Source organism: Catenulispora yoronensis (assembly GCF_039531695.1).
GTDB classification, from domain to species: domain Bacteria; phylum Actinomycetota; class Actinomycetes; order Streptomycetales; family Catenulisporaceae; genus Catenulispora; species Catenulispora yoronensis.
In genome coordinates this window covers 56,991-250,032 of record NZ_BAAAQN010000007.1, presented here as the reverse complement: position 1 = coordinate 250,032, position 193,042 = coordinate 56,991, and the positions used below count along the sequence as shown (strand labels likewise).

Here is a 193,042-nt window from a genome sequence, read left to right as displayed (position 1 = left end):
TTGCTTTTGAGGTGTTGGCGGCGGTTGCGTACAGCGTGGACTGGACACCCGGTCGGCGGCACTGTAGGCAAAGCCCTGCCGACGTGACCGAGGGGAACGAACCAAAAACCCAGGCAGGGGACTGACAGTCTCGGGGGCCGGGGGGGTGTTTCGGGCCTGCGGCTGCCGGTTCCAGCCTCAGGGGTGTGGCTGCGGTTCCGGATCAGTTGTTGAGGCGGCTGGCTACCAGCGCCGGTTCGCGAGTTGTACTCCCACCCAAGCCAGGTGCTTGATGCGGGTTGCCGTCACGCTCAATCCCAGTCGTCGCGTTGCCGCCAGCTTCTCGCGGCGTAGTAGGCCGCTGCGTTGCAGCAGCTTTGCTCGGTGGCTGGACTGGTCCTCGTGTACGCGGTAGCGCACCAGTTCCTCGGGCAGGGCGGCTATCTCGGTGTTGCCGAGGATGCGGAGCCAGAGGTCGTAGTCCTCGCAGTAGAGGGCGGTGGGGCGGAAGCCGCCTGCTTCGCGGACGAGGTGGGGGCGGACCATCACTGTGGATGTGGTCAGTGGGTTGAACAGGAGTAGGCGGTGGGCGAGGGTTTCGGGGGTGGTGGGGCAGGTGAGGGGGCCGAGGTCGGTGCCGGTGGTGCTGTCGAAGCGGCGGGACCAGGTGGCGAGGAGGCCCAGGGTGGGGCGGGTGTCGAAGGCGGCGACCTGGTGGGCGAGGCGGTCGGGTTCGCACAGGTCGTCGCTGTCGCAGAAGGCCAGGAGGTCGCCGTGGCATTCGGGGAGGCCGGTGTTGCGGGCTGTCGCGGCGCCGGAGCGGGGGGTGGCGGTGACCAGGATGCGGATGCGGTCGGGGGGGAGGACGGCGGCTGCGCGGCGGTTCTCCTCGCAGTCGCCGTCCAGGACCAGGACGACCTCCCAATCTTGGAAGGTCTGCTTCTGGAGGGAGAGCAGTGTCTCCTGGAGGTGCTTTTGGCGGGGGGCGCAGGGGATGAGGACCGAGACGCGGGGTGTGGTCATTGGGACTTCTTCGCGTCGGCGATGATCTGCTGGAGGGCGTCGAAGGAGGGGCGGTAGGTGCCGTCGCCGCGGCGGAGGCCGAAGACGAGGTGGGCCGAGGGGACGTCCTGGTAGGAGAACCAGAAGAAGGACGCCACGTTCGGGTAGGAGGCCAGGACCTCGGCCTCGCGTTGGGCCAGGTGGACCTGGTTCGCCTCCTGGGGCTTGACCTGGTCCGGCTGGTTGAAGATCAGGGCCGGGATGTTGGCGCCGGTCTCGGTGATCCAGATCGGCATGTTCGGGGCGCCGGCCTGGTTCAGCGCGGTGATGATGCTGGTCGGCGACTGGCTGATGGCCTGGAAGGTCTTGCTGCTCGCCGGGTCGCCGTCCGGGTAGGGGTGGTACGCGACCGCGTCGACGGCCTTCAGGCCCCCGGCCTTGGCCACCGCGGTGATGAAGTCGTAGGGGGTGATGAACGGCGCGCCGGGGCTCGGGTGGTCGGCGGCCAGGCCGCCCATCAGGATGTAGGCGTGCGGGTCGGCGGCGCGGATGGCGGCGGAGACCGTCACCAGCAGCTTGGTGTAGTCGACCGGGTCCGGGAGGGGGGCCCAGGCCACGATGTTGGGCTCGTTCCACACCTCCCAGTAGTGGACGCCGCGGGCCGAGTAGCGGGCGACGGCCTGCTTCACGAACTTCGCGAACAGCGCGTTGTCGGCGGGCGGGCAGGCGGAGGTGTCCTTGCAGGTGTCGCGGCGGGCCCACGGCGGCGGGAAGTCGATCGTGGCCAGGACCTTCAGGTTGCGGGCGTTCGCGGCGGCGACGACGTTGTCGAACTTGCCGAAGTCCGGCGGGAAGTTCGCGAAGGACTGGTAGTCCTCCCAGCCGAAGTCGACGCGGATGTAGTCCATGCCCAGGCGCTTGGCGTCGTCGAGCGCCGTGGCGAGCTCGTCCGGCTTGTCGAACGTCAGCGTGTCGCTGTAGTCCAGGCCCCACTTCATGTCCTTGGGGGCCGTGGTCTTGGTCACGGTGGGGGAGGGCGCGCTGTCGGTCCCCGTGCCGGACGCGGCGCCCGGGGGTGGGGTCGCGGCGGAGGCGTCCGCGCCGGCCGTGGACGCCGGCTGGCTGCCGAAGGCCTTGGGGCTGCCGGGGTCGCCGCCGGAGACGGCGGTCGCGATGCCGGCGGCGATGACGACCGCGGTCATGGCGGCCCCGACGATCACCCAGTGCCGTCGCTTGCTGTTCGCCATTATGCTTTCGGGGCCGGTGACCGGCTGCCCTTCGCTCCCCTCGGCCGGATATCGTCGCTTGGCGGATCCGGTCGGTGACCGGGAGCGGCCGGGAGGCCGCCGCCGTCGCCGGGCGCCGGTGGAGAAGGCACCCTACTGCGAGCGTTCATAGTGTCATGGTTCAGAACTCTTGGTGCGCAGGCACCGATTCTTGAACTCGAACGGTTCGCACCCCAACATTTCAGTTCGAGGATTGCGCGGCACTGGTGAGAATTCTGCACATAGTCAACTTGGGCTTCGAGGCCGGGGGCGCGGAGAAGTTCGTCCGTATGCTCCGCGACGGCCAGACCGCCCGGGGGCACGAGGTCCGGGTGGTGGCCGTCGACGCCCCCTCGGACGGCCGGCCGGTCTTCGCGGACGATCTGGTGCCTCCGGTGTCCGGCGGCCCGGTCGGCAAGCTGGCCGGGTTCGTCTGGCATCGCCAGGCGCATCGCGCGCTGCGGCGGATCATGCGGGAATTCCGGCCGGACGTCGTCCATCTGCACACCATCGGCGGCTTCGGCCCGGCCCTGTTCCCGGCCACGCGCGGCGCGGCGCGGATCCTCACCGTCCACGGCCCCGAGGACTGGACCCGGAAGCTGCTGCGCTGGCAGCTCGCCGACAACGCCGGCCGCATCGCGCCCGCCGCCTTGCCGCGTTACCTGCACCTGCGCTTCGTGATGCGGCCCGCCTACCGGCTCCTCGGGCTGCGGGGGATCGACGGCTTCGCGGCCCCGAGCCGCTTCGTCGCCGAGCTGCTGCGCCCCGACGCCGGCCGGGTGCCGGTCCGGGTGGTGCCGCACGCCGTGGACCACGGCTTCACCCCGGCCCCGGTCTCGGACGTCTGGCAGGTCGCCTACGTGGGCCGGCTCAGCCCGCTCAAGGGGGCGGACGTCCTGCTGGAGGCCTTCGGCATCCTGGCCCGCACCCAGCCGAAGGCCCGGCTGGTGGTGGTCGGCGACGGCCCGGAGCGGGAGCGGTTGCAGGCCCGGGCCGCCGGCCTGGTGGCGGACGGCACCGTCGAGTTCCGGGGCTGGCTGACGCCGCCGGAGGTCGCGGAGTGCCTGCGCGCCAGCGCGCTGCTCGCGGTGCCGTCGACCACGCCGGAGATCTTCGGGCTGACCGCCCTGGAGGCGCTGGAGCTGGGCCGGCCCGTGGTCGCCAGCCGGATCGGGGCGCTGCCGGAACTGGTCGGACCGGACAACGGGGTGCTGGTCGCCCCCGGCGACGCCGCCGCGTTGGCCGAAGCGCTGGCCGGGCTGATCGGGGACGCCGAGCGGCTGGCGCGGCTGGGAGAGGCCTCGGCGCGGCGGGCTGAGGGCTTCAGCCTGGACCGCTGCCTGGACGATTACGAGGCCTGGTACCGAGAAATCCTCGCGGCGCGCGGTGCCCGGTAGGCGGTAGGCGGTAGGCGGTAGGCGGTAGCCGAGACCCGACAACCGACACCCGGCAGGCGGTAGCCGATCAAGAATCGGCCGCCCGGCGCCGAACCTACCGCCGCAGCCGCTTCTCCGCCGCCTGCCACAGCGTCCGAGCGCTGGTCAGGAAGAACGGCGCGAGGTCGTCCCGGGCGAACCACGCAGCCTCGTCCGCGGCCCGCATGGAGGCCAGCCAGGAGCGCATCGAGAGCGTTCCTTCTCGCCGCTGCGCCAGCGCCGCGATCGGGTCGTAGTTCTCGACCACCAAGGACCGTCCGGGCACCGCTTCGCCCGGCGTGAAACCGCGCCCGGTGAGGTCCAGGTGCATGGCGCGGACGACGTCGATGCCGGCCGTGTCCTGGAACAGCCGGAACTGGGCGCCCAGCCGGGGGTTGAAGTCCAGCAGCCGGTAGCCGTCGTCGCGCGGGTCCCACCGGAAGTCGAGGTCGACGGTGCCCCGGTAGCCCAGCCCGGAGAGCAGGGTGATCGCCTCCGTGCGCAGCCGCTCGTTCGGCGTCCACCGGCCGTAGCTGGTCAGGCCGGCGTGGACCGGGAAGGAGCGGATCTTGATCCCGGTGTGGCCGAACAGGCAGCGGGAGTCGGCGTCGAAATAGCCGTGGAAGAACCAGTCCTGGTTCGTGCCGGCCGGCGCGGGCGCGAGGTACTCCTGGAGCAGGAGGCCGGTGTCCGGGCCGTCGCCGGTCGCCTGGCGGGCCCGCTCGACCAGCGAGAGCAGCTCGTCCTTGCCGCGGACGATCGTGGTGCTCTGCAGCCCTCCGCTGCGGTCGGCGGTCCAGGGCAGGTTCACCTTGGCGACGACCGGATATCCGCACGCGTCCGCGAAGGCCACGGCCTCGGCGGCGTCCGCCGGGACCGTCGTCGCCGGATGCGGCACCCCGGCGGCGCGGCAGATCTCGGCGAGCGTCGCCTTCCCGGCCGCCCGGCGCGGCAGATCGGCCGGCGGGTTGGGGAACAGGTAGCGCGGCCGCAGCTTGTCACCGTGCTCGGCCAGCAGGATCGCGCCCGCGTCGTCGGTGGTGACCAGGACCGCCGGGCCGGGGAGCCGGTCGGCGAGCCGGTCCAGCAGGTCCAGCACGTCGTCGGGGTTGGTGCGCTCCGGCATCGGCGACATCGTCCGGCGGGCGTAGCGGGAGGTCCCGGCCGGGGTGAACCGGTCCTCGCGCATCGCGTGGACGCGGATCCCCAGCCGCCCCAGGCTGCGGATGACGCCCAGTCCGCCATGGTGGAAGACGTTCCGGTCGAGTCTCAGAAGCACGGCGTCGGTCGCGGTATCCGCATCCACCGGCGCTTTCAGTGACATGGCAACCAGCTTATATCGAAGTTCAACGTGCTCCTTATCGGACGGAGGATACCGGCCGGATCGGCAGTAGCGAAGCAACAGTGTCGCCGATGCCGCCGGGCACGTCGAGAAGCCGGGCGCGGCGTGCCGGATCTCGGGCCTGGCCAGGCCCGTCGTCCGAGATCGTCAAGCGTCCGCGGGGCCCGACCCGGGGACAATATCATCGGCGGACACCATGATCGATCCCTCGGATTAAGGGAAACCTTGCCTACATTCCCGAATCCGCTATTCGCCGGGTGCGGAATTCCCGGCTGTGAAACGGATAACGGGTGCCGCGGCCCGGTTCAGTCCCGGTCCAGTCCCCGGTTCAGTCCGGTTCAGTCCGGTTCAGTCCGGTTCAGCGCGGCAGCCTCGCCGCCACCTTCCGGGCCGCGAAACCGGCCCCGCACACGAAGCGCATGGCCGGCCCGAACGTCGCCGCCGACGCCAGCCCCACGATGTGCAGTCCGGGCACCGAGGAGTCGAAGCCCGCGCCGAGGACCGGCGGCCCGTACGAGCCCCGCAGCGCCCGGACCCGGCCCCGCAGCTCCTCGGTGAGCACCGTCAGCTTCCGAACGTCCACCTCGTACCCGGTCGCGGCGATCACGTGGTCGGCCTCAAGCTCGCTGCCGCAGGACAGCGCCAGCCGGATCACACCGTCCACCGGTCGCACCGAGGTGATCTGGGTGCCGGTCCGGACGTGCTCGGCGTCGAACGACTTCTCAAAGCGCTCGCGGACCCACCACGAGCCCTCCGGACCCAAAGTCTTGGCGACGATGTCCATGCGGCGCGGCCCGGGCAGCCGCCGGAACAGGGTCGGCAGGTCGGACAGCACCTTGTTGTAGAAACCGGGGCCGAGGCCGGAGTCCGGGTAGCGGAGCCGCTGCCACCGGCCGGTGCTGTGCTTGCCGGGCAGACTGTTCCACCGCAGCGACGTGGCGCGCGCCACCAGCGTGACGTCCGCGCCGGTCTCGTCGAGCAGCACCGCGGTCTCGATCGCGGCCTGGCCGGCGCCGACCACGGTGACCCGCTTGCCGGCGTAGTTGGTCAGGTTGTTCATCGAGCTGCTGTGCAGCAGCTGCGGCGCCGCGAGGTCCGCGAGCGCCGGGGGGATCCGCTGGAACGGCAGGAACCCGGCGGCGAGCACCACCGAGCGGGCCCGCGCCGAGGACCCGTCGGCCAGCTCCAGCGCGAACACCTCGCCTTCGCGGTCGACGCGCACCACGTCGGTGTCGTGCAGATCCGGGACGGCCTTCTGCTGGAACCAGCGGCCGTAGTCGACGAAGGTCTCGACCGGCGTCGGCACGCCGTGCGCGTAAGGCTCTCCCACGAGCCGGCAGTACACCCCGAGCGTGAACTTGTCGCGCGGGTCGGACAGGTGCGACGCCCAGGGCTCGGACTTGAGCTTCATCCCCAGCGGCATGTGCTCGGCCCAGGCCCGCATCGGCGTGCCGAACACGCGGGTGCGGGTGCCGCGCGCTTGGGCGTGGGCCGCTACCGAGAGACCGTAGGGCCCGGCACCGACCACGGCGGTGTCGAGGATCTCCGTACCTGTCATCGCTTCGCTTCTCCTAGTTCCGGGCATGCCTGCCGACCCGAGGCGCTGCTCGGCCTCGGCCGGGTCGAGCCGGCATCCCGACGGTCGAAGGACCGGGCCTGCTCGAATGCGGTGACGGCGTTCCGTCCCGCGTCTTCCGTGGTGTTCGCGACCGGCGCGAACCGTGCTCGTGATGTCAGCTGCCGCGCTGGTTCCGGCGGTTCCACTCGTCCCGATGGATCCGCTGGGGAGGCCGGCCGGCCGGAGCTTGTGGTCAGGGGGCGGAGCAACATCGTGGTCGAACATGATGCGTGGGAATTCCACCGCGCCATCGGCCCGTGTGTCAGTGCGTACCGCATCGGTGTTATCCCCGTGTGTTCCACCCCGGGGCGTCCGTGAGCCGCACCGGTGCTTGCCGGCGGTAATCGTATCTTGGCTCGCCGTTCGCCGGATTCAGTAGCTCCGGATACCTCATGTGATGCTCCACACCGAGGCTCCGTACCGAAACGAAGCCTTGATGGGCAAAAAGGCGCTTACTGCTGCGATTCGCCGCCATGCCGACGGGCCGGACCGAACGCGTAGCCCGCCAGAGTCCGCATACCGGAGGCGTTTCCGTGGCGCATGGCGGAGGGCAGGAGCGTGGCGGCGTGGATGCGCGACGACAGATGCAGCCGGGCCGCGCGCGCCGCCTTGCGCCAGCCGAGGTCGTCCATTTTGGCGGCTTCGTCGAGGAAGAAGGCGCGTTCCTCGGTGAAGCGGGTGCCGGCGAAGGCGCGTTCGCTGGAGACGCTGACGGCGTGGCGGCGGTATTGGAAGCACGCGGTGTCGGAGACGACGATCTGGGCGCCGGCGCGGACCCATTCGAGGGTCAGGGCCAAGTCCTGGACCACGCGCAGGGCCGGGTTGAAGCCGACTTCGGTGATGACCTCGGTGCGCCAGCAGATGGCGGGGAAGTACATCCAGTTGCCGCGCAGCAGGCTGACCGCCAGGCTCTCGCCGCCGAGGACGGCCGCGCCGTGGACGCGGGGCGCGTAGACGCGGCTCTTGATCTTGTCGACCCAGGGTTCGGTGATCTCGCCGTGCTCGTCGATGATCTCGACCCCGGGCTGGGCGAGGGAGACCTGGGGGAAGGCGTGCATCAGGGCCCGGACGGTGCCTATGTAGTTGGGTAGCATGCGGTCGTCGCTGCCGACCATGGTCACCAGCGGGTGGGAGGCCAGCGTCAGGCACTTCTGGAAGTTCTCCGTGATGCCGAGGTTGGTCTCGTTGCGCTGGTAGCGGATCTTGTCGGCGCCGTGCGCCGCGGTGAGTTCCGCGAACCACTCCGGAACCCCGGGTTCGGTGCCGTCGTCGACCACCGTGAGCCGCCAGTTCGGGTCGTCCTGGGCCAGGACGCTGCCGACCGCTTCCTGCATCATGCCGACGTCGCCGTAGTACGGCATCAGCACGTCGACCAGATCCTGACCTAAAGCATCGACGTCCGGTTCCGGACGCGACGCCTGTTGTGAAGGCTGCGGCTCTGCGGCGTTAATCACCGGTCATATATATCACCCGCGCTTTGGGAATTTCCACAGCCCGGTCAGGCTCCCGGGGGACCTGATGATCCCATACTGAGCTGGGAACATGCCGTTCGGGGAAACAACCACTGGCGCACCGAGGCCTCGGCATTTTCTGGTTTCCAGTCGGGGAGTTTCGTATTTCCGGCGCTGCGCATCCGAGCACGAAAACGCCCGCCGCGGCGAATCACGTCCGGTCGTGCGCGGCCTGCGGCTGCCAGTTTCAGCCGTTCGTTCGGCGAGGGCGATGCGGACCGGCCGGAGGACCCAAGATCGGGGTGTCAGCGACACCGTTTGCTTGGGAGGGTATCCATGTCGGCCTCACTGCTGGAGCACGAGCAGATCGCCATCCGCACCGGCCGCCGTTCCGGGGTGCCGATCATCATCGCCGTGCACTCCACGGTACTGGGTCCGGCCGCCGGCGGCTGCCGGATGTGGCGCTATCGGCGGTGGCAGGACGGTTTGGAGGACGTGCTCCGGTTGTCGGCGGGCATGACCGCCAAGTTCGCGGCGGCCGGCTTGGCCCGGGGCGGCGGCAAGACCGTCGTGGCGCTGCCCGAAGAGATGGAACTCGGGCCCGGACAGCGCCGCGAAGTGCTTCTCGACGTGGCCGACGCCATCGAGGCGCTCGGCGGGATCTACGCGACCGGGCCGGATGTCGGCACCGGGCCCGACGACATGGCGCTGATGGGGGAGCGCACCAACCACGTGTTCTGCAAGCCGACCGCGCTCGGCGGCAGCGGAGACTCCTCACCCCATACCGCTGACGGTACGCTCGCCGCGCTCCAAGCCGTCGCCACCGGGCTTGATGGCACCAGGTCCTTGCGCGGCCTGCGATTGGCGGTCGTCGGTCTTGGGAACGTCGGCGCGCGGATCGCGGCCGCGTTGGCGCAGGAAGGCGCCGAATTGGTGCTCAGCGACATCGATCCTGGGAAACAGGCTTTGGCCGAACAACTCGGCGCGCGGTGGGAAGCACCGGAGGCGGCGCTCACCGCGGAGGTGGACATCGTCGTGCCGGCCGCGCTCGGCGGTGTGCTGACCGACGTGACCGTGCCCGCGTTGCGGTGCCGGGCGATCGCCGGACCGGCCAACAACCAGCTCGCGACGCCCGAGGTGGCGGATCTGCTTCAGGCGCGGGGAATCGAATGGGTACCCGACTACGTGGCCAGTGCCGGCGGAGTGATTCACGCGGTGTCCGTCGAACTGGATGGGTTGGGCGAGGACGATGCGCACAAACGGGTGCTCGGCATCGAGGGCACGGTCCGCGACCTGCTGGCTGACGCGAAGCGGCGGGGAGTGAGTGCTGCTGTGGCGGCGGAGGAGTTGGTGCGGGCTCGGCTCGGCGCTGCCGCTCGGCTCGGCGGCGCCGCCCGGTTCGACGCTGCCGCACAGCTCGGCGGCGCCGCACCGAGCGCGTGACGCGGCGCCGGTGCCAGGATCTGGGCATGGACCACCTCGACACGGAGATCATCCGGCTCCTGCAGGCCGACGCCCGCCGATCGAACCGCGACCTGGCCCGCACGCTCGGGATCGCGCCGTCGACCTGCTTGGAGCGAGTCAGATCCCTGACCCGTCGGGGCGTCATCCGCGGCTACCACGCCCAGATCGACACCGTCGCCCTCAACCGCGGCGTCCAGGCGATGGTCGCGGTGCAGATCAGGCCCCTGAGCCGCACCGTCATCGACGCGTTCGCCGCCTTCGCCTCCGGGCTGCCGGAGGTGCTGAGCACCTTCGTCATGGCCGGCGGCGACGACTTCATGCTGCACGTCGGCGTGCCCGACCTGGACCGGCTGCACGCCTTCCTGACCGACCACCTCGCCAAACGCCGCGAGGTGACCGGGTTCCGCACCTCGGTGATCTTCAAGCAGGTGCACAAGGCCGTTCCGGAAAGGCTTCCGGACTGAACCGGATTGAGGTGGACCGAACCGGACCGAGCACGGGAGTCGACGGCATGTTCTACAGTTGATGCGGTCTTCCCGAGGGGGTACTGGAACTGTGGAAACCTGCCCGAACTGCGGGTACGTGCTGCCGGTCGGCGGTGGCGGCGCGTTCTGCACGCATTGCGGCGCGAGGGTGCGTGCCGATGCCCCGAACGCGGCACGGGACGACACTCTGGTGATGGCCGCTTCGTGGCAGGTCGCGGCGGGTGGTACTGACCAATCAGCGGAGAACGGCTGGGGTGCGGCGTCCGATACATCCCATATGGGCGGCGACTTCAACGGCGGCCATCCTTACCGCGACGAGTACTACGACGACCAGGCCGCCCGACCCCGGACCAATCTCGGCGTGGTGATCGCGATCGGCGTGGCGGTCGTCGCGGCGGTGGTCATCGGCGTCTCGCTGGTCACGCTCGGCGGCGGCAGCGGGACGCCGGCCGCGGCCCCGGTGGCGGGCACGACCGAGATCGTCACCCCGACGAGCCCGGTGAGCATGTCGGCGGTCGAGGCGTCGACCCCTTCGGAAGCGGACAGTTCGACGAGCTCCTCCCCGTCCCCTTCCGTGGCGCAGGCGGCCCCGATCACCGGGGTCGGCAGCAACCGATGCATCGACATCCCGGGCGCGAACAATGCTGACGGCACCCAGTTGGACATCTTCACCTGCAACGGCACGGCGGCCCAGGCCTGGACTTACAGCGGCGGCACGGTGCAGGCGATGGGCAAGTGTCTGGACGTTCGGGGCGCGAGTCGGCATGACAAGACTCCGGTCCAGGTCTTCACGTGTAACGGCACTGATGCGCAGCGGTGGACGTACGACGCGCGGACCGGCGAACTCAAGACGCTGGGCAAGTGCCTGGATGCTTCTGGGGCGGCTACCGGTGACAACACGCCGCTGATCCTTTACACGTGCAATAAGGGAACGAATCAGCAGTGGCGCTTGGCGCACTAGGCGTTTGGTATGCGGGGTGCCTGGACCGGCCTTGAGCCGCGTACCCCTATGTTCACGGTTTCTCCCTGGTACCGGCGGGAGCGCGCGGGCAATGCTGGAATGTGTCCGAAACGCAGCCAGGTGCGGCCGAGGTATCTGACAGGGCCCGTCGCTGGAAGCCGGGGCGGGTAGTCGGCCTCGTCGCCGGGGTCGCGCTGCTGGTGGCGGTGTTCGGGTTCGCTTTCCCGGCCCTGGCTTCGTACAGCAGCGTTATCAATATCCTGCGGTCGATGACGAAGGCGGGCGTTGCCGTCGTCGCCATCGCGACGCTCGCCAACCTGCTCGCCAACTGGTTCCTCATCACGACGGCGCTGCCGGGGTTGACGATGCGCCGGGCCGCCGCGACGAACCTCGCGTCGACAGCCGTGGCCAACACCGTCCCGGGCGGCGGCGCGATCGCGATGGGCGTCAGCTGGCGGATGCTGACCGGCTGGGGCGTGACCTCGCGGGCCTTCGGCGTTTACGCCATCGCGACCGGCGTCTGGAGCACGATCGCCAAGTTCGCCACCCCGGCGGTCGCACTTATCATTCTGGCGCTGTCGCACGACCTGCCCACCGCGTCCAACCAGGTCGCCCTCCTATGGATCTCGGCGAGCGTGGGCCTGGGCATCTCCATCCCGATGGTCGCGCTGGTCCGCCTGGCACTGCGGGACGACCACGGCGCAATGGCGGCCGACCGCTGGCTGTCACGCCTGTCGGGCCGCCTCTTCCGCGCACTGAAGCGCCCGACACCGGACGTACTCACCGGCATGATGGTGCGCCTACGCCAAGAGGCCGGCACCCTGATCGCCACCCGAGGACGGCGACTGACCCTCGCGATCATCATCAGCGACCTCGGCTGGTGGGTAGTCCTCCAAAGCAGCCTTTGGGCCTGCGGCATAAAGCAATCCCAGGTGTCCTGGCAGATGTGCTTCGCCGGTTTCGCCGTAGCCCGAGCGGTCTCCTCAGTACCCATCACCCCCGGCGGCCTCGGCATGATCGACTACGCCCTGACCCTGTTCCTCCTCTCCGGCCTCGACACGCCCACTGCGGCCCGCGTCCTCGCAGCAATCATGCTGACCCGCGCCATGACCCTCGCCCTGCCGATTCCTCTGGGCGCGGTGACGTATCTGGGCTGGCAGATGATGACCAGGCGACGGCGGGTTGTGGCCTGACAGCAGGGAGGCCGACAGCCTCAGTCCGTCGTCAGTCCGTCGTCAATCCATCGTCGGCCAGTCCCACCCCAGCTGGATGAACATGCCCAGCCGGTCGCTGACCGCGCGGATCTCGCTGATCCGGCCGTCGCGGACGGTGAAGATCCAGATCTGCTCGACGTCGCAGCGCCGGCCGGTCGGCTCGGGCATGCGCGGGTGGTAGCCGGTGTGGACGCCGGCGACGCGCATGCGGGCGACGACGTCCTCGCCCTCGCCCAGCAGCTGCTCGATGCGGAAGCCGTCGCCCGGCTCGCCGATGCTGAAGGCGGCGAGCTGCTGGCGGAAGCCCTCGATCGCGGCGCCTGGGGCGTCCTCCTCGCCGAAGATGATCTTGTTGTGGTCGATGACGTCCGGGGCCAGGTGCCGCGACCAGTCGGCGTCCACGCCGCCGTTCAGCGCGGCGACGAAGTCGATGATGACCTGCTTGCGGTCGCTGGTCTGCGCGTCGCTGGTCTGCGTGTCGCTGGTCTGCGCCGTCATGGCGATCCCTCCCGGATTGATTCTTACGCGGTAAGATTCCGACTCCGCTACTGTGATTCTTACGACGTAAGAAAGTCAAGTCAGGAGGCGACGATGCCCGCCGCGGAAGCTGCCCGGTCTCGCGGTTCCCGCGGCCCGGGCCAGAAAGTCGGCCTGACGCGTCAGCAGATCCTCGACGCCGCCCTGGCCCTGGTCGACCGCGACGGCCTGGCGGCGCTCACCATGCGCTCCCTCGGCGCCGAACTCGGCGTGGAGGCCATGACCATCTACCACTACGTCCCCACCAAGGACGCCCTGCTCGACGGCATCGTCGAACGTGCCTTCACCCTCGCCGCCCCGCCCGCCGACCCCGCGCAGCCGTGGCAGCGGAGCTTGAACGACTACGCGCACGGCTTACTGAACGGGCTGCTGAACCATCCCGGCATCCTGCCGCTGGCCTCGTCCCGGCCGGCGGTCACCCCGGATCTGCTCGACGGGGTGGAGGGCTACCTGCGCGTGCTCGCCGCCGCGGGATTCCCGCTCGGCCGGGCGCTGCACGCCATCAATGCCCTGACAGTCTTCGTCCTCGGCCACGCCACGGCCGCGGTGCGGATCGACCCGGCGGCGGAGGACGTGGGCGCCGCGGCCTGGGTCGCGGAACTCGATCCCGAGCGCTATCCGCTGCTGGTCGAGGCCGCCGCCACGGGACAGGGGACGGACGACGACGAACGCTTCGCCCTCGCCGTCGAGGCCCTGATCTCAGGGTTCGAACTAGCTGGGAGTGGAGCTGGCGGCTGACGCGGTTCTCCGTGCCGCCAGCTCCCGTCCCTCAGCCGATGATCCGCTCCGCCAACGACGCCAAATCGTCGACCCTCAGCCCCGGCCACCCATGCACCCGCTGCTGCCATTCGACCGGAATCGCGGCCCGGCCCCAGGCGGCGCCCAGCAGCACGCCGGCGATGGCGGCGACGGTGTCGGTGTCGTCACCGGCGCGGACCGCGGCCTCCACCGCGAGTCGGAAGTGATCCTCGGGCCGCTCGGGAATCCGCGTGTGGTAGATCGCCGACCACGCCGCCTGCAACGCCGAGACGACATACCCGTTCGGCTGGAACGCGTGCGGCGGCTTCTCCTGCGCCTCGTCCAGCCACGATCTCCACTGCTCTTGGCGCTCGAAAGGGAGCAGGTGGATGGCGTCGCGGACCCCTCCGAACCGCCACAGCCCCGGGCCCGAGGCGAGAACGGCCTTGCGCACGCCCTCGCTCCACAACACGCACGCGTCGCCGGCCAGCGGGTCGTAGTGAGTCAGCCCACTGATGGCCCGGGCCGCGTCCCGGCAGCGGTACACCGCATCGGACCCATTGAGGAATCCCAGCCCGACCACGCCGGTCCGCATCAGCGAACCATTGCCCGCCGAGCGCCCCGTCTGGGCATGGAGCTGGGTCGACGCCATCCGGATCGCTTCCAGCGCGTCGCCGCCGGCCGTGCGGGCCGTGTAGAGCACCCGCCGGGTCTGCGCGCCGATGTCGGACGCGCCACCGGCCGCCCACCCGATGAAGCCCTCTGCGATGGCGCGCTGCGCGGGATCGTCGTCCAGCGCCAGCCCCGTCGCCGCGACCTGCGCGATGACCACCTGCATCTGCGTGTCGTCGGAGTATTCGCCGGGGGCGTAAGGTCCCAGCCCGCCGCCGCGCATCACCGGCTGCTGGTCGTCGCTGAGCGTCGGCTGGAACTCATACGGCACCCCGAGCGCGTCGCCGCACGCCGCGCCGATCAGGGCGCCGGCCGCACGGTCGGCGCGGACTTCTCGCGACGGGACGAGCGGTGCGTTCGGATCCGGCGGCGTGATCGGCCGTCCGCCTCCGGCCTGGAGCTTGCCGTCGGCGGTGAGGCCGAGCGCGAACTCGCCGTCCCGCAGCGGGGGCGCGGGCCGGCGCGCCGACGGGTTGCGCATCGCCTCCTCATGGTGACGGTGCGCCTCGTCGATGATGCGCTGCTGTTCAGGGGTGGGAACGAAATCACTCATGCCTTACTTCTCCTGCAGGACGATGTGCCAGACGCCTCCGGGGCCCTGGACCTTGTCGAGGACGTCGAACTCCGTCCCCGCCTTGAACAGGACCTCCAGCTCGCTCTCGTGGTGCGATATGGCGGTGACGTCGACCCCGGTTTTGGACTGGATCGTCATTTTGATCAGGCTGTCGGGGTGGATGCCGCCCTCGACATTGGAGGCGCTGGTGAAGGCGTGCTCGACGACCGACGAACCCGGAACATACTGCGCGGCGATATCGGCGGCCTTCTCGGGTGACAGATACGACATGGTACGTATGACCTGGCCTTCGTACGGCGTCATCTTACTGAGGCCGCCGTTGATGGCCGCGACGTGGTCGGCGTATCGCGCAGCCAGCGCCGGGTCGCCGTCGCGCAGGGCCCCGTTCAGCTGCCAGTAGAACGAGTTGCCGGTATAGCCGCGGGCCGCGGCCACTTCCCGGGGGTCCATCCCGTGGTACGCCGGGTCGTTCGCCACCACTTCCTTTGCGAAATCGAGGTCCTCCGGGAAGTCGGCGTACTTGTTGGCGAAGCCTTCGAGCGCGGCCTCGTGGGCGGCGTCGCTGCCGGGAGGCAGGTGGACGGCGTCAGCGGGAGCCGCGTGGGCCACATCGCCGAAGGGAGCGGTCACGTGGGCGGTGTCGGCGGGGAAAGCTGTGTGGAAGGGGTCGACCGGATGCGCGGCGTCGACAGCGTGTTGGGCTTGAAAGGCATCGGCGGCGTGGGCGGTATCGGCGGCCGGAGCGGTGTGCGAGACCGTGCCGAAGGGATCGGCGCTATGGGCGTGGGCCGCGTCGGCAGCCGGAGCGGCAGCGTGGGCCGCGTCGGCGGCGTCGGCGGCAGCCGATCCCGAGTCGGCGACGACGGTGCCGAAGGGATCCGAGGCATGGGTGGCAGGGGTTGGTGCGTGGGCCGACTCCGTGGCCGGCGCTGCCACGTGACCTGCGTCCGAGGCCGGCGCTGCCACGTGACCTGCATCCGAGGCCGATGCGGCCACGTGACCCGCATCCGAAGCCGACGCGGTCACATGACCTGCGTCTGAGGCTGGCGCTGCCACGTGACCTGCGTCTGAGGCCGACCCGGCCACGTGACCTGCGTCCGAGGCCGACGCCGTCACATGACCCGCGTCCGAAGCCGACGCGGCGACATGACCCGCATCCGAGGCCGACCCGGCCACGTGACCCGCATCCGAAGCCGACGCGCCTACGTGGGCTGCTTCGGGCACAGCTGCGGCTACGTGGCCTGCTTCCTCGGAGGCAGGCGCGGCCACGTGCACCACATCCGAAGCCGAAGCCGTCCCACTCACCGCGTCCGAAACCGGCGCCGCCGAATTCGCCCAAGCCTGGTCGAGGAACTCCCACGTCGCAGCGTCCTGCGGAATCCGCGGCGCCGAGTTGGCGTGCGCGGCGTCGAGGAACTGCCACGTCGCCGGGTCGTGAGGAATGTGGCTTGCCTCCTCCGCCCCGCGCGATCCGTCGGAGAAGATCCGGACGAGCTTCCCGGCCCCGCCCTTGACCAGTGAGGCCATGCCCGTGCACAGCCCCTTCACGGCGCCGAAGCCCGCCATCGCCAGGTGCAGGCCGGCCCCGAGGAAGCCACCGGCTCGGAACGCCTCGCCGAGCGCCGTCAACGTGGTCAGGCCCTTGGTGATGGGGATGCACGCGACGACCGCCAGCGCCACCTCCCACCACTGGGCCCTGCCATGGACGTACTCGTTGATCTTGTCCGCGAGCAGGATCACGCCGGCGACCACGACGGCGACGATCAGCCACAGCGGCCCGCCGACCACCAGCAGCACGATCCCGCCGATGAGGGACACGATCCCAGCGACGATCACCAGGCCCTTCCACACCACCGAGGCGATCTCGCCCACCTTGTGCCAGAACGAGTCCGGCGGGATGCCCGCGTCGGTGGCGGAGTTGATTTTGGTGCGGGCCGTGTCCTCGGCGGTGTGCCGCAGCGATTCCGCCGAGGCCGCCAGCTTCTTCAGAGCTTCGAGCTGCGCGCTCGTCCCGGACATCTGGCTGTTCAGGGTACTGACAGTGTTCTGCGCGTTCGTCTGCGCCCGCACCGCGGTGCTCACGCTGGTCGGATCGACGGTCGCGGCCGCGTGCGCCGCGTCCACGCCCTTGTTCGCCGACGTCAGATCGGCGTGCGCCGCCGACAGCTGGTTCTGGATGCGCTGTACCTGGTCGTGCAGCGGCCGCGCCTGCGCCAGCGCCCGGTCCGCCTGCGACTGGTAGCTGTCCAGCGCGTTGCCGAAGTCGACCAACGCCGTCGCGCACAGCTGATGCGACGTCGCGACCTTGTCCAACTGTCCGGGGAACTTGCCTATGCTGTCCCGGAACGCGTCCCCGGACGCCCCGATCCAGTTCATCGCCGCCGGATCCCCGGCCAGCCCCCGCACATCCCGAGCGGACAGCTCGGCTTCCTCTCCCAACTTCTGCATCCGGCCGCCGAGTTCCTTGATGCGGAACGGTTCCCCGGGCGTCGGATCGTGGTCCAGATCCAGAATGTTCCAGTCTGTAGGGCGTGCCACTTGTGTTGCTCCCCGTATGTGTCGTAAGTCCAGTCGCGGTATAGGTTCTTCCGCGGGTTCAGCTGTCGTGCAGCCGCAGGGTCCCGGTCAGGGCGTCGAAGAGGTCGAACAGCCCTTCCGCCACGGCGAAGGCCGGGCTGCCGCAGGACACCAGCAGCACCCGGTTGACGTCCGGGATCGGCACGAACGTCCGCATCGCCGCGGTCCGGATCGGCCGACCGGGTGCGGGCTCCACGTCCTCGATCCCGTAGCTGCGCACGGCCTGGCCGCAGCCTTCGAGTTCGACGACCTGGACCTTGGTCCAGGTGTCGGACGCGTGCTTGGGCTCCTTCGGCGTCATCATCGGGAGCAGGGCCGCGGTGCGGTCCGGCTCGTCGCTGCTCGCGCCCAGCGGACCGGGCAGCAGGAAGACGGTGATGCTGGCCGGCAGCACGCCGTCCTCGACCGGCTCGGCCATGCCCGCGCAGTAGACGGCCCCCGCGTCCCACGCCCTGGCGGCCTGGTCGCTCAGCAGCTTGACGATGTCGCGGCGGCGCTCCTGCAACTCGGGCACCTGCGCGAGACGGTCGCGGACGAGCTCCCGGATCGACGCCTCCCGGGTCGCCGGATGCACGTCCAGCTCGAACCAGTTCGGCGGCACCCGCAGGCTGAAGCCGACGCCGGCGTCGAGCGCCGGCCCGCCGGTCATTGCTGGGGGCCTTCGGTGGTCGTGCCCTTGGTCAGCTGGTCCGCCATGTCCTGGTCGGACTTGCGGATGGTCTTGACCGCTTCGTGCGCCATGTTCGCCAGCGCCTCGGCGGTGTTCTCCACGTGCTTGCGACCGTCCCGCCAGTGCGACTCGAAGTGGTGCATCGCGTCGCGGACCTTGTCGGAACCGTAGTCGCCGTCGTAGGAGTCGATGGTGTGGTGGCTGGAATCAAGCTCCTGCTTGATGGTGTCCAGCCGGGACCCGAACGCGTCGAGGGCGTCCAGATCCACGGAAAGGCGATCTGCCATTTGATGTTCTGTCCCCGAATAGTGATGTTCTGCTGCTCACAACGCCCGATGTCGTGGATCGGTCGCCCGTGTGTGACCGGGTCCACGACGTTGTGACAGAGATCGTATAGGAGGCCCGGAGGTCCGGGGCGCGTTCCGCCAGGTTCGGAAGGCCCCAGGTCAACGCAGAGAACGGTGCTGATATGCACCAAAAGGGGAAACGGCGTTTCTGGATCAGAGTTGGACTTTTAGCACCATATGGTGTCGCCATGAAGAGAACGCTCATGGCTGTCGCCACCGCGACAGCGTTCACCTTGGCGGCGTCCACGACCTCCGCCGCGGCGCAGCCGGGACCGGTCCGGCACGCGTCGCGGCTCGGCGCGCCGATGGACGCGCCGGCGCCGTCGGTGCCGGCGACCAACCGGGGCGCGGACCAGATGGCCCTGTGGGAGAACCTGCCCGTCGCCGAGTGGGACGAGTCCCTGGAAGAGGACTGCGTCGAGAACGGCGGCGTCGCCTGCTCGATGAGCAAGAAGCAGATCGACTCGGTCCTTCCCGACATCGAGCGGGTCACGGCCGAACTGGACAAGGAGATCCGCGACAAGCCCGAGCTGCTCGCGCCGCTGCACCCGGCAGGGTCAGGGTCCGGATCCGTCGCCGGTCCCCGGGTCCGGGCACTGGACCCCTCGAAGATGGTCGCGGCCGTGAAGAACGTGGCCGCGAACGCCTCGAGCCCCGCGGTCCGTGAGTTCGGCGCGCGCTTCGCCGACCGGGTCGAGCAGGTCACCGAGCACGTCTCCAATGCCGACGTCGCCCACGACGGGCTGACCGCGAGCAACCTGGAGGGCCTGGCCAAGACGGTGCTCTACGCGACGCCGTACCTGGGCGACCCGTTCTCGCTGGCCGAGGCGGTCGCGAACCACGACCTCGAGGGCAGCGTGGTCGCCATGGTCTCGCTGACCGGCGCGATGGTCGCCACCGTCTTCCCGCCCGCCGGCGTCGCGATCGCGGCCGCGGTGCTGGTGTACGGACTGGCGAAGAAGATCTGGGGCTGGCTGTGCGGCAAGTCCCGCGACTGGCGCCTGAACCCGCCCGGCGATCCCCGCGAGCTGTGGAACAACGGCGCCGACATCCGCTGGGAATCGCAAGTGCTGCCGAAGCAGCCGGGCGAGACCAAGCCGGGCCCGGCCTTCGCCGTACCGATGACGGTGATGCCGACCGAGGCGCGCGAGGACTACCAGTGGGCCCACACCAAACTGGTGCTCGACTCACGCTGGTCCGACGCGGCCAAGCAGGGCAAGGACCCGGTCAGCTACACCCTGCGCGGAATCGACATGTACGGCCTCCAGTTCACCCAAGGCCCGATCCGCTTCCGCGGCTTCCAGGACGGCAAGCGTTTCGACGCGACCTGTTACTACCTCGACAAGGCCGGCCGTGACGAGCAGCACCTGGGCAACAGCTGGACCGACGGCGACGCGATGAACTGCAACCTGAACAAGCCCTTGGTCATCTCCAAGGGCCACTCGGCAGTCGTCCTGATCGACTACGCGTACCTGCTCACCACTGCCCAGCCGGACTGGTTCAAGAAGCAGTTCGCGAACTGGCTGTGCACCCCGGCACCCTGCGTACCGGCCAACACCGCCAAGTTCACCAGCGTGGTCCGGGTGACCTCGGACGCGACCTTGTTCCGCATGCCGACACAGTTCAACTTCGGATACGTGCCCGACTACCCGGGTTCGCGCGTTGACAATGTCGTCGACGCGCCGATGTAGGGCTGAGTCGTCGGGAGTGCTCCCGAAGTCTGCCTGTCGAGGATGGCGTCAGCGGGTTGTGGCCGCTGGCGCTGTTCTTGATTATTAACAGCGGTCATCAACAACAGTGCAGCAGATCCGCCAGCCGTTCCTGCACCGCCTTCGTCACCGCCGCGTCCACCTGAACGGTCAGGTCATGCCGGTTGCTCAGGTTGGCCAGCATGGCGCGCAGGTCGAGATCGTTGATCGTGCGGCGCAGGATGTCGTCGGTCGTCAGGGTTTTGTCGATGAGCGAGTCCGGGATGGCGCGGATCGCGGTCTTGCGGAAGCCGCTGAGGTTCGAGGCGTCGACCGCCTCGCGAGCGAGCTGTGATGCTCGCGGCAGTTGGCCCGCGGCCTTCAGACTGTCGACGGCGGTGAGCAGGCCGCTTCGCAATGCATTGATCTGCGCGTCGGTGTGGGTGCCGGGCTCGGCGAGCAGCAGCGCGAATTCCTCACGGGACATGCCGATCTGGCAGGCGGCGGCGTCCAGGCCGGTCAGGACGAGCTGCTCGGTCAGGCCGTCGATTCCCGTCGACACCGAGGTGGCCGGTGGCGCGATACAGGAGTTGGCCGGGCGGAGCGGGCTGTAGCGGCCGCCGCCGTGGGCGATCTGGACGGTCAGCACCCCGCCGACCAGCACGGCGGCCAACGCGGGCAGCGCTCCCGCTCGCAGGCGGGTCACGGCGCTCACTGCGCGCTCCGTCGACGCAGCGTGATCAAGGACAGCAGTGCAGCGACGGCGAGTGCCGCGCCGACCAGGAAGGCGTTGCGGAACGCGTGAGTGGCTGCCTTCTGGAGCTGAAGGTTGAGGTCGCGCTCAAGCTCCGCCGCGACAGGCTTCTCCGCGGGGGAGAAGCTCAGCTTCTCGAAGGCCGGGTCCAGGTCGGGCACCCGGCCGCTTTGCTGCTTCAGCTGATCGGCCAGTCCGCGAGCGATCGAGATCTTGTCCTCGGGTGTCAGCGGGGCGTTCAGCACCAGCGCGGTGATGGCGTTCTTCGCGGGCGGCTGGGCGCTCCGTAGATCCGCGGTGAAGACCGGCGTGAGGATCGCGAGGCCCAGGACCACTCCCGCGTGCCGGGCCGCGATGGTCCAGCCGCCGTGCAGCGAATACGGCATGCGGCCGTCCATCGCTCGCAGGGTCAGCGGATCCAGCGTCAGCCCGAGCCCGAGTCCGACGAGCGCCTGGGGAGCGATCGTCCATGCGAGATCCGCCGACGGCAGCAGCGCCAACCCGGTCAGGCCGCCCGCGATGAGCAGGCACCCGGACGTCGTCTCGGCCAGCGGCCCCGCGCGCAGCGTCCGGACCAGAGGCCGGCTGAAGAGGGCCGCGAGCGGGATCGCTGAGACCGTGAGGGCCGCGACCGCCGGAGACCGACGCCAGCCGTCGACCAGGAGCAGCACGAACAGGAACAACGCCGCCGTCAGCGCCGCCGAGAGCAGCGCCAAGGCGATGTTCGGCTGGATCAGTACGCGATGCCTCGGCGGATCGTCGGCGACACTCTGCACGCTTTTGCGGTGCGTGACGAGCGCGGCGGGAATGGCCAGAACCGCGATCGGCACTTGGACGATGAAGATCGAGCGCCAAGAGAACGCATCGGTGAGCAGCCCACCGGCCATCGGCCCGATAGCGGTCCCGAACACACCGGCGGCGATCCACCATGCCGTCCCGCGCCGCTCGGTCAGCTCCGCGACCAGCAACTGAAGACTGCCGACGACCGCGAACGCGCCGCCCACCGCCTGCACCGACCGGGCAATGATCAGAACGTCCAGGGAACCGGCCACCGCGCACAACGCCGAAGCCCCGGCGAACACCGCGATGCCGATCGCGCACAAGACGGCCGCGTTGTGTCCTTTGTAGAACCACGCGGCGGGCCGGGCGACCACGGCCAGAACGAGGTTGAACGCGATCAGCACCCAGGCGACCTGCCCCACCGTGGTGTGGAGGCGCTCCAGGATCTCCGGCAGGGCGAGCGTGACCACCGCCGAGTCGGCCAGCACGCACCCCACGGTCAACGCGAGCAGTGCCGCCGCCGCCCGGCGCACCTAGAACACCAGCTTGGTGTCGGCCAGCCTCGATCGGACGTTAGCCACCTGTCATTTGTAGCGCCTCCGGTCGCGCGCCGTCGAATCGGATGCGGCGTGAGTGACTACCGTAGGTAGCATGGCGGACGATCGTTCTTATCGAATCGACTTCCTCATGCGGCATGAACGCCTTACTGAAGCGCAGGCCCGACAGCGCGTGGCCGACGAGCGGCGATGGCGCGACCCGGGGCCGCCGACCCCGGCAAGGGTGGTCATCGCATTCCATCCGTTCCACGAACGTTCACCCGAGTTCGCCGCGATCGCCGGACACCACCCGGCGACCTGGGAGGCGATCTGGACGGACGCCACCGAAGGCGGGGAACCGAACATGGCGCACATCCGTGGCAGGTTCGAATCGCACGATGAAAGCCCGCGGGAAGCGATCGACTGGGCTGTGGAACGCTGCGACAACGTGTGGATCAGTGCCCTCGGTACAGCCGCCGCGGTCCCGCTTGAGGAGTACCTCGCCGGAAGCTGAAACACAGCGGGGCAGCCGAACCGGCTGCCCCGCTGTGTCCGTGCTGTACCACCGTGCCCTTGATCAGATCAGGTAGCGGTTCCAGTACGCCGGGCCGCATTCTTCGCCTGCGTAGCGCGGCTCGGCTGCGTCGCACGCCCCGTCTGCGCCCCACGCCCGGTCTGCGTAGTACGCGGCGCGCCCGTGCCCGTCCCGGTCCCCGTACCCGTGCCCGTGCGAGCGCTGCGCCCGCGCCGCGTGCGGCCCCGGCCGGCCGGCCCGGTGTGCCGAGGGCGCTCGATCACCGGATCCGGGATCGTGACCGCTATCCCGGTGGGAACACGGGCTCCCGTGATGTCGGCGAGCTCCGTGCCGCCGGAGTGGACGTGAGCCGTGCGCGGGCTGATGCCCGCCGCGGTCATCATGCGGGTCATGTCGCGGCGCTGGGTCGGCAGCACCAGGGTGACGACCGTGCCGGCCTGGCCGGCCCGGGCGGTGCGGCCGCCGCGGTGCAGGTAGTCCTTGTGGTCGTTGGGCGGGTCGACGTTGACGACCAGGTCCAGACCCTCGATGTGGATGCCGCGGGCCGCCACGTTGGTCGCGATCAGCGCGGTGACCTGGCCGTTGCGGAACTGCTCCAGGGTGCGGGTGCGCTGCGGCTGGGACTTCCCGCCGTGCAGCGCGGCCGCCCGCACGCCGTCGGCCAGCAGGTTCCGCACCAGGCGGTCTGCGCCGTGGCGGGTGTCGGTGAACATGATCACGCCGCCCTCGCGGGAGGCGATGTGCGCGACGGTGGCGCTCTTGTCGTCGACCTGCACGTGCAGCAGGTGGTGCTCCATGGTGCTGATCGTGGCCGCCGAGGGGTCCACGGAGTGCGTGACCGGATCGGTGAGGAACCGGCGCACCAGGCGGTCGACGTTGCGGTCCAGCGTCGCGGAGAACAGCATGGTCTGCCCGCCCGGCGCGACCTGGTCCAGGAGCTCGGTGACCTGGGGCAGGAAGCCCATGTCGGCCATCTGGTCGGCCTCGTCCAGGACGGTGACGCAGACCTGGGCCAGGTCGCAGTCGCCGCGTTCGATCAGGTCCTTCAGCCGGCCCGGGGTGGCGACGACGATCTCCGCGCCGTTCCGGAGCGCGTGGGCCTGGCGGCTGATGGACATCCCGCCGACGACGGCCGCCAGCCGGAGCCGGAGCGCCCGGGCGTAGGGGGTGAGCGCGTCGGTCACCTGCTGCGCCAGCTCCCTGGTGGGGACCAGGATCAGCGCCGTGGGCCGGCAGGGCTCGGCCTTGCGCCCGGCGATCCGGGCCAGCACGGCCAGCCCGAAGGCGAGGGTCTTGCCCGAGCCGGTGCGGCCGCGGCCCAGCACGTCGCGTCCGGCCAGCGAGTCAGGCAGCGTATACGCCTGGATCGGGAACGGGGTGGTGACGCCCTGTTCGGTCAGCGCGGTCAGCAGCGCCGCCGGCATGTCGAGTTCGCTGAACGTGGCGACGGCGGGAAGCGCGGGTGTGGTGTTGTCCGGCGAAGCGAACTCCTCGGTCGCGGGCGGGCCCGACTGTCCGTTCGGGGCGCCGCCCCGGCGGTTGCCGCCGCGGAGACGGTGTCCGGCCCCGGCGCCCGCGCCGGATTGGCGCGAGCCGGTACCGGACTGGCGCGAGCCAGAGCCCGACTGGCGCGAGCCAGAACCGGACTGGCGGGAGCCAGAGCCGGCCTGCTGGCTGGAATCGCGCGCGAACGAGCGACTGGAACGAGTCATACGAAGCCTTCCTCAATGGGCGCGATCGAGGAAGCTCCGCGCCGCAGAAGACTGCGGGGAGCGACACGAACGAGCCGAAAAGCCGAGACGTGCAAACCGCGCGTCCGGCGCCGCTGTGATGACAACCAGCCCGGGAATCCGCACCGGGAAAACGAAGGGGCGCCTGGCAACTCTCATTTGTCAGACGCACACAAGTTCATGGGAACCATGACCGCAACAGTCACAACTGTAGCACTGCCGACTTAGGCCGGTGATATTTCCGTGATCGGACTTCGCGCCGCGCCCGCCGGCCGCGTGCGGCGGCCCGGCGCCCGGACCCGCCGCGGGGCCCGGCCGCCGGGCCGTACTCCCAGGTCAGGCGGCCGCGCGGAGCTTGGCGAGGGCCTCGGCGAGGATGATCTCCGCGTCGGCGTCACTGCGCCGTTCGCGGACGTAGGCCAGGTGGCTCTTGGAGGGGGCCTTGCGCGCCGAATCCGGGGGATTGTCCCGGTCCAGGCCGGCGGGACGGTCACAGCAATGACAGTCCCAGGTGGTGGGAACCTCCGCGGAGGCCGCGAAGATCGAGCTGGTCGAATGGCCGATAGCGCACCAGAAGGTCACCGCGATCCGTGTCACGGACTGGCCGCGTTCGTTGTCGCCCCTGGGCCCTGCGCCTATCCGTCTCCCGCGTATCGCGCTGCGCACCATGTCTTGGAGCCTCCTTTGCCGCGGTCGGCTCTGAGCTCATCTGAGCGAACCGTCCCGCTGTGTCGAACAGTACGCCCTCGCGACGGCGCGGATCAGGAAACCGCGGCCGCCTTCGGATCCGATCGGGCTGCTTCTCCGCCGAGCGATCAGGCTGCTTGTCCGCCGAGGTCGCGGAGCGCCGGGCCTTGGGCGAGGGGGCCCCCGGGAGTAGGGTGAGTCAACAGCCGAGGACATGTCGCACACCGGTATCCGAGTTGGTGTCGCCCTGGGTTCACGACCGATCTCTCATCGGATCAGACGGGCGGCTTCCGCTGTGTCGGAGCGCTACTTCCCCGCAGAACCCGGACCCGAAGCAGAACCGGAACACTTCGCCACGGATTGCCTGCCGCGCCTGGTCATCGAGCCCACCATGGCGGGAACCGGCTTGTTCGACGGGGCGTGGTGGCCCCGCTCGCACGACATCGAGACCGAGCTGCCCGACCTGATCACGGCGTTCGCCGCCCACGTGGGCCGGATCCGCCGGGTCGCCGTCGACATCGCGGCCTGGCTGGACACGCCCCGGCTGATCACCGTGAACGGCGACGTGGTCCGGATCGGCTGGCTGGCCGCCAGCCCGGGGACGATCAGCCTCAGCCTCGGCATCCTGGACCACCGGCTCCTGCTCGTCGTGCCGCCGGAGACGGACGCGTCCGCGGCGGCCGCGGCGATGGCGTGCGCCGCGACGACGGGGAACCGCACGCCCGCCGGCGAGCTGCTCGGTCCGGTCAGCTCGATCAGCCCGGTCAGCTCGGTCGGTCCGGTCAGCCCGGTCAGCTCGATCAGCTCGGATCGTTGACAGGTCGCTCCGGTCGGCAGCGGCCGGGGGAAGCGGATGGGATGGTCATGGAAGCTTCGGAATTGGCCGATCGGGTCTTCGACGTGGTCGGACCCGCGATCGGTGCGCGTGGCGCCGCGGCTCCGGCCCGCGACGAGCAGCAGTGGTCGGCCAGGAAAGTGGAATTCGGCCGCGTACTGCTTCAGGAGATCTACTGGCGGGACAAGAGCACGCCTTCGCTGGAAACCGCCGTGAACGACTATTCAGCCGGTGTGAAGAACCACGACGCCGCCTCCGTGCTCCGGCAGCAGATCAAGAAGATGCTGGAGTCCGACGCGGCGCTGGCCGACGAGGTGGGGCGCATGCTGCGAGCCCGGCCGGACGGGGACAGCGCGGAATCCGGCGCGGAAACCGGCACGGGAGCCGAAGCGGAGACCATCGAACTTTTCAAGCGCTGATCGGCTTCGCCTTTCTGTCGGCCGACTTCTGTCGACCGACTCATGTCGACCGACTCATGTCGACCGACTTCCGCCGACTGGTTTCTACCGACCGGTTTCTGCCGACCGGCGTTTTCTCACGGATCGCCTCCCCTCCATAAGGTATAATTCGGGTATCCGAGGAAGCGTTTTCTCACTAACATCCCTGCTGGTGTCGCCCCCTGGGTCATGACAGGTCCGCTCGCGGACCGGACGGGCGGCCTCCTATGGCGCTTCCCATCTCCTTCCCGCCGTCGTTGCAGACCGACGCTTCCGGTGTTCCGCTCCTGCCTCGCCTGCTGCTGGAGCCGGCGCTGCCGCAGAGCGGCATGTTCGACGGCGCCTGGTGGCCCCGCACCGACCAGATCCGGCTCGAACTGCCGGACCTGATCACGGCGCTGACCGCCCACCTGGGGCCCATCGTGCGGGTGGGGCTGGACACCGAGGCGTGGGACGACGTCCCCGACACCCTCGTCGTCAACGGCCGCATGATCCGGATCAGCTGGTTCCCGGGCACCGATCGGACCATCAGCCTCAGCCTCGGGCTGCAGAACCACTTCCTGCTCCTGGTGGTCCCGCCGAAGACCGACCCGCGGACGGCGCGAAGCGCGATGGCCGCCGCGGCGGCCCGTGACAACCACGCGACCGCCGCCGACCTGCTGGCGCCGTGACACGACGCCTCCGGAGCGGTGGGGGTGGCGGGCACGACGCCTCCGGCGGAGGATGAGGGTGCTGCTTTGAGACTCTTCGCGCCCGCCGGTCCGGCGGGCCGTCCCAGGGTGTGACGAATACTCGGTTTCCCGCTGAACGCGGATTCCTGGGACGGGTCGTGAATGTGGACGGTGTGTCAGTGCTCGGCGATGTCGCGGTCAGCCTCATCGAGCTGCAGACCCAGCTGATCGGCGCCGAGAGCGTCGACGGCTTCCTGACCGGCGTGGCGGCCCTGGCCGTGGCCCGGGTCGGCATCGGCCTGTCCTGCGGGATCACGCTGCGGCCCGTCGGGCTTCCGGCGGCCGCCGTGTCCACCGACTCGCTGGCCGCCGGGGTCGACGAGGTGCGATACGGCTTGGCGCACGGGCCCTGCCAGTACTCGATGCGGACCGGGACCCCGGTGCTGATCACCGACTCCGGCGCCGACGGCCGGTGGACCGGCTACCGGACCAGGGCGGCGGCCTGCGGGGTCAGGTCCTCGCTGTCGTTGCCGGTCGGCGCCGACGGCAGGGTGTTCGGCGTGGTCGGCCTGTATTCACGGCGCACGGGGACGTTCGACGCGGCCGTGATCGAGCGCGCGGCAGGCTTCGTCGGTATCGCGACCGGGGCGCTCGCCGCCACGGTCCGGATCGCCGAGCAGATCGGCCTGACCGCGCAACTGCGGAATGCGCTGGCCTCCCGGCCGGTGATCGACCAGGCCGTCGGCATCCTGATGGCCCAGCGGCGATGCCCGGCGGCGGAGGCGTTCGCCATCTTGAGCAAGTCGTCGCAGGACCGGAATGTCAAGGCTCGGATGGTCGCCGCCCGGATCGTCGCCGCCACCGGTGGTGCCGACGCCGCCGAGGCCTGGTTCGACCCGCCGGCGGCTCCCCGGGGGCGATGAGGGTCCTTGACCCGGGCTCGCCGTGCTTACCGCGCTTACCCGTGCCCACCGCGCCCACTGTGCTTTCCGTGCCCACCCCTGTGCGACCTGCTAAGGGGTTTGTGATGAGACCCTGAGGGCAGGGGCCAAGACGAAAGGCGGCCGGTCCGGAGGCGAGGCCTGCCGTACCCGGCCACGTCCGAAACCGGTGTCGAGATGCATCCGACCCCCAAACCCGCCTCGCCTCTCCCGGTCCAGCCCGATCTGGCTGCCGCCTACCTTCTGCCCTTCGATCGCACCGCTCCGCGGTTGGCGCGCTACGCGGCCGCCGACGTCCTGCGAAGCTGGGGCTTCGCCCCCAGCGACGAGGCGCTGCTGCTCGTCAACGAAGTGGTCGCCAACGCGCTGGTCCACGGCCGGGGCCCGATCCGGCTGCGCCTGATGTCCAACGGGCGGATCCTGCTGTGCGCGGTCGTCGACTCCAGCCCGCGGCTGCCTCGGCTGCCCGTCCCCGGCCCGGTCGGCGAGCACGGCCGGGGCCTGCGGATCGTCCGCGCCCTGGCGGCGACCTACGGCTGGCGCAGAATCCCGGCCGGGAAGATCGTCTGGTTCACCTACGTCCTCGTCCAGGCCACGCCCGAGGCGGAAAGGGTCTTCGAACTCGACGACGGCATTCTGCCGTCAGCGGTCCGGCGCTGACCGGAGTAGACTGTCCACGCGAGACCATTCATCGCAGCCGACCGAGTTTTTCGATTTGGTCTAGACCACACGCCGGTCCAGTAACCCGCTTCGCTGCCTTCACCTAGCGAGGCGATCACCTTGGCTGCCATCCCCTATGACGGTTTCGAACCGTTTCCCGGTCGTCCGCCGACCACCACGACGCCGCAGCACCGCCGGATCCAAGTCGCCGTGACGGCCTTGCTCGTCCTGGCGCCGTTCCTGGGGCTCGCCGCCGCGGTGTGGCTGTTCTGGGGACACGGCGTCGGTCTCACGGACCTGCTGCTCACCGGGTTCTTCTATTTCCTGACCGGCTTCGGCGTCACCGTCGGCTTCCACCGGCTGCTGACCCATCGGAGCTTCACCGCCAAGCCCGCGTTGCGGACCGCTCTGGCCCTCGCGGGCTCGATGAGTTTCCAGGGCGCGGTCATCAGCTGGGTCGCGACGCACCGGCGCCATCACGCGTTCACCGACCGGCCCGGCGATCCGCACTCGCCGTACCGGTACGGCACGGGCCCGGTGGGGCAGCTGCGCGGGCTGCTGCACGCCCACCTCGGCTGGTTGTTCGGCGACGACCCGACAGACGTCGGGCACTTCGCCCCCGACCTGCTCGCCGAACCGGTGATGTGCCGGGTCTCCCGAGCCTTCCCGGCGCTGTGCGTGCTGTCGCTGGCGCTGCCGGCGCTGGCCGGCTGGGCGCTCAGCGGGTTCAGCCTCGTGGCCGGCCTGACCGCGCTGATCTGGGCCGGCCTGGCCCGGGTCTTCCTGCTCCAGCACGTCACCTGGAGTGTCAATTCCCTGTGCCACCTGCTCGGCACCCGGCCGTTCACGACCCGCCGCCACGACCGGGCCACCAACCTGTGGCCGCTGGCCCTGCTGTCGATGGGCGAGAGCTGGCACAACACCCACCACTCGGATCCGACCTGCGCCCGGCACGGCGTCGACCGCGGCCAGATCGACCTGACCGCCGGCGTGATCCGTCTGTTCGAGCGGCTCGGCTGGGCGACCGACGTCCGCTGGCCGGACCCGCGACGTCTGGCGGAGCATCGGCGTCCGCTCCCGGATTCTGAGCCGCTTGCGAGTTCAGGCCCGCTTCCGAGTTCGGGCCCGCGCAGGTTTGATGCGGAGCCGGTGTCGGCGGACAGCGGGACCGCGCGTCGCGACCGCGTCAGCTGACACCGGTGCGCAGCAGTTCGGGCGCGGTCGTCGATCCCTCGGCGACCTCGCGCGCGGTGTCGGACAGGCGGGCGTTGTGGGCGCGGGAGTATTCGCGCAGCAGGGTGAACGCCGCCTCGACGGAGATCCCCTGACGTTCCGCGAGTATGCCTTTGGCCTGCTCGATGACGATGCGACTGTTCAAGGCGTTCTGCAATTGCGTGGCCTGCAACTCGGCCCGGTGCAGACCGCGCTGTGCCAGGATCCCGATGGTCGCCACGTCCGCCAGCGCCTGGCCGGTGTGCATGTTGTCGCCGGTCAGCACGCGGTTGTCGGTGCCGAACAGGTTCAAGGCGCCGATGACCGTCTCGCGCCGGCGCAGCGGCAGGGCGTGCACGGCCGCGAACCCCGAGGCCCGAGCCGCGTCGGCGAACCGCGGCCAGCGCTCGGTGTGGGCGTCCAGGTCCGCGTTGACCACGGGTCGGCCGCTACGGCAGCAGTCGACACAGGGTCCTGCGTCGCTTTGCAGCTCGAACAGCCCCACCAGCCGGGCGCTCTTGCTGGAGGCCGCCGCGGCGTGCAGGTGCCCGCGTTTGTCGATGAGCACTATGCCCGCGGCTTCCACGTCCAGGAACTGCACGCACCGATCGGCCAGCGTGTGCAGGAAGTCATTGACGTCGAAATCCTTGTCCAAGGTGTCGGCGACTTCGACGAACGTCTCGACGAGCTGTCGCTCGCGGGTCACGCTCATTCCTTCAAACTAGACCCGCCTGGAGGGCGGCGCTGGCTTGCCCACCATGTGGCCGGGGCCGGTTCGCAGCCGGCGTCGGCGAGGGCCGGCGCGCCTCGCCATCGGATTCCACCGGCGACCTCGTCAGGCCAGGTCGGCAGCGCCGCGCTCGAAGCCCGGCGACTGTTGAACGGGAGAATCAGTCCCGTGTCTTCAGCGGCCGCCGTGAAGCGGAGGCGAGTTGCTTCGCGAACCTACGGCGGTGCTGGAGGGCGGCTATGAGGGCGAGCGTGGACTCAGCTCCCTGGTTCTCGTTGCGCCCATTGCGTTCCAGGCCGTCGCAGCCGCCGCCGGTGTGCTCGTCGGTGAGGGCGAATCCGCTGTCGTTCTCGCCGAGGAACCATCCGACCGCGAGCGACACGCCCGCCGCCCAGCGCTCGTCGCCGGTCACGGCGTAGGCCCGCGCGCAGGCGTCGGCCATCGCCGCGGCCTCGATCGGCTGCTGGTCGAAGCCGGGCTGGGGATCGGAGTGGCCGTTCCCTCCGACGGGCGTGAGGGACAGGTGGCCGTCCACCGTCTCCTGCGTCAGCAGCCAGCCCAGCAGGGCGAGCCCGTGGTCCAGGCGCTGCTCGTCGTGCAGGAGGTGGCCGGCGGCGATCTGGACCTCGGCGAGAACGGCGTTCGCGTAGTCCAGCCGCTCCTCGGGCCAGGGCCAGGACAGGTTCCCGCTGGGGGCCTTGTCCAGATCGGCGGCGTCGGCCAGGAGCTTCGCGGCGATGTCGTGTCCCGGCATGACGGCCAGGATCTCCGCGGCGCCCAGGGCCGCGAAGGCTGTGCTGCGCACCCAGGGCGACCGCAGGGCCGCGCCGGATTCGAACATCGTCAACGCGGACTCGCGGATCCAGGATGTCGGTCCGCGGGCCGCGGCCGTTCCCAGGCCCCACAGGGCCCGTCCCCACCAGTCCCCGACGCCGGGCTCGTCGTGCCAGAGCCGGTCGTAGCCCAGCCGGTTGTGGAAGGCCCCCTCGGGGCTCTGCGCGTGGGCGACGAACGCCAGGTACGTCTCGGCCAGGGCCACCAGGGCGGCGTCCGGTTCCGGCTCGCGGCAGATGACCAGCAGGCCGCGCGCCACGTCGTCGAGGCAGTAGCCGTGTTCGCGGCGGGGCAGCGCGCCCCGGGCGTGCTCGAACAATCCGGTGTCGTCGCTGAGCCGCCGCAGGTGGGCGAACGAGGGCGCGGTCACGGCCCGCGGCTTGAGCGGCCGCACCGCGCTCACGCCGCGACCCCGGCGCGGGCTTCGAGCAGCGAGGTCGCCAGCGCCCGGTAGGAGGCGGCGACGGCGGTCCAGTCCAGGGCCGGGGCCAGCGAGCCGGCGGCGGCCTTCATCCCCGCGGCGACGGCGGGCTGAGTGAGGATCTTGCGAAGGGCCTGCGTCATGGCGGCCGTGTCGCCGTGGGGGACGAGCAGTCCCGCGCCGTCGGAGAGCAGCTCGACGGCGTGCGGGAACCGGGTGGCCACGATCGGGCGGCGCGCGGCGATGGCCTCGATCAGCACACCCGACGTCGCCTGCTCGGTCGATTCGTACGGCAGCAGCACGACATCGGCCATCCGGACAAGCGCCATCAGCGCCTCCGCGTTGCGGTACTCCGGCGCGAACTCGACATGGTCGGAGACGTCCAGCTCCTCGGCCCGGCGGTGCAGCAACTCGCGATAGGCCTCGCCTTCGCGTTCCAGAACCTTGGGGTGGGTCTGGCCCGCGATCAGGTACCGCGGCGCCGGATTCAGGTCGTCCAGCCCGGCGAACGCCTCGATCGCGCTCTCGATGCCCTTGCCCGGGCCGAGCAGGCCCCAGGTCAGCACCACCGGGGGCTTGGGCCGCGGGTCCGGCGGGGCGAACGGGTCGAACGAGGCCGGCGGGGCCAGGCGCTGGGCGGTCAGCGCGCCGTGCGGAATGACCGAGACTTTGGCGGAATCGACCAGGTACCCCTCCCGCAACCGGAACGCGGCGGTGTCCGACATGACGACGACAGCGTCCGCGGCGTCCGCGATCCGCTCCAGCAACTGGCGCTGCAACACCGAAGGAGCCGCCAGCACGGTGTGCAGTACGACGATCGTCGGAACCGTCACCTCGGCCAGCACGTCGAGCACCTCGGCCCCGTCCGGGCCGCCGTAGACGCCGTACTCGTGCTGCACGACAGCGACATCGAACCGGTTCAGCGTCGCGGCCGCGACAGCCGGACCGCCCGGCGCCCCGTTCACCAGATGCGCCACGACATTCGGATGGACGGCGGCCGGCAACCGGTCGACGACCCGGACCACTCCACCCCGGTCGGGGGAGCCCTGCTCGGTCAAGTGGCGCAACAGCGCGGCACTGAACGTCGCCAACCCGCAGTGAGTGGGCGGATAGGTACTAAGAAAGCCAAAAGTGGCCACAGCGAAGCCCTTACTACTCGGTGATCCACGAAACAGACGATCGAGCACGGCTGCGAAGACAAGCCCCTGCTCATCGCGAAACTCAAAGCGATCGCGACATCTGGGCGACCACGACCCTGACCGGGTACCAAAGCGCGAGGCATAAGGCCTCGCTGTGCCGGTGGGTTGTACCGCCACTGGACGGCGGTATCGACCTCCACTGTAGCAGCCGGCATGACGTCAGTCGGGGTGTCGGGGCCGTCGGAGGTGGTTCGTCGAGGCCGAACGAGGTCCCCGACGGCTGCCGGGGACCTCGTGACCGGGCTGGAAGACCTTGTCCCGGGCTACGCGCCGACGGTGTCCTCGTCCACCACGAACACCGGCTCGACCCTCAGCTCACTGATCCGCCAGCCGTCCGGCGTCCGGACGGCCTTGTCCCGCATCAGCCCGTAGCGCCGGGAGGTCGGCACGAGGCTTTCGGCGGTGCCGGTCAGAGCGGTGATGTAGGCGCGGATCGTTGCGGTGTCGCCGTCGACCTTGATCAGCACACTGCTGAACCGGTGGAGCAGGCGGGTGTGGTCCTTGTTGCCGGCCTCGATCTGGGCGATCAGGATGTCGCGGCCGGTTCCGGACCCGTTGCGGGTCGAGCCGGTGGCGTCCGGCGTCAGAACGTCGTTCAGGTCGTCGAAGGTGTGCTCGTCCAGGGCCCGACCCATGTGCAGCAGCAGGTCGTTCAGCTCGGCCCGGTCGGCCAGGGTCCGCAAGTCGTGGTTCATGAGGTGTCCTTTCGGAACTGATGATGAAAGGAACCATGCGGGGGTCGGCAGGGGGCGCGCAGCACTCCTGACCTGTCCTTGCGCAAAGTCGCAACGGTGTCCGCTCCGCATTGCCGCCGCCCGGTTTCCTGGGGCAGGATGCTGATCCACAGGGCGTGACGTCAGGGGGTGGCCGGCGATGTCCGAGGCGGCGTGGCTGAAATCACTGCGGGCCGGGCGCGGTGTGTGCCCGCTGTTCGGGGCCGACACCGTGGTGGCCCGGTTCGCCGAGGTCGTCTCCGTCGATCGCAGCGAGCGGCTGGTCATGGTCCCCGCGTCGGCCCAGCGCCCGGTGCTGGGGACGCTGCCGATGCCGCCGGACGTGCGGACGCGCTGGCTGGGGTCGGCCCCGTCCGGCCAGGACGTGCAGCTGATCGCCGCCGGCACCGAACATCGGATCCTGCCGGCCCTGCCGGTCAAGATGGTCATCATCGACCGCGCGATCGTCATGACGCCCATCGACCCGGAGGATCCGCTGAAAGGGGTCTGGCAGATCACCGCCAAGCCACTGGTGCGCGCCCTGGTCGACATGTACCAGCGGCTGTGGGGCCAGGCGGCCGAGCCGGTGCGATGGCCGGCGGGGCTGTCAGCCCGGGAACGCGCGGTCGTGACGCTGCTCGCCGAGGGCTGCACCGACCAGACGGTGGCCGAGCAGCTGGGCCTGAGCCGGCGCACCATCTCCTACACGGTCGCGGACCTGATGGAGAAGTACGGCGCGCGCAGCCGGTTCCACCTGGCGCTGTTGCTGGCCGGCGCGGACCTTCGACCGCCCCAGTCACACCAGTGACGACTTACGGCTGAGCTTCCTCACCGCTTCCGCTGCGAACGCCACCGGAGCAGGAACGCCCCCGCTGCCGCGGCGAATGCTGCCAGGACCTGAGGCCGATGGCGGCGGGCCGCCTGCACTGTGGCACTCACCTTGTCGCTCACGGCATCGGGCGTCTTGTCCTGGACGGTGTCGGCGACCGCGGCAGCCGCGCCATCGAGGCGCTCGCCGACTTCGGCAGCCTTCTCGCGCACCGGCTCAGGGGTCTTTTCCTTAACGAAATCCAGGACTTCGGCTGTCTTCTGGCCGGCTTGTGTCGCCACCTCGGAGACCTTTTCCTTGACCTGGGCCGCCTTCTGCCCGGCGCTCGCCTTCGCGTCGGCCAGCTTGGAAGCGGATTGCTCCACCACGGCATCGCGCTTGTCCGCCAGTTGGTCCTTCACTTCGGCCCGCGCCGCCGGGTCTTTGGCGACGTGGTTCAGTTCCTCGCGAGCCGCCTCGACCTCTTCACGCAGTTCGGCCCGCGCGGCGGTGAGGTCATCGCCATATGAGTTTTCTGTCATGAGTGCTCATCCTCTTTTTGATTGGCTACGCGCGATGGCCTCCGCGATGCCCCGACCCGGCACGGTCCAAACAAATCATCTAAAAAGTGCGGCTGAGGCGGTGATCGGCGTTACGCGTGTGTTTTGCCTTCAGCGATCACGGTCATCGGGAGGGCCGAAGGAGGTGATCGTGATGTCGGATGCGGACGCGCTGCATGAACGGTCCACTACGCGGGTCACAATGGGCACCGAGGGACCGGTTCTGATCGACGGCCCGGTCGAGATCGAACTGCCCGACGGACGGATCGCGTCCTCGGACCGGGTGATCGTCGCGCTGTGCACCTGCCGACGCAGCCGGGTCTATCCCTGGTGCGACGCCAGCCACCGGGACCGTTCACGCTCGGAGCGGGACGCGTAGCGAGGTTCGATCCGCCGACCAGGCCCCGATGAGCTGGTCGGCCAGGCGGCCGCCCAGGAATTGGGTGGCCGAGATGCCGAACACCACGTCGGCGGCGAGCTCGGGCTCCGCGGCCAGCAGGCCGCCGATGATTCCGTGCCGTGCCACCTGCTCGTGCACGGCGTCGGCCTCGACGTGCTCGGCGTAGAACCGCACCGCGTCCGGACCGGCGCCCAGCCGCTCCATCGCTTGGACGATGCGCCGCGAGCTCGGTGACGACGTGATCTCCAGCGCCGCGAAGTGGCCCACCAAGGCCCCGCGCAGGCTCCGATGTAGTGCGAACATCGACATGACGTTCGCCGTCGCCAGCATCTCGGCCGAGGCGGCATCAACGTAGCCGCCGTAGGCCGGATCCAGCCCGAGGTCGGCCATGAGGTTCGCGAACAGCGTCGCGTGCATCCGCTCGGCGTGTCCGCCCCCCAGCTCGTCGAATTCCACCGCCATCATCGACGCCTTGGCCTGACCGGTCAGGCGGGGGATCACCCACAGATGCGGGTCCGCCTCCTTCAGGTGGTACACCGAGCGTTGGGCCGCGTACTCGCGAAGCTGCCACAGCTCGCCGTGGTCCTTCAGGAAGTACGAGACGCCGTGGCCGTCGACCGGATCGACCAGCAGTGGCGCCAACGCCGACTCCACATCGTCGGAGGGCGGTGCCTCGGCCCGCAGCGCGGTGAAGAACTGCCGCTCCATCACCGCGCGCAGCCGCAACAGCTCCGGGTCCCATTCCCAGCCGTCGTCGACTCCCTCAAAACTGCGATAGTGCAGCTCGTAGCACAGGTAGAGGGCGAGTTGGAGGTCGTCGCCGTAGGGGTCGGCACGGTCAGCCAACTCGGTGTCGGGCAGCTGCCCGGCTTCGCGGAAAGCCGCCAACAGGGCTGCCGACAGTTCGCCGCGATCGACGGGCAGCCGAGGCTGCCCGGCTGTCAGAACCACGTCCATGGATGCGCCTCTCTGCGTTTGCCCGGGAAGATGCTGGAGATCGGATTGCCGACCTCCGCATGACCGCGACATCGACTTCCAAACGGATCACCCGCGGCGCTCAGCGGCGGGAAACTCGGGGGTTTGGCGCGAGGCTGCCTGGTCATACGAGGCGAACGGCGCAAATCCACATCTGGTCTTCGCGCGCCTGTGATCAAGGCAGAGGTAAGCAGACAGTGACCACCATCAATCACGGCGAAATCAGCCCGTCCCAAGACAACATCTTGCCCGTGCGGTCGTCACTGGGCGCCTTCGGAGTCGGCTCGCGGAGATTCTGGCTGGGGGCATCAGCGGCCTGGAGCGCGGCCGTCGGATTCACGGCGATAGTCGCGGCGGATCAGGCGGTGACGGTTGCGGTCGGCGGTATGGCGGTCGCGGCGGTTTGTTGCGCGTTGGCCCAGCCGGAGGAAGCCGCTGCTTCCGACGGATCGCACTTGGAGTGACGCTCAGCCCGCTCCCACCTGCTGCCCCGAAGCGTCGAATCTCGTGTTTCACAAAGCCGAAGTTGGCCATGAGGAGCGCGGCGAACAGGAGAACTCATGGCAACCGAGAGAATCACATCCGCCTCGTCCTCGTCGACGGCTGAGCTTGTGAACGATGCCGCGGTCCAGATCTCACGGCTTGTCCATGACGAGATCGCGTTGGCGAAGCTGGAGATGCAGACCAAGGCGAAGCAGCTGGGCATGGGGGCCGGCCTGGTGGCCTCGGCGCTGCTCCTGCTGCGGATCGGGCTGATTCTGGCCTGGGCGCTGCTGGTCGTGGCGCTGGCGAACGTCTGGCCGTTGTGGCTGGCGGTGGCCGTCCCGATGGCCGGCGCGTTCCTCCTCGCCGCTGTCGCGGCTCTGCTCGGCAAACGCCGGCTGAAGGCCGCGACGCCGCCGGTGCCGACCGAGGCGTCGGAGTCGGTGCGAACAGACCTGCGCCTGGCCCACGGCGCCGTGCAGGAAGGACGCCAGTCATGACCTCAGAACTTCCATCCCCTCAGCCATCCCCTCAGCCGTCTCCTCAGCCATCCCCTCAGCCGTCTCCTCAGCGGACCGAGCTGAAAGCTGATATCTCGGCTACGCGGACCGAGCTTCAGGAAACGCTGGAAGCGCTCGCGGCCAAGACGCGAGTCAAGAACCGGGCCGAAGACGCGGCCCGGGACATGCTCCACCACACGAAGACCCAGATCCAGTCGCTGCCCGGGCGGGCAACCGCTCATGCGAAGACGTTGTGGCACGACGTCCGCGATCTCAGTGCCCGAGTAACACCTGTCCAACGAGGTCTGACTGCGGCGGGTGTACTGGCCGCCGGCCTGACCGCGCGACTCATGGCCCTCAAGCCTGGAAACAACGGAGGCCGTCAGTGAAGCCCCGCACCGCGAAAATCGTCTACAAGCCGGTGGGCTTCGGTCTGAGTCTGGCCGCCGGCGCCGTTGCCAGTATCCTGACACGGCAGATCTGGCAGGCTCTGACTCACCGCGACACGCTGCCGGAAGTCGACGACGCGGACACCAGCTGGTCGGATCTGCTTCTCAGCACGGGCTTGGAAGCGGCTATTTTTGCCGTGGCCAAGACATCGGCGCAGCGGCTGAAGCTCGAAGGAATGAAACGAGCGGTTTCCTCCTGACCGCGTGCCGGCTATTTGGCCAGTCCCGATACCAGGTTGATGGACGTCGCGATGATGACGGCGCCGAGCGGGAACGAGAGCCATGCGTGGCGGAGGGTGGCCCGGCGGATCTCCTTGGTCTGAATGTCCGTGTCAGAGACCTGAAACGTCATGCCGATCGTGAACGCCAGGTAGGCGAAGTCGCTGTACTGCGGTGGCTCGGTCTCGTTGAAATCGATGCCGCCCGGAGTGCCGCCGTAGTACAGGCGGGCGTACTTGAGGGTGAAGACGGTGTGGACGAGTGCCCACGAGGCGAAGACTGAGAGCAGTGCGAGAGCGGCTTCCCAGTAGCGCTCGTCTCCAGGGGCGTGCGAAGCCCCGAACAGCACGACGCCCACGGCCGCGAGGCTGGTGACCGCGGCCCCGAGCAGCAGGGCGTCGGCCAGGTCCCGGCTGGGGTTCTCCTGCTGGGCGTGCGTGCGCGTCATCTCCGGATCCAGCGGCCACACCGCCGTCCACATCCAGCCGCCGAAGACGACCACCAGCGCGTCCCAGCCGATCAGCGGAGCGGTGCGGCCTGCACCGAGCAGCGCCGCGACGACGCCCGCGAGCAATCCCGCGCCGACCGCCACGAGGAGCTTGAGCTGAGCCGAGGCGGACGGACCCCGCGCGGAATCGTTGTGGCTGGTATTCGATGGCATGGGCCAAGACTGGCAGCTTCTCAGCCGAAGTTCGTGCAACCGGATGGCCTAGGACGTGGTCTCGTCGTCCGCCTGTGGCCGTGCCGCCTGTTCGAACAGGTCCTGGATGCCGGCGAGCTCCAGGACGCGCACCACCGGCTGGGACGGACCGACCAGGGCGAGAGTGTGGCCGGCATCGGTGATCGCCCGCCTGAGCTGAATCAGGACACGAATTCCCATCGAGTCCATGAACGTGACGCCCGAGCAGTCCATGACCACGTCGGTGCCGTTGTCCGCCCAGGTCTGGGCCTCCGTCCGGAGGCGGGGGTAGATCGCCAGGTCGACGTCGCCGGCGACGGTGACGATGAGTTGCTGTCCGGACTGTCGCGCGGTGCAGGTGAGCTTCATCCTGCCTCCCAACCCTCGAAAGCCCGCCGGGCCCGACAGCTGGGCGCCGACGTTGTGACTTTCACCCTGGGCCCGCTTTGGTGGCGTGTCAATGAACACCTGAAATTCGGGTCACCTTTAGCGGCCGGCGGCTGTCGTTGAGCTCGCGGTTCACCGGGCCCGGGGGCAGGCGGATCGGGGGTTGATCCGTTTGGGGTGCGGGACCCGGGGCACACGAGGTTCCTTGGAACGGAGGTCTTATGAGTAGTCACACCCACAGTCACACCCGCAGCGGCGGCCACACCGGACACACCGGACACACCGGCCAGGCGTCCGCGGCGCCTTGGATCGTGGTCGGCCTGCTCATCGCGGGCGCCTTGGCCATCGGCGGAGCGCTGATGGCCTGGAGCTTGGTGCTGTTGGTGATCGGGGCGGTGCTGATTCTGGCGGGGCTGGTTTTCGCCGCGGTGCTGGCGCACCACGGCGCGTCTCCGGTGTCCTTCAGCGAGGAGGTCCCGGAGAACACCTATGGTCCGCGAGGCACAACGGATGGCGATTCCAGCCCGCCCATCGACACCAACTCGAGCGGCTGACCGGCTGGGGCCGGCTCGCCGGCTCGGCCTCCGGCTTAGCGTCGCACAGAGCTGCGCCCCGCCCACAGGGAACTGGCCACGGCGACCAGGACGACGGCGCAGCCCAGCTGAAGCCCGTGCCGGATCCAGTCCACGCCGCCGGTGTGCCGCACGCCGATCCAGCCGGACACGCCGTTGCCAAGCCAGGCCCCGCCGATGCCGACGAGCGTCGTCAGCCAGATGGGGATGTCCTGCTTGCCGGAGAGAACCAGGCGGGCGAGGGCGCCCAGAACGAGGCCCAGAATGAGGATCCACAAGAGCTGAAACATCGCCGCTACTCCATATCTGTCAGTGACTGTCGATATCTTTCGATGACTGTCGGTCCGCCTTGGACGAGTACGCCTATGCCCCGGCGCCATGGTCCGAAGCGACATGGGTGTTCGAACGGGGGAGCAGCCCGCTCCGAAAAATGCCCGGATTGATATCCGCGCGCCTGGGTACCCGGCCCTCCCGGGTCCGAGCGACCTGGTCGACCGACCATGCACCTGACTCACCGACTCACCGACGAACTGACAGGAAGAGGACCGACATGCGACGAGAACTGGCAGGCGCGCTCATGCGATGGCGACGACGCGCCGCCCTGCGCATGGTCTCCCCCACCGACCGGAAGCTCGCCGAGACAGCGGCCGACGACGCCGTCCAGATGGCCGAGCAACTGGTCCTCGGCGCCTGGATCGCCGAGCTGCACGCGGCCACCGAAGACGCCGACACCGCCGTACGCGCAGCCCTCCACCTGCGCGCGATGGCCCTCAGCGACCTCCGTCAGGCCCAACTGTCGGGCATCCCGCAACACATCGTCGACGCTCAACAAGCAGTGGAAGCCGCCGACCGCGACCTGGCCGAGAGCCGCGCCACCCAAGACGGCGTCCGCGACCTCCTGGCCCGAGAACTAGCCGATCAGCCGTGCGCCAGCCAGGTGCGACTCCTGCCGGACCGGCGAACGGCCCGCGAGACCACTGCATTCCAGCGAACGGGCCGGTCGACTACGGCGCGGCGGACCTGATATCCGCTATTTGATATAGACGCAATACCCTGCCAGTGGCTCAGATGTCCCTGGCTCAGTCGTTCCTGGCTCAATCGTTCGTGTCTTCACCGGCCTGTGCCGTGCGGTAAGCCGGTTCGGCCATCTCAGCCGCGTGCCGCAGCCGCCTACGCTCCCGGGCGACCTGGTCCGGAGTGGCCTCCAGTCGGTCCTCTTCCTCTTCTTTCACCCCCGTTTGAGTCCGACGGTTCCGGGCACCGCGAGGCCATGGTTCGGATCGGCTACACGATGATGACCGAGCAGGCCGGCCCTCAGCAGTTGGTGCGGGACTTGGTCCGAGCCGAGCAGGCCGGCTTCGACCTCTCCGTGGCAGTTCCGATGGTTCGGCGGCGGCTGGAAGGTCAACGCCGAGCTGCCCGGACCGGCCGGATTCGCGGCGGCGTCGGAGTTCGTGCGTCCCGAAGACGTCGCTGAATCAATCCCCTGCGGCGACGTGGTCGAGGAGTTCGTCCAAGCCGTGCGCCCCTACGCCGAGGCCGGATTCACCGAGGTGGACTCCGCGTCCGCGTGGCCGCCGTCGCGTGCAGTGCCGCGGATGCTTCGGGGATCAGATGTTCGACTGTGACGCGGATGCCGGTCCGCCGGTGGCGCGCCTGGACGGGCGACCGGAGACTGGCGCCATGCCCAGTAGCAAGGTGTGGAGCGGATCCATCTCATTCGGGCTGGTCAACGTGCCAGTCGGGCTCTACTCGGCGACCGAGGACAAGTCCGTCCACTTCCATCGCTACCACGAGGAGGACGGCGGCCGGATCCGGCAGAAGCGGGTCTGCGAGGTCGACGGCGAAGAGTTGGCCACAGAGGACATCGCCCGCGGCTACGAGCTTCCCGACGGCGACACAGTGGTGATGACCGACGCCGACTTCGAGGGGCTGCCGGTTCCCACGCTGAAGGCGATCACCGTGGAGGCCTTCGTGCCGGAGGAACAGATCGACCCGATCATGTTCTCCAGTTCGTACTACCTGGTGCCCGACAAGGCGGGGGCCCGAGCCTACGCACTGCTGCGCGACGCCATCGAAAAGGCCGGCAAGACAGCTCTGGTAAAAATCGCGATCCGCGAACGCGAACGCCTCGCAGCCATTCGGGTCCGCGAGGAGATCCTCGTACTGGAGACGATGTACTGGCCCGACGAGATCCGGCCCGCCGTCGACATCCCGGAATCCGATCCGAAGCGCGACGAGGTGGCAGCCGCGCAGGCGCTGATCGACCAGATGACGGTCGACTTCGATCCCGAGCAGTACACCGACCACTACCGAGAGGCCCTGCTGGAGGCCATCGAGGCCAAGGCCAAGGGTCGAGAGGTGATCACACCGCCGGCGCCGAAGGACGACGAGGGCGGCGCCAAGGTCCTGGACCTCATGGCGGCGCTGAAGGCCTCGGTGGAGCAGGCCAAGAAGACGCGTGAGGAGCCGCCGGCCGAGCCGAAGAAACGGGCACCGGCGCACCCGAAGGGCGAGAAGAAGGCGGCGAAGTCGGCGAAGCCCGCGAAGACAGCAAAGACGGCAAAGTCGGCGGCCCGCAAATCGGCCTAGGCCGCCTGTGCATTGCCGATGCCGGACGCACGGCTCGCTCCGACGGGCGACGAACAAGCTGTCGATCCGAAGGAGGATCGAGTGTCCACGCTCAACAAGCGCTTCCTCAGTATCTACTTGAACGACCACCTGACCGTCGCCACAATCGGCAGAGACTTGGCGCGGCGCGCGATTCGTGCCACTCATGACCAAGACGAGCACAACCGACTGCGGAAAATAGGTCGGGAGCTTGCTGAAGACGCCGAGTCCCTCCGCGAGATCATGCGACGCCTTGAGATCCGCGTCGATCCGATCAAAGCCTTCGCAGGATGGCTCGGCGAGAAGATGGGCCGCCTGAAGCTGAACGGACACCTTCTCCGTCGTTCACCCCTCAGCGATCTGGTCGAGCTGGAAGCAATGTCCACCGGCGTTTCGGCGAACCTGGCCGGATGGTCGCTGCTACGCGAGATGGCCGCCGCAGCCGAAGGCCTGGACATCCACGAGCTCGACCGGCTCATAGACAGAGCGGAGAGCCAGCTCGCAGTACTGGAAAGGATCCGGCTTCGAGTCGGCGCCTCTGCGCTGGCCAGTGACCGCGAACAGGAAGCCGAGTTCCGAGGGGACAGCGTCATCGACAGCGCCATGGATGCGCTTTCCCAGCGATAGCAGTTGCGGAACGAGCCGCTTCCCAACAGCGATTCTGTTCAGGGCGGAGACATCGCTCAGTTGCGTAGTTGCCCTTGTGCGCCAACGCGATGCAGCTGTAGCCACCGACGTCGGTAAGCCGCTTGATTAATACGGCCTGCTGCCAGGTCATGATTCAGTTCTGCCTCATCGAGCCCCTCCAGGGCGTGTGTCGATACCACGCCCCCGTCCCGAAGCTGTCTGTACGCGTGCTGCGCCCCTGCGATCTGCTTCCGCGCCCCCGAAGGCGGCAGATCAGCCGTGAGCCAAGCGCCGGCGATGAAGTCCTCTGTGGGCCAGGAAGCAGCTTCGAGGGAAACGACGAGAGGCCCCTTGATCTTGGTCAGGTCAACTGTTTGCTCGGGGAACTGGTGAACAGCTACGAAGCTTGCTCCACGCTGGACCGCGATAACAACGCTCAGGACGACAGAACTCACTGGGAGTCCGTCCCAATTGATGGTGACCGTCAAGGTCCGAGCATCATAGTCGAGCTCCAACCTGAGGTAGTCGCTCCGATCAACGGTCATATTTCGAACGTAGCAGCTGCTCAAACCTCCGTATATGAACCCTGCGATGCCCCGCGCGGTCGGTTCATCCAGCCGCGGCCCGCCCTGCCGCTACGTTGTCGCCGCTCGGTCCACTCCGCTTTTGGCTATGCCTAAGCAACTGTCGGCGGCATCAGATAGCCGTGTCGACGTTGCTGCTTTTCCCCACCCCGACGCTTGCCGGCTCCAGTCCTCAGACATCTGATTCGCTGGCGACTGTCGCGAGCGTATTCGTCATTGTTCGGGGTAGTTTGAAAACATTGTCATGCCCCGGTGTGCTCTGTCGCGGTCCCCATGAGTAGCACGGTCTCGGGTTGAGGCTCCTGGCCATCGCGAAGCCGGATGCGTCCTTCTCCCATGGTTCGAGAGGCCCATGGCCGAGCTGGATGGCAGGAGAACGTTCACCGTGGTCGACATCATCGAGATTCACGTCCACTGGTATGCCGGTCGCTCGAAGCGAGGTCGCCGAGTGAGCGCGACGCTCCCGGAAGAGACGGGACGGTCGCGGGTCACGGTGCTGCGCGACGTGGTCGATTCATCCTGGACGACTTCGCGATGCGCCAGATGACCGCTCCCCAGGCCGACGACCTCTACGAGCTGGTCAGCGAACGCCAGGACAGGAGCCTGATCATCACGAACACCAGTCACCAGGTCATCTGATCCGGCCGTGGCAAGTAGGCTGACCCGGCCATGGCCACACAGACAGCTGCCTATGACGACCAGCCCGATCCGCCGGACGACGCATTCGTCACGGACGAGGACTACGCGTGGAACACGAACGTCCTGTTCGGACCCGAGATCCGGCGGATCTATCGAGACGTCGTCGCCGACCGCTTCCAGAACGCGGACATGCCGCCGCATGCAGCACCGCTGTTCGACGTGAACTTCGGCCCCTACCGGAACGACCGGGACTTCCTTGGCGACTTCTACAACAGCATCCTGCACCAGGACACCTGCAATCAGTTCACCGCCGACGGAGTCCCGCTGCTGGCAGCCCTCGCCGTCGACGATCGTGTGCCGGCCCGGCACCGGATGGAGCTGGTGGAGATCCTGTTCAGCATCGCGACCGTGCCCGACAGGAGGCTCGCAGAATGCTGGCCGCAGACCCCTCCGCATGCGGATCCCGATGGTGAAGCCCGAGCCACAGCCACAGCGGAACAGCAGGCGCCGCAGCTCCTGGCGCGATGGGACACCGAATGCGCCGCAGTGCGCCTGGCCCTGACCGCGGTCGCCGTGGTCTTCCCCACCCAACGGACCCTTCCAGCGCTCACCCCGCGGCTTCAGGGTTTCATCGCTCAGCACCCGGCAGGAACCGACATCGGCGACTACGTGCGCTTCGCGCTCGTACTGGCCGCCGACGATGCAGACGCGGTGCACGCATCCGTCGAGACGTTGACGGACACACACTGGAAGGCCACGCCACGAGCGGCGCCGACACGCGCTCGAGCACTCCACCTTCTCGATCAGATGCTGTTCAAGGTCAAGCGCGAACTGGCCACCCAGAACCGTTGATACCGCGAACACCACCGACGACCAGCACCTGGGGAATTACGTGAACCTAGGCCCGGGGGAATACGGGGTCTGTCGGTGATCACGTGACGCTCATGTCGTGAGCAGGACGCGGGCGCGGAGAAGATCGAAGCTGGCGCGGCCGAATGTCTGGCGCTTGAGCATTTTCAGGCGTCCGACTCCGCCCTCGACCGCGCCGGAGCTGTGTTCGAGGGTCAAGCCGTTGGTGACGGCGTCCCGGTCGCGGCGGATGCCGGCGGCGAAGGTGTGCAGAGTGGGCAGGTCGTCGGCCTCGACGTGGTCAAGCCAGGCGGCGAGCTCGTCGCCGCGGCGGCCGGTCATGATGGCGGCGAAGGACCGGACGTGTTCGTGGAGCCGGTCGAGGTGCTCGCAACGGGTGAGCAAGGCCTTGAGCTCGATGGTGTCGTTCTCGTCGAGGTGGTCGGGCCGGCTCAGCAGCCAGCGGCTGATCTTCCGCGGCTTCGGGACCGCCGGTGTTGACGGTGCGGGTTTGCGGCGCACCGGGTCCGGATGCGAGCGACTGGTCCCCGGCAGTCGGAAGGCGCGCAGGTAGCGGCGCACGGTCTGGACGCTGCCGGTGTAGCCGAGCTCGGTGATCTTCGCGGTGATCTCGGCGCCGTCGTAGAGCCCGGTGTTCCACAGCTCGTTGACCTGGTCGATGTAGCCGTCGAGGTTGGTGCTCCGGTTCTGGCAGGCGACCAGCAGTTCGTCGATGCCGGTGGCGTTGGCGAACCGGCGGACGGTCTGGATGTCCAGGTTGAGCTCCCGGCTGATCGCCGAGCGGGACATGCCGACGGCCAGCCTGGACTGCACCGCCTCGAAGCGTTCCCGGGTGCGGGTCACCAGCCGCCGCTCGGGCAGCATCAGGGCGGCAGGCTCGGCGGGCGGTTGTGGCGGCGGTGCCTCTGGCGTGGGCTTTTCCGGTTCCGGGTCGCTCTGCTCCGGCGGTGCCGGCGCGGCCCGTAGGCATCCGTGATGGGCGACCATGGTCTTGCCCACGGCTTCGCACAGGTTCTTCCACAAGTGGTAGCGATCAGCCACCTGGATCGCCGACGGTGCTCCGGTCTCGATTCCCTGGGCGTAGGCTCCGGCCCGGTCCCGGCAGACGATCTCGACTTCGGGATGCTCGGTCAGCCAGGCGGCGAGCGTGGCGGCCTCGCGGTCCGAGAGCAGGTCGATCGGCCGGTGGCTGGACATGTCGATCAGGATGGTGCCGTAGGTCGCCGAGCGTCTGAAGGCGAAGTCGTCGACGCCGAGTACGGTCACCGCCGGTGGCGGCGGTATCGTCTGGGCTCGGATGAGGCCGATCAGCAGGTCCTTCCCGCACGGCATGCCCAGTTGGGTGGCCAGCCGGGAGCCGGCGCGGCCGGGGCCAGCGCCAGCGCGATCGCCACCAACTGCTCCGTGGCTAGCGGGGTCCGGCGGGCGAAGGGCGTGGTCAGCCCCGGGAGTTGCTCGGTGAAGGTGGTCTGCGGGCAGGCCGCCCGGCCGCACTTGAAGCGACGCACCACCGCGACGATCCGCGTCCGACGACCGGCCATTGGGACGTCGACGAGCGAGCGACGATACCGGGCATGGACGCGCGAGGACTTCGTGTCGCACTCCGAGCACGCCGCGAACACTTCCGAGGACCGGACGAACAGCGTCACAGCCGCCGCATCGGCCTCAATACGGTCCACAGTGACCGCCCCGAGGTGCGGAAACAGCTTCTCAAGACTCTGAGATATGCACGCGGATCATCCTGTCCGACGCGACACCGCCGTCTGCGAGCGACACGCCGACCGGCAGCTATCACGTGATCGCCGACAGACCCGGAATACGCGATCGTCCACAAGCTGGCCCGACCGCGCCAGCGGACCAGTGGAGGGGCCATCTCCCAGGCGGACACGGCGGCTATGTCGAGCCGAGCTCGGAAGGTCTGGCTCGAACTCTTTCCATATCTGTCGGCATACCCAAGCGCTGGTAGATCTCCAGGGCTTAGGTCAGGCAGTCCACTCCCTGCGCAGGCTCGCTGGCGGCGATGCCCTCCAGGGAGTTGGCTTCGTCGTCGGGCTTGTTGAGCTCTCGGTTCATCGCCAAGGCCTGCTGGTAGAGCGTGAATGCGCGGGAGCGGTCGCCAAGTGCGGCGATGGTGGCCGCGTACGAGTTCAGTGCCCAGGCCTCGTTGCCACGGTTTCCGCGTTGCCGGTAGATCTTCAGCGACTGCTCTTGGACGTCCGCGGCCGCCGCGTAGTCTCCGGTGAGGTACCGCACCCGTCCCAGGTTGTTCAGGGCGCCAGCTTTACCGAGGCGGTCGCCGATCTGACGATAGATCTCCAGGGCCCGCTCCTGGACGTCCGCCGCTGCCGGATAGTCGCTCGCCAGACGTTGTACCTGTCCTAGTTCGTTAAGCGCGGTGGCATGGGTGGCTGGCGAATCAGCGCGGCTGGCGGCCTCGGCGGCCTGCTGGATCTGCAAGGCACGAGTCCAGGGACCATCGATACGCAGAGTCTCGGCCAGGCCAGCGGCAAGCGCGATGATGTGCTGGTCGAGGCGATTGGTTTCGGCGTAGTTCCAGGCAGCGTCGAGATTCGGGTTTTCGGTACGCAGCCAGGTCCGCGCGAGCTCGGGATCGCTCACGTCGGGGACATGGCGCGGAACGCGCTTGCGTATCGGCGGAGCAAATCATGAAGTCGGTAGCGCCCTGGAGCGACTTCGCCAACGAGGTTGTGGTCGACGAGGTCTTGAAGGAGACGATCAGCCGAGTCCGGGTCGGTTTCCAACAGACGTCAGGTCTCTGTCGCCATCGGAGAATCCCCTCAGATTGGCTTGGCCGGCACGAAGACTGGCGGCAAGGTGCTGCACGGTCCACGAGCGACGACTACGCAGGAGCGCGGCGGTGATCCGCAGGGCCAGCGGCAGATGTCCGCACAGGGCAACGACTTCCTCCAGGAGCGGGTCCTCCGGCGATACGCGGCCAGGAGTGGCGATACTGTGGAATAACGCGACGGCGTCAGCGGTCGGCAAGGCGTCCAGGTTCAGAGGAAAAGCATCGTCCAAGCCTTGAGACGCAGCCGGCTGGTGATCAGGACCAGACATCCGCCGGTGCCCGGCAGCAGCGGCCGGACCTGTTCCTCGCTGCCGGCGTTGTCCAACACCAGCAGGGTCCGGGTGCCGGCCAAACCGGTCGCCGAACGCAGCGGCACGAGCCGTGGTCTCCGCGGGAATCCCGCCGGGCGGAACGCCGAAAGCCTGGAGGAACTCCGCCAAGACATCGCCCGGGTCGCGCGGGGTGCGTTCGTGAACGCCTTGCAGATCGACGAATAGTTGGCCGTCTGGGAAGCGTCGCGTGAGGATATGAGCGGCGTGCAGCGCCAGGGCCGTCTTGCCGACGCCGCCCATGCCGTCGATGGCTGATATCACCACGGTGTCCGGCGTGTTCTGCGGCCCGGACGGATCTGCCAGTTCCAACAACTCGGCGAGCTCGTGTTCGCGTCCAGTGAACGCCCTGGTGTCAAAAGGAAGCTGACTGAGCCGTGCGCCCGCTCCTGTTCCGCTTGGCACTCGGCTGCTCGCGGTAGAACCGCCGGCCGCATGTCCGCTCAAGACATCGCTTTGAGCCTGCCTCAGCGCCGGGCTGAGTTCACGACCCTCACGCCGCAGTGCGCGAATGGCGTGCACGGCCAGGTCGGCAGCGGCCGTACTATCACCGACCGCGGTGAGCGCCAGGATGAGAAGGATCGTGGACGGCTCGTTTCCAGCGTCCTCGGCCACCAACACCCGCAGTAGATCGATTGCCTCGTCGGGTCGACCGCTATCGAGGTAGATACGGCCCAACAGCCTTGCGGCCGGTCTTCGCGCGCTCTCCAGCTCATCGCGGCGCTGTTCAAAGTATGCGGTATCCAAACCCGTCAGAGCGGAGCCGTGCCACAAGTCCAAAGCTTGGCGCAGCCCGGCAATGGCAGCCTGTGGTTCGTTGGCATCCAGGTCGCCGCGAGCATGGCGGACCAGTTCGGTGAAGCGGGAGCGTCGACCAAACCACGGTCGAGTTCGGCGACGAACCCCGACGGCCGGGCGACCAGACGGATCAGGGACCCGGCCGGACGCAAAGCCTGCCGCAGCCCGGAGACGTAGTTCGCTATCAAGTTGCTGGAGGAATCCGGCGCATTCTCCGGCCACGCCCACTGCGCGAGCTGCTGCCGGGAGCGCGGCCTACCGCGCTGGCGTCAGCACCGCGCCGATCAGCCGTTGGGCGAGTGGAGTCGGAGCGGAGAAGTCTTCTCCAAGATTCGACACTGAATACACAGCGCGGATCGACAGGTCTCGTGTGGCGAACATGCCGTTGGCGTAGCCGTCGTCGTGGCCGGTCTTGCCCCAGAGCACGGCGCCGTTCGGCAGCTGGGTGGACATCAGGCCGGCGCCGAAGCATGCCACGTTGATGCAGGAGCTTCCGCCGATGAAGGGCACGAGGGCGCCGTTGGCGTCCCGGGGGAGTGTGAACAGTTCGTTCTGCTGTGCGGCGGGGAGCAGTCGGCCCTGTAGCAGAGCGCTGAGGAAACGGTCGAGGTCGGCCGGGGTGGAGATCATGTTTGAGGGGTCGCCGCCCTGTTCGCTGACGTCCACGGGGGAGCCCTGGCTGTTGGCCATGTAGCCGTGCAGGTACGGAAGCGGCATTGTGGGGGCGCCTTCGGGCACCGAGGTCTGCTCCAGCCGCAACGGCTGCAGAATGCGCCGGGTGACCTCCTGCTTGAAGGAGTGGCCGGTGATCCGTTCGATGAGCTCGCCGCCGATCCGGAAGCCGAGGGAGTTGTACTCCTGCTTCGTTCCGGGCGTGAAGTGCGGGCCGGGCCACGCGCGGTCGCACGGACGGTCGCACGGGCGGAGCGTGTCCTGGATGATCTCGTCGAACGTGCGGTACTGGTAGCGGTCGGCGATCGTCTCGTCGATGCCGGCCGCGGGCTTGCCCTCGTCCACGTCCGGCAGGCCGCTGGTGAAGTTGACCAGTTCGCGGATGGTGATCGGGGCGAAGGCGTCCGGCAGCAGGCCCGGCAGGTAGTGCTGAACCGTCTGGTTCAGGTCGATCCGGCGCTCGGCCGCGAGCTGGAGGATGACGGTCGTTTCGAAGACCTTGGAGATGCTGCCGATATGGAAGTGCGCGTTCGGCGGGATCGCCCGGCCGGTCACGCCGTCGGCGGTCGCGCCCTTCCACAGTTGGCCCGGCTCGCCGACGCGGACGATCGCGCCCGCGGCGTCGTCGCCGAGCTGGGTCTGGATCGCGGCTTGGAGCGCCGGTGGATTCAGCGGAGGAAACGTCGGCGCGGTACCAGTTCCGGTCCCGGTCCCGGTGCTCGTGGCGAATGCTTCAGTACCTGGCCCGGCGGCGAGCACGACGAGGGCAGAACAGGTCAGGGCCAATGCGGCGGCGCAGCGTGCGAAGGGTTTCATGGCGAGCTCCCCGTAGAGTCGACTGTTAAAGGGTCCTGATAACCCGACCGATTCTCCCCTGCCATACGGAGCCCCGGAAGGACTGAGTGCTTTCCCTCGGAGGCGTATGCGTCATGACCTGGCTCCCCTACCGTCGGCTTCAGTGACGCCGAAGACAGGGGGAGACCAGTGGCCCGCAAGCGCCTTGCCGCATTTGTCCTGGTGGCCTGCCTGGGTGTCGCCGGGTGTGGTTCGTCCGGGACGGTTTCCGGTGCGCCGTCAGCCCCGTCCTCTACTGGGGGCGCCGATCAAGCCGCCACGACGAGCGACCCGGGCGCGGTCGCCGCGTCGAGCTCGGAATCCGATGCGCTTCCGGTCGCCACGGATCCGTGCAAGCTGGTTACCAAGGCCGAGGCCCAGAAGCTGATCGGCACCGCGTTGCAGGACGCCGTCGAGGCCGGGCAAGGGACGGACGCCCCGTCCTGCACCTACAGCGGGCCGACGAGCGGGCCGACGGCGCAGGTGGAGGTGCACACCGGGGATGGCGCGAAGAAGTACTACGACCTCCAGCGCGGCCCGCTCGCCCACCAGTTGCAGGCCGAGTCCGGGATCGGCGACGAGGCGTGGATCGACAAGGACGACATGAGCATCTTCGTCCGCAAGGGCGACGGGTGGTTCGTCATCCATCTGGTCTCGCTCGACGACGTCGAGAAGTTCCTTCCCGGCCTGCGGACGGCCGCGAAGGCCGCGGTGGCCCGGATATGAAGCAGCGCGCTGCTCGCCGGGCCAGGGCCCGGACTCTCCCGGCCATCGCCATTGTCATCGCGCTCGTCGGGGCGTGCGGCGAGAGCGGCTCGGTGACGCAGAACCCGACGACCGGCACCACCAGCGGCGCCCCGGCGTCCAGGGAAGCGATCGTGGCCTACGGCTACGCGCCCGACCCCCACGGCACCGCGGTCTACCAGCCCGACGTGGTGCTGGTCGGCGGCGGGCCGCAGATCGTGCGCTCGGTCTCGGACGACGGCCTGACCTGGACCATCGACGGCCACGCGCCGAACGCCGACAAGCTGGCGGTGGGCAGCGTCATGTTCGCGACCAGCCGGGCCGTCGGCCGGGTGCTGTCGCTGCGCCGACAGGGCTCTGATCTGGTGCTGCTCCTGGCCCCGGTGAACTTCACCGATGTCGTCAAGGACGCGCACATCACGGTCGACCAGGCTCTGGACGTGAGCGGGATGACGGTCCAGGAGATCCCCGGCCAACGTGACCAGCTGTCGGATCAGGGGCCTGCGACCGGTGGGGCGACGCCGACTTCGGGCGCGCCCGCGACCACCACGACGGACGCCGCCGCCGTGACCGGGCCCGACGGCGCCGCCGACAACACCACCGGCATCACCCCCAATACCGCCCCCGGCACCGCCGTACCCGCGGACTTCCACCCCGCCGTACCCGCGGCCTTCCACCCCGCCCCGGACGCCACCATCACCCTGCCCGCAGTCCAACTGATAGCAGCGCCCCCAGGCTCCGGCACCCTGCCCCCGCCCAAGCCGAACGGCGGCGCCAAGATCCCGATCACCGTCGGCGCCTGGACCGCGACCGTCTCGGCCGACGCCACGTCGCTGGGCATGCAGCTCGACCACAAGAGCGACTCCGGGCTCAAAGCCACCGTCACCATGAAGTTCCCGGTCGACAACCTGCACATCGGCTCGGACACCACGGTCGTCGGCGGCAAGGCCACCGCGACCGGCTTCACGATCACCGGGATCAAGGGCATGGAGGTGTCCCTGTCCGGGGGCGCCGGCAACGGCTCGGCGGACAACTCCAAGGTGAAGTTCGAAGTGCCGATCGAGATGCACTTCCCGATCCCGCCGGGCCCGGCCACCGCGGGCCTGCCGGTGGACATCTCGCTCAAATGGTCGTTCCTGATCGAGACCGCGCTGACCGGCAAGAACAGCACCGTCTTCGCCACCGGCAAGTACACCCTCGACGGCCCCCTCGGCATCACCGCGCACGGTGGTGTCCAGGTCCCGAAGCTGACCGTCCAGCAGAGCCTCCTGGACAGCATCAGCGGCATCGCCATCGGCCCGTCCGGCATCGTCGGCGCCACGAAGATCAAGGTCCGGGTCGGCTTCGGCACCCCGGCGGCCAGCGCCGGCCCCTACGTCGCCCTCACCGCCTCCACGGGCATCACCCAGGGCTCGGCCCTCGGCGCGTCACTGGTCCGCTGCCACGGCGCCACCCTGGACCTGAAGTTCAGCACCGGGATCGGCATCGAGGTCAGCCCACAGCTGCTGTCGTTCCTCAAAGCCCTGTTACCGCCGAAGTCCAAGTTCGAGGGCGGCTGGGAGAGCAGCGTCGAGACGTCGACACCGATCTTCTCCAAGAGCCAGACCCAACCGGACGTCCCCTTGTGCGCCGGAGCCGGAGGGTGAGGCGTCAGGGCGCTTCCGCCGTCGAGAAGGCAGCCATGCTTCGGTGGTGAAGCAGGTGCTCGTGTTGACGGACTCTGTCAGCCTTCTGATTTAATCGCGGCTGGTGATGGCCAGTGTGCGGCGACAGTCGGGATTCAACGAACCAGCTCCGAACATGTATGCCAGAGGTCTGACTCAATACTCCCGCCGCGCAGGCGTAAAGGGTCATGCCACGTGCTGGACCAGGTGGCTAGAGTGGTCCGGCATCAGCATCCGAACGGGGAGGGTATTTCCGCGTGGCTTCTTTGAGTTCGAGTGGTCGAACCGTGTTCGCCGGGGCCGTGGCGTGCGGTATAGCGGCGGTCGCCTCGCCTGCTGCGTCAGCGGCTGTGTCGCACGTGTCGACGTCGGTGGCGCCGTTGACCAGCGGGCAAGTGTTGTTCATCTACCATGATCACCAGAGTGCGCCAGGGCAGATCGCGGTCGCGAACAGTGATGGGTCGCAGCTGCGGGTCATAGTACCGACCGGTGGTGGGTTGCAGTCGACGGACATCCTCCAGCGGCCCCGATTCTCGCCGGATGGCAAGCACCTGTCGTTTCTGGCGGGCGATGCGTTGTACGTGGCAGACCCGGACGGCTCGAACGCCACCAAGGTCGCCGTCACGCCGGCCGCGGGCGAGACCGTCTCCTTCGGCGACTATGAGTGGAGCGCGGACAGCGCGTCGCTCTACATCAGCCTGACACCGGGGATCGACCAGAACCCCCAACTCGCCGAAGTCCGCCCGGACGGGTCCGGCCTTCACAGCTTCGGCCCGTCTACCAGCCCGTACGGCTTCTCCGTCGCCACACGCACTGGCGAGATCGGCTTTCCGAGCGGCCAGAAATACGTGATCTTCGATCCGACCACCGGGACGACCCGTACCATCCCCTGGCAGGGAGCCGGAATCACCGCCTTGTCTCCCGATGGCAAGTATGTGGCCTACCTCACCAAGGGTGCGATGGACGGCGAAGAGGACATCAATGTCCAGCCCGCCGACGGTTCACCCGGCTGGACCGCGCTGCCCTGGGTCTACTACAACCAGTACCTTCCCGCCTGGTCGCCGGACGAGTCGCAGCTGGCGTACGAGTCGGCAGCCAACCTGGGTGCCGGATCGGGAGTGCGGGTCACCGTGGGATCCAGTTCCGGCCACGGGCCGGCCCTGGTCAACATCCCGGTGAACACCGGGTCGGGCACGCTGTTCGGCACGCTCGGCGAGAGCCCGTCCTGGGTTCCGCTTCCGGCCGGGGCACCGCTCCACCCGCCGACCGACGGGGTCGTGCACCCGGTGGTCGGCCCCAAGGTCTACCGCGACGCCGGAGGGGACCGGGTCCAGACCGGCATCGCGATCTCCAAGCAGCGCTGGACGGCGTCCGGATCGGCCAAGGCGGTGGTTCTGGCCACCAGCTTGAACTTCCCCGACGCGCTGTCCGGCGGCCCGCTGGCCGCCAAGAAGGGCGGGCCGCTGCTGCTCACCGACGGCTCCGCCGGCCAGCTCGACCCCCGGGTGCTCGCCGAGATCCAGCGGGTCCTGCCTCATGGCGGCGCCGTCCACGTGCTCGGCGGTGACAAGGCCGTGAATCCGTCGATCGTGGCCCAGCTGAAGTCCTTGGGCTATGCCGTGGTCCAGTACAAGGGCGCCGACCGGGCCGATACGGCGCTCCGGGTGGCCCGTGACGGCATGGGCTCACCCCAGCACGTCGTCGTCGCCACCGGCGCGGGCTTCGCCGACGCGCTGGCCGCGGGCCCCTACGCGGCAGGCCCGTTCGCCGACGCGTCGGGTGCGCCGGGTGCGATCGTGCTCTCGAACGGTGCCGCCCTGGACCCGGCGACCGCCGCGTTCCTCAAAGGCAAGACGGTCGCGACCGTCGGCGCCCAGGCCGGCAAAGCCTGGCCGACCGCGGTGAAGTCCTTTTCCGGGACCGACCGCTTTGACACCGCGGCCCGCGTCGCCCGCGAGTTCACGGGGGTTTTCGCGAACACTCAGGTCGGAGTGGCCAACGGCATCGCTTCCACCAAGAACCCCGGCTACCCGGACGCCCTGACCGGCGGCGCCTACATGGCCGAATCCAACGGCCCGATCGTCCTGGTCGACGGGATCGCCAACATCGTGCCCGAGACGACGAGGTCGATCCTGTCCGCCCGGACCGGCGACTCCCGCGCGGACATCTTCGGCGGTGAGAGCATCATCTCTCCCAGCCTCGCGGCCTCCATCGTGTCCCTGCTGCATGGCACTGCCCAGTTCTGAGTCCGTAGCGGGCTGCTACTCATCAGGGCGACGCTGAACTGCCCTGCCTGGCCCTGCCCGGCCCTGCGTTACCAAGGCCAAGACAGCCCCGGCGATGGTGCATCTCCTAGACGATGCGCCATCGCCGGGGCTTCATTAGAGATCCACCATCTTGAAGGTGCTGGTCAGTTCGCTGGTGTGGCAGGGCTCGTGGGTACTCGAGCTGGTCGTGGGCGGTTGTCTGCGGTCTTGATCGTCTGACTGGTGTCCCTGGTCGGTCGGCCGGGGCGTCGGCATGGTTGGTGGCGTTCCGGCAGTGGCGCCCGAACGGAGTAGCCTGTCCGATCATGAGCACCCGTCTGATTCTCCTGCGCGGCATCAATGTCGGCGGAAGAAACAAGGTGCCCATGGCAGACCTGAGGAAATGCCTGGAGGGCCTTGGGTTCTCCAGGGTGTCAACGTACATCGCCAGCGGTAACGCGATCTTGGACTCTGACCAGCCCGCCGAAGAGATCCAGGCTCGGATCGAAGGTGCGTTGCCCGAGTGCTTCCAACTGGATAGCGAGCTCATCAAAGTCCTGGCGCTAACTCACGGGCAACTGCAAGCCATCGTGGACAACAGGCCCGACGGCTTCGGTGAGCAGCCCCAGAAATACCACAGCGATGCGATCTTCCTGATGGGTATCTCCCCAGCTCAGGCCATGTCCGCATTCGACCCCCGAGAAGGCGTCGACTGTGTCTGGCCAGGTGACGGTGTGGTCTACTCGCAGCGTCTCAGCGCGATGCGTACCAAGAGCCGCCTGAGCAAGGTCCTCAGTACCCCGGTCTACAAGTCGATGACGATCCGCAGCTGGAGCACGACGATGAGTCTGCTCGAGTTGGTGGCGAATGAAGATCCATCATCCTGAAGCCGCTGGTCATATATCGCCGTTGTGGAGGGTTCAGGGGTGCTCGTGGGCAGTTTCTGTGTCTTGATCGGGTGACGTTTGCCTGTTTCGGCGTCGCGGGGGTGGTGCCTGTTCCTCCGTTGTGTCGCATGACGGATTCCGTGATGCTGGAGCGGATCGCCGCTCGGCGTGCCGGCCTGGAGCTGCTGGAAGAGGAGCTGGTCAAGCAGCTGGCCGACGTGCGGGTCGAGCGTGACGAGCTGGTGGTCGCCGAGCGGGTCGTGCAGCGGATCAGTGAGCAGGGGTTCGGGGAGTACCTGTCGCTCGCGCCGGCGCCGCCGGAGGTCCAGGTGGGCGGCCGGCCGGTGCTGCTGATCCCGGCCAGGACCGCCGGCCTCGGCCCCGATTCGCTGCCGGCGGGCTACCAGCGCATCCTGACCATCGTGCGGGACGCGGCCGGGCCGGCCACGGTCCGGGCTGTGGGCGAGGAGCTGTTCACGATCGCCTTCTAAGACAGCTGATTCGCCAGGCCCTTACCGCTGCGTGCTCGGCCGCGAGCCCCGAAATGGCCGCTGAGAGCGATTATGCGGACCCTGATATGGGGTGAACCGGGCGCCCCACGGAGGGTTTCGTAAGGGGCGTCCCCGGTGCTCGTTGAAGTCGTGTGAAGAACAAGAACCAGCCGGACGGGGACGCCGTCTCCCTGGTCTATCAGTGTCGTCTGCCGCTGTCCACGAACACCGTCACCTACGTCGCCAGCCTGCTGCGCAGGCACCTGAAAACGATCGGCTCCCGCTGGCGGTCCCTGCCGGCGGGCCGGATCGTCGTGCTCGTGCTCGCGATGCTGCGCCACGACCAGCGCGCCGCCGACCTGCCCGGCGGCAACGATGTCGCGGAGTCGACGAGAACGGTCGGCTGATCTGGATCTCCGCCGCCCGGCCCGGACGCACCCACGACATCACCGCCGCCCGCCGCGACCACATCCGCGACCACATCGTCGACCACCTCAAAGCCGCCGGCCTCGGAGCCCTGGCCGACCTCGGCTTCCTTGGCCTCGATCCCGGCGGCAAGAACAACGACCCGGTGGTCATCACCGGCTACCGGTCCACCAAGAAGCGCAAGCTCACCAGCGGCCAGAAGACCGCCAACAAGGTCATCTCCGCAGCCCGCGCCCTCGTCGAGCACGGCTTCGCCCACCTGAAGACCTGGCGCGTGCTCACCAAGCTCCGCACCGACCCAGCCCGCGCCACCAACCTCCTGCGGGCCCTGCTCGTCCTAACGAACCTCGAAGTCAACCGGTGACGGACGATCAAGACCATGGACCACCGCGCACGACCAGCATGAGCACCTGCGAACCCTGCCACACCAGCACCCTCACCAGCGAAAACCAAGATGGTGGATCTTCATTGCATTGTTCGCTCGCGTGCTCGTGCTCGCGCCCTAGCGCCCTCGCGCCCTCGCGCCCCGGCGACCTGGCGCCGGTGGCAGGTCAGCCCCGGGCCAGCTCGTCGAGCGTGCGCCGGACTGCCGTGAGCGTCTTCCCGGACAACGGCGGCAGATCCAGGACGAGACTGGTCCACCAGCCGTCGACGGCGAGCCGGACGAGAGTGGCGATGCCCTCGGGGAGGCCGTCGGCCTCCAGTCGGGCCTGCCAGCGTTCGTAGGCGCTTTTCAGGGGCGCCAACAGGCCGGGGTCCAGGGCCAGCGCGCCGAGCAGCGCGGTGCTCATCGAGTCCGGGCCGGTGTGGACATGCCCGGGTTCGCCCATCGTGACCTGGATGTAGGCGCGGGTGAACGCGCCGGGGGAGCCGTCGGCCGACGCGGTCACCAGGGCATGGTCCACGCCGTCCACCACGCGGCGGACCAGTGCGGAGGCCAGGGCGTCTTTGCTCGGAAAGTGGTACAGCAGGCCGCCCTTGCTGACGCCGGCCTCGGCGGCTACTGCCTCCAGGGTGAGGGCCGAGGCCCCTTGGGAGCTCACGACCTGTTCGGCGGCGTCCAGGAGCCGATTGCGGGTCGCGCTGCTCTTGCTCGTCGGTGGGGCGTTCATGGGCGTACTTTACCGTCCGGACGGATTTACTGTACCGTCTGGACGGTACAGTTCGAGCCCGGAGTCCGGGCGGGTTCAGTGAGGAGCGGCCGCATGGGATGGCTGTACCTGACGGCGGCGATCGCCGCCGAGGTCACCGGCACGTTGGCGCTGAGGGCGGGCGACGGGTTCTCCCGGGTGGTCCCGTCAGCCTTGGCGCTCGTCGGCTACTGCGTCGCCTTCGCGCTGTTCGCCGCGTCGCTGAAGGCGATCCCGGTCGGGGCGGCGTACTCGGTGTGGTCCGGGCTGGGCACGGTCGGCGCAGCCGTCGGCGGCCTGGTGCTGTTCGGGGAGCGACCGTCCCGCATGGCGGTGGCCGGGATGGCGGTCGTCCTGGGCGGAGTCCTGATGATCGCGCTGGCGGGGGTGAATGACTAATGGCTCTTATACGGAGCGACGACGCGTTGCTGCGCCGAACCGCGTGGCTCATGCTCGGCACCGACATCGGGTTCTTGCTCTATTGGACGCTCGTCACTGTCCACGCTCTCCCGCCGGAGCAGATGTTCCACGACTACGATCAGCCGAGCGTCGCGGCTTGGAACTGGTCGTTTCTGCCGCTGGACCTCTTGGCGTCGGTAACCGGATTCCTGGCACTGCGAGCTCTGCGGCGGGGGAGGCCGATCGGCCTGGCGCTGCTGCCGCTGAGCCTTACGCTCACGTCCACGGCCGGCGGCATGGCGTTGGCGTATTGGGCGGTGGCCGGAGACGTCGAACTGTCGTGGTGGTTGCCGAACGCGTTCCTACTGGTCTTCCCGATTCCGGCTATGACGCGGCTGGCACGGACCCGGGCTTTCGCCGACCGGCCCGGGAGCGTGCCGGGCTTAGGTTCAGAGGAGAGTCGCGGGTAACGGCTTCGGTTGTTGGACACCTGCGTGCGAAGATCGCGGCATGAACGGACCCACCCTCACCGGGCGCAGGTCTCCCTGGGTCGTCTTTACCGCCGCCGATGATCCGTGGCTGAGGACGGAGACGGCCGCCCTGGAGGACGCGGGCGGACTGGTCCTCCGGCTGAACGGTAAGGATCTGCTCGAACCGGCTCTCCTCTTCCAGACTTTCGCTCGGGAGCTCAACTTCCCCAGCTACTTTGGCCGCAACTGGGATGCGCTGGTCGACTGTCTACAGGACTGGCATGGCCCCGGGCATGGGATGCGGGATGTCGTGGTCCTTATCGAGGATGCCGATGCGTTGCTTGGTGCGGAGTTCCTGGGACTGTTTGTCTCGGTGCTGTGTCAGGCGGCTTGGATTGCGAACCTTCGTCTCGACGGCGACGGCGACGGCGACGGCGACGGCGACGGCGACGGCGTTCGGGACGGGAGCCGCCTGCCGTTCGGCCTGCACTTCGTCCTGCTGCTGAACCACACGTCGCCCGCAGCCTTCGCCCAGGCAGCGGAAGCTGGCATGGACGTGGTCGTCGCCCTGTCGGACGGAAGGCTGACCGCGTCACTCCTCGATGCGGAGTGGCCCGGCGATCCGTTCTGGAACAGCGCCTAAGCTCCCTGCACCGGCCTCACAACCCAGCTTCTATGGATCGCTGAGATCAACCGTGTTCCGACGTGGCCGGAAGCTGAGGATGTCTCCGGGCTGGCAGTCCAGAACTTCGCAGAGCGCGGTCAGTGTCGTGAAGCGGATGGCCTTGGCTCTGCCGTTTTTGAGGATCGACAGGTTCACAGTGGACACTCCGACCAGCTGAGAGAGTTCGGTGAGTGTCATGCCTCGGTCGGCGAGCAGCCGGTCGAGGTGCACGGAGATCGTCGGTTCCAGGTCATCGGAGGCCGTCACACCGTGCCCTCAAGGTCTTCGCGCATCACCGAGCCGACCCTCATGATCCGCGCGGCGGTGATCAGCCCGACGCCGAAGAAGATGACGGCCCACGATCCGTGCAGGTAGCCATACCAATGGCCGGGACCGATGTGGTCGGTCACCATCCTGCTCAGCAGCCTGATTCGAACGGCGGCCACGATGACGGTCGCGATCACCTCTCCTGCAAGCCGCCACCAGCCGAGGGTTCGTAGCGATCGGGCGAGGTCTGGAGTGAACAGACCATTCTTGGCGGCATCGCGCAGCAGTCGTCGGACCAGATAGAACGCCCCCGCGAACAGGACGAACCCCGTCACCTGGGCGATGGTCAGCGTCACAGCCTGGCCTGTGGTCGGATGCAGGAGGCAGATGCTGGCGGACCGCATCGAGGCGCTGGTGCCCGGACGAAGCCCGCCTGGTTCGACGGTGACCCCCGTGGCGTGGAAGTCGCTGTCGTCTGTCGGTACGCACACCGAGTAGGGAACGGTTCGGCTCCAGCCGAAGAAGCTCGTGCCGTGGCTGAAAACCGCCATGCCCGCCCCGAGCACCGTGATCACCACCAGCCCCGAGAAGATGATGTCAACCACGGCAAGCAAGGGTTGCAGCGGATCGCGCTGCTTCAGTGTGATCGCTGCCATCCGAACCGCCCCCATCGATTATCGTTGCCATCGAAAAACGTAACCAACGAAAAACGATATGACAAGAGCCCTGAGATCACCGACTCACTCCGCAGCGTGCGAGGCGCTATCAAGTCCGTCCCCAACGCGCCCCAGGGAGATCGTGGGCTCATTCATCTGCGGAAGACCAAGCGCCGCGATGATCTGCTCCGGCTTCGTCGCGAGGCTCGGGTGATGATCCAAGACTGCTTGCTGTGCGGCCGTCAGCTGGACGGTGGTCACCACCCAGTTCACCTTGACGATCAACAGAGCCCCGACCCGGATCGCTGCGTCTTTGGTGGGCTGCAGCGCGCAGGCGCATCGCAATGGCCTCCATCGCGACCGGACTCGCCGCTGTGCCGTTCCTGGTATTCGCGCCGGCGGTGGCGGCGGCGAGCGTGATCAACGTCGGGCTCGCCGGCGTGAACTCAGCCACCTGCGGCTCGGTGGCGGCGCCATGTCGGACGATCAGCTACGCCTACTCCGTGCGTGCCGCCGCTGGGGACACGATCAAGGTCGGGCCGGGCACCTTCGGCTCGGCCGATCCGGAGGATGGCTACGGCTTCCTCAACATCACCAAGACCGTGCACCTTGAGGGCGCGCAGGCGGGCGTGGACGCCCGCAACCGCTCCGGGCCGGAGACAGTGATCGCCAACGACTACACAGGTGTCGCGCCATCCCAGATGTTCTATGTCGACGCCGCCGGTGTCACCGTCGACGGCTTCACGTTCGACGGCTCGAACCTGCTCGGTCACGACATCCTGTCCGGCGCCGGGGTGCAGACCTCGAAGGACAGCGCGGGGTGGCAGGTGATCAACGACGTCTTCACCCATTCGAGTATGGGCGCGTACCTCGGTTCGAGTGCGTCGTCCGCCGGCAACCTGGTCACTCACGACCTCTTCGACCACGACGACGACCCGGCGTCCACGGTCGGCAACGCGGGCATCTACTCCGACCACCCGCTGCACAACGTCCTGATCACGGAGAACACCTTCCGCGAGCCCGGGAACCCGGTGCTGATCGCCACCTCCGACCCGTCCACCCCGTCCACCGGGATCGAGATCACCCACAACGACATCGCCGGCGGCGACTACATGTCCTTCTACGCCGCCCGCGACGTCACGATCACCGACAACGCGATGGACGGCGGCACCGGCGGCGTGGCGCTCGGCGGCGGCGTGGTCGGCATGGACATCGAGCGCGACACGATGTCCGGCAAGACTGAGGACGTCATCCTCGCGGGCGACTACTACAGCGTCGGCCCCAACAGCGCCTTGACCGTCGCCGAGAACACGATGAACTCCGCTGGCGTGGACGGCTTGGAACTCGCCGACACCAGCGCGGTGACCATCCGCCACAACCGGATCCAGAATTCCGGGCACGACGGCGTGGCGTTCACCGCGGGCGGCGCCACCGGTCGGAGACTGACCCTCCCAGGACGCCCCGCCGCGCCCGCCGCAGGGGCGGAGGCGAGCAGCGCGAGCATCACCGCGAACACCATCACCGGCTCCGGCGCCCCGCAGTCGGCGATCGACATCGCGGACGGCGCCTTCACCGGACCGATGACCGTGCAGTTCAACCGGATCGTGGACAGCGCCGGGGACAGCGGTGTTGTCGACGACTCCCCGACCGCGACCGTCGACGCGCGCTGGAACTGGTGGGGCTGCAACACCGTGCCCGGCGGCTCCGGCTGCGACACCCCGAGCGGAAGCAACGCCGCGGCGGTCTCATTCGCCCCCTGGCTCACCCTGGACATCGTCGCCGCCCCGCCGCAGATCCCGGCGGGCACCTCCGCCCTGATCTCCTCCGACCTCACCGTCGACAGCATGGGCGCGGTGCAGACGGGCCCGTTCTTCCACTCGGTCGAGGACCTGTTCAGCGCCACGATCGGTACCGTCGCCCCGCCGGCCGTCGCGACCACGACCCGTCAGCACGCGAGCACGACGTGGCCCGCCGGGCAGGTAGCCCCGCAGCAGATCTGCAGTCATGTCGACCACCAGACAGTGTGCCTGAGCTTCGCGCCGAGCCCCGCGCCGACGCCGACCCCAACGCCCATCCCAACACCGGCCCCGACGCCCCCGACGCCCGCGTCCTCCACACCCCGGCCCCAGCCGACGCCGACACCGATGCCCAAGCCGCAGAAGTCCCGGCTGCCCGCCACCGGAGCCGCCGACCTCGCACCGCTCACCGGTCTGGCGCTCGGACTGCTCGCCGCCGGAGCTTTGAGCACGATGGCCGTGCGGCGGCATCGCGGCGGACACCGCTAGCTCGGCCGAGCGGGCACGCGACCATGCGCTCGTTGACGAGCGCGGTCGCCCCGCGGACTCGGCCGGCGAGTTCAGGTCATTGTCCCTGCGGATTGCTGTAAGGGGCCTTATCGCGAGTGCGAAGGAAGGTGCCGGGACGGCCGCCGGGCGCCGGCCGCCGACCGCCGGGCGCCGGCCGCCGGTGTCGACCACGGTTGGCGGCCAATCGGCGATTATGAGCGCGAGGCTGGCGGCCGGGGTGAGAGCGGCGGGGCGTGGCTGGTACAGGTGGTCCCTCGCGCGGTGGCACGGGCAGCGATGATCAGTCCCAGGCCAAGGACGGTGAGAGCGGCGGCCGGACCTGCCGGGAGCGCGGGGATGCCGGTGGCCGGAAGCCGGGGCGGTGCCGGAGCGTCCGGTGGTTTCGGCGCGTCCGGCGGTGTCGGGAAGGCTGGCGGCGTCGGGTTGACGACCGGCGCCGGTGTCGGTGCGGCAATCACCTGGAAGGTTTCATCGGGCTGGCCCAGGCCGTGGCCGACAGGGACCTCGGCTCCGGTGAGCAGCTGGCTGGTGGTCGTGGTCTGGAAGCTGTAGCAGCCGGTACTGGTCACGGTGACCGGCGGAGTCCGGAGCGTCTGGCCGCCGGTGACAGTTTCCGGCGGCAGGACGGCGGCGGTGGGCAGCGTCGGTGCGGTCCAGTCGAGGCCGGTGCAGGTGCCGGCGTCGTTGGGCGGCAGCGGCCCGTGGAGCGTGGTTGTGACGGTCATGGCAGCCCGGTCGGGCAGCCCGAGTACGGTGATGCGGTCGCTGACCTGCCCGCCGGAGCTGGTCCGGTCGGTCGAGGCCTGCGTGATGACGAGCAGTGGTGGCGGTAGCGGTTTGGGGACCACGCGCAGGCTTTCGTCGGGATCGCCGGGAGGGATCGTGGCGTCGGGGCCCAGCGCCGGATGCAGTACTGAGGCGTAGGTGTAGCACCCGGGGCGGTCCAGGGAGCTTGAGGGAGTGCTCAGTTCGGAATCGGCGCTCACGGTTCGGACGTATACGTGCTCGACGGCGGCGTTCGCCGTGTCCCAGTCGATGTCGCGGCAGCCGCCCGGCGGCGGAGGCACCGGGCCGTAGAGCGTGGTGGTCAGCTGGGCCGGGGCGTGCAGGCCGACGACGGTGAGCACATCGGTGACGCTGTCCCCGGCGATCAGCTCGGCGGATCCGGTCGGCACCGAGGCCCGGCTGGTCAGCCGTGGTTCGTCGGGAGTGACCAGGACAGTGCGCTCGGACTTGCCGAGCAGGACGCGCTGCTGCGCCAGCATCATCGACTGGACGCGCTGGGTGGGGTCGCCGACCATGAAGGTGCCGATGCCGGCCGGCACCGGGCCGCTGACCGCGATGCCGGCCGAGGCACCGCTGGGCCTGATCCACAGCTGCGTTCCGGGCGGCAGCGTGGTGCCGCTGACGAAGGGGTGGGTGCCGGCGGCATCGGTGAAGGCCTCGGCGTCCGAGACGGTGGCGGCCAGATCTCCGACGGCGTTGGCGCCCAGGGTATAGGGACCCAGCAGGGCGCCGGGCGGACCGCCGACCGGCCCGGTGATCGCTGGCGTGGGGTCGGCCGGGGCCGGGGCCGCACCCGCGGTCAGGACGTCGTCAACGATCTTCATGACGACGTCGTACAGCGCGGGGGTCTGGTAGTCCGGAGGCATCACGATGCCGTCGGTGAAGTAGTGGATCGCCATCGCGACGGCTCCGGAGCGTTGCCGGTTGGTGTTGGCCGTGTCGGTGGCTTTGGCCGGTACCGCCGGAAGGTCGGTGGCCGGCCAGTAGTTTTGCAGGATGCGCTGGACGTAGCCCAGGTTGCGGGTGCTGTTGTGGGCCTGCGGGTCGTATCCCGTGCCTGACAGCTGGCCTGCGGCGTACTGAACGCAGTACCCGGACGTGATCACCACAGCGCTCGGGTCGGTCCTGGGGTTCTTGTCGTAGAAGTTGTAGCGGCAGGCGTTGGTGCCCCCGACGCGGGTGAACCCGGACGGATCGTAGCCGAAGGCCGGGTAGCCGGCGGTGATGTCGTATCCGGACGGGACCGCGTACGGTTTGGGCTGGGTGTCCCGGGCACCCACCTCCAGGCAGCCGTTCGTTCCGTACTGGAAGGCGGCGAATGGTGCGGTTGGTTCCTGCGCCACCGCCGGACTCGCTACTCCGACCGTCATGCCCCCGCAGGCGATGACCAGCGCATGCCTGATCGCGAACGCCACACCGCGCCTGGACAGCCGATGACGAGGTTCGTGACAGCCGACAAGGCTCCGCAGAACACCGGTGAAGCGTGACATTCAACGTATACTTCTACGTTCTGTATCTGTGTTCTTGCAGGCGCGCAGGTACGCGGGTATGCAGCTACCAGGAGTTCGCCGATTGCGGCGCTGCTTTGAGCATATTGAAAGACTGGCCCGACGAAGACGCTATCGCGCCTCTGAGCCGTGAGTGTGAATTTTCCGGCCCACGGCATTCGATTCTCGATTATGTCGATGATGACGCATACGGTGCTGCATGCCCTTCGGATCCGGCCTGCATGCCCGCGGGAGTGTGGCTGATCGCCTGGGCCTGAAGAAGAAACGTCGGTGACGGTCTAGATCAAGGGGCGTCCACATGTCGGTTTTCTCTGAACTGGACGGGCACGAGCAAGTCATCCACTTCAGCGATGAGCGGTCGGGGCTTCGGGCGATTATCGCGATTCATAATACTGTGTGCGGACCGGCCCTCGGCGGCACGCGGATGTACCCGTATGCGGATGAGCGAGAGGCGCTCGCGGATGTGCTGCGCTTGTCGCGAGGCATGACGTATAAGAGCGCTGTCGCCAAGCTTGATCTGGGAGGCGGTAAAGCGGTCATCATTGGTGACCCTGCCGTGGACAAGACGCCGCAGCTGCTCGCCGCCTACGCCCGGTGTGTGCAGTCGCTCGACGGTCGGTATCTGACAGCTTGTGATGTCGGTACGACGGTCGAGGACATGGATGTGCTCGCGAAGGGGTGCGATTTCGTGGTCGGCCGCTCCACCGAGCAGGGCGGTTCCGGTGACTCCTCGGTGCTGACGGCACTCGGTGTGTTCCAGGGCATGCGTGCCTGCGCCGGGCATCGCTGGGGTGTGGCGTCGCTGCGGGCCCGTCGGGTCGGCGTGGCGGGGGTGGGCAAGGTGGGCAGGCGCTTGATCGAGCATTTGCGGGCGGACGGCGCGTACGTGATCGCCGCGGATCCGGACCCTGCGGCCCATGCCTGGCTGGCGCACAGCTACCCGGAGGTGGAACTGGCGGCCGACACCGCGGCGCTGGCAGCTGCCGAGCTCGATGTCTTCGCCCCCTGCGCACTGGGCGGAGCGTTGGACGACGACCTGCTCGCGGTGCTTACGGCCAGGATTGTCTGTGGGGCGGCCAACAACCAACTCGCGTACCCCGGCATCGACAAGCAGCTGCGTGATCGCGGCGTCCTGTACGCCCCGGACTTCGTAGTGAACGCCGGCGGCGTCATCCAGGCCGGGGACGAGGCCATGGCACTCATGCGCGGAGACCATTTCCATTTCCCCCGAGCGGGTTTGCGGGCCGCGGAGATCTTCGATACCACGGTGACGATTCTGCGCGCAGCGGACGACGCGGACATCACCCCGGCTCAGGCGGCCGATCGGCTGGCTGAGGAAAGGATCGATCACCGGCGGGCCGTCTACTGCTGACTTGGGCCCGTGGGAGAGCTCGGAACGGTGATGGTGAGCTGTCTTTATAGTCCACAGTCGCCGCGCGGGGGAGTGGTCGGGATTCGGCACCTGGGCAACGGATGCTTAGGCGCGGCTGACGTAGATGCAAAAGGGGTGGCCTGCGGGGTCGGCGTAGACGCGCAGCGGCTCCTCGGAGTCTTCGGAGCGGTCCTCGATCAACCGGGCGCCGAGTTCTTGGGTGCGTTCATGCTGTGCGTCCAGCTCGGCCTTGGTGCGGACGGCAAGGTCCAGGTGGAGCTGCTGGTGGACGGGCCCGTTGGGCCACGTCACCTCCGGCATCACACTGACTTGCTGGAATGCCAAGCGAGGGTGGCCAGCTCTGTCCCACAGGTTCAACCAGTCCTCGCCTGCCGGGTCCGGCTCCCCAGCCGCCGGCGGCTCGTGCCCGGGGCGATATTCGAATCCCAGCAGCTGCCGGTAGAACTCGGCCAAGGAGCGCGCGTTGGTGGAGTCAAGCACTACTTGTCGAAGCTCTGGAGAACTGTTCTCGGCTGTCACAGGAGGTGCCTTTCTCGCACGGAGTTGGCGTGGGCCTGGTTTGGCCAGCATTCGATGGTGTTCTGGCGGGCCGACTCACTCGTTTTCGGAAGGCGAGGTCGACGTCGACGTTACGAGCTCAGGCCAGTGCGCTGGGCAGTTCCAGGGGATCGGACGGGGCGTCAGGCTTGGCGGCGGCGAGCACCTTGAGCAGGACGATCGCATCCATTGGGACTGCCTCCTGGGTTCGCGGGCGGGACCAGTCGCCGCCGCATGCAGGCCCGGTGCCCTTGCGCCACAGGGTCAAACGTGAGTCGGTGATGGTTCACCCGCAGGTACGGATCCTGATGCGGTCAGAGCCTTCAGCCGTTTGGTGTAGTGAGCACGCAGATGGGCCAGCCCTGGCGGAGCTGGCCCATCCGTGTTGGCTGCGTCTTGACCGAGTGCCTGCACCGATCCCTCGCCGCCGGCACCAGCACGGCGTCGTACAGGACTGACGCCGTGGTCGGACAGTGCGGCGACGAGGCTCGCGGCCTGCCGCGCGTCGAGCCCGTCGGCGGCGAGCACGGCGACCTTGCGGGTGCTCGGGTCGCCCGGGAGCAGGTTGTCCTGACTGAGCGCGGGGGAGGTCCGGCCTTCGTTCGCGTGACCCACGTCGACGCCGACCTGGCGACGCACATCGCCGAAGGCCTGGGCGTGCTACGCCCCGAAACTTCCTGGACGGCAACAACCCGCATCCCGCGCAGCCTGCGGATGATGCAGGGCTTCGGCGTGCACACGTACCGCTTCGTCAACGCGGACGGCTGCGGCGCCCTCCCGGGTGTAGAACTTCGTGGCGAACCCACGCACGTCCCGCACCGTGTCGGCCGAACCGCGCGGACCCTGCACCGTGGAGAACCGCACGAACACCGGAGTCCGCAACCCGGCCTCGGACAGGAAGTCCGCGCAGGTGATGTCGCTCAACGATTCGCAGCGAGTTGTCGGTGTCATCGATCCGAAGGTCCTGATCAGTAGTGAGAACTTCTTGGGACGAACGGATCGGAAATACTCAAGCTGTTCGTTCTTGGGATCCTCGCGCTCAGCTCCGCTGCCTGCGGTATCCGGGCCGACTGGCATGGTTGCTCCTCCGGTAACGCTTCACGTCTCGTAGCCGGAGCCGGGTGCCCTGGAACAAACGACGCAAACGGCCGCTGCTTAGCCTTGCCGCTGCCACGGGGTTACGTGACCGGAGTGCTCTGGTCACTCAGAGCCGGTCGAGGCGAAGGGAGAAGGGGAACCTGCCGCACGGGCTGCTGGCAAACGGCGATCCGGGTTGTGGACCTGGTGGTTCGCACGGTGAGTGTGAACAACTGTCGTCGGAGTTGTTCGACTTCAGCCGGCGAATCGTTGCCGGCCCAGCGTCAGAGTTGGTCGATGACAGCTTGGATTGCCTCACCGCTGAGCTCGATGATCACCGCATCCTGCTGGAGCTCGGGAACCAGGTTGGCGCGCTGGTCAGCACTGGAGACCAAGGCTATGCCCTCCTGGAGCAGCACGGCTGCTTCGAGCGCGTTGGCGAGTTCTGCGACGACGCCGAGGACAAGGCCGCGGCAGAAATGGGTCAGCATGACGCTGCCCAGGCTGCCGTCCGGGTCGGTGTTGGCGTAGACGTCGGCCTCGCCGCCGTCTGGCATGCGCAGTAGCAGGAAGTTGTGTTCCGGCTCTTGTCTGGCGACGTGAGGAGACGTCACCGTCTGGAACGTCGCTTGGTCCATTGGAACGGTGTTCCCGCGGTCGAATCGGCGCAGCCAGATGCTGTAGCTCATGGGGCTCAGTACTTGACCCAGGCGAACCTGGTCTTGAAGGCGTCCCGACCGGCGGCGAAGTCCTCGAACAGGGTGACGGCGTCGTCGAGGTCGTCCGCCAGGACGCGGAAGTGCCGGTCTGCGACGCCTTCGCGGTATTCGAGAGCGAACTTCCCATCCGGGACGTTGCCAGCGCGCTGACCGATACCGACCTGGACGAACCAGCCCTCGTCCCGTTCCAGGCAGGCGTAGAAGTTCGCTTGCGACAACTGCTCAAGCTGCGAACGCAGATCCTCCGGGCGCGGGTCGATGATCATGCTTCCGTTGCACGACTCCAGCAGGAGGCTGCCGGAGAAGCGTGTCTGCGGCGGGTTGTGAACGACGCCTGTTGAGGGGTCGAAGCAGACCAGCCGGTGCTGTGCGGCTAGTTCTTCGACCGTCGGGCCGACTTGCGAGACGCGAGAGAGACCGATGCTGAGGATGATGCGGCTGGCCGTGGCGTCCGGGCTCATGTTCCAGGGGGAATCGTCGATCGTGTCGTCGCTGAGAGCCTCCAGCGGGGGGAACCGCGCGATCAGGTCGTCGTGAAAGGCCGGCACCGCGGCATCGGGGATCACCGAGTCGTTCTGGCTGCGCGCGAGTTCGTGGCAGATCGCCATCGCCCTTTGCGCGGTGACGGGCTGCGGCCCATGCCAAAGGTAGAGGTCGTAGCTCATCGGATGATGCCTCCTCGCGGGTCGGCGGCGTGGTCGCTTCGGATCGTAGGGGAAGCACAGGCCAGGCCCGGTTCGTTTTCGATCACTTCGCGAATCGCTTCGTGGTGCGCTGGCTCTGCCAGATCGCACCGTCGAAGGCTTCCATCGGGGTGAACCGCTGCGCGAGGTGGAGACCAGCCTGAGCCTGGATCTGGCGATTGCGGGTGCGGCACAATCTTGACCCGTGGGCATTCCCAATAACCCCGATGACCACTATCCCGATGTCGTAGCCGCAGGCAGCCTCGCCGCGGCGCTTCTAGCCATCGCGGCCGAGAGCGGACCGACATTCCCGGTCATCCTCTCCGAGGCGAATCCGCTCGGCCGCGCCACCGTCCCCAGTACGGTCCCTCACCGGAACGCCATGGCCATCAACGGCTACACCTGGAAGCGAAACTGGTACATCCGCGGCGAGGAAGCCTTCCAGGACATGGAACTCATCGGTGGGGACACCGACGACCTCGCGGAGATCGCCAAGGCGGCGCGGGCGTGGCATGACGGAGCGACGCTGACCGACATCCGCGAAACCGCGTCGTTCGTCCACCTGTCGGGCCGCTTCGAAGTCGCCGACAACGATCCAGCCCAACTGACCGCATCAGAGTGGCAGCACATGCGAATCGAGGCCGGCGAAGCCGACTGGCCCCAATATCACGAGCTCATCGAGGCGGCATACGCTGAGCCGACGCTGCGGGTGCTCTATCCATTCACCAGCCACTGGACCCTGCGATTCTCCACCAGCACCCGCCCCTGTCTCACGCCCCTTCCGCCCTGCCTGGCCGCACCCCGGCGCGAAGGGCGATACACCCTCAACGCCCACTTCATGGGCGACGTGATCACCGAGGCCACGACGGCAGACGAGGCCGTGACAGCGCTGCTGAGCCACATGCCTTCCGGGCTCGGCACCGTGACCTTTGGCGCGGCGCCGCAAAACGACTGAGGCACAAGCGGGGGTTTGGGAGGGCCGCTACTCGCCGAGTGCGCAGCTCGCGAACCATATCGTGCACCAAGGCACACGGTCGCAGGCTGCGCAGTACACCGTTCCGTTCCTCGTCCGCATGCCCTCGACACACGGCAGTCGAACCGGCATCGGATCGTCGGGCTGCTGGTCGCCATCGCGATCGGGTTGGACAACAACTACCTGCCGAACGGCTACGACCCGGCTCGGGACCGAGCCACCCTGGAAGCCGTGCGCGGCGAAGCCGACGAGTGGACCAGGTGGATCTCCGAGGCCGCCGACGACGAGCAGCGCCGACAGCGCGAGGTGTCATGCGCACAGGTCCTCATTGACGTCGAAGCGGCAGTGCGCTCCTATGACGCTGTCCGCGAAGCACTTCCAGTCCTGTCTGTTCTCTTGGGCTCGGACAGCCCTGAACTGCGGGCCGAGACAGCCAACCTGCTGGCCTGGTTTCCCGAGCACGCAACGACGTCGGTCCCCCTCCTGGAGGCATTCATTGCCGGCGAAGCCTCACCCGGCGCGGCGGCCACAGGGATCGTCGCCCTCAGTCTCCTCGGGGAACCGGCAACCGTCCCCTTCATTCGCCGCTACCTTGACAGCCCGACTGTCGAGCTACGCTGGGCGTCGGCGTTCGCGCTGACGCGGTTCGGGATGTTCTTCTTGAGCGGTTCCTATATCAGTCTCGCGACGATGGCTCTGGCTGCGACCTCCGAGGCCACGACACTTCGGGGAGTCGATGCTGTGCTGGTCCGGACGCTGGGACCAGCCGGGCAGGCAGGGGTACCGACTGAACGGCAGCCGTTGTAGAACATCGTGGAGACGGCACGCTCGGTATTCAGCGCCGCCGCGGCCTCCGTCTTCCAGGTCGACCAGCGCACCGGCGAACTCGTCTTCGAGGCCGTCGCGAGTGCGGGCGAGCAGGACCTCGTCGGCAAGCGGTTCCGCGCCGGAACCGGGATCACCGGCTGGGTGGCGGCGTGTGGACAGCCGCGCTCGCCTCCGTCCAGGTGGATCAGGACTCGAAGGTCTCCCGCTCGGCGGCGGAGTCCACCGGATACGTGCCGCGGGCCATCATGGCCGTGCCGCTGGTCCACGATGGGGACTGCGTCGGCGTGATCGAGTTCCTGGACCGGGCCGACCGTACCGGCAGCGAACTGCGGACCTGTGGGCCGTCCCCATGGACCAGCCCGCCGCCACGATGACTGCCATCCTGTTGGCGAGCGGGATCGGCGTCCCCATGCTGAACGCGCCGCTGATCAGCATCCTGTCGACTCATCCTCCGGCGGAGCTTCGGGCTCAGGTGATGACGGCGCTGGTGACCGCGAACCTCCTGGCCGGACCGCTCGCCTACGCGGTGGCCGGTCCGTTGTTCACCCACTGGGGGACGGGCAGGGTGCTGGCGGTGACAGCGGCCGGGATGACGGTGTGCGCCCTGCCGCTCGTCTCGCTGGCGGCCCGGTCGGCGCAGTCCGCTCCTCAGACCAGATCCGATGGCGAGGCGATGAGCGTATCGGTCACCGAGGCCTGATTTCCTCGCGCATACGAAGACGTGGTGGTCCCGTCCCGATATCGGGACGGGACCACCACGTATCAGTAGGCGAGAGCGAGGCCGGCATCCGAAGTCGGACGTGGGGAGCGGGAAGCCGCCTTGGACGACTCCACTGTCGCGACCTCGCAACATTGAAGACACGGGGCGGCGTCTCGAGCGCCGGCTGCCGGGATGGACATGCAGGTCGTCTCGGAGACGCTCGGGCATTCCACCACCGTCACCCGGGACAGTTACACGTCGGTGCTCGACGAGTACGTCCCTGGGCTGTTTTCGCGCCTCATGTCCGCGATTCAGTAAAACATCAGGTCAGCGGCGTAGTTGATCCGACTCGATCTGTGCCCCCGGCAGGATTCGAACCCTGCGACCATCGGATTAGAAGGTGGCTGCTTGTCAATCGAGGGTGGCCTACCAGTTCGTCAATCGCGAATCAGAGCTCTTATCTCCAGAACAGAAGCCTGCGTGGCGTGTTTATGACTCTGTTGCAAGCTTCAAGGCCGGGCGCCCAACCCTCGGCGCCCGGCCTCATCACCCTCGACCTATCGCAATACCCTACTTCTCGACCCGGCCACCGACGGCCTTCGCGATCTGCGCCTCAACGGCGTCCGACACCGCGAGCGGGCCGCCGAAGACCTCGACCGCGCGGCCGGCCAAGGCCTTCTCCAGGCCGTGCAGCGCCTTCGCGGTTGCGTCCGGCAGGGCCGTGGCGTCGGTCAGGAGCAGCGGGCTGTGGGCGGCGGCCAGCATCGCGGCGCCGGTGAGGGCGTCGGCGAACTTCATGCCGGTGGCCACGCCCGCGGTGGTCGGTGCCGGGAAGGCCGCAGCCACCTTGGCTGAGGTCGACCAGCGGTCGGTGCCTTGGAACTGCGCGGCGGCGTCGCGGTTGGGCAGTCCCGCGGCCGCCGTGACGGCCTGGCCGCCGACCGCCGCCACGCTGTGGGCGTGGGCCACGTAGCCGGCGATCGCCGGGGTCAGCTTGGTGTCGTCGGTCAGGAGGATCGCCGCCGGCGTCGCGGTGGCGGAGCCCGAGGCCGAGCCGCCGTAGACCGCGGCGAAGGGACCGGCGGCCAGGGCGTCGGGGAAGTTCCTGCCGGTGGCCAGGACCACGTTGCCGCCCGGGTTGCCGAGGGCGTGGGCGATGGCCAGGGACGTGGCGAAGCGGTCCCCGCCGGCGATCCGCTTGATCTGGTCGCCCGGCAGGCCCAGGGCTGCGACCGCCTGGTCCGAGACCGCGTTCACGCCGCCGAGGACGTAGACCGTCCCGCCGGGGGCCAGCACGCGCCGCAGCTCGGCGACAACCCGCGGGTCGCTCGCGGCCGAGGGCGACAGCAGCAGCGGCGCGCCCTTCGCCGTGGCGAGAGGCACGCCGGACAACGCGTCCGGGAAGTTCTCGGCGGTGGCCAGGACCACAGCCGGGGCCGAGCCGGCCTTCGGGAACGAGGTCTGCGACACCTGGATCGCGGTGGCGTAGCGGTCCGCGCCGGCGACACGGTTCACGACCGGCACGCCCGTGCCCGTCGTCGGCGGGGTCGTCGGCGGAACGATCGGCGGCGTTGTGGGCGGGACGGTCGGCGGGGTCGTGGGCGGTGTCGTCGGCGGCGGGATCGGCGTGACCGTCCCGAGCCGCGTCACCAGCCCCGCGGCCGGCGAACCCAGCCCGGTCGCGGTGTCGTACCCCACCGCACCGGCCAGCGAGGTGTCCTGCCCGGCCCGGAACATCACCCCCGTGGTTCCGTTCGACAACACATGCACGCCCTCGATCACGCTCGGCTGGCCCGCCACGGTGCCGGTCACGTCGTGGAACGCCGAGGTGCCGCTGAGCGCGTACAGCGACGGGTTGGCGAACCCGATCGGATGCCCGGCACTCTGCTTGGCGTCGGCCTGCAAGGCCGCGAACGTCGGCGCGGCGACCGAGGTGCCGCCCATCCCGAACTCGCTGTACGGGTTGCCGCTATCGGTCACCCCGACCAGCACCGACGTCGCCAGCGACCCGTTCATCGCCACGTCCGGCACGGTCCGCATGGCGTGCGTCGTCCCGTTGACCGCCCGGTCGGCCAGCGACGCCGGAACCGCCCCGGCCTGGTACCACGGCTGCGGCACGTCCTCCGACGTCCCGCCGCCGCCACCGAAGTAGAACGCGAACGGCACCTTCTGTCCGTTGACCGGCGACCAGGCGGCGTCGCCGGAGTTGGCGATCGCGACATTGTCGCCCATCGTGGTCTCCCACGCGTAGCCGCCCTGCGCGTTGGTGGCCAGCGTCGTGCCGCCGACCGACGTCACCCACTGCGAGCTCGCCGGCCACTCGGTCTGCTTGCGCGCGGAATTGCCGGAGCAGTTCGTCGCGCCCCCGTCCTTGTTCGCCGGGTCGTCGTCGCCGCAGTCGCCGGTGGAGAAGGTGAAGCCGATGCCCTCCAGCGCACCCTGCTGGAAGATCCGGTCGTAGGCGGCCATCACCGCCGGATCGATGTTCCCGTCAGTGCCGTGCATGATCGCGCCCCAGGAGTTCGAGACGACGTCGGCCAACTGCCGGTCGACGATGTCCGCCTCGGCGTCCATCAGATCCTGGTCGTAGCAGGAGTTCGCGCCGACGTAGACGACGTTGGCATCCGGCGCCAGGCCGTGCGCCATCTCGACGTCCAGGGACTCCTCCTCGGTCGGGTCGCCGCACTCCGCCTGGTGCGAGTACTTCGACGTGTCGAAGTACTCGGTGTACTGCCCGGAACGGAACGCGGCATCTCCGTGCGCCACCGCGAACTGGTTCGCGTCGGAGAGCGCCGTCGGCGAGGCGTACCAGTCCACGACCGCGATGGTCGCGCCCTTGCCGGTCATCCCGGAGGCGGTGACGCCGTAGGCGTCACGCAGTTGCTTGGGCGTGTACGAGCACGGCAGCAACGGCGACGGCCCGGGCGTGGTCCCGGGCGGGAACGCGCTGGTGGTGTTCTCTCCCCAGTACGCCGCGCAGCTCTGCGCACTGGACGCGGACGCCGCCGAAACCGCGTTGGCCTTCGCAGAGTCCGCATGTACCCGGATGGAGGACTGCGTCAGCCCCGAGATCCCCACAACGTAACCGGCGACGTCCGCCGGGACGACCGCCGCCGACGCGGCCGCGTATTTCACCGAGCCGTCGGCTCGCTGGAAGTTCTTGACCTGCGTCCCGAACGCCCGCCGCACAGCCGCGGAGTCGCCGACGGCATCGATCCACTCACCGCGCACGCCGGTGACCGTCAACCCGGCCCCGGTCAGCCAGCCCTGAACGGCGGCGATCTGCGCCGGCGTCGCCCCGAACTCGGCCTGAATCTGCTCCGGCGTCAGGTAGTGGCGGTAGCTGGAACTCTTCGGGTCGGCGACGGCACGCGCCGCAGCGGCCATCCCGGCCGGGTCCTGCCCAGCCAGGTAAATCCGAGTACTGATCTGCTGCCCCGCGGGGAGCGCGCCCCGGTCGGCGTCGGCCGTCGCCCACTGCGGGTGGGTCTCGTCCAGGACCTTGCTATGGTTCTTCGCCTGCGGTTCGGTCTGCGCAAGCGCGGCGGAGGCGGACGCGGCGACAAGCGCGACGGCGACGGGTATGACGCCGGCTATCACCGCACTGGCACGACGCCGCTGGGCAGCGTTCGACATGAGGGTGTCCCTCCCCTGGAAAGTGGCGTGCCGACGGGCCGAGACCCCACCGACTGCGTCTTCAGGGTTCGCTCAGGGACGGCTCCCTTTCCTATCGACTCAAAGCATTGAAGGGCAAGTCGGCATAGCGGACGGCTACGCTCGGCCTATCGCCCGGACACGGAGGGGGAGGATCGCGGTGGATTTGGGCGAGCGGCCGAGTTTCCTGGCCCGGCGGAGCGCCGGGTGGATCGACGCCGCCGACGAGGGGGGACCCGGCAGACTTGCCGCCTGGCATGGCCGAGAACCGCTGGCTGGGCTTCGCCGGCGCCACTGAGGAGCGACTACTCGCGGCCGAGCAGCGGCTGGGTCGTCGGCTGCGCTCCGAGCGCCTGCCGACGCTCCGAACGTCATCCCGTTCCTGGCGCAGCGGATACGCCGCGACCAGGTCCTCGGCGGACTTGTCAACGAGTACCTCTCAAGGACGAGCCAGCGGATCGCCTCAGCACGGCCGGCGACGGTGACGCCGACCTCGTTGACGATGACGCTGAATCCGTTGGGGTTCGGCGGCCGGCCTGCGCGGCGGCCCGGGAACAGCCAGCGGGAACTGCGGTTGGTCGCAGTGTTCATGGTGTCCCGGGCGTCGATCCAGCGAAGCGAGAGGCCGGCGAACGGTTCAGGAACGGGAGTTTAGCTCCAGGCGCGTCAGGGCGCGCACTGCGGCCAGCACGTAGGTGGAGTCGGTACGCTGCGTTGCGCGTTCGCTGACCAAACCCGCCTCCTTCAGACGAGCCAAGGCCAGATCCAGGAGGCGGTCCGACCGACCGTCCTGCAGCAGGTGGTCGCGGAAGTTGGACAGCACGCTGTGATGGAAGCTGGGGTCGTCGAGCTCCAGACCGAGCGCGTACTTGAAGTCGATGCGGCAGCGAACGGCCTCGGCGGCAGCACGATCGGAAAGACACAGCAGGAACTGCAGCACGCTCACCGTGGCCAACTGGGCCGGCGAGAGCCCCGGGCGCCCGTCACGCGGATACCAGTCCGCGAAGTCCTCATCGCTCCACAGACCATCGAGACGGTCACGCACCCACTTCGCCGTCGTGCCACCCGGGCTGCTGGCCTGCGCTATCCGCGCGGTCAACACTGGTACCTCGGCACCCAGACGGGGACGGACCGACATCTCGCACTCCTCGAAATCTCGCAGAACCCAAACCAAGTACCCGCGAGACTGACTCAACACGCTGATTACACGCAGCCGAACGCCAAGATCCCCGACAGAGTCAAGCCTATAGACTCACCGCTAAGGCGACAATAGCGATCATTACAGATAACGCCGACGACCATGACGACGAGAAGAAGGCCGATGTGCCCGTTCCAGCCGAGGCCAGCAAGACCACTGCCAGACGCCCACGTGCCAACTTCGCTGGAGGCTTACGTTCATGGAAATAGAAATGAACCTCAATCCGCTCCGGTCTCGGCTTCGGAGCTCCCTCGATCATGACTCCCCCTCTCACACCGCAGCTAGCTTGGGCAGTCCGCCAGCGCCTACGGCCAGGATTGCAGACGCAGCGTCCCAGAACACTGCCAAACTCAAGGAGGCTCACCGGCTACACATCCGTACTCTGACCTGCGTAAACGAACCAGAGGGCCACAAAACTACCCAGCGTTGAGTACCAGTGCCGCGACTCCGAGTGCTACAATTTTGTCACTGAGAGTGATCGCTATGGAGACGACGAGTGGCCGGCATCGCACACGGCAACAGGCAGCAACGTGAGCAGCTGCGCCGAAAAATGGAAGACGCCAACTGCCCGCCTCAGCAGATAGCGGATGAGATGATCATCCGCTGGAGATTCAGGCCGCGCCAAGCCTGGAGGCACGCTTACGGTTGGACTCAAGACGAAGTCGCGGCACGGTACAACAGCGCAACAGGCAACTCTGCGGCCCCAATGACCGGTAAACGTATAAGCGACTATGAAGCTTGGCCGTTCGGAGGCGTCAAACCAAGCCTTAACGCTCTTGCCATACTGGCTGACATCTACACAACTCACCCGTGGAGGCTTGTCGATTTCACGGACCGCGAGGCGATGACGAGCTCCGACCGAATAGCCCTTGATCCACAGAGACAATTGAGAGTCTCATTCAAGTCAGAGCAAGACTTAAAGCATGATCAAAGCTTGATCACCAACTCTGCGACACCAGGTCTCACCAACTATGGACTGGATGACTTGGTTCGCGTGGGGGAGGTGCTTTATCTGATATTCGATGAGTTTGCAACTTACACAAATTGCTACCTCGACCTCGTGACACGAGACACGTACTCGCATCGAGAGATCAACGAACTCCTCCAGATTCTCAATGGGCTCATAAGGAAGTTCGTGAGTCCTGACGCCGGGTGGATAGATGTAGCGGTTCCAGTGGCCATTAACGGACCGATGGCAGCAACGCCGCTCGTCGAGGGATTAAAGGATGATACTCGCTGGCTTCAAGTTCTATACAGTAGCGTGAGACGGACTAGTCGGCCCATTCTAATACCCATCGAAGTCAACGGTACGCCATGGCGTGGGAGTGGAAATGCTTTTGTATCGCAAGGAATGGACTACGTAGGGCGCTTCGGTGGTCTCTATCGAGGTATCGAGTACGACTTGCCAGCTGATACCCTGGAAAAAATCGAATCGCGCTATGAATACTGGCGAGAAGAATGCTATTTTGCTGCCCTGCTTGCCCTCGCCATCCTATCCCCCGATAAAGAATCTCAGGAGTCTATCGGGGTCCTTAATATTAACTTCCTGAGGGAAGACCCGATAGGCTTCAATGATACCCTTTCGCCGCAGAAGTCCGTGGCTGTCGTCAACCTTCTAGAACCGGCATTGCAGGTGCTGGCTAGGGCAATCGAAAAGCAGACCCAACAGAAAGGTGATCGTTCATGAGCGGGAGTGCACTGGTCGTCATCGACATGCAAGAGTTCTTCTTCGAGGAGAACAAGGATGTCGACAAGAAATCGCTCGCGGCAAATTGTGGAAAGATCATCGGTACGGCTCGCGAAGCGGGCCTCCCAGTGATCCATGTCGTCACACTCTATCGGGATGACAAAGTGGACTGGCCAAGGGCATGGGCAGGAGACGACGAGAGTTGGTGTTCCAACCTTGTTCGAGGGCACGAACTGTCAAAAGTCGTCAGCGGAGTGGCGACAGCCATTGATCCTGAGGACTTTCTGGTCGAGAAACGACGGTTCAGCGCCTTCTACAACACGAATCTCGATGATATTCTACGCAGTCTCGGCTGCGAGGGGATTTATTTGATCGGCTACTCTGCCGACGTCTGTATTCGCTTCACCTCGGTGGACGCCTATAACCGTGGCTATGCGGTCACTCTTATCTCGGAAGGAATCGATTCGTTCCGCGAAAGCAGGGAGGCGTCAACGAAGTACCTCGATTGGCTTATCGATGCCCGTTGCATCTCACTGGAGGATTTCGGGCAATCTCTCGACGGATAGCCTCGCGCAGCGCCAAGCATTCTGATCAGCATGCTGTCGACGTATTGCAGATCATTTTATATCGCTGGTCCGAAAGCGCTAAAGCGCGACCATGTTCTCGGTCGGCGCAGCTACTCCGAAGTCGATTTTCACTATCTTGGCCTGGATGACTTAGCTGGTGGTGTGATGTGAGTACGATCGCAGGGTTCTTTGTTTTGTAGTCATTCGTCCATTCCGGTTCGGTCGTCGGCGTCGCTGCGGTTCCCGAGGTGCTCGGGCAGGCCGCAGGGTTCCACTACCACGCAGAGCGTTCCCCCTTCTTCTCGACGGGATGGTTTCTGCCGGTCAGCCTGGGTTGGGCAGGCGTTCAGGTGTTTCCAGCAAGGTCGTGAACGCCGCCGCCCAGGGCCAATCAGCCGGGATGCGCAGGGTTCTGAGCCAGCCTCACGGGCAGGTGCCAGAGGCGGTAGCGCAGCGTGTCAGGCTCGGCCAGGGCCAGGCTGGGCTGGTCGTGCAGGCCCGGCAGCCGCGTCCAGGCCTCGACGTCGGCGGCGATATTCGCGACCAGGACCCAGCCGACGTTCACGTCCTAGGTCTGAGACGGGAGGTTGGCCAGGCCTATCGCCTTGTTCGTCTTGACCCGGCCCTCGGCCGCGGCGCCGCGCTGACGGTAGAGCACGTCAAGGAACCAGGGATGATGGGAGCCGGCGACACCGCGCATCCGGCCGATGTCCGACACGGTGATCTGATAGCGCCAGCCGGTGGCCATGTCGAACAGGGTCAGCTTCCGTTCGTGGCGTCGGGACGGCCGGGACCGGCGGACGATCAGCCTCGTGCCCAGATGCCATCCGTCCAGCCGCAGGTCCAGGCTGGTGATCTCCGCGACACCGCACTCGGGCTGGGGCTGACCATCCTGATCGACCGCCACTGACCAGGCAACTTCCGGCAGTCCGGCGATCGCAGCCTCGTCCACACCGGTGACCTTCCATCCGACACAGAATCGGACGACCCGCCGGGTGGTGTTCAGCGCCTGGAAGCGTTCCAGCAGTTCATGGCTGGCACCGGCCCCGTCGATCCGGATCAGGATCTTGCCCCGGAACCTCTGCGCCTGCCGAATACCTCGTCCATGCAGGTCAGCCGCATATGCAGGTTTGGTAGGGAGGTTATCGACCGGGCATCGAAGGTCGTGCTGTGGTCGTGGCGAAGTCTCGGCATGATGGCTGGTTGTGCTGTTGCGTCTGACCTATCTCGCCGTGACCAACGCCTTCGCGGCTCTGCGGCTGCTGCCGATAAGTGACCGGGACAAGGACGTTGAGATCTTGGCTCTATGCCATCAGCTTGCGGTCCTGCAGCGGCAACACGGTCCAGCCCGGGCCAGGTTTACCCTTGCAGACCGGGCCTTCCTTACAGGCACTGCTCAAGCCCCTGCCCCGTGATTCGCTGCGTCGGCTGCATCTGATCGTCAGCCCGGACACGGTTCTGCGATGGCACCGCGATCTGATGCGCCGGCGCCATGCGAAAATGTGTCGGCCCCGGGGAACCGGCCGCCCGCGCACGGTCGTCTCGATCCGGCGGCTGGTGCTGCGCATGGTCCGGGAGAACCCGAGTTGGGGTTATCGCCGCGTGCGCGGCGAGCTGGCCACCCTGGGCATCAGGGTCGCGGCCTCGACCGTCTGGGAGATCCTCAAGCATGAGGGCATCGACCCGGCACCGGAGGGCACGGCCACTACCTGGGCCGCGTTCCTGCGCAGCCAGGCTGACGTGCTGCTGGCGTGTGACTTCATCGAGACCGTCACGCTGACCGGGCAGCGCCAATACATCCTGGCCGTAATCGAACACGCCACCCGGCGGGTCCGGGTGCTGGGCGCCACGGCTCATCCCACCGCTGCCTGGGTCACCCAAGCGGCACGGAACCTGGTCATGGACCTGGAAGGAGCCGCAGCCACAGCCAAGTACCTGATCCGGGACCGGGACGCGAAGTTCCCACCGGTGTTCGACGAGATCCTCGCGCAGGCTGGCATTCAGGTCGTGCTCAGTGGCATCCGCGTGCCGCGGATGAACTCGGTCATGGAGCGTTGGGTGCAGACCTGCCGCAACGAACTACTGGACCGCACCTTGATCTGGAACCAACGTCACCTGCTGCACGCCCTACACGGGTACGAAACGCACTACAACAACCACCGCGCTCACCAAGCGGTGCAGCAGGCCGCGCCGCTACGTGCAGTACCAGAACTGATCACCGATCCACGGACCATCGCCGACCTCGGCATCAGCCGAAACGACCGACTCGGCGGAGTCATCCACGAATACCGACACGCTGCCTGACCAGGCTGGACGACATTATCGGCAGGCGCAGGATCGGCTACCGTGACCATCAGACCGAAACTTTTGACGGCATCGGCGCGAACGTTATCCTGCAGGTAGTCACCACCCCCGCGCCGGTCCAGGACATCGATGCTCTGGGCCGGATCCACGACGGTCTGATCGCGGTCGGGCTGTGCCCAGGCAAGCACTTCGTCGACACCGGCTACGCGACCCGGCCGCGATCCGGGACGCCGAAGATCACTACGCTATCGCCCTCATCGGGCCGGTGCGGGCCGATCCACAGGCGACCAAGCGCCCAGGCTTCACTAAAGCCGACTTCACTATCAACTGGGATACCGGCACCATGACCTGCCCCAAATGGTGTCGCTAACCCACCGTGGAAGTCGACCAGCAGCGACGGGCACCCGGCCATATCCGTCCTGTTCCCACGGGCCGATTGCCGCGCCTGCGCCGACCGGCTGGCCTGCACCGCAACACCGACGGCAAGGGCCGTCACTTGACGTTGTTGTCCCAGCCACTTCAGCAGATCCAGACCCGCGTCCGCACCCAACAGGAAACCCCGGGGGAGGATGCACCGCGTCGTGATCCGCGCCGGCTGCGAGGCCACCGTCTCAGAAACCGTCCACGCCCACGCCGCTGCGCTACTGCCGCTACAAAGGACTGGCGAAGACACACGTCCAACACGTCCTCACCGCCGCAGGCGCCAACATCATCCGGCTGTTCGCCTACGACCCGCCCGACGAATGCCCCCGCCCCGCGCCCAGAACCAGCCACCTGAAACAACTCTGCGACCGATTCGCAGAATCAGCCTGAAGATCACCAAAAGCATCAATTCCGTGGAGGTGCTGCTGGCGGCCGATCATTCGAAGCCGAACGCTGCTGCTGAGCCAGTCACCAGCCCTACCGGATCAGAATGTGGGCCAGAACCACATGAAGCCGCCACACACACCTTGCAAAGACTGTACTCTGATTCCCATAACCGGATGGGTTCTACTTCTTCAGGACCACATCCGGATGGGATGGTGAAGCGGTGCGGTAGCGGCTCCCACTCCCTGTAAAGAGGACAGAAGCATGCCTGCAAGCAGGACCCCCGTTTGAGACCTCGCTGCCGCAGAGGCCTCGGCAACGACCAGTTCACTGGTCGAGCTGAGGCTTTGTCATGCCCGGCTCGGCCCCTATCCGAGGCGAGCCGATGCAGATCCCGACGACCTTATGGAGTCACGCTCCATCGCTGGCGGTGATAGTAGTGCCCAGCGGCCTCTTGATCCGCTACTTCCCCGCCATCGTCGCGGTGACAACGAAGGATCCCCAGCGCCGCCGAGCCGCCCTCGAAGTACTCCGGCTCCGCCGCAGAGACGCGGCCGAGATCCCGACCTATCTGGTCCCCGACGATCCGGCCGTGAAGCCCTCTCGACGCAAGGCCCTACCCAAGGAAGCCAAGGCGCCGGACAGCGGGTGATGTCGTGGCCCGTGACGTCATGGGCTCATAGGAGCTTTGACGCCTCGCGCGGTGCTGTCTGGCAGCGTGTGTCGAGCATCTGCTCCACCTCGTCTGGCATTCCTGGGTGCCCTGGGCGCGCGGTCTGGCACTGCCGGCACCACGGGAACGCACCGTCGATTGCCGACGCCCACATCGACGCGTCGACGTAGTACTGATGATATCCCGGGTTGATTTGCACGTTCAGCCACGTACGTGACGTTCGGGTTCGGTGCGGTGGCTGAACGGATATCTCCGGGCTCTCCGCCACGTTCGCCATGGTCGGCGAACGAGTCGGCTGCCAGTTCGATCATGCAGACGTAATGGATCGCGCCGTCCACGGTGGACTCGGCCTACCGTCCGGTTCACGTCCGTAAGGCACGAAGTGACCAGGATGTCTACCCGCGACTTTGCTACGCTGTCCAAGGGTCACAACCGCCTGCTTTGCCCCGGCTCTCTGCGACTTCGTGAGTAGCCGCGCCGCCTTGCCCGGGTCAGCAATGTCGGCAAGGCCAGCGAGGTCGGCAAGGTCGACTTGGGCAATGACACGATCAGCCAGCAGCGCGGCCGCATGGTTCGCCCCGGCCTCCCGAAACGTCCACAGGAACCGTTCCACCGCCTCCAAGTCTGTGAGGTCGGCGTGGGCAGCGGCATGATCGGCCAGCACCCTAACCGCCAGTTCAGCCCCGTCTTCCTGCAGGCTCAAGAGTAGCTGTGCCACCGCCTGCGGGTCGGTAAGGTCGGCGTTGGCAGCCGCACGATCGGCCAGCACCCTGACCGCCTGCTCGGCCCCTACGTCTTGAAACGCCCCGAGCAACCGTGCCACCGTGTCCGGGTCCGAATCTGTGAAGTCGATATGGGCGACGGCGCGATCGACCAGATCCATAACCCCCTGCCCGGCCCCGGCCATCCACAATACCCTGAGCATCTGTGTCACCGCCCGCGGGTCGGTGAGGTCGGCGTTGGCAGCCGCACGATCGGCCAGCACCTTGACGGCCGGCTTGGCCCCGGCCTCTCGTAGCTGTTGGAGCAACCGCGCCACGCTGTACGGGTCGGTGAGGTCGGCGTGGGCGGCGGGGTCGCGGGCCAGCAGGGCTGCGACCGCCTGCTCGGCTCCGGCCTCCCGTAGCACCTGGAGTAGATCCGCCACCGTGTTTGGTTTGGTGAGGTCGGCGTGGGCGGCAACGCGATCGGCCAGCAATCTGACCGCCTGCTCGGCGCCGACGTCCCGGAACGCCAGAAGCAGCCGCGACACCATGGACGTGGCCGCACAGTCAACGTGGGTGGCGGCGCGATCGGCCAGCTCGGTTACCGCCCGCTCGACCCTGGCATCTCGGAATGCCTGGAGCAACTGCGACACCAGATCCGGGTCGGTGAAGTCGGCGTAGGGGGCGGTGCGATCGGCCAGCATCCTGACGGCCTGCTCGGCCCTGGCCTCCCGCAGTGCCTGGAGCAGCCGCGCCACCTGTTTCGGGTCGGTGGGGTCGGCGTGGGCGGCAACGCGTTCAGCCAGCACCGTCACCGCCTGCTCCGCCCCGGTCTCTCGGAACGCCAGGAGCAACCGCGACACGTGGTACGTGTCCGCGACCGTAACGTGGACGGCGGTGCGATCGGCCAGCACCCTGACGGCCTGCTCGGCCCCGGCCTCCCACAGCGCATCGAGCAGCAACGCAGCTGCGACCGGGTTGGTGACATCGGCGTGGGCGGCGGGGTCGCGAGCCAGCAAGGTCGTGACCGCCTGCTCGGCGCCGACCTCCCGCAACGCTTCGAGCAGCCGCGCCACCGCGTACGGGTCGGCGAGGTCGGCGTTGGCGGCGCTGTAGGCCGCGGCGTACCGGTCAGGATCCAGCACCGTGTCCAGCTGTGCCAGGCTGGTGGTGGGGTGGCCTGCGGCGGCGGCCTTGTGCCACAGGCGCACGGCGGTGGTACGCAAGTCCCGGTCCCAGGCAGCTTGCGCAAGCCGTTCCTGGTCGTCGCGGTCACTGGTGTGCTCGATCAGGGCGGTCCATAGGGCTGGGGTTCCGTAGCAATCGGCGCGCAAACGGCGGGTGTGCTGGTCGAGGTAGTCGGCCGGCTCATAGCCCTGTGCGGGCCCGATACCGGGGCCCAGGCGCACCTTGCTCAGCGCAGTCAGCGCTCCGTCCACGCGAGTGCGCGGGTCGTGGCAGATGCCGTCCAGGACGGTGTGGATCCAGTCTGGGTCCGGGTGGACTCTGTCATGGGCGGACGGGTAGCCGGCGGCCGCCTCGGCCAGCAGCGCGGCCGGGATCGGGGAGGCGTGGCCGAGTTGGCGGGCGTCCAGCGCCGCGGTGATGACCGCGAGCTCCAGCGGGCTGAAAACGCCATCGTCGCCGTCGAGGTAGTGCTGCAGGAGCTTGGGGCCTCCGGTGAGGTGCTGGATGATGCGGCCGCTGTTACCGGCTGCCCGGGCGGCCGCGCGCAACCTGCCGTCCCGGTCGGCCAGCGGGGCCAGGGCCTTGATCTGTTCGGGGGTGAACTCCGCAGGCACCTGGATGCGGGGCTGATGAGTGGCCAGCAGCATCCTTGCGTGCTCCAGGGCCGGCGCGTCGGGCTGCCCGGGCTGAGCATTGGTGTCCAGCCGGTGCCAGTATTCGTTCCACGTCGCGCCGATGACCACCAGCGGCCGGATGCGCTTGAGCAGGCCAGCCAGAGCTTCGGCTGCGGCGGGCAGGAAGTTCTGGGTCTCGTTGAGCCACAGCACGGTGGACGGTTCGATGGCGTCCTGCCTGATCCATTCGATCAGCGTGGCCGCGTCCGGCGGCACCAGCACGGGCCAGTCCGGCAACTGCTCCGCGACAGCCTCGTACAGTGCGCGGGTCTTGCCGGTGGAGGACTGCCCGGTCAGCACCGCCAGCACCGCCGCGCCGGCGGCTGCCTCGCGCAGCCGCGCACGCAGCACCCGGTCGTGGTCACGTTCGAAGTACTCGGTCAGCGGCTCGGCCGCCCCGCGCCCGGCCCCTGCGGTGATCGACCTGTGCACTCTCAATGCGATCGGGTCCCACCCGCCGATGGTGCGCAGCGACTCGGCCGGAGCCAGCCTGGCCTGTGCCCATAGGCGCCGCACCCGGGCCCCGACGTCGCCGCCGCCGGGCCCACTGGCATCCCAGCCTCCTGCCATCCGGGACAGCGCGACGGCAACGGCCACCGCGTCAGCCTGATTCGCCGGCAGCTCCGGCTTGGTGAGCACGCGCCAAACGGTGTCGGCCGACGGACACCCAGACCAATCCTCGTTGTCTGCGGCCTCGGCGATGCGGCTGGCGATCACCTCGGCCGAAGGGCCGCCGGCCTCGGCGTGCAGCCGGTGCAGCAGCGCCTTCAGATCGTGCAGCGGACCCGGGGCCACCCGAGGACGCGACATCCCCCGGGGCGCTTTGCGCCCCCTGGGAGCACGTTCGTCGCCACTCACCGCACTGAACCCTCCCTGCTTCGACACGCACCCCGGCCGACCAGGCATCCTCGTGCCCTGCCCGGCCCGGGCACCGCAACTGACCGGGGGCATGTTCGAGGTCTTCATCGTAGTAAGCGCGCCGGCCGGCCGTAGCGAACCCGACACGCTTGCGAAAGGACCACCATGTCGAACCATCACCGTGCCCTGACCCGGCGCGATCGGATCCGACTGCTCGCTGCCACCGTCACCGGCATCGCCCAGGGCGCCGTCCGAGCCCTGCTCGACCACCTGCTCAACATCCACTGACAGAGCAAGTCCACAGCCGCGAGCCCGAGCGGCGTTACCACAGCGCTGACCCGGCCGGACGGGCCGAACTGCCCGGTCGGGTTGCACGTACACAGTCGTACAAGTACTGACACCACAGCCTGGGGCTAAACATGTGCTCCCAGGATACCGCCGGCCAGGCCCACACCCCAGGTGCCTGTGTCTCCACGAGGATCGCTACGTTGCACACGTTGCTGAAGACCTCGCAGACTCCTTACCTGCGGTAAGCATCAGCAACCGAAGATAACCCTGGCGAAGAACCGGACGGTGTCTCCGACGAAGCCCGGCGAGTCGACGACCGGCTAGCAGAACAGGAAGATCAAGAGGAAGTAGCCCACCTCGGGAACCCGGACCGCGCATCAGCTCACCGCTGAGAAGCCCGTGCGCAAGCCGCTGCCGGTGCCCGTTGCCGCAACGGAGAGCACCTCCACTGCGAAGCACAGGGGTGTCGCGGCGTCCTGCAGGACGCCGCAGTGTCGGCATTCGCCCTGCTCGCTGCACTGGGTCTGTCGGGAGCAGTGGCCGTCGCTGCAGGTCCTATCGGTGCGGCAACTTCCGCCGCCAAGGTTCGTGCATGACCTACTGATCACCTTCGGCGCCTTCGTCGTCGGCACCGCCAGCAACGTCCTGAGTCACCGCCTGAACCAGTGGTCCGATCGACGGCGAGCCGCCCCGCACCGCGGCCGCCACCGCAAAGCCCGCACCTGACGCCGAAGTATTCATCACCGCGGGACCCCTCCTGCAGGTCCCCGTATCGCGAGCCCGCGGGACGGGGTCCTGACCCCAGGATCAGGCCCGGCGACCCCGCCGGGCCCGTACGGCTGCGCGGATCGACGGCTAGACCGGTCATGGGTGTCCAACCTAAGTCAAGTCGCCGGCTCACCAGCAGGGCGGCGCCGTGCGCAATCTTGGCTTCGTCATATCGGGCGGTGGTGCCGAAGCAGCTCACCTTCCTGCTGGCCAGCACAGTGGCAGGTCAGCTGAAGCTGCTCGTTGCCGGGCCGGGCCAAGCTCGCTTTTGCCCCTGGGTTCTAGGTGTCAGTGGGCGGTTCGTGAGTGTTTGGTAGGGCTGGTCGTCGCTCGATGATGTGAACTGCTGTCGGTTCGTCGGTGCGACACCGGCGCTCGCGGTGTGATGTGTTTCGTGAGCGACCGCAAGCCCTACAACAGCGATCTGTCGGACGCGCAGTGGGACCTGATCCGGCCGGTGATCGCTGGGTGGAAGGCGGCGCATCCCTCGGTGTCCGGGCATGCGGGCCGGTACGAGATGCGGGAGATCCTCAACGCGATCCGGTACGTGGCCCGCAACGGGGATCCCGTGGGCGGCGATGCCGCACGACCTGCCACCGAAGTCGGCGGCGTACTACTACTTCGCGGCCTGGCGTGACGACGGCACGGACGAGAAGATCCACGACCTGCTGCGGTGGCAGGTGCGGGAGAAGGCCGGCCGGTCCGCCGACCCCACGGCCACGGCGCTGGACGCCCAGTCGCTCCATGCGGCGGTGAACGTGCCGGCGGCCACGACCGGCATGGATGTGGCCAAGCGTGTGCCCGGCAGGAAACGTGGGCTCGCGGTCGACGTGATAGGGCTGTGTGTGGCGGTTTCGTGTGGGGTCTGGCACGCTTTCCGGGACGGCCGGAGTGGATCATCGTGTCGCTGGTGGGTGTGCTGGGGTTCGGCGGGCTTCGAGCGCTTGGGCAGCGCTTGTCCCGCACGGTTCGCGGTGTCGTGACCGTGTGAGGCATGGAAGATGTGCTGGAGTCGTGGACCGCGATGTTGTTCGGGGATGACGCGGAGGTGGTTGTCGAGTCGGTGTGCCGTTGTGGGTCGGAGGTGCACATCGGCGTGCGGGGAACCGCCGACACGGCAGCTTGTCCAGGGTGCGGGGTCGCGTCCTGCCGGGTTCACGACGCTTACCTGCGGCATCCTGCGGACGTGTCGCTGGCCGGGTTGCCGGTCCAACTCGCGCTGCGGGTGCGCCGGTTCGTCTGCGAGGCTGCGGCCTGCTCGCTTCGCACGTTCGCCGAGCAGATCCCGGGGCTGACATTCCGGTACGGCCGCTGCACTCTGCGGCTTCGTGCCCTGCGCGAGCGGATCGGGTTGGCACTGGTCGGCCGGGCTGGGGCCCGCCTGACGGCTGCCGCCGGCGTTCCGATCGGGCGGAGGTCACTGATCCGGCTGGTCAAGAGCTTGCCGGACCCGGAACGGCCGACGCCTGGAGTACTGGGGGTCGACGACTTTGCCACCCGGCGCGGCCACCGGCACAGCACCGTGCTAACCGACCATGAGACGCACCGGGTCGTCGAGGTGCTGCCCGGCCGCGAGGCAGGTCCGTTGGCCCGCTGGCTCGCCGAGCATCCAGGCGTTCAGATCGTGTGCCGAGACCGGGCCGGTGCCTATGCCGAAGGCGTCCGCCGCGGCGCCCCCGACGCGGTGCAGGTTGCTGATCGATACCACCTGTGGGCGAACCTCGGCAAAGCTGTGGAGAAGGAGGCCGCCGCACACCGCGACTGCCTGCGCGCGGTCACGGTGCCCACGGCGGACGACACGCAGACGACCGAAAGCGTCGAGGCTGTTGCCGCGGTCCTGACCGGGCCGTTCGCCGAACGCGCTCGCGAACACCACGCCATGGTCCACGAGCTGCTGGCCGCCGGCCACGGCATCGGTGCGATCGCTCAGCATCTGGGGGTGGGGACGGCACACCGTCCAGCGCTATGCACGCGCCGAGCGATGGCAGGACCTGGTCAAAGGATGGCCGAAACGGCGTAGCAGCATCGACCCGTTCACGCCCTACCTGCTGCAACGTTGGGACGAGGGGTACACCAACATCCTGCAGCTGCACCGCGAGATCGCCGCGCAGGGCTACACCGGCAGCTACAGCGCGCTGCGCGATCGGATGCGCTGGCTCGCACCGCACCCGGACCGACGCAACCTACCCGCCTCCGCGGCGCCGTCCGTCCGCCGAGCCACCGGATGGATCACGCGACATCCCGACTCGCTCACCGAGGAAGACGCCGCAGGGCTCAAGGCGGTCCTCGCCCGCTGCCCGGAACCGGAGCAGGTCCACCGGCACACCGCCGCGTTCGGCACGATGATGAGCAACCGGACCGGCAGCAACCTGCCGACCTGGATCAAGGCCGTCCACGGCGACGACCGCATCCCGCACCTCAGCAGGTTCGCCGATGGCCTGCTCGCCGACTTCGACGCCGTCACCGCCGGACTGACCCTGCCCTACAGCTCCGGAATCACAGAAGGAGCAGTCAACCACATCAAGGCATTGAAACGTGGAACGTTCGGACGAGACGGATTCCCGCTCCTGCACAAGCGGATCCTGCTCGCATGATCCACTCCGGCCGTCCCGGAAAGCGCGCCAGACCCCACTTCAAACCGCTACAGACAGCGCCCGATCCGTGGCTGAACCTGGTCCAATCCTGGTCCACGCGCCTGACAAGTCGTCAAGAGGTTCAACCTCTTCAAGATCGAAAATGCAAAACCCCAGCTTAGGAAGCTAAGCTGAGGTCTGCTGCGGGTGCGCCGCCAGGGACTTGAACCCCGAACCCGCGGATCGAGAGTCCGCTGCTCCGTCATTCGAGGTTCCTGGGCTCGATGAGAGCCTGGCGGCGTCTGTGTTCGATGAGTTGAAGCGCGTCGCCGCGTACGCCATCGCACAAGCCATCAAACGGCACCGCAACGAGAGCATCGCCGGGTGGGTGATGGATAAGGAAGAAGATAACCGGCCCAGGGGGAACATCCCCCCGGGCCGGATTTCGTGCTATACGCGGCGCATGGCAGGGCGACGACTTGCCACGGTGCAGGTAGGGGTCGCATTAGACCTCGGCGGTGCCGGGTCTGAGCCCACTTTGAGCCCACCCTGGACCGAACCTGGACCATCTAGGTAACGATTCATCAGAATGTATAGACCAATAGGGTTGCGATCGATTGAAGCTGCAGGTCATTGGCATAGTCGATCTGACTTGATCTGTGCCCCCGGCAGGATTCGAACCTGCGACCATCGGATTAGAAGACGGCTGGTTGTCAAGGCTCGAGTGTCTCGCCTAGGTCAGTCTGGTTCACTCCGTGCCAGTCTGTCCATATCCGTCCATCCGGCAGTGTCATCGAGTGTCAGGCAAGGCCAGTCTGGTTCGGAACGCACCCTGGACCATCCCTGGACCACCGCCTCGGCCTCAGCGCTCGCCGATTCCGGCTTCCAGCGGATATCTATCCGCTGGTTCGCTGAGGCTCGGCCGTTTCCAGCGGATATCGATCCGCAGACGAGTAGGGTATGCGCGGCCAACGCCGTTGCTGCCGGGTTAGTTCACGGGCGCGGTGCTCCCGGAATCTGTCTGTCCAGCGTCGGCTAGCGTCCAGCCCTTCGGCAGTTTGGCGAGACTGATCAGCACGTCCATCCCCAGGTGCTCTTTGAGGAGCGCCAGGAGTTGTCTGCCTTCGATGAGGGTGATGCGGCCGACTTCTTTGGCGAAGTCGTAGCTGGCCGGCCCGAAGGAGGATGTCGTGATGACGAGCCCGGTGTAGGCCTTCTTCTCCTGCATGGTGCCGAACAGGGCGCGTACCGCTTCGATGGGGACGGTTTTGGTGTATCGCTTCGCCTGGATGACGGCGACTCCGCCGATGGCTATGTCGTCTCGTACTGCGACCGCGTCCACTCCATCGTCACGACTGTTCTGGGTCTTCCAGGATTTGTATCCCATGGCGAGGAACAGGTTCTGGATCAGCTGCTCGAACTCGTAGGGGCTCATGGTGAGCAGATCGACCCGGGAGTCGAGGCCAGCCAGGGCACCTGCCTCCTCGACCAGCTTGTAGCGCTCAAGGTCGAAGTTCACGATCGGGGTGACCGGTTCGAGGTCGAACGGGTTCGGAGAGACGCGTGCTTTGAGGTGGTGCATGCACCGCACCGGATCCAGCTGCGGCTCGTCGAGGTTCACCTGTTCGAAGTCCTCGCGCGACGCCAGGAAGGTGATCAAGCAGGGGTTCACCGGCTGTCCGGTGGCGGGGTCGCTCGTGCGGACGTGGCCGTTGACGGCGATGGAGTCGACCAGCTCCGGCGAGGTGATCGCAGCGGCGTAGTCGGCTACGCACAGAGTCAACCGGGCGATGGCGTCCTGGTAGATCCGCTGGATCTCGACGGGCTTGCGGGGCTCGGCAATGATCTCGCCGCGAGTCGCAACGTAGCGGAAGGATTTCTCGGTGGGGACGCGCTCTTTGCGTGGCAGGTCGACAACTAGTGTTAGGCGGTGCGTGTCGGAGGCGTAGACAACTTGAACCGGTCGGCCGCGGTTGAAGAACGTCCGTTGCCCGAGGAGATCTGATACGCACTCGGCGTAGGCCTCGGCGTTGCCATCGTCGAACGCAGCGTCGGTTTCCGCGCGCAGATGGTCCAACTGCCGATCACGGGCGGACAGGACGCTGTTGATTGCCTCAATGGTGGCCTCGACCCTGCGTGTTTGCTCGGCAGCCTCATCCTTGAACTGCTGAATGGCCTGGGCCTTGGCTGTGCGCGCCGCTTCAGTGGCGGCCCGTTCTTGCGCGCGCTTCTTGTCCCGGGCATCCTGGGTCTCTTGCTGCTGGCGCAGTGTCTCCCGCTTCTCCATCTCCCGGAGCACCTGCTGCACTTGACGAGCATCGGCAGCCTGCTGCTGCATCGCCAGCTTCTCCGCAGCTCGCTGTGCCTGCCGTTGCGTTAATGCCTGCTCGCGTTCTGCGGCCTTCTTTGCCTTGTCCGCGGCAGCCTGCTCGGCCTTCTCCTGCGCTGCTTTCTGCTTGGCCTTGCGTTGCTGTGCCTCGATGAACTGTTGGGCCAGGCCCTTGCGCTTCGAACTCGCCACGCAACCGTCCCCTCTCGCTCCCCACGAGATGTCGTCAGCGTTCGAATATGGCCTTCCCGGGTCTGCTGCGGCTCAATCGGCGGGCTCGTTGGTGAGCGACGCACCGATGGGAGCCCATCTGACTGAACGGCCGAAAGCCACGCGGTCGGCCCAACTGTGCGGGTTCTGCCGCATCACCGCGCCGGTGGCGGTGCCGGCCATGGAGCCCCGGACTGGGCACAGTCCAAAACGTCACCAAGGCGCAGCCAAGCGTTCGGTCCGGTGTAGCTGATAGGGCTTTGGGCTAGGCGTTGCCATGCGGACGTGTCCTCTCCGAGAGTCTCAGTGACGAAGTCGACGATCTCGGGATGGGCACGGCCGATGTGACCTCCGCCGATCTTGAGAGCGGTCCAGGCTGGCAGGGCACGGATGGTTTCTGCGTCGATGCTGGGAAGCGCCAAAACTTCTCGGGTCCATGCTTCTCGCGCTGGTGGATTGCCGCCCAGCCTGCGCCGCAGGTTGTACGTCAACGTGTGGATCGCCTGCCGAGGATCCGAGTGCTGGTTGAGGACCTCGGCGAAGTCGGCTCGTGGAGGATAGGTGTTGCTGGACGCGATAGCCAGCAGCGCCTTCTCCACTAGCTCATCGTTGCCGGCGTGCCGAAGCAGGTAGTCGGCCAACGTGCTGGCGGGGACTGTGGTCATGTCGCGGACGGAGACATGCGCTGGATCCCCGAGAGCAGATCGGCGGGCGGCGACGGCAGGGGCCGGGTCGGCGATGATCTTCTCGATGTTCGTGATGAGGGCGTCCAGCTGATTTCGGTCCTCGTACGATCCGTGGCTGTAGGAGCCGCGCTGGTTTCGCCCCTTGCGGGCGTCAGCAACGATCGGACGAACCGCAGCCTTTACCGTCTCAGTGACCTCCGGAAGGTGGGTAAGGACGTCAGCGACCCAGCGAAGTTGTGCGGCACGGTTGATCGGCCCGTATCTGTCCGGCTCCCACATCTCCAGCGCGGGCAGGACCGTCTCGGCGAAACAGCGCCCGAGGTCGGCCAGGTCCTCGGCGTCAGTACGCCACGTGTAGGGGTCGCCGCCGTATCCAGGTTTGGCCTTGGTGGGGTTGAGCAGGAGGCGCCACTGGTTCTCAGCGGCGCTGGAGGCCCAGTCAGCGGTTTCCTGACAGCCCAATTCCGGATCGAATTCTTCCTTGTCCAGGAAAACAGTTACCCACTGCCGATCGTCTTCTGGCAGGGCGTCGATTCGGTCGGCGAATTCTTTCCGTGCGTCCTCGCGAGACAGTCCAGCGCGCAAGGCACGGCACAGCTGCGTGGTCAGTATCGCCGCATGAAAGCGGTCGAGGTTCGCCGAGGCCAGTTCCCTCAGCAGCGCCGGTTCAACGGTCCAGGGCAAGGCGCCTTGCAGCAGATGGCGAATGATGTGGTTGGCCGGCCCGTTCTCGGTGCGCTCGACGATGGAGCGGTGGCGCTCTGGGTGGTGTTGAAGGACGCCCTTCCACATCGTCTCCCACGCGTCGAACCGGTCCTGGTACTGCTTATATTCCTCTCGGCTATCGAGGTCGGCGTCTTTGCGCCGTTCGGGGCGCGTGGGTAGAAGTTCGAAGGCGGCGTCGAAGACGACATCGGTGAGCCGTTCGTTGCGTAGCACCAGCTGTGGCGGTGTGGGTTGCGTCAGCAGTTCCCGCGTCATCGGTACTGGTGTCGGTGACCTCCGTCGAAGCTCCGCTGCCGATGCCTCGGCGAGTATCGTCGGCCGTCGCGTCGTTCCGAAGTGCGCCAGCTGGATCTCGGTGCACTTCTGCAGCGCCCGGGCTCGTGTGTCTTCGGCGCAGTCCGGATGAGTGAGTGCCGACGCTGCCAGCTCGATGCCGGAACCTGCCCACTGCGGGTCGCCCTCGCCCAAGCCCCGCGCTATGGCCTCCTCCAACAGCCAGGTCGGTGCGGATTCCTGAAACGGCCCGGCCAGCAAGGCCGACAATAGCCGCTCCCCATCACGGCCCTTCGCCGCGGCACGCGCCTGGTCAGCGGCGAAGAAGGCCGCGGCAGACGTTGCCGCCGCCTGAGCGGCTACCGCGGTGACGAACTCGATCGGCAGCCCGGAATCACCCGAACTCACTTGCCCTCCCCTGAGTGTCGAAACACACCCATCCTTGCGCAAGCGCCCCATGCCCCGGGTCAATACGAATCACATGGCCCCGGCTCGATCTGAGAACCGGTTTGGCTTGGGCTGTTCGGCGTAGTGCGCCAGGTTCGGTGGGCTGAGTTCGAGACAGCCGCGGCTTGATCCGGCCTGAAAGTGGGGGAGCGCCTTCATGGCGCGGACAGTCGTCCACGCCGTCGACGGCGTCGAAAGGTAGGACCTTCAAGATGACTGACGGCTGCCAAGGCTCGATCTTCAAACGGTGCGGTTGCCGGATCCCAGGCACCGACAAGAAGCGGGGATCCCAGTGCCCGGCGCTTACTCGGCGCGGCCACGGATCCTGGTATCTGGCAACGGATCTACCAGCGGGCCCGTCGGGTCGGCGGCGCGTACGGCGCGGTGGGTTCCCGACACGGACGGCGGCCCAGAAGGCGCTTGAACAGCTGTGTGCGCTGCCGAAGGGACCGGAATCTGGGGTGCTGGTGCGCGAATGGCTGCGAACCTGGCTGGACGCGCGGGTCACGGTGCGGGCCTCGACGCTGCGTTCCTATGAGGCGATCTGTGTGAACCATCTGATCCCGTACTTGGGTGCGGTCCCGCTGGCGACGCTTACTGTGCGGGACATCGAGGCAATGCTTGCCGCGGTGCGCAGGCACAGCGCGGTCTGGAGCCGGCCGATCACGGACGCCACTGTCCAACGGATCCACGCCACACTACGCACCGCGCTCAACGCCGCCGTACGCGAGCAGGTCGTCGACGTCAACCCCGCCAAGAGCGTGCGCCTTCCCCGCGTTCGCCGCCCCTATGCGGTGGTCTGGACGACAGACCGGATCGCCGAATGGCAGGCGACAGGTGAGCGGCCAGCAGTTGCGGTGTGGACCGCGGCCCAGACCGCGGCGTTTCTGTCGGCCATCGCTCACCACCGGTTGTATGCCGCCTACCACCTGATCGCGCTGCGCGGCCTGCGTCGTGGTGAGACTGCGGGACTTCGATGGTGCGATCTCGATCTGGACACCGGGACGCTGTTCATCACGCACCAGATGCAACAGGTCGGCGGCAGGCTCGTGCAGTGCCCGACGAAGACGCCGACTTCACGGCGGGCAGTGGCGTTGGACCGGACCACCGTGATGGTGTTGCGTCGGCACCGTGCGCAGCAGGAAGCCGAAGAGGCGAGATCCGAGATCACCTCCTCCGGCTTCGTATTCACCAACATTCACGGCGACCCGCTCGCCCCGGACCGGCTCACTCGGGTGTTCATCAAACTGGTGGCGGACACAGGACTTCCACCGGTGAGGTTGCATGATCTACGACACGGCGCGGCATCCCTTGCCCTGCAAGCGGGGGCCGACCTTCGGGTGGTGCAGGACCAGCTCGGGCATTCCTCGATCATCACCACCGCCGACACCTACATCAGCGTGTTGCCCGAAGTTGCGCGCAAAGCTGCCGAGGACACCGCCGCACTTATTCTCCGCCACGGGCGCCTCATTCCCGGCACGCGACGGACCCGCCGCGCCGAACGCGGGCATCGTCTGGGAAAGTCCAACAGCAGCCGCAAGACTGCTGATACTCGCCGAACTCGAAGGGCGGTGTGACTTCGGCGGCTTGAGCGACCCACTCAGTCGGCTGTCATCGCCTCGACGGCACGGCTTCAATCGCGAGTCCGGAAGCCGCGACGGCGCGAAGGACTGCGGCGTGCGCATCGTGAAGCGGGATCCGCTCTTGTTCGATGCGCCGGTGCCCCGGCAGCGCCGGGCTCAGCAGATTCTCGTAGACGACCCGCTCAGCATCCGTCAGATGCGCAAGGGCTTTGGGAGCGTCCGCCTTCAGTAGTTTGCCGTTGCGGTCCGTGCTCGTGCCGAACGGCTCGTAGGCTTCGTAGGTGTCCTGGTCCATCAGGATGCTGGTGACCAGGACTCCGTCGTCTCGCCATCCGTTGAGGATCTCGAAGCCGTGGGCGTCGATGTCACCCCAATACAGCAGGTGGCGGGCGCCGGTGAGCCAGTCGAAGGCGGCCGCGGTCTTGCCCCCGAAACCGTCGCCCTCCACGGCGATGCCGCCGGGCAGCGGTGGAAAGTGGATCGCGGTGTCCTTGTTCTCGGAGATGATCACGATGTGCGGTTCGTAGGGCGGTGTGAAGGCGTCGCCGACGGTCGCACTGTCGTGGATGCGGGCGCCGGACGCGCGGTAGTCGGGGTCCAGGTAGGTGAAGTGGATGCGTGAGGGGTGTGCCGGCAGCAGGCCGAGGGTTCACTTCCCAGTGACGTTCAGGATCTGGGGTTGGTGGGCGTCGATCCATTTGGCGTGAACACCGGGGATAGGGACCTGCCGCGGTGTGTAACCGGAAGCATCATTGCGGATGAACCAGGCAGCGATGTCCAGCAGCAGGTCGAAGTCGACGTCCGTGTAGCGCGGGTGTTCAGGTGGTGCTCACCGGGGTTCGGATGCCGCGGATGAACGCGGTCATGGAGCGCTGGGTAGGCACCTGTCGGGGTGAGCTGCTGGGCCGGATGCTGATCTGGAACCAGGCTCAACTGCTGCGTGCGCTGCGCGAATTCGAGACCCACCACAACCTGCATCGGCCGCACCGGTCGCTGGGCCAGAGCGCACCACTGGAGCCTGCGCCCGAACCGATTACCAGCAGCGCCGAAATCGTCGAATTGAACATGCGAAGACGTGACCGACTCGGCAGCATACTGCACGAGTACGAGCGTGCAGCCTGACCTGCGTGGAAGTCATACCCGGCACCCACACTGTCCATATCCGTCCACCTGGCGATGTCATCACGTGTCAGGCAAGGCCAATCCGGTTCAGAACGTACCCTGGACCATCGTGGGCCCCTGGGATGGCGGGCCCAGCACTCGGCCACAAGCCCTGCGGGTGTCGCCGATGGCGTCGGTGGCGTGGTCGTAGAGATTCGATCTGCGGCTTGGTGGGATAAGAGCCCACGACCGTTATTAGGAAATCCCTAATAACTCTCCAATTTCTTGGTGAGCTCAGCCAGGCCGACTTCGATCTCGGCCACGACTGCCGTCGTCTCGTATCCCAGGGCATGGTTGATGCGGATCATGTGAGTGTTGTTGTAGGCCGTATGGGTGATGATGTCCGCAACCGCAGAGTTGTCGGCGGTCAGCCAGCGCATCATGGCGCCTTTGATGGCTAGGCCCAGGCCGTGTCCCCGGAAGTTGGCTGCGACGGCGGTGTCTTGCTGGAAGCCCCGGCTTGGCTGGTTGGACAACAGTTCGAGCTCGGTGATGCCCGCTACCCGGCCGCTGGCTTCATGCACGGCCACGACTACGCGGTTCTCGACGTTCCGAGCGTGCAAGTCGGCTTCGTGGGTGCGGACCCGCTCGGCCGTCCAGTTTTCGAACTCCAGACTCGAATCCCCATTGGGCGCGTCGAGAATAGCGGTGCGAGCGCTGGCGTACTCCTCCAGCAGTATTCCAGGGGCTGCGCCGGCCCACTGTTCGAGCCGGAACCCATCGGGAACGGGGCACCGCCATAGGGCGGGATCCACTCTGGAGAGCGTCAACACCTGACGGACGTAGGCATGCGTGCGGACGAAGCCCATTTCCCGTGCCCACGACTCGCCTGAGGCATCGGCTTTGACGCCGTTCGCCATGACGACGGTACGGCCGTCGGCTCCCAGATCTGGAAGCATCGCCCTCAGCAATTCTGTACCAATGCCCTGGCGTCGCCGGTCTGGCGTGACTATGACTCTCACTATCGTCAGATGGCGATTCTCGTGCGCCGGAAATTTCGCGGTGGCGGTGGCGACGATGTGGCCCTCTTCTCGAGCCGCCCAGCGCTTGATCGGTCCCAGCGCCGTCGCGGGTTCGCGGATTTGCTTGGCGCATTCCTCAAGCGTCAACATCGGCTGTTCGGGATGATCCAGTGCCATGACTGCGATCAGCACTTTGTAGAAGTCCTCGAAGTCGGAGTCGGAGGCGGATGACGGATCGAAGGGACTGATCTCGATCGGCACTGGTGACTGCCTTTCTCGGGGATGTGTTGAGCGATGCCAAGGCGACTACCGCCATCATGATCAGGGCGAAACCGAACAAACCCATCAGGATCATGATGAAGAGATGGAAGGCTACGGCTATGACTGTGGCATAGCGTCGATAGATCGCGACGCAGAACATGGAAGAGCCGATGCCTACTTCGATGATCAGTACCGACCAGGTGAGCACTGAACCCAGCCAATCGTGATTCAGCAACCGGGAGACCGCGATGCGAATGGGATCCGGGGCGCCGAACTGGGGGTCCTGCATAATGATACGTAATACCTGTCCATGGCGCCACGCGGGATTCCTAGCCTTCGAGTACGCGGTGTCCAAGTAAATGATCGCGACCTGTATTCGCAGTACAAGGTGTGCAGCATAGGCACTGCCGCGCCAGGCTGGCGCGAGCGGGGCATCGGTGCAGGCCCAGTGGGTCAGACGGGTATCCCCCAGACATTGGGGAATGAGGAGGCCGCTGACAATTACAGCGATTGCGGCGCCGCCGTCCGCAATCGTCACACTGGCGAAGATGCTGAAGGCGATGTACCAGTGAGGGATGCATAGCCAACGGGGTTTCACTCCGATGAGAACTGTGGTTAGGACCGTCACGGCGATCCAACGAGCCAAAGGATTCGAGCTCTGATCTCCGCCGGTGACGCACCAAAGGGAGAGCCCGTCCACCCCGCCGCACCGTCCGGCTCCTCCGGAGGGGGGCACGGCGAAGATCAGGTCGTGATCGGGCGTGAACAAGATGATGCTGAGCTGTGCCAGAGCGAAGAGCGAGCGGACGCAAAAATTGTGCTGCGCGGATCGAATGAAGCAGCCGATTCGAGGAGCCGCTTCATGCTGGGCATGCCAGATTGAGAACAGCGACCTTCGTGTCCTGTCTCGCGCTCGAACGTACCTGCGGCGCTGTCAGGACGAATGCGATTCGTCCGCACAGGGAAGCAGGATGTGCTTGGTTGACCAGCGAAAGCGGTGTGGCCGCTGACAGGCAGCGGGGTGTGACCGGGCCGTCGCATGGACGCCACGACGCGGCGGGAATAAGTCCTACGACGTACTGAGCTTCGCGTGAGCGAGCCTGAGAAGCACCTGTCAACCCCCAAAGGGTTTGCGACGACATCTGTCGAGGGATCAAAGGTGAGGATTCCATCATGCCTGAATTGAGCCTGAAGGCGGAAAGGGCGGGGAAGTCGGCGTTATTGTCGAAGAACGTCCATCCCTGTGGCCAAACTGCTCGATAGGCCAGGCGTGCTCCTCTCGCCCATGCGGGCTCTGATCGTGCGAACAGCTGAAACCCGAGAGTAGATGTCAGGAGGGTCAAGAGTATCGCCATCGTCATGATGAAACCGAACGAGCTGGCGGGCTCAGAAGGCTCGCCAGTCGCCGGTGTCGCCGCCATATCCGGAATCAGTCCGGGCCGTTCGTGTCGGCGTGGGGGCCGGCCGGGCTACTGCTGCTTGGCAGCTCGGCCGGCCCCCGCCACACCGACCACGGCCAACGCGACAATCGTGCCGATCACCGCAAAAATGAACCTGCGTATCAAGATCCTGATCTCCTTACGTATCAGGGTTCGGTTACCATGGGTGCCCACCTCGGTGAGCCTCAGTGAGCTTGAGGGTCGGCGCTACTCCACGGCTACTGAAGAGCTACCAGCCTTGCTCACCTGACGTATTGCAACAAACGCCCCACTGGGCGCACGAAGGGGATCGATCAGCTGTGACGGGGGACGAACGTGACCTGGGGCACTACGACTTGCGCTCGCACGGGCCAGTGGCCTTTGAGATACAGATGCTCGGTCCACTGCTGGTCGAACTGGACAGCCGGACTCTCGCTATCGGAGGAGGCCGGTCCGCCAAGGCGTTGGCCCTGCTGAGCATCAACGCGAACAAGGTCGTTTCGGCGGAGCAGGTCGTCGACGTACTCTGGGAGGTGCCCCCCGAGTCGGCGCGCCAGCAGGTGCACAACGTCATTGCGGGTCTTCGCAGGGCTTTGCGGCCGACGGCCGGTGCGGCAGAGGTACTGACGGTCGATGTCGGCTATAAACTCAGCGTGCCCAACTACGCCGTGGACATTCAGCGGTTCGAGGCGTGGCTACGGGCAGCTGACATCGCTGTCGCGTCGGGGGAGTTGAACGAAGCTCGTCGGCACCTCACCCAAGCCCTTGGGCTCTGGCGAGGGCCGGCGTTGAGCGGCCTCGACTCTCCGAGGCTCTTGAGCACGGCCACTCTGTTGGCTGAGAAGCGGACTAGCGCGGTCGAACAGCTGTCCGAGATCAGCATCGAACTGGACGAAGCTGCCTCGGTGGTAGGGATCCTGAGCGAGATGATGGCCGAGTTTCCGCTCCGTGAGTCGCTTCGCGCCGTCCTCATGCGAGCTTTGTACCGAAGCGGAAGGCAAGCAGACGCGCTCGCTGTCTACGAAGATGGACGACGCCGGTTGGCGGATGAGCTCGGATTGGACCCCGGGCCTCAGCTACGCGAGGCGCATCAGCAGATCCTGGCGAGTGGCGGCCCGGAAGTCTTGTTGGCCGGCGTCACACTAGTACCTCAGAGAGCCGAGGTCGCCAAAGGGGTGAAGCCGCCACGACCTAACTTCCTTCCGCGGGACCTTTCGGAGTTCACCGGACGTGAAGCGGAGATCCGTCGCCTCCTTGCTGATGCGGCCAACGCGGATACCTCGGCGCTCGTGATATCCGCGATAGACGGAATGGGCGGTGTCGGCAAGACGACGCTGGCCGTCCACCTAGCGCATCGGCTGGTCGATCAGTATCCGGACGGCCAGTACTTCGTCGATCTGCAAGGGTTCACAGTCGGGGTCGAACCACTGTCACCGATGCGGGCTCTCAACGTCCTTCTTCGGAGCAGCGGCGTGCCTCCCGAGGTGATCCCTCAGGACCTTGCTGCGCGAAGCGCTGTATGGCGTAGCACCCTGACAGGGCGACGAGTGCTTGTCCTGCTGGATAACGCCGCGGATGTGGCGCAAGTACGTCCCCTGCTTCCCGCGGAGCCCGGAACCCTTGTACTTATAGCGAGTCGTCGTCGTATGACGGCGCTTGAGGGGGCGGTACCGCTGCCGCTCGACGTGATGCCTGAGGACGACGCCTATAAGCTGTTCAGCCACATTGCCGGGGCGGACCGCATAGCCGCTGAACCGGAAGAGGCCAAGGCCGTTTTAACACTGTGTGGGAGGCTGCCGCTAGCTATCCAGATCGCAGCTGCTCGCCTGCGTGATCGCCCAAGCTGGTCCGTGGGAGACCTCGTCAGCCAGTTGCGGCGACGGGGTGGCAGGGCGCGGACCCTGATCTCCGGCGATCGAAACGTGATGACCGTCATCGGCTGGTCGTATCAGCATCTTGCGGTGTCACAGAAACTCCTCTTCCGTCGGCTGAGCGCACATCCGGGCCACGACTTCGACGCGCACTCCGCGGCGGCGCTCTCGGGGTTGTCCTTGGAACAAGTCGAGGACGGCTTGGAGGACCTGCTTGACATCAACCTCCTGCAGCAGCCGCGTACCGGGCGCTACAGTTTCCACGACTTGGTCCGGGATTGCGCCCAGGACCTGCATGCTCGTGATGACGATGAAGAGGTGCGCCAAGCCACACTTCGCCGCCTATTCGACTACTACCTTATATCAACCGTTCGTTGGTGTCGGGCCATGGGGGTGGAGAATCGCTACGTTGAGTTCAAGGCCCACCAGGAACCGAACCATCTCAAAGAGGTCCAGAGCTACGAAGCGGCCCTTTCGCTGTTCGAGGACGAGTATCGCAATATTGCAGCCGCTGCGAGAAACGCCGCTGCTGGTGGATTCGACTCACACGCCTGGCAACTCGTCTGCGCGATGCTGCCCTTTTTCGGTCGACTCAACCAATGGAGCGAGGCGGAAGACCTTTACAGTATGGCCCTGGTATCCGTACGGCGCTTGGGCCTGGACTACGGAGAATCGGCCTGTCTCATGGGTCTAGCAGCTGTGCGACGAGCCCGGGGTGCGGTTTCCGAAGCGCACGAACTCATCTCCCACGCGATCGAGATCAGCCGGGCGAGAGGAGATTTGCTGGCCGAAGCGTGCCAACTCACCAACCTCGGCGGCATATTCCTGGATGAGAACAGTTTCAACGAAAGCCGGGAATGCTTCCTCGCCGCGTTGGACCTTGCGGTCCGGCTCGGCGATTCCGACCTTCAGGCAACGCTTAATAATAGCCTGGGCGTGACCTGCCGTGAGCTTGGTCGGTTGGCAGAGGCTCTTGACCATTTCAGCCGGTCGTTTGAGCCTGGCATCGCAAGCGGTGAGCTTCGCACGCGGGTGTACGCGCTCTGCAATATCGGCGAGGTGCTCAATCTCCAAGGGCGGACAAGCGATGCCCGCAGGCGCTACGAAGAGGCGCTGGAACTTAGCGGCGTTAACAGATCTCCGCGAAGCAGAGCGTTGGCCTTGGCCGGACTCTGCGCTGTCCATCGGGCGTCGAACGACTTTTCCCGAGCGCTAGAGGCCGGTCGTGAGGCTGTCGACTTGGCTCGCTCTGTCGACTGGTTCCAGATTGAGGGGGACGCACTCAACGCAATCGGCGACACCCATATCAGCCTCGGCGACCTGACGTCGGCTGAACGATCATACGCCCAGGTCGAATCTATAGGCGTGGGCTATTCGTCGGAACGGTACATTGCGCGAGCCCATGAAGGCATGGCGCATGTGGCACTTGCCCGGTTCAATACTGCCAAGGCCAAGGACCACTGGCGTAAAGCATTGGCCGTTCACCCCGGTGGAGTGATCGATGCCGCGGCCGCCAGGCGCCACCTGGAAGCGGATGATCCAAGTAGCGTGCAGTGCTGGCGGTGCAGGCGTGACCAGGGCGGCGAGGCGGAGCAGCAGAACCCTTAGAGCGTGACGTTGTCGGGAATCTTCGGATTCCGTCGGTGCGGTAGCGTTGTGGGGGCCGAGAATGTCGTCCGTGCAGGTGAGGAAGGGTCTTGTCCGTCGGCTCGTAGTGGCCGCGTTGGGCGGTTTTCGGCGCGTCGTCGACCTGGGTCGGCGATAATGGCTGGTTGTGCTGGTCCGGTTCGCCTATCTGGCGGTGTCGAATACATTCGCTGCGTTGCGGCTGCTTCCGATGGGCGGTCGGGAGAAGGACGCGGAGATCTTGGCGTTGCGCCATCAGCTACGGATCTTGCAGCGTCGACTGGGCGGTCAATGGGTTCGCTTCGAGCCTGCTGATCGGGCGTTGCTGGATGCGTTGCCTGGGATGTTTTCCGCGTAACGCGCTGCGCCGGCTTCAGCTGGTCATGAGCCCGGACACGGTCCTGCGCTGGGCGTGGATCGGCGGTGTCGCGGTCGATGACGGCCCGGCCGACGGCTTCGAGCATGCACTGCTGGTGCGGCGCTGCCTCACCGACCCGGCCGATGTCACCTACCTACTGGCACACGCCCCGGTCGGAACGCCCCTGCGCGAGTTGATCCGGATCGATGCCGCACGCTGGAGCGTGCAGAATGACAACCGGCTGGGCAAGAATGGGATCGGCCTGGACCACTACGAGGTCCGCAAATGGGCCCCGTGGCACCGCCACATCACCTCCTGCATGTTCGCCGCCGCGTTCCTGGCGATCACACGACCAGCTGAACTGGGAAAAGCCGAGGCGGACACGGGCACGGACCACGACTGATCCCGCTGTCCGCCAACCTGACCTGCGTCCAGATAACTGGACCGAGCCATTCGACAACGTCGAAGCCCGCTCACCCGATCGGGGTTTCCGCCGCTAGCGCGGCCGACAGCGTCCGAATGTGGGCAGCTGTGATGCACGCGCGAGTACAGCGAAGCGCCGATACAGGCGACGAAATAACAGGACCCAAAGGGCCTTTCGCTCAGTCCGCATGTAGCGGGCTGCCTCGCGCGACAGATGCGTTGACCGCTACTCATCACCGGAGACGCGGGTAAGGGAGTGAGTCCATGACGGCCCCGCCGCTCCTCGGTATCGCGGCGGGGCCGGCCTGTCGGGCCTACCGGTATATGAAGGAGCGCTGACGATGGGCTGTTCGGCGTAATGGTGCGCTGGGGGTGGGGTGAGTCGGCCATCGTCAGCGATAGGTTCGCTGCCTGGTGGGGGATCGGCTTTTCGGCGCGGGGAACGGTGACCGCGCCTTCGTCGATTCCGAAGGGATGCTGTGCGAATGCCATAGATATCTCAAGGTTCTGTATCCAAGCGTTGTGGCTGCCGGATGCCGGGGACGTCGTCGAAATGGGGGTCGAAGTGTCCGCGGCTTGGTGAGCATGGGCACGGGTCGTGGTTCCTGGCGGTGGAGCTACCGGGCGGGGCTGTGGGTCGTCGTCGGGTGCGCCGGGGCGGATTCGCCTCGCGGGCCGCGGCGTTGGCGGCTTTGGAAGATCTACGTGGGCCGGCGTCGACAGCTTCCGGCGGGTTGCTGGTGCGGGACTGGTTGAAGACGTGGCTTGATACCCGGGTCACGGTGAGAGCTTCGACGCTGCGCAGCTATCAGGCGATCTGCGCCAACCACCTGGTCCCATATCTTGGGGCAGTGCCGCTGGCGACACTGGGCACCCGGCAGGTGGAGGCGATGCTGGCCGGTGTCCGTCGGCACAGCGCGGTGTGGGGCCGTCCGGTCACGGACGCCACAGTCCAGCGGATCCACGCGACGCTGCGGACGGCGTTGAACGCCGCCGTGCGGGAGCAGCTGATCGAGACGAACCCCGCGAAGGCGGTGCGGCTGCCACGGGTGCGTCGTCCGTTGGCAGTGGTGTGGACGCCGGACCGGATCGCGGAGTGGCAGGTGACGGGGGAGCGGCCGACAGTGGCGGTGTGGACGGCCGGGCAGACTGCGGTGTTCCTGGCGGGGATTCGCGAGCACCGGTTGTATGCGGCATTTCATCTGATTGCGCTGCGTGGTTTGCGTCGTGGTGAGGCTGCGGGGCTGCGCTGGTGTGATCTGGATCTTGATTCGGCGACGATGTTCGTGACACACCAGGTGCAGATGGTCGGCGGCTGGGTGGTGCAGTGTCAGCCCAAGACACCGACTTCGCGGCGGGTGGTAGCTCTGGATCGCACCACCGTGGCGGTGCTACGCCGGCACCGGATCCGGCAGCACACCGAGCACGAGCGGTCGGGCATCGCCCCCTCGGGGTTCGTGTTCACCACCACCGCCGGAACACCGTTGACCGGAGACCGGCTGATGCGGGTGTTCCTGAAGCTGCTGGATGCCTCCGGACTGCCGCCGGTGCGGCTTCATGACCTCCGGCACGGTGCGGCGTCGTTGGCGTTGCAGGCCGGGGCGGATTTGAAGGTGGTGCAGGACCAGCTGGGGCATTCCTCGATCGTCACCACCGCCGACATCTATGTCAGTGTGCTGCCGGAGGTGGCGCGCAAGGCTGCCGAGCACACGGCCGCGCTGGTACTCAAGGCCGGTCGTCTGGTGCCCGGAACCCGGCGGATCCGCCGGGTCGACAAGCCGGACCATTCCCGTGCCCACCGTGGCACCGTGAACCGGGGCCGTAGAGCGCGCGGGAACCAAGCTCCCACAGCCGTCCAACAGGGCCGGTCTGTCGAACATCGCGACGACGGCCCGGAGCCCATGACGTCGGCAGTGTGACAGGCGCCTGACATCGAGCATTTGTCAGATTCTTAGAATGTGAGACGGTTGATCTCGGGTGGTGCGCTGGCGCACCTCGGCCCCACCCGGGACCCACCGGCCATCAGGGGAGTCGTGCGATTAGTGCGAAACGCCCAGGTCGGGCCGGGCGATTCGGTGGGGGAGCGGGACTCGACGCCCGCGGATTAAGAGTCCGCAGCCCCGCCATTCGAGCTACAAGGCTTGATCCGCTACGGGCCTGATGTGTGAAATTCCGCATCACGGTGAGGGCGGGATTCGTGGCCGGCTTCCGGCGGCAGCGCCGATTCGGCCGATCGGGGTAGCGGCGAAGAAGTGTATGTCTGCGCAGGTCAGCGCCGGTGTTTCCAGATCCATCCTGGACCAGGGCCTGGACCACTCTGGACCAACTCCCTGGACCACCCTGGACCATCGATTTCCGATGGAGTTCTTCTGGCTGGACTCACCGCGTCGATGGTCCAGGGTTGGTCCAGGGAACGTTCCGGAACGTGTCGTCACCGGCTGACACGGACTGACATCAAGATCCTGTTTCTTGCGGCGCTGCCGCCCCTTCGTTCACGTCTGTCACTTGGTCACCGGCGTGGACTTGATCTATTCGCGGTTCGGAGCGTGGATCTATCCCGACCGCACGTCATCCATCGGATTCACCGGACGGCGCATTCGAGCCGTCCGGTGCTGTGTTCACCCCTAACGAAGGAGATCGTTTTGGCCAAGAGTCCTGTATTCAAGAAGTGCGGCTGCCGCGGCCCGGTGCTGGATGCCGCCGGGCGGCCGAAGCTGGATGCCGTGGGAAGGCCGGTGCTGCGGCGGCTCGGATCGGGCTGCCCGCAGCTGCGTACCGGCTCGCGGTGGAACCCCAAGCATGGCAGCTGGCACTTCCAGATCGAGGTGATGATGGGTGTCGGACAGCCCCGGCAGCATCTCACCCAAGGCGGGATTGCTTCCTCTGGTGAGGCCGAGCAGGCCGTCGATGCGATACGCGCGTTGGTGGCGGTGCCTGACGAGTTGGAGGACGCCCCGGAGGCGGCGGCGAATCTACGGCTGGAGATCGTGGGGCGGATCCGGAAGTCGTTGAAGGACAAGGCGCCGCTGCCGGAGTTGGAGGAGATACGAAAGGCCGCCAAGCTGGGTCAGCCAGTGCTGCACAAGCTGACGGTGGGGGAGTGGCTGACCGAGTGGATCGGGGCCAAGGGCCGGATCAGCAAGAACACGGTGCGGGGCTATCAGATCCACATCGAGAAGTACCTGATCCCGCATCTCGGGCGGATCCCGCTGGACCGGCTTCGCGTGGCGCACGTACACGCGATGATCGCCGTGATCGCCGACGACGCGGAGACCATCCCGGTGGAGAACGCCGCTCGCCGCGACATGGAGACCGCGGTAAAGGTCGCCCGTAGAAGTGGCGACCGTGAGACCGCGAGGGAGCTGCGTGAAAAGTTAGCGAGCATGCCTCCGTACCGGAAACCGGCGAACGCCGCCACCCGGCAGCGGATCCGCGCCACCCTGCGCACCGCGCTGACCGCTGCGTGCGCGCAGCAGCTGATCACGGTGAATGTGGCGGCGCTGGCGGAGCTGGAGTCCGGGAAGCGGCCGAAGGCTCTGGTGTGGACGCCGGAGCGGGTGGAGCGGTGGCGCCGGACTGGAGAGGTGCCGTCGCCGGTGATGGTGTGGACGGCGGAGCAGACCGGGGCGTTCCTGCAGCGGGCCGCCGGACACGAGTGCTTCGCGCTGTTCCATCTGATCGCCTTCACTGGGCTGCGGCGCGGCGAGGCGGTTGGGCTGCGGTGGGTGGACGTGGATCTGGGCGCGAACACGCTCCACGTCACCCGGCAGATCGTTCAGATCGACTGGGAAACCTTCATCACCCCGCCGAAGTCCGAGGCTGGCGAGCGCGACGTCGCCGTGGACGACCGCACCGTGGCGATACTCAGGACGCACAGGAAGGAGCAAGCCAAGGCGCGGCTCGCCGCCGGCGAGGACTGGGTCGATTCGGGGCTGGTGTTCACCGGACCGGATGGCGCCGAGCTGCACCCAGGTTGGGTCAGTGCCCAGTTCCGGCTGCTGCTCCGGGAGGCCGGCCTGCCGCCGGTGCGGCTTCACGATCTCCGCCACGGCGCGGCGACCCTGGCGCTGGCCGCCGGGATCGACATCAAGGTCGTTCAGGAGATGCTCGGGCACTCATCCTCGACGATCACCCGGGACACCTACACCTCGGTGTTCGACGAGTTGAAGCATGCGGCCGCTGGTGCCATCGCGAACGCCATCACGGCGGCGACACCACCGGCAGCATGAGAGTCGAAGCCCGGACGCCAGGGCTAAGCGGGGCCACGGAGACTACTCTCTGTGGCCCCGCTTTTCTCGGCTCAGAACAGCCATTGCGCCAACCGAGAGGTGAGCATGGTCGGCGCGAGGGCGGCGAAGCCCTCCGGGCGAGATTGTCGACGATCGACTCTTTCCGCAGGTGAAGGCGGGTGTTTCGAGTCGTTCCCTGGACCATCCCTGGTCCACGCCGAGGAGTCTCCCTGGACCATCCCTGGACCATCGACCTCGATCAGGTCCTTGTGACCCACTTACAGGACGCAACTGGAACGCACCCTGGACCAATCCTGGACCATCCAGGCGACAGGCCGTCAGAATGTAGAGACCAATGGGGTTAGGCTTCAATGAAGCACCAGGTCAACGGCATAGTTGGCCCGACTCGATCTGTGCCCCCGGCAGGATTCGAACCTGCGACCATCGGATTAGAAGTCCGGTGCTCTATCCACTGAGCTACGAGGGCCTGGCGGCGACGCGGGCTCATCTTAGCGGGTCGGAGGGGGCTTCCCTGCCGAGGTTTCGGGGTGGATGGGTGTGGCCCCGCCGGGAGGGCGGGGCCGGGGTGTTCGGGGTGGTTAGGAGTTGGTGGTGAAGATGGCGTGGAGGTCGCGGCGGGCGGTGGTGAGGATGCTGCGGGCCTGGTCGCGGTGGGTTGGGTTGGTGGTGCTCATGGCTGCCAGGTAGGCGTGGGTGAGTTTGTGGAGGGCGCGGTGGGCGCCGGCGAGGGACTCGGTGATGGCGCGGGAATCGGCCTGGGAGTCGGGGTGGGTGGGTCGGGCGGGGTGGTGCGAGTGGCCGGGGTGGTTGGTCCGGTTGCGGTGGCGGTCGGGGCGGTGGTCTTCGCGCGGGGTGTCGGCCGGGTGGCGGAGGTCGTTGCGGCGGTCGTTGCGTGCGCGGCGGGTGTCGCGGCTGCGGTCGTCGACGCGGGGGTCGGCTTCGGCGCGGCGCATGGCGCGGAGGGCTTCGCGGCGGCGGGCGTGGTGTTCGCGGGCGTCGCAGTGGTCGCCGTGGGTGTTGCGGTCGGCGAGGGCATTGCGGTCGGCGAGTTCACGCAGGCCACGCGGCGGGCGCGGGGTGGATTCGGGGCGGCGGCGCTTGCCGCGGCGGTCGGAGTCGCGAGTGTCGGAGTCGATGTCGCGTGGGGCGTAGCCGTAGCCGCGGCGGCCGGAGTCGCGGGGGTCGAGGTCGACGTTGCGAGGGCCGTAGCCGTAGCTGCGGCGGCCGGAGTCGCGGGAGTCGAAGTCGATGTCGCGCGGGGCGTAGCTGAAGTTGCGCCGACCGGAGTCGCGAGGGCCGTAGCCGTAGCTGCGGCGGTCCGAGTCGCGGGGGTCGAAGTCGACGTCGCGAGGGGCGTAGCGGAAGTTGCGCTGGCCGGAGTCGCGCGGGTTGAGGTCGACGTCGCGACGGGCGTAGCCGAAGTTGCGGCGGCCGGAGTCGCGGGGACCGAAGTCGACCTCGCGTCGGTCGTAGCCGCGGCGGCTGGAGGCGCGTTCGGTGCGAGGGGCGGGGCCTTCGCGGTAGGCGATGTCGCGGCGGGGGCTGGTGCTGCGATTGCGGGCGGGGCGGTGTTCGGCGCGGGGGCCGAGGCCGTTGCGTTCGTCGTAGCTGGGGGTGCCGGCGTAGGGGGAGTTGTCGCGTTGCTGGTCAGGGCTGCGGCGTTGGGTGCGGCGGTCGGCGTGTTCGTTGAGGGTGCGCTCGTCGCGGGGGTTGTGGATGCTGCGGCCTCGTCTGCGCGGGGCGGAGGTGGGGGGTGCCCACTCGGCGGAGTGGTGGGGTGTGGGGTGGTTGTGGTTGGGGGTGTTCATGAGGAGTCCTTCTTTCGATGAAGTCGGTGAAGATCGTCTCCGATCTCTCGGTAAGTCTTCGACAGTCTTCCGTTGCGCTGTCGATAGGTCAACGATATATCGATAGTGGGCGGAGCGCAAGTTTGGTATCGGGGTGGCGTCGTTGTCGAGCGGTGAGCGCTATATCGCTAGCTCGTCTATCGACCACTCTGGTGGTGCCAACCGTGCTGCGTATACGCCAGGAGCCGTAGGGGTCGACCTCCGCCTCGCTGGCGAAGGTTGACCCCTACGGCTCCTGGCTCGAATGGCTCTCGGCCGGCGTTCTAGGGCGTTCTACGGCGTCAACACCAGGGTGTCCTTCGTCGCTCCCTGGACAGCGGTCCTCGAATACGCCCACGGCAGCGTCCGGAACGACTGCCACAACGGCAGCTGATCGAGGTAGTGCGCATCGTCGACGTGTCCCGAGGCGCCCGTCAGGTTGACCCACGTCGATGCGTCCAGGTCCGACAAGTCGACCAGCATCCGCATCGACGGCACCTCGTCGACTGCGAAGCCCTTCGTGATGTCGAACCCGGTTGCGTTGACGACTGCCGCGCCGCCGGAGACTGCGATCGGGTCGCCGTTGACCAGCCACTTGACGAAGAAGGGGCCGCCGGTCCCCAGTGTCTGGTTCGTCGGTGTCAGCTTGTGCAGTGCGCCCCACTCCCACAGCTGCACATTCGAACCCTGTTTCGAGGTCAGTTCGCTCGACGCCTCGTCCATCGCCTTGGCCAGCATCGCGTCCCGGTTGCCGTTCCACCAGAAGCTGGTGGCGTTCGGCAGGAAGGTTGTCGCGGCTGCGAACCACTGGTCGCCGCCGTCCACCTCCACCGAGGATGGCAGCTTCGCCGAGAAGGCGTCCTTGCAGATGAACTTCCAGACCTCGTAGAAGTACGCTGCGGCGGCCGACTTGTCAGAGGTCGTGTAATCCCATCCGTCGAACAGGGCTTGCGCCGCCTTGGTCTGCGATGACGCTGCTGACGTCAGGGAAGCCGGCAGGTGTGTCAGGTACGGCACCAGTACCGACGCGAACTCGTTCCGTGTGTCCGCCTGGATCGCTCGCATGCCGTTGGCGTCGATCTTCTTCCCGTCGGCGGTCGCGGCCTTCAGCCGCTGCGTTATCTCGTTCGCCCGGTAGCCGTAGTCGAAGTCCTTCGACAGGAGATACGGGTACTGCGATCCGATGATCGGGTTGTTCGCCGTGGCGATGAAGCCCTCCGGCGGATTCAGGACGTGCGGCAGTTCGTCGAAGGGGATGTAGCCGCTCCACTCGTACTGGTCCGTCCAGCCCGGCACCGGCCAGCGGCCGTCGCCGGCCTTGCGGATCGGGATCTGGCCCGGCGTCTGGTAGCCGATGTTGCCGGAGGTGTCGGCGTAGACCATGTTCTGCGACGGCACCGCGAAATCCTTTGCCGCGCTGCGGAACGATGCCCAGTCGGTCGCGCGGTCCACCTCGAACAGGGCGTCGGCGGTGTGCCCGGGGTGCAGCGCCGTCCAGCGTAGCGCGACCGCGTAGCCGTTGCCGGCGCTGCGCAGGTCCTTGTCGACGTCGGAGACCAGCGGGCCCTGATTCGTCGCGCGGACCGTCAGCGTGATCGGCTTGCCCCCGGCCACCTTGATGGTCTCCTGGTGCGTCGCCAGCGGGAGCTGCTGGCCGTTGTACTCGTAGCTGTCGCCGCTGACCTTCTCCAGCACCAGATCGGTGACGTCCTCGGTGCCGTTGGTGAAGCCCCAGGCGACGGTGGACGTGTGCCCGATCAGCACGCCCGGGGTGCCGGGCATCGTGAAGCCCGCGACGTCGAACGGGCAGTCGGCGTTCACCGTCGTGCAGTGCAGCCCCATCTGGTACCAGATCGAGGGCAGCTGCGGGGCCAGGTGCGGGTCGTTCGCCAGCAGCGGTTTGCCGGTGGTGGTCAGCGCGCCGGAGACCACCCAGGAGTTCGAGCCGACGCCGTCGACGTGCGGCTGCAACGTGTCCGGCAGCGCGGAGACGGTGTGCGACAGGCTCGCCAGCGCGGTCGCGGCGCCGGCCGGGAGGGCCGAGCCCGCGGTGGCCGTGGCGACGTCGGTCGTGGTCGCGTCCTGGTCGAAGGCGCCGCCGGTGACAGTGCCCTGCTGCACGATCGTCGGGTGGTCCGCCGGATAGGCCGGGAAGAGTTGGTCCACCTGGTCCTTCGTCAGCTTCTGCGAGGCCAGCGCGCGGTCGATCTCCGACTGCATGTTGTTGCGCAGGTCCCAGGCCAGGGCCTTGAGCCAGGCCACTGAGTCGACGGGCGTCCACTCGTAAGGGGAGTAGTCGGTCTGGAGACCGAGGACCGCGTACTCCACCGAGGCCTTGGATCCCTTGTGGTCCTTCAGATAGGCGTTCACGCCGGCTGAATAAGCAGTCAGATACGCCTTCGAGTCGGGGCTGAGCGAGGCGTACTCCTGCTCGGCGACGGTGCGCCAGCCCATCGTGCGGATGAACTTGTCGGTGTCGACCTGGCCGGAGCCGAACATCTCGGCCAGGCGGCCCGCGGTGATGTGGCGGTAGACGTCCATCTGCCAGAAGCGGTCCTGGGCCTGGACGTAGCCCTGCGCGAAGAACAGGTCGTGCGAGGTGGACGCGTAGACCTGGGGGACGCCTTGGGCGTTCCGGTCCACCTCGACCTTGGCCTCCAGCCCGGGGACGCGCAGGGTGCCGCTGGTCTGCGGGTACGAGGCGTGGATCGAGGAGTTCAGCCACCAGGCGCCACCGCCGATCAGGACGACGAGCAGACCGGCCAGGATCGCTGAGGCGATCTTGAGCTTGCGGAAGCGGCGGCGAGGCCGGGGGCGGGGGGAGGGAGTGGGGGAGGGGCCGGGGCGCGGGGGAACCGGAGGGGTGGTCGGCTCGGGGTCCGCATCGACGTCCGGAGCGGCGGTCGCGCTGCCGGGCTCGACGTCCGCGTCCGCGTTGGCGTCCGCGTCGGTGGTCGCATCGCCGGGTTCGACGGCCGCGGCGTCGCGTTCGGCCGGCTGCTCCGGGAACTCGTCGTGGTCGGTCTGCATCGCGGAAGATTAAGGCTACCGATCAGTATTTGGCCATAGGGAGAAGACCACATGATCAGGTGGATCTGGGCTTTTGTGGATAGGCCGGAGGCGGATTTCGAGGAGAGCGCGCGGTTTTGGACCGCCGTCACCGGTACGACTCTGTCCGCGCGGCGTGGGGAGCGCGGTGAGTTCGCGACGTTGCTCCCTGCCGAGAACGCCGGAGATCCGTGCCTGAAGCTGCAAGGCGTGATCAGCGGCGGCGGTGCGCATCTGGACCTGGAATTCGACGACTTCGAGGGGGCCTTGGCACGTGTCGTCGAGCTCGGCGGCGCTGTGGTGGCGCGCGACGAGGTGTGGGCTTATGCGACGTCGCCGAGCGGCTACGGCCTGTGCGTCACCACGTGGAACGGCGGGACCCGCGCGCCCGGGGCCTTCGTCGGCGCGGACGGTGTCCGGAGTCGGCTGGACCAGGTGTGCATCGACATCGCGCCGTCGGTGTTCGACGCCGAGGTGGCGTTCTGGTCCGGGGTGAGCGGGTCGGAGGTGCTGCCGAGCAGCCGGTTCGCCGAGTTCAGCTGGCTGCGGCCGTCGGAGGAATCGCTGGTCAAGGTGCTGTTCCAGCGGATCGGGGAGGAGCGGCCGACGTCGGCGCATCTGGACGTGTGCTGCCAGGACGCGGACGCGACGCGGGCGTGGCACGAGGCGTTGGGGGCGGAGTACGTCGCCGAGGGGGCGAACTGGTTCGTGATGCGCGATCCGGCGGGGTTCGAGTACTGCCTGATCCGGCATGATCCGGAGAGCTGAGCCTGAGCGCTGAAGCCCGAGCGCTGAACCCGCGACCAGGCCCGGAGCAGCGCGAAAGCATCAACCCCGCGGCCTCAGCGCCGGGGCCGCGCTGATCCGGTCGCGCCCCGCCTCCTTGGCGGCATACAACGCCAGGTCGGCGGCGACCACCAGGTCGGTCATCGTCTCGGCCGATTCCGGGAGCGTCGCGACGCCCACGCTGACCGTCACCTGGTGGGCCCAGGTCCGGGAGACGGCGGAGATCTCGGCGCGCAGGGAGTCGGCGCGTACCAGCGCCTGGCGGTGCGAGCAGTTGGGCATCAGGACGGCGAACTCCTCGCCGCCGATCCGGCCGACGATGTCGCCGGCGCGGACCAGCCGGGGGAGCAGGTCGCCGAGCGCCGACAGGGCCTCGTCGCCGGCGGCGTGGCCCCAGGTGTCGTTGACCCGCTTGAAGTGGTCGACGTCGACGGCCAGCAGCGACAGCGGTGTGCGGGTCCGGCGCTGGCGGGCGATCTCGCGCTCGAAAGCTTCGTCGAAGGCGCGGCGGTTGCCCAGTCCGGTCAGCGGGTCGGTGCGGGCCTGCTCGGCGAGGACCTCTTTGAGGCGGTCGGCCTGGGCCCGCACCTGGAGGATCACGACCAGGGTGAGGGCCACCGAGGCGGTGACCTCGACCCAGGCCGCGAACCGGCCGGGGCCGGTGCCCTGGCCGAGGACGACCGTGAGGCAGCCGATGACGATGGCCAGGGTCCAGTACGCGGTGCGGCGCGGCAGCAGGTAGGCCGCGAACAGGACGGGCCAGGTGAGCAGGAGCATGCCGTCGGCGGCGTTGCTGTGGTTCAGCGCCATGGTGGCGGTGATCAGGAGCGCGGAGGCGGCGGGGGTGGCCTGGAGGACCGGATCGGGGGCCGGGCCGGGCAGCAGGATGTAGACGAGGCCCCAGGTGCCGGCCAGGGCGCAGGCGCCCATGAAGCCCCACCAGCTGAGCGAGAAGGCGCCTTGCTGGACGCCGAGGAAGAGGGTGAGGACGACGCCGAGGCCGGCGCCGATCAGCAGGAGCTGGCCGGCGAAGCGGGTGGCGAAGCGGCGGTTCTCCTGCTCGCTGCGCTCCCACAGGACCGTGACCGACGGGTCCGGGGGACGGGGACGGCGGCGCGGCCAGGAGCGGGGGCGGTTCGGGGTGGGGGCGGACGCGCGCGGGCTGCCGGGATCCGTGGAGTTCGGGGCGTTCGGTGAGTCCGGGGAGCCCGGAGAGGTGGCGCTGCGGTCGGTCGGCGGAGCAGAGGCCTCCGCCGGTGCGGGGTCGGCGCCCGCTGACGGAGTGGCGGGCGCCGCGGGCTCGGACGAGTCGTCCTCGTACGGCGAGGAGAACGGTCGGCGGTCGGCGCTCATGAGTCCGGCTCCGTGTTGCGCGGAGCGGTGTTCTGCGGAGGGGTGTCTTTCGGCGAAGAGTCGGTCGGTACTGCTGCGGTCGGCGCTGCGTCCGCCGCATCGGCCGGCTCGGCACCCGCGATCGCGACAGCACCGTTCCGGCCGCCGCCGTCGCGACCTCGGCCCCCGCCCCCGCCCCCATCGTCCCCCACCCGATACACGTCCTCCGGCGCCAACGCCCCCAGAGCCCGCGTCGGCAGCGTCACCCGTCCGGCCCGGATCAGCGCCGACGCCTCGGCCACCGGCATCGGCCGCGCGTACAGGTACCCCTGCCCCAGGTCAGCCCCCATCCGAGCCAGGGCCCTGCGCTGCTCGGCGGTCTCCACGCCCTCGGCCACCACCATCAGCGTCAGCGACTTCGCGATGCCGATGATGCCCTTGACCAGCGCCGTCTGCCGGGGTTCGTCCGGGACGCCGTCGACGAACGCCTTGTCGATCTTCAGCGTGGACACCGGCAGGTCGCGCAGGTAGGACAGCGAGGAGTAGCCGGTGCCGAAGTCGTCCAGCGAGACGCCGACGCCGCGATGGGTCAGGGTCCTGAGATTGGCGAGCGCGATGCCGGCCTTGTCGATCAAGGCGCTCTCGGTGGCCTCCACCATCAGCAGCGCCGGGTCCAGGCCGGCGTCCGCCAGCGCCGTGCCGACCTCCTCCGGGAAGCCGGGGTCGCGCAGCTGGTGGGCCGAGACGTTGACCGAGATCTTGATCGGGGCCAGGCCGCGGGCCAGCCGGATGGTGTTCCAGCGCGCCGCCTGGTCGGTGGCGGTGCGCAGGATCCAGCGGCCCAGCGGCAGGATCTGGCCGGTGGCCTCGGCCAGCGGGATGAAGTCGTCCGGCGGGATCACCGTGCCGTCCGGCTGCGGCCAGCGGACCAGCGCCTCGAAGCCGCCCATGTCGCCGTCGTCGAGCCAGACGATCGGCTGGTAGTAGAGCTCGAAGCTGCTCTCGGACAGCGCCTTGTCCAGGCCGGAGCGGCGGGCGGCGGTGCGGGCCAGCACGGCGCGCAGGCGCGGGTCGTAGCCGCGCCAGGTGTTGGGGCCGTCGCCCTTGGCGGCGTGCAGCGTCATCTCGGCGTCGGCCAGCAGCGAGGCGCCGGTCGCGCCGGTGGTGCAGGTGGCCAGCGCGCCGGAGGTGGTCACGGCGATCGGGCCGACGTGGAACGGCTCGTCCTCGCCGGGCATCCCGGCCGGCAGGGTCGGGGTCTCGTCGGCGGTCCGCACCGCGAGCACCGCGAACTCGTCGCCGCCGGTGCGGGCCAGCACGTCGCCGGGCCGCAGCCGCTGCCGCAGCAGCTCGGCCAGGGCGCGCAGCACCTGGTCGCCGGCGTCGCGGCCGTGGAAGTCGTTGATCTCGCGGAACCGGTCCAGGTCCAGCAGCATCACGCTCACCGACACCGTCGGCGAGGCCAGCTCCACCGCGTCCTCCAGGCCGCGCATGAACGCCAGCCGGTTCGGCAGGTCGGTCAGCGGATCGCGGTAGGCGTGCCGTTGCAGCGTCCGCTCCAGGCCGCGCGCCGTGGTCACGTCGTGCAGCGACAGCACGAAGCCGCCGACCGTGGGCTCGGCGCGCAGGTCCGCGATCGTGGCCTCGACCTCGTGCGGCGGCCCGCCGCCGGCGCTGATCTCCCAGTCCCGGCGTACCGGCGGCTGCGGCGTCGGGTCCGAGGCGCGCACCGCCACGTCGGCGGCGTAGACCGGGCCGATCGCCTCGGCGAGCTGCCGGTCCCGCACCGGGCGGCTGCCGAACAGCTGGGTCGAGGAGGGGGACGCGTACCGCACCCGCAGCTCCGAGTCGACGATCAGGATGGTGTCGGAGGTGTTCTGCACCAGGGCCCGGAAGTAGGCCTCGCTGTCCCGCCGGGTGATCTCCTGCGAGAGCTTGATCCGCTCCAGCGCCGACGACGCCTGCCGGGCCAGGATCTCCAGCGCGCCGCCGAGCACCGCCAGGTCCTCCTCGGCCGCGGCGACGATCAGGGCGCCGGTGGCGCCGTTCAGCGGCACGACGCCGGCGTGCTCGACCGGGCCGAGGTAGGCGGGCAGGGGATGGGGCAGGTCGGCGGTGTGGACGACGTTGGCCGGGTGGAAATGCCGGCCCCGGGTGGTGGCGCCGGTATGGACGAGGTCGTCGTCGGACTCCCGCGCGATGATCGCGATCCGGTCGAGGGCGTCGTGCCAGACGCCGGTCTCGGTGTCGTGGAGGCGGCCGTTCGCGTCGAGGCCGGTGTGCGGGGGCGGCAGGGGCGAGGGGAACCGGCCGTCGGCGCCGCTGTAGCGCGGCGGGACGCGGGATTTGGCATCGCCACCAGTAGCCGCAGCCGCCCCCGCCCCCGCCACCCGCACCGCTCCCGCTGTCGCCACCCGCACCCCGTCCGCCCCGTCGACGACCACCACCACCGCGTGCGCCGCGCCGCGCCCCGCGAACAGCCCCGCCGCCTTGTCCGCCACCACACCCGCCACCTCGGCGCCCCCGGCCGCCACCGACAGCTCCTCGCTGGACGCCAGCAGGATCGACTCCCGGGTCAGCGCCTGGCGGTGCGACCGCACCATCACCGTGACCCGGGCCAGGATCATCAGCGAGATCGCCAGCCCCACCATCGGCCCGGCCCACCCGGTGTCCAGGTGCCCGCGGCCCAGCTCCACGCTGTTGATGATCGGCGTCACGATCGCGGCCAGGATCAGCGGCGCGATCCGGGGCGGCCGGGACCAGGCGGTGGGCAGCGCGGCGCGCGCGGTCTGCCGGACCGGTCTGGTCAGGTCGTGCGCGGACGGCACCAGCGAGGCCGTCGCCCAGCAGACGCCGAACAGCAGCCAGCACAGCCCCAGCAGCACGTTGCCGGCGTGGCCGCCGTACCAGTGCGAGGCGTTCAGCCGCAGCACCGACTCGGAGACGTCGGCCGTGGTCTGGAACAGCGCCCCGGCGGTCAGCAGCCACAGTGCGGCGTTGCGCGAGCCCGGCGAGATCACCAGCCGCAGCAGCATGCCGAGCAGCAGCAGGTCGCCGATCGGGTCGATGACCGAGGCCAGCCGGTAGTCCCAGGTCTCGGCCGGCTCCTCGAAGTACGGCGCGATCAGGTACACCCACGCCGCGTAGGTGGCCGCGAACACCACGATCAGCGCGTCCAGCGTCCCGGCCGAGTCCCGCCCGACCAGCCGGTGCTTCATGACGATCCGCAGCCCGACCAGCGCCAGCGGGTACCCCAGGAACCCGACCCAGTCGGCGACGTCCGGCACCCCGTGCTCGGCGTAGGCGAAGTCCGAGTGGTTCGACGCCACGATCAGCCCGGCCGCCGCCGCCAGTAGGTACCAGGCGTGCGGATAGGGCGGCCGCCGGATCCGGATCCCGACCAGCATGGCCGCGACCGTCCACACCGCCAGCGCGCACCACGCCAGGCCCCGCAGGGCCTGGGAGGAGTAGAAGACGGTCAGCGTCACCACCAGCACGACGGCCAGGACGCCGAGCGCCCGCCGCTCGTGCCCCGGCCACCCCGACGGCGGTGGCGGTGGTCGCATGCTTCAAAGCTTCCACAGGCGCCGCCGTCGCGCCTGTTGAAGGCGGGGCTGGGGTGTCAGGGAATGACTAGCCGCGCGCCTGGTAGACGGTGCCGACGGGCTTCGGCCGCGGATTGGGTCCGAGGTGCACCACGTACCACTGGCCGCGCCAGGAGATCAGCGAGAACAGGCCGAACGACTTGGTCCTGCCGCCCTCGGTGTAGGTCAGCCGCGCCCCGTAGACGCGGTAGTACGACACTTTGTTCTGCTCGCCGCCCGGCGGGATCCACTGCGCCGCCTGGGCCGGCACCGTCACGCCGACCAGCTTGGCGTCCTTCGCCCCGGCGCCCAGCAGGCGGTGCGCGGCGTGCACGTCGAGCGTGTAGAAGCCGATCAGCCGGTTCTTGTAGTCCGACGACGGGTTCGGTATCGACTTGACCTGGAGGTACGCCGCCTCCGGGAAGAAGAACGGCATCGCCTCCTGCGGGTTGTCATCGACGATGCCCTGCCAGAGCGCGTTCACGCCGGCCAGGAACTGCGGGTCGGTGGTCGTCGGCAACACCTTCGTCTGCGGCAGGGTGCCGGGGTCGACGGTGGGCGTGGGGGAAGGCGGCGCGGAAGGGGAGGACGACGCTGCCGAGGGGGAGGACGCCGAGGCCGGAACAGCGGGCGAGGCCGACGACCCTGAGGAGGCCGCCGCTCCTGATGAGCCGCCTGCCGCTCCTGATGAGCCGCCCGCCGCCCCGGACGAAGCGACCGACGCCGCCTGCGGGCTCGACGACCCGCCGCACCCCGCGCCGGCCGCCGCCACCACCATGGCTGTCGCGACGGCACCCAGCACGCTACGCGTTCTCACAGAAGGCATCCGAACTCAGCCGTTCTCGTCCACAAGCCACCGCAGATCATGATCCGCGCCCGGAACCAGGAACTCCAGCAACGCCGCGCCCTCCGCCTCCAGCGCCGAGCGCTGGGCCTTGGTGATCGGCACCAGCGGGGTGAGGTTCACGGTCGCCGTCGTGCGCTTCCGGTCCGTCTCCAGCTTCCAGACGCCCCGGATCCGGCCGTCGACCATGAAGGTCGTGAGCGACAAGTTCCCGGCCCAGATCTTCTCCTTGGCGACCCTCGGGTCGTGGATCCGGGCCCGGTCCTTGTGGCCGATGAAGACGTTGTCGAACTCCGGGAGGAACCGCACCGGGGCCTCGACGTCGGCGTCCGGACGCGGCGCGTCCGGCAGGTCGAACAGCTCGGTCCCGCCCTCGCTCCGGAAGACGGCCAGCCCGCCGGCCAACCGCTCGAACACTTCCCGCAGGCCGGTCAGGCCGCTCCACATCTGCGCGTCCATGACCGACGCGGGGCCGAATGCCTTGAGGTACCTCAGGACCAGCTCGTCGGGGGTCATGGCGGGTACCGGCTCGGTGAGGTCCAGCCAGTTCTCGGCGGTGGTGTGCTTGGCCAGACCGCCCTGGAGCCACAGCCCGCGCGGCGTCACCTGCACCATCGCCAGCTGATTGCGCGCCGCCACGCCCAGCGCCTGGGCGTCGTGGTCCGGGTAGTCCTCGGCGAGCAGCTTGCCCAGGTCGTTGAACGTCCGCGGTTCCTGTTCGACCAGGACCCGCGCCCGCGCCGCGAGCTCTGGCATGTCGATCCCCTTTAGCTTGCGCCCGAACGCGCCCTGGAGCGTGCGGGAATGCACGGATCGGAGCAGGTGCCGCAGCGGCATGCAGTCGCGCGCCGTCACCGTGTGGATCGTCGAGCGCTGAAGGCTCAGCCGGACGAACTCGCGGTCCTCGAAACGGCGCGAGAAAGCCTGCGCGTCGAACCCGTCGAGCCGCGACCATAACGCCACGTAGTGGTTCGGCGGGAGCTGCGTCTGGAGCCCCACCAGGTGCTCCACGGCGTCGGCCGCGTCCAGGGCCGAGCGCCGTAACAGCAGCTGCCGGTCCAGCGTCGCCCGATTGAGCTCCTGCTCGCTGAGGATGCGCCCGCTCACGCCACGGGCTCCAGGGCGAAGACGTTGATGTCCCGGCCGGAGCGCTCGGCGTAGTTGTCGTAGCCGGGCCACAGCTTCGTCACCACGCCCCATACCAGCTGGCGCTCGTCGCCTTCCAACACCCGTGCCTTGATCTTCTTGGCCTTGCCGCGGACCGAGACGCTCGCCTCCGGCGTCGCCAGCAGGTTCAGGGCCCACGCCGGGTGGCGCTCCTGGCCCCAGTTCGACCCCACGACGATGTAGGCGCCTTCCCGCTCCGCGTACAGCAACGGCACCGTGCGCTGCTGCCCGGACTTGCGGCCCGTCGTGGTGAGCAGCAGCGTGTGGCGGCCGGTGCCGGTCAGGATGAACACCCGGCCGCCGGAGACCCGGCCCAGGAAGCGGTCGACGTGCGGCGCGACGCCCTTGAAGGCGGTCGAGAACCACTTCTTCCGGCCCAGCCGGGTGACGACGGTGCTCCACGGGTTGTCCATGGGCTCATCATGGCATCCGGGGAGGCGGCCCGCGCCCGCGTGTCGGCGCCCCCGCGGTGCCGCCCGACGCGTCAAGATAAGGGAATGACGGACAAACTACAGATCGTGCGCGCCTCTCTCGCGGACTGGCCGACCATCCAGTCCTGGTGCGCCGACGAGGGCTGGAACCCCGGCGACCAGGACGGGCCGTGCTTCCTCGCGCAGGACCCGGAAGGTTTCTTCCTCGGGAAGATCGACGGGGAGCCGGTGTCGGCGGTGTCCGTGGTGAACTACGGGGACGCGTTCTCGTTCCTCGGCCTGTATCTGGTCAAGCCCGAGTTCCGGGGGCGGGGACACGGATTGGCGACCTGGAAGGCGGCGCTGCCGCGGGCCGGCGAGCGGACGGTCGGACTGGACGGAGTGGTCGCCCAGCAGGACAACTACCGCAAGTCCGGATTCAACGCGTCGCACCGGACCGTCCGGTACCTGGGAGTGCTGGGCCCGGACGGGTCCGGGTCGGCCGCGGTCCCGCTGGCCGAGGCGGCGCTCGCTGATGTCATTGACTACGACGGACTCTGCTTCCCCGCGGCGCGGCCGGTGTTCTTGCGCGAGTGGTTCGCCGCGCCCGGGCACGTCGGGCGGGCGCTGATCGTCGACGGGCGCCTGGTCGGCTACGGCGTGATCCGCAGCGCCCGCGACAGCCATCGGGTCGGGCCGCTGTTCGCGGATTCCCGGGTCTACGCCGAGGTGATCCTCGACGCGCTGGTGTCGGGGATCGGGGGCGGGCCGGTGGCGATCGACGTGCCGGAGACCAACGGCGAGGCGTTGGCGATGGTCGGGGAACTTGGGATGGAGCCGGCGTTCGAGGTGGCTCGGATGTACACCGGGCCGGTGCGGGACACGGATCCGGGGAAGGTGTTCGGGGTCACGACGCTAGAGCTCGGCTGAGGGGCGGAGCTACGGCCAGAGCCAGAATCACAGCTACAGCCAGAGCCAGAGCTACAGCCAGAGCCACAGCCACAGCTACAGCCAGAGCTACAGCCACAGCTAGAGTTACAGCCACAGCTAGAGCCAGAGCTACAGCCAGAGCCACAGCCACAGCTACAGCCAGAGCTACAGCCACAGCTAGAGTTACAGCCACAGCTAGAGCTACAGCCCGAGCCGGAGCCACAGCCCGAGCCCGAGCCCGAGCCCGAGCCCGAATCACAAGCTGAGGCTCAGCCAGGCCAGAGCCGGGGGCACAGGTTGAGGCTGAAGCAGAAAACAGAGGCAGGAGAAGGGGCAGGCGCGGCCGCTGAATCGCGGCCGCAGCCCGTATCCGCCCTCGCCTATGGCGCCGTATCGCTTTGAGCGGCCTAAAGCTTGTCGTACGTCTTGAAGGAGTAGTAAGCCGTCCCCTCCAAACGGTTCGCGCCGGTCGGTGACGGCAGCCCGAAGCGCCGGTCGATGTCGTGGGTGGACCGGCCGCAGCCCTTGGCTCCCGGAACCGTCAGTGTGCTGTCCTGGACGTCGAAGGTGATGATCGGCGGGTCCTGCGACAGCCACTGCGTGGTGCCCGCGACGCGGGCCGCGGCTATCGCGACCGGAGCGTCGGCGGTGCCGATGGAGCAGTGGTCGCCGAGCCGGGGGCCGGAGAGCTCCAAGGTCAGGCTCATGGCGCCGTCCTGGGAGAAGAAGTCCGGAGGGGTGACCAGGTGCGGGCGCAGCCAGAGCTTGGGGCCGTGTCCGTTGCCGGACTGGCGTCCCGGGACTTCGAGGTTCGCTGCCCGGAAGGCCCCGAAGACCTGGCTCTCCGTGCCGTCGGGCAGGTAGCCCTCGGCGTGGGTCACGCGGTCGAAGCGGAAGGGGATAGTGGTTCCGTTGACGGTCATCGTCCCGGTGGCGACCATGACTTCGCAGCGCCACTTGGCGGGGTCGACCCCGGCGGGGATCCGGGGGCAGTCGGAGTAGTCGAAGGTGGGGGTGGCGGTCGCGGCCGTCGGCGCTGTGGTCGTGGTGGTCGAAGCGTTAGCGACGGCCGGCAGGGCGGCGACCGTGGTGGCGGCGATGGCGGCGGCCAGGAGAGCGGGTGTCTTTCGCATGGCTCAATGCTGGCCGGGACCGGGGGCTCGGCATCAGAGTGCTGCCTCCAGAAACCGGGGTAGGGCTGGCCCCCCTATCAGTGGTGATCGCTTCGGCGGTGTCAGGGTGTTAAGTTCCTGCCATGACTGAGGCTCTGCGGCATGTTCCGCTTGTGGGCGGCCCGATCGAGTTCCGGGGCGCGCTGGAAGTCGTCACCACCGAGGCCGGGGTTCTGGCGCGTCGTCTGCCGGAGTGGACGGTCGCGCAGTATCCGGAGGCCTCGATGGAGCGGCAGGCGACGGCCGGGTCGGGGGTGCGGCTGGCGTTCCGGACGACGGCCACGATGATCGAGCTGGACGTGCTGACCACGGTCGCGATGATGGCCGTGGACGAGCCGAACCCGGACGACGCCGGGTACTTCGAGATCACGGTGGACGGCGAGCCGGCGGGGACCAGGGCCGCGCCGGTGGGGAACGTGATCGAGCTGGACGCCCTCTTCCAGGAGAGCGGGTTCGTGGCGGGGTCGCCGACGACGGTGCGGTTCGCGGGTCTGCCGGCGGCGCCGAAGGAGGTGGAGGTGTGGCTGCCGCAGTGGGTCAAGACCGAGATCGTCGCGGTGCGTGCCGACGGCGTGGTCGACGCTCCCACGGCCACGGGCCAGCGGGTGTGGCTGCACCACGGCAGCTCGATCAGCCAGTGCAACGAGGCCGAGTCGCCGCTGGGGGTGTGGCCGGTGATCGCGGCTCGGAGCGCCGGAGTGGACCTGGTCAACGTCGGACTGTCAGGGAACTGCTTCCTGGATCCCTTTGTGGCGCGCACCATCCGTGACACCGAGGCCGACGTGATCAGCCTGAAGCTGGGGATCAACTTCACCGCTCGGGCGGCGTATCGGCTGCGTACCTTCGGGCCGACGGTTCACGGGTTCCTGGACACGGTTCGGGAAGGACATCCGGACACGCCGATCCTGGTGGTCTCGCCGATCGCCTGTCCCGCGTTGGAGGACACGCCGGGGCCGACGGTTTGGCGCGACGGAGTGTTCACGGCGACGGGGAGCAAGGCCGATGTCGCTGCCGGGGCCTTGACGTTGGAGGTGGTCCGGAGGGAGCTGCGGCGGATCGTCGCGGAGCGGGCCGCGACGGATCCGAACATCAGCTACTTGGACGGGCTTGAGCTGGTGGGGCTTGCGGAGGCCGACGAGTTCTTGGGGGAGGGGCTGCACCCCAATCCGGCTGGTTACCGGTTGATCGGAGAGCGGTTCGCGGAGAGGGCGTTCGGGGCGGGTGGGGCGCTGGCGGAGAACGGCTGAGGGAAGGCGAGGTTGCCGGAGCTGTGCCGGACACCCCAGGCCGTGGGCGTCGGGTGGTTCAAGCGCACAGCTCGGCGGCGTCGCTGCTCGCCCTCCACGTAGCGGGCGGTCATTTGGTGCCAGTGCAGAACGCCGGTCATCCAGGTGCGGAGGGCCTGGGCGTGCTGGTCCAGGGCTTCGCGGATGTCGGGCGACAGGCGCAGGGTGTCGGCCAGCGCCGGGATCTCGACGTCGGCCGCGTGGTCGAAGAGGTCCATCCGGGCGTCCATCAGACTGCTGATGATGTGCAGGGCCTCGTTCTGGTCGCAGCCGAAGAAGTCGCGGGCGGACAGCACGGCGTTGTGGAGTTCGCCCTCGAACTGGATCTCCTTTTGGTAGGAGTACAGGTCGTTGACCAGGAATCCCCAGTCGGAGGCGGAGTGTTCCAGGGCCTGGAGCGGTCGGCTGCGCAGGACTTCTGGAGGCAGGGGCGCGTGGCCGACGTGAGCGAAGAACATCGTCAGGTCGGAGCCGAAGGTGTGGCGGCGCATCTCGATGTAGTCGACGGGGTCGGGGACGCGGTTCGCGATCGCGTTGTCGAGTTCCCAGAGCCAGCCGTCGAGCATGGCGCGGTTGGCTTCGCGGAGGTCTTCGAGGCGTTGCGCGGGCAGGCCGGTGGCGGCGGTGCGCTGCCAGAGGTCGAGCATCCCGCGTTCGAGGGCTGACATCGGCGGGGGCGGAGTGTCGGAGATCATGGCACTGAGACGCTCGACGAAGACCCGGGCGCCGGTGCGGTCGCGGGCGGGGCCGAAGACCAGCGGGAAGAAGTCGTCGGCGTAGGTGCCCAGCATCAGCCAGTCGGCGGCGAGTTCGAGGTCCTCGCGGGAGGAGTCGGGGCCGATACCCGCGGCGCACAGGGCGATGTCGGCGCCCAGGAGGTGCTTCTCGTCCCAGATGCCGTCGAGGATGCCGATGTGGCGGGCCCATTCGAGGGAGTGGCGCCGGGCGGCGGGGAGGTGGGGGTTGAGGCGGAGTTCGGAGGGTGGGGTGAGGGGCGGGATGGAGGTGGGGCCGACTTGCTCGAAGGGGTGGTGGGTCAGGCGTTTGATGCGGAGCGGGGCGGTGCGGGTGAGGGAGGTGAGGATGCGCGCTGCGGACGTACCGAGAGCTGACGCCTCGCCGAGCGCCGATACCTCGCCGAGAACCGACGCCTCGCCGAGAGCCGACGAGGTTCCGGTCGGGGAGTAGTGGTCGTTCATGTAGCGCGATGAGCGCAGGTGCCACTCGTGGCCGCCGGACTGCCAGTCTTGCAGGCCTTTTACATACAGGCCGACCTGCACTGCTTCGATAGGACCGACGGCGTATTCGGCGAACAGCGGAGCCAGTTCGGTGAGTGCCGTCTGCTCGAATTGGTGCAGCCGGCTGGTGAGAAGCCGGTTGGTGAGATCGGCGGCGGTTTGGGTGTCGCAGCCGAGGAAGCGTTCGAGGACCAGGACACAGTTGGCGTTCTCTCCCTCTTGCTCGACCTCTCGCTGGTAGGAGAACAGGTCGTTCCGCAGGTGGACCGCGTCGGAGAAGGTGTCCTTCAGTACGCGCAGCGGTCGGCTCGCCGCGATGCGGTCGGGGATCTCGACGCCGTTGGCGTGCTCGACGAGATGCGCCGACCACGGCGCGCCGCCGACTTTGCGCCGCATCTCGATGTAGTCCACTGGGTCGGCGACGCGGTTCTCGCTGATGTTCGCGAGCTCCCACAGCGATTCTTCGAGGAGATGGCGGTTGCTCTCCGCGAAACGACGCTGCCAGCCCTCGGATTTGCCCGGGATGGTGCGGGCCCAGAGGTCGGCGAGACCCGCCTCCACGGCGTTGGTCGGTGCGGGCATGGCCGGGCCGGCCGGGCCAGCCAGGCCGCCGACCGGCATGAAGGCGGGCAGCCGATCGAGGTAGGCCCGGGCGCCGGCCATGTCGCGCGGCCGCTTGTAGACCTCAAGGAAGTGATCGTCGAAGAAGAAGACCCAGACGTACCAGTCGGTGATCAGCGCCAACTCCGTGGCGTCGCAGTCCGGGTGGGTGTAGGCGCACAGGAGGGCGTAGTCGTGGCGGTCGAAGTCGTTCTCGTCCCAGACTTCTGAGCCCTCGATCATGGTGAACGACCGCGCCCAGGCTTTGGAGTGCACGCGGGCATAGTCGAGATGCGCGTTCAGGCGGGCAGGGTACGGCATGTAGAAGTCGGGCAGGCGGAACGGCTTCGGCATGGGGTCGACGCTAGGCGCGGCGGAGGCGGGGTTGAAGGGATCGGGGCTCCAAACCAGTGGATTGGGTGAATGTCGGGCGATGCTGTGCTCGCGAGCGGAGAGCAACGATCAGCAATCGCTGACCGCCGACCGCCAGCAACCGCCAACCGCCAACCGCCATACGCCAACAACCGCCGACCGCCAACTGCCAACCGCCGACCGCCGACCGCCATACGCCGACAACCGCCGACCACCGACCGCCAACAACTCCCGACCGCCGACAACCGCCGATCACCATCCGCCATCCGCCAATCGCCGACGGCCGACCGCCGACAACCGCCGCCGACCGCCATCCGCCATCCGTCACCATCCGCCGACCGCCATCCGCCATCCGTCACCATCCGCCGATCGCCGACCGCCATCCTCTGCTGACTGCTGACTGCTGACTGCTGACTGCTGACTCTGTCGACCGCCGACCGCCAACCGCCAACAACTGCCATCCGCCATCCCCCAACCACCCAACAAGCACCGCGGACCGGCGACATCGCCCGCCGCCGGTCCCACCTCACCACGCCACCGACCACGCCACCGACCACCCCACCGTCAGTAAGACCACGTCCACCCCGAGATCGCCGGGTCGTCCTCGCCGAACTCGCGCGTGTACTGGCGTGCCTTCAGCCGCGCGTCCAGCAGGGCCTGCCGGACATGGCCGGCGCGCTCCGCGAGGCCCGGCACGCGGTCGATCGCGTCGATCGCGAGGTGGAATCGGTCGATGTCGTTCAGCATGGCCATGTCGAAGGGGGTTGTCGTGGTGCCCTCCTCCTTGTAGCCGCGGACGTGGAGGTTCTCGTGGTTGTTGCGGCGGTACGTCAGCCGGTGGATCAGCCAGGGGTAGCCGTGGTAGGCGAAGATGACCGGCTTCGAGGTGGTGAAGATCGCGTCGAATTCCTTCTCGGTCAGGCCGTGGGGGTGTTCGGTGCTGTCCTGCAGGCGCATCAGGTCGACGACGTTGACCACGCGGATCTTCAGCTCCGGGAAGTTCTGGCGCAGCAGGTCGACCGCGGCCAGGGTCTCCATGGTCGGGACGTCGCCGGCGCAGGCCATCACGACGTCGGGTTCGCCGTCGGCGTCGGTGGAGGCCCAGCTCCAGATGCCGATGCCGCGGGTGCAGTGGGTGATCGCCTCGTCCATCGACAGGTACTGGAGCTGCGGCTGCTTGCCCGCGACGATCACGTTGACGTAGTCGCGCGAGCGGAGACAGTGGTCCGCGACGGACAGCAGGGTGTTGGCGTCCGGCGGCAGGTAGACGCGGATCACGTCGGCCTTCTTGTTCACCACGTGGTCGATGAAGCCGGGGTCCTGGTGCGAGAAGCCGTTGTGGTCCTGGCGCCACACGTGGGAGGTCAGCAGGTAGTTCAGGGACGCGATCGGCGCGCGCCAGGGGATGGTGCGGGTGGTCTTCAGCCACTTGGCGTGCTGGTTGAACATGCTGTCGACGATGTGGATGAAGGCCTCGTAGCAGGAGAACAGGCCGTGGCGGCCGGTCAGCAGGTAGCCCTCCAGCCAGCCCTGGCACATGTGCTCGCTGAGCGGCTCCAGGTCGCGGCCGTCGGGGGACAGGTGCTCGTCGTCCCAGGGCACCTGGTCGGCGTACCACATGCGGCCGGTGGCCTCGAAGACGGCCTGCAGGCGGTTGGAGGCCGTCTCGTCCGGGCCGAAGACGCGGAAGTTCTCGGCGTCGGAGTTGCCCGCCATGATGTCGCGGAGGAAGGTTCCGAGGATCTTGGTGCCCTCGGCCTGCCGCACCCCGTGGCCCTCGGGGTCGACCTCGTAGGTGCGGAAGTCGGGCATCTTCAGCTCGCGCAGCAGCACTCCGCCGTTGGCGTGCGGGTTGGAGCCCATGCGGCGGGGTCCGGCGGGGGTCAGGGCCGCGAGTTCGGGCTTCAGGGCGCCGGTCTCGTCGAAGAGTTCCTCGGGCCGGTAGGACCCCATCCAGTCCTTCAGGACGTCCAGGTGGGCCGGGTTGGTGTGGACGTCCGCCATCGGCACCTGGTGGGAGCGCCAGGAGTCCTCGACGCGGTTGCCGTCGACGGTCTTCGGCCCGGTCCAGCCCTTGGGGGTGCGCAGGATCAGCATCGGCCAGGCCGGGCGCTTCCCCTTGTCCTTGCCGCTCGCGGCGTTCTTCCGGATCTCGCCGATCCGGTCCAGCATCGTGTCCAGCGTCGCGGCCATCGCCTGGTGGGCTTCGAGGGGGTCGGCGCCCTCCTCGCTGACGACCGTGAACGGCTCGTACCCGTAGCCGCGCATCAGCTGTTCGAGTTCGGCCTGCGGGATGCGCGCGAGGATGGTCGGGTTGGCGATCTTGTAGCCGTTGAGGTGGAGGATCGGCAGGACGGTGCCGTCCCGGACCGGGTTCACGAACTTGTTCGAGTGCCAGGAGCCGGCCAGCGGGCCGGTCTCGGCCTCGCCGTCGCCGACCACCGCGCAGACCAGCAGGTCCGGGTTGTCGAACGCGGCGCCGTAGGCGTGGACCAGGGAGTAGCCGAGCTCGCCGCCCTCGTGGATGGAGCCGGGCGTCTCCGGCGCGACGTGGGAGGGCACGCCGCCGGGGAAGGAGAACTGGCGGAACAGCTTGCGCAGGCCCTCCTCGTCCTGGGTGATCCCCGGGTAGAACTCGGTGTAGGTGCCCTCCAGATAGACGTTGGCCAGCACGCCCGGGCCGCCGTGGCCGGGGCCGGCGATGTATATCGCGTTCAGGTCGCGGGCCTTGATCACGCGGTTCATGTGGGCGTAGACGAAGTTCAGGCCGGGCGTGGTGCCCCAGTGGCCCAGCAGTCGTGGTTTGACGTCGTCCAGGGTCAGCGGCCGCCGCATCAGCGGATTGTCCAGCAGGTAGATCTGCCCGACCGACAGGTAGTTGGCCGCGCGCCAGTAGGCGTTGATCGCGGCAAGGTCTTTCGCGGAAAGCGGTCCCTTGGTCTTGGTCACCCGTCCAGGCTAGGTCGGGCGTGCGGCGCGTGCCCGTCGACCGCTCGGCGAGCTGAGCCGGACGGGTAGCGCCGAAAGCAGCGTCACACCCCCGCCGTGCTGCGCGGATCCGGGCGCACTGGCATGATCGCACCGTGGACACAGCGGCGCAGGGCTTGTACATCACTTCGACCGACGCCGCGAGCGGCAAGACCGTGGTGGCGCTGGGCGTGGCCGAGGCGATGTCCCGCCGGGTCCGGCGGCTGGGGGTGTTCCGGCCGGTCGTGCACGGGGGCGGCGCGGTGGACGAGGTCGTCGACCTGATCCGCACGCGCTATCGGATCGAGGAGTCCTACGAGTCCTGCGTCGGCACCACCTACGACGCGGTGCACCTGGATCCGGCGCGGGCGGTGGAGACCATCGTCGACCGCTATCGCGCCCTGGCCGCCCGCTGCGAGGCGCTGGTGGTCGTCGGCTCGGACTACACCGACGCCGCCACCTCCACCGAGTTCGGCTTCAACGCCACGGTGGCCGCGAACCTGGCGCTGCCGGTGCTGCTGGTGGTCGGGGGCATGGACCGGACGCCGCAGGACGTGGCTGCGGTGGTCCGGGTGTCCCGGCAGGAGCTGGCGCGGCTGCACGCCACCGAGCTCGCCGTGGTCGTGAACCGCGTGCCGGCCGGGCAGGAGGAGCCGGTGCGGCGCGAGGTGGTCGGGGTCTTCGGACCGACGGCGGCCGCGGCCGGATCCGGGGTCGGGGCTGGGGCGACCGGCGCCGGGGCCGGGGCCGGGGAGGCCAGCAACGCGGGTGGGACGGACACCGCGACCCCGCTCGTCTTCACGATCCCCGAAGTCCCCGGCCTGACCGCGCCGACGATCCGGGACCTGGTGCGGTCCGCCGACGGCGTGCAGATCAGCGGGGATCCCGCGCTGCTGGACCGGGAGGCCTCGACCCTCGTGGTGGCGGCGATGTCGCTGCCGAACGTGCTGGACCGGCTGACCGAGGGCGTCGCGGTCATCGCGCCCGGCGACCGCACGGCCGGCCTGGTGCCCGGCCTGCTGGCCGCGCACGACGCGTCCAACTTCCCGGCCTTGTCAGGGGTCTTCCTCACCGGCGGCTTCACCCTGCCCGCGAGCGTCTCCCGGCTGCTGGACGGCGTGCACTCGCCGCTGCCGATCATCGCCACCACGCAGGACACGCTCCCCACCGCGCTCCAGCTCGCGGCGGTCCGCGGCGAGATCACCGCCGACCACCCCGGCAAGGTGGAGACCGCGCTCGGCGCCTTCGCCCGGGGCGTCGACACCTCCACGCTGCTGGACCGGCTCAACGTCACCCGGTCCGTCGCCGTGACGCCGCTGATGTTCCAGTCCCAGCTGCTGGAGCGGGCCCGGTCCGAGCGGCGCCGCATCGTGCTGCCCGAGGGCACCGACGACCGCATCCTGCGCGCCGCCGACATCGTCGCGCGCCGGGGCGCCGCCGACCTCACGGTGCTGGGCGAGGAGGAACGGGTCCGGACCCGGGCCAACGCGCTGGGCCTGGACCTGGCCGGGGTCCGGGTGGTCAGCCCGTCGGACCCGGACCTGGTCGAGGAGTTCGGGCACGAATACACCCGGCTGCGGGCCCACAAGGGCATGACCCTGGACCGGGCCCGCGACCTGGTCCAGGACGTGTCCTATTTCGGCACCATGATGGTCCACACCGGCCGCGCCGACGGCATGGTCTCCGGCGCGGTGCACACCACGGCCCACACCATCCGCCCGGCGTTCGAGATCATTCGCACCGAGCCCGGCGTCTCGGTCGTGTCCAGCGTGTTCTTCATGCTGCTGGCCGACCGGGTCCTGGTCTACGGCGACTGCGCCGTCATCCCGGACCCGGACGCCGTCCAGCTCGCCGACATCGCGGTCTCGTCGGCGCGCACGGCGCAGGCCTTCGGCGTGCAGCCGAGGGTGGCGATGCTGTCGTACTCCAGCGGCGAATCAGGGTCCGGAGAGGACGTCGAGAAGGTCCGCGAGGCCGCGAAACTGGCCCGGGCCAGGGATCCGGAGCTGCCGCTGGAGGGCCCGATCCAGTACGACGCCGCCGCGGACCCGGAAGTGGCCGCGCTGAAGCTCCCCGGCAGCGCGGTGGCCGGCCGGGCCACGGTGTTCATCGTCCCGGACCTCAACACCGGCAACAATCTCTACAAGGCCGTGCAGCGCAGCGCCGGGGCGATCGCCGTCGGCCCGGTGCTCCAGGGCTTGCGCAAACCGGTCAACGACCTGTCGCGCGGGGCATTGGTCCAGGACATCGTCAACACGATCGTGATCACGGCGGTGCAGGCCCAGGAGCACGGAACAGAGAAGAGTGGGCAGTGAACCAGGTTCTCGTCCTCAACTCCGGTTCGTCGTCGATCAAGTACCAGCTGCTCGACATGGCCGACCGCCGCCGTCTTGCGGTCGGGATCGTCGAGCGGATCGGGGAGTCCGGCGGCTCCGCTCCCGACCACGCGGCAGGCATGCGGACGGTGCTCAGCGAGCTGGAGGGCGAGCTGGACCGCTCGGCGCTCGCGGCCGTCGGGCACCGCGTCGTGCACGGCGGGGACCGCTTCCGGGGGCCCACGCGCATCGACGACGAGGTCTGCGCCGCCATCAAGGAACTGATTCCGCTGGCGCCGCTGCACAATCCGGCCAACCTGACGCTGATCGAGGCGGCGCGCGAAGCCTTCCCCGACACCCCGCAGGTCGCCGTGTTCGATACCGCGTTCCATCAGACGCTGCCCGCGCCGGCATATACGTACGCTGTCCCGGCCGAGTGGCGCGACGACCTCGGCGTGCGCCGCTACGGCTTCCACGGCACCTCCCACCAGTACGTCTCCCGGCGGGCCGCGGAGCTGCTCGGCCGGCGTCCGGAGGAGGTGAACATGATCGTGCTGCACCTGGGCAACGGGGCGAGCGCGTGCGCGGTGCGCGGAGGTAAGAGTGTTGACACCTCGATGGGCATGACGCCGCTGGAAGGGCTGATCATGGGCACCCGCTCGGGCGATCTGGACCCGGCGATCAGCGCCTACATCGCCCGGCGGACCGGCCGGGGCGCCGAGGAGACCGATCTGACGCTGAACAAGTCCAGCGGCCTGCTGGCGCTCGGCGGCAGCAACGACATGCGGGACATCGTGGCGGCCGCGGAGAAGGGCGACGAGAACGCGCGGCTGGCCCTGGACGCCTACTGCTACCGCGCCCGCAAGTACATCGGCGCCTATCTCGCGGCGCTGGGCCGGATCGACGCCGTCGTGTTCACCGCCGGCGTCGGCGAGAACTCGGCCGAGGTGCGCGCCGGCGTCGTCGCGGGCCTGGACCACCTCGGTATCGCGATCAGCCCGAAGCGGAACGCCGCGAAGTCCAAGGAGGCGCGCTACATCTCGCCGTACTGGGCCGAGACCGCGGTCCTCGTCGTGCCGACCGACGAGGAGATCGAGATCGCCGACCAGGCGCTGGCGCTGATCGGTTGATCGGCCGGCCGGCTGACCGGGTCCGGCGGCGCGGTTCGCCGACCTGCCGACTCGCCCTGCCGACTCACCCTGCCGCGCATCCTTCCGGTACGGCATCATGGTCCTGTCGGATCAGGCATTTCGCACTCGGGAGGCAAGACGGGGGCCATGACGATCGGGGCCGACGCCGCCACCGCACCCCTGTCGGTCCCCGCGGCCGCCGAGCGGGTCCTGGAGCTCACCCAGGTCGCCCGGCCCGCCGACCTGCCCTCGATCCTGGGCGCGCTGACCGCCACCGAGCTCGCCGCCGGCGTCGCGCGCCTGGGCCGGCGGCTGCCGGAACCGGTCGTGGACCACGTCATCGAGCACGGGCCGCCCGGCGCCCGCCGGGCGTTGGCCTGGCAGCTGCGGCTGCCGCTGCGGCACGCCGGGGTGCTGGGCTACGACACCGCCCGGCGCAAGCTGCTGCGGCTCGCCGACCCCGAGGTGGACCGCGCGCTGTTCGGGCGGCTGGACCAGGCCGGCGTCAACTGGGTGCGGGCGGCGATCCTGCGCGACCGCACCGGATCCGACGGCGCGGCGATCGTGCCGCCGGACCTGCGGGCCCGGCTGGTCGACTTCCTCGGGACCGCCGTGCTGCCGCGCTCGCCGGAGGACCTGGCGAACACCGATACCGGCGATCCCGACTTCGAGCTGCTGCGCGTGCTGGCCGGCGCCCGCGACCCCGGCCTGGCCATCCCGGCCGCGCGGATCCTCGGGCTGCCGGGGCCGCTGCCGGCCCGGGCGGCCGGCTGGCGGGACCAGACCTGGGTGCACGGCTGGGACCGGCCCGGCGTCGGCTCCCGGGCCTGGAGCGTGGACTGGGAGGAGATCCTGGAGCTCGCCGCCGGGCACCGCGACGTCGCCGGGGACCGCGGCCGGTTCCTCGGCCAGGTCAAAGGGCTCGACGAGGCGGCCGCGCGCGAGGACGTCCCCGAGGACGTCCGGCAGCGGCTGCTGGCCCGCTACCCGCCGGCCGCGTGGCACGCCGGAGCGCCCGACGTCAGCACCCTGCGGCGGATCCCGGCGGCGCTGAAGGCCCTGGAGCCGCGCTGGGGCGAGGGCGTCAGCGCGGAGCCGGAGTTCCGCTACGCCATCAGGCTCCTGATCATCAGGGGCCTGAGCCTGGGCACGCTGACCGCCGCCGAGGTGCTGGAGCACGCCGTCCCGGCCGGCGCCGTGCTGGACCTGGCCTGGCGCAGCGGCGACGGCGTGCTCGCCGCCGCGCGCGGACGCGCCGACCTGGCCGCCGAGCTGCGGCAGCGGCTGCGCGACCGGATCGGCGAGGACCCCTGGCTCTGGGACGCGCTGATGGTGCGCTCGTTCCTGTGGTCCGGGACCGTCGCCGAACTCGTCGACCTGGTCGCCGATCTCGGGCCGGACCATGCGATGCCGCCGGCGGAGCAGGCCGTCGACGGCGACAGCGCGAACGTGCTGCTGGCCTTCGCGCCGCGGGCGATCGCCGAGAACTTCGGCGGCGCCGACGACGCGCTCAGCCCCGAGCAGGTGTTCCTGCTGCGCCGCCGGCCGCTGGCGCCGGGGCTGGTCGAGCGCGCGCTGGAGCCGGACGCCGGCCCCGACGCACTGCCCGCGCTGCTGGGCAATCCCGCGACGCCGACGTCCGCGCTGCTGCGGCTGCTGGAGCAGCCCGCCGACCCGGTGGAGACCCGGCTCAGCCTGCTGAGCCGGTGCCGGGACGCCGACATCCGGTACGCGGCGCTGGAGGAGCTGGAGCGGCAGGGCGTGCCCTGGGCGCAGCTCCGGAACGTGGTGAAGAACCTCGGCGAGAGCGCCGTCTATCACCTCGTGGACGCGGCGCCGACGGCCGAGCGTCTGCATTTCCTGCTTCGCAAGCTCGGCCGGTATCTGGGCCCTGACACTTTGGCCCTGCTCTACGGCCGCCTCGCCGAGCAGGCCGGCCCGGAGCCGGTGTGGGACGTCGCGGCCTTCCTGGCCGGAGGCGTGCAGGAGGTCGATCCGGCGGTGCGCGCCTCGATGCTCGGCGCCGACGCCGAGCCGCTCCGGCAGGCCGCCGAGGCCGCCGCGGCGCGCGAGCTGCCCGGCGTCACCGCACTCGATCCCCGCACCGATCCCTCACCCCATCCCGATGATCCTGCCAGCTGGCCGCTGGAGGAGGCGGTACGGCGCGGCCTGGACGGCCGGCCGGACCGCTGGCGCGCGGCCGTGCGGCGGCTGATGGTCGCCGGGGAGCTTGATTATCAGGACCTTGTCGCACTGGTCGACGCGGTCGCGGCGGCCGGGGAGGAACCATGAGCTGGGCCGACGACCCCGGGCGCGCGCTGGGCAACCGCGTGCCGCCGGTGCCCTCGCATCCGACGATCGACGACTACGAGCGGCTCGCCAACCACTACCACACCATCCGCGCCGACCCCGCGACGGAGTTCGGCCGGCTGCGGGAGCTGGCCCTGGAAGGCTGCCGGCTCGGCACGATCCGCCCGGCCGACCTGGTGCGGCGGGTGCGGCCGGCGGCGGTTCCGGTCACGATGCTGATGGAGCCGGACCCGGATCTGGCCGGGGCCAGCGTCGCGGTGATGCGGGCGATACAGCGCGGCGACGGGGCCGGGCCGCAGTACTGGGCGCGGATGATCGGCGAGATAGAGCGATCACGCGGATCGCTCTCGGCGCTCGTGAAGGGCCGGCGCGAACCCGAGGAGCGGCGCGGCGGCGCCGTCCGGGCCCGGCGCCGGCTGGCGCTCAGCGACACCGCCGCACTGGGCACCCAGGGGCAGCGGTGGCGCGCCGCGAACGTGATGCTGGCCCTGGCGCCGGCGCTGGCCGCGCGGGCGTTCCTGGCCTCCGGCGCGACGATCCGCACCAACCCCACCGGCGGCGAACTCAGTGCCCTGAGCCGCCGCGCCGAGCTGATCGTCGGGATGATGGCGAACGCGCCGCTGTGCCGGGAGCTGGCCGAGCACGCCTTCGGGTCGCTGGGCGACGCGACGCTGCGGATGCGGCTGGCCGCGAACCCGTACACGCCGGACAGCGTGCTGCTGCGGCTGCTCGACGAGCACGGCACCGAGCCGGAGATCCTCAACGCGGTCCGGCTCCACGAGTTCGCCGGCGGCGCGGTCCTCCGCCAGTCGTTCCTGACGCTGCCCGACGATCCGCGCGCTGTCGGCAAGGCCCTGCACGACTTGGTGGCGGCGCGCGGCGACCGGCCGTTCCTGGCGATGCTCGACGCCGGGCCCGGCGACGTGGGCTGGGTGCGGGCGATGGTCCGCGCCGCCGGCTCGGCGGTCGGCGACGCGGCGCGGCTGGCGGCGTACGTGCGGCTGGCGGAGATGTCCGCGCCGGAGGTGGTGTGGGCGGTGGAGCTGGAGCGGGCCGGGTCGCTGGAGCAGATGATGCCGCAGGTGCGGGAGTCGATGATGGCGGGGACGGGGGAGGCTTTGGTGCGGGCCGGAGCCGGGCTCGGGAGCGGGGCCGGGGCTGGGGCAGGGGCGAAAAGGACGGCGACCGGGGGCCGGGCCGGGACTGTGACGCCGGCGGTGGAGATGCAGCGCTGGCGCAGCGACACGGCCTTGGACGAACCGATTCCCTGACCGGAACCCGACTGGTGCTGAAGCTGCGGCCGTCCCGGGGCGCGGCGCGGACGCGGGTGGCTGCGAGTGGCTGCGGCTTCGGCTCCACTGGCGGTCCGTCGCCTCCGGGGCCAGACTGCGCCCATGGCACCCACACCGCTGGCGGCCCCGGCAGCCCCGACGACCCCGGCCGGCGACCGTCGCCCACCGGTCCGCGTCGAGAAGACCGGCGCCGTGACGACCGTGATCCTGCACCGTCCCGAGGTCCGCAACGCCGTCGACCCGGAGACCGCCAGCCTGCTGCTCGCCGCGTTCCAGGATTTCGAGCAGGACCCGGAGGCGAACGTCGCCGTCTTCTACGGCGAAGGCGGGACCTTCTGCGCCGGCTTCGACCTCAAAGCCCTGACAGCGGGCGCGGTACCGGCCGGAATGGCCGAATACGGCGACGGCCCCATGGGCCCGAGCCGACTGCGGCTGTCCAAGCCGGTGATCGCCGCCGTGGCGGGGCACGCCGTCGCCGGCGGCCTGGAGCTGGCGCTGTGGTGCGATCTCCGGGTCGCGGAGGAGAGCGCGGTGTTCGGCGTGTTCTGCCGACGCTGGGGCGTGCCGCTGGTGGACGGCGGAACCGTGCGGCTGCCACGGCTTATCGGGCAGAGCCGCGCCATGGACATGATCCTCACCGGCCGCGCCGTTCCGGCCGCCGAGGCGCTGGCGTGGGGCCTGGCCAACCGCGTCGTCCCGGACGGCACCGTGCGCGAGGCCGCCGAGGCGCTCGCCGCCGAGCTCGCCGCGCTCCCGCAGCTCTGCTTGCGGGAGGACCGGCTATCAGTGCTCGAACAGGACGGCCTCAGCGAGGAGGACGCGTTGCGCAACGAGCTTCGGCACGGCCAGACCTCGCTCGCCGAGTCACTGGCCGGGGCTCAGCGCTTCGCCGACGGGGCCGGACGGCACGGAGGCACGGCCGGGTAGCGACAGTCTGTCAACCAATCCGCGCCGGCTCCCGACACTCTTTCCGTTGCCCCGACCCCGCACCTCGTGCGAGCATCCGCCCATGACCGCCACCGTGCACGTCCTCACCGCCGGCTACGTCGGCCCCAAGGTCGCCTCGACCGTCACGCTGATCCGCGACCTCGCGGCCCAGGTGGTCGTCGACCCCGGCATGGTGGCCGACCGGGAGCGCATCCTGGCGCCGCTGCGCGAGCTCGGCGTGGCGCCGGAGGACGTCACCGACGTGGTCTTCTCGCACCACCACCCGGACCACACGCTGAACGCGGCCCTGTTCCCGAACGCCCGCTTCCACGATCACTGGGCCATCTACCAGGACGACGTCTGGGACGACCGCGACGCGGACGGCTACCAGCTTTCGGAGCATATACGCCTTATGCGAACCCCCGGTCACACCGCCGAGGACATCAGCACCCTGGTGGACACCGCTGACGGCCTGGTCGTGCTCACGCACCTGTGGTGGAGCGCCGAGGGCCCGGCCGAGGATCCCTTCGCCACCGACGGCGAGCAGCTCCAGCACTACCGCAAGGCGGTCCTGGAGCTGGAGCCCGCGCTGATCATCCCCGGGCACGGCGCGGCGTTCGCGCCGTCGGAGGAGACTCCGCGCTGACGGCTGACGGCTGACGGCTGACCGCTGACTGCTGACTGCTGACTGCTGACCGCTCCAGCTACAGCGCTCGGTACCGGCTCCAGCATGCTGGAATCAGCTACAGCACGCTGGAACCGGCTACAGCTCCAGTACCCCGGTACCCGCGGCGCGTTCGGCCCGGATCTGCTCCAACAGCCGACCCATCCAGTTCCGTCCGTCGCGCCCGTTGTGGTCCCAGAAGCGGTCCACGCCGTCGTGCAGAATCCGGGCATTCCCAGTGTCGCGCAGCACGGCGGCCAGCTCGGGGTGCCGCGCGAACTTGGCCCGCAGCAACTCGGCCATCACCGCGGTCTGGATGCGCGGCCAGTCTTCGCGGCGCGGAGCCTCTATCGCCGCCGTGATCGCGTCCGCCTGCTTCATGTCGAGCAGGCGTTCCCGGAGCGACCGATCCGCGACGGACAATGCCCAGAACGCGTGGGTGACCTCGCATTTCCGCCCGGCGACCTCGATCGGCCCGGGGTACTCCTTGCGCAGCACGATCACGTCCGGAGGCTGCGCAGTGTGCAACGAGACGCCGACGCCGTTGACCGTGCGGTGGAACGGAATCATCACGCTCGGCTCGACCGGTTCGGCGGTGCCCTCCGGCGGAGGGCCGTTCCGCTTGCGTGCGTTGGCACGATTGCGGATCAGGCTGTCCATCGCCTCGGCGCGCAGTTCCTCGTCGACGACCTCGATTCCGTCGATGGTCTCGACCTGATTGCCGATCCCCGCCACCAGAATCCAGATGTTGTCGCGGTTGAACGGGCCTTCGTTGCAGAACGCGTACATCGCATCGCGGCCAGGCACCTGTTCGTACACGGCCCGCAGCAGCGCCAGGTTCTCCTCGCTCGGGTCCCGGGCGTAGGCCTCGGCGGCGTCCATGCACCGCTGCTCGGCCGTCGGCCGGTGGTTGAGGCGTTCGATGTCGTCGCGGACTTCCCCGATGAAATCCTCGATCGGCATGTCCATCGCGTCGTACGGGGGCCCGGGCAGGATCTGGTCGGCCCGGACCTTGGCCGCGAATTCCTCGAACCCCGTGGCGCCGCCGCAGTCGACGACGCCGTCGGCGTAGATCATGGCATCGACCAGCAGCAGCCGCTTGCCGTTGCGGATCCACGCGTGTCGCCACGTGCCGTAGATCTTCTCGTCTTCGACGACACGCCAAGTGAGTCGGGTTCCTGACATAGCGCGCAGCCTAGCCGGGCCGCGGATACCAGTAACCCCAGCGGCTACTCGCCCGCCTTGCCCACCTCCGACAACCGCAGCCTCAACAGCATCCCCGGCCACTCGCCCACCATGAACTCCTGGTCCCGCGTGAACCCGTAGCTCTCGTAGACCTTGACCAGGTTCCCGTCCTCGCCGGCCCAGCAGTCCACCCGGATCAGGTCGATCCCGCGCTCGGCCGCCTCCTGCTTGGCCCGCTCGACCAGCGCGCGCCCGATTCCGCGGCCGGCGTGCGCCCGCGAGGTGATCAGGAAATTCACGTACAGCTCGCGTTCATCGACCGGCGGCGCGTAGTCCTGCCGCTTCTCGGTGATGATCATGACGCCCAGCGCCGTGCCGTCGGCGTCCTCCAGGACCCGCATCCCGCCGGTGTCGGCGCGCTCCTCGAACGCCTCGCGCCGCTTCGGGTTCCCGGTCCACGGCTCCGTGCCCCACTGCTGGGTGTTGCCCCGCGCGTTCATCCACGCCACGGCCTCGTCGCCGAAGGCCAGCACCAGCGCCACGTCGTCCCGGTCACCTCGTCGAATCCGCATGGGACCTTCCTAGCAAAAAAGTTCATGTGAACGCCCGTCAGATATAACCGCCGTTCACCGTCGCTGAAGACAAGGAATGTACAACTCCACTGCATGAGAATCTATCTCGCGTCCAAGCGACGTCTAGCGGTATCGGCGCTCGTGCTGGCCGTGGGGATCGCAGTCCTGCTGCCCGCCACCGCTCTGGCGAACGGCCGGCATCACGGGGGACCGACCACCTGGTCACTGTCCGGCGCGGTGGCGCCGGCGACGCTCGACGGCGGCCCCTGGTCGCTCGGACAGGCTCCGGCCACTTACGGGGATCCGACCGCAGGCTATTGCGACGCCTCCGGCGCCGTGACGCGCAGCCCGGGGGCTGAGCTGTTCCAGCCGGCCTACTTCCCGAACGTCACCGGCAAGGGCCAGCATCTGCGCGGCTTCTTCGACTACCGCCCGAAGGACACCGACGAGGCCGTGCTGGCCGCGCGGTCCGACGACGGCGGCCGCACTTGGACGTATCAGGGCCAGGCGCTGGAGTCGAACCGGGGGCAGTGCCCGTCGGCCGCGCTGAACGACGACGGCCAGGGCCACCCGACGGTGCTGCGCGTGGCCGGCAAGGACTTCCTGTACACGCTGACCCGGCCCACCGCCGACACCCCTGGCTCGCAGCTGCTGGTGCACCGGATCGACGCCGACAGCGAGCGTCCGCTGGCCAAGCTTCCGGCTGCGCAGCCGGTCGGGACCGGCGCCAGCACTACGCTGACCGCCGCGGTGGTTCTGCCGAGCGCGATCATTCCGGCGGCCGATACCTCGGCGTTCGAGATTCCCGGCACGGTTCGTGTGCAGACTGATGCCGGTGTGGTCGATGTGCGCTGCACCGGCTCCACCGCGACCTCGTTCACCGGCTGCACCGGCGGTACTGGTAACGCGGTGGTCGGCGCGGCCGCGACCACCTATGCGATCGTGCCGGACGGTACGCAGGCCACCACCGGGCTGGTCTCCCCGGATGGCATCCTCGGGGTGCTGCCTGGCAAGGACGACCGCACGGTGACGGTGCTCTACGTCGAGAAGCAGAAGGACTACTTCACGAGCGCTTCGCAGGCCGGTGCCTGCAACGTCCCCTACGCCACGCTGGCCAAGATCGGCGAGGGTAAGAACAAGGCGCCGTTGTACGGCAACAACGAGGACCTGGCGACTGTTCGCAGCGCGACGACTCGTGACGGTGTCCACTTCACTGACAACGGCCCGGTGAACGGGCTCGGGGACAACACCGACGCCAGTGCGACCGCGACCCGGTTCGTGAGCCCGTCGGGCACCGTGGTGAAGAACCCTGATGGCACGCTCGGCCTGTTCTACGGCGCCGGCAACTGCTACGACGGCGACAGCGACGGCTTCCACTACATCGGTTACGCCACCAGCAAGGACGGCGTGAACTGGAAGATCGTCAACGGGTTTACGAACCCGCTGTTGTCGGTGGACACCGCGTTCCCGCAGACCTCGCCGGAGCTGTACTACGGCGGCCGTATCTACGGCCCGCAGGTGGTGCTCGGCAAGGACGGCAAGACCGCGACCATGGTGTTCGCCGGCTACCGCACGCCGAAGCCGCTGCCGAAGCCGGGCACGGTGCTGGGGACCGATCCTGGGGCGCTGTACACGGTCGGTGCGGGGGACCTGGCGACGTACCGGACGATTCTGACGGTGCCGCTGACGACCAAGTGAGTCGGCGCTGGGCCATTTGGTATTCAAGTAAGGCTTCTGTGGCCCGTGCGGCTCGGGAACCATCCCGGGCCGCACGGCCGTTTTCGGGGCATGGAGCCGATGGAGATCATGGGGGCGCTGCTCACTCCGGAGGGCCGCGACGACCCGTACCCGCTCTACGAGGCGGCGCATGCGTTCGGCACGGTCGTCGACGTCAGTGAGGGCTTCGCGATGGCGTCCGGATACGAAGTCGTGAACCGGGTGCTGCGCGACCCGGCCTTCGGGGTGTGGGACCACGAGCTGCGGGCCCGGACCTGGCCTTCGGAGCTGGTGGAGCGGCCGTCGATCAAGAGCATGGAGCGGTCCGTCCTCAACAGCAACACCCCGGAGCACGGGCGAATGCGTGCCCTGATCTCCTCGGTCTTCACGCCGCGCCGGGTCGGGATGCTGGAGCCGGCGATCGAGGCGGCGGTCGAGACGCTGCTGGACCGGCTGGCCGACGAGGGCGCGGGCGGCGCGCCGGTGGATTTCATGGACCGGTTCGGCTATCGGCTGCCGGTCGCAGTGATCTGCGATCTGCTCGGTATTCCGGAGAGCGATCGCGAGACGTTCCGGAAGCTGGCCACGCAGCTGGCCGCGGTGCTGGACTTCATCGACCTCGCGGACGCGCTGGATCTGGCCGACGCGGCGGGCACGGAGTTGGAGTCGTACTTCGGCGCGCTGGTCGCCGAGCGGCGCCGGCGGCCCGCGGACGACCTGACCAGCGCGCTGATCGCGGCCTGTGACGCCGACGAGGCCAGGCTGGACGAGGTCGAGCTGCTGGCGAACCTGACGCTGCTGCTCATCGCCGGCTTCGAGACCACCGCCAACCTGTTCGGCAATGGTGTGCGGCTGCTGTTCGAGTACCCCGAGGTGGCTGACGACCTGCGGTTGGGGACGGTGCGGTACGCCGGGTTCGCCGAGGAGGTGCTGCGGTACGACTCGCCGGTCCAGATGACTTCGCGGGTGGCGCTGACCGAGGGCCTGATGGTCGGCGGCCTGCCGACGCCGGAGGGTACCGAGGTGGCGCTGTTGATCGGGGCGGCCAATCGGGATCCGCGGCGGTATGAGGAGCCGTCCCGGTTCGATCCTCGGCGTACTGATATCAATCCTCTGAGCTTCGGGGCTGGTGCGCACTTCTGTGTCGGGTCGGTGCTGGCTCGTACTGAGGCGGCGATCGGTTTTCCGAGGCTGCTGGAGCGGTTCCCGGCTCTGGCGTCGGCCGGGGAGCCGAGGCGTAACGACCGTTTAGTGCTTCGCGGTTACGCCAGCTTGCCTGTTACGGTGGCCTGACCTGCTTGACCGCCTGCTTGTTCGATCTTGCGACCGGGCGGTGGGTTGTGGGCCAATTCGGGGGTGAGGACATGACGATTCTGGACGGCGCCGGTGCTGGTGCTGGGTCGGTCGGCGAGGCGCTGCCTGGTGTTGTGCTGCTGTCCGGGGTGGTCGGCTCCACGGCCTACGGCCTGGCCGGCCCCGACTCGGATGTGGACCGCCTCGGCATGTTCGCGTTGCCCACGGTGTCCCTGCTCGGACTGCACACGCCGCGCGACAGCCAGGTGAGTACGGATCCTGACGTGACCCTTCATGAGGTCGGGAAGCTGGTCCGCCTGGCTCTCGGCGGCAATCCGACGGCGTCGGAGCTGCTGTGGCTGCCGGACGACCTCTACGAGGTCCGCACGCCGCTCGGCGACGAGGCGATCGCGATCCGCACCGCGTTCCTGTCCGCGCCGCGGGTCCGTGACGCGTACCTCGGCTACGCCACTCAGCAGTTCCGCAAGCTGCTGTCGCGCGATCCGGCGGCCTCCACCGCGAAGGTGGCCAAGCACGCGCGGCATTTGATGCGGCTGGTCGAGCAGGGGTATGAGCTCTACACCACTGGCCACGTCAGCATCCGTCTGGCTGATCCGGAGCGCTTCCGCGCGTTCGGCGAGCGGGTCGCGGCCGATCCGGAGGCGACGCGGCCGTTTATGGCTGACGCGGAGAACCGTTTCGCGAAGGCGCGGAGTGTGTTGGCGGACCAGCCGGACGAGAGGGTGGTGGAGGACTGGCTGCTGCGGGTGCGGCGGGCGTTCTGGGAGGGGTGAGTCAGGTTGGTCGTTTTGTGGTGAGGATGGGTTGGTAGTACTCGGTTTCGGTTGGTTCGTGCCAGTGGACTGCGGTGAATCCGGCGTCGGTGGCGAATTGCGTGAGTTGGGTGCGGGTCAGGGCCCAGTAGGTTGTGCGTCTTACGCGGACGTCCCAGCTGTCGTTGTTTCCGTTCTTGGTCGGTGTCTCAGCAGCAGTAGGCTGCCGGGTCGGAGCACGCGCCGCTGCTCGTGGGCTCAGGTCCGAGCCGGTCACCGAGTAGTGCGGGCCGGCCTTCGCCAGGGCGATGGCTTGTGTTCCGACGCCGCAGGAACAATCCAGTACTCGCCTTGGGCCGGGACCAGGGGCGGCATGCCTCAACCACCACGCCGGCCACCGTGCCCTACTTCCAGCGTTCCCAGTGCAGGACCTGATCGCGGGGGATGCGGCGCGCGGGCTTGAAGTCGGTGCCGATCGTGTAGGCGAGGGGGATGAAGGCGGCGAGCATGACGTCGTCGTAGGGGACGCCGAGGGTCGCGGCCAGTTCGCGTTCCAGGGGGCCTTGGGCGGTGGTCCACGTCGTTCCCAGGCTGCGGGCGCGGGCGGCGAACATGAAGCTCCAGACGGCCGGGAGGATGGAGCCCCAGGTGCCGGACTGGACGGCGGCCGAGGCGCGGTCGGTGCGGCCCTCGACGGCGGGGATGACGAAGGCGGGGACCCGGTGGATGTTCTCCACGAGGTGGCGCAGGCCGTCGAAGACGCGCTCGGTGGAGGCGGCGTGGTAGTTCATCCGCCACACGTCGCGGTCGGTGAGCGGCTGCCCGGCGGCCAGGGGCAGCGCGCGCAGGAAGATGTCGGCCACCGCCCGCCGCCGCGCCGGCTCGGTGACCACGAGGAAGTGCCAGCGCTGCCGGTTGCGGCCGGTGGGGGCCTGGGTCGCGAGGTCGACGCACTCCTCGATGAGACGGCGCGGCACGGGCCGATCGAAGTCGAGACGCCTGCGAACGGCCCGCGTGGTGGACAGCAGCTCGTCAGGGGTCAGATGCAGGGTCATGGGGGGCTCCTCAACCGTAGGCCAAGAGATAATCCGCAACTAGATTATTGGCGAGCATACAAACGGGACCGTCGCCCCGCAAACAATCTGCCGGCAAACGATCACCGATAGGCTGCCCCCGCCGGACCCCCGAGGAGAAACCACATGCCACCCAGAACCCCAGACCGCGGCACGGCCTACTTCCCCCAACTCGCCGCCGAACGCCTCGACATCGCCCTGTGCCGCGCGTCCTCCGCCGTAGCCCGCACCGCCGAAGCCCACACCGCCACCACCGGCCTCGCCGTCGGCCACCACCTGGTCCTCAAAATGCTCGCCGAATCAGGCCCCTGCTCCCAAGCCACCCTCAGCGACGAACTCCGCATCGACCGCAGCGTCATGGTCGGCATCTGCGACAGCCTCGAACGCGACGGCAACGCCCACCGCGAACGAGACACAGTCGACCGCCGGGCCTACGCTGTCACGATCACCGCTGCCGGAAGACGACAGCTGAAGCGAGCCGAGGCCTCGGTACCGGAGCTGCTCGACGAGGCTTTCGGGAGACTGTCGGCAGGGGAGCGGGAGCAGCTGGCGGCGTTGTTGGGGAAGCTGTTGTGAGGTGGGGGGCGGAGCAGACGAGCCAAGGGCACAAGCGAATCCTGCTGCCCTGCGCGCTCATCACACCTCGCCGCCCCCGGAAACGAGATCTGTGGCCGCCACCCACTCCTCGACCCCGCCAGCCGGATGGGGCCGAATGGCCACCTTGGTCTCTCCGATGTAGTCCAAGACCTTGTACGTCTTGCCCTGGTACTGGACGAGGGTTCCGCGCTGAGGCTTGACTGCGCTCTCTTCGGCTTTCGGGCTCATGCTCTGAGGATTGCCCGGCCTTCTGGCCCGGCTCTACGGTGTTCTGCGTTCCCGCAAGAACTCATCTCGGATGTGCTCGACCATGGTGCGCATCGCGTCACCGGTGACAGCTGTCCGCTCGAACCTCTCGAACTTCTCGCGGTACAGCTCGACGTCTCTTGGCTCGGCCGTGGTGATCTCGGCGTGTGGAATCTCGACCGTTGTCAGGCGGGAGTCGAATACGGCGAATGAGCACGTAGGTACTTCGGGCATGGGCGCCGCAAGAGGCACGACGCCAAGCCAAATGTTCGGCAGTCTCGACAGCGTGACTACACGGTCCAGCTGCACTGCCATCTCCGGGGCGGAGAGTAAGCGCCAGCGGAGAACCGACTCCGTGATGAGGAATCGGAACGACTTGCTTGGCTCATAGAGCACTGATTGCCTCTGGAGGCGAGCTCCGACTGTTCGGATCAAGACTTCCTCAGTCAGGCTCTCACCGGCGAGGATGCGGCGTGCATACTCTGGCGTCTGACATAGGCCGGGGATACATGACGGTTGGAAGACCCGGAGAACCGTTGTCTCTGCCTCTATGGCCTTGATCTCGTCTTGGTGGTGGTGGAACCCGGTACGGCGGTAGAGCCGCCACGCGGTCGCCTCAGTGGCTTCCCGCCGTGCGACCTCCGCGAGGTTGGTCCTGATCTCTTCGGACACGCCGATCGCCGTGAGGAGGCGCTCAACATCCATCACGGTCGGAGCGGTCTTGCCCGTCTCAACGCGGCTCAGTTTGGACGTGGACATGAGAGCGCTCCGGGCTACGGCCTTGGCCTCCTTGCCGCTGGCCTCCCGCAGTTCCCGGAGCGTCCGGCCGATGTCACCTTTCAGTGCCGTGCTGCTTCCACCACGACGTGAACGGCTCGGCGTGGCTCAGTGCCAGGTCGCGCCACTCGATCCACTTCCCGGCGTCGGGCTCCCGCTCCCCACTGATGAAACCGCCGGCAGCGTCGTACGTCATGGACACGACCGAGGAGTGATCGAACATCCAGAAGTCCGGTACGCCCGCCAGCGGGTTGGATCGCTCTGTGACGTCGAGGATGAAGAACTCTTCGCCGGCGGTCTGGTTGGTGAAGTAGCCCCATTCCAGTTCGTACCGTAGGTAGTCCGTCAGCGGCCGAGCGAGCACGTGGACGCGATACATGCGGCGTCCGGCGATTGTGTTCCGGCGGATTGTCTCAAGCCATGGAGCGTTATAGTCCTCGGGCTTCGGCTCCCCAGCGTGGTAGGCCCGCATCTTCTCAGCGCTGGTCGATCCGCTGTAGTCGTCCAGTGTCTCCAGCCGGAAAGCTTCCCGGTCGAAAGTTCCGAACAGTGCCCCGAACTCCTTAGCCGAGATCACGTGCAACGTCCCTGAGGAGCGCCAGGGGGATGCGCAAAGAGGCGGTCGCGTACACAGTTGGGCAGGTGCCGCCCTGGCACTTGCTTCCGTCGCCGTTCATTTTGGTGAGCTTCACGCCTTCCCCCTATTCGTAGAGGTTCGTCGTTCGATGCTCTCGGCGTCGAAGTGCTTAGGGCAAGGGCGACACGTTGCGGGAACGCGAAATCGCGCTGATCGGCCCCTAAATATGCCGCCGCGACTGCACCACCCGGAACCGGTTCGCCACATAAGCCAAGTCCGACAGCGCCGAGTTCGCCGCCGGGTTCGCGCCGGTGGCGTGGAAGTCGGAGAAGGCGGCGCTCTGGTTCACGTAGACGCCGCCGGTCAGGTTCACTGACAGGTTCACGCCTGCGTCCAGGGCTGCTTCCTCGGTCTTCGCGATCACGGTGTCGTCGGTGGAGTAGACCGCGGCGGTGATCGCGCCGTGGGTGGTCACGGTTTCGCGGAAGGTGTTGATCGCGGAGTCGGTGGTGTCGGTGGCGATCAGGAAGCTGATCGGGCCGAACCATTCGGCGGTGTAGATGTCGGTGTCGGTGGTGTCGATGGCGGCGATCAGGGGGGTGCGGACTTCGGCGGTGGGGTAGTCGGAGTTGGTTACGGTGCGGGAGGCCAGGACGGTCTTGCCGACCGATTCGGCTTTCTTCAGGCGCTCGCTCACGCCGGTGTTGCACACCGCGCCGAGGAGGGCGTTGGCGCGGGTGTCGTCGCCGAGCAGTTTGTCGACGGAGGTGGCGAGGTCGGTGGCGACGTCGTCGAACGATTTGTGCTCGCCGCCTGCGGTGATGCCGTCGCGGGGGATGAAGATGTTCTGGGGTGTGGTGCACATCTGGCCGCTGTAGAGGGAGAAGGAGAAGGCCAGGTTGCCCAGCATGCCCTTGTAGTCCTCGACCGAGTCGATGATGACGGTGTTGATGCCGGCCTTCTCGGTGTAGACCACGGCCTGCGGTGCGTTGCGCTCCAGCCACTCGCCGAACTCCGTGGAGCCGGTGTAGTCGATGACGCGGACCTCCGGGCGGGTCGCCAGCACCTTGGCCAGGCTCTCGCCTGGCTTCTCGGCCGCCAGCGCCACCAGGTTCGGGTCGAAGCCGGCTGCGGACAGCGTGTCGCGCAGCACCGCCACGGTGATCGCCAGCGGCAGGATCGCGTTCGGGTGCGGCTTCACCACCACCGCGTTGCCGGTGGCCAGCGAGGCGAACAGGCCCGGGTAGCTGTTCCAGGTCGGGAAGGTGTTGCAGCCGATCACCAGGCCGATGCCGCGCGGCACGGCGGTGAAGCGCTTGGTCATCCGCAGCGCCGGCTTCGGCCCCTGCGGCTTCTCCCACTCCGCCGCCGCGACCTGCGCGGTCTGCGCCGCGTAGGCGTAGGCGACGGCCTCCAGGCCGCGGTCCTGCGCGTGCGGGCCGCCGGCCTGGAACGCCATGCCGAAGGCCTGGCCCGAGGTGTGGTGCACGGCGTGCGCGATCTCGGTGGTGCGGGCGTTGAGCCGCCCCAGCGCCTCGATGAGCACCGTGGCCCGCACGTCCGGCCCGGCGTCGCGCCATTGCGGCATCGCCGCGCGCATTGCCGGCAGCAGCACGTCCAGGTCCGGGTGCGGGTAGGTGACGCCCAGCTCCACCCCGTACGGCGACGTCTCCCCGCCGACCAGCTCGTCCGTGCCCGGCTGCACCAGCGGGAACGGTCCGCCCAGGTAGGCGTCGTAGGACGCCTTGCCGGTGGTGGCGGCCTCCTCGCCGTACGCCTTCGGCATCTCCGGGTAGGGCGTCCAGAACGCCCGCTCCCGGATCGCCTCCAAGGCCCGATCGAGGGTCTCTCGGTGGCGGGCGGTGAACTGCTCGGCCGTGGCGGTCATCATCGACTCCCGGGATGCTGGTGTGGCGGCCCTGACGGGATCTAGAGTAAACCGAACGGTCGGTCGGTTCCAGAGCGACACCGCCTGGACACGCCGTCCGCGGAAGGAGTGGACGTCGATGGTGGGGAACGGGGCATCCGAAGCCCCCGGGTCACTCGTGGGAGTGATCGGCGGGGGCACGATGGGCGCCGGGATCGCGCAGCTGGCGGTCCAGGCCGGGCACGCGGTCGCGGTCTACGACGCACTGGACGGCGCGGCGGCGCGCGCCGTGGAGGGGATCGGCAAGCGCCTGGACGCGCTCGCCGCCAAGGGCAAGATCACCACTGAGGAATCCGAGGCGGCCAAGGCGCGCCTCTCCGCGCTCGACGGGCTGACCGGGCTGAAGGACGCGGTGCTGGTCGTCGAGGCGGTGATCGAGGACCTCGGCGTGAAGCAGAAGCTGTTCGCCGAGCTCGAAGACGTCGTCGACGCCGACTGCGGCCTGGCCACCAACACCTCCTCGCTGTCGATCAGCGCGATCGCCGCCGGCCTGCGCGACCCGGGGCGCCTGGTCGGCATGCACTTCTTCAACCCGGCACCGCTGATGCCGCTCGTGGAGATCGTCGAGGGCATCGCCACCGACCCCGCGCGCCGCGACGCCGTCCGCGCCCACGCCGAGGCCTGGGGCAAGACCACGGTGCAGTGCCGCTCCACGCCGGGCTTCATCGTCAACCGCGTCGCGCGGCCGTTCTACGCCGAGGCGCTGCGCGCGTACGAGGAGCAGGCGGCGGACTTCGCGACCATCGACGCGGTCGTGCGCGAGAGCGGCGGCTTCAAGATGGGGCCGTTCGAGCTGGTGGACCTGATCGGGCTCGACGTGAACCTCGCCGTCTCCACCTCGGTGTGGGAGGCGACCGGCTACGACCCCCGCTACACGCCGGCGTGGACGCAGAAGGAGTACGTCGCGGCCAAGCGCCTGGGCCGCAAGACCGGACGCGGGTTCCACGACTACGGCGAGAACGCGGCGAAGCCCGCCCCGGCCTACGAGCCGGCGCGGGAGCTGGAGCAGTCCGAGACGCTGCGCCCCGGCTCGTTCCGGCTGAGCGAGCTGTTCGACCCGACCCGGGACGACCGGCCCAGCAGCTTCCTGCTCTCCAAGAGCTTCGGCCGGACGGCGACGTCCTACGGCGACGGCCGGATCCTGGTCGATCTCATGCTCGACCCCGAGGCCGGGCCCACCGTCGCGCTGGCCCCGGCCGCGGACACGCCGCCGCGCGGTCTGGAGATGGCCGTCGCGTACCTCCAGAGCCTGGGCAAGAAGGTCGTGGTGCTGGAGGACGTGCCGGGGCTGGTGCTGACGCGGACCGTGGCGCGGCTGGTGAACGAGGCGGTCGACGCCATGTACCGGGGCGACGCCGACGAGGACGACATCGACACCGCGATGCGGCTGGGCGTCAACTACCCCCGGGGCCCGCTCGAATGGGGCGCCGATCTAGGCTTCGCGTACATCTGTGACGTGCTCGACAACCTTGAGAACGTTTACCGCGACGGCCGCTACCGCGCGTCGCCGCTGCTGCGGCAGCTCGCGCACGCCGACGCGCTCATGGGCGCGCCGTTGCTCAACCACGAGCCGCCGCCGCTGGTGCGGTCGGTCATGGTACAGGTCAACCGGGACGTGGCCGAGGCGCGGACGTACGCGGCCGGAGTGATGCAGCAGCTCGGCATGGCGCGCGTGGCTACCAAGTTTTCGGTTGTGGTGCCGGAGGCCGAGAAGGATTCCGAGGGCCAGGAGGGCTCTGAGCAGCCCAAGGAACCCAAGGAACCCAAGGAACCCAAGGAACCCAAAAAACCCGAGGAACCCGAGGCTTCCGACCAGCCCCCGGCACCGTAGCTAAGTACCGCCGCACCCGGGTCGCCCCGCACCCGGGTCGCCCCGCGCCCCGGCCGCCCCGCGCCCCAGCCCCCCCGCACCCCAGCCCCCCGCACCACCTCCCCTCAATCCGCTCCACCGGCAAGGACCAGACATGACCGACGCCTACCTCGTCACCGGCACCCGCACCCCCTTCGGCCGCTACGGCGGCGCCCTCTCCTCCGTCCGCCCGGACGACCTCGGCGCGCACGTCATCCGCGAGCTCCTCGCGGGCGTTCCGCAGCTACCCGGCGCGGCGGTGGAGGAGGTCTTCTTCGGCGACGCCAACCAGGCCGGCGAGGACAACCGCGACGTCGCGCGAATGGCCTTGCTGCTGGCCGGGCTGCCGGTCAGCGTGCCCGGCGTCACCGTGAACCGGCTGTGCGGGTCGGGGCTGGAGGCGCTGGTGCAGGCGGCGCGCCAGGTGCGGCTCGGTGAGGCGGACATAGTGGTGGCCGGCGGCGTGGAGTCGATGTCGCGGGCGCCGTTCGTCATGGGCAAGGCCGACGCGGCGTTCTCGCGCTCGGCCGACGTCTTCGACACCACGATCGGCTGGCGGTTCGTCAATCCCCTGATGAAGAAGCAGTACGGCATCGACTCCATGCCGGAGACCGCGGAGAACGTGGCTGAGCAGTTCGGCGTCGGGCGGGAGGACCAGGACGCGTTCGCGGTCCGCTCGCAGGAGCGCGCGCTGCGGGCCCAGGAGAACGGGCGCCTGGCGAAGGAGATCACCCCGGTCACCATCCCGCAGCGCAAGGCCGATCCCGTCGTCGTGGCGCGGGACGAGCACCCGCGCCGCACCTCGGTGGAGGCGCTGGCCAAGCTCGGCACGCCGTTCCGCGAGGGCGGCACCGTCACCGCCGGCAACGCCTCCGGCGTCAACGACGGCGCCGTGGCGCTGCTCGTCGCCTCCGGCGCCGCCGTCGACCGGTACGGCCTCACGCCGCTGGCGAAGGTCGTCACCTCGCACACCGCCGGCGTCGAGCCGCGGATCATGGGCATCGGCCCGGTCCCGGCCACCCGCGGCCTGCTGGAGCGGGCCAAGCTCGGCATCGGGGACATCGACGTCGTCGAGCTCAACGAGGCCTTCGCCTCGCAGTCGCTGGCCTGCCTGCGCGAGCTCGGGCTGCCCGACGACGCCGAGCACGTCAACCCCAACGGCGGCGCCATCGCACTCGGCCACCCGCTCGGCGCCTCCGGTGCGCGCCTGGCGCTGACCGCGGCGCTGGAGCTGACCGAGCGCCAGGCCCGGTACGCGGTCGCCACCATGTGCGTCGGCGTCGGGCAGGGGATCGCGGTGCTGCTGGAGCGTGCGGCATGAGTTCGCTCCCTGAGATCCCGGCGAACGTGCTCGACGCGGCCGAGCGCGCCTCCGTCGAGGAGCTCAGGACCTTGCAGACCGAGCGGATGGCGTGGACGCTGCGCCACGCCTACGCGAACGTTCCGCACTACAGGGCGGCGTTCGACGCGGCCGGCGTGCGGCCGCAGGATTTCCGGGAGCTGGCCGATCTGCGGCACTTTCCGTTTACCGCCAAGCAGGATCTGCGGGCGAACTACCCGTTCGGCATGTTCGCGGTGCCGCGCGAGCAGGTGGCCCGGATCCATGCCTCGTCGGGGACGACCGGCAAGGCAACGGTCGTCGGATACACCGCGTCAGACCTCGAACATTGGGCAGCGGTCGGCGCCCGGTCGCTGCGGGCCGCCGGGGTTCGGCCCGGGGACCGGGTCCACGTCGCCTACGGCTACGGCCTGTTCACCGGCGGCCTCGGCGTGCATTACGGGGCCGAGGCGCTGGGGTGCACCGTCATTCCGGTCTCCGGCGGCATGACGGCGCGGCAGGTGCAGCTGATCCAGGACTTCGAGCCCGACGCCATCTGCGTCACGCCGTCCTATCTGCTGGCGATCCTGGACGAGATGGAGCGCCAGGGCGTCGATCCGCGGGCCACGTCGCTGCGGGTCGCGGTGCTCGGTGCCGAGCCGTGGACCGACGCGATGCGCGCCGAGATCGAGGACCGGATGGGGGTCCACGCCGTCGACATCTACGGGCTCTCCGAGGTGATGGGGCCCGGCGTCGGCAACGAGGACGTCGGCGAGAAGGACGGCACCTATCTGTGGGAGGACCACTTCTACCCCGAGATCGTCGACCCCGAGACCGGTGCGGTAGTGCCGGACGGGGAACAGGGCGAGCTGGTCTTCACGTCCCTGACCAAGCAGGCGATGCCGGTGGTCCGGTACCGGACCCGGGACCTGACGCGGCTGCTGCCGGGGCTGAGCCGGCCGATGCGGCGCATGGAGCGCATCACTGGGCGCAGCGACGACATGATGATCGTGCGCGGGGTCAACCTCTTCCCCAGCCAGATCGAGGAGGAGCTGCTCACCGTCGACGGGCTCGCGCCGCATTTCCTCTGCGTGCTGACGCGGCCGGGGCGGCTCGACGAGCTGTGCGTGCGGGTCGAGGCACGCGACGCGGCGGTCGACCGCGGTGCGGCGGGGGAGCGGCTGGCGTTCGGCGTCAAGGAGAAGTTCGGGGTCACGATCACTGTGGATGTGCTGGAGCCCGGAGATCTGGAACGCTCTCAGGGCAAAGCACAGCGGATCGTGGACATGCGGGCCGCGACTTCATGATCTAGAACAGGAAACGATGAGCACAGAAACCGCCGCGACCCGGCGCACCACCTACACCCCCGATTCCCTGCTGGAAGTCGCTGTAGCGGTGTTCAACGAACGCGGCTACGACGGCACCAGCATGGAGGACCTGGCGCGCGCCGCCGGGATCACGAAATCGTCGATCTACCACCACGTCAAGGGCAAGGAGGAGCTGCTGGAGCGCGGTGTGAACCGGGCTCTGGACGCGCTGAACGGCTCGTTGGACGCGATGGAGGCCCTGCCGGACGCCGGGGAGCTGGACCGGGTCGAGCAGGCCGTGTTCCGCGCGGTGCAGATCCTGGTCGAGGAGCTGCCGTACGTGACGCTGCTGCTGCGGGTGCGCGGCAACACCGAGGCCGAGCGGGCGGCGCAGGAGCGGCGGCGGGAGATCGACCGGCGGCTGGCCGGGTTCGTGGAGCGGGCGGCGGCCGCCGGGGCGCTGCGGTCGGACGTGGAGCCGCATCTGGCGTCGCGGCTGGTGTTCGGGATGGTGAACTCGGTGGCGGAGTGGTACCGGCCGGCGCGGGACCTGGCCGCGGACGACGTGGCGGCGGCGGTGACGCAGCTGGTGTTCGACGGGTTGCGGCGGCGGTAGGGCGGCAGGGCTGTTGAACGGTAGGGCGGCAGGGCGGTTGGGCTGCCGGTTTCCGGTCGGCGCGCGCCTGCGCCTCGCGCCCTGGTATCAGGGCCCGACTTCCCACAGCAGCCGGTAGTACTCGGTGCGCTCGGGGTCCGGGTCGATCCCGTAGGCGTCGAGCAGCGGACGCTCCCAGCCGGCGCCGTAGTTCCAGGTCGTGGACCAGGTGGCGATCGCCAGGTCGGACCAGCGGTCGGCGACGCCGAGGTCGCCGAGGTCCACGTGGCCGGCGAAGCGGCCGTCCGGGGTGAGCAGGGTGTTCGGGGCGCAGGTGTCGCCGTGGCAGACGACCAGCCGGTCGACCGGCGGGATGTCCGCGACGCGCTTGAGGGCCTCGGCCATACCGCCGAGGTGGCGGTAGTCGGAGTGCAGGGCGCGGTCGGCGCGGTTGTCGGCGTTGCGCAGCGCCTCCGCCACGCGCTCCTCGGCCGACGCCGAGAACGGGCAGTCGGCGACCGGCAGGGCGTCGTGGAAGGCTCGCAGCGCCTCCCCGATCACCCGCACGGCCGTCGCCGGCTCCCCGAGCCAGCGCTCGCTGACGGCCATCTCGCCGGGCAGCGCGGCGGTGACCAGCCAGGCGCCGTCGTCGTCCGAGCCCAGGTCCAGCACGCGGGGGACAGTGATGCTAGGTACAGTGCCGCGGGGAACGGTGACGCGGCCGCCGGCCCACCGCATCCGCGCCGCCTCCCCGGCCAGGTCGGGCCCGCTGCCGGTGGGCGCCCACTTCGCGTACCGGGCCCCGGGGCCGTCGCCGAGGCGGAAGGTGGCGCCGCCGACCTCGTTGGCCCAGACCGGGACGATCGCCAGACCCCGCGCGGCTTCCCGGATCGGGGCCGGGACCGGGTGATCGCGCGGCGGGACGCCGGAGAAGCTGGGCACGCTCATGAGCCGAGCATTTCATGATCGGCTGTGCGGGCCGAAAGGATTTTCAGTCCGCACACCCGCGTCGGCCAGGGCGCCTCACCCCGGCTCGACAGCCAGCCGGTATCCGCGCTTGGTCACCGTCGCGATGACGTCCGCGTGCTCCCCGAGCGAGGACCGCAGGCGCGCGACCGTCGCCTCGACCGCGTGTTCGTCGCGCCGCATCCCGGTCCAGACGCGGCGCAGCAGCTCGGCGCGGCTGAGCACGCGGCCGGGCTGCCGGGCCAGTTCGCGCAGTACGCCGGCGGGCAGTGGCGGGAGCGGGACCGGGCGGCCGTCGATCAGCACCGCGTTGCCCTGCACCACGATGTCGCGGCCGGGGGTGTTGAGACGGCGGCGGACGCGCGGGGGCAGTTCCTGCGTTATCACCCGGGCGAGGGAGCCCAGGCGGCCCCGGTCCGGCGAGACGGTGGTGATGCCGTGCGGCTCCAGCGGCGCGGCGCAGACCGTTCCGATGCACGCCGCCATGACGTCGGCCTGCATCGCCTCCACCACCCGGCCCAGGTTGCCGCTGTTCTCCGCCGCCGCCAGGAAGGCGGCCGCGCCCGGTGCGGAGGTGAAGGCCACCGCGTGGACCTGTCGGCGCACCACCGCCTCGATCAGGCGGTTGACGGCGCCGGTGTCCTGCGGCGGGCCCCACTGGTAGACCGGGACCGGCACCACCTCGGCGCCGGCGCCGCGCAGCGCGTCCAGGAAGACGGTGTCCGCGCTGCCGTGCAGCTGCACCGCGATCCGGGTGCCGGCCAGGTCCCGGGCCAGCAGCCAGTCCAGCAGCTCGGTGGAGGACTCGGAAGGCGGCGAATAGGTTTCGCGCATCCCGCACTGGCGGATCGCTCCGGTGGCCTTGGGGCCGCGGGCGGTCAGGGTCGCTTCGGCCAGTGCCGCGGTCAGCGGTTCGCCCAGGCCCCAGCCCTCGGCCGTGGAGATCCAGGCCCGCCAGCCGATGCCGGTGGTCGCGACCGCGTAGTCCAGCGGGCCGCGCAGGCACTCCTCGGTGGCCGCCCGCAGGACTCTGTCATCGTGCAACGGGATGATGCGCATGGTCGGCGCCATCATGACCTCGGCGCCGCGCCGCCGGAGCATCGCCCCCAGCTCCTCCCGGCGCCGGTCCGAGGTGATCGCCACGACGCAGCCGATCAGGGGGTCGGAGCCGGTCGTCCCGGGGGTGGGGGAGGCCGGTGAACCCGGTGTGTCCGGTTCGGTTGTGGTCGTGTCCATGCGCCGTACTATCTTCGGGCCCGATTACAGGGGTGTTGCCGACCGGCTACGGGGCGGTAAGACGGTTCGCCCCTTGAAAACACTGGCGACAGGTGTGTGGACGTTGTCATTCCCGGAGGCGGCGGTGTGAGGTCTCCGTCGCGCGCGGGTAACGGCCGCGCGGTGCGGGCAGGCGCGCGCCGACGAGGGTGAGGGTGTGGACACCTCCGCCGCAGCCGGCGTGACTCGAACGGATTGTCCCCACTGGGGACGCGTTGCCGGTGATCCCGGCGCCCCGGTGCCGGGGGTGCCGGTCGATCTCCTCACATCGGGCCGGGGCGGCGATGCGGGCGGTTTCGATCGCGTGTAACACCGCTGACGCGGATGGGTAATCGCCGGGCTGCACCTTGGGGTCATGAGCCCCTCGCTGCGCAGAGTCCTCGTCGTCGGACACGGCATGGTCGCCCACCGGTTCGTGTCCAGTCTTCTTGAGCACGCCCGGGAGGGCGGGCTGCCGGCTCCGGCCGTCACCGTCTTCGGGGCGGAGGACCGGCCGGCCTACGACCGGGTGCGGCTCTCGTCGTGGTTCGACGACCGGGATCCCGGCGGGCTGCACCTGGAGCCCTATCCGGAGGGCGCGGTGGAGGTGGTCGCGCCCGCGACCGTCGTGGCCGTCGACCGGGAGGCGCAGACCGTCACCACCGCCGACGGCGCCGTCCGCGGCTACGACACGCTGGTGCTGGCCACCGGCAGCCGGCCGTTCGTGCCCCCGGTGGAGCAGCACACCGCTCCCGGCTGCTTCGTCTACCGGACCCTGGACGACGTCGAGGCCATCGCCGCCTACGCCGACGGCCGCCGGACCGGCGTCGTGGTCGGCGGCGGACTGCTCGGGTTGGAGGCCGCGAAGGCGCTGACCAGCCTCGGGCTGGAGACCACGGTCGTGGAGTTCGCGCCGCGCCTGATGCCGTTGCAGGTCGACGACGGCGGTGCCGCCGCGCTCCAGGCCCGCATCGCGGAGCTCGGCGTCATCCTGCTCACCGGCACCCGCCTGGACCGCGTGGTCGTCGGCGACGACGGCGTCGCGCGGGCCGTGCAGGCCATCCGCGGCGAGGAGACGATCGCCGTGGACGCCGACATCGTCGTCTTCGCCGCCGGTGTGCGCCCCGAGGACGGCCTGGCCCGCGACGCCGGGCTCGGCGTCGGCGAGCGCGGCGGCATCGTCGTGGACCGGCTCTGCCGCACCTCCGACCCCCGCGTCTACGCCATCGGCGAGTGCGCGCTGGCCGCCGACGGCCGGGTCTACGGCCTGGTCGCGCCCGGGTATCAGATGGCTGAGGCGGCCGCCGCGCACATCGCCGCCGCCAGCGACGAGCGGGCCTTCACCGGCGCCGACACCTCCACCAAGCTGAAGCTGCTCGGCGTGGAGGTCGCCAGCTTCGGCGACGCGTTCGGCGCGGCCGACGGCGCGCTGGCCGCCACCTACAGCGACTCCCGCCGCCGGGTGTACCGCAAGCTCACCGTCGCTCCCGACGGCCGGCTGCTCGGCGGGATCCTGGTCGGCGACGCCGACGACTACGCCACGCTGCGCGCCCTCGTCGGCGAGCAGCCGCCGGCCGCGCCCGAGCTGCTGTTGCTGCCCGCCGGGACGGCCGGGGCGGTCACCCTCGGACCGGCCGGGCTGCCCGACGGCGCCGTGCTGTGCTCCTGCCACAACGTCACCAAGGGCGCCATCTGCACGGCGATCGACGACCTCGCCGAGAAGGGCGCCGAGACGGGCAACGGCGAGGTGACGACCAAGCAGGTCGGCCTGTGCACCAAGGCCGGGACCGGCTGCGGGTCCTGCGTCACCTCGATCAAGAGCCTGATCACGGCGGCCGGCGGCGGCAGCTCGGCGCTGTGCGAGCACTTCTCGCAGACCCGCTCCGAGCTCTATACCATCGTCCGCCGGGACCGGATCACCACCTTCGCCGAGCTGCTGGCCAAGCACGGGACGGCGGCCGTCGGCGGCGCGGCCAAGACCGGCGCGGCCAAGGCCCCGGCCTCGGCGAAGGAGGTCAACGACGGCTGCGACGTCTGCAAGCCCGCTGTCGGCTCCATCCTGGCCTCCCTCGGCGGCCTGCTCGCCGAGGCCGAGGGCGCCGGGCGCAAGCCGCACGTGCTGGACGGCGGCCAGGCCGCGTTGCAGGACACCAACGACCACGTGCTGGCCAACCTCCAGCGCAACGGCTCCTACTCGGTGGTGCCGCGCATCCCCGGCGGCGAGATCACCCCGGACAAGCTGATCGTCATCGGCGAGGTGGCGCGCGACTTCGGCCTCTACACGAAGATCACCGGCGGCCAGCGCATCGACCTGTTCGGCGCGCAGATGGCCGACCTGCCGAAGATCTGGCGGCGCCTGGTGGACGCCGGGTTCGAGTCCGGCCACGCCTACGGCAAGGCGCTGCGCACCGTGAAGTCCTGCGTCGGCTCCACCTGGTGCCGCTACGGCGTCCAGGACTCGGTCAAGATGGCCATCGACCTGGAGCTGCGCTACCGGGGCCTGCGGGCGCCGCACAAGATCAAGATGGCGGTGTCCGGCTGCGCCCGGGAGTGCGCGGAGGCGCAGTCCAAGGACGTCGGCGTCATCGCCACCGAGCGCGGCTGGAACCTCTACGTCGGCGGCAACGGCGGGGCCCGGCCCCGGCATGCCGATCTGCTGGCCACCGACCTCGACGACGAGACGCTGGTCCGCACCGTCGACCGGTTCCTGGCGCTCTACATCGCCGAGGCCGATCGGCTGGAGCGCACCGCGACCTGGGTCGAGCGCTACGAGGGCGGCCTGGACCGGCTTCGCAGCGTCCTGCTGGACGACGTGGAGGAGCGCGGCGCCGACCTGGAGGCGCTGATCGCCGCGCACGTCGACGCCTACACCGACGAATGGCGCGCGGTGCTCGACGACCCGGTGAAGCTGGCCCGGTTCGCCACGTTCGTCAACGCCCCGGAGGCGCCGGACCCGACCGTGGCGTTCGTGCCCGAGCGCGGGCAGATCAAGCCGCTGCTGACCCTGGGTCGGCGCTGATGAAAACGCCTACGCCAACGCCTACGCCAACGCCGGCGCCGATGCCAACGCCAACGATGACGCCAACGCCGATGCCAACGCCAACGCTCGAAAACGAGGAGGAAACCATGTGGACCGCCGTCTGCAAGTACACCGAACTGGAACCCGGACGCGGCGTTGCCGCCCTGGTCGAGGGCAGTGCCGTGGCCCTGTTCCGGCTCGGTGACGGTTCGCTGCACGCCGTCGGCAACATCGACCCCTTCAGCGGCGCCTCGGTCATCTCCCGCGGCATCACCGGGATGCGCGGCGACGGCACCGCCACCGTCGCCTCGCCGATGTACAAGGACATCTTCGACCTGGCCACCGGAGTCGCCCTGGACGCCCCCGAGGTGCGCCTCCCGGTCTTCGCGGTGCGCCGCCACCGGGGCGTGGTGTGGGTCGGCCCGGATGTCACATCCGGCTCCGCCCCGGATGCGGAACTCCTGACGGCGGCGACTCCGGCGGTGTGACCGGGCGAAACAGGGTGTTCATAGTCTGCGGTCGCAGTCCACCGGAAGCGAACGAAGGAGGAGAACCGTGACCGCGACCGTGCCCGCGGACGTCGCCGCGTCCGTACTGCCAGACCGCACCCTGCTGGACACCTGGAACCCCGAGGACGAGGAGCTGTGGGCGGCCGGCGGCCGCCGGATCGCCCGCCGCAACCTCGCCTTCTCGATCCTCTCCGAGCACATCGGCTTCTCGGTGTGGTCGCTGTGGTCGGTGCTGGTGCTGTTCCTCGGCCCGGCCTACCACGTCGACGCCGCCGGGAAGTTCCTGCTCACCTCGGTGCCGACCCTGGTCGGGTCGGTGCTGCGGCTGCCCTACAGCTTCGCCGTGACCCGCTTCGGCGGCCGCAACTGGACCGTCTTCAGCGCCCTGCTCCTGCTGGTGCCGTGCGCTCTGGCCGCCTTCCTGGTCAAGCCCGGCGTGTCCTACTCGACGCTGCTCGTGCTGGCCGCGGTCACCGGCGTCGGCGGGGGCAACTTCGCCTCGTCGATGACGAACATCAACGCCTTCTACCCCGACCGGCTCAAGGGCTGGGCGCTCGGGCTGAACGCCGGCGGCGGCAACATCGGCGTCGCCGCCGTGCAGCTGGTCGGCCTGGCGGTGCTGGCCTGGTCCGGCAAGGGCCACCCCGGTCTGGTCGCCGGGATCTACCTGCCGCTGATCGTCGTGGCCGCCGCCGGGTCGGCGATCTACATGGACAACCTGCCGAACCGGAAGCCGGAGCGGGGCGCGATCCGCGAGGTCGCCAGGCGCGGCCACACCTGGATCATCTCCACCCTCTACATCGGCACCTTCGGCTCGTTCATCGGCTTCGGATTCGCCTTCGGGCAGGTGCTCCAGGTGCAGTTCAAGCACGACTTCGCCACGCCGATCGACGCCGCCTACCTGACGTTCCTGGGCCCGCTGCTGGGCTCGGTGTCCCGGCCGGTCGGGGGCCGGCTGGCCGACCGGTTCGGCGGGGCGCGCGTGAGCCTGGTGACGTTCGCCGCGATGGCGGCCGGCGCCGCGATCGTGCTGGCCGCGTCCCGGGCCGGGTCGCTGGCGGTGTTCGTCACCGGGTTCGTACTGCTGTTCGTCTTCAGCGGGGTGGGCAACGGGTCGGTCTACAAGATGATCCCGGTGCTGTTCGCCGGCGAGCCCGAGCCGAGGGCGCGCCGTCTCAGCGGGGCGCTCATCGGCCTGGCCGGGGCGGTGGGGGCGTTCGGGGGAGTGCTGGTGAACATGGCCTTCCGCCAGTCGTTCCTCAGCACGAAGACCGGGGACGCGGCCTACCTGGGGTTCCTTGTCTTCTACGCGCTGTGCGCGGGGCTCACCTGGGTGGTCTACCTGCGCCGCCGCAGCGGGGTCTGACCGGGCCCGTCACTCGGGCCCTCTCAACGCCGGCCCCGTCACTCCGGCTCCGCCCCGAAGACGACCTCCGGATCACCTGGCAGCGCCGGCAGGTGGTCCGTCTCGTCGAACACCAGCAGCGTCCGCGTCGAACGGACGCCCGGCATGTTCTGGATGTGGGTGAAGACCAGGTCGCGCAGCGTCTTGTTCGAGGCGCTGCGCACCAGCAGCAGCACGTCGAAGTCGCCGCTGACCAGCGCCACGTGCTCCACCCAAGGCAGCGCCGCCAGCGTGTCGCGGATCTGCCGCCAGGAGTTCTGCTCCACTTTCATGGTCAAGTACGCGGACGTGCTGAAACCCACCCGTTCCGGATCCACCTGGATCGTGAAGCGGCGGATCACACCCTCGTCGAGCAGGCGTTTCACCCGGGTGTAGACGTGGGCGCGAGAGACGTGGACGGCCGCGGCGAGGTCGCGCATCGACATGCGGCCGTCCTGCTGGAGCAGATGGACGATCCGGCGATCCGTGTCGTCCAGCGTGGACGGTTGGCCGTTGACGGTGGTGCTCATGGCTCCGATTGTCTCCGATCTTGACGGGTTACTGGTCAACCGGTGTTCTCCGAACAAACAATCGGCATCAATAGGCCACACGCACCCCCCGACACGTGTCAATGGAGACGACGTGACAGTTCTCGCCACGCCCGACAAGACCGGGTCGGGCTTCCCCCTCGGGTTCGACCCGATCCTGGACCCCTCCCCGCTCCAGTACCTGGACGAGCACGGCGCGCTGTCCGGCCCGCTCCGCGACGACGCCGCCGAACTGGCCCCGGACCAGCTCCTGGCCACCTGGCGCGCGATGGTGGTGGGCCGCCGGTTCGACCTCCAGGCGACCACGATGGTCCGGCAGGGCCGGCTGGCCGTCTACCCCTCCTCCTACGGGCAGGAGGCGTGCGAGATCGGCGCCATGCTGGCGCTGCGGGCCACCGACTGGTTCTTCCCCACCTACCGCGACTGCGTGTCCATGGTGACGCGCGGCATCGACCCGGTGGAGGCCCTGACCCTGCTGCGCGGCGACTGGCACTGCGGCTACGACCCCCAGCGCTGGCGCACCGCGCCGCAGTGCACCCCGCTGGCCACGCAGGCGCCGCACGCCGCCGGACTGGCGCTGGCCGCCAAGCTGGCCGGCGACGACACCGTCGCGCTGGCGTTCTGCGGCGACGGCGGCACCAGCGAGGGCGACTTCCACGAGGCGCTGAACTTCGCCGCCGTGTATCAGGCCCCGGCGGTCTTCTTCGTGCAGAACAACCAGTACGCCATCTCGGTGCCGCTGGCCAAGCAGACGCACGCCGCCGCGCTCGCGCACAAGGCCGTCGGGTACGGCATGGCCGGGGTGCGGGTCGACGGCAACGACGTCATCGCCGTGCGCCGGGTCGTGGCCGAGGCCGCCGAGCGGGCCCGGGCCGGGCACGGGCCGACGCTGATCGAGGCCGTCACCTACCGGATGCAGGCCCACACCAACGCCGACGACGCCACGCGGTACCGGGAGGACTCGGAGGTGGAGTACTGGCGGTCGCGGGACCCGCTGGCGCGGCTGGAGACGTATCTCAAGGCCCGGGGGCTGCTGACGGAGGCCGTGGTCGCCGAGGCGAACCAGGCCGCCGAGGCGCTCGCCGACGACATGCGGGCCCGGCTCGGCGAGGAGCCGGAGGTGGACCACCGGGATCTGTTCCGGCACGTCTATGCCCAGCCCACGCCGCAGCTGCTGGAGCAGGCGGTGGCGTTGCAAGCCGAGCTGGACGCCGAGGCCGAGGCCGAGGCCGAGGCGGGTGCCGAAGCCGGTGCCGGTGCCGGTGCCACTACCAATGCCGGTGCCGGTGCCGGTGCCGAAGGCGATCCGGAGGCGGGCCGATGACCACGACTCTCGACACCGCCGCCCAGCGGGTGCGGAACACTGAGATCTCGCTGGCGCAGGCCGTCAACCGGGCCCTGCGCGACGCCATGACCGCCGACGACAAGGTCGTGGTGTTCGGCGAGGACGTCGGCGTGCTCGGCGGGGTCTTCCGCGTCACCGACGGCCTGACCCGGGACTTCGGGGAGCAGCGGTGCTTCGACAGCCCGCTGGCCGAGGCCGGGATCATGGGCACCGCGATCGGCATGGCCATGTACGGGTTCCGGCCGGTCGTGGAGATGCAGTTCGACGCCTTCGCCTACCCCGCGTTCGAGCAGATCGCCTCGCACCTGGCCAAGATGCGCAACCGGACCCGCGGGACCCTGCCGCTGCCGGTCGTCGTGCGTGTGCCCTACGGCGGCGGGATCGGCGGCGTGGAGCACCACTCGGACTCCTCCGAGGGGTACTTCGCCGCCACGCCGGGCCTGCACGTGGTGACCCCCGCGACGGTGTCCGACGCCTACACCCTGCTGCGCGCGGCGATCGAGTCCGACGACCCGGTGATCTTCATGGAGCCCAAGCGGCTCTACTGGTCGAAGGACGTCCTGGAGACCTCCGGCCCGGCCATCGGCACCGCGGCCGTCCGGCGTCAGGGCACTGATGCGACCCTGATCGCCTACGGCCCGACCGTGTCCACGGCGCTGGAGGCGGCCGACGCCGCCGCGGCCGAGGGCTTCGACCTGGAGGTCGTGGACCTGCGGTCGATCGTGCCGTTCGACGACGAGACGGTGTGCGAGTCGGTGCGCAAGACCGGGCGCGCGGTGGTGATCCACGAGGCCGCCGGATTCGGCGGCACCGGCGCCGAGATCGCCGCCCGCGTCTCCGAACGCTGCTTCCACTGGCTGGAGGCGCCGGTGCGGCGCGTGACAGGGTTCGACATCCCCTATCCGCCGCCGAAACTGGAGCGGCACCACCTGCCGTCGGTGGACCGGATCCTGGACGTGGTGGCGTCGTTGCAGTGGGAGGACCGGTGAGCGCGCGGGAGTTCCGCCTGCCGGACCTGGGCGAGGGGCTGACCGAGGCCGAGATCGTGGCGTGGCACGTCGCGGTCGGGGACCCGGTCGCGGTGGACCAGGTGGTCTGCGAGGTGGAGACGGCGAAGGCGACGGTCGAGGTGCCGTGCCCCTACGGCGGTGTGGTCGTCGAGCTGCACGGAGCGGTCGGCGACGTCGTGGACGTGGGGAAGCCGCTGATCAGCGTCGGAGCGAAGGCTGAGGGGTCGGGGGCGGCGCCGGAGGAGCCTGCGGATCGGGCGCGGCTCGACGCCGAGCGCAAGAGCGCGAACGGGAAGCAGTCCTCTGGGAATGTGCTCGTCGGCTATGGCACCGCTGAGGGCGGGGGAGTCCGACGGCGGCGAGTGGTGAGCGGGTTCGGCGGACATACGCCGTTGCCGCGTGTGCATGCCGGTGCCGACGTCACGCCGATCGTTGAAACCGTTGCCACTGCTAAGAACGGCGGCGGCGCGGCGAGCTCGGCTCGGGTCGCTGTGGTGTCACCGCTGGTGCGTCGGCTGGCGAAAGAAGGCGGCCTGGATCTGGCCGAGGTGCGGGGTTCCGGGCCGGAGGGCCTCATCATGCGGCGCGACGTCGAGGCTGCGCTCGCGGCTCCGGCCCCGGCCGCCAGCTCCACGGCCGCGGTCGGCGCCGTGAGCAGCAGCGGCGGCATCGCGGAGCGCGAACGCGTCCCTCTGAAGGGCCTGCGCCGAGCCGTCGCCGACAAGCTGTCCCGCTCCCGGCGCGAGATCCCCGACGCGACGACCTGGGTCGACGTCGACGCCTCCGGACTGATGGAGCTGCGCGAGACGCTCAACCGCGACGCCGATGCGCGGCGTATCAGCCTGCTGGCTCTGCTGGCCCGGATCTGCGTCGCGGGCCTGACCCGGTACCCGGAACTGAACTCGACGGTGGACGTCGAGCGGCAGGAGATCGTGCGCTACGCCGACGTGAACCTCGGATTCGCGGCGCAGACCGACCGGGGCCTGGTCGTGCCGGTGGTGCACGGCGCGCATCGGATGTCGACCGAGGAGCTCTCCGCCGAATTCGAGCGGCTGACGACGGCGGCGCGCGCCGGCACGCTGAGCGTGGCAGAGCTGACCGGATCCACGTTCACGCTCAACAACTACGGCGTGTACGGGGTCGACGGTTCGACGCCGATCCTGAACCATCCCGAGGCGGCGATGCTGGGAGTGGGGCGGATCGTGAAGAAGCCGTGGGTGGTGTCCGGGCCGGACGGGGACGAGCTGGCGATCCGGCGGGTGACGCAGCTGTCGTTCACCTTCGACCACCGGGTGTGCGACGGCGGCGTGGCCGGCGGGTTCCTGCGGTATGTCGCCGATCTGGTGGAGGAGCCTGCGCGGTTGCTGCGAGGGATCTAAGAGTCCTGCGCTGTTGCTCGAGCATTCCGCAGCGTCACTCCCGCCGTGACGGCTCCGAGTGCGGTGATGCCGAGCAGCAGCGCACTCGGCGAAGCGACGCCCTTCAAGGACGACAGCAGGTACGGCGCGGCGAAGCCCAGGTAGGTGAAGGCTTGGAACACGGCGGTCATCCCCGCGAGGTCCTCCGCCGGCGCCAGCCGCTGGACTTCGCCGAGGCCGAACACCATCAGCACGCCGTACCCGAAGCCCATCACCACCGCGACCGCGAGCGTCAGCACCGCCTGCCACGCGCCGAGCCGGTCCAGCGCCGCCACCCCGGCTTCGGCGAGGCTTCCGACGGTCACCAGCGTCAGGCCCAGGACGAGCAGTCGCGGACGCGCGGTGTCCTTGCCGTCGGCGGCTGCTGAGACCTTGCGCGCGTAGGGCTGGATGAGGACTCCGGCCAGCGCGGTCGTCGCCGCGGCGGTGCCGGCGAACGCCAGCGCGATGCCCTTCACGTGGCCCGCCGCGAGACCGGGAACGTAGACCATGGCGATCGTCGCGGCGCCGAACACCCACGGAGCCATCGGCAGTATGACGCCGACGAAGCGCCGGTCGGAGAACCCGCGCAGGCGGAGCAGGCCGCCGCCGAGGACGTCGGACTGCCGGCGGGTCACGGTTTCAGGGGTCTGCGACAGCAGCCACAGCGCGATCGCGGCCAGGACCAGTTGGGGGACGTAGGGCGTCTCGAACGCGGCCGGTCCCCACTGTGCCGACAGTCCGGCGATCAGCGGACCCAGACCGAAGCCCGCGGTCATGGCGATCGAGGCCCGCCTGGCTCCGGCGCCGGCTGCCACCCGGCTGCCCGTCTTACTCTCGGCTTCTGTCAGTGAGAGCTCTTTCACCCAGGCGCTTCCCGCGCTGAACGCCGCACCGCTGGCGATCCCCATCAGCACCCGCCCCGCCGACAGCCAGGCCAGGCCGTGCGAACCGAGCATCAGCACCACCCCCGACACCATCGACAGGGCCACCGCGAACACCACCACCGGTCGCCTCCCGATCCGGTCCGACAGCGGTCCCGCGACCAGCAGCCCGGGCACCAGCCCGGCCGCGTACAGGCCGAATATCGCCTCGGCGGCGGAGGCGGACACCCCCATCCGCTCGCGGTAGAGGAGCACGAGCGGCGCGAACTGGTTGGCACCCCAGCCGACGGCGGTCAGCGCGAAGGCGGCTCGGGCCCAGCCCTCGCCGCGAGGGCGTGATGGCGTCGGCATCACGGGATTCTTCACGTCTGTAAGGCTCACAAGTCCGATGATCTCTTGCGATCACCCGGCTGCCCAGTGGCAGGAATGACATGCTGCGCTAAAATACTGCCATGGCTGGTGGTGTGCGTCCGTCTTCGGGCTCGGGCTCGGGTTCTCGTTCTGGCTCAGGCTCAGGCTCGGGTTCTCGTTCCGGCCGGCATCTTCTTGCGGTGGCGGTCACCGAGGGCGCGCCGATCTTCGAGCTGTCAATCCCCATCGAGATCTTCGGCCGTCTGCGGCCCGGCATGCCGGAGCTCGGCTACGACGTCCGGGTCTGCAACCCGGTGTCAGGGCCCGTACTGTCCAGCGGCGGTTTCGTCGCGCACAATGCCGACACGTACGACCTGCTCGCGCACGCGGACACGGTGATCGTCCCCGCGGTGCGCAACGTCGCGGAGGAGCCGCCCGCGGACCTGGTCGCGGCCGTGCGCGAGGCCCACGCCCGCGGCGCCCGCGTGGCCTCGCTCTGCTCGGGCGCCTTTGTCCTGGCGGCCGCGGGCTTGCTGGACGGGCGGCGGGCCACCACGCATTGGCTCTACGCGGAGGAGTTCAACCGCCGCTTCCCCCAGGTGGAGCTGGACCCCGCCGTCCTCTACATTGACCACGGCGACGTCCTCACCAGCGCCGGAACCACGGCCGGCATCGATCTGTGTCTGGCCATGGTCGCGGCCGACCACGGCGCGGACGTCGCCAACACCCTGGCCCGGCGGCTGGTCGCGCCGGCGCACCGGAGCGGCGGTCAGGCTCAGTATGTTGATACACCGATGCGCGCGGCGCCGGTCGAATCAGGGCCCGAAGGACTGGGCCCGCTGCTGGACTGGATGCGGACGAATCTCGCCGAGCCGCTCACGGTCGCGGATCTGGCCCGCCAGGCCAACGTCGCCGAGCGCACGCTGATCCGCCGCTTCCACACCGCCGTGGGCACCACGCCGGGCAAGTGGCTCACCGCGCAGCGCGTCCTGCACGCGAAACGCCTGCTGGAGACCACCGACCTGCCCGTGGAGCGGGTCGCCCGGCAGGCCGGCCTGGGCGGCGCGGCGAACCTGCGCCACCACTTCACGGAGGCGGTGGGCGTCGCACCGAGCGACTATCGCCGTACGTTCCGTGCGCCAGGGTATTGATTCGAATACCTCGGATCGGCCTATCGTGGTCCCAGCAGTTTCCTGACTGGAGGCCCAGTGACGACAACCCGCGATCCGTCGTGCGGATTCGGCCGGCTGACCGACGGGGACGACTGGGACGACGACCTCGGTGTCGCCGGCCGGGTCGGCCCGCTCGGACCGCTCATCCCGGTCGGCCCGCTCGGCCGGGCCGATCCGGCCGGACCGCCCGGCCGGGCGCCGTCGCGCTGGATGTCGCCGCCGCCCCCGCCGCCGTTCAGCGGCCGGCCGACGATGGCCGCCTACGGGCGTGCGATCGACCACTTCCGCAGCCATCCGGACCGGGCCGGGGGCCTGACCCATCTTCGAGAGCTGATGCTCCAGGGCGTGCGGGCCGGGACCGTCGGCGCGCACGAGGTGCTGTGCCACGTCCGGCCGGCCGCGGTGGCGGTGTCGCTGCTGGCCGAGCCGGATCCGGCGGTGGTGCCGGTCGGCCGGCTGATCGTGGAGCGGATCCGGGTCGCCGCCGCCGGCCGCCCGGAGCGCTGGTCGGCCTTCATCGACCGGGCCGAGTCCTGGACCGGCTCGCTGCTGTCGCTGCTCACCGACGCCGACGACGAGCGTCCCAGCCTGCCCCCGGCCCGCCCCAACGCCTGGACCGGCCACCTGTGGCGGCCCGCCAACATCCTGCTGGCCCTGGCTCCGCCGGAGGGCGCCCGCCACTTCCTCACCGAGGGCGCGGTCGGCACCGCGATCCGCCGCGCCGGGCTGGCGCAGCGGATGGCGGGCTTCGTGCCGCTGTCGCGCGCGCTGGTGGAGCACACGCTGAGCTCCCGGGGCAGCGGCCGGGCCCGGCTGCGGCTGGCGGCGAACGCCTTCACCCCGGACGAGGTGCTGGCCGAGCTGCTGAACTGGGTCGGCGAGCCGGCCATCGCCACCGCGGTGCGCGAGCACGACTTCGCCGGCGCGGCGGTGCGGTACGCGGCGTTCGAGACCGTCCGGGACCGGCCCGAGGCGCTGCGCAACTCGCTCACCGAGCTGCTGGACCACGGCCAGCAGCAGTTCCTGGACCTGCTGGACGCGGTCCCGGACGAGGACGCGGTGTGGATCCACACCCTGATCCGGATGGCCGGCGACGCGCTGGGGCCGGGTCCGCGCCGGGCCGCGTACGCACGGCTGGCAGAGGTCTGCGAAGCCGAGGCGGTGTGGACGCTGGACCTGGCCGTCGCCGGGTCGCTGGAGGCGATGCTGCCGGAGGTGCGGGCGTCGATGACGGAGGGCTCGGCGGCCCCGCTGGCCGCGGCGCTGCGCGCGGTGCCGTTCCGGGACCGCCTCCAGGACGTGAACGCCGCGGCCGGGGAGCTGCGCCGGGAGGAGCTGCTGGACCGGCCGTTGCCGTGGCTGCGGTGACGCGGTGACGCGGTGACGCGGGGCGGCGGTACGACACCGTCACAGCACATTGACATCGTGACCGACGACGAATCAGGGGAGAACCCGCGTGGATCCGCTCCAGCCCGGCGACCCGGCGCGTATCAGCGGCTATGAGGTGCAAGGCCGCCTCGGCGCGGGCGGGATGGGCGTGGTGTACCTGGGCCAGGCCGTGCACGGCCGCCTGGTCGCGGTGAAGGTGGTCGCCCCGCGGCTGGCGAACGACCCGGAGTTCCGCGCGCGGTTCCGCCGCGAGGTCGCCGCCCTGCTGAAGGTGTCCAGCCCCCGGGTGGTGCCGGTGATCGGCGCCGACCCCGACGGCGACGAGCCGTGGCTGGCCACCGAATACGTGTCCTCGCCGGACCTGGCGGTCGTGGTGGGCACCGACGGCGTCCTGAAGAACAAGAAACTCAAGAAACTGACTCGCGGTCTGGCCAAGGCCCTCGAAGCGATCCACGCCGCCGGCCTGACCCACCGCGACCTGAAGCCCGGCAACATCCTGATGACCGACGACGGCCCCAACGTCATCGACTTCGGCCTCGCGATCGCCCCAGGCGACACGACCCTGACCCAGGCGGGCTACGCCATCGGCACCCTGCCCTACATGTCACCGGAGCAGATCGCGGGCAAAGCGGTGCGACCGCCGTCCGACATCTATTCGCTCGGCGCGGTGGTGGTCTTCGCCGCCACCGGCCTCCCACCCAGCGCGGGCGGCACCACGGACACCCTGAAGCAGCCGCTGCGGGGCGTGATCGAGGACTGCCTGGAACCCGATCCGGACGACCGGCCGACACCCGACGAGATCATCGAGCGGCTCCAGACACCCGTCGACGAGGACGACGAGAAGACCCTCCAGACCACCACGACGACACCCACCGAGGTCGACTGGTGGCACTCCGGCGGCGCGAAACTGCTGGGCTGGGTCCTGCTCGGCGCCGCGGTCCTGATCGGCGGCGGCGTGTCCTGGGGCGACAGCATCGCCGACGCACACGTCGGCGACTGCGTCAACCACTCCTTCGGCGACGAGGACGGCTGGAACTTCGACAAATGGTGCCGATTCCCCATGCCGTTCGCCCCGAACTACACCGTCCTGTACACCACCGTCGACACCGGCGGCACCTTCCCCTTGGGCGGCTGCGCGGCGGTGGTACCCGATTGGAATCCCGCCAAGGACGTCCAAGTCCGCGGCTTGAAGGACGAGCACGGCGTTGCTGTCTCGTTCTGCGCGCGGCCGCGGAAGTAGCCGGTCGGGTAAGCGGCACGGCGCTGACCCAGCTCGTGTGACGCGTCAGATGCGCCTTGCGAGGAAGACCGGGGTATCCCACGACGCGGTGATGTTCGGGGAGTAGGGGGCGGTCAGGACCGTCACCCAACCGTTAAGCCCTGTGCATCGCTCGACCGAGCGCCACATTCGGTCGATGCCGATCACGTCGCCGGACTTGGCCGCCTCGATGGTGGTGTCATCGTCCATGAGGCAGAAGCCTTCGGGAGGGTCGCCAGGGTCCTGCGTGAGTATGGTGAGGGTTCTCGCCGGCGTCTTGTGCTGAGTCCGACTCGGGGGAAGGGCGTTCGCGGTCATGCCTAAGAGGTTCGGGCCGCCGCCAGTAGCAGTTCAATGAACTTTACGGAACTTGACCAGTCTTCACCCGAGGGAGTCAATGGCTGCCGTGATGAGAGACCGAGCTGGCTTGTCGTAGACCGCCATCTCGGACAGCGTTGTAAATGCTCGAACATAAATGTCGACGTCGCTTGGCGCTGTGACGGTGACTTGTGCTCCTAGCAGTTCGACGGAGACCGTCCTGTCGTCGAACATGGTGAAGGACTCGACCGGCCACATGGTCCTGTCGGCCGTCTCTGGGATCACGCCGAGTACGACGCTCGGCAGCGTCATCGTTCGCAACAAGTGAGTGAGCTGAAGCAGCAAGGTCTCGCTACCGCCGATGCGGTACCGCAGCACGGACTCTTCAACAAGGATGGCGAAGGTGTGGTCCCCGTGCCGAAGAATCTTTGAGCGTTCGACTCGCGCCGCCACGGCTGATTCGACGTCGTTCACGGAGCCGTGGAACTGGGTGAACAACATGAACAGCGCGGTGATGTAGTTCGGGTCTTGCAGGAATCCGGGCATGAAGTTCGAGCAGTAGATCTTGAAGGCGCGAGTCTGCTCGTAGAGTGGTACCCGGCGATGTTGGAGTCTCGTCAGTCCGGCCGACTGCAACCGGCGCCACTCGACGTACATGCCTTCGATGTTGCGAGCGGTGGCGATCAGGTCCTCCGCTTGGTTGTCGGCGCCGCAAATTCGCGTCCAGGTCCGGATGTCCTCCTCGGTTGGTGAGCGGAGCCCGGACTGAAGATGGGAGCACTTGGTTTCGTGCCAGCCCGCTTGTTCGGCCAGCGCCCTCGCGGTGATCCGCGCTTCTTGGCGGATGGTGCGAAGGCGTTGGCCCAGGGCTTCGCTGGCTCGTTGCGCTGTCGAGGACGGCGACTTGGTCACGTCGAGACTGCTCGCTCAGGTCGCAGGCCGGTACTCGTCGTGCGGGATGGATCGAGTCCAGATGGCCTCGAAGGCGTCAACACATCTCGCAACGACTTCAGGAGTCTCGGTCACAGTGGCATCGACGAACGCGCCATTACCGGCGAACAGTTGGAACATGACGATGCGATTGTCGAAGATCCAGAAGTCGTTTCCGGGGAGCATGATCTCCGATGCCCGGCCACGGGGAAGCCAGCTGACTTGCTCGCCGGCCTTGATGTTGTGGTCCGACGTGATGTCGTATTCATACTGCACGTAGTCGCTAAGGGGCTCGGAGACGATCCGTGCTCTCCTTATGGAAACCCCCCGCGCAACGGTCTTGGCCACGAGCTTGCGCCAATTCCGGCTTCCCTCGTTGGTCGGCGCGCCTCGGTAGCCCTCTTGCCATGGGACGAACCCTGGAGAGACCGGCGTGTAGTCGTCCCGCATCTCCAAGTGGACGGCGCAATAATTCGCCGCTTCCATCAGTTCGTCAATCGACTGGGCCACTGCCCTTCACCTCCGGGAAGATCGGCATCATCCGGCGCGGAAACACGATCACGGTCTCATTCTCGGGGAGGTCCAGGCCGGCGAGCTGGGCCGAATCCTCCAGCTTCCAGCCTTGGAGGACGTAGTGGTCGGTCTCGTCGTCCCAGTAGATCGTTGGAGACTGGCCATTGTCGCTGTTCGGGTCCTTGCCCAGCATATGCAGTGCCATGGAGCCCTCCGGAAAGATGGGTGACGACTGATATGACCGAGCTTGCTCGCGGAGCGGCGCCGAGAACTAGGAACTTTACCGAACTTTACTGGCCCACAGACTTCATGGCCTGACCCGCGGTCCCGCCACATCCCGTCATCCAGCGCCGCGGCATAGAGACTGCTGGCTCCAAGTCGACTCGGTAGCGCGACCTTGCCGTCCCTCTATAGGGTCGCGCTCATGGCGGGACCTGACGCATGGGATCCGGGGGCTGAGCCGAGGCTTGCGGGCCAGGTCTTCGACGCGGCTACGCCGGCTGCGGCTGGGGGACTGGTCGGCGCTTTGGTCGGACTCGCTGTCGGTGGTCCGGCCGGTGCGCTGCTGGGCGGAGCGGCGGGCTCGGTCATCCCAGAGGTCATCAAGGCAATGGATGCCTTTCAGGAGCGCGCAGGGGAATCCGCGAACCTGGTCGCATCACATGTAGCCGAGCTGACGGGACTGAGTCCGGTGGATCTGCACCTGTGGGCGGTGGGTGATGAGCGACGGCTGAGCCTTACGGCTGCGACGATGCAGGCCGCCTTCTCAAGCCTCGACAAGACGAAGCTTCGGGCGCTCGCACGGGTCTTGGCCGAGGCGGTCGAGGACGATGCGCGGCTGGATCTGGCGACTCTGATTACGGCTTCCCTGGCGGATCTCGAGCCCTCTCACATCAGGGTCTTACGTGCGATGTGCACGGAGACGCCACCAAAAACCTGGGAGGAATCGGTTGCTCGCGGCGCTTGGCTGTATTCGGCCCTTCGAGTCAGGTTCCCAAACCTTGGCGAAGGTATTTTGCCGATCATGGCGACTCTGGTCCGCCACGGTATGGCCGACGGTAGCGGTCTGGCCGGAACGACTCCCGCAGGCATGCCAGACGACGTCTGGAGCATTACGGACTACGGCAGGAGCGTCTTTTCGTTCCTCGGACAGGCCAGTGTCGATGACGAATGACGAGGATCGGTCTCGAAGTCGGATCGGGCGGAACCGCCGATCAACTGGGTCCCCTCGGTCCGCACTATGGTCGTAACGTAAGCCCCGCTGGCTAAGATCATTACTCACGTCGGCTGTAGACCATCGGGAGGCTTGATGCTGGAGCTTGACGGACTGCGCAAACGCTACGGCGACCGTGTCGCGTTGGACGGAGTGACGTTCTCCGTGCGGCCGGGGGAGCTGTATGGCTTCGTCGGCACCAATGGCGCGGGCAAGACCACCACGATGCGGATCACGCTCGGTGTGCTCGAGCCCGATGCGGGAACGGTGCGGTATCAAGGCAAGCCGGTCGACAGTGCGACGCGTCGGACCTTCGGTTACATGCCTGAGGAGCGTGGGCTCTATCCGAAGATGCGTGTCGGCGACCAGCTGCGCTATCTCGCCGAGTTGCATGGTCTGAGCCGTGGTGATGCCGACAAGGCCGCGAAGTACTGGATGGAGCGGTTGTCGGTCGCGGAGCGTGCTGGGGACCGGGTCGAGGCGTTGTCGTTGGGCAATCAGCAGCGGGTGCAGTTGGCGGCGGCGTTGGTGCATCATCCGGCGGTGCTGGTGCTCGACGAGCCGTTCTCCGGGTTGGACCCGGTTGGGGTGGACAACCTGGCCGAGGTGCTGCGGGAGCGGGCCGCGGAGGGTGTGCCGGTGGTGTTCTCCAGCCATCAGTTGGAGTTGGTCGAGCGGTTGTGCGACAGCATCGGGATCATTTATCGGGGCCGGATGGTGGCCACCGGGACGGTCGACGGGTTGCGGGCCTCGCGTGCGGAGCGGGTGCTGACGGTCGGTACGGAGGCCGGGGCGGGGTGGGCCGACCGGATTCCGGGTGTGGTGTCGGCGGAGTACGGGGCGGACGGTGCGACGTTGCTGCTCACGCCGGAGGCTGACGACCAGGTGGTGCTCGATGCCGCGCGGGCGCTGGGGCCGGTGCGGGAGTTCACGCCCAAGCGTGCGAGTCTGGCCGAGTTGTTCCGGGAGGCGGTGGCCGATCACGACGGGGACGGGGACGGGGCTCCTGCGGCCGAACCCGAACCCGGACCCGGCGCCAGCGCCAGCGGCGCGGCTTCCGCAGATCCGGCCGCTTCCGCAGCTCCCGCCGCTCCCACCGAGCCCGCCACCGCCGAGCCCGCCCCCACCGCCGACTCGGAAGGACCGACCGCGTGAACCGCAACACCGTACGGCTCGTGATGCGCCGCGAGTTCGTCGAGCGCGGCCGGGACCGCGGCTTCGCCATCGCGGTCGGCATCTCGCTGGCCATTGTGCTGGTGTCGGTGCTGATCGCCTCGCTGGTGTCGAGCAAGAACAAGACGCCGTCCTTCGATGTCGGCTTCGCCGGGACGCGGGCCGCCGTCGAGCAGCAGATGGCGGAGCGGGACGCCTCGGCCTACAAGATCAAGCTGACGTCGACCATCATCGCCGGCGGTGATCTGGCCGCGGCGCAGCAGCAGGTCAAGGACGGCAAGCTGGACGCCCTGGTGACGGACGGCATGGTGTACGTCCAGGACGAGGTGGATCCGAAGCTGGCGCCGGTGCTGGCCACCGCGAACCTGGCCGCGCAGGTCCCGAATCTGGACCAGGTCCAGGCGCAGACCACGATGAAGCTGGCGCCGAAGGATCCGGCGGCCGGGCAGCGCAAGACCGTCGCGCTGATCGCCGAGATCATGCTGTTCAGCCAGATGATCGCGTACTGCATGTGGGTCGCGACCGGTGTGGTGGAGGAGAAGGCCAGCCGGGTCATCGAGGTGCTGCTGTCCACCGTCTCGCCGCGCGCGCTGCTCACCGGGAAGATCATCGGTATCGGGGCGCTGGGCTTGTTGCAGCTGGCGGCCACCGCCGCGGTCGGGATCGGCGCCGGTTCGGCGACCGGCGCGCTGCATCTGAGTCCCCAGGTGTGGCAGACCGTGGGCATCGTCGCGGTCTGGTTCATCCTCGGCTACATCTTCTACGCCGCCGCCTACGCCGCCGTGGCCGCGCGGGTGTCGCGGCAGGAGGAGATGCAGACCGCCGTGCAGCCGCTGAACCTGCTGCTGATGGTGCCGTACTTCACGGCGTTCGCGGCGATCGGCAACCCGGACGCCGGCTGGGTGCGCGCGCTGTCGCTGATCCCGCCGTTCTCGGTGCTGATCCAGCCGGTCCGGATCGCCGGCGGTGACGCGGCGTGGTGGGAGCCGGTGGTGGCGATCGGGCTGATGGCCGGGCTGACGGTGGTCATCGTGCTGGCCGGGGCCCGCGTGTATGAGAATTCTGTTTTGCGGTTCGGGTCCAAGGTCTCGCTGCGGGCCGCCTGGACCGCGGGGAGGAAGGCTTAGCGTGCGCCAGGTCCGGATCCTGTCGTTCAACACCCTCTACAACGCGGCGCCGAAGGTGCGGTTGCGGGCCCTGGCCGAGACGTTGGCCGAGTCCGACTACGACGTGGTGTGTTTGCAGGAACTGTGGATCCTGCGGAACTTCCGCATGTTCCGTTCACTGACCACGGACTCGTTCCCGTACGCCGCACACGGCCTGCGGTTCCCCACGGTCGCCGGCGGCCTCCTGACGCTGTCCCGCATCCCGCTGGTCGGGCACCGGTACGTGACGGTGGCCGAGAAGCAGCCGTGGCGGCGCGAGACGCTGCTGCGCAAGGGCGTGCTCATCACGCGGCTCGCGGTCGACGGCGAGTTCCTCACCGTCGCCAACACGCACCTGTCGGCGAACCACCACTCGGACTGGTCGAAGGCGGCGCCGTTCACGAAGGTGCAGGAGCGCGAGCTGGCGACGCTGGCCGGGCATCTGCGCAAGGTCGACTCCGGCGAGCCGGTGGTCGTGGTGGGGGACTTCAACGTGCCGCGGGACTCGTGGCTGTTCGAGGGGTTCCTGGCCAACTCGGGCCTGCGCGACGTCTTCGAGGGCGACGCGGCGACCACGTTCCGGCCGGTGCCGGGCTGGGACGGGGCGGCGCTGGACCAGGTGGCGGTCTCGCCGGGGCTGAAGGCATCGGCCGAGGTGGTGCTGAAGGACAAGGTGCGGACGGTGGACGGGCAGGACCGGTACCTGTCCGACCACTACGGCGTGGCTGCTGCGATCGGGTGACGGCAAGTGGGTGGCGGTGGGCGGGTGCCGGCGATCGGGTGACGGCGAGCGAACGGAAGTGAGCGCGTGACCGTGACCATGACCGTGAGCTCCGGCGGCGCCGCGCTGGAAGGCCCGCCACCCGCTAGTCCCCCCGCCGGCTCCCGCCCACCGGAATGTAGGACCGCAGCCGCTCCCACTCGATGATCTGCTCGGCGGTCAGCTCCGGCGTGCCCGCCGAGCGGATCATCAGCACGCCCTCCTCCCGCGTCGGCGGCTCCAGCGCGGCCAACTGGCTGCCGAGCATGTCGGCGTGGAACATGTGGCCCCGGCGGTCGGTCATGCGCTGGTGCAGCGTCTTGAGGTCGACCACCAGGTAGACCATGCGGACCTGCGGACGGCCGGCCCGCAGGCGGTCGCGGTAGCGGCGCTTCAGCGCCGAGCAGGCGATCACCGCCGGGCGGTCCTCGGCGGACTCCTTGTCGATCCACTGGCCGATCTCGTCCAGCCACGGCAGCCGGTCGGCGTCCTCCAGCGGCTTGCGCGCGGCCATCTTGGCCAGGTTCTCCGCCGAGTGGAAGGCGTCGCCGTCGGCCCAGTCCCAGTCCAGGCGCGAGGCCAGCAGCTTGCCGACGGTCGACTTGCCGCTGCCGGCGACGCCGGTGAGGACGACGACCGGGGGCGGGACGGGGAGAGCCATGGCACCAGCGTGACATCCCCGGTGGCTGCGCGGCGCGGGTCGGCGGGCCTTATGGGTGACTGTGGAGCCGCCGCCCGATCGCCTCGGGCACGTCGTACGGCCGTTCCTTCGGCAGCTGCTCGGCGGCCCGGTCCGCGCGGCCCTGCTTCACCAGGTCGGCGATCTTGCGCACGGTCGGCGTGAGGTCGCGGATCTCGGTCGTCCACGCGTCCACGTACTCGGCGACGATGTGCCTGCTCAGGCCGACCTGGATCGACCGGGCGTCCAGCACCCCGCCGCGCAGCGTGCGCTCGGGATCCCACTGCACCCGCACCGCCGAGGTCTTCAGCTCCCGCTCCCAGCTCGCCCGGTCGCTGTGGACGCCGCTCTTGTAGCTGGTCAGAACCGCTTGAGACAGGGCGTCCTCCCAGCCCTCGCGGGTGATGCGGATCGCCAGGACCCGTTCCTGCCCGGGTTTGCGCGCCCAGTTGCTGCGCCCCATCATCCACAGGAACGACGGCTTGATCCACGTCATCCGGTTCCTGGAGAAGGGCTCGACGAAGCGCTGCGCGCGCACCGCCGGTTCCGCGATCGCCGGACTGTAGGCCTGGTAGACGACGATGGTCTTGGCGTCGTAATCGGCGCGGATCTGGTGCAGAGGAAGTGTCGTGGCCATGCGGGCCCCCCGATCGAGATGTGCTTCAGGGGAGTGTGGCCCGGGATCGCCGCGAGCGCGCGCGAATTTCCGGCAGGAGTCCGCCGCGGCGGTTGCTGCTGCCCGGAGCGGTTACTGTCCCTGGCCCTCGTGCCACGAGTAGTGGTCGGAGGCACCCTTGCGCCGCACCACGATCTTCCCGAACCGGGACCTGCCGGTGATCCGGATCAGCGGCCCGTCCTCCCCGCTGCCGCCCTTCCCGCTGGTCACCGACCGCTTTCCGAACAGCGCGCCGCCCTCGTCGACGATCCGCGCGTTCTCCGGGACGGTGATGACGGCCTTGCCGCAGAAGGTGTTGACGTCCAGCGTGATCTCCCGGCCGGGCAGCACCGCCTCGGAGAGGTTCACGATCAGCGCGCCGAACCGGGCGTTCGCCGTGGTGTGGCGCCCGGCGACCCAGCGGCCGCTGCGGATCACCTTGCTGAACGTGGCGTCCAGCTCCTGGTGCTCCAGCGCCGCCAGGGCCGGCGTGCCGGGCCGGTCGGGCCCGGCGTGCAGGTCCTCGGGCAGGTCCGCGGTCAGCGGCACCAGGTCGGCGCGGGTCTTGGCGCTGTAGGCGGCGTCGATCCGCTCGGCCAGCTCGGCGCTGTCCAGGCGGCCCTGGGCCAGGGCCTCGGACAGCACCGCGGCGACCGCGTCCCGCTCGGCGTCGGAGGCGCGGACCGCGGGCGCCTTGTCGTCTTCCGGCCTGGAGGTCATGGCCGCAGTGTAGCGAGGAAACGGCCAGGACGCGACATATCGCGTCCTGGCCGGGCCTTCGCGAGCAGATCATGGTGCAGGTCAGAGCGGCGGGGCAGAACCACCCCGCCACCGAACCACCGTCAGGGAACCACCGGCGCCGGCACGATCGCGTCGATCTCCGCCAGCTGCTCGGCGGTCGGCTCCCAGTCCGCGGTCGCGGCGTTGGCCCGCACCTGGTCGGCGTTCATCGCGCCGGAGATCACCGAGGCGCAGCCGGGTTGCGCGCCCAGCGCCGCGATGCCGACGTCGAGCAGGCTCCGGCCGTTCTTCTCCGCCCAGGCGTGCAGGGCCTCGACCTTGTCCAGCCGGTCCTCGGTCACCCAGTCGGTCCGCTGGGCCAGGCGGGCGTTGTCCGGGATGTCCTGGCCGCGCCGGATCTTGCCGGTGAGCAGGCCGTTGGCGAGCGGGAAGTAGGGCAGGACACCGAGGCCGAAGCGGACGGCGGCCGGGACGACCTCGGTCTCGGCCTCGCGGACCAGCAGCGACCAGTGGTTCTGGGCGGAGACGAACGGTGCCGCGGCCAGCTGCTCGGCGACGTAGTGGGCCTCGGCGATCTGCCAGCCGGCGAAGTTGGAGTTGCCCAGATAACGGACCTTGCCCGCGCGGACCAGGTCGTCGAGGGCTGACAAGGTCTCCGCGATCGGCGTGTGCGGGTCCGGGGTGTGCAGCTGGTACAGGTCGATGTGGTCGGTGCGCAGCCGCTTCAGGGAGGCCTCGACGGCGCGCCGGATGTAGGAGCGGCCGCCCTTGGCGCCGGCGGCCGGGCCGTACTTCATGTCGTAGTTCTGATGGCCGAACTTGGTGGCCAGCACGACCTTGTCGCGGCGTCCGGTGAGCACCTCGCCGAGGAAGGACTCGGACTGGGTGTCGCCGTACATGTCGGCGGTGTCCAGCAGCGTGATGCCGGCGTCCAGGGCGGCGTCGACGACGCGGCGGGTGCCGGCGACGTCCAGCCGGCGGCCGAAGTTGTTGCAGCCCAGGCCCACGACGGACACCAGCAGGCCGGAATTCCCCAGGTGGCGATAGCGCATAGGCCGATCCTAAAGGGTGCCCCGACGCCCGGCTCGCCGTGCCCGTCCTCAGCCGTTGAGGAACTCCACGGGCACCTCGACCAGGCGCGAGCGCAGGAATTCGCCCAGTCCCTTGGCCTGCGGATCGGCCCGGGTGGAGGCGGCGACGCCTTCGCCGAGCAGCCCGTGCACCACGAAGTTCAGGGCCAGCAGGTTCGGCAGCTCGAAGCGGTCCACACGCAGGTAGCTGGACTCCGGGACGAGCTTCTGGAAGGTGTCGACAGTCAGGGTTTCGCAGAGCCACGCGTAAGAGCGTTCGTCGCGGGTCCATAAGCCGATGTTGGCGTTGCCGCCCTTGTCGCCGGAGCGCGCGCCGCACACCAGCCCGAGCGGGGCCAGCCGCTTCATGCCGTCGGAGACGAAGCGCGGCGGCGGCGCCGGGGCGTTCAGGTGCAGGGCCTGGCCCATGGGCCGGCGGCACGGCCGGATCGGCACCCGCTCGCCGTTCGGGAGCACGGCGACGTGGTCGACGTAGCGGTCCTGGATCAGCGTCGGCCAGTACACGCCGAACTCGACCTCGCGGGTCGGCGGCGCCGTGGCGTGCAGGCCGGAGTAGCCGGACAGCGCCAGGCCGGTGACCGCGGCGGTGAAGGCCTGGCCGACCTTGTCCGGGTCCTTGTCCTTGACCGTGATGTGCAGGTAGGCGGTGGCCTCCTCGCTGGTGCGCGCCTGCTCGGCCGGCTTGTCGCTGCGCTGGAGCCGGAGGTCGACGGACTCGAAGCGGCCGCGGCCGCCGAGCGTGTCGAAGATCTGCGCCTCGGCCAGCCCGGCCTTGGCCTCGACGTCCAGGCCGGTGATGCCCAGGGTGATCGAGTTGCGGTAGCCGCCGCGGTAGTTCAGCGCGACCTTCAGCTTGTGCGGGCCGGTCATGCCCTTCACCCCGGTGATCCGCACGCGGTCCGGCGCCTGCTGGGTCAGGCGGATGGTGTCGAAGTGCGCTGTCACGTCGGGGTTGGTGTAGGCCGGGGTCCCGATCTCGTACAACAGCTGCGCGGTCACGGTGCCGACCGAGACCACGCCGCCGGTGCCCGGGTGCTTGGTGATCACCGAGGAGCCGTCGTACGCGACCTCGGCGATCGGGAAGCCGGGGACCCGGGCGTCGGGCAGCTCGTCCAGGAAGGAGTAGTTGCCGCCGGTGCACTGCGGGCCGCACTCGATGACGTGTCCGGCGACCACGGCGCCGGCCAGCGCGTCCCAGGCGTCGCCGGTCCAGCCGTGCCACCAGGCGGCCGGGCCCAGGACCAGCGAGGCGTCGGTGACCCGGCCGCAGACCACGATGTCGGCGCCGCCGGCCAGGGCCGCGGCGATGCCCCAGCCGCCGAGGTAGGCGTTGGCGGACACCGGCTCGGCCGCCGCGTCGAAGGGCTCGCCGGTGTCGGTGTTCGGGAACGGGACGCCGTTGGCGGCGAGCTCGCCCAGGTACGGGAGCAGGTCGTCGCCCTCGATGTGGGCCACGGTGAGCCGCAGGCCCAGGTGCGCGATCAGGGCCCGGAGGTCCTCGGCCAGCCGGGCCGGCTCCAGGCCGCCGGCGTTGGTCACGACCCTGATGCCGCGCTCCTGGCAGGCGCCGAGCACCTGGTTCATCTGCGCCAGGAAGGTGCGGGCGTAGCCAGGGCCGCCGCGCTCGCGGGCCTTGTGCAGGATGAGCATGGTCAGCTCGGCGAGGTAGTCGCCGGTGAGCACGTCGATCGGACCGCCGTCCACCATCTCCCGGGCCGCGGACAGGCGGTCGCCGTAGAACCCGGAGGCGTTGGCGATGCGCACCGGGCGCCGCGGGACCGCGTCGCGGTGGGGCTCCGCGACGGGTACCGGCGCGACGGAGGCGGGCGGGACCTGCGTGTTCACTTCACGAACTCCTCGCAGTGTGACCTGAGTTCTCTCGGCGACTTTACTCGCGGGGTGCCCCCTGGCGGGCCAGTAGCGCGCAGGATTTCCCAGAACGGGTGAAGGCGGGCCCGTTCGGGCTGTTCCGGACCGGTGTGCGCGCGGATATGACCACGATCCGATCCTCCGCCGGATCGCGGGGCCGGACAAGTCAATCCGTAGGCTGATTCCAAGCCCGGCAACGCGACCTATCGTGAGGCCATGACAGTCGACGACCTGACCCCGCAGGAGATCGCCGCGGCCCTGGCCGCCCGTCGTGAGCTGGGCCCGGACTACGAGCACGAGATCGCGGCGGCGCTGGCCGACCGCATGGAGCGCCGCATCGACGCCGAGGTCGCGGCCCGGACCGGCGCGGACCAGAAGTCCGGTCCGAGTCCTCGTGACGGCCGGGGCGCGCTGCTCGGCCGGGCCGGGCACGCCGGGACCGGCGGGGCCGGCGGGTCGGCCGGGGCCGGCGACCGCCACGACGTGGAGATCGCCGATTCGGTGACGGCCCGCTGGACGGCGCTGGGCTCGCTGGCGGCCGGGACCATCGTCACGGTGTCCAGCAGCGGCAACGCCTACAACCCGAGCGTGGTCGGGGCGACCTGGTTCGGGATCATCATGATCAACCTGGCGGTCGGGCTGGGGCGGCGGCGCCGGCGCCGGGGGTAGGGGTTCCGGCGGCGACGGATCAGGGTCCGGATCCCGAGGAATCCGAACCCTGATCTCGCAGATCTCCCAGATTTCACAGATTTCACAGATAGTGCAGATCTCGCAGATAGCGCAGATCTCGCAGATCTCTAAGCGGTCAGCCCTCCGGAAGCGGCTGCGGCGCCGGGATCCCGGCGTAGTGCGCGGCCGGGCGGATGATCTTGGAGTCGCGGGCCTGTTCGAGGATGTTCGCGCACCAGCCGATCACCCGGGAGGTGGCGAACGTCGGGGTGAACATGTCGCGCGGGACGCCCGAGAGCTCCATCACCACACCCGCGTAAAACTCGACATTTGTGTACAACTGGCGACCCGGCTTGAGCTCGGCGAGGGCCTTGAGCACGTGGCTCTCGACCGCCACCGCGAAGTCGACCAGGTCGCCGCCGAGGCGCTGCGCGACGCCGCGGAGCATGACCGAGCGGGGGTCGTCGGTGCGGTAGACCGGATGGCCGAAGCCCATGATCCGGGCGCCGGCCTCGACCTGCTCCCGGACCCACTCCTCGGCCTTGTCCGGGGTGCCGATCTCGTCCAGCGTGTCCAGGGCCCGGGACGGCGCGCCGCCGTGCAGCGGCCCGGACAGCGAGCCCAGCGCGCCGGTGACGGCGGCGGCCAGGTCCGCGCCGGTGGAGGCGATGACGCGGGCGGTGAAGGTGCTGTTGTTGAAGCCGTGGTCCACGGTCGAGATCAGGTACTGCTCGATCGCGCGGGCCTGCTCCGCCGTCGGCTCGGTGCCGTTGAGCATGTACAGGTAGTTGGCGGCGTAGGACAGGTCGTCGCGCGGCTCGACCGGGTCCAGGCCCTTGCCCAGGCGGTGGACGGCGGTCAGCACCGTCGGCGCCAGGGCGCTGACATACAGCGCGTCGCCGCGCCGGGTGTCCTCGTCGATGTCGTACAGCGGCCGCATCCCGCGCTGCCCGGCCAGCAGCGGCAGGGCCGCGCGAAGGCCGTTCATCGGGTCGCCGTGCACGGCCTCGGCGATGGCCGGCAGCAGGGCCTTGACCTGCTCCGGGAGGTGGCGCAGCGGAGTGGTCTCGGCGACGAACCGCGCGCGCTGCGCGGCGTCGGGCAGGTAGCCGTCGATCATCAGGACCCAGACGTCCTCCAGGGTCCGCTTCTCGGCCAGCTCCACCGCGTTGTACTGCCGGTAGTGATAGAAGCCTTCCTCGCCGCGCACGTCGCCGACCTCGGTGTCGGTGACGATCACGCCGGCCAGGCCGCGCGGGACGTCCACGGTGGTGACGCTCCGGGTGGGGCGAGGCTGCTCGGATCCGAGCATCGTCGTGCCTCCTTGTGTGATTGTGTCGTCACCCCCGATCTTGGGCACCCCGCCCGCCGGGCGTCAATCGGGGCGTTCGGTGATATGTGATGATCATGGGGTGTACGCTGGCGCGGTGACGGATGTGATCTCCCTCACCGGCCTGGTCAAGACCTTCGGACGCGGATCCGGCGCCACCCGCGCGCTGGACGGGCTCGACCTGGCGGTGGCCCCCGGCGAGGTGCACGGCCTGCTGGGACCCAACGGCGCCGGCAAGTCCACCACGCTCAGGATCCTGCTGAGCCTGCTGCGCCCGGATTCCGGCGAGGTGCGGCTGTTCGGGCGGGACGCCTGGCGCGACGCCGTGGCGCTGCACCGCCGGCTGGCCTACGTGCCGGGCGACGTGGCGCTGTGGCCGGACCTGTCCGGCGGCCAGGTGCTGGCGATGCTGGCCAAGCTGCGCGGCCGGCCCGGCCAGTCCGACCAGTCCGACCAGTCCGACCAGTCCGGCCAGTCCGGGCGGCTGCCGGAGCTGCTGGAGCGGTTCGCGCTGGACCCGGGGAAGAAGGGCCGCGCGTACAGCAAGGGCAACCGGCAGAAGGTGATGCTGGTCGCGGCGTTCGCCTCGGAGGCCGAACTGCTGGTGCTCGACGAGCCGACCAGCGGCCTGGACCCGTTGATGGAGGCCGAGTTCCGGGCCTGCCTGGCCGAGGAGAAGGCGCGCGGGCGCACCATTCTGCTGTCCAGCCACATCCTGTCGGAGGTGGAGGCGGTGTGCGATCGGGTGAGCATCGTGCGGGGCGGGCGGGTGGCCGAGTCCGGGACGCTGGCCGAGCTGCGGCATCTGACGCGGACGCTGGTGAGCGCGGAGGTGGAGCGGCTGCCGGCGGGGTTCGAGGGGTTCCCGGGGCTGCACGAGGTGCGGATCACGGAGCTGGGGGCGGGTTCGGCGGCGGGCGGTTCCGATGGCGCGGCTGAGGCTGCCGGGAGCGCTGGGGCTGCCGAGAGGGCCGAGAGCGCCGAGGCCGCTGTGCCCGCTTTGCTTGCTGTGCCCGCTGGACCCGCTGGACTCGCAGGGCCCGCCTACGTCGGCGGGGGAGTGCGGCTCGAATGCACCGTCGACACCGAGCACCTGTCCCGGCTGCTGGTGGCCCTGGGCACCGAGGGAATCAGGTCCCTGACCAGTCGCCCGCCGACGCTGGAGGAGCTGTTCCTCAGGCACTACGCGGCGTGACGCCGAGCGGGAGTACGAGCACGAACACGGTACGGCCCGGGACGGAGGCGACGGCGACTTCGCCCCCGTGCGCCTCGGCGACGGCGCGGGTGATGGCCAGGCCCAGCCCGGTGCTGCCGGAGGCGCGGGAGCGGCCCGGGTCGCCCCGGGTGAACCGGTCGAAGACCCGCTCGGCAAGCTCCGGGGCGAGGCCGGGCCCGGTGTCCTCGACGGTGAGCCGGACCCAGACGCCGCGCAGCGCCAGACCGACGGTGATGCGCGTGCCCGGCGGCGTGTGCACCCGCGCGTTGGTCACGAGATTGGCGACGGCCTGCGCCAGGCGGTGCGGATCGCCGGGGACGAGCACCGGATCGGTCGGCAGATCGAGGCGCCATGCGTGGACGGTGGTCGGGGCACCGCTGTCGGAACCGCTGTCGGAACGGCTGTCGGAACCACCGTCGGAACCACCGTCGGAACCGCCGTCGGAACCGCCGTCCGAGCCGTCGCCAGGAGCGCTTTCGCCATCGCCGCCGGCCGCCCGATCGTGATCCGCGGCCTGCGCGTCGTCCACGGCGTTCAGCACCAGCAGCGTCAGGTCCACCTCGACCGACTCCAGCGGCCGGCCGGCGTCCAGGCGAGCCAGCAGCAGCAGATCGTCCACGATCGTGCCCATGCGGCGGGCCTCCGCCTCGATGCGGGACAGCGCGTGGCGGGCGTCGTCGGGGAGCTCGCCGCGGCGGAGCGCCAGTTCCGCGTGGCCGCGCACCGAGGCCAGAGGGGTGCGCAACTCGTGGCCGGCGTCGGCGGCGAAGTCGCGCAGCCGGCGTTCCACCGCCTGGCGGCGGGCCAGGGCGTCGCCGACGTGGCCCAGCATCCGGTTCAGGGAGGCGCCGACGCGGCCCACCTCGTCGCGGCGGTCGGCGTCCGGGACGCGGACGTCCAGGGCCACGTCGCCGCTGGCCAGCGACAGGGTGCTGACCCGCTCGGCGGTGGTCGCCACGCGGTCCAGCGGGCGCAGCGCCAGCCGGACCCAGGCCGCGCCGCCCAGGGCCGCGACCACCATGGCGCCGCCGAACAGCGCCACCTCGGCGATCGCCAGCTCGCGCACGGTGTCCTCGACGTGCTCCAGCGGCAGCCCGGTGAGCAGGGTGTCGCCGTCCGCGCCGGGCTGGGCCCGCACCCGGTACTCGCCGAGCCCGGACAGCCGGACCGTGTGCCCGGTGCCGTCGGTCGGCAGGGCCAGCAGGGTCCGGGCGTCGGCCGGCGACAGGGCCACCGGGCCGGTGCCGTTGCCGCTGGTCCGCTCGATCACGCCGCACTGCGTCACCACGCCGTTGGCCGCCCGCGCGCCGAACGTGCCCAGCGCCTGCCCGCGGGTGTCCGCGCGCGGGTTGTCGGCCAGCCCGTGCTCCAGGCTCTGCGCGTAGTGCGGCCCGGCCGCCACCAGCTGCTGGTCCAGCCGGTCCACCAGGAAGGCGCGCAACAGCGCCGTGGTGGCGAACCCCACCCCGGTGAAGATCACCGCGAGCAGCACCACCAGCCCGAGGATCAGCCGCCGGCGCAGGGAGCGCGGCCGGAACCGGGCCATGGCGCGGCGGCTTCCCGTGCGCACGGGGCGAGCCTACGCGGCCGGGCGGGCCCTCACGGGGCCGCCGCCTTGATCACGTACCCCGCTCCGCGCACCGTGTGGATCATCTGCGGCCGCCCGGCGTCGATCTTCTTCCGGAGATAGCTGATGTAGAGCTCCACCACGTGCGCCTGCCCGCCGTAGTCGTACGACCACACCTCGGCCAGGATCTGCGACTTGCTCAGCACCTGCCGCGGGTGCCGCATCAGGAAGTGCAGCAGCCCGTACTCCTTCGGGCTGAGCTCGATCGGCTCCCCGCCGCGCGTCACCTCCCGCGCCGCCGTGTCCAGCACCAGGTCGCCGACCACCAGGCAGTCCGGCCCCGGCGCCTTGCCCGCCCGGCCGCGCGCGGTGCGCCGGACCAGGCTGCGCAGCCGGACCACCACCTCGTCCAGGCTGAAGGGCTTGGCCACGTAGTCGTCGCCGCCCGCGGCGATGCCGGCGATCCGGTCCTCCACGGCGTCGCGCGCGGTCAGGAACAACACCCGCACCTCCGGGCGCGAGGCGTGGATGCGCCGCATCACCTCCAGGCCGTCCAGATCCGGCAGCATCATGTCCAGGACGACGGCGTCCGGGCGGTAGGTCGCCGCCGCCGAGACCGCCTCGCGGCCGTCGTGCGCGCCCACCGCCTCCCAGCCCTCGTGGCGCAGCGCCCCGCAGACCACCTCCACCAGGTCCGGCTCGTCGTCGACGACCAGGAAGCGCCACGGTTCAGTCGGGTTCATGGAGCTCACAGACATGGCCGACATCGTGGAGGCCCAGCGTGAAGATTGCCTAAGGATTCCCCTCGTTCGGCCGCTGTTCTGAGGAAACTCAAAGGAACCGCTGTTTACCTCGGGTCATGAGCACGACCGCACTGCGACGCGACGCCGTCCCGCCCGGGACCGGCGGGTCGAAGCCGTCGCCGGAGACCGTCCCGCGTCTGGCCCTGGCCCTGGTCGGGCTGGGTGCCGTGCTGGTGCTCGGCGCGTGGTGGCGCAGCACCAGCTCGGTCAGCGGCGCCGCCGGCTGGCTGACCGGCGCCGGCCGCATCACCGGCCTGCTGGCCGGCTACCTGGCCCCGGTCCTGCTGCTGCTGATGGCCCGGCTCCCGGTGCTGGAGCGGCGGGTCGGCAGCGACCGGCTGGCCCGGTGGCACGCCTTCGGCGGCCGGTACCTGGTGTACCTGGTCATGGCCCACATCCTCACCATCACCTGGGGGTACGCCCTCACCGACGGCAAGAACCCGGTGGCCGAGGGCGTCGAGATCGTCTTCCACTACCCGGAGATGATCAAGGGCACGCTGGCCACGGTCCTGATGCTCGGCACCGGTGTGGTGTCGGCGCGCGCCGCCCGCCGCCGGATGAGCTACGAGACGTGGTACTACCTGCACCTGGCCACGTACCTGGCGATCGCGCTGGCCTTCAGCCACCAGATCGTCAACGGCGCCGAGCTGTCGGTGCAGCCGGAGCAGACGCTGTGGAGCCTGTACTACGTGCTGGCGGCGGCGGTGCTCGGCTGGTACCGGCTGCTGCTGCCCTACCTGCGCGACCGGCGGCACGGGCTGCGGGTGCACTCGGTGGTCGCCGAGGGCCCGGGCGTGTACTCCGTGGTCCTGCGCGGCGAGCGGCTCGACGAGCTGAAGGCGCGGCCGGGGCAGTTCTTCCGGTTGCAGTTCCAGACCCGGGGCCTGCGGTGGGTGGCGAGCCCGTACTCGCTGTCGGCCGCGCCGCATCCGAACTTCCTGCGGTTCACCGTCAAGAACCTCGGCGGGCACAGCGCGGCGGTGGCCGGGCTGGCGCCGGGCACGAAGGTCCGGGCCGAGGGGCCGTACGGGGCCTTCACGCAGGACAAGGCCCGTTCGCCGCGGGTGCTGCTGATCGCCGCCGGCGTCGGGATCACGCCGATCCGGGCCCTGTTCGAGACGCTGCCGGGGCAGTTGACGCTGGTCTACCGGGCCGGGAGCGACCAGGAGATCCTGTTCCGCACGGAGCTGGAGGAGATCGCCCGTCGGCGCGGGGCGCGGCTGGTGTACCTGGTCGGCAGCCGGCGTCGGCACGGCAGGACGCTGACGGCGAAGGGCCTGGAGCATTTGGTGCCGGGGCTGACCGCGCACGACGTGTACCTGTGCGGTCCGGAGGCGATGCAGCAGGCCGTCATCGCGGCGCTGCGCGAGGCCGGGGTGCCCGGCAGCCGGATCCACCACGAATCGTTCGAGTTCTAGAGAGGCTGTGTCCCATGCGCCGCGCGATAGTCACCGGAACCGCGACCGTCTCGGGTGTCGTGCTGCTGCTCGGGTTGAAGCCGCACAACGACACGCCGAGCGCGAGCGGGAGCACGCTCTCGATCAGTTCTTCGGATCAGAATCAGCAGCCGCAGTCTCAATCGCAGTCTCAGTCTCAGTCTCAACCGCAATCTCAATCTCAATCTCAATCGCAGTCCCAGTCGACGGGGAGCGCGGGGGCCGCGCCGGGTGCGGGTTCGACGCCGAGTTCGGGGGCGTCGTCGAGCTCGGGCTCCTCGAACTCGAACTCTGCCGCCACCAAGACCGTCACCGGCGACGCGGCGGACACCCGCTACGGCCCGGTGCAGGTCGCCATCACCGTCAGCGGCAAGAAGATCACCAAGATCGACGTGCTGGAGTACCCGACCGAGAGCGGCCGGGACCGCGAGATCAACAGCTACGCGATCCCGCAGCTCAACCAGCAGGCGATGACAGCTCAAAGCGCCACCATCGACGGCGTCTCCGGAGCGACCTACACTGCCGACGGATATCAGCGCTCGCTGCAAAGCGCTATCGACAAGGCGGGCTTATGAGCGTGCGGCATGTCGAACCGGTGATGGGCACAGTCTTCTCGATCGTGGCCGACGTCGGCGACGGCATCCCGGAGGCGCTGGCCCGCCTCCACGCGATCGACGCCAAGTTCTCGACCTACCGGCCGGACAGCGTCATCAGCCGCATGGCCCGCGGCGAGCCGGTGGCCTACGACCCCGAAGTCGCCGAGGTACTGGAACGCTGCGCCGAGATCGAGGCCGACACCAACGGCGCCTTCAGCGCCCGCCCCGACGGCCGCCTCGACCCGAGCGGCTGGGTGAAGGGCTGGGCGATCGAGGAGACGAGCCGCCTGCTGACGGCGTCCGGCTCCGGCAGCCACCTGATAGTCGGCGGCGGCGACGTGCAGGCCCACGGCGAGGCCGAGGAAGGCCGCCCCTGGACGATAGGCATCGCCGACCCCCTGGAACCCGGCCGCTTCGTCGCCCTCGTGTCCGGCACCGACTTCGCCGTCGCCACCTCCGGCACCACCGAACGCGGCGACCACATCCTCGACCCGCTCACCGGCCGCCCGGCAGTCGGCTTCGCCTCGGTGACAGTGATCGGCGAACGGATAGCCCGCGCCGACGCCTACGCGACAGCGGTGTTCGCGATGGGCCCGGACCGCGGCCTGGAGTGGGTCGAGAAGCAGGACGGGTTCGAGGCGTACGCGGTGCTGACCGGCGGGCAGACGGTGGAGACCGGCGGGTTCGCGGAGTATTTGACGGGGTGAGCTGACCGCCGCACTGGTGTCGGCCGGCGCCGATACTGACCGGCGACCGGTGACCGATCAGCGTCGCCTCGGCACCGGTCGATGCCGAGGCGCGACTGACCGGTGCCGAATCGCCGCCGACCGATTCCAGCCTGTTCTCCGCCGAACGCCTCGCTACCTATCTCGTCTCTCCTACCGGTCCCGGCCGAGGAACGGAGCGAAGTGGTCCGCCACCTCGTCCGCGATCGCGTCCGCGTCCTGCGAACCGTCGACGCGGAGCACGCGGATGGTGAGGGCCTCGGCCTGTCGGGCTGCTTCCTCGCCGACCAGGCGGTCGCGGGCGATTCGGTTGGCCTGGGCTCGTTCGGGGTTGCTGAGGTGCCGATTCAGGGTCGAGGTGCGTGGGACTGTCGCGAGTTGGTGCCGGCGGAAGTCTTCGGTCGGCAGTAGCACGATCATTCGGCGAGGGGTGTCGAGGATCGGTGCCACCAGGTCGGGGCGTAGGCCCCAGCCCTCGGCGAGGATCGGGCGTTCGCTGAACAGGGCGCGCAGGTCGTCCAGGGCCCATTCGAAGCGGACCGGGAAGCCTGCGATGGTCTCGGCGGCCATGTCCTCGGGGGTGGTGCGGACCCAGGTGGTTTCGGGGTCCGGGTTCTCCGTCGGTTCGCCGAGGGCCACTCGGCGGGCGATCCGGCGGTCCTGGTGGCCGCGGGCGTCGTGGTAGTCGTAGTGGTAGGCGGTCAGGCCGTGGCGGTGGGACAGGATGCGGGCCACCGTTGTCTTGCCGGCCCACTGTGCGCCGCCGATCCACAGGGTGCGGCGGAGGGTGCCGGTCGGGTCCCAGAGCTCTGTCATGCGGTCCTCTCGTGTGTCGGCGCCGGGCGCGCCGACACACGAGTGTGCCGCCTCGGCCGGGCTCAGCCGATCCTCGCCTCCGCGGCGAGCATCGCGATCAGGGCTTCGGGGTCCGCGAGGTGGTCGGGCAGTCCGCGGGCGTGGAACCACTGCGCCACGTTGCGGACGTCGCGGGCCAGGAAGTCGCGGCCGTTGGGGTTCCTCACCACGTCCACCACCTGCGGCAGGTCGATCAGGACCAGTCGGCCGTGGTGCACCAGGATGTTGTACGGCGACAGGTCGCCGTGGGTCTGGCCGCGCTCGGCCAGCGCCAGCAGGGCGCCGACCAGCTGCTCCCACAGGTCTTCGAGTTCCTCGCCCTCCGGACGCAGCTGTGCCAGGCGGGGCGCGGCGGTGCCGTCGGGGTCGCCGATGAACTCCATCAGCAGCTCGGTGCCGTACAGCTGCACCGGGTACGGCACCGGCACGCCGGACTGCCACAGGTCGGACAGGGCGCCGAACTCGGCGACCGCCCATTGCTGCGCGATCAGGTTCATGCCGAAGGAGGAGCGGGTCTCGATGGCCCGCATGTCGCGGGTGCGGCGCAGGCGGCGGCCTTCGAGGTAGCCGGCGTCACGGTGGAAGGTGCGGTGCTCGTTGGAGCGGTAGCGCTTGGCGGCCATCGTCACTTCCTGGCCGGTGTCCGGGGAGACCCGGCGGAGCAGGAAGACGTCGGCCTCCTTGCCGGTCTTCAGCACGCCGAGCTCGTGGTCGCACGCGCCCTGGTCGGTGACCACCCACTCCGGGAGCGGTTCGGGTCCGTGGCCGGAGTCGGCCCAGTTGGACCAGCGGTCGCCCTCCGGCGGCGCCATGTCCTGGTTCTCGCGCTCGATGGCCAGGCGCGCGCGTTCTTCGAGGGTGAGGCGGCCCTTGCGGTTCGGGTTGGCCTGCGTCAGGTCCTGGCGGCGCCGCATGCGCTGCGGGGTCGCGGACACATCGTCGAAGTTGTCGAAGTCGTCGTTCAGGTACTGCGAGTGCTGAGGCACTGTGGTGTTCTCCATGAAGAAAGGAGGTGATCAGAACGGGAATCCGCGCGCGCGGCAGCGACGGAAGAAGCCACTGTCCCCACCTCCTTCAGGAGAAACACTTGGTCGTCGGCGACCTGCTGATCGGCGACGGGGAAGAGGCTGCCACCGGATCCGGTGCCGCGCAACTGGTTTTTCGCCCGCTCGCTACGATCAAGGGGTGAGCGAGGGGGTGCCGGCCGACACTGCGCGGGCCGACATTGCGCGGGCTGACACTGCGCATGCCGACACCGGGCCGGCCGACACTGCGCGGGCCGACGCGGTGCGGTGGGTGCGGGCCGCCCAGCGCGGCGACCCGCTGGCCATGACCCGCCTGCTCGACGAGCTCACCCCCTACGTCGGCCGCTTGTGCGCCCCGATCGCGCTCGCCGACGGTCCGGACGCCGCGCAGGAGGCGCTGATCGCGGTGTTCCAGAACCTGCGGAGCCTGCGCGAACCGGCGGCGCTGTACGGCTGGGTCCGCCGGATCGCGGTCCGCGAGGCGGTGCGGGTGGCGCAGCGCAACGCCCGCCAGCAGCCCGCCGAACTGGCCGAGATCCCGGCGCCGGGGAGTGCGGAGCTGGCGGTGGACGTGCAGGACGTCCTGGACCGGTTGTCCCCGGAGCACCGCGCCATCCTCATGCTGCGCGAGGTCGAGGGCTTGGACGAGCGCTCCGCCGCCGAAGTCCTGGCGGTGTCGGCGGG

At 69.0% G+C, this 193,042-nt stretch carries 177 protein-coding genes, 2 tRNA genes and 6 pseudogenes (1 of these 185 running past the window's edge); 97 read left to right on the top strand and 88 right to left on the bottom strand.

The features are described from left to right. Positions 1-222: 222 nt before the first annotated feature. Positions 223-1,002 (bottom strand): glycosyltransferase family 2 protein, encoded by a 780-nt coding sequence (locus ABD481_RS09050; RefSeq protein WP_344665095.1) that lies wholly within the window; start codon positions 1,000-1,002, stop codon positions 223-225. Then, the gene (locus ABD481_RS09045) at positions 999-2,228 is read right to left on the bottom strand and encodes a cellulase family glycosylhydrolase (RefSeq protein WP_344665094.1); all 1,230 of its coding nucleotides are present in this window, start codon (positions 2,226-2,228) and stop codon (positions 999-1,001) included. Before ABD481_RS09045 ends, ABD481_RS09050 begins: the two co-directional genes overlap by 4 nt. 245 nt (positions 2,229-2,473) lie before the next feature. Here ABD481_RS09045 and ABD481_RS09040 point away from each other — a divergent pair, with 245 nt between their 5' ends. Next, on the top strand, positions 2,474-3,643 hold the full coding sequence (locus ABD481_RS09040) for a glycosyltransferase family 4 protein (RefSeq protein WP_344665093.1): 1,170 nt from the start codon (positions 2,474-2,476) through the stop codon (positions 3,641-3,643). A gap of 94 nt (positions 3,644-3,737) precedes the next feature. Here the strand turns inward: ABD481_RS09040 and ABD481_RS09035 are convergent, their stop codons facing one another. From ABD481_RS09035 to ABD481_RS09025, 3 genes are all read right to left on the bottom strand, one after another. Further along, on the bottom strand, positions 3,738-4,985 hold the full coding sequence (locus ABD481_RS09035) for a carboxylate--amine ligase (protein ID WP_344665092.1): 1,248 nt from the start codon (positions 4,983-4,985) through the stop codon (positions 3,738-3,740). 376 nt (positions 4,986-5,361) lie between these two features. After that, the gene (locus ABD481_RS09030; RefSeq protein ID WP_344665091.1) at positions 5,362-6,561 is read right to left on the bottom strand and encodes an FAD-dependent oxidoreductase; all 1,200 of its coding nucleotides are present in this window, start codon (positions 6,559-6,561) and stop codon (positions 5,362-5,364) included. A gap of 512 nt (positions 6,562-7,073) precedes the next feature. Beyond that, positions 7,074-8,075, bottom strand: coding sequence for a glycosyltransferase family 2 protein (locus ABD481_RS09025; RefSeq protein ID WP_344665090.1), 1,002 nt, complete (start codon positions 8,073-8,075; stop codon positions 7,074-7,076). Positions 8,076-8,408: 333 nt separating this feature from the next. On the opposite strand from ABD481_RS09025, the gene ABD481_RS09020 reads away from it, so the two are divergent. From ABD481_RS09020 to ABD481_RS09005, 4 genes are all read left to right on the top strand, one after another. Continuing rightward, positions 8,409-9,515: a Glu/Leu/Phe/Val dehydrogenase family protein gene (locus tag ABD481_RS09020; protein ID WP_344665089.1), complete on the top strand. Its 1,107-nt coding sequence runs from the start codon at positions 8,409-8,411 to the stop codon at positions 9,513-9,515. Positions 9,516-9,541: 26 nt separating this feature from the next. Continuing rightward, positions 9,542-10,000, top strand: coding sequence for an Lrp/AsnC family transcriptional regulator (locus tag ABD481_RS09015; protein WP_344665088.1), 459 nt, complete (start codon positions 9,542-9,544; stop codon positions 9,998-10,000). Between the two features lie 214 nt (positions 10,001-10,214). Continuing rightward, positions 10,215-10,982 (top strand): ricin-type beta-trefoil lectin domain protein, encoded by a 768-nt coding sequence (locus tag ABD481_RS09010; RefSeq protein WP_344665087.1) that lies wholly within the window; start codon positions 10,215-10,217, stop codon positions 10,980-10,982. 101 nt (positions 10,983-11,083) lie between these two features. Beyond that, positions 11,084-12,175 carry a lysylphosphatidylglycerol synthase domain-containing protein gene (locus ABD481_RS09005; RefSeq protein WP_344665086.1) on the top strand — a complete coding sequence of 364 codons (1,092 nt, stop codon included), beginning with the start codon at positions 11,084-11,086 and terminating at the stop codon, positions 12,173-12,175. A gap of 42 nt (positions 12,176-12,217) precedes the next feature. Here ABD481_RS09005 and ABD481_RS09000 read toward each other — a convergent pair whose 3' ends face one another. Beyond that, positions 12,218-12,694 carry an ester cyclase gene (locus ABD481_RS09000; protein WP_344665085.1) on the bottom strand — a complete coding sequence of 159 codons (477 nt, stop codon included), beginning with the start codon at positions 12,692-12,694 and terminating at the stop codon, positions 12,218-12,220. Between the two features lie 93 nt (positions 12,695-12,787). Between ABD481_RS09000 and ABD481_RS08995 the strand changes: the two genes are divergently transcribed. Next, positions 12,788-13,471 carry a TetR/AcrR family transcriptional regulator C-terminal domain-containing protein gene (locus tag ABD481_RS08995; protein WP_344665084.1) on the top strand — a complete coding sequence of 228 codons (684 nt, stop codon included), beginning with the start codon at positions 12,788-12,790 and terminating at the stop codon, positions 13,469-13,471. 31 nt (positions 13,472-13,502) lie between these two features. Here ABD481_RS08995 and ABD481_RS08990 read toward each other — a convergent pair whose 3' ends face one another. From ABD481_RS08990 to ABD481_RS08975, 4 genes are read right to left on the bottom strand one after another with little or no spacing between them, the layout of a single operon-like run. Then, positions 13,503-14,696, bottom strand: a complete 1,194-nt coding sequence (locus ABD481_RS08990; RefSeq protein ID WP_344665083.1) for an ADP-ribosylglycohydrolase family protein — start codon at positions 14,694-14,696, stop codon at positions 13,503-13,505. 3 nt (positions 14,697-14,699) lie between these two features. Continuing rightward, positions 14,700-17,255 (bottom strand): hypothetical protein, encoded by a 2,556-nt coding sequence (locus ABD481_RS08985; protein ID WP_344665082.1) that lies wholly within the window; start codon positions 17,253-17,255, stop codon positions 14,700-14,702. Positions 17,256-17,313: 58 nt separating this feature from the next. Then, complete coding sequence (locus ABD481_RS08980) at positions 17,314-17,943, bottom strand: hypothetical protein (RefSeq protein ID WP_344665081.1); 630 nt, start codon at positions 17,941-17,943, stop codon at positions 17,314-17,316. Further along, a complete protein-coding gene (locus tag ABD481_RS08975; protein ID WP_344665080.1) occupies positions 17,940-18,251 on the bottom strand; it encodes a hypothetical protein in 312 nt (103 codons plus the stop codon). Before ABD481_RS08975 ends, ABD481_RS08980 begins: the two co-directional genes overlap by 4 nt. A 248-nt stretch (positions 18,252-18,499) precedes the next feature. Between ABD481_RS08975 and ABD481_RS08970 the strand changes: the two genes are divergently transcribed. Continuing rightward, on the top strand, positions 18,500-20,002 hold the full coding sequence (locus ABD481_RS08970; RefSeq protein WP_344665079.1) for a hypothetical protein: 1,503 nt from the start codon (positions 18,500-18,502) through the stop codon (positions 20,000-20,002). 97 nt (positions 20,003-20,099) lie between these two features. On the opposite strand, the gene ABD481_RS08965 is transcribed toward ABD481_RS08970, so the two are convergent. Next, complete coding sequence (locus ABD481_RS08965) at positions 20,100-20,714, bottom strand: hypothetical protein (RefSeq protein WP_344665078.1); 615 nt, start codon at positions 20,712-20,714, stop codon at positions 20,100-20,102. After that, on the bottom strand, positions 20,711-22,066 hold the full coding sequence (locus tag ABD481_RS08960) for an MFS transporter (RefSeq protein WP_344665077.1): 1,356 nt from the start codon (positions 22,064-22,066) through the stop codon (positions 20,711-20,713). The genes ABD481_RS08965 and ABD481_RS08960 overlap by 4 nt, the downstream gene beginning before the upstream one ends. 118 nt (positions 22,067-22,184) lie before the next feature. Here ABD481_RS08960 and ABD481_RS08955 point away from each other — a divergent pair, with 118 nt between their 5' ends. Beyond that, on the top strand, positions 22,185-22,583 hold the full coding sequence (locus ABD481_RS08955; RefSeq protein ID WP_344665076.1) for a hypothetical protein: 399 nt from the start codon (positions 22,185-22,187) through the stop codon (positions 22,581-22,583). A gap of 68 nt (positions 22,584-22,651) precedes the next feature. On the opposite strand, the gene ABD481_RS08950 is transcribed toward ABD481_RS08955, so the two are convergent. Continuing rightward, positions 22,652-24,316: a DEAD/DEAH box helicase gene (locus tag ABD481_RS08950; RefSeq protein WP_344665075.1), complete on the bottom strand. Its 1,665-nt coding sequence runs from the start codon at positions 24,314-24,316 to the stop codon at positions 22,652-22,654. Between the two features lie 354 nt (positions 24,317-24,670). After that, entirely contained in the window at positions 24,671-25,003 is a 333-nt protein-coding gene (locus tag ABD481_RS08945; protein ID WP_344665074.1) for an RNA polymerase-binding protein RbpA, read from the bottom strand. Between the two features lie 232 nt (positions 25,004-25,235). On the opposite strand from ABD481_RS08945, the gene ABD481_RS08940 reads away from it, so the two are divergent. The 6 genes from ABD481_RS08940 (at position 25,236) to ABD481_RS08915 (ending at position 29,759) form a co-directional block, all read left to right on the top strand. Continuing rightward, on the top strand, positions 25,236-25,838 hold the full coding sequence (locus ABD481_RS08940; protein ID WP_344665073.1) for a DUF5994 family protein: 603 nt from the start codon (positions 25,236-25,238) through the stop codon (positions 25,836-25,838). Between the two features lie 47 nt (positions 25,839-25,885). Further along, positions 25,886-26,275: a hypothetical protein gene (locus tag ABD481_RS08935; RefSeq protein ID WP_344665072.1), complete on the top strand. Its 390-nt coding sequence runs from the start codon at positions 25,886-25,888 to the stop codon at positions 26,273-26,275. 245 nt (positions 26,276-26,520) lie between these two features. Continuing rightward, positions 26,521-26,964, top strand: a complete 444-nt coding sequence (locus ABD481_RS08930) for a DUF5994 family protein (protein ID WP_344665071.1) — start codon at positions 26,521-26,523, stop codon at positions 26,962-26,964. 158 nt (positions 26,965-27,122) lie between these two features. Continuing rightward, positions 27,123-27,887: a GAF and ANTAR domain-containing protein gene (locus ABD481_RS08925; protein ID WP_344665070.1), complete on the top strand. Its 765-nt coding sequence runs from the start codon at positions 27,123-27,125 to the stop codon at positions 27,885-27,887. A gap of 195 nt (positions 27,888-28,082) precedes the next feature. Further along, a complete protein-coding gene (locus ABD481_RS08920; RefSeq protein WP_344665069.1) occupies positions 28,083-28,565 on the top strand; it encodes an ATP-binding protein in 483 nt (160 codons plus the stop codon). A gap of 120 nt (positions 28,566-28,685) precedes the next feature. Further along, positions 28,686-29,759, top strand: a complete 1,074-nt coding sequence (locus tag ABD481_RS08915) for an acyl-CoA desaturase (protein ID WP_344665068.1) — start codon at positions 28,686-28,688, stop codon at positions 29,757-29,759. Here ABD481_RS08915 and ABD481_RS08910 read toward each other — a convergent pair. The 4 genes from ABD481_RS08910 to ABD481_RS08895 all read right to left on the bottom strand — a co-directional run bounded on the left by ABD481_RS08910 (position 29,752) and on the right by ABD481_RS08895 (position 33,656). Then, entirely contained in the window at positions 29,752-30,489 is a 738-nt protein-coding gene (locus ABD481_RS08910) for a GAF and ANTAR domain-containing protein (RefSeq protein ID WP_344665067.1), read from the bottom strand. The two genes, ABD481_RS08915 and ABD481_RS08910, sit on opposite strands and share 8 nt — an antisense overlap. A 178-nt stretch (positions 30,490-30,667) precedes the next feature. Beyond that, the gene (locus tag ABD481_RS08905) at positions 30,668-31,744 is read right to left on the bottom strand and encodes a glycosyltransferase (protein ID WP_344665066.1); all 1,077 of its coding nucleotides are present in this window, start codon (positions 31,742-31,744) and stop codon (positions 30,668-30,670) included. Continuing rightward, positions 31,741-32,853 (bottom strand): glycosyltransferase, encoded by a 1,113-nt coding sequence (locus tag ABD481_RS08900; RefSeq protein WP_344665065.1) that lies wholly within the window; start codon positions 32,851-32,853, stop codon positions 31,741-31,743. Before ABD481_RS08900 ends, ABD481_RS08905 begins: the two co-directional genes overlap by 4 nt. Positions 32,854-33,224: 371 nt before the next feature. Then, positions 33,225-33,656: a nuclear transport factor 2 family protein gene (locus ABD481_RS08895; protein ID WP_344665064.1), complete on the bottom strand. Its 432-nt coding sequence runs from the start codon at positions 33,654-33,656 to the stop codon at positions 33,225-33,227. Between the two features lie 178 nt (positions 33,657-33,834). Here ABD481_RS08895 and ABD481_RS08890 point away from each other — a divergent pair, with 178 nt between their 5' ends. Then, positions 33,835-34,482, top strand: coding sequence for a helix-turn-helix transcriptional regulator (locus tag ABD481_RS08890; protein ID WP_344665063.1), 648 nt, complete (start codon positions 33,835-33,837; stop codon positions 34,480-34,482). A 20-nt stretch (positions 34,483-34,502) separates the two neighbouring features. On the opposite strand, the gene ABD481_RS08885 is transcribed toward ABD481_RS08890, so the two are convergent. After that, a complete protein-coding gene (locus ABD481_RS08885; protein ID WP_344665062.1) occupies positions 34,503-35,024 on the bottom strand; it encodes a hypothetical protein in 522 nt (173 codons plus the stop codon). 172 nt (positions 35,025-35,196) lie between these two features. Here ABD481_RS08885 and ABD481_RS08880 point away from each other — a divergent pair, with 172 nt between their 5' ends. Continuing rightward, a complete protein-coding gene (locus ABD481_RS08880) occupies positions 35,197-35,421 on the top strand; it encodes a CDGSH iron-sulfur domain-containing protein (protein ID WP_344665061.1) in 225 nt (74 codons plus the stop codon). Here the strand turns inward: ABD481_RS08880 and ABD481_RS08875 are convergent. Further along, a complete protein-coding gene (locus tag ABD481_RS08875) occupies positions 35,398-36,399 on the bottom strand; it encodes an iron-containing redox enzyme family protein (protein ID WP_344665060.1) in 1,002 nt (333 codons plus the stop codon). The genes ABD481_RS08880 and ABD481_RS08875 overlap by 24 nt on opposite strands. Positions 36,400-36,977: 578 nt before the next feature. Here ABD481_RS08875 and ABD481_RS08870 point away from each other — a divergent pair. From ABD481_RS08870 to ABD481_RS08860, 3 genes are read left to right on the top strand one after another with little or no spacing between them, the layout of a single operon-like run. Further along, positions 36,978-37,400, top strand: coding sequence for a phage holin family protein (locus ABD481_RS08870; RefSeq protein WP_344665059.1), 423 nt, complete (start codon positions 36,978-36,980; stop codon positions 37,398-37,400). After that, a complete protein-coding gene (locus ABD481_RS08865; RefSeq protein WP_344665058.1) occupies positions 37,397-37,789 on the top strand; it encodes a DUF3618 domain-containing protein in 393 nt (130 codons plus the stop codon). Before ABD481_RS08870 ends, ABD481_RS08865 begins: the two co-directional genes overlap by 4 nt. After that, the gene (locus ABD481_RS08860; protein WP_344665057.1) at positions 37,786-38,049 is read left to right on the top strand and encodes a DUF4235 domain-containing protein; all 264 of its coding nucleotides are present in this window, start codon (positions 37,786-37,788) and stop codon (positions 38,047-38,049) included. The genes ABD481_RS08865 and ABD481_RS08860 overlap by 4 nt, the downstream gene beginning before the upstream one ends. A gap of 11 nt (positions 38,050-38,060) precedes the next feature. Here ABD481_RS08860 and ABD481_RS08855 read toward each other — a convergent pair whose 3' ends face one another. Then, complete coding sequence (locus tag ABD481_RS08855) at positions 38,061-38,729, bottom strand: DUF1345 domain-containing protein (protein WP_344665056.1); 669 nt, start codon at positions 38,727-38,729, stop codon at positions 38,061-38,063. A 48-nt stretch (positions 38,730-38,777) separates the two neighbouring features. Continuing rightward, positions 38,778-39,116 carry an STAS domain-containing protein gene (locus ABD481_RS08850; protein ID WP_344665055.1) on the bottom strand — a complete coding sequence of 113 codons (339 nt, stop codon included), beginning with the start codon at positions 39,114-39,116 and terminating at the stop codon, positions 38,778-38,780. A gap of 239 nt (positions 39,117-39,355) precedes the next feature. Here ABD481_RS08850 and ABD481_RS08845 point away from each other — a divergent pair, with 239 nt between their 5' ends. After that, the gene (locus ABD481_RS08845) at positions 39,356-39,688 is read left to right on the top strand and encodes a hypothetical protein (RefSeq protein ID WP_344665054.1); all 333 of its coding nucleotides are present in this window, start codon (positions 39,356-39,358) and stop codon (positions 39,686-39,688) included. A 35-nt stretch (positions 39,689-39,723) separates the two neighbouring features. On the opposite strand, the gene ABD481_RS08840 is transcribed toward ABD481_RS08845, so the two are convergent. Next, the gene (locus ABD481_RS08840; protein WP_344665053.1) at positions 39,724-39,996 is read right to left on the bottom strand and encodes a GlsB/YeaQ/YmgE family stress response membrane protein; all 273 of its coding nucleotides are present in this window, start codon (positions 39,994-39,996) and stop codon (positions 39,724-39,726) included. A 260-nt stretch (positions 39,997-40,256) separates the two neighbouring features. Between ABD481_RS08840 and ABD481_RS08835 the strand changes: the two genes are divergently transcribed. The 4 genes and pseudogenes from ABD481_RS08835 to ABD481_RS08820 all read left to right on the top strand — a co-directional run bounded on the left by ABD481_RS08835 (position 40,257) and on the right by ABD481_RS08820 (position 42,943). Next, a complete protein-coding gene (locus ABD481_RS08835; RefSeq protein ID WP_344665052.1) occupies positions 40,257-40,730 on the top strand; it encodes a hypothetical protein in 474 nt (157 codons plus the stop codon). 349 nt (positions 40,731-41,079) lie between these two features. Continuing rightward, positions 41,080-41,262: pseudogene (locus ABD481_RS08830) on the top strand (LLM class F420-dependent oxidoreductase); the annotation flags it as partial. Between the two features lie 127 nt (positions 41,263-41,389). Beyond that, the gene (gene ku / locus ABD481_RS08825; protein WP_344665051.1) at positions 41,390-42,298 is read left to right on the top strand and encodes a non-homologous end joining protein Ku; all 909 of its coding nucleotides are present in this window, start codon (positions 41,390-41,392) and stop codon (positions 42,296-42,298) included. 81 nt (positions 42,299-42,379) lie between these two features. Next, entirely contained in the window at positions 42,380-42,943 is a 564-nt protein-coding gene (locus tag ABD481_RS08820) for a hypothetical protein (RefSeq protein ID WP_344665050.1), read from the top strand. A 56-nt stretch (positions 42,944-42,999) separates the two neighbouring features. On the opposite strand, the gene ABD481_RS08815 is transcribed toward ABD481_RS08820, so the two are convergent. Further along, entirely contained in the window at positions 43,000-43,488 is a 489-nt protein-coding gene (locus tag ABD481_RS08815) for a hypothetical protein (RefSeq protein WP_344665049.1), read from the bottom strand. Positions 43,489-43,879: 391 nt separating this feature from the next. On the opposite strand from ABD481_RS08815, the gene ABD481_RS08810 reads away from it, so the two are divergent. The 3 genes and pseudogenes from ABD481_RS08810 (at position 43,880) to ABD481_RS08800 (ending at position 45,018) form a co-directional block, all read left to right on the top strand. Then, complete coding sequence (locus ABD481_RS08810; RefSeq protein ID WP_344665108.1) at positions 43,880-44,074, top strand: hypothetical protein; 195 nt, start codon at positions 43,880-43,882, stop codon at positions 44,072-44,074. Beyond that, positions 44,044-44,145: pseudogene (locus ABD481_RS08805) on the top strand (ATP-binding protein); the annotation flags it as partial. The gene ABD481_RS08810 and the pseudogene ABD481_RS08805, both read left to right, overlap by 31 nt. Before the next feature lie 51 nt (positions 44,146-44,196). Next, positions 44,197-45,018, top strand: coding sequence for a hypothetical protein (locus tag ABD481_RS08800; protein ID WP_344665048.1), 822 nt, complete (start codon positions 44,197-44,199; stop codon positions 45,016-45,018). Between the two features lie 90 nt (positions 45,019-45,108). Here the strand turns inward: ABD481_RS08800 and ABD481_RS08795 are convergent, their stop codons facing one another. The 5 genes from ABD481_RS08795 to ABD481_RS08775 form a co-directional block, all read right to left on the bottom strand. After that, a complete protein-coding gene (locus ABD481_RS08795) occupies positions 45,109-46,368 on the bottom strand; it encodes a transposase (protein WP_344665047.1) in 1,260 nt (419 codons plus the stop codon). Continuing rightward, positions 46,344-46,715, bottom strand: coding sequence for a transposase family protein (locus ABD481_RS08790; RefSeq protein WP_344665046.1), 372 nt, complete (start codon positions 46,713-46,715; stop codon positions 46,344-46,346). The genes ABD481_RS08795 and ABD481_RS08790 overlap by 25 nt, the downstream gene beginning before the upstream one ends. A 298-nt stretch (positions 46,716-47,013) precedes the next feature. Further along, positions 47,014-47,655 carry a tetratricopeptide repeat protein gene (locus tag ABD481_RS08785; RefSeq protein ID WP_344665045.1) on the bottom strand — a complete coding sequence of 214 codons (642 nt, stop codon included), beginning with the start codon at positions 47,653-47,655 and terminating at the stop codon, positions 47,014-47,016. A 117-nt stretch (positions 47,656-47,772) separates the two neighbouring features. Beyond that, a complete protein-coding gene (locus tag ABD481_RS08780; RefSeq protein WP_344665106.1) occupies positions 47,773-49,194 on the bottom strand; it encodes an AfsR/SARP family transcriptional regulator in 1,422 nt (473 codons plus the stop codon). Positions 49,195-49,227: 33 nt separating this feature from the next. Continuing rightward, positions 49,228-50,460 carry a serine hydrolase domain-containing protein gene (locus ABD481_RS08775; RefSeq protein WP_344665044.1) on the bottom strand — a complete coding sequence of 411 codons (1,233 nt, stop codon included), beginning with the start codon at positions 50,458-50,460 and terminating at the stop codon, positions 49,228-49,230. A gap of 168 nt (positions 50,461-50,628) precedes the next feature. Here ABD481_RS08775 and ABD481_RS08770 point away from each other — a divergent pair, with 168 nt between their 5' ends. From ABD481_RS08770 to ABD481_RS08740, 7 genes are all read left to right on the top strand, one after another. Further along, positions 50,629-51,204, top strand: coding sequence for a DUF3558 family protein (locus ABD481_RS08770; RefSeq protein ID WP_344665043.1), 576 nt, complete (start codon positions 50,629-50,631; stop codon positions 51,202-51,204). Continuing rightward, positions 51,201-52,868: a hypothetical protein gene (locus ABD481_RS08765; protein WP_344665042.1), complete on the top strand. Its 1,668-nt coding sequence runs from the start codon at positions 51,201-51,203 to the stop codon at positions 52,866-52,868. Before ABD481_RS08770 ends, ABD481_RS08765 begins: the two co-directional genes overlap by 4 nt. A gap of 377 nt (positions 52,869-53,245) precedes the next feature. Further along, complete coding sequence (locus tag ABD481_RS08760; RefSeq protein WP_344665041.1) at positions 53,246-55,132, top strand: cell wall-binding repeat-containing protein; 1,887 nt, start codon at positions 53,246-53,248, stop codon at positions 55,130-55,132. A 326-nt stretch (positions 55,133-55,458) separates the two neighbouring features. Then, entirely contained in the window at positions 55,459-56,019 is a 561-nt protein-coding gene (locus ABD481_RS08755) for a DUF1697 domain-containing protein (RefSeq protein ID WP_344665040.1), read from the top strand. Positions 56,020-56,147: 128 nt separating this feature from the next. Further along, positions 56,148-56,510, top strand: coding sequence for a hypothetical protein (locus ABD481_RS08750; protein WP_344665039.1), 363 nt, complete (start codon positions 56,148-56,150; stop codon positions 56,508-56,510). Between the two features lie 152 nt (positions 56,511-56,662). After that, positions 56,663-56,917: a hypothetical protein gene (locus ABD481_RS08745; protein WP_344665107.1), complete on the top strand. Its 255-nt coding sequence runs from the start codon at positions 56,663-56,665 to the stop codon at positions 56,915-56,917. Then, positions 56,914-57,300: a transposase family protein gene (locus ABD481_RS08740; RefSeq protein ID WP_344665105.1), complete on the top strand. Its 387-nt coding sequence runs from the start codon at positions 56,914-56,916 to the stop codon at positions 57,298-57,300. The genes ABD481_RS08745 and ABD481_RS08740 overlap by 4 nt, the downstream gene beginning before the upstream one ends. A 187-nt stretch (positions 57,301-57,487) precedes the next feature. Here the strand turns inward: ABD481_RS08740 and ABD481_RS08735 are convergent, their stop codons facing one another. Further along, entirely contained in the window at positions 57,488-58,048 is a 561-nt protein-coding gene (locus ABD481_RS08735; protein WP_344665038.1) for a TetR/AcrR family transcriptional regulator, read from the bottom strand. Between the two features lie 93 nt (positions 58,049-58,141). On the opposite strand from ABD481_RS08735, the gene ABD481_RS08730 reads away from it, so the two are divergent. Genes ABD481_RS08730 through ABD481_RS08720 form a run of 3 tightly spaced genes read left to right on the top strand, consistent with a single transcriptional unit; the run spans position 58,142 to position 59,578 of the window. After that, positions 58,142-58,465, top strand: a complete 324-nt coding sequence (locus ABD481_RS08730; RefSeq protein WP_344665037.1) for a DMT family transporter — start codon at positions 58,142-58,144, stop codon at positions 58,463-58,465. Continuing rightward, positions 58,465-58,935, top strand: a complete 471-nt coding sequence (locus ABD481_RS08725) for a DUF5360 family protein (protein WP_344665036.1) — start codon at positions 58,465-58,467, stop codon at positions 58,933-58,935. Before ABD481_RS08730 ends, ABD481_RS08725 begins: the two co-directional genes overlap by 1 nt. 40 nt (positions 58,936-58,975) lie before the next feature. Beyond that, a complete protein-coding gene (locus tag ABD481_RS08720) occupies positions 58,976-59,578 on the top strand; it encodes a barstar family protein (RefSeq protein ID WP_344665035.1) in 603 nt (200 codons plus the stop codon). Between the two features lie 30 nt (positions 59,579-59,608). On the opposite strand, the gene ABD481_RS08715 is transcribed toward ABD481_RS08720, so the two are convergent. From ABD481_RS08715 to ABD481_RS08705, 3 genes are all read right to left on the bottom strand, one after another. Further along, entirely contained in the window at positions 59,609-59,866 is a 258-nt protein-coding gene (locus ABD481_RS08715; protein WP_344665034.1) for a helix-turn-helix domain-containing protein, read from the bottom strand. Next, a complete protein-coding gene (locus ABD481_RS08710; protein WP_344665033.1) occupies positions 59,863-60,522 on the bottom strand; it encodes a DUF2975 domain-containing protein in 660 nt (219 codons plus the stop codon). Before ABD481_RS08710 ends, ABD481_RS08715 begins: the two co-directional genes overlap by 4 nt. A gap of 84 nt (positions 60,523-60,606) precedes the next feature. Next, complete coding sequence (locus tag ABD481_RS08705) at positions 60,607-60,786, bottom strand: hypothetical protein (RefSeq protein WP_344665032.1); 180 nt, start codon at positions 60,784-60,786, stop codon at positions 60,607-60,609. An 80-nt stretch (positions 60,787-60,866) separates the two neighbouring features. On the opposite strand from ABD481_RS08705, the gene ABD481_RS08700 reads away from it, so the two are divergent. Beyond that, on the top strand, positions 60,867-62,807 hold the full coding sequence (locus ABD481_RS08700) for a right-handed parallel beta-helix repeat-containing protein (protein WP_344665031.1): 1,941 nt from the start codon (positions 60,867-60,869) through the stop codon (positions 62,805-62,807). Between the two features lie 212 nt (positions 62,808-63,019). Here ABD481_RS08700 and ABD481_RS08695 read toward each other — a convergent pair whose 3' ends face one another. After that, a complete protein-coding gene (locus ABD481_RS08695; RefSeq protein WP_344665030.1) occupies positions 63,020-64,984 on the bottom strand; it encodes a Cys-Gln thioester bond-forming surface protein in 1,965 nt (654 codons plus the stop codon). A gap of 436 nt (positions 64,985-65,420) precedes the next feature. On the opposite strand from ABD481_RS08695, the gene ABD481_RS08690 reads away from it, so the two are divergent. After that, a complete protein-coding gene (locus ABD481_RS08690; RefSeq protein WP_344665029.1) occupies positions 65,421-66,494 on the top strand; it encodes a Glu/Leu/Phe/Val dehydrogenase dimerization domain-containing protein in 1,074 nt (357 codons plus the stop codon). A gap of 105 nt (positions 66,495-66,599) precedes the next feature. Here ABD481_RS08690 and ABD481_RS08685 read toward each other — a convergent pair whose 3' ends face one another. After that, the gene (locus ABD481_RS08685; protein WP_425559126.1) at positions 66,600-67,085 is read right to left on the bottom strand and encodes a VOC family protein; all 486 of its coding nucleotides are present in this window, start codon (positions 67,083-67,085) and stop codon (positions 66,600-66,602) included. A gap of 627 nt (positions 67,086-67,712) precedes the next feature. Here ABD481_RS08685 and ABD481_RS08675 point away from each other — a divergent pair. Next, positions 67,713-67,823, top strand: a pseudogene (locus ABD481_RS08675) (catalase); the annotation flags it as partial. On the opposite strand, the pseudogene ABD481_RS47350 reads toward ABD481_RS08675, so the two are convergent. The 3 genes and pseudogenes from ABD481_RS47350 to ABD481_RS08660 form a co-directional block, all read right to left on the bottom strand. Continuing rightward, positions 67,824-67,982: pseudogene (locus tag ABD481_RS47350) on the bottom strand (catalase); the annotation flags it as partial. Between the two features lie 431 nt (positions 67,983-68,413). Further along, on the bottom strand, positions 68,414-68,818 hold the full coding sequence (locus ABD481_RS08665) for a hypothetical protein (protein ID WP_344665027.1): 405 nt from the start codon (positions 68,816-68,818) through the stop codon (positions 68,414-68,416). Positions 68,819-68,823: 5 nt separating this feature from the next. Continuing rightward, positions 68,824-69,513, bottom strand: coding sequence for a hypothetical protein (locus ABD481_RS08660; RefSeq protein ID WP_344665026.1), 690 nt, complete (start codon positions 69,511-69,513; stop codon positions 68,824-68,826). Between the two features lie 223 nt (positions 69,514-69,736). Between ABD481_RS08660 and ABD481_RS08655 the strand changes: the two genes are divergently transcribed. The 4 genes from ABD481_RS08655 to ABD481_RS08640 all read left to right on the top strand — a co-directional run bounded on the left by ABD481_RS08655 (position 69,737) and on the right by ABD481_RS08640 (position 72,032). Beyond that, positions 69,737-70,486: a DUF6193 family natural product biosynthesis protein gene (locus ABD481_RS08655; RefSeq protein WP_344665025.1), complete on the top strand. Its 750-nt coding sequence runs from the start codon at positions 69,737-69,739 to the stop codon at positions 70,484-70,486. A gap of 186 nt (positions 70,487-70,672) precedes the next feature. Continuing rightward, entirely contained in the window at positions 70,673-71,311 is a 639-nt protein-coding gene (locus ABD481_RS08650) for a HEAT repeat domain-containing protein (protein ID WP_344665024.1), read from the top strand. A gap of 170 nt (positions 71,312-71,481) precedes the next feature. Then, complete coding sequence (locus ABD481_RS08645) at positions 71,482-71,706, top strand: hypothetical protein (RefSeq protein WP_344665023.1); 225 nt, start codon at positions 71,482-71,484, stop codon at positions 71,704-71,706. After that, the gene (locus ABD481_RS08640; protein WP_344665022.1) at positions 71,703-72,032 is read left to right on the top strand and encodes an MFS transporter; all 330 of its coding nucleotides are present in this window, start codon (positions 71,703-71,705) and stop codon (positions 72,030-72,032) included. The genes ABD481_RS08645 and ABD481_RS08640 overlap by 4 nt, the downstream gene beginning before the upstream one ends. Before the next feature lie 570 nt (positions 72,033-72,602). Here ABD481_RS08640 and ABD481_RS08635 read toward each other — a convergent pair. Continuing rightward, positions 72,603-75,668: a cell wall-binding repeat-containing protein gene (locus tag ABD481_RS08635; RefSeq protein ID WP_344665021.1), complete on the bottom strand. Its 3,066-nt coding sequence runs from the start codon at positions 75,666-75,668 to the stop codon at positions 72,603-72,605. 655 nt (positions 75,669-76,323) lie between these two features. Next, positions 76,324-76,824 (bottom strand): transposase, encoded by a 501-nt coding sequence (locus tag ABD481_RS08630; protein ID WP_344665020.1) that lies wholly within the window; start codon positions 76,822-76,824, stop codon positions 76,324-76,326. Between the two features lie 556 nt (positions 76,825-77,380). Between ABD481_RS08630 and ABD481_RS08625 the strand changes: the two genes are divergently transcribed. Together ABD481_RS08625 and ABD481_RS08620 are read left to right on the top strand one after the other, a co-directional pair. Beyond that, positions 77,381-78,571, top strand: coding sequence for a helix-turn-helix transcriptional regulator (locus tag ABD481_RS08625; protein WP_344665019.1), 1,191 nt, complete (start codon positions 77,381-77,383; stop codon positions 78,569-78,571). Beyond that, positions 78,568-79,137, top strand: coding sequence for a cysteine hydrolase family protein (locus ABD481_RS08620; RefSeq protein WP_344665018.1), 570 nt, complete (start codon positions 78,568-78,570; stop codon positions 79,135-79,137). The genes ABD481_RS08625 and ABD481_RS08620 overlap by 4 nt, the downstream gene beginning before the upstream one ends. A gap of 391 nt (positions 79,138-79,528) precedes the next feature. On the opposite strand, the gene ABD481_RS08615 is transcribed toward ABD481_RS08620, so the two are convergent. Further along, a complete protein-coding gene (locus tag ABD481_RS08615) occupies positions 79,529-79,702 on the bottom strand; it encodes a hypothetical protein (RefSeq protein WP_344665017.1) in 174 nt (57 codons plus the stop codon). Between the two features lie 3 nt (positions 79,703-79,705). Continuing rightward, entirely contained in the window at positions 79,706-80,089 is a 384-nt protein-coding gene (locus tag ABD481_RS08610; protein WP_344665016.1) for a hypothetical protein, read from the bottom strand. Positions 80,090-80,342: 253 nt separating this feature from the next. Between ABD481_RS08610 and ABD481_RS08605 the strand changes: the two are divergent. Together ABD481_RS08605 and ABD481_RS08600 are read left to right on the top strand one after the other, a co-directional pair. Next, positions 80,343-81,441: pseudogene (locus ABD481_RS08605) on the top strand (integrase core domain-containing protein). Between the two features lie 1,246 nt (positions 81,442-82,687). Beyond that, entirely contained in the window at positions 82,688-82,900 is a 213-nt protein-coding gene (locus ABD481_RS08600) for a hypothetical protein (protein WP_344665015.1), read from the top strand. Between the two features lie 328 nt (positions 82,901-83,228). Here ABD481_RS08600 and ABD481_RS08595 read toward each other — a convergent pair whose 3' ends face one another. Continuing rightward, positions 83,229-86,282 (bottom strand): hypothetical protein, encoded by a 3,054-nt coding sequence (locus ABD481_RS08595; protein ID WP_344665014.1) that lies wholly within the window; start codon positions 86,280-86,282, stop codon positions 83,229-83,231. A gap of 228 nt (positions 86,283-86,510) precedes the next feature. Between ABD481_RS08595 and ABD481_RS08590 the strand changes: the two genes are divergently transcribed. The 5 genes and pseudogenes from ABD481_RS08590 to ABD481_RS08570 all read left to right on the top strand — a co-directional run bounded on the left by ABD481_RS08590 (position 86,511) and on the right by ABD481_RS08570 (position 89,995). Beyond that, positions 86,511-86,633 (top strand): hypothetical protein, encoded by a 123-nt coding sequence (locus tag ABD481_RS08590; RefSeq protein ID WP_344665013.1) that lies wholly within the window; start codon positions 86,511-86,513, stop codon positions 86,631-86,633. Positions 86,634-87,221: 588 nt separating this feature from the next. Beyond that, positions 87,222-87,359: a hypothetical protein gene (locus ABD481_RS08585; RefSeq protein ID WP_344665012.1), complete on the top strand. Its 138-nt coding sequence runs from the start codon at positions 87,222-87,224 to the stop codon at positions 87,357-87,359. A 436-nt stretch (positions 87,360-87,795) separates the two neighbouring features. Then, positions 87,796-88,255, top strand: a pseudogene (locus tag ABD481_RS08580) (transposase); the annotation flags it as partial. Positions 88,256-88,395: 140 nt separating this feature from the next. Further along, entirely contained in the window at positions 88,396-89,421 is a 1,026-nt protein-coding gene (locus ABD481_RS47345) for an ISL3 family transposase (RefSeq protein WP_425559125.1), read from the top strand. Then, positions 89,318-89,995, top strand: a complete 678-nt coding sequence (locus ABD481_RS08570; protein WP_344665010.1) for a transposase — start codon at positions 89,318-89,320, stop codon at positions 89,993-89,995. The genes ABD481_RS47345 and ABD481_RS08570 overlap by 104 nt, the downstream gene beginning before the upstream one ends. A gap of 187 nt (positions 89,996-90,182) precedes the next feature. Here the strand turns inward: ABD481_RS08570 and ABD481_RS08565 are convergent. The 3 genes from ABD481_RS08565 to ABD481_RS08555 form a co-directional block, all read right to left on the bottom strand. Beyond that, positions 90,183-90,275, bottom strand: a tRNA-Glu gene (locus ABD481_RS08565). A 687-nt stretch (positions 90,276-90,962) separates the two neighbouring features. Further along, a complete protein-coding gene (locus ABD481_RS08560; protein WP_344665009.1) occupies positions 90,963-92,495 on the bottom strand; it encodes a restriction endonuclease in 1,533 nt (510 codons plus the stop codon). 173 nt (positions 92,496-92,668) lie between these two features. Continuing rightward, positions 92,669-94,606 (bottom strand): hypothetical protein, encoded by a 1,938-nt coding sequence (locus tag ABD481_RS08555; RefSeq protein WP_344665008.1) that lies wholly within the window; start codon positions 94,604-94,606, stop codon positions 92,669-92,671. Between the two features lie 500 nt (positions 94,607-95,106). On the opposite strand from ABD481_RS08555, the gene ABD481_RS08550 reads away from it, so the two are divergent. Continuing rightward, complete coding sequence (locus tag ABD481_RS08550) at positions 95,107-96,222, top strand: tyrosine-type recombinase/integrase (RefSeq protein WP_344665007.1); 1,116 nt, start codon at positions 95,107-95,109, stop codon at positions 96,220-96,222. 34 nt (positions 96,223-96,256) lie between these two features. Here the strand turns inward: ABD481_RS08550 and ABD481_RS08545 are convergent, their stop codons facing one another. Both ABD481_RS08545 and ABD481_RS47340 read right to left on the bottom strand, forming a co-directional pair. Next, entirely contained in the window at positions 96,257-96,865 is a 609-nt protein-coding gene (locus tag ABD481_RS08545) for a Wadjet anti-phage system protein JetD domain-containing protein (RefSeq protein ID WP_344665104.1), read from the bottom strand. Between the two features lie 12 nt (positions 96,866-96,877). Then, complete coding sequence (locus tag ABD481_RS47340) at positions 96,878-96,988, bottom strand: DUF3322 domain-containing protein (RefSeq protein ID WP_425559128.1); 111 nt, start codon at positions 96,986-96,988, stop codon at positions 96,878-96,880. A gap of 92 nt (positions 96,989-97,080) precedes the next feature. On the opposite strand from ABD481_RS47340, the gene ABD481_RS08540 reads away from it, so the two are divergent. Further along, entirely contained in the window at positions 97,081-97,350 is a 270-nt protein-coding gene (locus tag ABD481_RS08540) for an integrase core domain-containing protein (protein WP_425559124.1), read from the top strand. Between the two features lie 245 nt (positions 97,351-97,595). On the opposite strand, the gene ABD481_RS08535 is transcribed toward ABD481_RS08540, so the two are convergent. Both ABD481_RS08535 and ABD481_RS08530 read right to left on the bottom strand, forming a co-directional pair. Next, positions 97,596-98,606, bottom strand: coding sequence for a GNAT family N-acetyltransferase (locus ABD481_RS08535; protein ID WP_344665103.1), 1,011 nt, complete (start codon positions 98,604-98,606; stop codon positions 97,596-97,598). Beyond that, positions 98,488-99,150 (bottom strand): HTTM domain-containing protein, encoded by a 663-nt coding sequence (locus tag ABD481_RS08530; RefSeq protein WP_344665005.1) that lies wholly within the window; start codon positions 99,148-99,150, stop codon positions 98,488-98,490. Before ABD481_RS08530 ends, ABD481_RS08535 begins: the two co-directional genes overlap by 119 nt. A 213-nt stretch (positions 99,151-99,363) precedes the next feature. Here ABD481_RS08530 and ABD481_RS08525 point away from each other — a divergent pair, with 213 nt between their 5' ends. Further along, positions 99,364-99,495, top strand: coding sequence for a hypothetical protein (locus ABD481_RS08525; protein ID WP_344665004.1), 132 nt, complete (start codon positions 99,364-99,366; stop codon positions 99,493-99,495). Here ABD481_RS08525 and ABD481_RS47335 read toward each other — a convergent pair. Beyond that, positions 99,473-99,967 carry a hypothetical protein gene (locus ABD481_RS47335; RefSeq protein WP_425559127.1) on the bottom strand — a complete coding sequence of 165 codons (495 nt, stop codon included), beginning with the start codon at positions 99,965-99,967 and terminating at the stop codon, positions 99,473-99,475. The two genes, ABD481_RS08525 and ABD481_RS47335, sit on opposite strands and share 23 nt — an antisense overlap. Before the next feature lie 455 nt (positions 99,968-100,422). Here ABD481_RS47335 and ABD481_RS08520 point away from each other — a divergent pair, with 455 nt between their 5' ends. The 5 genes from ABD481_RS08520 to ABD481_RS08500 all read left to right on the top strand — a co-directional run bounded on the left by ABD481_RS08520 (position 100,423) and on the right by ABD481_RS08500 (position 108,537). After that, entirely contained in the window at positions 100,423-103,509 is a 3,087-nt protein-coding gene (locus ABD481_RS08520; protein ID WP_344665003.1) for an AfsR/SARP family transcriptional regulator, read from the top strand. A 166-nt stretch (positions 103,510-103,675) separates the two neighbouring features. Further along, the gene (locus ABD481_RS08515) at positions 103,676-103,885 is read left to right on the top strand and encodes a hypothetical protein (RefSeq protein ID WP_344665002.1); all 210 of its coding nucleotides are present in this window, start codon (positions 103,676-103,678) and stop codon (positions 103,883-103,885) included. A gap of 25 nt (positions 103,886-103,910) precedes the next feature. Then, a complete protein-coding gene (locus ABD481_RS08510; protein WP_344665001.1) occupies positions 103,911-104,288 on the top strand; it encodes a hypothetical protein in 378 nt (125 codons plus the stop codon). A 631-nt stretch (positions 104,289-104,919) separates the two neighbouring features. After that, the gene (locus ABD481_RS08505) at positions 104,920-106,227 is read left to right on the top strand and encodes a tyrosine-type recombinase/integrase (RefSeq protein WP_425559123.1); all 1,308 of its coding nucleotides are present in this window, start codon (positions 104,920-104,922) and stop codon (positions 106,225-106,227) included. A 723-nt stretch (positions 106,228-106,950) separates the two neighbouring features. Further along, positions 106,951-108,537 carry a tyrosine-type recombinase/integrase gene (locus ABD481_RS08500; protein WP_344664999.1) on the top strand — a complete coding sequence of 529 codons (1,587 nt, stop codon included), beginning with the start codon at positions 106,951-106,953 and terminating at the stop codon, positions 108,535-108,537. A 414-nt stretch (positions 108,538-108,951) separates the two neighbouring features. Here ABD481_RS08500 and ABD481_RS08495 read toward each other — a convergent pair. The 3 genes from ABD481_RS08495 to ABD481_RS08485 form a co-directional block, all read right to left on the bottom strand. Next, positions 108,952-109,024: transfer RNA gene (locus ABD481_RS08495), tRNA-Arg, on the bottom strand. A gap of 112 nt (positions 109,025-109,136) precedes the next feature. Beyond that, complete coding sequence (locus tag ABD481_RS08490; RefSeq protein WP_344664998.1) at positions 109,137-110,366, bottom strand: hypothetical protein; 1,230 nt, start codon at positions 110,364-110,366, stop codon at positions 109,137-109,139. 312 nt (positions 110,367-110,678) lie between these two features. Then, positions 110,679-113,414: a penicillin acylase family protein gene (locus ABD481_RS08485; protein ID WP_344664997.1), complete on the bottom strand. Its 2,736-nt coding sequence runs from the start codon at positions 113,412-113,414 to the stop codon at positions 110,679-110,681. A 51-nt stretch (positions 113,415-113,465) separates the two neighbouring features. Between ABD481_RS08485 and ABD481_RS08480 the strand changes: the two genes are divergently transcribed. Continuing rightward, a complete protein-coding gene (locus ABD481_RS08480) occupies positions 113,466-114,200 on the top strand; it encodes a VOC family protein (RefSeq protein WP_344664996.1) in 735 nt (244 codons plus the stop codon). Positions 114,201-114,260: 60 nt separating this feature from the next. Here the strand turns inward: ABD481_RS08480 and ABD481_RS08475 are convergent, their stop codons facing one another. The 5 genes from ABD481_RS08475 to ABD481_RS08455 form a co-directional block, all read right to left on the bottom strand. Next, complete coding sequence (locus ABD481_RS08475) at positions 114,261-115,571, bottom strand: GGDEF domain-containing protein (protein ID WP_344664995.1); 1,311 nt, start codon at positions 115,569-115,571, stop codon at positions 114,261-114,263. Next, on the bottom strand, positions 115,568-119,116 hold the full coding sequence (locus ABD481_RS08470) for a putative bifunctional diguanylate cyclase/phosphodiesterase (protein WP_344664994.1): 3,549 nt from the start codon (positions 119,114-119,116) through the stop codon (positions 115,568-115,570). Before ABD481_RS08470 ends, ABD481_RS08475 begins: the two co-directional genes overlap by 4 nt. Positions 119,117-119,183: 67 nt before the next feature. After that, positions 119,184-119,951: a hypothetical protein gene (locus ABD481_RS08465; RefSeq protein WP_344664993.1), complete on the bottom strand. Its 768-nt coding sequence runs from the start codon at positions 119,949-119,951 to the stop codon at positions 119,184-119,186. Positions 119,952-119,966: 15 nt separating this feature from the next. After that, a complete protein-coding gene (locus tag ABD481_RS08460; RefSeq protein ID WP_344664992.1) occupies positions 119,967-121,085 on the bottom strand; it encodes a winged helix DNA-binding domain-containing protein in 1,119 nt (372 codons plus the stop codon). Further along, positions 121,082-121,558 carry a nitroreductase/quinone reductase family protein gene (locus ABD481_RS08455; RefSeq protein ID WP_344664991.1) on the bottom strand — a complete coding sequence of 159 codons (477 nt, stop codon included), beginning with the start codon at positions 121,556-121,558 and terminating at the stop codon, positions 121,082-121,084. The genes ABD481_RS08460 and ABD481_RS08455 overlap by 4 nt, the downstream gene beginning before the upstream one ends. 84 nt (positions 121,559-121,642) lie before the next feature. On the opposite strand from ABD481_RS08455, the gene ABD481_RS08450 reads away from it, so the two are divergent. Continuing rightward, a complete protein-coding gene (locus tag ABD481_RS08450; protein ID WP_344664990.1) occupies positions 121,643-122,485 on the top strand; it encodes a GNAT family N-acetyltransferase in 843 nt (280 codons plus the stop codon). A gap of 407 nt (positions 122,486-122,892) precedes the next feature. Here the strand turns inward: ABD481_RS08450 and ABD481_RS08445 are convergent, their stop codons facing one another. Beyond that, the gene (locus tag ABD481_RS08445; protein WP_344664989.1) at positions 122,893-123,618 is read right to left on the bottom strand and encodes a hypothetical protein; all 726 of its coding nucleotides are present in this window, start codon (positions 123,616-123,618) and stop codon (positions 122,893-122,895) included. A gap of 122 nt (positions 123,619-123,740) precedes the next feature. On the opposite strand from ABD481_RS08445, the gene ABD481_RS08440 reads away from it, so the two are divergent. Further along, entirely contained in the window at positions 123,741-124,904 is a 1,164-nt protein-coding gene (locus ABD481_RS08440) for a GDSL-type esterase/lipase family protein (protein ID WP_344664988.1), read from the top strand. On the opposite strand, the gene ABD481_RS08435 is transcribed toward ABD481_RS08440, so the two are convergent. Together ABD481_RS08435 and ABD481_RS08430 are read right to left on the bottom strand one after the other, a co-directional pair. Beyond that, on the bottom strand, positions 124,832-127,135 hold the full coding sequence (locus ABD481_RS08435; RefSeq protein WP_344664987.1) for a terpene synthase family protein: 2,304 nt from the start codon (positions 127,133-127,135) through the stop codon (positions 124,832-124,834). The genes ABD481_RS08440 and ABD481_RS08435 overlap by 73 nt on opposite strands. Positions 127,136-127,717: 582 nt before the next feature. Continuing rightward, positions 127,718-130,102 carry a phosphoketolase family protein gene (locus ABD481_RS08430; protein WP_344664986.1) on the bottom strand — a complete coding sequence of 795 codons (2,385 nt, stop codon included), beginning with the start codon at positions 130,100-130,102 and terminating at the stop codon, positions 127,718-127,720. A gap of 134 nt (positions 130,103-130,236) precedes the next feature. On the opposite strand from ABD481_RS08430, the gene pta reads away from it, so the two are divergent. From pta to ABD481_RS08400, 6 genes are all read left to right on the top strand, one after another. Continuing rightward, positions 130,237-132,435: a phosphate acetyltransferase gene (pta, locus tag ABD481_RS08425; RefSeq protein ID WP_344664985.1), complete on the top strand. Its 2,199-nt coding sequence runs from the start codon at positions 130,237-130,239 to the stop codon at positions 132,433-132,435. Continuing rightward, the gene (locus tag ABD481_RS08420; RefSeq protein ID WP_344664984.1) at positions 132,432-133,565 is read left to right on the top strand and encodes an acetate/propionate family kinase; all 1,134 of its coding nucleotides are present in this window, start codon (positions 132,432-132,434) and stop codon (positions 133,563-133,565) included. Before pta ends, ABD481_RS08420 begins: the two co-directional genes overlap by 4 nt. Before the next feature lie 147 nt (positions 133,566-133,712). Beyond that, positions 133,713-135,857 carry a hypothetical protein gene (locus tag ABD481_RS08415; protein ID WP_344664983.1) on the top strand — a complete coding sequence of 715 codons (2,145 nt, stop codon included), beginning with the start codon at positions 133,713-133,715 and terminating at the stop codon, positions 135,855-135,857. Next, positions 135,854-137,146 (top strand): hypothetical protein, encoded by a 1,293-nt coding sequence (locus tag ABD481_RS08410; protein WP_344664982.1) that lies wholly within the window; start codon positions 135,854-135,856, stop codon positions 137,144-137,146. Before ABD481_RS08415 ends, ABD481_RS08410 begins: the two co-directional genes overlap by 4 nt. A gap of 123 nt (positions 137,147-137,269) precedes the next feature. Beyond that, entirely contained in the window at positions 137,270-138,094 is an 825-nt protein-coding gene (locus tag ABD481_RS08405) for a crotonase/enoyl-CoA hydratase family protein (RefSeq protein WP_344664981.1), read from the top strand. 82 nt (positions 138,095-138,176) lie between these two features. Next, positions 138,177-138,740 (top strand): MBL fold metallo-hydrolase, encoded by a 564-nt coding sequence (locus ABD481_RS08400; RefSeq protein ID WP_344664980.1) that lies wholly within the window; start codon positions 138,177-138,179, stop codon positions 138,738-138,740. A 117-nt stretch (positions 138,741-138,857) separates the two neighbouring features. On the opposite strand, the gene ABD481_RS08395 is transcribed toward ABD481_RS08400, so the two are convergent. Continuing rightward, positions 138,858-139,943: an NADAR family protein gene (locus ABD481_RS08395; RefSeq protein ID WP_344664979.1), complete on the bottom strand. Its 1,086-nt coding sequence runs from the start codon at positions 139,941-139,943 to the stop codon at positions 138,858-138,860. Positions 139,944-139,987: 44 nt separating this feature from the next. After that, positions 139,988-140,515 carry a GNAT family N-acetyltransferase gene (locus ABD481_RS08390; RefSeq protein ID WP_344664978.1) on the bottom strand — a complete coding sequence of 176 codons (528 nt, stop codon included), beginning with the start codon at positions 140,513-140,515 and terminating at the stop codon, positions 139,988-139,990. A 93-nt stretch (positions 140,516-140,608) separates the two neighbouring features. Here ABD481_RS08390 and ABD481_RS08385 point away from each other — a divergent pair, with 93 nt between their 5' ends. From ABD481_RS08385 to ABD481_RS08375, 3 genes are all read left to right on the top strand, one after another. Further along, complete coding sequence (locus ABD481_RS08385; protein WP_344664977.1) at positions 140,609-142,213, top strand: glycoside hydrolase family protein; 1,605 nt, start codon at positions 140,609-140,611, stop codon at positions 142,211-142,213. Positions 142,214-142,312: 99 nt separating this feature from the next. Continuing rightward, a complete protein-coding gene (locus ABD481_RS08380; protein ID WP_344664976.1) occupies positions 142,313-143,524 on the top strand; it encodes a cytochrome P450 in 1,212 nt (403 codons plus the stop codon). Between the two features lie 71 nt (positions 143,525-143,595). Continuing rightward, positions 143,596-144,318 carry a nucleotidyltransferase domain-containing protein gene (locus ABD481_RS08375; protein WP_344664975.1) on the top strand — a complete coding sequence of 241 codons (723 nt, stop codon included), beginning with the start codon at positions 143,596-143,598 and terminating at the stop codon, positions 144,316-144,318. A gap of 1 nt (position 144,319) precedes the next feature. Here ABD481_RS08375 and ABD481_RS08370 read toward each other — a convergent pair whose 3' ends face one another. Together ABD481_RS08370 and ABD481_RS08365 are read right to left on the bottom strand one after the other, a co-directional pair. Beyond that, positions 144,320-144,679 carry a class I SAM-dependent methyltransferase gene (locus tag ABD481_RS08370; RefSeq protein WP_344664974.1) on the bottom strand — a complete coding sequence of 120 codons (360 nt, stop codon included), beginning with the start codon at positions 144,677-144,679 and terminating at the stop codon, positions 144,320-144,322. 22 nt (positions 144,680-144,701) lie between these two features. After that, entirely contained in the window at positions 144,702-145,352 is a 651-nt protein-coding gene (locus ABD481_RS08365) for a nitroreductase family protein (RefSeq protein ID WP_344664973.1), read from the bottom strand. 144 nt (positions 145,353-145,496) lie between these two features. Between ABD481_RS08365 and ABD481_RS08360 the strand changes: the two genes are divergently transcribed. Further along, positions 145,497-145,946: a MarR family winged helix-turn-helix transcriptional regulator gene (locus tag ABD481_RS08360; protein ID WP_344664972.1), complete on the top strand. Its 450-nt coding sequence runs from the start codon at positions 145,497-145,499 to the stop codon at positions 145,944-145,946. A gap of 60 nt (positions 145,947-146,006) precedes the next feature. Here ABD481_RS08360 and ABD481_RS08355 read toward each other — a convergent pair whose 3' ends face one another. From ABD481_RS08355 to paaN, 4 genes are all read right to left on the bottom strand, one after another. Further along, positions 146,007-146,195, bottom strand: coding sequence for a hypothetical protein (locus ABD481_RS08355; protein ID WP_344664971.1), 189 nt, complete (start codon positions 146,193-146,195; stop codon positions 146,007-146,009). 33 nt (positions 146,196-146,228) lie between these two features. Further along, on the bottom strand, positions 146,229-147,044 hold the full coding sequence (locus ABD481_RS08350; protein WP_344665102.1) for a helix-turn-helix domain-containing protein: 816 nt from the start codon (positions 147,042-147,044) through the stop codon (positions 146,229-146,231). Between the two features lies 1 nt (position 147,045). After that, entirely contained in the window at positions 147,046-147,567 is a 522-nt protein-coding gene (locus ABD481_RS08345; RefSeq protein ID WP_344664970.1) for a DUF6879 family protein, read from the bottom strand. Between the two features lie 220 nt (positions 147,568-147,787). Continuing rightward, the gene (gene paaN, locus ABD481_RS08340; RefSeq protein WP_344664969.1) at positions 147,788-149,455 is read right to left on the bottom strand and encodes a phenylacetic acid degradation protein PaaN; all 1,668 of its coding nucleotides are present in this window, start codon (positions 149,453-149,455) and stop codon (positions 147,788-147,790) included. Positions 149,456-149,573: 118 nt separating this feature from the next. Between paaN and ABD481_RS08335 the strand changes: the two genes are divergently transcribed. From ABD481_RS08335 to ABD481_RS08320, 4 genes are all read left to right on the top strand, one after another. Then, positions 149,574-151,325, top strand: coding sequence for a 3-hydroxyacyl-CoA dehydrogenase (locus ABD481_RS08335; RefSeq protein WP_344664968.1), 1,752 nt, complete (start codon positions 149,574-149,576; stop codon positions 151,323-151,325). 133 nt (positions 151,326-151,458) lie between these two features. Beyond that, complete coding sequence (gene pcaF, locus ABD481_RS08330; RefSeq protein ID WP_344664967.1) at positions 151,459-152,664, top strand: 3-oxoadipyl-CoA thiolase; 1,206 nt, start codon at positions 151,459-151,461, stop codon at positions 152,662-152,664. Next, positions 152,661-153,968: a phenylacetate--CoA ligase PaaK gene (gene paaK, locus ABD481_RS08325; protein ID WP_344664966.1), complete on the top strand. Its 1,308-nt coding sequence runs from the start codon at positions 152,661-152,663 to the stop codon at positions 153,966-153,968. The genes pcaF and paaK overlap by 4 nt, the downstream gene beginning before the upstream one ends. Positions 153,969-153,984: 16 nt before the next feature. Next, complete coding sequence (locus tag ABD481_RS08320) at positions 153,985-154,584, top strand: TetR/AcrR family transcriptional regulator (RefSeq protein WP_344664965.1); 600 nt, start codon at positions 153,985-153,987, stop codon at positions 154,582-154,584. Between the two features lie 87 nt (positions 154,585-154,671). On the opposite strand, the gene ABD481_RS08315 is transcribed toward ABD481_RS08320, so the two are convergent. Both ABD481_RS08315 and ABD481_RS08310 read right to left on the bottom strand, forming a co-directional pair. Continuing rightward, positions 154,672-155,511 carry an aminoglycoside 3'-phosphotransferase gene (locus ABD481_RS08315; RefSeq protein WP_344664964.1) on the bottom strand — a complete coding sequence of 280 codons (840 nt, stop codon included), beginning with the start codon at positions 155,509-155,511 and terminating at the stop codon, positions 154,672-154,674. Positions 155,512-155,586: 75 nt separating this feature from the next. Next, complete coding sequence (locus ABD481_RS08310) at positions 155,587-156,765, bottom strand: uroporphyrinogen-III synthase (protein ID WP_344664963.1); 1,179 nt, start codon at positions 156,763-156,765, stop codon at positions 155,587-155,589. 394 nt (positions 156,766-157,159) lie between these two features. On the opposite strand from ABD481_RS08310, the gene nirB reads away from it, so the two are divergent. From nirB to ABD481_RS08295, 3 genes are all read left to right on the top strand, one after another. Beyond that, positions 157,160-159,802 carry a nitrite reductase large subunit NirB gene (nirB, locus tag ABD481_RS08305; protein WP_344664962.1) on the top strand — a complete coding sequence of 881 codons (2,643 nt, stop codon included), beginning with the start codon at positions 157,160-157,162 and terminating at the stop codon, positions 159,800-159,802. Positions 159,803-159,909: 107 nt separating this feature from the next. Further along, a complete protein-coding gene (nirD, locus tag ABD481_RS08300) occupies positions 159,910-160,290 on the top strand; it encodes a nitrite reductase small subunit NirD (protein ID WP_344664961.1) in 381 nt (126 codons plus the stop codon). Between the two features lie 67 nt (positions 160,291-160,357). Further along, on the top strand, positions 160,358-161,677 hold the full coding sequence (locus ABD481_RS08295; protein ID WP_425559122.1) for a nitrate/nitrite transporter: 1,320 nt from the start codon (positions 160,358-160,360) through the stop codon (positions 161,675-161,677). 38 nt (positions 161,678-161,715) lie between these two features. Here the strand turns inward: ABD481_RS08295 and ABD481_RS08290 are convergent, their stop codons facing one another. Then, positions 161,716-162,225, bottom strand: coding sequence for an Lrp/AsnC family transcriptional regulator (locus ABD481_RS08290; RefSeq protein WP_344664960.1), 510 nt, complete (start codon positions 162,223-162,225; stop codon positions 161,716-161,718). Between the two features lie 112 nt (positions 162,226-162,337). Between ABD481_RS08290 and pdhA the strand changes: the two genes are divergently transcribed. From pdhA to ABD481_RS08275, 3 genes are read left to right on the top strand one after another with little or no spacing between them, the layout of a single operon-like run. Continuing rightward, complete coding sequence (gene pdhA, locus ABD481_RS08285) at positions 162,338-163,567, top strand: pyruvate dehydrogenase (acetyl-transferring) E1 component subunit alpha (protein ID WP_344664959.1); 1,230 nt, start codon at positions 162,338-162,340, stop codon at positions 163,565-163,567. Continuing rightward, positions 163,564-164,577: an alpha-ketoacid dehydrogenase subunit beta gene (locus ABD481_RS08280; RefSeq protein ID WP_344664958.1), complete on the top strand. Its 1,014-nt coding sequence runs from the start codon at positions 163,564-163,566 to the stop codon at positions 164,575-164,577. Before pdhA ends, ABD481_RS08280 begins: the two co-directional genes overlap by 4 nt. Continuing rightward, positions 164,574-165,977 (top strand): dihydrolipoamide acetyltransferase family protein, encoded by a 1,404-nt coding sequence (locus ABD481_RS08275; protein ID WP_344664957.1) that lies wholly within the window; start codon positions 164,574-164,576, stop codon positions 165,975-165,977. The genes ABD481_RS08280 and ABD481_RS08275 overlap by 4 nt, the downstream gene beginning before the upstream one ends. On the opposite strand, the gene ABD481_RS08270 is transcribed toward ABD481_RS08275, so the two are convergent. After that, entirely contained in the window at positions 165,974-167,245 is a 1,272-nt protein-coding gene (locus ABD481_RS08270; protein WP_344664956.1) for an MFS transporter, read from the bottom strand. The genes ABD481_RS08275 and ABD481_RS08270 overlap by 4 nt on opposite strands. A gap of 185 nt (positions 167,246-167,430) precedes the next feature. On the opposite strand from ABD481_RS08270, the gene ABD481_RS08265 reads away from it, so the two are divergent. The 3 genes from ABD481_RS08265 (at position 167,431) to ABD481_RS08255 (ending at position 171,031) form a co-directional block, all read left to right on the top strand. Next, on the top strand, positions 167,431-168,381 hold the full coding sequence (locus ABD481_RS08265) for a GlxA family transcriptional regulator (RefSeq protein ID WP_344664955.1): 951 nt from the start codon (positions 167,431-167,433) through the stop codon (positions 168,379-168,381). A 57-nt stretch (positions 168,382-168,438) separates the two neighbouring features. Next, complete coding sequence (locus ABD481_RS08260; RefSeq protein WP_344664954.1) at positions 168,439-169,770, top strand: hypothetical protein; 1,332 nt, start codon at positions 168,439-168,441, stop codon at positions 169,768-169,770. An 88-nt stretch (positions 169,771-169,858) separates the two neighbouring features. Beyond that, positions 169,859-171,031, top strand: coding sequence for a serine/threonine-protein kinase (locus ABD481_RS08255; protein WP_344664953.1), 1,173 nt, complete (start codon positions 169,859-169,861; stop codon positions 171,029-171,031). 45 nt (positions 171,032-171,076) lie between these two features. On the opposite strand, the gene ABD481_RS08250 is transcribed toward ABD481_RS08255, so the two are convergent. The 4 genes from ABD481_RS08250 to ABD481_RS08235 form a co-directional block, all read right to left on the bottom strand. Further along, a complete protein-coding gene (locus ABD481_RS08250; protein WP_344664952.1) occupies positions 171,077-171,259 on the bottom strand; it encodes a hypothetical protein in 183 nt (60 codons plus the stop codon). Positions 171,260-171,430: 171 nt separating this feature from the next. Continuing rightward, positions 171,431-172,279: a helix-turn-helix domain-containing protein gene (locus ABD481_RS08245; RefSeq protein ID WP_344664951.1), complete on the bottom strand. Its 849-nt coding sequence runs from the start codon at positions 172,277-172,279 to the stop codon at positions 171,431-171,433. Between the two features lie 15 nt (positions 172,280-172,294). Then, on the bottom strand, positions 172,295-172,807 hold the full coding sequence (locus ABD481_RS08240; RefSeq protein ID WP_344664950.1) for a DUF6879 family protein: 513 nt from the start codon (positions 172,805-172,807) through the stop codon (positions 172,295-172,297). Next, positions 172,791-173,015: a hypothetical protein gene (locus ABD481_RS08235; RefSeq protein ID WP_344664949.1), complete on the bottom strand. Its 225-nt coding sequence runs from the start codon at positions 173,013-173,015 to the stop codon at positions 172,791-172,793. Before ABD481_RS08235 ends, ABD481_RS08240 begins: the two co-directional genes overlap by 17 nt. A 219-nt stretch (positions 173,016-173,234) precedes the next feature. Between ABD481_RS08235 and ABD481_RS08230 the strand changes: the two genes are divergently transcribed. The 4 genes from ABD481_RS08230 (at position 173,235) to ABD481_RS08215 (ending at position 177,083) form a co-directional block, all read left to right on the top strand. Next, positions 173,235-173,984, top strand: coding sequence for a hypothetical protein (locus ABD481_RS08230; protein ID WP_344664948.1), 750 nt, complete (start codon positions 173,235-173,237; stop codon positions 173,982-173,984). Positions 173,985-174,119: 135 nt separating this feature from the next. Beyond that, positions 174,120-175,178, top strand: coding sequence for an ABC transporter ATP-binding protein (locus ABD481_RS08225; protein WP_344664947.1), 1,059 nt, complete (start codon positions 174,120-174,122; stop codon positions 175,176-175,178). Beyond that, positions 175,175-176,323 carry an ABC transporter permease gene (locus ABD481_RS08220; protein ID WP_344664946.1) on the top strand — a complete coding sequence of 383 codons (1,149 nt, stop codon included), beginning with the start codon at positions 175,175-175,177 and terminating at the stop codon, positions 176,321-176,323. The genes ABD481_RS08225 and ABD481_RS08220 overlap by 4 nt, the downstream gene beginning before the upstream one ends. Position 176,324: 1 nt before the next feature. Then, the gene (locus ABD481_RS08215) at positions 176,325-177,083 is read left to right on the top strand and encodes an endonuclease/exonuclease/phosphatase family protein (protein ID WP_344664945.1); all 759 of its coding nucleotides are present in this window, start codon (positions 176,325-176,327) and stop codon (positions 177,081-177,083) included. A 124-nt stretch (positions 177,084-177,207) separates the two neighbouring features. Here the strand turns inward: ABD481_RS08215 and ABD481_RS08210 are convergent, their stop codons facing one another. The 5 genes from ABD481_RS08210 to ABD481_RS08190 form a co-directional block, all read right to left on the bottom strand. Continuing rightward, the gene (locus ABD481_RS08210; protein WP_344664944.1) at positions 177,208-177,762 is read right to left on the bottom strand and encodes a gluconokinase; all 555 of its coding nucleotides are present in this window, start codon (positions 177,760-177,762) and stop codon (positions 177,208-177,210) included. Positions 177,763-177,811: 49 nt separating this feature from the next. After that, a complete protein-coding gene (locus ABD481_RS08205; RefSeq protein ID WP_344664943.1) occupies positions 177,812-178,417 on the bottom strand; it encodes a DUF4291 domain-containing protein in 606 nt (201 codons plus the stop codon). A gap of 111 nt (positions 178,418-178,528) precedes the next feature. Further along, entirely contained in the window at positions 178,529-179,155 is a 627-nt protein-coding gene (locus ABD481_RS08200; RefSeq protein WP_344664942.1) for a DUF1707 SHOCT-like domain-containing protein, read from the bottom strand. Between the two features lie 122 nt (positions 179,156-179,277). Further along, positions 179,278-180,228, bottom strand: coding sequence for an aldo/keto reductase (locus tag ABD481_RS08195; protein WP_344664941.1), 951 nt, complete (start codon positions 180,226-180,228; stop codon positions 179,278-179,280). A 48-nt stretch (positions 180,229-180,276) separates the two neighbouring features. Further along, positions 180,277-182,031, bottom strand: coding sequence for an acyclic terpene utilization AtuA family protein (locus ABD481_RS08190; RefSeq protein ID WP_344665100.1), 1,755 nt, complete (start codon positions 182,029-182,031; stop codon positions 180,277-180,279). Positions 182,032-182,352: 321 nt separating this feature from the next. On the opposite strand from ABD481_RS08190, the gene ABD481_RS08185 reads away from it, so the two are divergent. Next, positions 182,353-182,805 (top strand): hypothetical protein, encoded by a 453-nt coding sequence (locus ABD481_RS08185; protein WP_344664940.1) that lies wholly within the window; start codon positions 182,353-182,355, stop codon positions 182,803-182,805. A gap of 136 nt (positions 182,806-182,941) precedes the next feature. On the opposite strand, the gene ABD481_RS08180 is transcribed toward ABD481_RS08185, so the two are convergent. Further along, positions 182,942-184,117 (bottom strand): citrate synthase, encoded by a 1,176-nt coding sequence (locus ABD481_RS08180; protein WP_344664939.1) that lies wholly within the window; start codon positions 184,115-184,117, stop codon positions 182,942-182,944. 115 nt (positions 184,118-184,232) lie between these two features. On the opposite strand from ABD481_RS08180, the gene ABD481_RS08175 reads away from it, so the two are divergent. Beyond that, complete coding sequence (locus tag ABD481_RS08175; RefSeq protein ID WP_344664938.1) at positions 184,233-185,330, top strand: ABC transporter ATP-binding protein; 1,098 nt, start codon at positions 184,233-184,235, stop codon at positions 185,328-185,330. Here ABD481_RS08175 and ABD481_RS08170 read toward each other — a convergent pair. Both ABD481_RS08170 and ABD481_RS08165 read right to left on the bottom strand, forming a co-directional pair. After that, positions 185,311-186,897 (bottom strand): sensor histidine kinase, encoded by a 1,587-nt coding sequence (locus ABD481_RS08170; RefSeq protein ID WP_344665099.1) that lies wholly within the window; start codon positions 186,895-186,897, stop codon positions 185,311-185,313. The genes ABD481_RS08175 and ABD481_RS08170 overlap by 20 nt on opposite strands. Before the next feature lie 53 nt (positions 186,898-186,950). Then, positions 186,951-187,676: a response regulator transcription factor gene (locus tag ABD481_RS08165; RefSeq protein WP_425559121.1), complete on the bottom strand. Its 726-nt coding sequence runs from the start codon at positions 187,674-187,676 to the stop codon at positions 186,951-186,953. Between the two features lie 101 nt (positions 187,677-187,777). Here ABD481_RS08165 and ABD481_RS08160 point away from each other — a divergent pair, with 101 nt between their 5' ends. Genes ABD481_RS08160 through ABD481_RS08150 form a run of 3 tightly spaced genes read left to right on the top strand, consistent with a single transcriptional unit; the run spans position 187,778 to position 190,460 of the window. Beyond that, a complete protein-coding gene (locus ABD481_RS08160) occupies positions 187,778-189,139 on the top strand; it encodes a ferredoxin reductase family protein (RefSeq protein ID WP_344664936.1) in 1,362 nt (453 codons plus the stop codon). 59 nt (positions 189,140-189,198) lie between these two features. Then, entirely contained in the window at positions 189,199-189,732 is a 534-nt protein-coding gene (locus ABD481_RS08155) for an FMN-binding protein (protein ID WP_344664935.1), read from the top strand. Further along, on the top strand, positions 189,729-190,460 hold the full coding sequence (locus ABD481_RS08150; RefSeq protein WP_344664934.1) for an FAD:protein FMN transferase: 732 nt from the start codon (positions 189,729-189,731) through the stop codon (positions 190,458-190,460). The genes ABD481_RS08155 and ABD481_RS08150 overlap by 4 nt, the downstream gene beginning before the upstream one ends. A gap of 171 nt (positions 190,461-190,631) precedes the next feature. Here the strand turns inward: ABD481_RS08150 and ABD481_RS08145 are convergent, their stop codons facing one another. Further along, positions 190,632-191,294: a hypothetical protein gene (locus ABD481_RS08145; protein WP_344664933.1), complete on the bottom strand. Its 663-nt coding sequence runs from the start codon at positions 191,292-191,294 to the stop codon at positions 190,632-190,634. Between the two features lie 62 nt (positions 191,295-191,356). Next, positions 191,357-192,334 carry a serine protein kinase RIO gene (locus ABD481_RS08140; RefSeq protein WP_425559120.1) on the bottom strand — a complete coding sequence of 326 codons (978 nt, stop codon included), beginning with the start codon at positions 192,332-192,334 and terminating at the stop codon, positions 191,357-191,359. A 328-nt stretch (positions 192,335-192,662) separates the two neighbouring features. Between ABD481_RS08140 and ABD481_RS08135 the strand changes: the two genes are divergently transcribed. Beyond that, a protein-coding gene (locus ABD481_RS08135; protein ID WP_344665097.1) for an RNA polymerase sigma factor crosses the window boundary here: on the top strand, positions 192,663-193,042 show its 5' portion. 61 nt of this gene lie beyond the right edge of the window; only the first 380 of its 441 coding nucleotides appear in the window; the start codon lies at positions 192,663-192,665; its stop codon lies beyond the right edge, outside the window.

Excerpts from the sequence above, each read along its gene's own strand:
- ABD481_RS09050 (WP_344665095.1), bottom strand. The coding sequence starts at position 1,002 with ATGACCACACCCCGCGTCTCGGTCCTCATCCCCTGCGCCCCCCGCCAA.
- ABD481_RS09045 (WP_344665094.1), bottom strand. The coding sequence starts at position 2,228 with ATGGCGAACAGCAAGCGACGGCACTGGGTGATCGTCGGGGCCGCCATG.
- ABD481_RS09035 (WP_344665092.1), bottom strand. The coding sequence starts at position 4,985 with ATGTCACTGAAAGCGCCGGTGGATGCGGATACCGCGACCGACGCCGTG.
- ABD481_RS09030 (WP_344665091.1), bottom strand. The coding sequence starts at position 6,561 with ATGACAGGTACGGAGATCCTCGACACCGCCGTGGTCGGTGCCGGGCCC.
- ABD481_RS09020 (WP_344665089.1), top strand. The coding sequence starts at position 8,409 with ATGTCGGCCTCACTGCTGGAGCACGAGCAGATCGCCATCCGCACCGGC.
- ABD481_RS09015 (WP_344665088.1), top strand. The coding sequence starts at position 9,542 with ATGGACCACCTCGACACGGAGATCATCCGGCTCCTGCAGGCCGACGCC.
- ABD481_RS09010 (WP_344665087.1), top strand. The coding sequence starts at position 10,215 with ATGGCCGCTTCGTGGCAGGTCGCGGCGGGTGGTACTGACCAATCAGCG.
- ABD481_RS09000 (WP_344665085.1), bottom strand. The coding sequence starts at position 12,694 with ATGACGGCGCAGACCAGCGACACGCAGACCAGCGACGCGCAGACCAGC.
- ABD481_RS08995 (WP_344665084.1), top strand. The coding sequence starts at position 12,788 with ATGCCCGCCGCGGAAGCTGCCCGGTCTCGCGGTTCCCGCGGCCCGGGC.
- ABD481_RS08990 (WP_344665083.1), bottom strand. The coding sequence starts at position 14,696 with ATGAGTGATTTCGTTCCCACCCCTGAACAGCAGCGCATCATCGACGAG.
- ABD481_RS08980 (WP_344665081.1), bottom strand. The coding sequence starts at position 17,943 with ATGACCGGCGGGCCGGCGCTCGACGCCGGCGTCGGCTTCAGCCTGCGG.
- ABD481_RS08975 (WP_344665080.1), bottom strand. The coding sequence starts at position 18,251 with ATGGCAGATCGCCTTTCCGTGGATCTGGACGCCCTCGACGCGTTCGGG.
- ABD481_RS08970 (WP_344665079.1), top strand. The coding sequence starts at position 18,500 with ATGAAGAGAACGCTCATGGCTGTCGCCACCGCGACAGCGTTCACCTTG.
- ABD481_RS08955 (WP_344665076.1), top strand. The coding sequence starts at position 22,185 with ATGGCGGACGATCGTTCTTATCGAATCGACTTCCTCATGCGGCATGAA.
- ABD481_RS08950 (WP_344665075.1), bottom strand. The coding sequence starts at position 24,316 with ATGACTCGTTCCAGTCGCTCGTTCGCGCGCGATTCCAGCCAGCAGGCC.
- ABD481_RS08945 (WP_344665074.1), bottom strand. The coding sequence starts at position 25,003 with ATGGTGCGCAGCGCGATACGCGGGAGACGGATAGGCGCAGGGCCCAGG.
- ABD481_RS08940 (WP_344665073.1), top strand. The coding sequence starts at position 25,236 with ATGTCGCACACCGGTATCCGAGTTGGTGTCGCCCTGGGTTCACGACCG.
- ABD481_RS08935 (WP_344665072.1), top strand. The coding sequence starts at position 25,886 with ATGGAAGCTTCGGAATTGGCCGATCGGGTCTTCGACGTGGTCGGACCC.
- ABD481_RS08930 (WP_344665071.1), top strand. The coding sequence starts at position 26,521 with ATGGCGCTTCCCATCTCCTTCCCGCCGTCGTTGCAGACCGACGCTTCC.
- ABD481_RS08920 (WP_344665069.1), top strand. The coding sequence starts at position 28,083 with ATGCATCCGACCCCCAAACCCGCCTCGCCTCTCCCGGTCCAGCCCGAT.
- ABD481_RS08910 (WP_344665067.1), bottom strand. The coding sequence starts at position 30,489 with ATGAGCGTGACCCGCGAGCGACAGCTCGTCGAGACGTTCGTCGAAGTC.
- ABD481_RS08895 (WP_344665064.1), bottom strand. The coding sequence starts at position 33,656 with ATGAACCACGACTTGCGGACCCTGGCCGACCGGGCCGAGCTGAACGAC.
- ABD481_RS08890 (WP_344665063.1), top strand. The coding sequence starts at position 33,835 with ATGTCCGAGGCGGCGTGGCTGAAATCACTGCGGGCCGGGCGCGGTGTG.
- ABD481_RS08885 (WP_344665062.1), bottom strand. The coding sequence starts at position 35,024 with ATGACAGAAAACTCATATGGCGATGACCTCACCGCCGCGCGGGCCGAA.
- ABD481_RS08880 (WP_344665061.1), top strand. The coding sequence starts at position 35,197 with ATGTCGGATGCGGACGCGCTGCATGAACGGTCCACTACGCGGGTCACA.
- ABD481_RS08875 (WP_344665060.1), bottom strand. The coding sequence starts at position 36,399 with ATGGACGTGGTTCTGACAGCCGGGCAGCCTCGGCTGCCCGTCGATCGC.
- ABD481_RS08870 (WP_344665059.1), top strand. The coding sequence starts at position 36,978 with ATGGCAACCGAGAGAATCACATCCGCCTCGTCCTCGTCGACGGCTGAG.
- ABD481_RS08865 (WP_344665058.1), top strand. The coding sequence starts at position 37,397 with ATGACCTCAGAACTTCCATCCCCTCAGCCATCCCCTCAGCCGTCTCCT.
- ABD481_RS08855 (WP_344665056.1), bottom strand. The coding sequence starts at position 38,729 with ATGCCATCGAATACCAGCCACAACGATTCCGCGCGGGGTCCGTCCGCC.
- ABD481_RS08850 (WP_344665055.1), bottom strand. The coding sequence starts at position 39,116 with ATGAAGCTCACCTGCACCGCGCGACAGTCCGGACAGCAACTCATCGTC.
- ABD481_RS08845 (WP_344665054.1), top strand. The coding sequence starts at position 39,356 with ATGAGTAGTCACACCCACAGTCACACCCGCAGCGGCGGCCACACCGGA.
- ABD481_RS08840 (WP_344665053.1), bottom strand. The coding sequence starts at position 39,996 with ATGTTTCAGCTCTTGTGGATCCTCATTCTGGGCCTCGTTCTGGGCGCC.
- ABD481_RS08835 (WP_344665052.1), top strand. The coding sequence starts at position 40,257 with ATGCGACGAGAACTGGCAGGCGCGCTCATGCGATGGCGACGACGCGCC.
- ku (WP_344665051.1), top strand. The coding sequence starts at position 41,390 with ATGCCCAGTAGCAAGGTGTGGAGCGGATCCATCTCATTCGGGCTGGTC.
- ABD481_RS08815 (WP_344665049.1), bottom strand. The coding sequence starts at position 43,488 with ATGACCGTTGATCGGAGCGACTACCTCAGGTTGGAGCTCGACTATGAT.
- ABD481_RS08810 (WP_344665108.1), top strand. The coding sequence starts at position 43,880 with ATGGCCGAGCTGGATGGCAGGAGAACGTTCACCGTGGTCGACATCATC.
- ABD481_RS08800 (WP_344665048.1), top strand. The coding sequence starts at position 44,197 with ATGGCCACACAGACAGCTGCCTATGACGACCAGCCCGATCCGCCGGAC.
- ABD481_RS08795 (WP_344665047.1), bottom strand. The coding sequence starts at position 46,368 with ATGCCGTGCGGGAAGGACCTGCTGATCGGCCTCATCCGAGCCCAGACG.
- ABD481_RS08775 (WP_344665044.1), bottom strand. The coding sequence starts at position 50,460 with ATGAAACCCTTCGCACGCTGCGCCGCCGCATTGGCCCTGACCTGTTCT.
- ABD481_RS08765 (WP_344665042.1), top strand. The coding sequence starts at position 51,201 with ATGAAGCAGCGCGCTGCTCGCCGGGCCAGGGCCCGGACTCTCCCGGCC.
- ABD481_RS08755 (WP_344665040.1), top strand. The coding sequence starts at position 55,459 with ATGAGCACCCGTCTGATTCTCCTGCGCGGCATCAATGTCGGCGGAAGA.
- ABD481_RS08750 (WP_344665039.1), top strand. The coding sequence starts at position 56,148 with ATGACGGATTCCGTGATGCTGGAGCGGATCGCCGCTCGGCGTGCCGGC.
- ABD481_RS08735 (WP_344665038.1), bottom strand. The coding sequence starts at position 58,048 with ATGAACGCCCCACCGACGAGCAAGAGCAGCGCGACCCGCAATCGGCTC.
- ABD481_RS08730 (WP_344665037.1), top strand. The coding sequence starts at position 58,142 with ATGGGATGGCTGTACCTGACGGCGGCGATCGCCGCCGAGGTCACCGGC.
- ABD481_RS08725 (WP_344665036.1), top strand. The coding sequence starts at position 58,465 with ATGGCTCTTATACGGAGCGACGACGCGTTGCTGCGCCGAACCGCGTGG.
- ABD481_RS08720 (WP_344665035.1), top strand. The coding sequence starts at position 58,976 with ATGAACGGACCCACCCTCACCGGGCGCAGGTCTCCCTGGGTCGTCTTT.
- ABD481_RS08710 (WP_344665033.1), bottom strand. The coding sequence starts at position 60,522 with ATGGCAGCGATCACACTGAAGCAGCGCGATCCGCTGCAACCCTTGCTT.
- ABD481_RS08700 (WP_344665031.1), top strand. The coding sequence starts at position 60,867 with ATGGCCTCCATCGCGACCGGACTCGCCGCTGTGCCGTTCCTGGTATTC.
- ABD481_RS08695 (WP_344665030.1), bottom strand. The coding sequence starts at position 64,984 with ATGACGGTCGGAGTAGCGAGTCCGGCGGTGGCGCAGGAACCAACCGCA.
- ABD481_RS08690 (WP_344665029.1), top strand. The coding sequence starts at position 65,421 with ATGTCGGTTTTCTCTGAACTGGACGGGCACGAGCAAGTCATCCACTTC.
- ABD481_RS08685 (WP_425559126.1), bottom strand. The coding sequence starts at position 67,085 with ATGCTGGCCAAACCAGGCCCACGCCAACTCCGTGCGAGAAAGGCACCT.
- ABD481_RS08665 (WP_344665027.1), bottom strand. The coding sequence starts at position 68,818 with ATGAGCTACAGCATCTGGCTGCGCCGATTCGACCGCGGGAACACCGTT.
- ABD481_RS08660 (WP_344665026.1), bottom strand. The coding sequence starts at position 69,513 with ATGAGCTACGACCTCTACCTTTGGCATGGGCCGCAGCCCGTCACCGCG.
- ABD481_RS08640 (WP_344665022.1), top strand. The coding sequence starts at position 71,703 with ATGACTGCCATCCTGTTGGCGAGCGGGATCGGCGTCCCCATGCTGAAC.
- ABD481_RS08635 (WP_344665021.1), bottom strand. The coding sequence starts at position 75,668 with ATGTCGAACGCTGCCCAGCGGCGTCGTGCCAGTGCGGTGATAGCCGGC.
- ABD481_RS08630 (WP_344665020.1), bottom strand. The coding sequence starts at position 76,824 with ATGTCGGTCCGTCCCCGTCTGGGTGCCGAGGTACCAGTGTTGACCGCG.
- ABD481_RS08620 (WP_344665018.1), top strand. The coding sequence starts at position 78,568 with ATGAGCGGGAGTGCACTGGTCGTCATCGACATGCAAGAGTTCTTCTTC.
- ABD481_RS08590 (WP_344665013.1), top strand. The coding sequence starts at position 86,511 with ATGTCGAACCATCACCGTGCCCTGACCCGGCGCGATCGGATCCGACTG.
- ABD481_RS47345 (WP_425559125.1), top strand. The coding sequence starts at position 88,396 with ATGGAAGATGTGCTGGAGTCGTGGACCGCGATGTTGTTCGGGGATGAC.
- ABD481_RS08540 (WP_425559124.1), top strand. The coding sequence starts at position 97,081 with ATGAACGCGGTCATGGAGCGCTGGGTAGGCACCTGTCGGGGTGAGCTG.
- ABD481_RS47335 (WP_425559127.1), bottom strand. The coding sequence starts at position 99,967 with ATGGCGATACTCTTGACCCTCCTGACATCTACTCTCGGGTTTCAGCTG.
- ABD481_RS08520 (WP_344665003.1), top strand. The coding sequence starts at position 100,423 with ATGCTCGGTCCACTGCTGGTCGAACTGGACAGCCGGACTCTCGCTATC.
- ABD481_RS08510 (WP_344665001.1), top strand. The coding sequence starts at position 103,911 with ATGAGCCCGGACACGGTCCTGCGCTGGGCGTGGATCGGCGGTGTCGCG.
- ABD481_RS08490 (WP_344664998.1), bottom strand. The coding sequence starts at position 110,366 with ATGAACACCCCCAACCACAACCACCCCACACCCCACCACTCCGCCGAG.
- ABD481_RS08485 (WP_344664997.1), bottom strand. The coding sequence starts at position 113,414 with ATGCAGACCGACCACGACGAGTTCCCGGAGCAGCCGGCCGAACGCGAC.
- ABD481_RS08480 (WP_344664996.1), top strand. The coding sequence starts at position 113,466 with ATGATCAGGTGGATCTGGGCTTTTGTGGATAGGCCGGAGGCGGATTTC.
- ABD481_RS08475 (WP_344664995.1), bottom strand. The coding sequence starts at position 115,571 with ATGAGCGCCGACCGCCGACCGTTCTCCTCGCCGTACGAGGACGACTCG.
- ABD481_RS08470 (WP_344664994.1), bottom strand. The coding sequence starts at position 119,116 with ATGCGACCACCGCCACCGCCGTCGGGGTGGCCGGGGCACGAGCGGCGG.
- ABD481_RS08455 (WP_344664991.1), bottom strand. The coding sequence starts at position 121,558 with ATGGACAACCCGTGGAGCACCGTCGTCACCCGGCTGGGCCGGAAGAAG.
- ABD481_RS08450 (WP_344664990.1), top strand. The coding sequence starts at position 121,643 with ATGACGGACAAACTACAGATCGTGCGCGCCTCTCTCGCGGACTGGCCG.
- ABD481_RS08445 (WP_344664989.1), bottom strand. The coding sequence starts at position 123,618 with ATGCGAAAGACACCCGCTCTCCTGGCCGCCGCCATCGCCGCCACCACG.
- ABD481_RS08440 (WP_344664988.1), top strand. The coding sequence starts at position 123,741 with ATGACTGAGGCTCTGCGGCATGTTCCGCTTGTGGGCGGCCCGATCGAG.
- ABD481_RS08435 (WP_344664987.1), bottom strand. The coding sequence starts at position 127,135 with ATGCCGAAGCCGTTCCGCCTGCCCGACTTCTACATGCCGTACCCTGCC.
- ABD481_RS08415 (WP_344664983.1), top strand. The coding sequence starts at position 133,713 with ATGACGATCGGGGCCGACGCCGCCACCGCACCCCTGTCGGTCCCCGCG.
- ABD481_RS08410 (WP_344664982.1), top strand. The coding sequence starts at position 135,854 with ATGAGCTGGGCCGACGACCCCGGGCGCGCGCTGGGCAACCGCGTGCCG.
- ABD481_RS08405 (WP_344664981.1), top strand. The coding sequence starts at position 137,270 with ATGGCACCCACACCGCTGGCGGCCCCGGCAGCCCCGACGACCCCGGCC.
- ABD481_RS08400 (WP_344664980.1), top strand. The coding sequence starts at position 138,177 with ATGACCGCCACCGTGCACGTCCTCACCGCCGGCTACGTCGGCCCCAAG.
- ABD481_RS08395 (WP_344664979.1), bottom strand. The coding sequence starts at position 139,943 with ATGTCAGGAACCCGACTCACTTGGCGTGTCGTCGAAGACGAGAAGATC.
- ABD481_RS08390 (WP_344664978.1), bottom strand. The coding sequence starts at position 140,515 with ATGCGGATTCGACGAGGTGACCGGGACGACGTGGCGCTGGTGCTGGCC.
- ABD481_RS08385 (WP_344664977.1), top strand. The coding sequence starts at position 140,609 with ATGAGAATCTATCTCGCGTCCAAGCGACGTCTAGCGGTATCGGCGCTC.
- ABD481_RS08380 (WP_344664976.1), top strand. The coding sequence starts at position 142,313 with ATGGAGATCATGGGGGCGCTGCTCACTCCGGAGGGCCGCGACGACCCG.
- ABD481_RS08375 (WP_344664975.1), top strand. The coding sequence starts at position 143,596 with ATGACGATTCTGGACGGCGCCGGTGCTGGTGCTGGGTCGGTCGGCGAG.
- ABD481_RS08365 (WP_344664973.1), bottom strand. The coding sequence starts at position 145,352 with ATGACCCTGCATCTGACCCCTGACGAGCTGCTGTCCACCACGCGGGCC.
- ABD481_RS08360 (WP_344664972.1), top strand. The coding sequence starts at position 145,497 with ATGCCACCCAGAACCCCAGACCGCGGCACGGCCTACTTCCCCCAACTC.
- ABD481_RS08355 (WP_344664971.1), bottom strand. The coding sequence starts at position 146,195 with ATGAGCCCGAAAGCCGAAGAGAGCGCAGTCAAGCCTCAGCGCGGAACC.
- paaN (WP_344664969.1), bottom strand. The coding sequence starts at position 149,455 with ATGACCGCCACGGCCGAGCAGTTCACCGCCCGCCACCGAGAGACCCTC.
- ABD481_RS08335 (WP_344664968.1), top strand. The coding sequence starts at position 149,574 with ATGGTGGGGAACGGGGCATCCGAAGCCCCCGGGTCACTCGTGGGAGTG.
- pcaF (WP_344664967.1), top strand. The coding sequence starts at position 151,459 with ATGACCGACGCCTACCTCGTCACCGGCACCCGCACCCCCTTCGGCCGC.
- paaK (WP_344664966.1), top strand. The coding sequence starts at position 152,661 with ATGAGTTCGCTCCCTGAGATCCCGGCGAACGTGCTCGACGCGGCCGAG.
- ABD481_RS08320 (WP_344664965.1), top strand. The coding sequence starts at position 153,985 with ATGAGCACAGAAACCGCCGCGACCCGGCGCACCACCTACACCCCCGAT.
- ABD481_RS08315 (WP_344664964.1), bottom strand. The coding sequence starts at position 155,511 with ATGAGCGTGCCCAGCTTCTCCGGCGTCCCGCCGCGCGATCACCCGGTC.
- ABD481_RS08310 (WP_344664963.1), bottom strand. The coding sequence starts at position 156,765 with ATGGACACGACCACAACCGAACCGGACACACCGGGTTCACCGGCCTCC.
- nirB (WP_344664962.1), top strand. The coding sequence starts at position 157,160 with ATGAGCCCCTCGCTGCGCAGAGTCCTCGTCGTCGGACACGGCATGGTC.
- nirD (WP_344664961.1), top strand. The coding sequence starts at position 159,910 with ATGTGGACCGCCGTCTGCAAGTACACCGAACTGGAACCCGGACGCGGC.
- ABD481_RS08290 (WP_344664960.1), bottom strand. The coding sequence starts at position 162,225 with ATGAGCACCACCGTCAACGGCCAACCGTCCACGCTGGACGACACGGAT.
- ABD481_RS08280 (WP_344664958.1), top strand. The coding sequence starts at position 163,564 with ATGACCACGACTCTCGACACCGCCGCCCAGCGGGTGCGGAACACTGAG.
- ABD481_RS08250 (WP_344664952.1), bottom strand. The coding sequence starts at position 171,259 with ATGGACGATGACACCACCATCGAGGCGGCCAAGTCCGGCGACGTGATC.
- ABD481_RS08235 (WP_344664949.1), bottom strand. The coding sequence starts at position 173,015 with ATGGCACTGCATATGCTGGGCAAGGACCCGAACAGCGACAATGGCCAG.
- ABD481_RS08230 (WP_344664948.1), top strand. The coding sequence starts at position 173,235 with ATGGCGGGACCTGACGCATGGGATCCGGGGGCTGAGCCGAGGCTTGCG.
- ABD481_RS08225 (WP_344664947.1), top strand. The coding sequence starts at position 174,120 with ATGCTGGAGCTTGACGGACTGCGCAAACGCTACGGCGACCGTGTCGCG.
- ABD481_RS08210 (WP_344664944.1), bottom strand. The coding sequence starts at position 177,762 with ATGGCTCTCCCCGTCCCGCCCCCGGTCGTCGTCCTCACCGGCGTCGCC.
- ABD481_RS08205 (WP_344664943.1), bottom strand. The coding sequence starts at position 178,417 with ATGGCCACGACACTTCCTCTGCACCAGATCCGCGCCGATTACGACGCC.
- ABD481_RS08200 (WP_344664942.1), bottom strand. The coding sequence starts at position 179,155 with ATGACCTCCAGGCCGGAAGACGACAAGGCGCCCGCGGTCCGCGCCTCC.
- ABD481_RS08195 (WP_344664941.1), bottom strand. The coding sequence starts at position 180,228 with ATGCGCTATCGCCACCTGGGGAATTCCGGCCTGCTGGTGTCCGTCGTG.
- ABD481_RS08185 (WP_344664940.1), top strand. The coding sequence starts at position 182,353 with ATGACAGTCGACGACCTGACCCCGCAGGAGATCGCCGCGGCCCTGGCC.
- ABD481_RS08180 (WP_344664939.1), bottom strand. The coding sequence starts at position 184,117 with ATGCTCGGATCCGAGCAGCCTCGCCCCACCCGGAGCGTCACCACCGTG.
- ABD481_RS08170 (WP_344665099.1), bottom strand. The coding sequence starts at position 186,897 with ATGGCCCGGTTCCGGCCGCGCTCCCTGCGCCGGCGGCTGATCCTCGGG.
- ABD481_RS08165 (WP_425559121.1), bottom strand. The coding sequence starts at position 187,676 with ATGTCTGTGAGCTCCATGAACCCGACTGAACCGTGGCGCTTCCTGGTC.
- ABD481_RS08160 (WP_344664936.1), top strand. The coding sequence starts at position 187,778 with ATGAGCACGACCGCACTGCGACGCGACGCCGTCCCGCCCGGGACCGGC.
- ABD481_RS08150 (WP_344664934.1), top strand. The coding sequence starts at position 189,729 with ATGAGCGTGCGGCATGTCGAACCGGTGATGGGCACAGTCTTCTCGATC.
- ABD481_RS08145 (WP_344664933.1), bottom strand. The coding sequence starts at position 191,294 with ATGACAGAGCTCTGGGACCCGACCGGCACCCTCCGCCGCACCCTGTGG.
- ABD481_RS08140 (WP_425559120.1), bottom strand. The coding sequence starts at position 192,334 with ATGGAGAACACCACAGTGCCTCAGCACTCGCAGTACCTGAACGACGAC.